Annotated in this window: 165 protein-coding genes and 1 pseudogene; 80 read left to right on the top strand and 86 right to left on the bottom strand. The window is 61.3% G+C overall.

Translation table 11 applies throughout. The features are described from left to right. The 3 genes from NJC38_RS11575 to NJC38_RS11585 all read right to left on the bottom strand — a co-directional run. On the bottom strand, positions 1–6,323 hold a 6,323-nt coding region (locus NJC38_RS11575; RefSeq protein WP_290447225.1), incomplete at its 3' end, for a non-ribosomal peptide synthetase. 1 nt (position 6,324) lies between these two features. Next, positions 6,325–18,687 (bottom strand): non-ribosomal peptide synthase/polyketide synthase, encoded by a 12,363-nt coding sequence (locus tag NJC38_RS11580; protein ID WP_253114765.1) that lies wholly within the window; start codon positions 18,685–18,687, stop codon positions 6,325–6,327. Between the two features lie 174 nt (positions 18,688–18,861). Next, positions 18,862–19,848 carry a TauD/TfdA family dioxygenase gene (locus tag NJC38_RS11585; RefSeq protein ID WP_253114768.1) on the bottom strand — a complete coding sequence of 329 codons (987 nt, stop codon included), beginning with the start codon at positions 19,846–19,848 and terminating at the stop codon, positions 18,862–18,864. 236 nt (positions 19,849–20,084) lie between these two features. On the opposite strand from NJC38_RS11585, the gene NJC38_RS11590 reads away from it, so the two are divergent. Beyond that, positions 20,085–21,041 carry a siderophore-interacting protein gene (locus tag NJC38_RS11590; protein ID WP_253114770.1) on the top strand — a complete coding sequence of 319 codons (957 nt, stop codon included), beginning with the start codon at positions 20,085–20,087 and terminating at the stop codon, positions 21,039–21,041. 116 nt (positions 21,042–21,157) lie between these two features. On the opposite strand, the gene NJC38_RS11595 is transcribed toward NJC38_RS11590, so the two are convergent. The 4 genes from NJC38_RS11595 to NJC38_RS11610 form a co-directional block, all read right to left on the bottom strand. Next, positions 21,158–21,931 carry an alpha/beta fold hydrolase gene (locus NJC38_RS11595; protein WP_253114773.1) on the bottom strand — a complete coding sequence of 258 codons (774 nt, stop codon included), beginning with the start codon at positions 21,929–21,931 and terminating at the stop codon, positions 21,158–21,160. 10 nt (positions 21,932–21,941) lie between these two features. Continuing rightward, the gene (locus NJC38_RS11600; protein ID WP_045487557.1) at positions 21,942–22,187 is read right to left on the bottom strand and encodes an MbtH family protein; all 246 of its coding nucleotides are present in this window, start codon (positions 22,185–22,187) and stop codon (positions 21,942–21,944) included. A gap of 223 nt (positions 22,188–22,410) precedes the next feature. Then, positions 22,411–23,808: an aspartate aminotransferase family protein gene (locus NJC38_RS11605; protein ID WP_253114776.1), complete on the bottom strand. Its 1,398-nt coding sequence runs from the start codon at positions 23,806–23,808 to the stop codon at positions 22,411–22,413. Positions 23,809–23,975: 167 nt separating this feature from the next. Further along, positions 23,976–36,911 carry a non-ribosomal peptide synthase/polyketide synthase gene (locus tag NJC38_RS11610; protein WP_253114779.1) on the bottom strand — a complete coding sequence of 4,312 codons (12,936 nt, stop codon included), beginning with the start codon at positions 36,909–36,911 and terminating at the stop codon, positions 23,976–23,978. 265 nt (positions 36,912–37,176) lie between these two features. Between NJC38_RS11610 and NJC38_RS11615 the strand changes: the two genes are divergently transcribed. Further along, positions 37,177–37,719, top strand: a complete 543-nt coding sequence (locus NJC38_RS11615; RefSeq protein WP_045487548.1) for an RNA polymerase factor sigma-70 — start codon at positions 37,177–37,179, stop codon at positions 37,717–37,719. A 350-nt stretch (positions 37,720–38,069) separates the two neighbouring features. On the opposite strand, the gene NJC38_RS11620 is transcribed toward NJC38_RS11615, so the two are convergent. From NJC38_RS11620 to NJC38_RS11645, 6 genes are all read right to left on the bottom strand, one after another. Further along, positions 38,070–38,996, bottom strand: coding sequence for a cation transporter (locus NJC38_RS11620; RefSeq protein ID WP_253114782.1), 927 nt, complete (start codon positions 38,994–38,996; stop codon positions 38,070–38,072). A 4-nt stretch (positions 38,997–39,000) separates the two neighbouring features. Then, positions 39,001–40,518, bottom strand: a complete 1,518-nt coding sequence (locus NJC38_RS11625) for an APC family permease (RefSeq protein WP_253114785.1) — start codon at positions 40,516–40,518, stop codon at positions 39,001–39,003. A gap of 39 nt (positions 40,519–40,557) precedes the next feature. Further along, positions 40,558–41,310 carry a gamma-glutamyl-gamma-aminobutyrate hydrolase family protein gene (locus NJC38_RS11630; RefSeq protein WP_045487540.1) on the bottom strand — a complete coding sequence of 251 codons (753 nt, stop codon included), beginning with the start codon at positions 41,308–41,310 and terminating at the stop codon, positions 40,558–40,560. A 129-nt stretch (positions 41,311–41,439) separates the two neighbouring features. Further along, the gene (locus tag NJC38_RS11635) at positions 41,440–42,720 is read right to left on the bottom strand and encodes an FAD-binding oxidoreductase (protein WP_253114793.1); all 1,281 of its coding nucleotides are present in this window, start codon (positions 42,718–42,720) and stop codon (positions 41,440–41,442) included. Between the two features lie 162 nt (positions 42,721–42,882). Continuing rightward, positions 42,883–44,376, bottom strand: coding sequence for an aldehyde dehydrogenase (locus NJC38_RS11640; RefSeq protein ID WP_253114796.1), 1,494 nt, complete (start codon positions 44,374–44,376; stop codon positions 42,883–42,885). A gap of 129 nt (positions 44,377–44,505) precedes the next feature. After that, positions 44,506–45,891 (bottom strand): glutamine synthetase family protein, encoded by a 1,386-nt coding sequence (locus NJC38_RS11645; RefSeq protein ID WP_045487530.1) that lies wholly within the window; start codon positions 45,889–45,891, stop codon positions 44,506–44,508. Positions 45,892–46,122: 231 nt separating this feature from the next. Here NJC38_RS11645 and NJC38_RS11650 point away from each other — a divergent pair, with 231 nt between their 5' ends. The 7 genes from NJC38_RS11650 to NJC38_RS11680 all read left to right on the top strand — a co-directional run bounded on the left by NJC38_RS11650 (position 46,123) and on the right by NJC38_RS11680 (position 53,576). Continuing rightward, complete coding sequence (locus tag NJC38_RS11650; protein ID WP_253114798.1) at positions 46,123–46,995, top strand: LysR family transcriptional regulator; 873 nt, start codon at positions 46,123–46,125, stop codon at positions 46,993–46,995. A gap of 479 nt (positions 46,996–47,474) precedes the next feature. Further along, positions 47,475–48,713 (top strand): OprD family porin, encoded by a 1,239-nt coding sequence (locus NJC38_RS11655; RefSeq protein ID WP_253114800.1) that lies wholly within the window; start codon positions 47,475–47,477, stop codon positions 48,711–48,713. A gap of 59 nt (positions 48,714–48,772) precedes the next feature. Continuing rightward, positions 48,773–49,579, top strand: a complete 807-nt coding sequence (locus NJC38_RS11660) for an NAD(P)-dependent oxidoreductase (protein WP_253114807.1) — start codon at positions 48,773–48,775, stop codon at positions 49,577–49,579. 177 nt (positions 49,580–49,756) lie between these two features. Next, the gene (locus NJC38_RS11665; RefSeq protein ID WP_253114810.1) at positions 49,757–50,728 is read left to right on the top strand and encodes a TRAP transporter substrate-binding protein; all 972 of its coding nucleotides are present in this window, start codon (positions 49,757–49,759) and stop codon (positions 50,726–50,728) included. Positions 50,729–50,795: 67 nt separating this feature from the next. Further along, positions 50,796–51,323 carry a TRAP transporter small permease gene (locus NJC38_RS11670; RefSeq protein WP_253114812.1) on the top strand — a complete coding sequence of 176 codons (528 nt, stop codon included), beginning with the start codon at positions 50,796–50,798 and terminating at the stop codon, positions 51,321–51,323. Further along, positions 51,324–52,604 carry a TRAP transporter large permease gene (locus tag NJC38_RS11675; protein ID WP_045487510.1) on the top strand — a complete coding sequence of 427 codons (1,281 nt, stop codon included), beginning with the start codon at positions 51,324–51,326 and terminating at the stop codon, positions 52,602–52,604. 54 nt (positions 52,605–52,658) lie between these two features. Further along, positions 52,659–53,576, top strand: a complete 918-nt coding sequence (locus tag NJC38_RS11680; RefSeq protein ID WP_253114814.1) for a DMT family transporter — start codon at positions 52,659–52,661, stop codon at positions 53,574–53,576. Between the two features lie 278 nt (positions 53,577–53,854). Here NJC38_RS11680 and NJC38_RS11685 read toward each other — a convergent pair. Then, a pseudogene (locus NJC38_RS11685) lies at positions 53,855–54,019 on the bottom strand (general stress protein); the annotation flags it as partial. A 278-nt stretch (positions 54,020–54,297) separates the two neighbouring features. Between NJC38_RS11685 and NJC38_RS11690 the strand changes: the two are divergent. Beyond that, positions 54,298–55,083 (top strand): sulfite exporter TauE/SafE family protein, encoded by a 786-nt coding sequence (locus NJC38_RS11690; protein WP_253114817.1) that lies wholly within the window; start codon positions 54,298–54,300, stop codon positions 55,081–55,083. Between the two features lie 209 nt (positions 55,084–55,292). Beyond that, a complete protein-coding gene (locus tag NJC38_RS11695; protein WP_045494267.1) occupies positions 55,293–55,490 on the top strand; it encodes a hypothetical protein in 198 nt (65 codons plus the stop codon). 196 nt (positions 55,491–55,686) lie between these two features. On the opposite strand, the gene NJC38_RS11700 is transcribed toward NJC38_RS11695, so the two are convergent. Together NJC38_RS11700 and NJC38_RS11705 are read right to left on the bottom strand one after the other, a co-directional pair. Next, positions 55,687–55,890 carry a hypothetical protein gene (locus NJC38_RS11700; protein WP_253114819.1) on the bottom strand — a complete coding sequence of 68 codons (204 nt, stop codon included), beginning with the start codon at positions 55,888–55,890 and terminating at the stop codon, positions 55,687–55,689. Between the two features lie 126 nt (positions 55,891–56,016). After that, the gene (locus tag NJC38_RS11705; RefSeq protein ID WP_045487498.1) at positions 56,017–56,232 is read right to left on the bottom strand and encodes a PLD nuclease N-terminal domain-containing protein; all 216 of its coding nucleotides are present in this window, start codon (positions 56,230–56,232) and stop codon (positions 56,017–56,019) included. Positions 56,233–56,526: 294 nt separating this feature from the next. Between NJC38_RS11705 and NJC38_RS11710 the strand changes: the two genes are divergently transcribed. Continuing rightward, a complete protein-coding gene (locus NJC38_RS11710; RefSeq protein WP_253115011.1) occupies positions 56,527–56,835 on the top strand; it encodes a type II toxin-antitoxin system RelE/ParE family toxin in 309 nt (102 codons plus the stop codon). A gap of 2 nt (positions 56,836–56,837) precedes the next feature. Next, the gene (locus NJC38_RS11715) at positions 56,838–57,161 is read left to right on the top strand and encodes an XRE family transcriptional regulator (RefSeq protein WP_045487495.1); all 324 of its coding nucleotides are present in this window, start codon (positions 56,838–56,840) and stop codon (positions 57,159–57,161) included. A gap of 425 nt (positions 57,162–57,586) precedes the next feature. Here the strand turns inward: NJC38_RS11715 and garD are convergent, their stop codons facing one another. From garD to NJC38_RS11745, 6 genes are all read right to left on the bottom strand, one after another. Further along, positions 57,587–59,140 carry a galactarate dehydratase gene (gene garD, locus NJC38_RS11720; protein WP_045487492.1) on the bottom strand — a complete coding sequence of 518 codons (1,554 nt, stop codon included), beginning with the start codon at positions 59,138–59,140 and terminating at the stop codon, positions 57,587–57,589. Positions 59,141–59,151: 11 nt separating this feature from the next. Further along, positions 59,152–60,537: an MFS transporter gene (locus NJC38_RS11725; RefSeq protein WP_045487489.1), complete on the bottom strand. Its 1,386-nt coding sequence runs from the start codon at positions 60,535–60,537 to the stop codon at positions 59,152–59,154. A gap of 164 nt (positions 60,538–60,701) precedes the next feature. Beyond that, complete coding sequence (gene kdgD, locus NJC38_RS11730) at positions 60,702–61,613, bottom strand: 5-dehydro-4-deoxyglucarate dehydratase (protein ID WP_045494261.1); 912 nt, start codon at positions 61,611–61,613, stop codon at positions 60,702–60,704. Between the two features lie 335 nt (positions 61,614–61,948). Next, a complete protein-coding gene (locus tag NJC38_RS11735; protein ID WP_045487486.1) occupies positions 61,949–62,698 on the bottom strand; it encodes a FadR/GntR family transcriptional regulator in 750 nt (249 codons plus the stop codon). A gap of 197 nt (positions 62,699–62,895) precedes the next feature. Beyond that, a complete protein-coding gene (locus NJC38_RS11740; protein WP_253114822.1) occupies positions 62,896–63,465 on the bottom strand; it encodes a response regulator transcription factor in 570 nt (189 codons plus the stop codon). Next, positions 63,462–64,721: an ATP-binding protein gene (locus NJC38_RS11745; RefSeq protein ID WP_253114844.1), complete on the bottom strand. Its 1,260-nt coding sequence runs from the start codon at positions 64,719–64,721 to the stop codon at positions 63,462–63,464. Before NJC38_RS11745 ends, NJC38_RS11740 begins: the two co-directional genes overlap by 4 nt. A 210-nt stretch (positions 64,722–64,931) precedes the next feature. Here NJC38_RS11745 and NJC38_RS11750 point away from each other — a divergent pair, with 210 nt between their 5' ends. The 10 genes from NJC38_RS11750 to NJC38_RS11795 all read left to right on the top strand — a co-directional run bounded on the left by NJC38_RS11750 (position 64,932) and on the right by NJC38_RS11795 (position 79,037). Then, positions 64,932–65,648: an SIMPL domain-containing protein gene (locus tag NJC38_RS11750; protein ID WP_253114854.1), complete on the top strand. Its 717-nt coding sequence runs from the start codon at positions 64,932–64,934 to the stop codon at positions 65,646–65,648. Positions 65,649–65,865: 217 nt separating this feature from the next. Further along, complete coding sequence (locus NJC38_RS11755) at positions 65,866–68,028, top strand: Het-C domain-containing protein (protein WP_253114865.1); 2,163 nt, start codon at positions 65,866–65,868, stop codon at positions 68,026–68,028. A 76-nt stretch (positions 68,029–68,104) separates the two neighbouring features. Continuing rightward, positions 68,105–69,706, top strand: coding sequence for an ABC transporter substrate-binding protein (locus NJC38_RS11760; protein ID WP_253114870.1), 1,602 nt, complete (start codon positions 68,105–68,107; stop codon positions 69,704–69,706). A gap of 264 nt (positions 69,707–69,970) precedes the next feature. Beyond that, on the top strand, positions 69,971–71,593 hold the full coding sequence (locus NJC38_RS11765) for an ABC transporter substrate-binding protein (protein ID WP_253114874.1): 1,623 nt from the start codon (positions 69,971–69,973) through the stop codon (positions 71,591–71,593). A gap of 244 nt (positions 71,594–71,837) precedes the next feature. Next, a complete protein-coding gene (locus NJC38_RS11770; protein WP_253114878.1) occupies positions 71,838–73,436 on the top strand; it encodes an ABC transporter substrate-binding protein in 1,599 nt (532 codons plus the stop codon). 27 nt (positions 73,437–73,463) lie between these two features. Beyond that, entirely contained in the window at positions 73,464–75,059 is a 1,596-nt protein-coding gene (locus tag NJC38_RS11775; protein WP_253114881.1) for an ABC transporter substrate-binding protein, read from the top strand. Positions 75,060–75,133: 74 nt separating this feature from the next. Next, on the top strand, positions 75,134–76,144 hold the full coding sequence (locus NJC38_RS11780; protein ID WP_253114884.1) for an ABC transporter permease subunit: 1,011 nt from the start codon (positions 75,134–75,136) through the stop codon (positions 76,142–76,144). A 10-nt stretch (positions 76,145–76,154) separates the two neighbouring features. Beyond that, positions 76,155–77,084, top strand: coding sequence for an ABC transporter permease subunit (locus NJC38_RS11785; protein ID WP_253114887.1), 930 nt, complete (start codon positions 76,155–76,157; stop codon positions 77,082–77,084). Between the two features lie 10 nt (positions 77,085–77,094). After that, positions 77,095–78,063: an oligopeptide/dipeptide ABC transporter ATP-binding protein gene (locus tag NJC38_RS11790; RefSeq protein WP_045487464.1), complete on the top strand. Its 969-nt coding sequence runs from the start codon at positions 77,095–77,097 to the stop codon at positions 78,061–78,063. Then, positions 78,063–79,037 (top strand): peptide ABC transporter ATP-binding protein, encoded by a 975-nt coding sequence (locus tag NJC38_RS11795; RefSeq protein WP_253114890.1) that lies wholly within the window; start codon positions 78,063–78,065, stop codon positions 79,035–79,037. Before NJC38_RS11790 ends, NJC38_RS11795 begins: the two co-directional genes overlap by 1 nt. 427 nt (positions 79,038–79,464) lie before the next feature. On the opposite strand, the gene NJC38_RS11800 is transcribed toward NJC38_RS11795, so the two are convergent. Together NJC38_RS11800 and yedA are read right to left on the bottom strand one after the other, a co-directional pair. Continuing rightward, entirely contained in the window at positions 79,465–80,796 is a 1,332-nt protein-coding gene (locus NJC38_RS11800; RefSeq protein ID WP_045487458.1) for a DEAD/DEAH box helicase, read from the bottom strand. A gap of 63 nt (positions 80,797–80,859) precedes the next feature. After that, on the bottom strand, positions 80,860–81,762 hold the full coding sequence (gene yedA / locus NJC38_RS11805; RefSeq protein ID WP_253114894.1) for a drug/metabolite exporter YedA: 903 nt from the start codon (positions 81,760–81,762) through the stop codon (positions 80,860–80,862). 166 nt (positions 81,763–81,928) lie between these two features. On the opposite strand from yedA, the gene NJC38_RS11810 reads away from it, so the two are divergent. After that, complete coding sequence (locus NJC38_RS11810; RefSeq protein ID WP_045487455.1) at positions 81,929–82,423, top strand: Lrp/AsnC family transcriptional regulator; 495 nt, start codon at positions 81,929–81,931, stop codon at positions 82,421–82,423. On the opposite strand, the gene NJC38_RS11815 is transcribed toward NJC38_RS11810, so the two are convergent. The 3 genes from NJC38_RS11815 to NJC38_RS11825 form a co-directional block, all read right to left on the bottom strand. After that, entirely contained in the window at positions 82,401–83,012 is a 612-nt protein-coding gene (locus tag NJC38_RS11815) for a 3'-5' exonuclease (RefSeq protein ID WP_253114896.1), read from the bottom strand. The genes NJC38_RS11810 and NJC38_RS11815 overlap by 23 nt on opposite strands. A gap of 21 nt (positions 83,013–83,033) precedes the next feature. Beyond that, entirely contained in the window at positions 83,034–83,513 is a 480-nt protein-coding gene (locus NJC38_RS11820; protein ID WP_045494250.1) for an NYN domain-containing protein, read from the bottom strand. Positions 83,514–83,598: 85 nt separating this feature from the next. Further along, entirely contained in the window at positions 83,599–84,246 is a 648-nt protein-coding gene (locus NJC38_RS11825; protein ID WP_253114898.1) for a DUF2076 domain-containing protein, read from the bottom strand. A 179-nt stretch (positions 84,247–84,425) separates the two neighbouring features. Here NJC38_RS11825 and NJC38_RS11830 point away from each other — a divergent pair, with 179 nt between their 5' ends. Together NJC38_RS11830 and NJC38_RS11835 are read left to right on the top strand one after the other, a co-directional pair. Next, a complete protein-coding gene (locus NJC38_RS11830; protein ID WP_045487448.1) occupies positions 84,426–85,088 on the top strand; it encodes a membrane protein in 663 nt (220 codons plus the stop codon). Positions 85,089–85,133: 45 nt separating this feature from the next. Beyond that, positions 85,134–86,225 carry an endonuclease/exonuclease/phosphatase family protein gene (locus tag NJC38_RS11835; RefSeq protein WP_253114900.1) on the top strand — a complete coding sequence of 364 codons (1,092 nt, stop codon included), beginning with the start codon at positions 85,134–85,136 and terminating at the stop codon, positions 86,223–86,225. Between the two features lie 23 nt (positions 86,226–86,248). Here the strand turns inward: NJC38_RS11835 and NJC38_RS11840 are convergent, their stop codons facing one another. Beyond that, complete coding sequence (locus NJC38_RS11840; RefSeq protein WP_253114902.1) at positions 86,249–86,851, bottom strand: glutathione S-transferase N-terminal domain-containing protein; 603 nt, start codon at positions 86,849–86,851, stop codon at positions 86,249–86,251. 157 nt (positions 86,852–87,008) lie between these two features. Between NJC38_RS11840 and NJC38_RS11845 the strand changes: the two genes are divergently transcribed. From NJC38_RS11845 to NJC38_RS11855, 3 genes are all read left to right on the top strand, one after another. After that, entirely contained in the window at positions 87,009–89,048 is a 2,040-nt protein-coding gene (locus NJC38_RS11845) for a TonB-dependent receptor (RefSeq protein ID WP_253114904.1), read from the top strand. 626 nt (positions 89,049–89,674) lie between these two features. After that, positions 89,675–90,616, top strand: coding sequence for an N-acetyl-gamma-glutamyl-phosphate reductase (gene argC, locus NJC38_RS11850; RefSeq protein ID WP_045487436.1), 942 nt, complete (start codon positions 89,675–89,677; stop codon positions 90,614–90,616). A gap of 175 nt (positions 90,617–90,791) precedes the next feature. After that, entirely contained in the window at positions 90,792–91,127 is a 336-nt protein-coding gene (locus NJC38_RS11855) for a hypothetical protein (RefSeq protein WP_045487432.1), read from the top strand. A gap of 14 nt (positions 91,128–91,141) precedes the next feature. On the opposite strand, the gene hrpB is transcribed toward NJC38_RS11855, so the two are convergent. After that, a complete protein-coding gene (hrpB, locus tag NJC38_RS11860; protein WP_253114907.1) occupies positions 91,142–93,664 on the bottom strand; it encodes an ATP-dependent helicase HrpB in 2,523 nt (840 codons plus the stop codon). Positions 93,665–93,715: 51 nt separating this feature from the next. Next, positions 93,716–94,024: a hypothetical protein gene (locus NJC38_RS11865; protein WP_045494246.1), complete on the bottom strand. Its 309-nt coding sequence runs from the start codon at positions 94,022–94,024 to the stop codon at positions 93,716–93,718. 127 nt (positions 94,025–94,151) lie between these two features. Between NJC38_RS11865 and NJC38_RS11870 the strand changes: the two genes are divergently transcribed. Both NJC38_RS11870 and NJC38_RS11875 read left to right on the top strand, forming a co-directional pair. Beyond that, positions 94,152–94,571: a hypothetical protein gene (locus tag NJC38_RS11870; RefSeq protein WP_045487426.1), complete on the top strand. Its 420-nt coding sequence runs from the start codon at positions 94,152–94,154 to the stop codon at positions 94,569–94,571. Positions 94,572–94,601: 30 nt separating this feature from the next. Then, on the top strand, positions 94,602–95,495 hold the full coding sequence (locus NJC38_RS11875) for a cation diffusion facilitator family transporter (protein WP_253114909.1): 894 nt from the start codon (positions 94,602–94,604) through the stop codon (positions 95,493–95,495). Between the two features lie 9 nt (positions 95,496–95,504). On the opposite strand, the gene NJC38_RS11880 is transcribed toward NJC38_RS11875, so the two are convergent. Continuing rightward, on the bottom strand, positions 95,505–96,620 hold the full coding sequence (locus NJC38_RS11880; RefSeq protein ID WP_253114910.1) for a DUF6515 family protein: 1,116 nt from the start codon (positions 96,618–96,620) through the stop codon (positions 95,505–95,507). Between the two features lie 442 nt (positions 96,621–97,062). On the opposite strand from NJC38_RS11880, the gene NJC38_RS11885 reads away from it, so the two are divergent. After that, positions 97,063–97,542, top strand: coding sequence for an Lrp/AsnC family transcriptional regulator (locus NJC38_RS11885; protein WP_045487421.1), 480 nt, complete (start codon positions 97,063–97,065; stop codon positions 97,540–97,542). A gap of 38 nt (positions 97,543–97,580) precedes the next feature. On the opposite strand, the gene NJC38_RS11890 is transcribed toward NJC38_RS11885, so the two are convergent. The 4 genes from NJC38_RS11890 to NJC38_RS11905 form a co-directional block, all read right to left on the bottom strand. Continuing rightward, complete coding sequence (locus tag NJC38_RS11890; RefSeq protein ID WP_253114911.1) at positions 97,581–98,231, bottom strand: pseudouridine synthase; 651 nt, start codon at positions 98,229–98,231, stop codon at positions 97,581–97,583. 93 nt (positions 98,232–98,324) lie between these two features. Beyond that, positions 98,325–99,821, bottom strand: coding sequence for an AMP nucleosidase (gene amn / locus NJC38_RS11895; RefSeq protein WP_253114912.1), 1,497 nt, complete (start codon positions 99,819–99,821; stop codon positions 98,325–98,327). A gap of 18 nt (positions 99,822–99,839) precedes the next feature. After that, complete coding sequence (locus NJC38_RS11900; protein ID WP_253114914.1) at positions 99,840–101,489, bottom strand: acyl-CoA dehydrogenase family protein; 1,650 nt, start codon at positions 101,487–101,489, stop codon at positions 99,840–99,842. 48 nt (positions 101,490–101,537) lie between these two features. Next, positions 101,538–103,562 (bottom strand): hybrid sensor histidine kinase/response regulator, encoded by a 2,025-nt coding sequence (locus NJC38_RS11905; protein WP_253114915.1) that lies wholly within the window; start codon positions 103,560–103,562, stop codon positions 101,538–101,540. A 303-nt stretch (positions 103,563–103,865) separates the two neighbouring features. Here NJC38_RS11905 and NJC38_RS11910 point away from each other — a divergent pair, with 303 nt between their 5' ends. Together NJC38_RS11910 and thiE are read left to right on the top strand one after the other, a co-directional pair. Next, a complete protein-coding gene (locus NJC38_RS11910; protein ID WP_253115012.1) occupies positions 103,866–104,666 on the top strand; it encodes a hydroxymethylpyrimidine/phosphomethylpyrimidine kinase in 801 nt (266 codons plus the stop codon). Next, complete coding sequence (thiE, locus tag NJC38_RS11915) at positions 104,663–105,301, top strand: thiamine phosphate synthase (RefSeq protein WP_253114918.1); 639 nt, start codon at positions 104,663–104,665, stop codon at positions 105,299–105,301. Before NJC38_RS11910 ends, thiE begins: the two co-directional genes overlap by 4 nt. Positions 105,302–105,469: 168 nt before the next feature. On the opposite strand, the gene NJC38_RS11920 is transcribed toward thiE, so the two are convergent. Beyond that, on the bottom strand, positions 105,470–105,967 hold the full coding sequence (locus NJC38_RS11920; RefSeq protein WP_045487410.1) for a methylated-DNA--[protein]-cysteine S-methyltransferase: 498 nt from the start codon (positions 105,965–105,967) through the stop codon (positions 105,470–105,472). Continuing rightward, positions 105,964–107,409 (bottom strand): DNA-3-methyladenine glycosylase 2 family protein, encoded by a 1,446-nt coding sequence (locus NJC38_RS11925; protein ID WP_253114920.1) that lies wholly within the window; start codon positions 107,407–107,409, stop codon positions 105,964–105,966. The genes NJC38_RS11920 and NJC38_RS11925 overlap by 4 nt, the downstream gene beginning before the upstream one ends. 148 nt (positions 107,410–107,557) lie before the next feature. On the opposite strand from NJC38_RS11925, the gene hemL reads away from it, so the two are divergent. Together hemL and NJC38_RS11935 are read left to right on the top strand one after the other, a co-directional pair. After that, positions 107,558–108,841, top strand: coding sequence for a glutamate-1-semialdehyde 2,1-aminomutase (gene hemL / locus NJC38_RS11930; protein WP_045487405.1), 1,284 nt, complete (start codon positions 107,558–107,560; stop codon positions 108,839–108,841). Positions 108,842–109,056: 215 nt separating this feature from the next. Further along, complete coding sequence (locus NJC38_RS11935) at positions 109,057–109,608, top strand: tetratricopeptide repeat protein (protein WP_253114924.1); 552 nt, start codon at positions 109,057–109,059, stop codon at positions 109,606–109,608. Positions 109,609–109,611: 3 nt separating this feature from the next. Here the strand turns inward: NJC38_RS11935 and NJC38_RS11940 are convergent, their stop codons facing one another. Next, entirely contained in the window at positions 109,612–109,938 is a 327-nt protein-coding gene (locus NJC38_RS11940) for a DUF1820 family protein (protein ID WP_045487401.1), read from the bottom strand. 130 nt (positions 109,939–110,068) lie between these two features. Between NJC38_RS11940 and miaB the strand changes: the two genes are divergently transcribed. From miaB to lnt, 5 genes are all read left to right on the top strand, one after another. Then, on the top strand, positions 110,069–111,397 hold the full coding sequence (gene miaB / locus NJC38_RS11945; protein WP_045487398.1) for a tRNA (N6-isopentenyl adenosine(37)-C2)-methylthiotransferase MiaB: 1,329 nt from the start codon (positions 110,069–110,071) through the stop codon (positions 111,395–111,397). A 287-nt stretch (positions 111,398–111,684) separates the two neighbouring features. Beyond that, complete coding sequence (locus tag NJC38_RS11950; RefSeq protein ID WP_253114927.1) at positions 111,685–112,695, top strand: PhoH family protein; 1,011 nt, start codon at positions 111,685–111,687, stop codon at positions 112,693–112,695. Then, positions 112,688–113,188, top strand: a complete 501-nt coding sequence (gene ybeY, locus NJC38_RS11955; RefSeq protein ID WP_045487392.1) for an rRNA maturation RNase YbeY — start codon at positions 112,688–112,690, stop codon at positions 113,186–113,188. Before NJC38_RS11950 ends, ybeY begins: the two co-directional genes overlap by 8 nt. A gap of 5 nt (positions 113,189–113,193) precedes the next feature. Beyond that, complete coding sequence (locus NJC38_RS11960) at positions 113,194–114,036, top strand: HlyC/CorC family transporter (protein WP_045487388.1); 843 nt, start codon at positions 113,194–113,196, stop codon at positions 114,034–114,036. 23 nt (positions 114,037–114,059) lie between these two features. Then, a complete protein-coding gene (gene lnt / locus NJC38_RS11965) occupies positions 114,060–115,574 on the top strand; it encodes an apolipoprotein N-acyltransferase (RefSeq protein ID WP_253114929.1) in 1,515 nt (504 codons plus the stop codon). A 10-nt stretch (positions 115,575–115,584) separates the two neighbouring features. Here lnt and NJC38_RS11970 read toward each other — a convergent pair whose 3' ends face one another. Both NJC38_RS11970 and NJC38_RS11975 read right to left on the bottom strand, forming a co-directional pair. Then, positions 115,585–116,346, bottom strand: coding sequence for a YdcF family protein (locus tag NJC38_RS11970; protein WP_253114930.1), 762 nt, complete (start codon positions 116,344–116,346; stop codon positions 115,585–115,587). A gap of 84 nt (positions 116,347–116,430) precedes the next feature. After that, positions 116,431–116,799 carry a hypothetical protein gene (locus tag NJC38_RS11975; RefSeq protein ID WP_045487376.1) on the bottom strand — a complete coding sequence of 123 codons (369 nt, stop codon included), beginning with the start codon at positions 116,797–116,799 and terminating at the stop codon, positions 116,431–116,433. A gap of 311 nt (positions 116,800–117,110) precedes the next feature. Here NJC38_RS11975 and leuS point away from each other — a divergent pair, with 311 nt between their 5' ends. From leuS to NJC38_RS12000, 5 genes are all read left to right on the top strand, one after another. After that, a complete protein-coding gene (leuS, locus tag NJC38_RS11980; protein ID WP_253114938.1) occupies positions 117,111–119,717 on the top strand; it encodes a leucine--tRNA ligase in 2,607 nt (868 codons plus the stop codon). 86 nt (positions 119,718–119,803) lie between these two features. Next, positions 119,804–120,409: an LPS assembly lipoprotein LptE gene (gene lptE, locus NJC38_RS11985; RefSeq protein ID WP_253114940.1), complete on the top strand. Its 606-nt coding sequence runs from the start codon at positions 119,804–119,806 to the stop codon at positions 120,407–120,409. A gap of 40 nt (positions 120,410–120,449) precedes the next feature. Further along, positions 120,450–121,487 (top strand): DNA polymerase III subunit delta, encoded by a 1,038-nt coding sequence (gene holA / locus NJC38_RS11990; protein ID WP_045487367.1) that lies wholly within the window; start codon positions 120,450–120,452, stop codon positions 121,485–121,487. Positions 121,488–121,796: 309 nt separating this feature from the next. After that, complete coding sequence (gene arfA, locus NJC38_RS11995; protein WP_253114943.1) at positions 121,797–121,952, top strand: alternative ribosome rescue factor ArfA; 156 nt, start codon at positions 121,797–121,799, stop codon at positions 121,950–121,952. An 85-nt stretch (positions 121,953–122,037) separates the two neighbouring features. Further along, positions 122,038–123,369 (top strand): lytic murein transglycosylase, encoded by a 1,332-nt coding sequence (locus NJC38_RS12000; protein ID WP_045487362.1) that lies wholly within the window; start codon positions 122,038–122,040, stop codon positions 123,367–123,369. Between the two features lie 185 nt (positions 123,370–123,554). Here the strand turns inward: NJC38_RS12000 and lipA are convergent, their stop codons facing one another. The 12 genes from lipA to NJC38_RS12060 form a co-directional block, all read right to left on the bottom strand. Then, positions 123,555–124,562: a lipoyl synthase gene (lipA, locus tag NJC38_RS12005; protein ID WP_045487360.1), complete on the bottom strand. Its 1,008-nt coding sequence runs from the start codon at positions 124,560–124,562 to the stop codon at positions 123,555–123,557. Between the two features lies 1 nt (position 124,563). Then, on the bottom strand, positions 124,564–125,211 hold the full coding sequence (gene lipB / locus NJC38_RS12010) for a lipoyl(octanoyl) transferase LipB (protein WP_253114945.1): 648 nt from the start codon (positions 125,209–125,211) through the stop codon (positions 124,564–124,566). After that, on the bottom strand, positions 125,211–125,486 hold the full coding sequence (locus NJC38_RS12015) for a DUF493 domain-containing protein (RefSeq protein WP_045487354.1): 276 nt from the start codon (positions 125,484–125,486) through the stop codon (positions 125,211–125,213). The genes lipB and NJC38_RS12015 overlap by 1 nt, the downstream gene beginning before the upstream one ends. Before the next feature lie 175 nt (positions 125,487–125,661). Then, positions 125,662–126,822: a D-alanyl-D-alanine carboxypeptidase family protein gene (locus NJC38_RS12020; protein WP_045487351.1), complete on the bottom strand. Its 1,161-nt coding sequence runs from the start codon at positions 126,820–126,822 to the stop codon at positions 125,662–125,664. A 217-nt stretch (positions 126,823–127,039) separates the two neighbouring features. Next, positions 127,040–128,047, bottom strand: coding sequence for a septal ring lytic transglycosylase RlpA family protein (locus NJC38_RS12025; protein WP_045487348.1), 1,008 nt, complete (start codon positions 128,045–128,047; stop codon positions 127,040–127,042). Then, positions 128,047–129,054, bottom strand: coding sequence for a lytic murein transglycosylase B (mltB, locus tag NJC38_RS12030; RefSeq protein ID WP_045487345.1), 1,008 nt, complete (start codon positions 129,052–129,054; stop codon positions 128,047–128,049). Before mltB ends, NJC38_RS12025 begins: the two co-directional genes overlap by 1 nt. 17 nt (positions 129,055–129,071) lie before the next feature. After that, complete coding sequence (gene rodA, locus NJC38_RS12035) at positions 129,072–130,175, bottom strand: rod shape-determining protein RodA (RefSeq protein WP_045494235.1); 1,104 nt, start codon at positions 130,173–130,175, stop codon at positions 129,072–129,074. A 31-nt stretch (positions 130,176–130,206) separates the two neighbouring features. Next, positions 130,207–132,126: a penicillin-binding protein 2 gene (gene mrdA, locus NJC38_RS12040; RefSeq protein ID WP_045487342.1), complete on the bottom strand. Its 1,920-nt coding sequence runs from the start codon at positions 132,124–132,126 to the stop codon at positions 130,207–130,209. 10 nt (positions 132,127–132,136) lie between these two features. Then, a complete protein-coding gene (rlmH, locus tag NJC38_RS12045) occupies positions 132,137–132,604 on the bottom strand; it encodes a 23S rRNA (pseudouridine(1915)-N(3))-methyltransferase RlmH (protein ID WP_045487340.1) in 468 nt (155 codons plus the stop codon). 9 nt (positions 132,605–132,613) lie between these two features. Beyond that, entirely contained in the window at positions 132,614–133,000 is a 387-nt protein-coding gene (rsfS, locus tag NJC38_RS12050) for a ribosome silencing factor (RefSeq protein ID WP_045487338.1), read from the bottom strand. Between the two features lie 6 nt (positions 133,001–133,006). Then, positions 133,007–133,717: a nicotinate-nucleotide adenylyltransferase gene (nadD, locus tag NJC38_RS12055; RefSeq protein WP_253115013.1), complete on the bottom strand. Its 711-nt coding sequence runs from the start codon at positions 133,715–133,717 to the stop codon at positions 133,007–133,009. 37 nt (positions 133,718–133,754) lie between these two features. Further along, a complete protein-coding gene (locus NJC38_RS12060) occupies positions 133,755–135,026 on the bottom strand; it encodes a glutamate-5-semialdehyde dehydrogenase (protein ID WP_253114947.1) in 1,272 nt (423 codons plus the stop codon). 257 nt (positions 135,027–135,283) lie between these two features. Between NJC38_RS12060 and NJC38_RS12065 the strand changes: the two genes are divergently transcribed. Next, the gene (locus NJC38_RS12065) at positions 135,284–135,967 is read left to right on the top strand and encodes a DNA-3-methyladenine glycosylase (RefSeq protein WP_162484333.1); all 684 of its coding nucleotides are present in this window, start codon (positions 135,284–135,286) and stop codon (positions 135,965–135,967) included. A 2-nt stretch (positions 135,968–135,969) separates the two neighbouring features. Next, positions 135,970–137,292, top strand: coding sequence for a bifunctional DedA family/phosphatase PAP2 family protein (locus tag NJC38_RS12070; protein ID WP_253114949.1), 1,323 nt, complete (start codon positions 135,970–135,972; stop codon positions 137,290–137,292). A gap of 206 nt (positions 137,293–137,498) precedes the next feature. Here the strand turns inward: NJC38_RS12070 and NJC38_RS12075 are convergent, their stop codons facing one another. From NJC38_RS12075 to NJC38_RS12085, 3 genes are read right to left on the bottom strand one after another with little or no spacing between them, the layout of a single operon-like run. Beyond that, positions 137,499–138,089, bottom strand: a complete 591-nt coding sequence (locus NJC38_RS12075) for an LON peptidase substrate-binding domain-containing protein (protein WP_253114950.1) — start codon at positions 138,087–138,089, stop codon at positions 137,499–137,501. A gap of 10 nt (positions 138,090–138,099) precedes the next feature. Beyond that, positions 138,100–138,816 (bottom strand): LrgB family protein, encoded by a 717-nt coding sequence (locus tag NJC38_RS12080; protein WP_253114952.1) that lies wholly within the window; start codon positions 138,814–138,816, stop codon positions 138,100–138,102. Continuing rightward, on the bottom strand, positions 138,813–139,175 hold the full coding sequence (locus tag NJC38_RS12085) for a CidA/LrgA family protein (protein WP_253114953.1): 363 nt from the start codon (positions 139,173–139,175) through the stop codon (positions 138,813–138,815). The genes NJC38_RS12080 and NJC38_RS12085 overlap by 4 nt, the downstream gene beginning before the upstream one ends. Positions 139,176–139,527: 352 nt before the next feature. Between NJC38_RS12085 and NJC38_RS12090 the strand changes: the two genes are divergently transcribed. The 3 genes from NJC38_RS12090 (at position 139,528) to NJC38_RS12100 (ending at position 142,526) form a co-directional block, all read left to right on the top strand. Next, positions 139,528–139,983, top strand: coding sequence for a MaoC family dehydratase (locus NJC38_RS12090; RefSeq protein WP_253114954.1), 456 nt, complete (start codon positions 139,528–139,530; stop codon positions 139,981–139,983). 134 nt (positions 139,984–140,117) lie between these two features. Beyond that, positions 140,118–141,842, top strand: coding sequence for a C13 family peptidase (locus NJC38_RS12095; RefSeq protein ID WP_253114955.1), 1,725 nt, complete (start codon positions 140,118–140,120; stop codon positions 141,840–141,842). Between the two features lie 42 nt (positions 141,843–141,884). Then, on the top strand, positions 141,885–142,526 hold the full coding sequence (locus tag NJC38_RS12100) for an NAD(P)H-binding protein (RefSeq protein WP_253114956.1): 642 nt from the start codon (positions 141,885–141,887) through the stop codon (positions 142,524–142,526). A 90-nt stretch (positions 142,527–142,616) separates the two neighbouring features. Here NJC38_RS12100 and gudD read toward each other — a convergent pair whose 3' ends face one another. The 3 genes from gudD to NJC38_RS12115 all read right to left on the bottom strand — a co-directional run bounded on the left by gudD (position 142,617) and on the right by NJC38_RS12115 (position 146,658). Then, positions 142,617–143,969 carry a glucarate dehydratase gene (gene gudD / locus NJC38_RS12105; protein ID WP_253114958.1) on the bottom strand — a complete coding sequence of 451 codons (1,353 nt, stop codon included), beginning with the start codon at positions 143,967–143,969 and terminating at the stop codon, positions 142,617–142,619. Positions 143,970–143,995: 26 nt separating this feature from the next. Further along, the gene (locus NJC38_RS12110; RefSeq protein ID WP_253114961.1) at positions 143,996–145,372 is read right to left on the bottom strand and encodes an MFS transporter; all 1,377 of its coding nucleotides are present in this window, start codon (positions 145,370–145,372) and stop codon (positions 143,996–143,998) included. A 251-nt stretch (positions 145,373–145,623) separates the two neighbouring features. Further along, positions 145,624–146,658, bottom strand: coding sequence for a LacI family DNA-binding transcriptional regulator (locus NJC38_RS12115; RefSeq protein ID WP_253114963.1), 1,035 nt, complete (start codon positions 146,656–146,658; stop codon positions 145,624–145,626). A gap of 168 nt (positions 146,659–146,826) precedes the next feature. On the opposite strand from NJC38_RS12115, the gene NJC38_RS12120 reads away from it, so the two are divergent. The 3 genes from NJC38_RS12120 (at position 146,827) to NJC38_RS12130 (ending at position 152,989) form a co-directional block, all read left to right on the top strand. Further along, positions 146,827–148,077 (top strand): TIGR03862 family flavoprotein, encoded by a 1,251-nt coding sequence (locus NJC38_RS12120; protein WP_253114965.1) that lies wholly within the window; start codon positions 146,827–146,829, stop codon positions 148,075–148,077. A gap of 221 nt (positions 148,078–148,298) precedes the next feature. Next, the gene (locus tag NJC38_RS12125) at positions 148,299–150,716 is read left to right on the top strand and encodes a glucose/quinate/shikimate family membrane-bound PQQ-dependent dehydrogenase (protein WP_253114967.1); all 2,418 of its coding nucleotides are present in this window, start codon (positions 148,299–148,301) and stop codon (positions 150,714–150,716) included. Positions 150,717–150,868: 152 nt separating this feature from the next. Next, positions 150,869–152,989, top strand: coding sequence for a TonB-dependent receptor (locus tag NJC38_RS12130; RefSeq protein ID WP_253114968.1), 2,121 nt, complete (start codon positions 150,869–150,871; stop codon positions 152,987–152,989). Between the two features lie 60 nt (positions 152,990–153,049). On the opposite strand, the gene NJC38_RS12135 is transcribed toward NJC38_RS12130, so the two are convergent. Continuing rightward, positions 153,050–155,596 (bottom strand): sulfite reductase flavoprotein subunit alpha, encoded by a 2,547-nt coding sequence (locus NJC38_RS12135; protein ID WP_253114970.1) that lies wholly within the window; start codon positions 155,594–155,596, stop codon positions 153,050–153,052. Between the two features lie 332 nt (positions 155,597–155,928). Between NJC38_RS12135 and NJC38_RS12140 the strand changes: the two genes are divergently transcribed. Both NJC38_RS12140 and NJC38_RS12145 read left to right on the top strand, forming a co-directional pair. Next, complete coding sequence (locus NJC38_RS12140) at positions 155,929–156,609, top strand: Fe2+-dependent dioxygenase (RefSeq protein ID WP_253114975.1); 681 nt, start codon at positions 155,929–155,931, stop codon at positions 156,607–156,609. A gap of 3 nt (positions 156,610–156,612) precedes the next feature. Continuing rightward, positions 156,613–157,452 carry a tetratricopeptide repeat protein gene (locus tag NJC38_RS12145; RefSeq protein ID WP_253114976.1) on the top strand — a complete coding sequence of 280 codons (840 nt, stop codon included), beginning with the start codon at positions 156,613–156,615 and terminating at the stop codon, positions 157,450–157,452. Here the strand turns inward: NJC38_RS12145 and NJC38_RS12150 are convergent. From NJC38_RS12150 to NJC38_RS12160, 3 genes are all read right to left on the bottom strand, one after another. After that, entirely contained in the window at positions 157,421–158,434 is a 1,014-nt protein-coding gene (locus NJC38_RS12150) for an alpha-xenorhabdolysin family binary toxin subunit B (protein WP_253114977.1), read from the bottom strand. The genes NJC38_RS12145 and NJC38_RS12150 overlap by 32 nt on opposite strands. A 34-nt stretch (positions 158,435–158,468) precedes the next feature. Then, the gene (locus tag NJC38_RS12155; RefSeq protein WP_253114978.1) at positions 158,469–159,668 is read right to left on the bottom strand and encodes an alpha-xenorhabdolysin family binary toxin subunit A; all 1,200 of its coding nucleotides are present in this window, start codon (positions 159,666–159,668) and stop codon (positions 158,469–158,471) included. A 299-nt stretch (positions 159,669–159,967) separates the two neighbouring features. After that, the gene (locus NJC38_RS12160; RefSeq protein WP_045487292.1) at positions 159,968–161,131 is read right to left on the bottom strand and encodes a type III PLP-dependent enzyme; all 1,164 of its coding nucleotides are present in this window, start codon (positions 161,129–161,131) and stop codon (positions 159,968–159,970) included. A 398-nt stretch (positions 161,132–161,529) separates the two neighbouring features. Here NJC38_RS12160 and NJC38_RS12165 point away from each other — a divergent pair, with 398 nt between their 5' ends. Further along, positions 161,530–162,396, top strand: a complete 867-nt coding sequence (locus tag NJC38_RS12165) for a DMT family transporter (protein WP_253114979.1) — start codon at positions 161,530–161,532, stop codon at positions 162,394–162,396. Positions 162,397–162,466: 70 nt separating this feature from the next. On the opposite strand, the gene NJC38_RS12170 is transcribed toward NJC38_RS12165, so the two are convergent. From NJC38_RS12170 to NJC38_RS12185, 4 genes are read right to left on the bottom strand one after another with little or no spacing between them, the layout of a single operon-like run. Next, on the bottom strand, positions 162,467–163,624 hold the full coding sequence (locus NJC38_RS12170; protein WP_045487285.1) for a betaine/proline/choline family ABC transporter ATP-binding protein: 1,158 nt from the start codon (positions 163,622–163,624) through the stop codon (positions 162,467–162,469). Next, positions 163,621–164,274 (bottom strand): ABC transporter permease, encoded by a 654-nt coding sequence (locus tag NJC38_RS12175; RefSeq protein ID WP_045487282.1) that lies wholly within the window; start codon positions 164,272–164,274, stop codon positions 163,621–163,623. Before NJC38_RS12175 ends, NJC38_RS12170 begins: the two co-directional genes overlap by 4 nt. Positions 164,275–164,287: 13 nt before the next feature. Beyond that, the gene (locus tag NJC38_RS12180) at positions 164,288–165,193 is read right to left on the bottom strand and encodes a glycine betaine ABC transporter substrate-binding protein (RefSeq protein ID WP_253114980.1); all 906 of its coding nucleotides are present in this window, start codon (positions 165,191–165,193) and stop codon (positions 164,288–164,290) included. Positions 165,194–165,207: 14 nt separating this feature from the next. Beyond that, positions 165,208–165,921, bottom strand: a complete 714-nt coding sequence (locus tag NJC38_RS12185) for an ABC transporter permease (RefSeq protein WP_045487276.1) — start codon at positions 165,919–165,921, stop codon at positions 165,208–165,210. 344 nt (positions 165,922–166,265) lie between these two features. Here NJC38_RS12185 and NJC38_RS12190 point away from each other — a divergent pair, with 344 nt between their 5' ends. Then, the gene (locus NJC38_RS12190; RefSeq protein ID WP_045487273.1) at positions 166,266–167,849 is read left to right on the top strand and encodes a peptide chain release factor 3; all 1,584 of its coding nucleotides are present in this window, start codon (positions 166,266–166,268) and stop codon (positions 167,847–167,849) included. Between the two features lie 96 nt (positions 167,850–167,945). Here the strand turns inward: NJC38_RS12190 and NJC38_RS12195 are convergent, their stop codons facing one another. From NJC38_RS12195 to NJC38_RS12210, 4 genes are all read right to left on the bottom strand, one after another. Then, entirely contained in the window at positions 167,946–169,289 is a 1,344-nt protein-coding gene (locus tag NJC38_RS12195) for a hypothetical protein (RefSeq protein ID WP_045487270.1), read from the bottom strand. After that, a complete protein-coding gene (locus tag NJC38_RS12200; RefSeq protein ID WP_253114981.1) occupies positions 169,282–169,821 on the bottom strand; it encodes a hypothetical protein in 540 nt (179 codons plus the stop codon). The genes NJC38_RS12195 and NJC38_RS12200 overlap by 8 nt, the downstream gene beginning before the upstream one ends. Before the next feature lie 55 nt (positions 169,822–169,876). Next, complete coding sequence (locus NJC38_RS12205) at positions 169,877–170,776, bottom strand: LysR family transcriptional regulator (RefSeq protein ID WP_253114982.1); 900 nt, start codon at positions 170,774–170,776, stop codon at positions 169,877–169,879. A 90-nt stretch (positions 170,777–170,866) separates the two neighbouring features. Further along, entirely contained in the window at positions 170,867–171,421 is a 555-nt protein-coding gene (locus NJC38_RS12210) for an NAD(P)H-dependent oxidoreductase (protein ID WP_253114983.1), read from the bottom strand. A gap of 168 nt (positions 171,422–171,589) precedes the next feature. Between NJC38_RS12210 and NJC38_RS12215 the strand changes: the two genes are divergently transcribed. Next, complete coding sequence (locus tag NJC38_RS12215) at positions 171,590–171,925, top strand: putative quinol monooxygenase (RefSeq protein ID WP_045487261.1); 336 nt, start codon at positions 171,590–171,592, stop codon at positions 171,923–171,925. Here the strand turns inward: NJC38_RS12215 and NJC38_RS12220 are convergent. Then, the gene (locus NJC38_RS12220; RefSeq protein WP_253115014.1) at positions 171,879–172,643 is read right to left on the bottom strand and encodes a sulfite exporter TauE/SafE family protein; all 765 of its coding nucleotides are present in this window, start codon (positions 172,641–172,643) and stop codon (positions 171,879–171,881) included. The two genes, NJC38_RS12215 and NJC38_RS12220, sit on opposite strands and share 47 nt — an antisense overlap. A gap of 173 nt (positions 172,644–172,816) precedes the next feature. Between NJC38_RS12220 and NJC38_RS12225 the strand changes: the two genes are divergently transcribed. The 3 genes from NJC38_RS12225 (at position 172,817) to NJC38_RS12235 (ending at position 175,035) form a co-directional block, all read left to right on the top strand. After that, complete coding sequence (locus tag NJC38_RS12225; RefSeq protein ID WP_253114984.1) at positions 172,817–173,704, top strand: LysR substrate-binding domain-containing protein; 888 nt, start codon at positions 172,817–172,819, stop codon at positions 173,702–173,704. Between the two features lie 351 nt (positions 173,705–174,055). Further along, on the top strand, positions 174,056–174,259 hold the full coding sequence (locus NJC38_RS12230) for a DUF3077 domain-containing protein (RefSeq protein ID WP_253114985.1): 204 nt from the start codon (positions 174,056–174,058) through the stop codon (positions 174,257–174,259). Positions 174,260–174,342: 83 nt separating this feature from the next. Beyond that, a complete protein-coding gene (locus NJC38_RS12235; protein WP_045487255.1) occupies positions 174,343–175,035 on the top strand; it encodes a DUF1963 domain-containing protein in 693 nt (230 codons plus the stop codon). Positions 175,036–175,041: 6 nt separating this feature from the next. Here NJC38_RS12235 and NJC38_RS12240 read toward each other — a convergent pair whose 3' ends face one another. Continuing rightward, the gene (locus NJC38_RS12240) at positions 175,042–175,662 is read right to left on the bottom strand and encodes a LysE family translocator (protein WP_045487252.1); all 621 of its coding nucleotides are present in this window, start codon (positions 175,660–175,662) and stop codon (positions 175,042–175,044) included. A 474-nt stretch (positions 175,663–176,136) separates the two neighbouring features. Between NJC38_RS12240 and NJC38_RS12245 the strand changes: the two genes are divergently transcribed. Together NJC38_RS12245 and NJC38_RS12250 are read left to right on the top strand one after the other, a co-directional pair. Beyond that, positions 176,137–176,895 (top strand): response regulator transcription factor, encoded by a 759-nt coding sequence (locus NJC38_RS12245; protein ID WP_253114986.1) that lies wholly within the window; start codon positions 176,137–176,139, stop codon positions 176,893–176,895. Positions 176,896–176,924: 29 nt separating this feature from the next. Further along, positions 176,925–178,259, top strand: a complete 1,335-nt coding sequence (locus NJC38_RS12250) for an ATP-binding protein (RefSeq protein WP_253115015.1) — start codon at positions 176,925–176,927, stop codon at positions 178,257–178,259. A 129-nt stretch (positions 178,260–178,388) separates the two neighbouring features. On the opposite strand, the gene NJC38_RS12255 is transcribed toward NJC38_RS12250, so the two are convergent. From NJC38_RS12255 to mpl, 4 genes are all read right to left on the bottom strand, one after another. Then, positions 178,389–180,368 carry a TonB-dependent receptor gene (locus NJC38_RS12255; protein ID WP_253114987.1) on the bottom strand — a complete coding sequence of 660 codons (1,980 nt, stop codon included), beginning with the start codon at positions 180,366–180,368 and terminating at the stop codon, positions 178,389–178,391. A 106-nt stretch (positions 180,369–180,474) separates the two neighbouring features. Further along, the gene (locus tag NJC38_RS12260) at positions 180,475–180,759 is read right to left on the bottom strand and encodes a YceK/YidQ family lipoprotein (RefSeq protein ID WP_253114988.1); all 285 of its coding nucleotides are present in this window, start codon (positions 180,757–180,759) and stop codon (positions 180,475–180,477) included. Further along, the gene (gene ubiX / locus NJC38_RS12265; RefSeq protein WP_253114989.1) at positions 180,752–181,381 is read right to left on the bottom strand and encodes a flavin prenyltransferase UbiX; all 630 of its coding nucleotides are present in this window, start codon (positions 181,379–181,381) and stop codon (positions 180,752–180,754) included. Before ubiX ends, NJC38_RS12260 begins: the two co-directional genes overlap by 8 nt. Further along, a complete protein-coding gene (gene mpl, locus NJC38_RS12270; RefSeq protein ID WP_253114990.1) occupies positions 181,378–182,742 on the bottom strand; it encodes a UDP-N-acetylmuramate:L-alanyl-gamma-D-glutamyl-meso-diaminopimelate ligase in 1,365 nt (454 codons plus the stop codon). The genes ubiX and mpl overlap by 4 nt, the downstream gene beginning before the upstream one ends. 199 nt (positions 182,743–182,941) lie before the next feature. On the opposite strand from mpl, the gene NJC38_RS12275 reads away from it, so the two are divergent. The 12 genes from NJC38_RS12275 (at position 182,942) to NJC38_RS12330 (ending at position 198,187) form a co-directional block, all read left to right on the top strand. Next, entirely contained in the window at positions 182,942–184,462 is a 1,521-nt protein-coding gene (locus NJC38_RS12275) for an aldehyde dehydrogenase family protein (RefSeq protein ID WP_253114991.1), read from the top strand. A 136-nt stretch (positions 184,463–184,598) separates the two neighbouring features. Next, positions 184,599–185,057 (top strand): GNAT family N-acetyltransferase, encoded by a 459-nt coding sequence (locus tag NJC38_RS12280; RefSeq protein ID WP_045487195.1) that lies wholly within the window; start codon positions 184,599–184,601, stop codon positions 185,055–185,057. A 191-nt stretch (positions 185,058–185,248) separates the two neighbouring features. After that, positions 185,249–185,896: a DedA family protein gene (locus NJC38_RS12285; RefSeq protein ID WP_045487192.1), complete on the top strand. Its 648-nt coding sequence runs from the start codon at positions 185,249–185,251 to the stop codon at positions 185,894–185,896. A 4-nt stretch (positions 185,897–185,900) separates the two neighbouring features. Beyond that, complete coding sequence (locus tag NJC38_RS12290) at positions 185,901–186,743, top strand: M90 family metallopeptidase (RefSeq protein WP_253114992.1); 843 nt, start codon at positions 185,901–185,903, stop codon at positions 186,741–186,743. Positions 186,744–187,022: 279 nt separating this feature from the next. Continuing rightward, on the top strand, positions 187,023–187,550 hold the full coding sequence (gene ppa / locus NJC38_RS12295; protein ID WP_045487186.1) for an inorganic diphosphatase: 528 nt from the start codon (positions 187,023–187,025) through the stop codon (positions 187,548–187,550). A gap of 303 nt (positions 187,551–187,853) precedes the next feature. Next, positions 187,854–188,564, top strand: coding sequence for a helix-turn-helix transcriptional regulator (locus NJC38_RS12300; protein ID WP_253114993.1), 711 nt, complete (start codon positions 187,854–187,856; stop codon positions 188,562–188,564). Between the two features lie 451 nt (positions 188,565–189,015). Beyond that, positions 189,016–189,726, top strand: coding sequence for a CPBP family intramembrane glutamic endopeptidase (locus NJC38_RS12305; RefSeq protein WP_253114994.1), 711 nt, complete (start codon positions 189,016–189,018; stop codon positions 189,724–189,726). 241 nt (positions 189,727–189,967) lie between these two features. Continuing rightward, a complete protein-coding gene (locus tag NJC38_RS12310; RefSeq protein ID WP_253114995.1) occupies positions 189,968–190,357 on the top strand; it encodes a type 1 fimbrial protein in 390 nt (129 codons plus the stop codon). 118 nt (positions 190,358–190,475) lie between these two features. Beyond that, positions 190,476–193,292 carry an ATP-binding protein gene (locus tag NJC38_RS12315; protein ID WP_253114996.1) on the top strand — a complete coding sequence of 939 codons (2,817 nt, stop codon included), beginning with the start codon at positions 190,476–190,478 and terminating at the stop codon, positions 193,290–193,292. Beyond that, positions 193,289–194,488, top strand: a complete 1,200-nt coding sequence (locus tag NJC38_RS12320; protein ID WP_253114997.1) for an EAL domain-containing protein — start codon at positions 193,289–193,291, stop codon at positions 194,486–194,488. The genes NJC38_RS12315 and NJC38_RS12320 overlap by 4 nt, the downstream gene beginning before the upstream one ends. A 120-nt stretch (positions 194,489–194,608) precedes the next feature. Beyond that, positions 194,609–197,509, top strand: coding sequence for an ATP-binding protein (locus NJC38_RS12325; RefSeq protein WP_253114998.1), 2,901 nt, complete (start codon positions 194,609–194,611; stop codon positions 197,507–197,509). A 30-nt stretch (positions 197,510–197,539) separates the two neighbouring features. Next, positions 197,540–198,187: a response regulator gene (locus NJC38_RS12330; protein WP_253114999.1), complete on the top strand. Its 648-nt coding sequence runs from the start codon at positions 197,540–197,542 to the stop codon at positions 198,185–198,187. On the opposite strand, the gene NJC38_RS12335 is transcribed toward NJC38_RS12330, so the two are convergent. The 7 genes from NJC38_RS12335 to NJC38_RS12365 form a co-directional block, all read right to left on the bottom strand. Then, positions 198,188–198,670 (bottom strand): fimbrial protein, encoded by a 483-nt coding sequence (locus NJC38_RS12335; protein WP_253115000.1) that lies wholly within the window; start codon positions 198,668–198,670, stop codon positions 198,188–198,190. Further along, positions 198,667–199,134 (bottom strand): fimbrial protein, encoded by a 468-nt coding sequence (locus NJC38_RS12340; protein ID WP_253115001.1) that lies wholly within the window; start codon positions 199,132–199,134, stop codon positions 198,667–198,669. Before NJC38_RS12340 ends, NJC38_RS12335 begins: the two co-directional genes overlap by 4 nt. A 7-nt stretch (positions 199,135–199,141) precedes the next feature. Next, entirely contained in the window at positions 199,142–200,053 is a 912-nt protein-coding gene (locus tag NJC38_RS12345) for a fimbrial protein (protein ID WP_253115002.1), read from the bottom strand. Between the two features lie 3 nt (positions 200,054–200,056). Next, positions 200,057–202,660, bottom strand: a complete 2,604-nt coding sequence (locus NJC38_RS12350; protein ID WP_253115003.1) for a fimbria/pilus outer membrane usher protein — start codon at positions 202,658–202,660, stop codon at positions 200,057–200,059. Positions 202,661–202,689: 29 nt separating this feature from the next. Next, positions 202,690–203,385, bottom strand: a complete 696-nt coding sequence (locus NJC38_RS12355) for a molecular chaperone (RefSeq protein ID WP_253115004.1) — start codon at positions 203,383–203,385, stop codon at positions 202,690–202,692. A gap of 67 nt (positions 203,386–203,452) precedes the next feature. Beyond that, complete coding sequence (locus tag NJC38_RS12360) at positions 203,453–204,025, bottom strand: fimbrial protein (RefSeq protein WP_253115005.1); 573 nt, start codon at positions 204,023–204,025, stop codon at positions 203,453–203,455. A 419-nt stretch (positions 204,026–204,444) separates the two neighbouring features. Then, positions 204,445–206,649, bottom strand: a complete 2,205-nt coding sequence (locus NJC38_RS12365) for an OsmC domain/YcaO domain-containing protein (RefSeq protein ID WP_253115006.1) — start codon at positions 206,647–206,649, stop codon at positions 204,445–204,447. Between the two features lie 277 nt (positions 206,650–206,926). On the opposite strand from NJC38_RS12365, the gene NJC38_RS12370 reads away from it, so the two are divergent. The 3 genes from NJC38_RS12370 (at position 206,927) to NJC38_RS12380 (ending at position 209,326) form a co-directional block, all read left to right on the top strand. Beyond that, positions 206,927–207,193 (top strand): helix-turn-helix transcriptional regulator, encoded by a 267-nt coding sequence (locus tag NJC38_RS12370; protein ID WP_045487168.1) that lies wholly within the window; start codon positions 206,927–206,929, stop codon positions 207,191–207,193. Beyond that, positions 207,190–208,527 carry a type II toxin-antitoxin system HipA family toxin gene (locus tag NJC38_RS12375; protein ID WP_253115007.1) on the top strand — a complete coding sequence of 446 codons (1,338 nt, stop codon included), beginning with the start codon at positions 207,190–207,192 and terminating at the stop codon, positions 208,525–208,527. Before NJC38_RS12370 ends, NJC38_RS12375 begins: the two co-directional genes overlap by 4 nt. Before the next feature lie 253 nt (positions 208,528–208,780). Next, entirely contained in the window at positions 208,781–209,326 is a 546-nt protein-coding gene (locus NJC38_RS12380) for an HD domain-containing protein (protein WP_253115016.1), read from the top strand. A 277-nt stretch (positions 209,327–209,603) separates the two neighbouring features. Here NJC38_RS12380 and NJC38_RS12385 read toward each other — a convergent pair whose 3' ends face one another. After that, positions 209,604–210,620 (bottom strand): Fic family protein, encoded by a 1,017-nt coding sequence (locus tag NJC38_RS12385; protein WP_253115008.1) that lies wholly within the window; start codon positions 210,618–210,620, stop codon positions 209,604–209,606. Between the two features lie 294 nt (positions 210,621–210,914). Between NJC38_RS12385 and gabP the strand changes: the two genes are divergently transcribed. Further along, positions 210,915–212,318 (top strand): GABA permease, encoded by a 1,404-nt coding sequence (gene gabP / locus NJC38_RS12390; protein WP_253115009.1) that lies wholly within the window; start codon positions 210,915–210,917, stop codon positions 212,316–212,318. 57 nt (positions 212,319–212,375) lie between these two features. Here gabP and NJC38_RS12395 read toward each other — a convergent pair whose 3' ends face one another. Then, positions 212,376–213,290, bottom strand: coding sequence for a DMT family transporter (locus NJC38_RS12395; protein WP_253115017.1), 915 nt, complete (start codon positions 213,288–213,290; stop codon positions 212,376–212,378). Between the two features lie 506 nt (positions 213,291–213,796). Beyond that, positions 213,797–213,923 (bottom strand): aldehyde dehydrogenase family protein (locus NJC38_RS12400; RefSeq protein WP_253115018.1); only part of this gene is annotated, 127 nt, incomplete at its 5' end.

The raw sequence follows: 213,923 nt of genomic DNA on the forward strand, positions 1-213,923 counted from the left end.
AAGAAATTATCGGTCAGGCCTACCCGCTCCAGCTTGAGCACATCCTGCCAGATCGCGGCGATCTGCTGCTCCAGGTCACTTTGAGGGGCTACATATTCTTGCTGTAACAGGTTGGCATCAGGTTTGGGCAACGCTTTGCGATCCAGCTTGCCATTGGCAGTCAACGGCCATTGCGCCAGGAACAACAAGTGCGGCGGTACCATGTAATCCGGCAGCTCGGCCTTCAGCTGTGCCTTGAGACGATCACGCAGTTCGCTTTCATCAGCAGCCTGCACAGGGATCACATAACCCACCAGATACTGGCCGCTCTCTCCCTCCTGAGCCAGCACCACCGCTTCGCGCACGGACTCCAGCGCGTTCAGGCGTGCCTCGATCTCTCCCAGTTCAATACGGAAGCCGCGAACCTTCACCTGGTGGTCAATACGGCCGATGTACTCGATCTCTCCATCACTGCGGTACTGTGCCAAATCACCGGTGCGGTACAGCCGGGTCCCTTCTGCATCGAACGGATTGGGAATAAAACGCAGCGCAGTCAGATCGCCCCGGTTCAGGTAGCCGCGCGCCAGACCTTCACGCCCCACGTACAGCTCACCAATACAACCTTTGGCCACAGGATTGAGTTCGCCATCGAGCAAATACCAGGAAAGGTCGCTGATCGGTTCACCGATCGGACTGCCGGCATCCTGTTCGAGGTCGCTCATCGCCAATGGACGGTACGTTACATGCACCGTGGTTTCAGTGATGCCGTACATGTTAATCAGTTGCGGTGCCTTGTCGCCAAAACGCTCGAACCACGGGCGCAGCCCTTTAATGTCCAGCGCTTCACCGCCAAACACTACATAGCGCAAGGCATGCTTGCGCGGGTCCGCACAGGCTGCATGCATCAACTGCCTGAACGCCGACGGTGTCTGGTTGAGCACCGTGACTCCCGCATCGCACAACAACTCCAGAAACTCCTGCGGCGAGCGACTGACTTCATAGGGCACAATCAGCAGTTCGCCACCATGCAGCAATGCACCGAAAATTTCCCAGACCGAAAAATCGAACGCGTAGGAATGGAAAAGACTCCAGACATCCTGTGGACCAAAGCCGAACCAGGTGTCAGTAGCGGCGAACAGGCGCAGGATGTTGTGGTGTGCCAGCAAGGTGCCTTTGGGCTTGCCAGTGGAACCTGAGGTGTAAATCACGTAGGCGAGACTGGACGGATCCATCGGCACCTGCGGATCGCTGTCGGCAAACGCGTTAACCTCGCTGTCCAGCAGCAAGGTTTGTACACCTGCTGGTACCGGCAACTGTCCGACCAGTGAAGACTGGGTCAGCAGTAACTGAATACCGCTGTCTCCAATCATGTAAGCCAGACGATCAAGTGGGTAAGCAGGGTCCAGAGGGACATAGGCACCACCGGCCTTGAGAATCGCCAACAAGCCCACGATCATCTCGATCCCGCGCTCCGCAGCCAGACCCACCAACACGTCCGGACCGACACCCTGGGCGATCAACTGATGCGCGCGACGGTTGGCCTGAGTATTGAGTTCGCTGTAGCTCAGGGTTTTCCCGTTGTAACGCAGAGCAATGGCATCAGGGCGCAACTGCGCCTGCCTGGCGATCAGTTCATGTGCACAGGTATCGCTGGGGAACTGCTGGGGACGAGGGTTCCACTGGCTGATCGTGTGTTGCTGTTCAACGCTACCCAGCAAGGGTAATTGACCGATGCGTTGCTGCGGGTCAGCGACGATCCCCTGCAACAGGTTGAGCCAGTGCGTGACCATACGTTGCGCGGTGCCTGCATCGAACAGGTCCGTAGCGTAGGTCAGAGCAGCACTGAGTTGTCCATCGGCATCCAGAGTGTCCAGGGTCAGGTCGAACTGCGCAGTGTGCGAGCTCCAGTCCAGGCTTTCGACCCGCAAGTCTGGCAGTTGCAAAGCTTGACCGGCGCTACTCTGCTGATGATTGAACATCACCTGAAACAGCGGGCTGTGACTGGTATGACGCTCGGGTGCCAGTGCCTGAACCAGTTGTTCGAACGGTAGATCCTGATGCGCCTGCGCGCCCATCGCAGCCTGCTTGACCTGGGCCAATAGCTGACTGAATGGCATGGCACCCTGAATACGGGCATCCATTACTTGTGTATTGACGAAGAAACCGATCAAGCCTTCCGTCTCAATCCGGTTGCGGTTGGCAATTGGAACGCCAACACGAATATCTTCCTGGCCACTGTAGCGATGCAACAAACTCTGGAACGATGCCAGCAGCACCATGAACACAGTACAGCCTTCACGCTGGGCCAACTGTTTAAGCGCTTCAGTCAACCCGGCCTCAATAGTAATGTCCAGACGCGCACCGCGATGGCTTTGTACTGCCGGGCGAGGACGATCCAGCGGCAACGACAGCACTTCACCGCCATCACCCAGCCGCTTGACCCAATACTCCAGCTGACGCTCCAGCTCACCAGCTTCCATCCACTTTCTTTGCCAGATCGCATAATCGGCGTACTGGATCGGTAGCGGGGGGAGTTCAGGCAACACGCCCTGACAGTCAGCGGCATAACGCTGGATTATTTCCTTGACCAGCAACTGCATTGACCAGCCATCAGAAACGATGTGGTGCTGGGTCAGTACCAGCACATATTCGTCGGGGGCTACTTGCAGTAATCCAACCCTCAATAGCGGGCCATCTTGCAGATCGAAAGGTTCGCTGACTTGATGGCGGACGAAAGCCTCGACCTGCGAGGCCGTATCGCCCGGTTCTAACGGAACAGGCTGTGGAATCAACAGCGGCTGCAGTTCGGCATGAATGATCTGGAAAGCGCGCTCATCCACTTGGGTAAAAGTGGTGCGCAAACTCTCATGCCTTTGCACCAGCGCGTTGAAGCTGCGTTGCAATGCTGGAAGATTCAGAGCGCCATAAATTCGCAGAGCCGCCGGAATATGGTACGCCGTGCTTGCAGGCTCCATTTGCCAGAGAAACCACTGGCGCTGCTGGGCATAAGACAGCGGCATCGGCTCGGTACGAGGTATCGCAGGTATACTTTTCGGCAGCGTCACCTGACTTTCTTCAAGAGCGGCGACGCAGGCTCCAAGGCTGGCATTTTCGAAAAGTCTGCGTAGTTGCAGGTTCAAGCCCAAAGTATGTCGAATCCGCGACACCATCTGAGTTGCCAACAGTGAATGGCCGCCCAGTTCAAAGAAATTATCGGTCAGGCCTACCCGCTCCAGCTTGAGCACATCCTGCCAGATCGCGGCGATCTGCTGCTCCAGGTCACTTTGAGGGGCTACATATTCTTGCTGTAACAGGTTGGCATCAGGTTTGGGCAACGCTTTGCGATCCAGCTTGCCATTGGCAGTCAACGGCCATTGCGCCAGGAACAACAAGTGCGGCGGTACCATGTAATCCGGCAGCTCGGCCTTCAGCTGTGCCTTGAGACGATCACGCAGTTCGCTTTCATCAGCAGCCTGCACAGGGATCACATAACCCACCAGATACTGGCCGCTCTCTCCCTCCTGAGCCAGCACCACCGCTTCGCGCACGGACTCCAGCGCGTTCAGGCGTGCCTCGATCTCTCCCAGTTCAATACGGAAGCCGCGAACCTTCACCTGGTGGTCAATACGGCCGATGTACTCGATCTCTCCATCACTGCGGTACTGTGCCAAATCACCGGTGCGGTACAGCCGGGTCCCTTCTGCATCGAACGGATTGGGAATAAAACGCAGCGCAGTCAGATCGCCCCGGTTCAGGTAGCCGCGCGCCAGACCTTCACGCCCCACGTACAGCTCACCAATACAACCTTTGGCCACAGGATTGAGTTCGCCATCGAGCAAATACCAGGAAAGGTCGCTGATCGGTTCACCGATCGGACTGCCGGCATCCTGTTCGAGGTCGCTCATCGCCAATGGACGGTACGTTACATGCACCGTGGTTTCAGTGATGCCGTACATGTTAATCAGTTGCGGTGCCTTGTCGCCAAAACGCTCGAACCACGGGCGCAGCCCTTTAATGTCCAGCGCTTCACCGCCAAACACTACATAGCGCAAGGCATGCTTGCGCGGGTCCGCACAGGCTGCATGCATCAACTGCCTGAACGCCGACGGTGTCTGGTTGAGCACCGTGACTCCCGCATCGCACAACAACTCCAGAAACTCCTGCGGCGAGCGACTGACTTCATAGGGCACAATCAGCAGTTCGCCACCATGCAGCAATGCACCGAAAATTTCCCAGACCGAAAAATCGAACGCGTAGGAATGGAAAAGACTCCAGACATCCTGTGGACCAAAGCCGAACCAGGTGTCAGTAGCGGCGAACAGGCGCAGGATGTTGTGGTGTGCCAGCAAGGTGCCTTTGGGCTTGCCAGTGGAACCTGAGGTGTAAATCACGTAGGCGAGACTGGACGGATCCATCGGCACCTGCGGATCGCTGTCGGCAAACGCGTTAACCTCGCTGTCCAGCAGCAAGGTTTGTACACCTGCTGGTACCGGCAACTGTCCGACCAGTGAAGACTGGGTCAGCAGTAACTGAATACCGCTGTCTCCAATCATGTAAGCCAGACGATCAAGTGGGTAAGCAGGGTCCAGAGGGACATAGGCACCACCGGCCTTGAGAATCGCCAACAAGCCCACGATCATCTCGATCCCGCGCTCCGCAGCCAGACCCACCAACACGTCCGGACCGACACCCTGGGCGATCAACTGATGCGCGCGACGGTTGGCCTGAGTATTGAGTTCGCTGTAGCTCAGGGTTTTCCCGTTGTAACGCAGAGCAATGGCATCAGGGCGCAACTGCGCCTGCCTGGCGATCAGTTCATGTGCACAGGTATCGCTGGGGAACTGCTGGGGACGAGGGTTCCACTGGCTGATCGTGTGTTGCTGTTCAACGCTACCCAGCAAGGGTAATTGACCGATGCGTTGCTGCGGGTCAGCGACGATCCCCTGCAACAGGTTGAGCCAGTGCGTGACCATACGTTGCGCGGTGCCTGCATCGAACAGGTCCGTAGCGTAGGTCAGAGCAGCACTGAGTTGTCCATCGGCATCCAGAGTGTCCAGGGTCAGGTCGAACTGCGCAGTGTGCGAGCTCCAGTCCAGGCTTTCGACCCGCAAGTCTGGCAGTTGCAAAGCTTGACCGGCGCTACTCTGCTGATGATTGAACATCACCTGAAACAGCGGGCTGTGACTGGTATGACGCTCGGGTGCCAGTGCCTGAACCAGTTGTTCGAACGGTAGATCCTGATGCGCCTGCGCGCCCATCGCAGCCTGCTTGACCTGGGCCAATAGCTGACTGAATGGCATGGCACCCTGAATACGGGCATCCATTACTTGTGTATTGACGAAGAAACCGATCAAGCCTTCCGTCTCAATCCGGTTGCGGTTGGCAATTGGAACGCCAACACGAATATCTTCCTGGCCACTGTAGCGATGCAACAAACTCTGGAACGATGCCAGCAGCACCATGAACACAGTACAGCCTTCACGCTGGGCCAACTGTTTAAGCGCTTCAGTCAACCCGGCCTCAATAGTAATGTCCAGACGCGCACCGCGATGGCTTTGTACTGCCGGGCGAGGACGATCCAGCGGCAACGACAGCACTTCACCGCCATCACCCAGCCGCTTGACCCAATACTCCAGCTGACGCTCCAGCTCACCAGCTTCCATCCACTTTCTTTGCCAGATCGCATAATCGGCGTACTGGATCGGTAGCGGGGGGAGGTTCACTGATTGCCCGGAGCTGAAGGCACCATATAACTCAACCAGATCCCGAACCATGATCTGTGCCGAAGCACCGTCACAGATGATGTGGTGTTGCGTCAGCACCAACACATGATCGTCCGGCGCCAACTGCAACAACTTTATCCGCACCAGCGGTCCGCGCCGCAGATCAAACAAGACACCAATCTCGGCATTGATCAAAGTCTTGAGCGCTGCCTCATCAGGCTTATCATCCAGCACCTCAGCAATGACTGGCAGACTCAGGGCACCCAGAATTACCTGTGATGTACCGTCACCGCCATCTACAAATACCGTGCGTAAGACTTCATGACGCGCCAGCAAAGCATCAACACTGTACTGCAGTGCATTCAGGTCAAGCGTGCCGTGCAAGCGTAGCGCCGTCGGTACATGATAGGCGGCACTGGAGGGAGCCATTTGCCAGAGAAACCACTGCCGCTCTTGGGCATACGACAAATCGATGCTTTCAAACTCTTCGCGTACGGCCGGAATTGGCATCGCTGCGAGGCTCATGTTCTTGCTATGCAGCTTTTTCAGAAACACTTGCCGCTGTGCAAGTGGCAAACGGATAAATCGCTGGACCAGAGACAGGTTATCAAACTGAGTCATTTCAAAGGGTCTCCAGATCTGCCAGGAAATCGTGCATCTCACTCATGTCTTCAAACGAATGAGGCGTCAGGTGAACCGCCAGTTGTTCGGCATACTCGGACAGCGAGGCAGTTCTGAATAACAAGTCCAGCGGAACTGTGGCGTCCTGCGCCATTTGCAGACGTGCTGTCGCTTGAGTTGCCAGAAGCGAATGTCCACCCAGTTCAAAAAAATTATCGTCGCGACCGACTCTTTCCACCTTGAGCACGTCTTGCCAAATCAGGGCTATGTTCTCTTCAAGGGGGCCTTGTGGGGCCGTATAGGTGCGCAACAACTGATTGACGTTTGGCAGCGGCAAGACTTTACGATCAAGCTTGCCGTTGGGGGTCAGAGGGAAGCGTTCCAGTAATATCCAGTGCGCGGGGATCATGTAGTCCGGCAGCATCAGAGAAAGTCTCGACATCAACTCTTCGCGCAGCGCCATAGGTGATTTCGTCGCGAGATTCTCGTGATCAGACGCAACCAGATACGCCACCAGTTGTGGCCCGCCCGGACCCTCCTGAGGTATCACAACCGCGTCACGAATCAGTTCATGAGCCAGTAAGCACGACTCGATCTCTCCCAGCTCAATGCGATGACCACGAATTTTCACTTGATGGTCGATACGACCGATGTATTCGATCGTTCCATCTACAACGTATCGTGCCAAATCGCCGGTACGGTACAGACGTGCCCCGCTGCCGAAAGGGTCTGGGAGGAAACGTTCAGCTGTCAGCGCCGCACGCCCGTGATAGCCGCGGGCCAAGCCATCACCGCCGATCAATAACTCTCCGGGCAGACCAACAGGGTTGGGCAAAAAATGTTCGCCCAGAATAAACAACGAGGTATTGGCAATTGGCCGCCCCAGATAGGGTACGCATTGCTGTACCGTCATCGGGTATGCCGCAGACCAGATAGTGGTCTCTGTCGGACCATAAAGGTTCCAGAGATCAGCCGTCACCTGAAGCAAGCATTCGGCCAGATCCCTGGGTAATGCCTCGCCTCCACAAAGACATTTTCTGCCGGTGAGACGCTCTGCCAGTGGGTCCTCAAGCAACATACGCCACATCGATGGCGTGGCTTGCACAATACTGACCTGATTCTGTTCGATGATTTCCAGCAGGGCTTTGGGATCATGAGCACTTTGCTTGTCCACCAGCACGACGGCGGCACCACTGAACAAAGCACCATATAGTTCCAGACCGAAAATATCGAAGGAGAAGGTGGTCAGCGACAAGACTCGATCGCTGGCTCCCATACCCGGCTCACGGGCCATGCTGGCGATGAAGTTCACCAACGCACCATGCCTTACCATCACCCCTTTGGGTTTGCCTGTAGAGCCCGAGGTATAAATCACATAGCAGAGATTTTCACCCTCCAACGACACCTGAGGGTTGGCCATCTGATCAACAGCTATTGGCTCATCCAGTGCACTCGGCAACAGAGTCTGTACGTCTGAAGGGATTGGTAGTACCTGCAACAGCGACGCTTGAGTCAAGAGCAAACGCAAGCCACTGTCTTCGATCATGTGTGTTAAACGATCTGCCGGATACTGCGGATCAAGTGGCACATAAGCACCACCAGCCTTGAGAATTGCCAGTAGCCCGATAATCATCTCCAGACCACGCTCCAAGGCAATCCCGACGCATTGATCAGGACGCACACCATAGTCGAGCAGACGATGCGCAAGGCGGTTGGCCTGGGCATTCAGCTGACTGTAGGTCATTGATTGACCAGCAAATACCAATGCAATGGCATCCGGCGCCTGACAGGCACGAGCCTCGATCAAACGATGAATGCAGCGCTCACCAGGATAGGCGCTCTGCGTAGCATTCCACTCCAGCAACTGTTGCCGGGACTCGCTTGGATCCAGCAGATTCAGCGCCCCCAAAGAACACTTGGCATCACTGCTCATTTGCAGCAAAAGACGCTTGAGGTGTGTGCCGATCTGTTTGATCGCCGCATCGGTGAAGCTTGCACACTGATAGTTAAACTGCACTGTCAACCTGCGCCCAGGTTCAACCATCAGGGTCAGCGGATAGTTGGTCTGTTCAAGATTAATCACCTCACCAAAACGCAGCCCTTCGGGCGCCCCGTTCTCCAATGCATCGGAAATCGGGTAATTTTCGAACACGATGATGCTATCAAACAACGCCTCGCCTCCGTGCCCGGCCCAACGCTGGATATCGAAAAGCGCCGTGTGCTCGAACTCCCGCAGTGCGAGATTGTGTGCCTGCACGCTGTGTAACCAGTCTCCTACACTCTGCTCGGGATGCGGACTGATAATGATGGGCAAGGTATTGATGAACAATCCGATCTGCTGTTCGACACCGATCAAATCCGCTGGGCGGCCGGATACAGTCGCGCCAGAGACTACGCTGGACTTTCCTGTGTAACGCTGCAACAGCAATAGCCAGGCAGCCTGCACCACCGTGTTGACGGTAACTTTCGACTCACGCGCGAACTCGCCAAGGCGTCGGGTTTGCTCGTCATCAAGTTGCAGGTGTTGATGGGCATAGAGGTCGGGTGCAATATCCTGTGCCGGTTGTGCAATCACCTTCGCGAGGAGCACTGGCCCGTCCAAAGAGCGCAACTGATCGCTCCAGAACGCTTCACCAAGCCCCGCATCCTGACGCTGCAACCACGCGATGTAATCACGATAACGACCTGCAGGAATCGGTACCGCCTCGCCTCTGTAGTGCTGTAGCACTTCCCCCAGCAACTGCGCACTGCTCCAGCCGTCCATCAGAATATGGTGGTTGGTGTAAATCATGTGATAACGACTGGCGGCCGTGCGCACGAGTACCAGACGCAACAGAGGGGCATTGGCCAGATTCAAACCCTGTGCACGCTCCTCATTGGCAAGAGTTTTCAACGCCGCTTCAAGTTCACTCAGTCCCTCCCAGTCGAGCACACGGAACGGCACGGCGACCTGACGCTGGACGACTTGCACCGGCTGTTCCAGATCGCCTTCCCAGACGAAACCGGTGCGAAGAATGTCATGAGTATTCACTACCGCCTGCCACGCCGCGTGGAAACGATCGGGATCAATACCGTCGACATCCAGACACATCTGATTGATGTAATCGCCGTTGCCCTGTTTCAACAGGGAGTGGAACAGCATGCCCTGCTGCATCGGAGAAAGCGGGTAGATGTCGTCGATAGCCTGCGGTTGCGGAACCAATACATCGAGTTGGGCCTGGGACAACTTCACCAGCGCAAAATCAGACGGCGTCACGCCACGGTTGGCGCTGTCACAGCAATAGGCGATCAGCGCGGTCAGTTCCTGTACATATTCGTCGGCCAGACGATGGATCGTTGCCGGGGCGAACATCTCATGGCTGAACGTCCAGCTCAGGTCCAACTCACCGCCCAACACCTTGCTGTCGAGTGCCAGTGGACTGCCTAGCGGGCCTTGCATGTTGACTTCTTCGCCTCCGGACTCATCGGTCGGCACGAACAAGGAATCGGCAGTATCATCGAAACTGCCATCGAACTGCCCCAGGTAATTGAAGGTCAGGCACGGTTTCGGCAAGGCTTGCAGCACTGCTCGTGTGTGCTCATCGCCTAGACAGGCCAAAGCGCCGAAGCCGATACCCTTGTTCGGGATTGATCGTAAATGTTCCTTGATCTGCTTCAACGAACTACCGAGATCAGATGCCGGGGCCAAGCGCGCCGGGAATAGGCTGGTAAACCAGCCGACGGTGCGGGTCAGATCCACACTGTCAAAAATATCTTCACGGCCATGGCCTTCCAGTTGTACCAGTACGCTTTTACTACCCGTCCAGCGCACCATTACCCGAGCCAATGCAGTCAACAGCAAATCGTTGACTTGAGTGCGATAGGCCGCCGGAGCCTCTTGTAATAATTGGCGTGTCAGCTTTTTATCTAATTGCCTGCGTATTGTCTGAGCATGGCACTGCTGCTGACCGCCTTGCGGGTTATCACATGGCAGTCTGGAACAGGCCCCTTGCAATTGTTGTCGCCAGAATTCCAGCTCGTCGCACAACCGAGTGCTGGAGGCATATTCCGTCAACCCATCGGCCCAGGCTTTGACTGAACTGGTTTTGGTCGGCAGTTGCACCTGCGCCCCCGAATGGATCTGCCGATAAGCGCTTTGCAGATCCTCGAACAGAATGCGCCAAGACACGCCATCGACCACGAGGTGATGTGCAATCAACAACAAACGTTGGCTACCATCGGCCAGGTTAGCCAGCACGGCTCGAATCAGCGACCCACCGCTCAGTTTCAAGCTTCGCTGAGCCTTGTTACCGATAGCTTCTAGCTCTGCTAGACCAGCGACATCAACTTGCCACACAGTCGTATCACTCAACAGCGCGTCAACTTCACGATACTGCGCAGTCCAGCCAGAAGCCTGCTCTTTGAACTCAAGACGCAAGCTATCGTGGTGCATGATCAAGGCACGTAATGCTTGCTCCATTACGCGTGCGTCCAACGGTTGCGTGGTTCTCAACATCACCGATTGATTCCAGTGATGACGGTCGGGAACCGACTGTGTAAAAAACCATTGATGAACCGGCAACAGTAGAGTTTTACCGGTCACGGCTTCCTGATTGATCAGTTGTAACGGCTCACTGGTCTCTGCCACGCCGGCAAGCGCCTGAATGGTCTGGCACTGAAAAATATCTTTTGGCGTAAACCGCACCCCCACCTGACGGGCGCGATTGACCACTTGAAGTGAGATGATCGAATCGCCACCCAGCTCAAAAAAGTTGTCGTTCAAGCCGACCCGAGAAAGTTTCAGTACGTCCTGCCAGATCGTAGCCAGTTGCTGTTGTATCTCGCTATAGGGTGCGACATAGCGTTGCTGCAATTGGCTGGCGTCAGGGGTTGGCAGGCGCTTGCGGTCCAACTTGCCATTCGGTGTAAGCGGCATGTGTTCCAGAGTCAACACATAAGCCGGTACCATGTGCGCCGGCAAAACGTCCTTGAGCTGCACACGCAGTTGTTCGGCGAAATCGCTGCGCTGTGAGCCGCCCACCACATAAGCAATCAAGCGTTTGCTACCCGCACTTTCCTGAGCAACTACCACTGCTTCACGAACGCCATCAAGTGACTGTAAGCGAGCTTCAATTTCCCCAAGTTCGATGCGGAAGCCGCGGATTTTTACTTGGTTATCGATGCGTTCCAGATAGTCGAAAGTACCGTCAGTACGCTGGCGTACTCTGTCGCCGGTGCGATACAGCACTCGCCCATCCGGGCAGAACGGGTCAGCGATAAAGCGCTCTGAAGTCAGACCCGGACGGTTCAAATAGCCACGCGCGACACCATACCCACCCAGGTACAGTTCACCGGCCATTCCCCGTGGTAGCAGATTCATTTCAGCATCAAGAACATACGCGCTACGACTACCGATGCGGCTGCCGATTGGGGCATACGCCGCTTCGCAGGAAGTATGACGGCCGGCTTTCCAGATCAGCGGCGTTACAACTGTTTCCGTAGGTCCGTAGCCGTTGATGATGTACTCCGGGTTCAGTGCACGCTTGACCCGTTCAAAAGCGGCGCTCGATACGGCATCCCCACCAAAACAATAGACTCGCACTTTAGGTGGATTACCGACCTGTTCTGCATACTCGGCCAATTGCTGCAAATAGACCGGAGGAAATGCAGCTACGGTGACGCCGTATTCGATCATTGCCTTGTACGTCTGCTCGGGCGTCCAGAGGCTGTCATCGCGGATCAAAAGCGAACCACCATGAGTCAGACTGGTCAGCCAACGCTCATGCGCGCCATCGAATGCAAACGACATGAAATGAAACTCACAATCGCTATCGCACATTTCATAACGTACGCCGATTGCCTGGCAATGCATGGCCAGCGGCCCATGAGTGACACCTACCCCTTTGGGATTTCCGGTAGAACCCGATGTGTAGATCACATAGGCCAGATTGTCCGGCGAAATCACCACCTCAGGCGCGGACGGCGGATGACTGCCAAGGTCAAGCCCATCGAGTTCGATGACCGCAATATCAGCCTGGTCTGGCAATTGCCCCGACAACCGAGAATCCGATAGCAGTAAAGAAAGACCCGCGTCTTTCATCATGTACGCCAGGCGTTCGCTCGGGTAGCTAGTGTCCAAAGGCACATAAGCACCGCCGGCCTTGAGTACAGCCAGGAGTGCAACAATAAAGTGTTCACTGCGTGGCAGTGCAACTCCAATACGCGTCTCAGTACCCACACCGCGAGCGACCAACTCATGAGCCAGGCGATTAGCACGCGTATTCAGCTCACCATAACCATAACGCTGCCCATCGAAGATGACGGCGGTTTCTTCAGGCCTTTGCATGGCCAGATGTGCAAAACGCTGATGGACCAGAACATCTGCTGAAAAGGGCAGTACCTCATTGTAAGATTGATGCCAACTGCGCTCTTTCTCACTGGCCAGAGAGATTTCACCGATAGACCGTAACGGGTAATCGGCAAACGTCAGGAGCAGATGCCGTAGCTGAGAACTCAGGTGCTCAATCGTTGTGGTACTGAAATGAGCCCCATCAAAACTCATGGCGACACTTAAGCACTCGCCCAAGGTGATACCCAGCGTCAGGGGGTAGTTGGTCTGCTCTTGATTCGTGACCGCGCCAAACTTCACACCCGGCGGAGCACTCCGCTCCAAGGCTTGCGAGATAGGGTAATTCTCAAAAACAATCAGGCTGTCGAACAACGCCTCGCTACCGAACCCTGCCCACCGCTGGATGTCACTCAACGGCGTATGTTCATGTTCACGCAGGTTCAGGTTTTGTTCCTGAAGCCGTTGCAGCCAATCACCAACTCTTTGCTGCGGCTGCGGACAAGCAATCACCGGCAATGTATTAATGAACAGGCCTATCTGCGTCTCCACGCCTTTTAACGCTGCAGGTCGCCCTGCAACGGTGGCCCCAAAAGCCACTGTCGTTTGCCCTGTGTAGCGCTGTAGCAATAACAACCAGGCTGCCTGAATCAGCGTGTTTATCGTCACTTTCTGCGAGCGGGCAAATTCATTCAGCCGGTCTGTCTGCGCCGCCTCCAGTACCCGCACATATTCGCCACGCCCCGCCCTTCTGTGCGACTCGACTGTGATCGCCTGCGCTAACCGGGTTGGCTCCTCCAGATTCAGCAATTGCGCTTTCCAGAACGACTCACTGGCTACCTTGTCCTGAGCCTGCAACCAGCCAATGTAATCCCTATAGCGCCCCATCGATGCGGGTGAAACGTCCCCCGCATAGTGTTGCAGTACTTCCCCGAGCAACTGCGAAGTACTCCACCCATCCAACAGAATGTGGTGGCTCGTCATGATCAAGTGGTAACGCTGCTCTAGCGTGCGCACCAAGACCAATCGCAACAACGGCGCCAGAGCCAAGTCGAAGCCTTGACGACGCTCGCTCTCAGCCAGCTCATCCAGCGCTACCTGTGGCGCCAGCGCGCTGCGCCAATCGTGCTCAACCAGTAGCAAGGTTGCATCACGCAATACAATTTGCACGGGAGCCGGTAAATCTCCCTGCCACACAAATCCGGTGCGCAGGATATCGTGCCGGGCCACCGCCGCCGCCCAGGCTGCCTGAAAACGCTCGACATCCAGCCCCTCTACATCAACTCGCATCTGATTGATGTAATCCTCGCCCTCCTGCTCATACAGGGTGTGAAACAACATCCCCTGCTGCATCGGCGACAGCGGATAAATATCTTCGATATCCCGTGCCGGGATCGGCAACGCATCCAGTTGTGCCTGAGTCAGCTTCGCCAGCGGGAAATCCGACGGGGTAACACCAAACGCAGTCGCGCTGGCGCAGTGCTCGATCAACGCCTGCAACTCACTGATAAACTCATCAGCCAGTCGCTGAATGGTTTCCTGCCGATAAATCTCGGTGCTGTACCCCCAACGCAGGGACAGTTCACCGCCATATACCTGCCCTTCCACAGTCAGCCAGTTGGCCAGCGGTGCATCATCGGCCTGCGCCTTGCCTCCCGCAGTACCTGCCGGCACGAACAAAGCTTTTTCACCGAATTGACCGTCAAACTGCCCCAGGTAATTGAAGGTCACGCGCGCTTGCGGCAGCGCTTTCAGAGCATCTTGTACTTGGGCCGGTGCCAGATATCGCAACACGCCGTAACCCAGGCCTTTGCCGGGTACGGCACGCAGTTGCTCCTTGATGGTTTTCAGCGAGGTTGCCAGGTCAGTAGCCGGGGTCAGCTTTACCGGAAACAGGCTGGTGAACCAGCCCACGGTGCGGGTCAGATCGATGTCGTCGAACAGTTCTTCACGACCATGACCTTCCATCTGCACCAGCACCGACTCAGCGCCACTCCAGCGGCACAGCACGCGCGACAGCGCGGTCAGCAGCAGGTCGTTGACCTGCGTGCGGTAGGCGACAGGTGCCTGCTTGAGTAACTGCTCGGTGCGCTCGGCATCCAGACGAATGTCCAGGGTCGCACCGTGCTTGTTGAGCAGCCCGCCTTCTGGATTGTCACGCGGTAGTTCCTGCGAGACATCCTCCAGTCGAGCTTTCCAGTCATCGAGCTCATGGAGCATCGAGTCTTCTTGCGCATACGCTTGCAGACGCTGCGCCCAAGTCTGGTAAGCACTAGTCTTGGCCGGAAGGTTCGGGGCCTGATTGTCCAGCAAGCGCTGATAAGTCGCCTGTAAGTCTTCCAGCAATACGCGCCAAGACACGCCATCCACCACCAGGTGATGGATGGCCAGCAACAGGCGCTGCCCACCCCCCTCTACCTCAAGCAACGCCGCACGTAGCAGAGGCCCTTTGCTCAGGTCCAGGCTGCGCTGCACTTCAGCGTAGAACGCCTCACTTTCCGGGCCCTCCCACAGCAATGGGTGCTGGGTGTCCAGGTCGTCATGGTACTGATGCCACTCACCGTTTTGCTGGACAAATCGCAGGCGCAAGGCGTCGTGGTGCTTCAATAGATGCTGCAATGCCTTTTCCAGCACAGGCGCGACAACAGGTTCGCGTGCATCCAACAGCAGCGACTGATTCCAGTGCCCGCGCTCAGCCATCGGCAGTTCGAAGAACCAGTGCTGTACGGGCGTCAGTGGCGTCTCGCCAGTCACAGGCCCTTGGTCGACCAGCTTGCGACCCTCGCCCACCACCGCGACAGTCGCCAGACTGCGCACGGTCTGATGCTGAAACAGATCCTTGGGCGTGAACTGAATACCGGCCTGTCGTGCCCGGCTCACCACCTGAATGGAAACGATCGAGTCGCCACCCAGCTCGAAGAAGTTGTCGTTACGGCCAACCTGTTCACGCTTGAGGACGTCTTGCCAGATCGCAGCAATGCGCTGTTCCAGACCCGCTTGTGGCGCCACATATTCATGCTGCGACGGACCGGCATCCGGGCGTGGCAACGCCTTGCGGTCCAGCTTGCCGTTGGGGCTCAACGGCATGCGCTCCAAGCTCAGCCATTGTGCCGGCACCATGTAGTCCGGCACGTGCTGCGCCAGATGCGCAGCCAGTTCTTCACGCCAGCCGTCGGCTTCGGCGATCAGCACCACATAACCCACCAGATGCTTGCCATCCACCGCCAGCACGGCCGCTTCGCGGACCGTCTCATGCTCCAGCAGCCGCGCTTCGATCTCGCCCAGCTCGATGCGCAAGCCGCGCAACTTGACCTGATGGTCGATACGCCCGACGTACTCGATCACGCCGTCGGGGCGATAGCGCGCCAGGTCGCCGGTGCGGTACATCCGCGCGCCGTCGCCGAAGGGGCTGGCGACGAATCGCTCGCCGGTCAGCGAGGGGCGTTGGTGATAACCGCGTGCCAAGCCTACGCCAAGCAGGTACAGCTCGCCCAGTACCCCGATCGGCACCGGTTCAAGATTGCCGTCCAGTACATGGCAGCCCAGGTTGGCAATCGGCTGACCGATCGGCACCGCATCGCGGCCTTCGTCCACGCACGTCCAATGGGTCACGTCGATGGCCGCTTCGGTCGGGCCATACAGGTTGTACAAGCCAGCATCCGGCAGAAGAGCAAAAACCTGCTGCTGCGCATCGACCGGCAAGGCCTCGCCACTGCACACGATGCGCTTGAGGCCGGTGCACGAGGCGACGCCCGGATCCTGCAGAAAGGCCTGCAGCATCGAGGGCACGAAGTGCAGCGTGGTCACGCGTTCGGCCTTGATCAGCTCGACCAACTTTGCAGGGTCGCGATGATCTCCCGGCTGTGCCACCACCAAACGCGCACCAGTCATCAATGGCCAAAAGAACTCCCACACCGAAACGTCGAAGCTGAACGGCGTCTTTTGCACCACGGCGTCGCTGGCGTCCAGGCCATAAGCCTCTTGCATCCAGCACAAGCGGTTGGTCAGTGCCGAATGTCGGTTACCGGCGCCCTTGGGCTTACCGGTGGATCCGGAGGTATAGATCACATAGGCCAAGTGCTCGTCAGTCAGCACGACATTGGGATTGGCCGCGCTATGGTTTTGCAGCCAATCGACTTCCTGATCAAGGTTGATTCGCTGTACGCCTTCGGCCAGCGGCAGTTCCAGGTGCGACTGGCTCAACAGCAACTGGATGCCGCTGTCTTCGAGCATGTAGGCTAGGCGATCGGTCGGGTACTCGGGGTCAAGCGGCACGTAGGCGCCGCCCGCCTTGAGGATGGCCAGCAAACCGACCACCATTTCGATGGAGCGCTCGACGGCAATGCCTACCAGGCCATCGGGTTTGACACCCCGGGCAATCAGGTTGTGAGCAAACTGGTTGGCGCGGGCGTTCAGTTCGGCATAACTCAGGGTCTGTGAGCCGAACGTCAAGGCAGCCGCCTCGGGGGTGCGCTCAGCTTGCGCCTCGATCAACTGGTGTACACCGCGACCCAGCGGATAGTCGACTTGGGTGGCATTCCAGCCGTAGAGCATTTCCTGGCGCTGTGCATCACCCAGAATCGGCAACTCGCCAAGGCGCATCTGCGAGCCTTGAACCAGCGCTTGGAGAATATGGCGGAAATGACCGGCCATTTGCACCACGGTGTAGCTGTCAAACAGGTCAGTGGCATAGCCGAACGCTGCAAATAGCTGGCCGCCCTTCTCGTAGGTATCCAGCGACAAATCAAACTGGGCAATCCGCGTTTCCCGCTCCAGCGCCGCAATACTCAGGCCGGACTGTCCCTTGATCGCTCCGGCATCCGCCACCTGCGACTGGTGGTTGAACATCACCTGGAACAGCGGGCTGATGCTCAGGCTGCGGTCCAGACCGAAAGCCTCCACCAACCGCTCAAACGGCAACTCCTGATGCCCCTGCGCACCCAGCGCAGTCTCCTTGACCCGCTGCAATAACTCCCGCACATCAATCAGCGGATCAATCTCGGTATGCAGCACTTGGGTATTGATAAAGCAACCAATCAGCCCTTCCACTTCCGCCCGATTACGGTTGGCCACCGGCACGCCAACGCGGATCGCCTGCTGGCCGCTGTAGCGATGCAGCAGTACCTTGAAGGCCGCCAGCAGCACCATGAACAGGGTCACGCCCTGTTCACGGGCCAGGCCACGCAGGCGCTCGGCCAGGGCCGGTTCAACCTGGAACTCGTGACGCGCACCGCGATAGCTCGGCGTTACCGGGCGCGAATGGTCGATGGGCAATTCCAGTGGTGCGTGGTCATCGCCGAGCTTGGCGCGCCAGTAGTCCAGTTGGCGATCCTGCTCACCGGCCTCCAGCCAGCTGCGCTGCCACAGGGCGTAGTCGCGGTACTGAATCGGCAGCGGTTGCAGGGCTGCGTCACTGCCGCTGCTGGCGGCATCGTAGAGGCGAATGAATTCGTCGATCAGCACGTTATACGACCAGCCGTCGGCGACGATGTGGTGCAGAGTCAGCAGCAGCACATGCTCTTGATCGGCAAGTTTGAGCAACTGCACGCGCAGCAATGGGCCGTGGGCCAGATCGAAAGGCGCCAGGGCCTCGGCATCGGCGAGGGTGCGGACCTGTTCTTCGCGAGCGTCGGTAGCAAGGGCACTCAAATCATGGCAGGCAATGCTGACCGCAAACGGCTCGACAATCCGCTGGCGGACCACGCCATCCTGTTCACTGAACTGGCTGCGCAGGGTTTCATGCCGAGCGACCAGGGCATCGAAGGCACTCTGTAAAGCGGCGTTATCCAGCTCGCCGTTCAGGCGCACAGCCATCGGCAGGTTGTAGGCGGCGCTCTGCGGGTCAAGCTGCCACAAGAACCACATCCGCTGCTGGGCATAAGACAGCCCGTCACGCTCGTCTACCAACACCTCGGCCGGAATCGGGAACAGGGCAAAGTCCACCCCTTGCTGTTGCAGTCCCTCCAGAAACAGGCGGCGTTTTTCCTGAGGCAGTTCGATAAAGCGGCGAGCAAGTTTCAGTGCGTCTTGGGCATTCATGCAATGCGTCCTTGTCGATAGGAAGCTGGGCCAAAGGGCCCGGTCGATCCCTGAAGAACGAAAAGCGCGAAGCATGATTTAGGTTGGCGATCTGCAAACGCCGAATGCACGACCGGCCCATCAAGGGCCGGCCGGAAACATCAAACGGTCTTGTACAAGATTGTTAGCCCGTGATCAGGAGCGGATGCTGTCCGAGTGCCCTTGTGCCATGGCCACCACCACCTTGCGGCTGCCGGTAAACGGCGAACGCGCGTGCGCGGCGAGCATGTTGTCGAGCATCAACACATCGTTTTTCAGCCACGGGAAGCTGATGGTGCATTCGTCCAGCACGCCACGGATCTCGTCCAGCAAGCTGTCTTCGATGGGGCTGCCATCGCCGTAGTAAACGTTACGCGGCAGGTCTTCCTCATCGACGATGTCGAGCAGGCTTTCGCGCACTTCCGGTTGCAGGTTGGAGATATGGAACAGGTGCGCCTGGTTGAACCACACCCAGTCCTGGGTAACCGGATGCCGGGCGACGGACTGACAGATCTGTCGGGTGCGCAACTCGCCATCGTCTTTCCATTCGCACTGAATATTGTGGGCGCGGCAGTAAGCCTCTACCACCGCCGGGTCTTCAGTGTTGAACACCTGGCTCCAGTCCACATCCAGGCCGTTACCGTAGTTACGCACGTACATCAGGCGCTTATCGATGAAACGCTCGCGGATGGCGACCGGCACCCGCCGGTAGATTTCCCGGCTGTCGGCAATCGGCGTTTCGCCGCCGGTCTCGGCCGGGATCACGCTGTAGAACCAGATTTTCATCGGCCACTCGAGGGTATAGGCCTGCTCGTTATGCAGCGGAATGCTCTGGTGGGCCGGGTACTCGGTGGAGGTGTAAACACCTTTGGTGACGTTGCTGCGCGGGGTCGAACCGAACTCGTAGTTGAGCAGCGAGTGACCGAACGACGCGGCAAACTCACGAAACGCCTCATTACCGGCGACTTCGAAGCCGCGAAAAAGTATGCCGCCACTCTCGATCAGATGCCGATCAACCAGCGGCTTGAGTTCGGCAAAGGCTTCCAGCAGGTCCAGGCCTGGCTCTGGCGCCTGGATGATCAACGGCAGGTTGCCTTTGTCTGCCTGCAGCGGCTTGATATCGAAACTCAACACTTCACTCATGGAATAACCTCTGGCGCTCAAGTAAGCCTGTTGCCGCAATCAAATGAGGGCGAGGCTCCCAGGCGATGATGGATAACGGGATCTGCACACGGGCATTGAACGAACTGCTCTGTTTCAGGCTGGGACGATTACCCGCCGGGGAAAATTAGCCACGCCCGCGATACCCGGCGCACAGGTAAAGCCCAAGGGTCGCTACTCGTTATCTGGTTATCCATCCTTGCAAGAGGCGGCGCCCCATGTCTTCCCTGACACAAACCCTGCGCAACGCTGTGCAGAAGATCATCCCGAGCAAAAAGCCCAGCTACCGGATCTTCGATATCGAGCTCAAGCAACGCATCGAGATCAGCCCATCGCTGACCCGCTTTGTCTTCACCGGCCCCGAGGTGCAGTTGATGAACACCCTGGCGCCCGACCAGCGGGTCAAGATGCTGTTCCCAGGCACAGACGGCGTAGCGCCCCAGCTCCCCCACGACGGTAACTGGCATCAGACCCTGCGCGGCCTGCCAGCAGAGAAAAAGCCGCCGATGCGCACCTACACCATCCGTGCCTTGCGCCGTGATCAGGCCGAAGTGGATGTGGAGTTCGTGCTGCATGGCGAGACGGGTCCGGCGTCGAGCTGGGCAACCCATGCCAGGCCCGGTGACCGCTTGCAGATGGTTGCGCCGGATGGCGCGCAAGGCGGCGATCCGGGCGGTTATGAATGGCAGCCACCGGCAGGCATCCGGCATGTGTTGCTGATTGGCGATGAAACGGCGCTGCCAGCGATTGCCGGAATCCTTGAGCAGTTGAGCGACTGGCCGCAGCCACCGCAAGTGCAGGCGTTTATCGAGGTGCCGCATGCCACGGACCGTCAGCAGATCCGCCAACCGGCCAATGCTCAGGTGAACTGGCTGGTCCGTGATGAGCTGGGGCTGGGTCATGGCGAGGGTATGCGCCGCGCCGCGCTGGAGCTGGCCACGCTGCCGGAATCGGCGGCACGAGCCGCTAAACCGCAGAAGCTTGCAGAGGTGGATGTGGATACACAGATCCTTTGGGATCGGGCCAGGCCGGCCGATCAGGAATTTTATGCCTGGGTGGCTGGTGAGTCAGCAGCGGTCATGACAATTCGTCGGCACCTGGTCGGTGAACTGGGGCTGGATAAACGCGCCCTCACCTTCATGGGTTACTGGCGGCTGGGGCGGGTTCTGGACTGAGGCGCCTGGCGGCTAAAACAAATACCATCCGGTCGGAGGTCGTGATTTGGAATACTGTGGGAACGAGCGGGCGGCGATCCGTCTCGCTCGTGAAGGCTATGTACCAGGCGCCACATTTATAGCGCCTGGCACACAGCCTTCGCGACCAAGGTCGCTCCCACATCTGTGAGCCTCTGATATTTGCGTAAATCCATTTCCAGGCTGGAGCGCAGAATCCGTAGCACCTTGGCTTCCTGCTCATGGATGAAGAAGTGCTTGCCCGGCAGCATTTCCAGAGAGAAGTTGGCGCTGCTCTCCAGTTGCCAGGCGATCAACTGCTCCTGGGTGGCCTTGTCTTCCTTGCCGCCCAGTACATGGACCGGGCAGCTCAGACGCGGTCGTTGCCGGTATTCATAAATTCCGCACAGACGAAAATCCGCCCGCAGAATGGGCAGCGTCAGGGCCATCAGCTCGTCGTTGTCCAGCACCTCTTGCGGGGTGCCGTTGAGCTCGCGCAGTTCGGTCTTGAGTTCGTCGTCGGTCTTCGGGTCGGCAAAGCCTTTGGCATAGTCGTCACGCTGGCTCGGCGCGGCGGTGCCGGAGGCGAACAGTGAGACCGGCTCGGGCGCGCCAAACTCGCGCAGGGCATGGGCCATTTCAAAGGCCAACAGTGCACCGAGGCTGTGCCCGAACAAGGCGTAAGGGCCGTTGATGCGCGGAATCAGCTCCTTGACCAGTTGCCGGGCCAGGGCCTGCATGTCGGTCTGCAGCGGCTCGCCAAGGCGCGCGCCACGGCCGGGCAGCTCGACTGGCTGCACGCTCAGCCACTCGGGCAGCTTGCGCCGCCAGCGGCTATAGACCATGGCGCTGGCGCCAGAATACGGCAGGCAGAAGAGTTGCACGGTTGTCATGCTGCGAGCCTCAGTGAGCGGCCTGGGCTTCTTGCTTGAGGCGCGCCTGCTCTTCCATGTGCTTGCGCAGGCTCAGCGGGCGCATGTCGGTCCAGACTTCCTCAATGTAGGCCAGGCACTCTTTCTTGAAGCCGCTCTTGCCCACAGTGCGCCAGCCGTTCGGAATTTCCTTGTAGTCAGGCCAGATGGAGTACTGCTCTTCGTGGTTGACCACCACCTGGAACAGGATGTCTTCACGATCGAATACTGAGGTCATGGGTGTAGCTCCGTAGTAAGGCTGAGAGTCGTCGGGCAGCGCGCAGCGCCGCTCTGAGGAATAAACGATTGGGATGAATGAAAATTAAGTCTTCATTTGCCGCCTGAGAAACCACCACCGAATCAGCAGGTGCCACGCAATGCTGTGGTATATCCGCAAAGAATTCGGTGGTTTGCCCGGCCCTTTCGCGAGCAGAGCTCGCTCCCACCGGGTACACACACCATCAGGCCGAGAGAATCGCTGCATGCACGGCCTTGGCAAAGATCCGCCCGACCTGGTCGACCTGTTCGGCGCTGATGATCAGCGGTGGCAGAAAACGCACCACGCTGCCGTGGCGGCCGCCCAGTTCGAGGATCAACCCGCGTTTGAGGCATTCGCGCTGAACCCGACTGGCCAGGGCGCCGTTGTGCGGCGCATGGCCCTGGGCATCCGGCTTGCCGTCGGGGTCGACCAGTTCAACACCGAGCATCAACCCCAGGCCGCGTACATCGCCCAGTTGCGGTACGCGCTGTTGCAGCTCGAGCAGGTGGCTGCGCAGGCGCTGGCCCATGTCGGCGGCGTGCTGCACCAGGTTGTGTTGTTCGATGTAGCGGATCACCGCCGAGCCTGCGGCCATGGCCATCTGGTTGCCGCGGAAGGTGCCGGCGTGGGCGCCGGGCTGCCAGGCGTCGAGCCAGTCCTGGTAGACCATCACGGCCAGCGGCAGGCTGCCGCCGATGGCTTTGGACATCACCACCACGTCGGGGATGATGCCGGCGTGTTCGAAGGCGAACAGTTTGCCGGTGCGGGCGAAGCCGCTCTGGATTTCGTCGATGATCAGCGGAATCTTGTGCCGGGCGGTGATCTCACGCAGGCCGCGCAGCCAGCTGTTGGCCGCCGGAATCACCCCGCCCTCGCCCTGCACCACTTCAACGATGATCCCGGCCGGTGGCTGGACGCCGCTTTCCGGGTCGCTGAGCAGGTTCTCCAGGTAATGCAGGTTGGTCTGTACCCCGGCTTCGCCACCCTGGCCGAACGGGCAGCGGTAGTCGTAGGGGAATGGCATGAACTGCACGCCGGTGCTGAGCAGCGAGCCCAGCGGGGTCTTGGCCTTGAGGTTGCCCATCAGGCTCAGCGCGCCCTGGCTCATGCCGTGGTAGCCGCCGTGGAAGGCCAGTACGGTGCTGCGGCCAGTGGCGATGCGTACCAGTTTCAGCGCCGCTTCCACCGCGTCGGTGCCGGTGGGGCCGGTGAACTGGATCTTGGCCTTGGCCGACAGCGCGGGCGGCAGCACGGCAAACAGGTCCTGGACGAAGCGGTCCTTGATCGGCGTGCTGAGGTCCAGGGTGTGCAGCGGCAGTTCGTCGTCGAGCACCTTGCGGATCGCGTCGGTGATCACCGGGTGGTTATGCCCCAAGGCCAGGGTCCCGGCGCCGGCCAGGCAGTCGATGAAGATCCGCCCTTCGACGTCTTCGACATGAATGCCACGGGCGCGCTTGAGCGCCAGCGGAATGCGCCGCGGGTAGCTGCGGGCATTGGATTCCTGCTGCTTTTGCCGGGCCAGGATGGGGTTGTCTTCGAAGTGGTAATCCTTGTCTTCGTCCTGGGCCTTGGTCGGGCTTTCGGCAAACGCTGTGCTCATGGTTGCGCTCCTGGATACGGTTAAAAGCCGTGATGTAGCTGATTAAATCTGTAGGAGCGACCTTGGTCGCGAAGACGGACTGCCAGGCGATAGAGATGTATCGCCTGGCCAGGCCCTTTCGCGAGCAAGCTCGCTCCCACAGGTGTTCACCTGATTAATCGGTACGGTTACAACGCCTCCAGCCTCGCCATCAGGTCGTCAATGGCGCTGACTTTTTCTTCGGTCAGGGCGGCGCCGTCGAGTTTTTCGATGTGCTGCGCCAGTTCCTGCACGGTGCTGCACTCGAACATGGCCCGCAGCGGGACGCTGCGTTGCAGGGTCTGTTGCACACGCGAGGCGATCTGGGTGGCGAGCAGCGAGTGGCCGCCGAGGTCGAAGAAGTTGTCGGTGATGCCGACTTTCTCGACGCCCAGCACATCGCTCCAGATCTGCGCCAGGGTGGTTTCCAGTTCGCTGGTCGGTGCCTGGTAGTGCTGGCTGGCGTTGAACTCCAGGGCTGGCAGGGCCTTGCGGTCGAGTTTGCCGTTGGGGTTGAGCGGCAGCTTGTCGAGCACCTGCCAGTGACGCGGCACCATGTACTCGGGCAGGGTCTGCGCCAGGTGGGCCTTGAGTGCGTCAACATCAACCGCGTCGTCACGACCGACCAGGTAGCCGACCAGGTAATGGCCGGTGGCGGTGTGCTGCGCGGCCACGGCGCCGTCGCGGATCTGTGGCCACTGGCGCAACCGCGCTTCGATCTCGCCCAGTTCGATGCGGTAGCCACGGATCTTGACCTGATGGTCGGCGCGGCCAACGTATTCGAGCACGCCGTCGTTGCGCCGCCGGGCCAGGTCGCCGCTGCGGTACAGGCGCTCGCCGGGGGCACCGAACGGGTTGGGCAGGTAGCTGCTGGCGGTGCGCAGCGGGTCGTTCAGGTAGCCACGGCCGACGCCGGTGCCGGCAATGAACAGCTCGCCATGGGCCAGGGCGGCCACCGCCTGCAGTTCTTCGTCGAGGACATACAGGCGGTTGTTGTCGGTCGGTGTACCGATCGGCAGGTAGCTGCCGGCGGTGGAGGCTTGATCGACCGGGAACAGCGCCACGTCGTCGGAACATTCGGCCGGGCCGTAGGCGTTGACCAGCGTGACCTGTGGATAACGCTCCAGCCACTGGCGAGCCAGCGCCGGCGGCATGGCTTCACCGGTCGGCAGCAACCAGCGCAAGGTGCTCAGCTCGGCCTGGGGCTCGGCCAGCAGGCTCTGGATCAATGACGGTACGCTTTCCAGCACGGTGATGCCGGTTGCGCGAACGTGGCTGAGCAGCGCGGCCGGGTCGTGGGCGATCAGGTCCGGGACGATCTCGACCCTGGCGCCGCACAGCCCGGCGGCGAGGAACTGCCACACCGAGATATCAAAGCTCTGCGAGGCGGTCTGGGCGATCACCGAGTGTTCGTCGAGGCCAAAGTACGGCACCTTGCTCAACTGGTTGTTGAGCATGCCGGCCTGGTGCACGGCCACGCCCTTGGGCACGCCAGTGGAACCGGAGGTGTAGATCACGTAGGCCAGGTGCTGGCCGCTGACCGGAACGTTCGGCGCGGTCTCGTTACCCGAACCTTGCTGAACCTCGTCCCAGACCAGCAGTTTTGGCCGGCCCGTGGCGCAGCCCAGTTCTTCGAGCAGTTGCTCGGCCAGCTCACGACAGGCCGTGCTGCACACCAGCACGTCGGCGGCGCTGGTGTCGATGATCTGCGCCAGCCGCTGCTGCGGGTGCGCCGGGTCCAGCGGCAGGTAACCGGCACCGGCTTTGAGCGTGCCGTTGATCATGCCCAGCAACGCCAGGCTGCGTTCGGCGAGAAGCGCCACTGGCTGGTCGGGCTGCACCCCGGCCGCCAGCAACGCATGACCCAGGCGATTGGCACGGCGCTCCAGCTCAGCGTAACTCCACGCTTCGCCCTGGCAGGCGGCGGCGATGCGCTGCGGATGGGCGGCCACTTGGGCCTCGAACAGCGGCACGTAGCCCTGTTCGAAGGGGTAGCTGCGTTCGCTACGGTTGCAGTCTTCGGTCAGCAAGCGGCGCTCGTCGTCGCCCAACAGCGGTAGCGCGGCGAAGTCTTGGTCGAAGCCGTCGGCCAGGGCCAGCAGCAGACGCTGGAAGTCGCCGAGCAGGCGCTGCACGGTCGGCTCGTCGAAGAAGCGCTGGTCATAGGACAGGTGCAGGCCGAGGTCGTCACCGGGGTAGCAGACCACGGTCAACGGGTAGTTGGTGTGGGTGCGGCCGGAGCCGGAGCGCGCATTGAGGCCTTCGGCGCCCTGCAACACGGTGGCGTCTACCGGCGCGTTCTCGAACACGAACAGGCTGTCGAACAGTGGCTGGCCCTTGGGCAGTTCACTGCATTCCTGAATGCTGACCAGCGGCAGGTGCTCATGCTCGCGCAGTTCAAGATTGCGCTCGAACACCTGTTGTAGCCACTGACGCACGCTTAAGGACTCGCCGGCGGCCGGCATCGGCACGCGCAATGGAATGCTGTTGATGAACAGGCCGACGCAGTTCTGCATCTGCGGCAGGCTGGCCGGGCGACCGGCCACGGTGACGCCGAACAGCACATCACGCTCGCCGCTGTAGCGACGCAATACCAGCGACCAGGCAGCCTGGGCGAACGTGTTGACGGTCAACTGGTGCTGCTGCGCCAGTTCCCGCAGGCGTGCGCCCTGCTCTGCTTGCAGACGGCTGTACACATCGCCGACGCGCATGCCGCCGTTGTCGTGGAGGATCGGCCGGTCGCTGGGGATCAGGGTCGGGCGTTCGAAGCCGGCCAGCGCCTCTTGCCAGTATTCACGGGACTGCGCCAGGCCCTGATGATGCAGCCAGGAGATAAACTCGCGATACCGCGGCGGTGTCGGCAAGTTGGCCTCGCGGCCTTCACCGAGCGCCTGATAGAAGGCGAAGAAGTCGCCCATCATGATCGAACGGCACCAGGCATCGATCAGGATGTGGTGGTTGCTCATGATGAACCAGTGCCGGTCATTGGCCAGACGAATCAGGCGCAGGCGCAGTGGCGGGGTTTGCAGCAGTTCGAAACCGGCCAGCCGCTCCTCTTCCAGCAATTGTTGCAGACGGGCCTCATGGCCGTCTGGCGGCAAGGCGCTCCAGTCGAGCAATTCCACACCGTCACCATCACCACGGTGGATGATCTGCAGCATCTGCTCGCCGGTGCTCCACACAAACGAGGCGCGCAACGCTTCGTGACGGGCCACCACCGCGCGCCAGGCACGGTCGAAGCGCTCGACGTCCAGCTCGCTGTCGATGCTGTAGCGGTCCTGCATGAAGTAGATGCCGGTACCGGATTCGAGCAGAGTGTGCAGCAGCATGCCCTCTTGCATCGGGGTCAGCGGGAACACATCGTCGATGGCCTTGAACGGCAGCGGCAGTGCATCGAGCTGGGCCTGGTTCAACCGCGCCAGCGGGAAGTCCGACGGCGTGACGCCACCGGCTTCGGGAGCCAGGCAATGGGCGATCAAGGTGCGCAGTTCGGTTTGATAATCGGCAGCCAGACGCTCAATGGTCGCGGTGTCGAACAGTTGCTCGCTGAAGGTCCAGCGCAGGGTCAGTTCACCGCCGTACACCTGGCCGTCGACGCTGAGCCAGTTGGGCAATGCGGCATCGGCGGCATGCTGGGCGCCACCGGCTTCGTCCAGCGGGCGCAACAGGGCGTCGTCGGCAAAGCCCTGATCGAACTGCCCCAGGTAGTTGAAGGTGATTCGTGCTTGCGGCAACGCTGCCATGGCCTGGCGGCTACCGGCATCGGCCAGGTAGCGCAACACGCCGTAACCCAGACCTTTGTGCGGCACGCTGCGCAGCTGTTCCTTGATCGCCTTGAGGCTGTCACCCGGCTCGGCGGCAGGTTGCAGACGCAAGGTGTAGGCACTGGTGAACCAGCCGACCGTGCGGCTCAGGTCGATGTCGTCGAACAGCTCTTCACGACCGTGGCCTTCCAGTTGCACCAGCGCCGAGTCGCGGCCGGTCCAGGCACACAGGGTGCGGGCCAGGGCGCTGAGCAGCAGGTCGTCGACCCGCGCCCGGTAGGCCTGCGGGGCCTGGTACAACAGTTGCCGGGTGGTCTCGGCATCCAGGCTCAGGCTGACCCGCCGGGCATCGCGCTCCAGGTTCGGCTGGCCGACGCGGTCCAGCGGCAGGTCACCCTGCGCGCCATGCAACCGGGTCTGCCACCAATCCAGTTCTTCTCGCAGCGACTCGCTGCCGGCATAGGCCTGCAAGCGCCCGGCCCAGTCGCGCAGCGAGCTGGTCTTGGCCGGCAGTTGCGGTTGTTCGCCGCGTTCCAGTTGCTGATAGAGGTTGTGCAGGTCTTCCAACAGCACCCGCCACGACACACCGTCCACCGCCAGGTGATGCACCGCGATTAGCAGGCGATCCTGCTCACCGGGAATCAGCACCGCACGCAGCAACGGACCGCGTTGCAGGTCAAGGCTCTGCTGGGCCTGTTCGAAGATCGCCAGACGTTGTTCGGCGTTGTCGGCCAGGCGTACCCAGAGCAGTTCCTGGCTCGGGTCATGGGCGACGAATTGCGCACTCGCGCCATCAGTCAAGCGCAGCCGCAGCGCATCGTGGTGGCTGACCAGGGTTTGCAGCGCCTGTTCCAGCAGCGTGGCTTGCAACGGTCGCGCAGCCTGGAGCAGCAACGACTGGTTCCAGTGCTGCGGGTTGGCCTGCTGTTGCTCGACGAACCAGTGCTGGATCGGCGTCAGGCCGGTTGCGCCCAGCACCGGGCCTTGATCGATGCTCAACCGCTCGGTCTGCCGCGCCGCGGTGGCCAGGGTGCGCACGGTCTGGTGCAGGAACAGGTCTTTGGCACTGAAGTGCACGCCGGCCTGGCGGGCGCGGCTGACCACCTGAATGGACAGGATCGAGTCGCCGCCCAAAGCAAAGAAGTTGTCGTCGATCCCGACCCGCGCCACGCCCAGCACCGACTGCCAGACCTGCGCCAGGCTCTGCTCCACAACATTGCGCGGTGCCTGATAGTCGCTCTGCGCGGCACTGAGGTCCGGTTGCGGCAGAGCCCGGCGGTCGAGTTTGCCGTTGGCGGTCAGCGGGAATTGCTCCAGCAGCATCAGGTGCGCGGGCACCATATGGTCTGGCAAGGCGCTGTGCAGTTGCGCCTTGAGTTGCTCGACCAGTTCACTGGCCGCCACCCCGTCCTCACTCAACAGGTAACCGACCAGTTGCTTGCCCGACGGGCCGTCGAGGGCCAGCACCACGGCTTCACGCACCTGTTCATGGGCCAGCAGGCAGGCTTCGATTTCACCCAGCTCAATGCGGAAGCCGCGCACCTTGACCTGCTGGTCGATACGCCCGAGGTATTCCAGCTGACCGTCGCTGCCCTGGCGTACCAGGTCGCCGGTGCGGTACATGCGGCCACCGGTTGCCGCAAATGGATCGGCAACAAAGCGCTCGGCGCTCATGGCGGCGCGGCCCCCCGAGTAGCTACTAGCCAAGTAACCACGGGCCAGGCCGTAACCGCCGACAAACAACTCACCACTGGCACCGGCCGGCACCAGCGCCAGATCAGCATCCAATACGTACAGGCTGCGGCTGCCGACCACCCGACCAATCGGCACGCTGCCCAGCCCTTGCGACAATTGCGCCGGCGCAGTGCTGGCGGTGGGCATGACCACGGTTTCGGTCGGGCCGTAGGCGTTGATCACGGCTTGCGGGGTAAAGCTGTCGCGCAGGGTTTGCAGATGCTCCGGGGTCAACGCTTCGCCGCCGGTGATGATCAGCCGTACCGGCAGGGTTTCGTCGTGGCTGCGCAGCCATTGGGCCAATTGCCCGCCATAGCTTGGGGTAAAGCCCAGCACGTTGATGTTATGGGTGCGGATCAGGCCGCACACCGACTCGGCATCCCACTGGCCTTGCTCACGCAGCACCACTTCGGCGCCAAACAGCAGCGGCACCAACAGGCGTTCGCTGGCGGCATCGAAGTTGATCGAATAGAAGTGCAGTTCGCAGTCTGCCGGATTGGTGGCGAACAGTTCGCCCACCGCTTGCAGGTGCATGGCCAGCGGCCCCTGGGTCACCGCCACGCCCTTGGGCAGGCCGGTGGAGCCGGAGGTGTAGATCAGGTAGGCCAGATGCTCCGGCTGGCTGCGCTCTGGCAGATTAGTGCCGGGGTAGCCGGCCAGCGCAGCGCTGTCCTGCTCCAGGCTCCAGGCCTGCACACCCGCCGGCAGCGGCGCCAGTTGGGCGAACAGCGCGTCATGCCCGAGCAATACGCTGATGCCGCTGTCTTCGATCATGTAGCTCAGCCGCTGTTGCGGGTACTCCGGGTCCAGCGGCACGTAAGCGCCACCGGCCTTGAGCACGGCCAGCAGGCCAACCACCATGTCCAGCGAGCGGCGCAGGGCCAGGCCCACCCGGACCTCCGGGCCGACGCCCAGCTCGACCAGCCGATGGGCCAGGCGATTGGCGCGGCTGTTGAGTTCGGCGTAGCTCAGCGACTGGCCCGCGCAGGTCACCGCACGGCCATCCGGTGTGGCGCCAGCCTGGGCCTGGAACAGTGCCTGCACGCTGGCCGGAATCGGGTTCAGCTCAGTGCCACGTCCGTTGTCCAGCAATGCCTGACGATCAGCCGCGCTCAACAGCGGCAGTTCGCTCAGGCGGGTGTCCGGGTCAGCGAGCATGGCGCGCAGCAACTGCTGCCAGTGCTCGGCCATGGCTTCGATGCGCGCGGCGTCGAACAGGTCGGTGCTGTAAGTCAGGCAGCAGCGCAGTTGCGCGTCGAAGTCAGTGACTTCCAGGTTGAGATCGAACTTGGTGGCGCGGGCGTCGTTGACCAGGTAATCCACCTGCACCCCGCCGGCCAGTTCGCGCTGCTGCTGGAACTCCCAGCGCTGCACGTTGCACATCACCTGAAACAGCGGGTTGAACGCGGCGCTGCGCTGCGGCTGCAGGGCTTCGACCAGATGGTCGAACGGGATGTCCTGATGCGACTGACCGTCGATGGCCACCTGGCGCACCTGCTCCAGCAGTTCGCTGACCCGCATCTGGCCATGCGGCTGGATCCGCAGCACCTGGGTGTTGAGGAAGGCGCCGATCAGCCCTTCGCTTTCCGGGCGGATCCGGTTGGCCAACGGCACGCCAATGCGCAGATCGTCCTGGCCGCCGTAGCGGTACAGCAAGGTGGCCAGTGCGGCGGTCATGGTCATGAACAGGGTCAGGCCGCGCTCACTGTTGAAGCGGCTGACCTGACGGGCCAGGTTCTCGTCCAGATCAAAGCGGTGCAGTTCGCCGCGATGGCTTTGCACTGCCGGCCGCGGCCGATCGCTGGGCAGGGTCAGCAGCGGCTGTTCGCCGCCCAGTTGGCCTTGCCAGTAAGCGAGCTGGCGCTGCATCTCGCCGCCTTCCAGCCACTGGCGATGCCAGGCGCTGTAGTCCAGGTACTGCACCGGCAGCGGCGCCAGGGAGCAATCGTGACCGGCGACGAAGTCGGCATACAGCAGCGACAATTCGCGGGCAAAGATGTCCATCGCCCAGCCTTCGGTGACGATATGGTGCAGGGTGATCAGCAGGTGGTGCTCCTGCTCGCCGCTCTGGCCCAGACCGCTGTTGACCAGGCAGACGCGCAGCAACGGACCGGTCTCCAGATTGAACGGCGCATGGGCCTGCTCATCGGCCAGCCGCTCGATGGCCGCCTGACGCTCAGTTGCAGGCTGGGCCGAAATGTCCAGGCGCTGCATCTGCACATCGGACTGGTCGGTCACCCGCTGCCACGGCTTGCCGTCATCACTCGGGAAGGTTGTGCGCAGGCTTTCGTGGCGCAGGATCAGCGCCTGCAAGGCACGTTCGAACGCCTCGACATTCAGCGCCCCGCGCAACCGCGCCATGCCGCCAACGTTGTAGGCCGGGCTGTCCGGGTCCATTTGCCAGAGGAACCACATGCGCTGCTGCGAATACGACAGCGGCACGCGCTGGCTGCGGTCGACCAGGGCGATGGCGCCCTGGGTGTCGCTCAGGCCCTCGGCCTGGGCCCGGGCGACCCAGGCGGCGAAGTCTTCCAGGCGCCGCGACTCGAACAGGCTGCGCAGCGGCAACTCGACCGAGAACGCCTGGCGGGCGCGGGACACAATCCGGGTGGCGAGCAGCGAATGGCCGCCCAGTTCGAAGAAATCGTCATCCAGGCCGACCTGCTGCAGGCCGAGAATTTCAGCCCAGATCGCGGCCAGCTTCTGCTCCAGCTCGTTACGCGGTGCGCGGTACTCACGCTGGGCAACATCCGGTTGCGGCAGGGCGCGACGGTCGAGCTTGCCGCTCGGGGTCAGCGGGAATTGTTCGATACGCAGGACATGCGCCGGGATCATCGGCTCCGGCAAGGCGCTGCGCAGGGCATCGCGGATACGCTCAGCCAGTGCCGCATCCGGCTCGTCACCTTCAGCGACTACATAGGCGAGTAACTGGGCACCCACCGCGCCTTCGCCAAGGATCACCAGCGCCTGGCTGATGCCCGGCTGGGCGAGGATCGCGTTGCGGATTTCATCTAGTTCAATGCGTACACCGCGCAGCTTGACCTGCTCATCCAGACGCCCCAGGTACTCCAGAGCACCGTCGGCCCGCCAGCGCGCCAGGTCACCGCTGCGGTACAAGCGGCCACCGTCCTCGGCAGGCAGAAAGCGGCTAGCGGTCAGCGCTGGCTGGCCGAGGTAACCCCGGGCCAGGGCATTGCCGCCCAGCAGCAATTCGCCCCGCGCCCCCCGTGGCGCCAGTTGCCCGTCGGCGTCGTGAATCGCGGTCAGCACATTGCTCAGTGGCCGGCCGATTGGCACCCGGACGGTGGCTTCGCCGTCGCACTGCCAGTAGGTAACGTTGATCGCGGTTTCGGTCGGCCCATAGCGGTTATGCAGCGTCACCGACGGCAGGCGCTGGTGAATGCGCCGGCACAACTCGGCCGGCAGCGCTTCGCCGCCGGAGAACAGGTGGCGCAGGCTGCTGCACTGGCTGAAGTGTTCCTCATCGGCGAACAGTTGCAGCAACGGCGGCACGAAGTGCAGCAGGGTCACGCCATGCTCGCGCACCCGTTCGACCAAGCGTCGCGGGTCACGATGCTCGCCATTGGCGGCCAGCACCAGACGGCTGCCGCAGATCAGCGGCAGCAGGCATTCCCATAGCGATACGTCAAAGCTCAGCGGGGCTTTTTGCAGCAGCACGTCTTGCGGGCCGACCGCGTATTCATGCTGCATCCAGGCCAGGCGTTCGATCAGCGCGCCGTAGCTGTTGCCCACCGCCTTGGGCAAGCCGGTGGAACCGGAGGTGTAAATCACATAGGCCAGGTTGTGCGGATGCACGTCGACTTGCGGACCGGCATCGGCGCCCGGCCCTTGAGCCACATCATCCAGCGCCAGGCTGGCAAGCGACTCAGGCAGCGCGAAGCCGTCGAGCACCCGGCGCTGGCCCAGCAACAGCGCCACGCAGCTGTCGCGGAGCATATGCTGCAGGCGCTCGACCGGGTAATCCGGGTCCAGCGGCACATAGACGGCACCGGCCTTGACGATGGCCAGCAGGCCGATCATCAGCTCCAGCGAGCGCTCGGCCAGTACCCCGACCCGCACTTCCGGGCCGATGCCCTGGGCTTGCAGGCGTAGCGCCAGTTGGTTGGCCTTGCGCTCCAGCTCGGCATAGCTCAGTGACTGGTCGCCAGACACCAGGGCGGTCTGCTCAGCGCTGGCGCCGGCCTGTTGACTCAGGCGCTGCGCCAGTTGCCAGCCAGCGGATGGCTGCGGGTTGCTGCCCCAGTGGTGCAGTTGCTCACGCTCTTGTGTGCCCAGCAGTGGCAGGTCGCCCAGCGCTAGCTGCGGCTGTGCACACACCTGCTCCAGCAAGGTCACGAAGTGGCCAGCCAGTTGCTGCACGGTGGCGGCGTCGAACAGTTCGACAGCGTAGTCGAACGACAGGCGGATACGGCCCTGCGGGTCTTGCTCGCTGTGCAGTTGCAGGTCGCACTTGGCCTCGCGGCTGTGCCACGGCAGCTCTTCGGCCAGCAGGCCGGGCAGACGCTTGAGGGCATCGGTATTGCGCAGTTGGTGGTTGAACATCACCTCGAAACCGGCCGCATCGCCCAGCGCGGCACTGACCTGCTCGTAGTCGATGCTCTGGTTGACCTGCGCCGCCTGTAAGCTGGCGCTGACCGCCGCCAACAGGCTATGGAAGTCCTGGCGCGAATCGATTTGGGCGCGCAGTACTTGGGTGTTGATGAAGAAGCCGATCAGCTCTTGGGTTTCCAGCAGCGGCCGGTTGGCGTTGGGCACCCCGACGCGGATGTCGCTTTGCCCGGTGTAGCGCTGCAACAAAGTCTGGAACGCTGCCAGCAGCAGGGTAAAGCTGCTCACCTGGCGGCTGCGGGCGAGACTGTGCAAGCGCTCGCAAAGCGCCTTGTCCAGGCGCAGGCTCAGCCGCTCGGCAGCGGACACCGCTGCGCTACGCGGGCGATCCAGCGGCAGCGCCAGCGGTTCGCGCTCACCGTCCAGCGCATTGCGCCAGTAGTCGAGCTGACGCTGCTGTTCGGCGGCGTCGAAGCTGTCGCGCTGCCAGGCGGCATAGTCGGCGTACTCTACGGCCAGCGGCGCAAGTTTCAGGTCCTGGCCCTGGCTGTAGGCGGCGTACAGGCGGGCAAACTCGTCGAGCAGAATACCCAGCGACCAGCCGTCGGCGACGATGTGCTGCAGGGTCACCAGCAGCAGGTGGTCTTCTTCGTCGAGGCTGACCAGCTTGATGCGCAGCAGCGGCCCCTGTTCCAGGTCGAAATGGCTGCGTGCTTCGGCTTCCTGAATATCCCTGGCGCGGCTTTCGCGCTCGCCAGCCGGGTGCTGGCTGAGGTCTTCGCGCAGCAGTGTCCAGTCAGCCTTGGTCAGAATGCGTTGCACAGCGGCGTCGTCTTGTTGCAGGAAGCGCGTGCGCAGCGCTTCATGACGCTGTATCAGGGTGTCGAACGCGCGTTGCACCGCCGCCACGTCCAGTTCGCCGCGCAGGCGCAGGCCACCGGGGATGTTGTAGGCAATGCTCTGGGGTTGCAGTTGCCAGAGAAACCACAGCCGGTTCTGCGCCGCCGACTGCGCCAGCAGGCCGTCGCGTGGCAGCCGCGCGATACCGCTGGAGTGCCCTTCACGGCCCTCAACTGCGGCGATGAACTCAGCCAGGGTTGGCGCTTCATAGAGGGTGCGCAGTTGCACATCCAGGCCCAACTCGTCGCGCAGCTCGGCGATCATCTGGATGGCCAGGATCGAGTTGCCGCCCTGACCGAAAAAGCTCGCATCAGCGGCTAATGTCTCGACCTTGAGGTATGCACACCAGCTTCGCTCGATGCGCTGTGCCAGGCTCTGAGCCGCCGACGCTTGCGCTAGCGCACCAGAGCCGCCCTGGCGCCACAGCGTGACGGCTTGCAGGCTGCCGTCCTTGAGCTGCGCGGCGCAGGCCGAGCGTTGCAATTTGCCGCTGGAGGTCTTGGGCAGGCTGCCGGGGTCCAGCAGGGCGACCAGCGTGGGCACTTCACGATGCACTTCGGCCACTGCCTGGCGGATCTGCTCGACCAGTTGCTCGGGCGCTTGCTGGTTCTGCGCCCGCCGCCCGACTTCCGCCGCCACGCCAAACGACTCGACACCTTCGTGCTGCACCGGGAACACCGAGACCCGGCCCTTGCGTACCGCCTCGACATGGCTCTCGACGGTGCGTTCGATGTCCTGTGGATAAAGATTCTGGCCACGGATGATCAGCAGGTCCTTGATCCGCCCGCTGACGTACAACTGGCCGTCCTGGATGAAGCCCAGGTCGCCGGTGCGCAGCCAGTGCTGGCCGTCGCGCTCGAAAAACGCCTTGGCGGTGGCTTCAGGGTTGCGCCAGTAGCCGCGGGCCACACTCGGCCCGCCACTGCAGATCTCGCCCACCCGGCCTTCAGCCAGTGCCTCGCCGGTCGCGGTATCAAGAATCAGCACCGGGTGCTCCGGCTGCGGCCAGCCACAACTGGCCAGCACACTGCCCTGCCCGACACGCGCCTGATGCCGGGCCAGCGCTTCGGCATCCAGCTGCAGGGTGTCGATGCCCTGGCCCGGACGGCTGCCGGTAACGAACAGCGTGGCTTCGGCCAGCCCGTAGCTGGCCAGGTAGTTATTGGCGTCGAAGCCGCACACGGTAAAGCGCGCGGCGAAGTCCTGCAGGCTGTCCTGACGGATCGGCTCGGCGCCGGAAAACGCCACCCGCCAGCTGCGCAGGTCAAGGCCGGCCAGCTTGCTGTCGTTGATCCGCTCGCAGCACAGGCGATAGGCGAAATCGGGGCCGCCGCTGATGGTACCGCCAAAGCGGCTGATCGCCTCCAGCCAGCGCACCGGGCGTTCAAGGAAGTATTGCGGCGACATCAGCACCACCTGCACACCGCTATAGATACCCTGCAGCAGGCCGCCAATCAGGCCCATGTCGTGGTACAGCGGCAACCAGCTGACGATTACATCGCGGTCGATCGCGTAGCCCTGGCGGATCAGCCAGGAGTTGGCTTCCAGATTGGCATTGCTGACTTCAACGCCCTTGGGGGTCGAGGTCGAACCTGAGGTGTATTGCAGGAACGCGATGTCCTCAGCCTTGGGTTGGTGGCTGGTCCACGGCGCGTTGATCTCGGCGCTCAGCTCATCGACGGCGAGCAGTTCGGGCAGGCGTGCGCCATGCTCGTCCTGGGTGGCAGTGAGTGCCGGCAACAGTTGCGAGGTGGTGAGGATCAGGCTCGGCTCGGCGTCGCTGATGATCGACAACAGACGCTCCAGATGCTGCGAGCGGGTCGATTCCGGCGGGTAGGCCGGTACGGCGATAACTCCGGCGTACAGGCAGGCAAAGAACGACGCCACATAGTCCGGGCCGCTGGTCAGCAGCAGCAGGGCACGGTCACCGGGCTTGAAGCGCTGCGCCAGCACGGCAGCAATGGTCTGCGCCCGGGCATCAAGTTGGCGGTAGCTGAGCACCAGGCCTTCTTCGCTGTGGCCGTCGAGAAAACGCAGGGCCGGTTCATCGCCACGCGACGCGGCATGACGCATCAGGGCGTGAGCCAGAGAAATCGGTCGCTCGAAGAAATTTGCCATCGCTGTACCTGTCCTCAATCCATGCGGTGGGGCGCGCTACCGGGGGAACAGGCAGCCGCGCTTACATAGAATCGAAGACGGGTGACAGCGGGGAAAAATTAGCCTGACGCAATGGCGTGATAGCACTTTAGGCGTGTCGTTTGAGCGCTGAAGAAAAGACTCAAAAAATAATCATTATCATTTGACACATCAGGTTACCAGCACTATTTTACTTGCGCCGCAGGGAAATCGACCTCTTTATAACCTTCGTCGCAAAGGCAAAATCATGCAGGAATATGGATCCGTAGAGCGCAATATCGAGAGTTCGACACCGACACTTTTGGAAGCCTTACTGGATAACCGTAATACCCTGATCAAGACTGCTGCCCGAATTACGGGCTGCCACAGTCGAGCTGAAGATGTGGTGCAGGACGCATTCTTGAGACTGGCCAATACCCCAAAAATGGCATTGCCGCTCAGAGCACAGATCAGTTACGTATTCCGTATTGTCCGGAATCTGGCCATTGACCACTACCGTAAGCAGGCCATGGAGCAAAAATACTCCGGTAGTGAGGAGGAAGGTTTGAACGTTGCCGTTCAAGGAGCAACTCCAGAGAGCCAGAACCTCGATCATGAAACCCTGATGATCGTCGACAAGGCCCTCAGCGAACTGCCCCAGCGCACCCGCTATGCCTTTGAATGCTACCGGCTGCACGGCATTGCGCAGAAGGACATCGCCAAGGAGCTTGGGGTCTCGCCGACCCTGGTCAACTTCATGATCCGTGATGCCATGGTGCATTGCCGCAAGGTGCTGCACGACCGCGTTTAACCGGCTGACGAAAAACCCCTAGCGTTTTCGACGGTCTGTTGATGGCGCCTGTCATTGTTTTGTTGATCGCAAGGTGCGCTGTTGCGCCTTGTCGTACAACGGCCTGATTAACGGACAAATAGCTGCGCACTCTGATCATCACCCGCCAGTGTGTCGAGAACATTTAGCTTGCTGTTATTTTCTGCGACAGTGCTTTTGCAGCGCCTCTGCAAACTTATTCATTATGCATAGACTCCAGGCAAACCCTGACGGAGTCGAACAATCATTTAAACAGACGTTTGTTCATCGTTGAGTGATGAGTGCAATCAGTTATATGAAGTTTTATATCGCGTCTAAAAACCTTCCGGCAATCAACGGGTCCATTGCGGATCGGTCGTAAAAGCAATCGTCAGCCAGCGGTTGGGCCCTTCCCCGCCGATCGCCTCACCCACCACCTCGCGCACCGCATCCCACTCGCCCAGCGTCCAGGCCGGCCAGTCGCTGGGCACAATGAAATACAGCTCGATCTGCCGGGCGCGGCCAACCTTGGCCACATAGGCCTGCCAGTCAAGAAACCCGTATTGAGCGACCACCTGCTCAGCCACTTCATCGACATGCTGCTTGAGCGCTGGCGGGGTGACCATCAGCACGTCCGCCAGCGCCTGAACAATGCTGCGGATCGGCAGCGGGATGATGATCAGGCAGATCACCGCCAGCACCGCCGGGTCGATATACGGACCCAGCCAGGCATGCTCGGTATCCTCCAGCAGTGCGCCGATGATGAACGCGATCAGCAAAGCCAGGGAGATGCTGCCAGACATGACCCAGGCCCTGGCATCAAGCGCGACGAAGTCCGAACCGATGCGGCGGTTGGCGCGAAACTCCAGGGCCGCGAGGCTGAAACACACCAGGCTGGTCAGCGCGGCATAAACGATGGCGAAACCGAACTCCAGATGCCGACCGCCGCTGAGCAGGCTGCCGACGGCGTTGATCAGGGCATACAGCGACACCCCGCAGAGCAGGATGCCGTTGATGCTCAGGACCATCGGCTCCAGGTGCCAGAAGCCCATATTGAAACGCTCGGCCAGCCGCCGATGGGCATCGCCGTCGGTGGTGTGGCGGCGGATCAGCGACACCACGATCAGCGCCAGCACGCTCATGCTGGCATCGGCCAGGGAGTAGACGCCATCGAAAACAATCGAGAACGACCCCGACAACAAACCGAAGACGATGCCGAAACCGGCTACCAGCACAGTGACCGCAATCGATAGCCGCAACAGGCCCTGCTCGCTCAGCATGGTTTCAAACCTCGGCCTGCAGTTGCAGCGGCGTCTGGCGTTGCAGGGTGTCGCCGGCAAAGTACTCCGGGGTCAGCCAGCGGAACACCACCATCAAGGCCACGCCAAGCAGCAGGATGACCATCGCAATGACGAACACCAGGCCCAACCCGCCGATATGCGAGCCGCTGCCGAACGCCGGCGAGGCGCTGTCCACGGCGGTCTGGGCAAAAATCACCGCCAGTGCTGCGCCACCGAGCAACGGGCAGACACCGCGCAGCAGCAAATGCCGCAGGCTGTCGAACAGGCTGCGGCGGAAGTACCAGACACAGGCGAACGCGGTCAGCGAGTAGTAGAAGCAGATCATCATGCCCAGCGCCGTGATGGTGTCGGCCAGCACGTTCTCACTGAGCAGGCGCATGCTGACGTAGAACAGCGCAGCCGCCGCGCCGGCACACAGGGTTGCAAAGCGCGGCGCCAGCGAGCGCGGGCAGATGCTGGCAAAGCGCTTGGGCAGGGCCCGGTAGTAACCCATGGCAAACAGCGTGCGCGCCGGTGAAATGAACGTTGACTGCAACGACGCTGCGGTACTGGCCAGCACTGCGATGGACATCAGGATTGCCAGCGGCCCCATGACCGGGCCGGCCAGATGAGCAAAGACGTTTTCCTGGATGGTCGGGTTGCCCAGGCCAAGGCCCTGATCGGCGACCCCGGCAAAGCGCAGGGTGGCAATGGCGGTCACCAGGTACAGCGCAAGGATCACCAGCACGGTAAGCGCCGCCGCACGACCCGGCACCGCATGGCTGCTGACCGACTCTTCGCTGACTGTCAGGCACACGTCCCAGCCCCAGAAGATGAAGATCGACAGCGACAGCCCGGCAGCAAAGGATGAAAACGAACCGATGCTCCACGGGTTGAACCAGTTGGCATCGAATTCCAGCGCCGGACCTTGCGGCGCCTCACCGAAGGCGGCGATGCAAAAGCCCAGTAACACCACCAGTTGCAACGCCACCAGCACGTACTGCACGCCCATCGTGGTGCCGATACCCCGGCAGCAGATCCACACCGCAATCCCGATGAATACGCAGCAGGTGACAATGTTGACCCCGACATGGTCACTCAGGGCGATGAGTTCTTCACGGCCGGTCAACTGGCCGAGAAACAGGTAGAAGAAATCCACCGCCACCCCGGCCAGGTTGGACAGCACGATGGTGGTCGCCGCCACCAGCCCCCAACCACCGATCCAGCCCATCATCGGCCCGAACGCCCGCGCCGACCAGGTAAACGAAGTACCGCTGTCCGGCTCGGCGGCATTGAGTTCGCGATAGCCCAGGGCGACCAGCAGCATGGGAATGAAGCCCACCAGGAAGATCGCCGGCAGATGCGCCCCCACCTCCCGCACCGTCGGCCCCAAGGCACCGGTCAGGGTGTACACCGGGGCGATGGTGGAAATGCCCAGCACCACACAGGCCAGCAGGCCCAGACTGCCACTGGCCAGCCCCTTGCTGCTGGTGCGTGCACGCGTTTCGCTGTTTTGACTCATGAGTGTCCGCCGTCTTGTTTGAGTTATGGCTGGATGGGGTCAGCGCCCCCGGCGCTGCGCATAGGCCTGACAAGCATCGCGGAAGGCATCGAACAGACGCAGCGATTGCGGGTTCTCGCTAAAGCGCCACTCCGGATGCCATTGCACGCCCACGACAAAACCGCGGGAGTCGCGCATCGAGACCGCTTCGATCAATCCGTCCGGTGCCAGCGCTTCGGCACGCAGGCCGGCGGCCAGCCGGTCGATGCCCTGGCTGTGCAGCGAGTTGACCTGGAACTCGCCCGGCAGCCCCAGTGCGGCCAGCACCCCGCCTGGCTGTACCGTCACGGCATGTTGTGGAGCGTATTGCGCGGCGAGGTCTTCGCTTTGCGGCTCACGGTGATCCAGAAACCCTTCCAGCTCTTGCACCCTTTGATGCAGCGTGCCGCCCAGCGTCACATTCAGTTCCTGGAAACCCCGGCAGATGCAAAATACCGGCACGCCCTGGTCGATGGCGGCGCGTAGCAAGGGCAAGGTCAGGCGATCACGGTCCGGGTCGTGGCGCGTGCCTTCGATACTGGGCGTGCCCTGGTAGTGATGCGGCTCGACATTGGAAGGCGAGCCGGTGAACAGAATACCGTCCAGCGATTGCAGCAGTTGCTGCGGATCAACCGGCGTATCCAGTGCCGGCAACACCACCGGGATACCGGCATGGCCGGCAGCCTCAACGTACTTGGCGCCGGCGGTGTGCGACGAATACTTGCCCAGCATCTGCCGGCAAGCGGTGACGCCGATCAGGGGAAGACGAGACATGTTGGAACCTCTCATCAGAGTCTTGATAAATGAAAACCGGCAAGCGGGAACAACAGCGTTGCGAGCAAAGCGCCCTCCCAGCGGAGCGGTGGGAGGAGCCGTCCGGCGCTCCGGGCTGCTGGCGACGGCTCAAACGCCCAACCGGTCCCGCAACTGGTAATACGAGGCACCCAATGCAGTGAATGGCACGCGCAACAACCGGCCACCGGGGAACGGGTAATGCGGCAGGCCGGCAAATGCATCGAAGCGTTCGGCCTGGCCGCGCAGGGCTTCGGCGAGCAGCTTGCCGGCCAGGTGGGTGTAGGTCACGCCGTGGCCGCTGCAGCCCTGGGAGTAGTAGATGTTGTCGCCCAGCCGGCCGACCTGCGGTAAACGCGACAGGGTCAGCAGGAAGTTACCGGTCCAGGTGTAGTCAATCTTCACGTCTTTCAATTGCGGAAAGACCTTGAGCATTTTTGGCCGGATGATCGCCTCGATATCCGCCGGATCACGGGCGCCGTAGACCACCCCGCCACCGAAGATCAGGCGCTTGTCGGCCGTCAGGCGGTAGTAGTCGAGCAGGTAGTTGCAGTCTTCGACACAGTAGTCCTGGGGCAGCAGGCTGCGCGCCAGGTCATCGCTGAGCGGCTCGGTGGCCAGCACTTGGGTGCCGCATGGCATCGACTTGGCGGCCAGTTCCGGCACCAGGTTACCCAGGTAGGCGTTGCCGGCCACCACCACGAACCGCGCCCGCACCTGGCCAAGCGGGGTGTGCACCACCGGGTTGGGTCCGCGGTCGATGCGGGTCGCCGGGCTTTGCTCGTGAATCCGCCCACCGAGTTTGGCCACCGCTGCGGCCTCGCCCAGCGCCAGATTCAACGGGTGGATGTGTCCGCCACTCATGTCCAGCATGCCGCCGATGTAGCGATCGCTATCGACCAGCTGGCGAATACGCCCGGCATCCAGCAGTTCCAGCTGCTGGTGACCGAAGCGCTCCCAGAGTTTCTGCTGCGCCTCCAGATGGCCCATCTGTTTGCTGGTGATGGCCGCGAACACGCCGCCGTCTTTCAGGTCGCACTGGATGTCGTATTTGGCCACCCGTTCACGGATGATCCGCCCGCCTTCGAAGGCCATCTCGCCCATCAGCCGCGCATGGTGCGGATCGACGGTTTTTTCGATGACGTCGATATCACGGCTGTAGCTGTTGACGATCTGCCCGCCGTTGCGCCCCGAGGCACCAAAACCGACTTTCGCCGCTTCCAGCACGGTGACGGAAAAACCGTGTTCGAGCAGAAACAGCGCGGTGGAAAGACCGGTGTAACCGGCGCCGATGATGCAGACATCGGTCTCGATCGACTCGCTAAGCACCGGGTACTCATCGAACCGGTTGCGCGAGGCGGCGTAGACGCTTTGGACGTGTTGTTGTTGCATGATTGATTCCTCCGCCTGTCAGAGGGTGTTTACAAAGTCGGCGAGCGAAGGCAGAACAAGGCGAAATTGGCCGAAAACGCGCAATGTACATTCAGTACATGAGCATTTTGAGGTCGATTTCAACGCCGTATTGCCGAGCGCAGCCATTTTGTAGGCACCTTCTTAAAGTTTGATCCAGGTCGCTTTGAGTTCGGTGTACTTGTCGAAGGCATGCAGGGACTTGTCCCGGCCGTTGCCCGACTGCTTGAAGCCGCCGAACGGTGCAGTCATGTCGCCGCCGTCGTACTGGTTGACCCACACACTGCCGGCGCGCAGCGCTTTGGCAGTCAAGTGGGCCTTGGACAAGTCAGCAGTCCAGACCCCGGCGGCCAGGCCATACTCGGTGTCGTTGGCAATCCGAATGGCCTCTGCAACGCTGTCGAAGGCGATCACCGACAGCACCGGGCCGAAGATTTCTTCACGGGCGATGCGCATGCTGTTGTCCACGCCGTCGAACAGGGTCGGCTCGACATAGAAGCCGCCGCTGTCTTGCAAGGTGCGCACACCGCCACTGAGCAATTGCGCGCCGTCTGCGTGGCCGGCTTCGATGTAACCGAGCACGGTGTCCATTTGCGTGCCGTCCACCAGTGCACCGACCCGGGTCGCCGGGTCCAGTGCATGGCCCGGCTGCCAAGCCTTCAAGGCTTCGACCACCATGGGCACGAAGCGATCCTTGATCGAGCGCTCGACCAGCAAGCGCGAACCTGCGGTGCACACCTCGCCCTGGTTGAAGGCAATGGCACTGGCCGCAGCCTCGGCAGCGGCCTGTAAATCCGCTGCATCGGCAAACACGATGTTCGGGCTCTTGCCGCCGGCTTCGAGCCAGACGCGCTTCATGTTCGATTCGCCGGCATACACCATCAGTTGCCTGGCAATGCGTGTCGAGCCGGTGAACACCAGCGTGTCGACGTCCATGTGCAGGCCCAGCGCCTTGCCGGCAGTGTGACCGAAGCCGGGCAGCACGTTGAGCACGCCTGCCGGCAGACCGGCCTCAACGGCCAGCGCGGCAATGCGGATGGCGGTCAGCGGCGATTTTTCCGAAGGTTTGAGAATCACCGAGTTACCGGCCGCCAGCGCCGGCCCCAGCTTCCAGCTGGCCATCAGCAGCGGAAAATTCCACGGCACGATGGCCGCCACCACGCCCACGGCTTCACGGGTCACCAGCCCCAACTGGTCATGGGGCGTTGCGGCCACCTCGTCATACAGCTTGTCGACGGCTTCAGCGCTCCAGCGGATCGCATTGGCCGCGCCTGGAATGTCGACCTGCAGCGCGTCGCTGATCGGCTTGCCCATGTCGAGGGTTTCCAGCAGCGCCAGCTCTTCGGCATTGGCCAGCAGCAGATCGGCAAAGCGCAGCAGCACCTGCTTGCGCTCAGCCGGCGCGCGGCGCGACCACAGGCCGCTGTCGAACCGCTCACGGGCCACGCTGACGGCGCGGTTGACGTCTTCCAGGTCACAACTGGCGACATGCGCCAACAGGCGACCGTCCACCGGGCTCAGGCAATCGAAGGTGGCGTCGCACACCGCCGGTACGTAGCGGCCATCGATAAAGGCCCGGCCTTCGATGCTCAGGTTGCGCAGCAGCTGTTCCCAGTAATCACGTTGCGGGATGTTCATATTTATTCTCTTTTCGGCAGCCCGATTGCCCCGTAAGAACCGCTATAGCGGCGCGCCCTTCGCGAGCCAGCTCGCTCCTACCGATGCAAGGCGCTGGATTTTCTGTGTTATCTGTGTGGCCTGTGTGGTTTAAACGGTGTGCAGGTACCAGTTGTATTCCAGGTCAGAGATCGAGGCTTCGAACTCGGCCATTTCGCTTTCCTTGCAAGCCACGAAGATGTCGATGTATTCGGGGCTGATGTACTTGTTCATGACCTCGCTGTCGTCCAGCTCGCGCAACGCATCGCGCAGGTTGTTGGGCAGGCTTTGCTCAAGCTGCTCGTAAGAGTTGCCTTCGATCGGCTCACCGGGTTCAAGCTTGTGGGTCAGGCCGTGGTGAATACCGGCCAGGATCGCCGCCATCATCAGGTACGGGTTGGCATCGGCGCCGGCGACCCGCTGCTCGATACGAATGGCGTTGGCCGCGCCGGTCGGCACGCGCACGGCCACGGTGCGGTTGTCCAGCCCCCAACTCGGCGCGTTGGGTACATAGAATTGCGCGCCGAAGCGGCGGTAGGAGTTGACGTTGGGGCACAGAAAGGCCATCGACGCCGGCATGGTTTCCAGCACTCCGGCAATGGCGTGACGCAACTCGGCATGCTCTTGCGGCACATCGCTGGCAAAGATGTTCTTGCCGGTGGCTTTGTCGATCAGCGAGATATGCACGTGCAGGCCGTTGCCCGCCTGGCCCGGATAGGGCTTGGCCATGAAGGTGGTGTCCATTTCATGGTCGTAGGCGATGTTCTTGATCAGGCGCTTGAGCAGCACCGCATAGTCGCAGGCCAGCATGGCGTCTTCGACGTGATGCAGGTTGACCTCGAACTGCGCCGGGGCGCTTTCCTTGACGATGGCGTCGGCAGGAATGCCCTGCTCCTTGGCCGCTTCAAGAATGTCCTGCAGGCAGTCGGCGTATTCGTCCAGATCGTCGATCAGGTAGACCTGAGTGGAGTGTGGGCGTTTGCCGGAGATCGGCGAGCGCGGCGGTTGTGGCCGGCCGTTCACGTTCTCCTGATCGATCAGGTAAAACTCCAGCTCGAAGGCTGCACAGATGCGCAGGCCCATGGCATCGAAACGCGCCACCACCTGGCGCAGCACTTCGCGCGGGTCGGCAAAGAACGGCTGGCCGTCCAGCTCGTGCATGGTCATCAGCAACTGCGCAGTCGGGCGCTTTTGCCAGGGCTCATAGGCCAGGGTGCCGGGGATCGGGTAGCAAACCCGGTCCGAGTCGCCGATGTCCAGGCCAAGCCCGGTGCTTTCCACCGTCGAGCCGTTGATGTCCAGGGCGAACAGCGACGCTGGCAGATTGATGCCGCGCTCGTAGACCTTATGCAGGCTGGGGCGCTCGATGCGCTTGCCGCGCACCACACCGTTCATATCAGAGATCAGCAGATCGACGAACTGGACTTCAGGGTGAGCCTGGAGGAACTCACTCACTTCATCAGCACAGACAATGGCGCGCGGGGATACCGACGACATGATGGACACCTTCTGGTTTTTTGTGGGGCAACAGAGGTGGCAGAGAGAAAGCAGCAAGCGACGCAGTGAAGATTGGCGGCATTGTTGTTTTTCTGTGCCTTGTGCCCCGAAGAATTACGTTCTACGGCGTTTTTGCCGTGGCCTGCCAAATAACCCTTGGCAGCCCGAAGTCACTGTAAATTACAATCAGTGCAATAAATATTGGCATTTTGGCAATCCGGGTTTGCATCGATGCAATATGAAATCAACCATAACGACCTGACTCTGGTGCTCGCGCTGGTGCGCGGCCGCTCGTTGGCCAGGGCCGCAGAACTGCTGCAGGTCGACATTTCCACGGTGTTTCGTTCGATCCGCCGGCTGGAAAGTTCATTGGGCAGCGCGCTGTTTGAAAAGAGCCGACGCGGTTATGTGCCCACTGACATCGCCCAAGCCATGGCCGAGCAGGCCGAGCGCGCCGAACAGGCACTGAGCGCTGCACGCATGGCGCTGCAACAGGGTGAACAGGTGGTCAGCGGCACGGTGCGCCTGACCTGCACCGAAGCGGTGTTGCACAGCCTGTTGCTGCCGGCACTGGCGCGCTTCATGCCGGCTTATCCGGCGCTGAACCTGGAGCTGTCGACCTCCAATAATTTCGCCAACCTCAGCCGCCGCGATGCCGACATCGCCCTGCGCCTGACCGACACCCCGCCCGAGCATCTGGTGGGCCGCGAGCTGGGCAGTGCCGACTATGTGATCTGCGGGCGGCCGGATTATCGTGAAGCGCTGGAAAAAGACCCCACCTCGGTGCCATGGATCGCCCCGGACGACTCGATGCCCGAGCACGTTTCGGTGATCTGGCGCGAGCGTACCTGGCCCAATGTCGTGCCGCGCTATCGCTGCAGCAGCATGGCGGCGGTCTCGCAGCTGGTCGGCGCCGGTCTTGGCGTGGCAGCACTCACCGACTTCACCGCCCGTGACCTGCAGGGCGTCGAGGCCTTGAGCGAACCACTGGTGGGCTGCAACACTGGCGTCTGGCTGCTGACCCGTCCCGATTGCCGGGCACTGCGCTCGGTGCAGACGCTGTTCGATGAACTGACACCGAGGCTACGCGAAGCACTGGAATGATGTCGGGCGTCGTACCATTGAGCCACAACGTTCGACTGCCTTAGCAGCACAGCCTGTCCCGTCAAGCCCCGCGCCGCTAGACCATCGTCGAGTATCCGGGCTAGCCCCCATTCCAGAGCGTTCGAACTGATCCAGGCGCACCTTGCAAGGTGCGCAACACGACCTAATATCTCAATCAGCATTGACACATTTTTTTAAGATTGCTATCAATCTTAATGTCGTACGACAACGCACAACAAAAACAAAAAATGATGAGTATGCCCATGCCGCCACTTTATCCGTTCGCCCACGATCCCCCCTTCTGTACGCCCTCGATAGCAGTCGGTAACCGCGCCGGCCACGCCAGGCGTTGAACCGCACTGCGTCAGCTACTCGGACTCAAGGCCCCACGGCTCAGCCAGGCCGGGCCTGATGACTCCTGCCACAGGCGTTCGCAGCCTGACGGCTGGAAGCTCTTATCAACTTGGGAGTGCACAAGGATGAATACCCGCAAGACGCTACGCCTCGCGCTGATTGGCGCCAGTGTGATCGGCAGTTTGCCAGGCGCTGCCAGCGCCGCCGGCTTCACCGACGACGCCAAGGCCACCCTCGGCCTGCGCAACTTCTACATCAATCGTAATTTCACCAACCCGGCCAACGCCCAGAGCAAGGCTGAGGAATGGACCCAGAGTTTCATCCTCGATGCCCGTTCCGGCTTTACTGAAGGGCCGGTCGGCTTCGGTGTCGATGTGCTTGGTCGCTGGTCGCTCAAGCTCGATGGCGGCGGCGGCACTTACGGAACCGCGTTGCTGCCACGCCATAGCGACGGCCGCCCGGCGGATGATTTCGGACGCTTGGGGGTGGCGGCCAAGGCGAGGATTTCCAAGACCGAACTGAAAGTCGGTGAGTGGATGCCGGTGCTGCCGATCCTGCGGGCCGACGACGGACGCTCACAGCCACAGACCCTGCGCGGCGGGCAGATCACCTCCAAAGAGATCGATGGCCTGACCCTGTATGCCGGGCAGTTTCGCGCCAATAGCCCGCGCAACGATGCCAGCATGGAAGACATGAGTTACGGCGGCGGTCTGTCAGACCGTTTCAACTTTGCCGGTGGTGAGTACACGTTTAACCAGAACCGCACCCTGATCGGTTTGTGGAACGCGCAGCTCAAGGACGTATACGAACAGCAGTACCTGCAACTGACTCATAGCCAGCCGCTTGGCGACTGGACCCTGGGCGCCAACCTGGGCTATTTCCGGGGTGATGACGACGGCGCCCGACGCGCTGGACGGCTCGACAACAAGACCTGGTCGGGCCTGTTCTCGGCCAGGATCGGCGCCAACACGTTCTACCTCGGCCTGCAGAAAGTCGATGGCAATACCTGGATGCGCGTCAACGGCACCAGCGGCGGCACCCTGGCCAACGACAGTTACAACTCAAGCTTCGACAACGCCAACGAACGCTCCTGGCAAGTGCGCCACGACCTTAACTTCGCCTCTCTGGGTGTTCCTGGCCTGACCCTGATGAATCGCTACATCAGCGGCCAGGACGTGCACAGCGGCGTGATTACCGATGGCAAGGAATGGATCCGTGAATCTGAACTGGCCTACGTCATCCAGAGTGGCAGCCTCAAAAATCTGAGCGTCAGATGGCGCAACTCCAGCATTCGTCGCGATTTCAGCAACAACGAGTTCGACGAAAACCGGCTGATTTTCAACTACCCGCTGTCGATTCTCTGACGCCGACCGATCAGCTAACGCCCCCTATCAACCATTGACGATTACAGGCAGAGCCAAGCATGACTCACACACCCTTCAAGCGCCTGCTGCTCACCGGAGCAGCAGGCGGACTCGGCAAAGTGCTGCGTGAACGCCTCAAGGGCTTTACCGAAGTGCTGCGCCTTTCTGATATCAGCCCGATCGAGCCGGCCAGCATCGCGCAGGAAGAAATCGTGCAATGCGACCTGGCCGACAAGGCCGCGGTGCACGACCTGGTCGCCGGCGTCGACGCGATCATCCACTTTGGCGGCGTATCGACCGAGCACGCCTTCGAAGACATCCTCGGCCCGAACATCTGCGGCGTGTTTCATATCTACGAAGCGGCGCGCAAGCACGGGGTCAAGCGCATCATCTTTGCCAGCTCCAACCATGTGATTGGCTTCTACCGCCAGGACGAGCGCATCGACGCCCACTCGCAACGGCGTCCCGACAGTTACTACGGGCTGTCCAAGTGCTACGGCGAAGACGTCGCCAGTTTCTACTTTGACCGCTATGGCATCGAGACCGTCAGCCTGCGCATCGGCTCGTCATTCCCGGAGCCGGCCAACCGGCGGATGCTCAGCACCTGGCTGAGCTATGACGACCTGACCCATTTGATCGAGCGCAGCCTGTTCACCCCTGACGTCGGTCACACCGTGGTTTATGGCGCCTCAGCCAACCGCGAGGTCTGGTGGGACAACCGCCACGCTGCCCACCTGGGTTTTCAGCCCAAGGATTGTTCAGAGCAGTTCCGCGCGCAGGTCGAGCAGCAGCCGGCACCGGCCGCCGATGATCCGAACCGGGTCTATCAGGGCGGTGCCTTCGTGGCGGCAGGCCCCTTCGACTGATCGACAACCCGCAAGGATGCCCGACATGCAAAGTGAATTGCCTGTTACCCCGCTCACAGCAAGCACCTTTGGCAGACGAGCCAGCATCGCGCTGGCCAGCGCTCGGCTCCCCTTCTCGGCATCCTCTGCCCGGTCCATGCACGCCAAATCAGACAATAACAACACCGGAGTTTCATCATGACCTTCAAACGCAAGCTGCTCCTGGCCGTTCTGCCGTTCGCCCTCAGCCTGTCGACCAGCGCCTCGGCACTGGATATCAAGTTCGCCGAAATCCACCCGGCGGGCTACCCGACCGTGGTCGCTGAACAGAACATGGGCAAAAAACTCGAACAGGCCACCAACGGCAAAATCACCTTCAAGATGTTTGCCGGCGGCGTGCTGGGCTCCGAGAAGGAGGTTGTCGAACAGGTCCAGATCGGCGCGGTACAGATGGCCCGTGTCAGCCTGGGCATTGTCGGCCCGGTGGTGCCGGATGTGAACGTGTTCAACATGCCGTTCGTGTTCCGTGACCACGAACACATGCGCAAGATCATCGATGGCGAGATTGGCCAGGAGATCCTCGACAAGATCACCAATTCCGACTTCAACCTGGTAGCGCTGGCCTGGATGGATGGCGGCACCCGCAGCATCTACACCAAAAAGCCGGTGCGCAAGATCGAAGACCTCAAGGGCATGAAGATCCGCGTACAGGGCAACCCGCTGTTCATCGACATGATGAACGCGATGGGCGGCAACGGCATTGCCATGGACACCGGTGAGATTTTCAGCGCCCTGCAGACCGGGGTCATCGACGGTGCCGAGAACAACCCGCCAACCCTGCTGGAGCACAACCACTTCCAGAGCGCCAAGTTCTACACCCTGACCGGCCACTTGATCCTGCCAGAGCCGGTGGTGATCTCCAAAACCACCTGGAACAAGCTCAGCGCCGATGAACAGACCCTGGTCAAGAAACTGGCCCGCGAAGCGCAGATGGAAGAACGCACCCTGTGGGATGCCAAGTCGGCAGCCAGTGAAGAGAAACTCAAGGCCGCCGGCGTTGAGTTCATCACCGTCGACAAGAAGCCGTTCTATGACGCCACCGCGCCGGTACGGGAAAAATACGGCGCGCCGTTTGCCGACCTGATGAAACGCATCGCCGCCGTACAGTAACCCTGGCCCCCGCCCCGAGACCTGCAGCAGGGCGGCCTTTACCGCCCTGCTGCCCTGGATGTGCCCTATGAAAAACCTCTTCCTGCGCCTCAACGATGTGTTGTACAGCAGTTGTATCTGGATCGCAGGCCTGTCGATCCTGGCCATGTCGCTGATCATTCCCTGGGGCATCTTCGCCCGCTATGTGCTCGGCAGCGGCTCCAGCTGGCCGGAGCCGGTGGCGATCCTGCTGATGGTGGTGTTCTGTTTCATCGGCGCAGCCGCCAGTTACCGGGCCGGGGCGCACATGGCCGTGGCCATGGTCACCGACCGCCTGCCACCGGTCCCCAAGCAAGCCGCCGCCCTGCTCGTGCAACTGTTGATGGTCGCCGTGTGCGTGTACATGACCTATTACGGCACGCGGCTGTGCATGACCACCTGGAACCAGTACCTGGCGTCACTGCCGGGCGTGCGGGTCGGCATGACCTATGCCCCGATTCCGGTCGGCGGTCTGCTGACCCTGAGCTTCGTACTGGAAAAACTCATCTGGGGCGACCAGAGCCACCGCAAGGTGGTGCGTTTCGACCTGGTGGAAGAAAACGAGGGAGCAGCATAAATGGATGCCTTCATTCTCCTGGGCAGTTTTATCCTGCTCATCCTGTTGGGCATGCCGGTAGCCTATGCGCTGGGCCTTTCGGCGCTGATCGGCGCCTGGTGGATCGACATTCCCTTGCAGGCCATGCTGATTCAGGTCGCCAGCGGGGTTAACAAGTTTTCCTTGCTGGCCATCCCGTTCTTCGTGCTGGCCGGTGCGATCATGGCCGAGGGCGGCATGTCACGCCGGCTGGTGGCGTTTGCCGGGGTGCTGGTGGGCTTTGTCCGTGGCGGGCTGTCACTGGTCAACATCACGGCCTCGACGTTCTTTGGCGCCATCTCCGGCTCGTCGGTGGCCGACACCGCCTCGGTCGGCTCGGTGCTGATTCCGGAAATGGAGCGCAAGGGTTACCCGCGCGACTTCTCCACGGCGGTCACGGTCAGCGGTTCGGTCCAGGCCCTGCTCACCCCGCCCAGCCATAACTCGGTGCTCTACTCACTGGCCGCTGGCGGCACGGTGTCGATTGCCTCGTTGTTCATGGCCGGGGTCATGCCGGGCCTGCTGATGAGCGCGGTGCTGATGGGCCTGTGCCTGATCTTCGCCCGCAAGCGCAACTACCCCAAGGGTGAAGTGATTCCGCTGCGCCAGGCCTTGAAGATCGCCGCCGATGCACTCTGGGGGCTGATGGCCATGGTCATCATCCTCGGCGGCATTCTGTCGGGGGTGTTCACTGCCACCGAATCGGCGGCCATCGCGGTGGTCTGGTCATTCTTCGTGACCATGTTCATCTACCGTGACTATAAATGGCGCGATCTGCCGAAACTGATGCACCGCACGGTAAGAACCATCTCGATCGTGATGATCCTGATCGGGTTTGCGGCCAGCTTCGGTTACGTCATGACCCTGATGCAGATCCCGGCGAAGATCACCACGACCTTTCTGACCCTGTCGGACAACCGCTATGTGATCCTGATGTGCATCAATGTCATGCTCCTGCTGCTGGGTGCGGTGATGGACATGGCGCCGCTGATCCTGATCCTGACCCCGATCCTGCTGCCGGTGATCAGCGGCATCGGCGTGGACCCGGTGCACTTCGGCATGATCATGCTGGTCAACCTTGGCATCGGGCTGATAACGCCGCCGGTAGGTGCGGTGCTGTTTGTCGGCTCGGCGATCGGCAAGGTCAGCATCGAGGCGACGGTCAAGGCACTGCTGCCGTTCTACCTGGCGCTGTTTCTGGTGCTGATGGCTGTGACCTACATTCCGGCCATTTCCCTGTGGCTGCCTGGCGTGGTGCTTTAAACGTTATCGGCGGGCTGTAACAGGCCCGCCCCTGTTCTGCAAATGGATGTGCACATGGCGGTTGCTTCTGTTACTCCAAATCTTTTACCGCGCAAGCTGGCCGTCGCGATTCTCGCGCTGCTGGCATGCTCGTTTGCCGGCAATCACATTGCCGCACGCTTTGCCTTCGACAACGACACCGGGGTGCTGCTGGCGATTCTGTGTCGCTCCGGCATCACCCTGCTGGTGCTGGCGGCGGTGGTGGCCTGGCAACGCCAGCCACTGGGGCTGCCGGCTGGCACGCGGGGCTGGCAATTGTTGCTGGGCCTGCTGATCGCCACCCAGAGCCTGTGCCTGTACTCGGCCGTGGCGCGGATCCCGGTTGCCCTGGCGTTACTGGTCGGCAACACCTTTCCGATTCTGCTGGTGCTGCTCGGCTGGAGCCTGGGCGGGCCACGTCCGACCCTGCGGACAGTGCTGCTGATGGGGGTGATCCTGATCGGGCTGATCCTGGCGCTGGACGTCCCTGCGCGGCTGGCCAGCCGCGGCGAGGCCAATGCGCACTGGACGCTTGGCATCAGCCTGGCGTTCTGCGCCGCCTGTGTATTTGCCGGCGCGCTGTGGATAACCGATCACAAGCTGGCCAGCGTGCGGGGGCCGGTGCGCAGCCTGCTGACCCTGTCGGTGGTATTTATCAGCATGCTCGTTGCCGGCGCCAGCGGGGTCATGCCGTCAGGCTTGTCCCTGCCGGGCAACAGTACCGGCTGGATCGCCCTGGCAAGCCTGGTGGTGTTGTACGGCATGGCCTTTACCTTGCTGTTTGTCTGCGTGCCGCGATTGAACATGGCGCAGAACGCGCCGGTGATGAATGTCGAGCCCATTGCCACCTTGCTGCTGGGCTGGACACTGCTGGATCAGGCGCTGGGCACTCTGCAAGTGCTGGGCGCGGCAGTGGTGGTGTGTGCGATTGTGCTGCTGACTTATCGTAAATAACCCCATCAGCATGGGGAGCATTGCCCCCCATGCGTCAGCAGGACTTACTTCTGCTGCTGCCTACTGCTGCTGCCCTGACTGCCCGATGGCGCGTCGTCATCCTGGGACTGCTCGGGTTGATCGTCTTCATCCTGAGAAGTCGAACCGCCTTGACTGCCACCTTCCGAACCCTGCTGGCCTTTGTCATCAGAAGACTGACCGCCTTGACTGCCGCCCTGGGATCCGGACTGATTACTGCTGTCAGAAGACTCGCTGTCCTTGCTGCCACCTTCGGCGCTGTTGCCCCCAGAGGCCTGACCGCCTTTACGGCCGGCCTCGGCCGCTTTCTCAGGATCATTCTTGAAATTGCCCCCCGAAACGCTGCCACCTTTGGCGCCCTCTTCCGAGGCACGCTTGGGGTCGTTGGCAAAGTTGCCGGGGTTGCTGTTATCAGTGCTGGACATTTGCATATTCTCCATAAACGCGGACCGCTTTAGCGCAGTCGCATTGGTTATGAGTGTGGCCAGTAGTACGGGTGATCCATGCACGCGACCAATGGAGACACTCAGGAGCGGCAAACCGCTGCCGATGGTCGGATCAGCAATCAGCAACAGAACGCCGAGCAAAGAAGAGCATCGGTTATAACCTTAGAACATATCTCTCTAACCATTCAGAACATAAGCCGCTATGCTGCCCGCCACTTTTTACCTGACAACAGATAACAGTGATACAGGGCGTGATAATGGATGTTGGCGGTCTTGGCTTTACAGTGGCTGGCCTGGTAGTCGGCTTTATCGTCGGCATGACCGGCGTGGGTGGCGGTTCGTTGATGACCCCGATCCTGCTGTGGTTCGGCATCAACCCCGCCACAGCGGTGGGCACCGACCTGCTTTACGCAGCGGTAACCAAAGCCGGCGGTGTGTACGTTCACAAGAAGAACGACAACATCGACTGGAAAATTACCGGCTGGCTGACCCTCGGTAGCGTACCGGCAGTGCTGCTGACCCTGTGGTTCCTCAGTTCTCTGGACCATGCCCCGGACGCCCTGAATGCAATCATCAAACAGGCGCTGGGCTTTGTCCTGCTGCTGACGGCGCTGGCGATTCTGTTCAAGAACAAGCTGCTGGCCTTTGCCCATGACCGGGTCGAAGGCCATTCGCTGTTCAACGGCTCCAGCCTCAATGCCTTCACGGTCATCACCGGGATGATCCTTGGCACGATGGTGGCGCTGACCTCGATTGGCGCCGGCGCGCTGGGCACCGTGGCGCTGTTCATCCTCTACCCGCTGCTGCCCACCCGCCGGCTGGTGGGCACCGAGATCGCCCACGCCGTACCGCTGACCCTGGTGGCCGGTATCGGTCATGCCAGCATGGGCAATATGGACTGGAGCCTGCTGGGCTTCCTGTTGCTGGGTTCGCTGCCGGGCATCTATCTGGGCAGTCATATGGCCGGCCGGGTTTCCGACAACCTGCTGCGGCCATGTCTGGCGATCATGCTGGGCCTGATCGGCTTCAAGCTGGCGTTCTGATGGCCAAACGGCGCAGGGCCATGGCCCTGCGTCGTTACGCCTCATCAGTGGCCCGCCGGTCATTGATCAGCAGCATGACATTCATCGCATCACGCAAATAGCACTGGAGCCTGCCGCCAATCAGGTGCACGATGGCCTGCGCGATTACCCGTGCCGGTCATCCGGCTCCGTTCATCCTGGCTGACAGGCCTGCTAATGGAGATTGCGTCATGCTTATCCAGATAGAAGAAGGGATCAGTGCTTCAGAGTGGATCGTGAAACTCGACGACTACCCGGTTATTTGCCGCAGTCGCCAAGAGGCCGATGAATTCGCTGAGCGGATGCAGACCCGGCTGGCGGCCCCCCACCCCCTGCCAGGCCCGCCCCGGCCTGCGGCAGACGAGTCGCTCAGCCCAACCGCCCATTGAGCGGCCGTTACAGGCTCAACATCGAAGCGTGAACATCGCGGCCAAAAGGCCCGCTGGTAACTTGCATTTCCCCTACATCCATTTCACATCCTCTTCACGTCCGGGGTCTTACAGTTACATCACTCCTTTGATGAATCCCCTTGGCTCGCCGTTTGGCGGGCCATTTTTTTTGCCTGCCCGTTTTTCATTCGGCGGCTCAATGAGCCGTGACACTCGCAGGCACAGTGTTCACCGCAGCGGTGACTGGCCCGCCAAGCACGGGGCCTGGCTGCAACTGGGCCAGCCGCTCGCTGCTGGTGCCATTGACCACCTTGCTGCTCCATTGCCCCGCCACACTGGCAAGCCAGGCAAACAGGAACAGAACCGCAAGCTGCAGCGTCCATTTGGCGACGGTCGACATGGTTAATCCTCCAGGCTATTTTCGATGGAGGGATCTAACCATTGCTGTGTTGCAGAGGCATTGCAGCGAGCGCTGCAACGGAGGGCCGGGGGGCTGCAGCACGGCGCCACCCGGCGGGGCAAAGCCTCAGTAGCGCGCAGCGTCCGAGGCGTGGCGTGGGCCGGCGACGATCCAGGCCAGTACCCCGATAATCGGCACAGCGACGATACCGATGATCCACATGGCTTTGTTGGATGAGTTGGTCTGGCTTTTGCGGACCCGCAGCACGGCCCACAGGTCGGCCAGAATAATGACTGCGACCAGCAGGGCGCTTGTCCACAAGCCCATTTCTGATAATGGCATCTGAAACCTCCCGACATTTATTGTCTGCGGCGCCCTTGTGGCCCCCTCGCAATAGAAGAGGGTATCGAGCGTCGTAAAGTTCAGATTAGTAGAAGAATCAGGCTGTCTAGTGGTCGCCGATCCCGTAGGAGCGGCTTTAGCCGCGAAAGACCTGGTGCAGAGTAACAGTCGTGCTGAAGTTAAAATCGCTCAAGCTCATCTGCGAGGTTGCGAGCATTCCTTCAAGGGAATGATATTCCCTCCATGGAATGGAACGTTGAGTACACTGATGAATTTGAAGCCTGGTGAAATGATCTGGTCGAGTCGTGCCAGGAAGATGTCAGCGCCTACGTCAACCTGCTCATGGAAAAGGGGCCCCAATTGCCGTTTCCATTCTGCAGTGGCATCCACGGCTCCCGTCACGAGCACATGCGTGAATTGAGAGTGCAAAGCAGCGGAAAACCTGTCCGGGTTTTCTATGCGTTCGGTCCCAGGCGATCAGCCATTTTACTCATTGGTGGCGATAAAACCGGCGATGGCCGATTTTATGAAAAGATGGTGCCGATCGCTGATGCACTCTACGAAACCCACCTTGAAGAATTGAACAAAGAGCGGAGGGACTAACGATGTCGGGTAAAAAATCTTTTTCGTCCTTGCAGAAGAATATGTCTGAAGCCTCGCAGGCTCGCGTCGCAGAGAAGACCGAGGTATTGCGTATGCAGATGGACCTTTCAGAGCTGCGCAGGGCGCGCAGGCTGTCTCAGGAGTCGCTAGCCCAGAGCCTTCATGTCAACCAGGCCAGTGTCGCCAAGATGGAAAAACGCACCGACATGTATATCAGTTCACTGCGCCGGTTCATTCAAGCCATGGGCGGCGAGCTTGAAGTGACTGCCAGGTTTCCTGATCACTCTGTGCGTATCAATCAGTTCTCTGAACTGGATGCAGTTTGATTGATGCCCCTCGCGGTGCTGGAAAGATCAGCGCCACCAAGAGGGCTTTTACTGTGCTGCTGTAGTTCGGGCGCCGTCCTGACCGGCGCGGGCCACTTGGGATCGCTGTAGGTGCGGCCGGCGATCCGCTTTAACCGCGAAGATTTTTCGGTCTATGCAAGAACTGTTGCCGCGGTTGACCGGACTGCGGGGTCCGCCCCGACGGGCGTCGCGTTCGGCGGCGCCTGTGCCATCTCGGTTCGAAGAGCAAAAGCAAAGCAAAATCACGATCAACGGCAACGGCTATATAGCATTGATTCCGTTGAGTTGGCCTGCATGCGGGCTTGCAGAGGGCGCCAGGTCGTGGCGAACACAGCGAGGGCAGAAGCTGACGAGGTGTGCCAGCTCGTGATACAGCACGGGCTGGCACGCTCGGTGAGGCCGGATCAGGTCACTGGCGCGGGGTTGAACAGCGCCAGGTCGTTGTGCAACCGGTAGTGTTCGGTCCAGGTTTTTTTCTTGCCGCTGGCCACATCCAGGTAGTAGTGGAACAGCTCCCAGCCCAGGTCTTCGATGCTCGCCCGACCGGTGGCGATACGCCCGGCATCGACGTCGATCAGGTCCGGCCAGCGGTGTGCCAGCTCGGTGCGGGTCGAAACCTTGACCACCGGTGCCATGGCCAGCCCGTAGGGCGTGCCGCGGCCAGTGGTGAACACGTGCAGGTTCATCCCGGCTGCCAGTTGCAAGGTGCCGCAGATAAAGTCGCTGGCCGGGGTGGCGCAGAAGATCAGCCCTTTGCCTTTGACCCGCTCGCCAGGGCCCAGTACGCCGTTGATGGCGCTGTTGCCGGACTTGACGATCGAGCCCAGCGACTTCTCGACAATGTTCGACAACCCGCCCTTCTTGTTGCCCGGCGTGGTGTTGGCGCTGCGGTCAGCCTCGCCCTTGGCCAGATAACGGTCGTACCAGTCCATCTCGCGCACCAGCTCACTCGCGACCTGCTGGTCCTGGGCACGGGAGGTGAGCAGGTAGATGGCGTCACGAACTTCGGTAACTTCCGAGAACATCACTGTGGCGCCGGCCCGCAGCAGCAGGTCGGAAGCGTAGCCCAGGGCCGGATTGGCGGTAATGCCCGAGAAGGCGTCACTGCCACCGCACTGCATACCCAGAATCAGCTCCGAAGCCGGCACGGTCTCGCGACGACGCAGGTCGAGCTTCTTCAGCCGCACTTCGGCCAGGTCCATGATCTGTTCGACCATTTCATTGAAGCCGTTGCCAGCGTCCTGCAGGCGATACAGCCATTCGTCGCTCAGGTCCACCGACGGGTCATCTTCGTGCATCACCTGGCCGGCCTGGAGCTTTTCGCAGCCCAGGCTGATCACCAGGGCTTCACCCCCCAGATTGGGGTTGCGGGCCAGATTGCGCACGGTGCGAATCGGGATATACGCATCGGTGGCGGAAATCGCCACGCCACAACCATAGGTGTGGGTCAGGGCGATCACGTCATCGACGTTGGGATACTTGGGCAGCAACTCGTCGCGAATGCGCTTGACCGCATGGCCAAGCACGCCCGCCACGCACTGCACCGTGGTGGTAATGCCAAGGATGTTGCGAGTGCCGACGGTGCCGTCGGCATTGCGATAGCCCTCGAAGGTGTAGCCTTCCAGCGGCGCCTCCTTCTCGGGGACTGCGTCGGACATCGGCAGGCTGTCCAGTTCAGGCGCTGCCGGCATGCGCAACAGATCTTCCCTGACCCAACTGCCGCGTGGAATCGGCTGCAAGGCGTAACCGATGGTCTGGCCGTAACGGACTACGGCGTCACCTTCGGCCAGATCAACGGTATTGATCTTGTGGCTCTGTGGAACGTTGTCCACAGTTTCCAGGCCATCATCGAATCGGGTGCCCGCAGGCACACCCTGGTCATTGACCACCACGACCACGTTATCCAGCGGATGCAGCCGGATAGAACGCGGAGAATCGGCATGTTGAATCAGGTTCATCACGGTTTTCCTCAGGATTTGGCTTGGGAAAGGTCGCTGCCAGGTTCGCTCAGCGATGACCCCTTGGTTGGGGGTTCTTTCAATTCCACACGCTTGATCTCACCCACCACAAACAGATAGCTGAATACCGCTATCAGTGCGTTGGCACCGACATACACCAGCGCCCATTTGAACGAGCCGGTGCTGCTGATGATGTAGCCAATCACGATTGGCGTAGTGATCGAAGCAATGTTACCGAAGGTGTTGAACAGGCCACCACTGAGACCGGCGATCTGTTTTGGCGATACGTCGGACATGACTGCCCAACCCAGTGCGCCAATGCCTTTACCAAAGAATGCCAGGGCCATGAAGCCCACGACCATCCACTCCAGGTCGACATAGTTGCAGGTGACGATACTGGTCGACAGCATCAGGCCACAGATGATCGGTGCCTTGCGGGCGAAGGTCAGGGTGTGACCGCGACGCAGCAGCCAGTCGGAGATCACCCCGCCCAGTACCCCACCGATGAAGCCGCAGATGGCCGGCAAGGAGGCGATGATGCCGGCCTTGAGGATGGTCATGCCGCGCTCCTGAACCAGGTACACCGGGAACCAGGTCAGGAAGAAGTAGGTGATGGCGTTGATGCAGTACTGGCTCAGGTAGATGCCCAGCATCATGCGGTTGGTCAGCAACTGGCGGATGTAATCCCACTTGGGACCGCTGGCAGCCTTGCCACCGGTTTTGTCCTTGGCCTTCTCGTCCAGGTCGACCATGCCGCCGTTGCTGGCGATGTGCTCGAGTTCGGCTTCGTTGATCATCGGATGCTGGCGTGGGCTGTAGATCACTTTCAGCCAGATACCGGAGAAGATGATGCCGGCCGCGCCCATGACGACAAACACGTGCTGCCAGCCGAAGCGGTAGACGATCCAGCCCATCAGCGGAGCGAACAGTACAGTGGCGAAGTATTGCGCCGAGTTGAAGATCGCCGAGGCAGTGCCGCGCTCGGAAGTCGGGAACCAGGCCGCAACGATACGTGCGTTACCAGGGAACGACGGTGCTTCGGCCAGGCCCACTAGGAAGCGCAGCATGAACAGCGCAACCACGGCAGTGGACATGCCGAACTCGCCGACATAGCCCTGCAGCAGGGTGAACAGCGACCAGGTGAAAATACTCAAGGCATAGACTTTCTTCGAGCCGAAACGGTCGAGCAGCCAGCCACCGGGAATCTGGCCAGCCACGTAGGCCCAGCCGAATGCGGAGAAGATATAACCGAGGGTTACGGCATCGATGCCGAGGTCTTTTTGCAGGCTTGAACCTGCGATAGCGATGGTGGCGCGGTCAGCGTAGTTGATCGTGGTAACCAGAAACAGCATCAACAGGATCAAATAGCGGACGTGCGTCGGCTTGGACTTTTGCATTTGGTAGAACTCCCACTCATTATTTTTTTTACGCGGGTTAATGCTGATTTTGGTGTAGCGCTACAGGCCCCTTGGAAACACCGGTGGCGACGGCGTTTTCCACCTGCAGGTCGTGCAACGACAAAGACCGCGGAGCGAACTCAGCGGCCTTTGTGCGGTGTTACTTATTGCTTGCCTTGCTTGTCCATCAGCGCAGCGAGCATGTCCACTTCTTCGTTGGTCAGGTCGGTCAATGGCGCGCGAACCGGACCTGCATCGTAGCCAGCGATCTTGGCACCGGCCTTGACGATGCTCACCGCGTAGCCGGCTTTACGGTTACGGATGTCCAGGTAAGGCAGGAAGAAGTCGTCGATGTACTTGCCGACTGCTTCGTGGTCGTCACGGGCGATGGCGTGGTAGAAGTCCATGGCCAGCTTCGGTACGAAGTTGAAAACCGCCGAGGAGTAGACCGGTACGCCCAGTGCCTTGTAGGCAGCGGCGTAGACTTCAGCGGTCGGCAGGCCACCCAGGTACGAGAAGCGGTCGCCCAGACGGCGGCGGATCGAAACCATCAGCTCGATGTCACCCAGGCCGTCCTTGTAGCCGATCAGGTTAGGGCAGCGCTCAGCCAGTTTTTCCAGCAGTGGTGCGGTCAGGCGGCAAACGTTGCGGTTGTAGACAACCACGCCGATCTTGACCGACTTACATACCGCTTCAACGTGAGCGGCAACGCCGTCCTGGCTGGCTTCGGTCAGGTAGTGCGGCAGCAGCAGCAGACCTTTGGCACCCAGGCGCTCGGCTTCTTGAGCCATTTCAATGGCCTGACGGGTCGGGCCACCGACGCCGGCCAGGATTGGCACGCTTTTCTCGCAGGTATCAACGGCAGTCTTGATGATCTGCGAGTACTCGCCGGACGACAGCGAGAAGAACTCACCGGTACCGCCAGCGGCGAACAGGGCGCTGGCGCCGTACGGGGCCAGCCACTCCAGACGCTTGATGTAGCCTTCGCGATGGAAGTCGCCTTGAGCGTTGAAGTCGGTGACAGGAAACGACAGAAGACCGTGGGAGAGGATGGACTTGAGTTCTTGTGGATTCATTATTCGAACACCCTGGGGGACATGAATGAAAAAAATCATCAGCTCCGTGCTGATGTCGTAGGTCATCGTACAACTGAACTTGAAATGTCACAACAGGGATTTGCAGATTTTTCTTACGAGCCACTTTTTTTGCCTTCAAACCCTTTGGCTATAAGGGATTGATCAGAAAATCAAGAGCGACCATAGTCATACGATCACCCTATATCACAGGCACGAATAGCTTGCCCGATCAGGCGACAGGAGGTCTGGAGAGGCTTCAGGCGGGGGGGGGGCAGGACAAGCTGCAGAAGGTGTAGCGTGCCCGGCGGGAGAAACCCGCCAGGCAGTGCAAACGCTCAGGCGCTCTGCGAGGCGGCTTCTTCGTGGGCCTGGCGCAGGCGCTCACGACTGTTGGTCAGGTGCAGGCGCATCGCGGCGCGGGCCGCGTCGGCATCCTGGCGCGCGATGGCGTCGTAGATTTCTTCGTGCTCACGGCTCAGGCGCACCATATAGTGCTGCTGGTCATCATGGGCCAGACGCGCCGAGTTCAGCCGGGTGCGCGGAATGATACTGGCGCCCAGGTGAGTCATGATGTCGGTGAAGTAGCGGTTGCCGGTCGCCAGGGCAATCTGCAGATGGAACTGGAAGTCCATGGCCACCGCATCGCTGGCGTGCGCGGCGCTCTCGTTCAAGGCATCGAGGGCCTGGCGCATCAGTTGCAGTTGCTCATCGGTGCGCCGCTGCGCCGCCAGGCCTGCGGTTTCGACTTCCAGGCTGATGCGCAATTCCAGAATCGCCAGCACGTCACGCAAGGTGACGATAGTCGCCGGATCGATGCGAAAACCGCTGGTACTCGGCACGTCGAGCACGAAGGTACCGATACCGTGACGGGTTTCCACCAGACCGGAAGCCTGCAGGCGGGAAATCGCTTCGCGCACCACGGTGCGGCTGACGCCCTGCTCTTCCATGATGGCCGATTCGGTGGGCAGCTTGTCCCCGCGCTTGAGCTGACCGCTGCGAATACGCTCGGACAGCTCGGCAACCAATTCCTGAGCAAGACTGCGATGCCTGCGCCGTGCGCGGGGTTGCTCGCTTTGAGTATCCATATCCAACGTGGGTTTCCAGGTATGTTATGACGCACAATCATAGCGCAGCGCTTGTACGATCACACCCCATGATACCGAGGGTGTGAGCCCCATCTGCCCATTGGTCATGGGCCGCACGCCACGCAATGCGTCGCAGAGTGTCGCGCTGGCGCTCAAGGCCGGGCCTTTGAGCCGTTAGCCGATGTCGCCGGCAATGCTCAGCGACGCACCGGACGCTTCTGCAATTTGCGCTGCAAGGTACGCCGGTGCATGCCCAGCGCACGGGCGGTTGCCGAAATATTGCCCTCATGCTCGGTCAGCACCCGCTGGATGTGCTCCCACTGCAGACGGTCGACCGACATCGGGTTTTCCGGCACCAGGTTGTCGAGGTTGGCATGTTCCGACAGCAATGCTGCCAGCACATCATCAGCATCGGCCGGCTTGCACAGGTAGTTGCAGGCGCCGCGTTTGATGGCTTCGACAGCGGTGGCGATGCTCGAATAGCCGGTCAGGATCACCACCCGCATGTCCGGGTCCATTTCCAGTAGCTTGGGCAGCAGTACCAGGCCCGAGTCACCGTCCATTTTCAGGTCCAGCGCGGCGTACTCAGGAATATCCTGCTGCGCAAGGATCAGGCCTTCTTCGGCTGAGCCTGCGGTGCTGACCCGAAAACCGCGGCGGGTCATTGCCCGGGCCATGACCCGGGTAAACGTCGCATCGTCATCGACCAGCAACAGGTGCGGCAGCTCTTCGCCATCGGCCTGTTCGGCCAGATTCTCTTCACTCATGCTTGTTCTCCTTTCTTGTCACGGGGCAGGCGCAACTCGGTGAGCGTGCCGCCTTCTTCATGACGATAGAGCCTGACCGAGCCACCCGCCCGGGTGACGCTGGCCTTGCTCAGAAAAAGACCCAGGCCGAAGCCTTTGCCTTTGGTGGTGAAAAACGGTTTGCCAATTTGCTCGGCAATCGCGGCAGGCACACCCGGCCCCTGGTCGCGAATCCTGATAAAGACCTCGGCACTGTCCCAGTCGAGACTCACATGCAGATTCTCGGCGCAGGCATCGGCGGCGTTGTTGAGCAGGTTAAGCAACGCCTGGGTCAGGTCCGGCGGCGGCGCCAGCATCGGCACACTGCCCTGCCCCAGTTGCTGGAAACGGTAGCTGACCTCAGGGCGCATCAGGTGCCAGCGGTTCAGTGACTCGTCCAGCCAGCGTGATGCGGTCTGGTACTGCACGGCCATGCGCCGGTTGGCTTCTGCGGCACGTACCAGGTGCTGCAAGGTGTGCTTGCACTGCCCGACCTGCTCCTGAAGCACCGCGAGGTCTTCTTGCAGCCCCGGGTCCTTGTGGTCCTGGCGCATTTCATTGAGCAGCACGCTCATGGTTGCCAGCGGCGTGCCCAACTCATGGGCGGCGCCGGCTGCCTGGGTTGCCACTGCCAGCAGCTGCTCGTCGCGCAGGCCCTCTTCGCGGCGCTCGGCGCGCAGTTGTTCCTGACGCCGCAGTTCTTCGGCCATCCGCGCGGCAAAAAAGGTAATCACCCCGGCGGCAAGCACGAAGCTCAGCCACATGCCGTAGATCTGCATGTTTTCCTTGGCGATCGGGTAAGTCTCCAGCGGGTAGACCTGGGCCAGCAACCAGGTGTACAGCGCCAGCGCAATCCCGGAGAGAATCAGCGAATAGCGCCATGGCAGGGTGACCGCGGCGATGGTCAAGGGCACCAGGTAATAAGACACGAACGGGTTGGTCGAGCCGCCGGAGTAATACAGCAGGGCGCTGTGGATGATCAGGTCCAGGGCCAGTTGCACGGCATATTCCTGTTCGCTGACCAGCCACGGCGTGCGCAGGCGCAGCGCCGTCAGGGCGCAGAGGATCGCCGAACAGCCGAGGGTGATCGACAGCGGCAGCCACGGCAGCGGCAACACCTCGAACAACCAGGCAATGCCCACCGAGCCTGCCTGGGCAGCCAGGACCAGCACGCGAATAAAGGTCAGACGCCACAGGTTTTGCCGGGTGGCTGAAAGCATTTGAACGGGGACGAGCATGAGCTCTCCTGCTGAGCGCACCGGGCGCGGATGAATCACAATGAGTATAACCAAGCACAGGTCAAAACCGGCAATCATGCGGCAATGCGCCACAGATACAATCGCTGCAATGAATTGTTCAGCCACACTGCCGGAACCGGCCCCGCAGCCCATAGTCTGATTGCCCATGCCGAACGACAACCGTCGCAGGCCATTCAACAAGGAGTTCCCATGCTTAAACTTCGCCCTGCCGCCGCCCTGCTGGCCCTGAGCGCCGCCGTGCTGGCCAGCGTCCCGGCGCTTGCCGATGAGCCGCGCTACAACCAGGTTTCGCTGCGCGCCGAAGTCGACAAGGAAGTGGCCCGCGACCTGATGGAGGTCACCCTGTACACCGAAGCCCAGGACCGTGATCCTGGCAAACTCGCCGCGCAGGTCAGCGAAGCCCTCAACAAGGCCATCGGCCAGGCCCGCCAGGTCAAGGAAGTCGAGGTCCGCCAGGGCAGCCGCAACAGCTCGCCGATCTACGACGACAAAGGCCAGAAAATCACCGGCTGGCGCGAGCGTGCCGAGATCCGCCTGGAAAGCGCCGACTTCACCGCATTGTCGAAACTCACCGGCGAGCTGCTCACCGATCTGAAAATGGGCGGCATGGAGTTCTCGATTTCTTCACCAACCCGCAAAACCAGCGAAGACGCATTGCTCAAAGATGCCGTGGCCGCGTTCAAGGCCCGCGCCCAACTGGTCACTGAAGCCATGGGTGGCCAAGGCTACAAAGTGGTCAGCCTGAACCTCAATACCTCAGGTTATCCACAGCCCTACCTGCGCTCGCCGGCCCCCATGATGATGAAAGCCGACCGTGCCGAAGCGTCGGTCACCCCGGATATCGAAGCTGGCACCTCGAAGGTCACCGTCGCCGCAGACGGGGTGATCGAGGTGCAGATTCCCTGACACCTGCTGCCTTGCCCGCGATGCCTGATCGCGGGCGAGGCTGTTTGCGCTGAACGGCCCTGGCTGATGCTTTCTGCCTGTCACACCAGCCAACGCCCCGCGCCTGCGCCTAAAAATCCCACAGCCTGCGTATCGCGCGTCCGATTTTGCATTCCTGATCAAACCGTACACTCGGTCCTTGCAAACACTCATTGACAGTTGTTCAAGGAATCAAGGAATGAATCCTCTTATCTCGGCCACCCGGCCCCATCACTCGCGCCACCAGAGCCTGCTGGCCAAAGGCAGGCCGCAGCCCCAGCATCGCCAGCGCGTGCCGCCTGGCGTGCTGCACAGCCGCTTCGTTCTGGAGCAATTGACCGAGCTGGCCAGGCGTTGCCAGGCGCCAGAGTTCGTCATGCTGCTGGCGCCGGTGTTCGGCCTGGACCTGCCGCCCCAAGTCTATTTAAGGCTACAGACCGCCTTGCAAGATAAAGAGATCAGTGCGCCGCGCTGCCAGATCGTCGCTGACGGCTTCTACCCGGCCGAATACGACAGCCAGCAGCGCACGGTGCGCTTGCACAGCGCAGCGCTGGACTATGTACAGGCCAATCCGCAGGCGGCCTGGGAACTGCTGGAAATTCTCCTGCATGAGTTCGGCCATCACCTCGACACGCTGTTGCGCGAAGACCTGAGCATCGATGGCCCGGTGCATCGCGATGCACCGAATGAAGAAGGCGGCCGCTATGCACTGCGCATGGCCAGGGCGGGATGGTCTGGCGCGCAGCCGGTACTGCTGGCCAGCTACCAGGACAACAACGGCCAGCCCGTCAGCCTGCACATCGACGCACAACAGGCCCTCAAGCAGATCCTGTCCAGCGAGTCGCTCATCGGGCGCAATACCGGTAAAGCGGGCAACGAGCATCACGAGCAGTTCGAAGCCACCGGCGAGCAAGACGGCAAGTTCAGCCATGAGCGTATCGAAAGGCGCTTGCTGAAACTGGGTTTGTCTGAACACGAGCGGCAGACCATTTACTTCGGTAACTGGCTGCGTGACTACTCGCAGTTGCTGGACCCCAAGCTGGTGCGCGGCCCCGGCATGGCCAAGGACTTTCCAAAACTACTGTCGCGCCCGGCGCTGACCGAGATTGTCGATATCCTCGCCACCCGCCGGTTTGCCGAAGCACGCCTGCGCGACCCGGACAGCTTCAAGGTCACCGCGCAACGGCTCGGGGTTTATCGGCCCAGCGAACACATCGACAACCCCGGGGTCGAGACGGCGGCGTTCGATCTGACTGAACGCGACGCGGACTTCGAGCCGTGGGTACTGGCCGGCGACCCGGCGTTACAGGTTGATTTCGCCACGTCAGCAAAGGGCTATATCCAGCGCTCGGTCGGCTATATGCAGGACGAGCTGCGCGCAGCCATGCAGCACGGCCGTACACCCGAGGGGCTAAGGCGCTTCGGTGCAGCGCTGCATGTGCTGGAAGACTTTTTCGCTCACTCCAACTTCATCGAGCTGGGGCTGATCAAGCTCGGCTACCCGGTGCTGGCCTGGACCTCACCGGTCGACTGCAAGTGGCAGTTGCCGCTGGTCACCGGCCGCTTTGCCAGTGCCGATGTGATCGCCAGCCTGGCCCAACCGGTGGCCAGGCTGATCGCCCCGGACGAGAACTGGCAGTTCAATCCGGACAAACCAGGCGAGTTGAGCGACACCGACCGCATGCTGCTGGTGTTGCTCAACGAACACCGTGACACCAGCCTGCTAGGCGCCTACGAGAACTGGATCGAGGCCCGCGACGTATTGCGCGAAAACAGGCTGGTGCAGCTACTCAAGCTCAAGGCCTGGGCCCAGACCGCCCCGCTACGGCTGGTCAGCAACGCCTGGAATGAGGTGCAGCGCGGCGTCCTGAGCCTGCTTGGCAGCCATGTCGACGATGCCCAGACCTTGTTTGGCGGCGACCCCAACAGTAACGGTTCCAGCGACCCGACCCACTCGCAACTGGCCAAGGACCATGCCGAACACCCCCTGCATGAGCCCGCCGGGCTGCTGGCTTCGCAAGCCGTCGGCCGGGTGGCGCAAGCCATGATTGACCACTGGAACGCTCAGCCTGGTGAAGACCCGTTGCACCTGACGGCCAGCTTCTTCTGCCACGCCCGTGACAGCGACTGGCAGGACGAGCTGCTCGCCGAATGGGCGATCGGTAACCCGCATCAGATCGAGCGCGCCAGTTCGCTTACGGAGCTGCAAACCCTGCAAGAGCAATTGCACAGCCAACTCGCCCTGGCCGTGCACAATTTAGAGCAGCAAAGCCGCTCGACCTGGGATTACCTGAAGGGGCTGTTCGAACACCTGTTGGGCGATCTGATCAGCCTGGACACTGCGGACTCCGCAGACTTGTAGGAAAAGTCGCCAGTGGGGCATGCTGCGGCAACTCTGACTGCCGCCTTAGCGTGGGGATTTAATGAAAAGCGACCTGATGGAAAAGACCGTCTTCAAACCCTTGCTGTTGACTGCTGCACTGTTGGCCTGCGCGCCGCTGGCGCAGGCCGCGACCACCCTGGTGTATTGCTCCGAAGCCAGCCCGGCCGGCTTCGACCCGAGCCAGTACACCAGCGGTACTGACTTCGATGCCTCTGCCGAAACCGTCTTCAACCGCCTGACCCAGTTCAAGCGTGGCAGCACTGAGGTCGAACCGGGCCTGGCCACTGAGTGGCAGGTAGCCGCCGACGGCCTGAGCTACACCTTCACGTTACGCAAGGGGGTGAAGTTTCATACCACCGAGTTCTTCACCCCAAGCCGTGACTTCAACGCCGACGACGTACTGTTCACCTTCAACCGCCTGCTCGACCCCAACCAGCCGTTTCGCAAAGCTTACCCGTCCGAGTCGCCGTATTTCACCGACATGGGCCTGAACACCACCATCAAAAGCATTGAAAAGCTCGACGAGCAGACCGTGCGTTTCAACCTGAACAACGTCGATGCGGCGTTCGTGCAGAACCTGGCCATGAGCTTTGCCTCGATCCAGTCTGCCGAATACGCCGAGCAGTTGCTCAAGCAGGGCAAGGCGGCCGACCTGAACCAGAAGCCGGTGGGTACCGGGCCGTTCGTACTCAAGCGCTACCAGAAAGATTCACAGATCCGTTACGTCGCCAACAAGGATTACTGGAAGCCTGAGGATGTGAAGATCGACAACCTGATTTTCTCGATCAACACCGATGCCGCAGTACGCCTGCAAAAGCTCAAGGCCGGCGAGTGCCATGTCAGCGGTTACCCGCGCCCGCAGGATATCGAAGAGGTCGAAAAGGACCCGCGCCTCAAGGTACTCAGCCAGCCAGGCTTCAACCTGGGCTTTATCGCCTATAACGTGACCCACCCGCCGCTGGATCAACTCAAGGTCCGCCAGGCGCTGGACATGGCGATCGACAAGCCGGCGATCATCAAGGCGGTGTACCGCAGCGCCGGGCAACTGGCACAGAACGCCTTGCCGCCGGGCCAGTGGGGCTTTGACCCGAATATCAAGGACGCCCCGCACGACCCGGAAAAGGCCCGCCAGTTGCTCAAGGAGGCCGGGGTCGCGCCAGGCACGCAGATCAACCTGTGGGCGATGACCGTACAGCGCGCCTCCAACCCCAACGCACGGTTGTCAGCGCAAATGATCCAGGCCGACTGGGACAAGATCGGCATCAAGGCCAATATCGTCAGTTATGAATGGGGCGAGTACATCAAGCGCGCCAAAGCCGGTGAACATGATGTGATGATCTACGGCTGGACCGGTGACAACGGTGATCCGGATAACTGGCTTGGCGTGCTGTACAGCTGCGCAGCGGTCAAGGGCAGCAACTACGCCAAATGGTGTGACCCGGCCTACGACAAGCTGGTGCAACAGGCCAAGGTCACCAGCAACCGCGATGAGCGGGTCAAGCTGTATCAACAGGCCCAGCAGATTCTCAAGACCCAGGTGCCGATCACCCCGATTGCCAACTCAAAGGTGTTTCAGCCAATGCGCAAAGAGGTTCAGGACTTCAAGATCAGCCCCTTCGGCCTGACGCCTTTTTATGGCGTCAGCCTGAGCAAATAACCTGACAGTAACAAACCGCTTCAGGCGGGTGCATCTTACCCACCCGCCTGACGCATTTTGACGCAGAAAACGATGGCAAAGTGCCCACGCAAACGATCAAACGCTGCCGTTTGATTCATTTTTGCGACATTCCTGTACGATCGTTCCACATTTATTCCCTCCTCACCGAGCTGTTTCTGGATTCGGGTATATACCCTGCATATCACCTGACAAGGTTGGCTCATGAGGCTGACCACATTCCAATGACAATAACTTGAGGCCACCATGCTCAAAACTGCGGTCATTCCGTTTTTCGTCAGTGCCAGCCTGCTGGCGGCTACCCCTTACGCCCACGCGGCAGGCAATCTGGTGTTCTGCTCCGAAGGCAGCCCGGCAGGGTTTGACCCCGCGCAATACGTGGCCGGCACCGACTTCGACGCCAGCGCCGAAACCATCTTCAACCGCCTGACCCAGTTCGAGCGTGGCAGCACCGCCGTGGTGCCGGGTCTGGCCACCCGCTGGGATATCGCCCCGGACCTGCTGAGCTACACTTTCCACCTGCGTGAAGGCGTGAAGTTCCATACCACCCCGTGGTTCAAGCCCAGCCGTAACTTCAACGCCGATGACGTGCTGTTCACCTTCAACCGCATGATCGACAAGGACCAGCCGTTCCGTAAGGCCTACCCAACCGAGTTTCCGTATTTCACCGACATGGGTATGGACAGCAACATCAAACAGATCGAAAAGCTCGACGAACACACGGTGAAGTTCACCCTCAACAGCGTCGACGCCGCGTTCATCCAGAACCTGGCCATGAGCTTCGCCTCGATCCAGTCTGCCGAATACGCCGAACAACTGCTCAAACAGGGCAAGCCCGAAGACATCAACCAGAAGCCGGTGGGCACCGGGCCGTTCGTGTTCAAGAGCTACCAGAAGGACTCGAACATTCGCTATACCGGTAACAAGGAGTACTGGCACCCCGAAGACGTGCGGGTCGACAACCTGATCTTCGCCATCACCACCGATCCGTCGGTGCGCATGCAAAAGCTCAAGCGCAACGAGTGCCAGGTCACTGCATATCCGCGCCCTGCCGATCTGGAATCGCTCAAGGCCGACAAGAACCTGCAAATGCCTGAGCAGGCCGGTTTCAACCTGGGCTATATCGCCTACAACGTTTCCGACAAGATCAAGGGCAGCGATGCTGCCAACCCGCTGGCCCAGTTGCAGGTCCGCCAGGCGCTGGACATGGCGGTCAACAAACCGGCGATCATCAATGCGGTGTATCAGGGTGCCGGGCAACTGGCAGTCAACGCCATGCCACCCACCCAGTGGTCCTATGACGACACCGTCAAGGACGCGCCTTACGACCTGGACAAAGCCAGGGCACTGCTCAAGCAAGCCGGTATCAAGGAAGGCACCGAGATCAGCCTGTGGGCGATGCCGGTGCAGCGCCCCTACAACCCCAACGCGCGGTTGATGGCCGAACTGATCCAGGCCGACTGGAAGAAGATCGGCATCAACGCCAAAATCGTCAGCTACGAGTGGGGTGAATACCTCAAACGCGCCAAGGCCGGCGAAATCGGCGCCATGCTGATTGGCTGGAGCGGCGACAACGGCGACCCGGACAACTGGCTCGGGACGCTGTTTGGCTGTGATGCGGTCAACGGCAACAACTATTCCAAGTGGTGCGATCAAGCCTTCGACAAACTGATCAAGCAGGCCAAGGCCACCCCCGGCCAGGACCAGCGCAGCGTGCTGTACAAACAGGCGCAGCACCTGCTCAAAGACGCAGTGCCGCTGACCCCCATCGCCCACTCAACGGTCTACCAACCCATGCGCGCCAATGTACTGGACTTCAAGATCAGCCCGTTCGGCCTGAACTCGTTCTATGGGGTGGGCATCAAGTAGCCTGCTTTGATGCTTCGCTGCTAAAGCAGCTCCTACAGCGGTTGCGTGGGTGTACTCGTACCTCGTAGGAGCCGCTTTAGCGGCGAACACATCACGCCATATCTCTCGGACGTTTCCTACGAAACATGAAGCCTTCTGACCGACATACCGGACGAATCGACTGACATACAGTGCAGAACCTGGCGCATCCGGGCACTCCCCGGCCTATGCCCGTTCCGTCTTGTGACCTGAAAAAGGGAAGATCATGCGCTCTACCATCGCAACGGCATCTTTATTGAGCCTGGCGCTGTTCACCGCCGCGCCTCACGCCCTGGCCGCCAACAGCCTGGTGTTCTGCTCCGAGGCCAGCCCGTCGGGCTTCGACACGGCGCAATACACCTCGGCCACCGATAACGATGCCGCCCAGCCGCTGTATAACCGGCTGGCCGAGTTCGAAAAAGGCGGCACAGTGGCCATCCCGGCGCTGGCCACTTCATGGGATGTATCGGCAGATGGCCTGGTTTATACCTTCCACCTGCGTGAAGGGGTGAAATTCCACAGCAACAAGGCCTTTACCCCCAGCCGCAACTTCAATGCCGACGACGTGCTGTTCACCTTCAACCGCATGCTCAACACCGAGCATCCGTTTCGCCTCGCCTACCCCACCGAGTTTCCGTACTTCACCGGCATGGGCATGGACAAGAAGATCCATTCGGTGACCAAGAGCGGGCCGATGACGGTTGTCTTCACTCTCAACAGTGTCGACGCGGCCTTTATTCAGAACCTGGCGATGAGCTTCGCCTCGATCCTGTCAGCCGAATACGCCGAGCAACTGATGGCCGCAGGCAAGGCGCGGGATATCAACCAGCAGCCGATCGGCACCGGCCCGTATAGCTTCCAGCGTTACCAGAAAGACGCGCAGATTCGCTACAAGGGCAACCCCGATTATTGGGCGCCGGAACAGGTCAAGCTGGATCAGTTGATCTTCGCCATCAACACCGACGCCTCGGTGCGCCTGCAAAAGCTGCGCAAGAACGAATGCCAGGTCACCCTGCATCCACGCCCTGCCGATGTACCGGGGCTCAAGGCCGATCCACAGTTGCAGGTGATCGAAAGCCCCGGCTACAACCTGGGCTACATCAGCTACAACGTACGCCATGCGCCGCTGGACAAGCTGGCAGTGCGCCAGGCACTGGACATGGCGGTCAACAAACAGGCGATCATCGATGCGGTGTATCAGGGTGCCGGGCAAAAAGCCGTCAACGGCATGCCACCGTCGCAGTGGTCCTACGACAGCAGTATTCAGGACGCGCCCTATAACCCCGACAAGGCCCGCGAACTGCTGCGCGCCGCCGGGGTCAAGGAAGGAACGGAGTTGACCCTGTGGGCCATGCCGGTGCAGCGCCCGTATAACCCCAACGCCCGATTGATGGCCGAGATGCTGCAGGCCGACTGGGCCAAGATCGGGATCAAGGCGCGCATCGTCAGCTATGAATGGGGCGAGTACCTGAAACGCAGCAAGAACGGCGAGCACGACATCTCGCTGATCGGCTGGACCGGCGACAACGGCGACCCGGACAACTGGCTGGGGACCCTTTACAGCTGCGCGGCAATCGGTGGCAACAACTACTCGATGTGGTGTGACGAACAGTACGACCGGCTGATCAAGTCAGCCATCGCCAGCACCGACCGGGAACTGCGCAGCGGGCTGTATCAACAGGCGCAGCGTTACCTCAAGCAACAGGTGCCGATCACCCCGATTGCCCACTCGACCGTCAGCCAGCCGCTGCGCGCCAACGTTCAGGGGTTCAAGGTCAGCCCGTTCGGCCGTAACGACTTTTCCGGGGTGAGCATTGTCGATTAACTGCTGCAGAGCACAGGAGTGCAGCCATTGAAACTGACTTTCAGCCACTGGCCGCTGGTTCTGGCGCTGTCAGCCGCCAGCCTGGCGGTGCAGGCCAAGCCGTTGGTGGTGTGTACAGAAGCCAGCCCGGAAGGCTTCGACATCGTGCAATACACCACCGCAGTGACCGCGGATGCGTCGGCCGAAACCATCCTCGAACGGCTGGTGGCTTTTAAACCGGGCAGCACCGACCCGCAGCCGGGCCTGGCCGAACGCTGGGAGATCAGCGAGGACGGCTTGCAGTACACCTTTCATCTGCGTCGCGGGGTGAAATTTCACAGCACCGATGACTTCAAGCCAAGCCGTGAAATGAACGCCGATGACGTGCTATGGAGCTTTAAGCGCCAGCTCGACCCGGCCCATCCCTGGCACACACTGTCGTCGGTGGGCTTTGCGTATTTCGAGAGCATGGGGTTTCGCGCCCTGCTCAAGGCCGTCGAAAAGCTGGACGAGCACACGGTGCGCTTCACCCTGAGCCGCGCTGAAGCGCCTTTTCTACGTGACCTGGCAATGCCCTTCACCTCGGTCTATTCCGCCGAATACGCCGGGCAATTGCTGCAACAGGGCAAGCCGGAACGCCTCAACAGCCAACCGGTGGGCACCGGCCCCTTTATCCTGACCCGCTACATCAAGGACGCCCAGGTACGCTTCAAGGCCAACCCGGATTACTGGAAAGGCCCGGTACCCAGCGAAATTCTGGTGTTCGCCATCACCCTGGACAGCAATACCCGGCTGCAAAAACTCAAGGCCAACGAGTGCCAGGTGGCGGTCTACCCCAAGCCTGACGACATCGAAGTGATCAAGGCCGATCCGCAGTTGGCCATCGATGAAATGGAAGCCATGATGACCAGCTATGTGGCGCTCAACACCCGCAAACCCTGGCTCAGTGATGTCAGGGTGCGTCAGGCAATCAATCTTGCATTCGACAAACAGGCCTATCTCAAGGCATTGTTCGGGGATGGCAAGGCGACAGCAGGCAGCGGCCCTTATCCGCCGACCCTGTCAGGCTTCGATCATACGCAGCACAATCAGGCCCATGATCCGCAAAAAGCCCTGGCTTTGCTCAAACAAGCCGGGGTGCCGAACGGCCAGGTACTGACCCTGTTCACCCGCAACGGTGGCGGGGTGACCAACCCCAACCCGTTGCTCGGCGCGCAGATGTTGCAGGCCGACCTGGCCAGGGTCGGCCTGAGCGTGGATATTCGCGTCATGGAGTGGGCCGAAATGCTGCGCCGGGCCAAACGCGGCGAGCACGATATGGTGTTCGCCGGCTGGGCAGGCGACAACGGCGACCCGGACAACTTCCTGACCCCCAACCTCGGTTGCGAGGCGGCAGGCAACGGCGAAAACTACGCCCGCTGGTGCAACCCCGAATTCGAGGCGGCCATCAGCCAGGCACGAGGCACCACCGAACCCTCTACTCGGGCGGCCCTCTATCAGAAAGCCCAGCAGGTTTTCATCCGGGAACAACCCTGGATCAGCCTCGCTTACCCGAAACTGTTCGTGGCCCGGCGACACAACGTCGAAGGCTTCGTTATCAGTCCGCTAACCAATAACAACTTCGCGACCACGAGCGTGAAGTAGACAACCACTCCGCCACACCCCGCACGGGGCAAGCGGCGGATTTGCCTGAACGGCCTAATGAGGAACATCGCAGAATGTTGAGTTTCATTGCCCGCCGGGTGGGGTTGCTGATCCCCACCTTTTTCGGGATTACCCTGCTCACCTTTGCCCTGATTCGCCTGATCCCCGGCGACCCGGTGGAGGTGATGATGGGCGAACGCCGGGTCGACCCCGAAATGCACGCCCAGGCCATGGAGCGCCTGGGTCTGAACAAACCGCTGCATGAGCAGTACGTCGATTACATCGCAAAACTTGCCCAGGGCGACCTCGGTGAATCGCTGCGCACCCGCGAAAGCGTCTGGAAAGAATTCCTCTCGCTGTTCCCCGCCACCGTAGAGCTGGCCTTGGCCGCTCTGCTGTTTGCCGGGGTGCTGGGGCTGCTGGCCGGAGTGATCGCGGCGCTCAAGCGCGGCTCGCTGTTCGACCACGGGGTCATGGGAGTCTCGCTGGCCGGCTATTCGATGCCGATCTTCTGGTGGGGCCTGATCCTGATCATGTTCTTCTCGGTGACCCTGGGCTGGACCCCGGTTTCCGGACGCATCGATCTGCTTTACGACATCCCGCCCGTCACCGGCTTCATGCTGATCGACACCCTGCTCAGTGACGAACCGGGCTCGTTCCTCGATGCCCTGCACCACCTGATCCTGCCGGCCATCGTATTGGGCACCATCCCGCTGGCGGTGATCGCCCGGATGACCCGCTCCTCGATGCTCGAAGTGCTGCGTGAAGACTACGTACGCACGGCACGGGCCAAAGGCCTGTCGCCGGCACGAGTCGTGTTCATCCACGGTCTGCGCAACGCGCTGATTCCGGTGCTCACCGTGTTCGGCCTGCAGGTCGGCGCGTTGCTGGCCGGCGCCGTGCTGACCGAAACCATCTTTTCCTGGCCGGGCATCGGCAAGTGGTTGATCGAGGCGATTGGCGCCCGTGACTACCCTGTCGTGCAGAACGGCATCCTGTTGATCGCCTGCCTGGTGATCCTGGTCAATTTCGTTGTGGATATTCTTTATGGCATCGCCAACCCGCGCATCCGTCACCAACGCTGAGATACCAGCCATGAGTGAAGAGCAAGCCAAGGGCGAACAAAGCAGCGCCCAAGCCGTCGATCAGAGCCTGTTCTACCCGTCGCCGTTCAGGGAGTTCTGGCAGGCGTTCGCTAAAAACAAAGGCGCCGTGGCCGGCCTGGCGTTCATGCTGCTGATCATCTTCTGCGCCCTGTTCGCCCCTTGGGTCGCCCCCCATGACCCGAGCGAGCAATACCGCGACTTCCTGCTGACCCCGCCAGCCTGGCTGGAGGGTGGCCAGTGGCAGTTCATCCTCGGCACCGACGAAGTCGGCCGCGATCTGCTCTCACGGCTGATCCACGGTGCGCGACTGTCGCTGCTGATCGGCCTGTCGTCGGTGGTCATGTCGTTGATTCCCGGCATCCTGCTCGGCCTGCTGGCCGGGTTCTTCCCGCGCCTGATCGGCCCGTCGGTAATGCGTCTGATGGACGTGATGCTGGCCCTGCCCTCGCTGCTGCTGGCGGTGGCCATCGTCGCCATCCTCGGCCCTGGCCTGATCAACACCGTGATCGCGATTGCCATCGTCTCGCTGCCGTCCTACGTGCGCCTGACCCGCGCCGCCGTGATGGGCGAGCTGAACCGCGACTACGTCACCGCAGCAAGGCTGGCTGGCGCCACCCTGCCACGGCTGATGTTCGTCACCGTGCTGCCCAACTGCATGGCGCCGCTGATCGTGCAGGCGACCCTGAGCTTCTCCTCGGCGATTCTCGACGCCGCCGCACTGGGCTTCCTGGGCCTGGGTGTCCAGCCGCCCACCCCTGAGTGGGGCACCATGCTCGCCTCGGCACGGGACTATATCGAACGTGCCTGGTGGGTGGTCAGCCTGCCCGGCCTGACCATTTTGCTCAGCGTGCTGGCAATCAACCTGATGGGCGACGGCCTGCGCGACGCGCTGGACCCGAAACTCAAGAACGCCGCCTGAGGAACCTGCCATGTCACTGCTTGAAATCAATAATCTCAGCGTGCGCTTCGGCGATGCCAAAGCCGTTCCCGTGGTCGATGGCCTGTCGCTGAAAGTCGAAAAAGGTGAAGTGCTGGCCATCGTCGGTGAGTCCGGCTCAGGCAAATCGGTGACCATGATGGCCTTGATGGGCCTGATCGATCACCCCGGCATCATCCAGGCCGATGCGCTGCGTTTCGACGGTAACGAGCTGCTCAAACTCAATGCCCGGCAACGACGCAAGATCATCGGCAAAGACCTGGCCATGGTGTTCCAGGACCCGATGACTGCACTCAACCCCAGCTACACCGTGGGTTACCAGATTATCGAAGTGCTGCGCCAGCACCTGGGGCTGTCCGGCAAGGCAGCGCGCCAGCGCGCCCTGGAGCTGCTGGAAAAGGTCGAGATCCCTGGCGCGGCTCAGCGTCTGGATGCTTATCCGCACCAGTTGTCGGGCGGCATGAGCCAGCGGGTGGCGATTGCCATGGCGATTGCCGGTGAGCCCAAGCTGTTGATCGCCGACGAGCCCACCACCGCGCTGGACGTTACCATCCAGGCGCAGATCATGGACCTGCTGCTGAACCTGCAAAAAGAGCAGGACATGGCCCTGGTGCTGATCACCCACGACCTGGCCGTGGTGGCCGAAACCGCCCAGCGGGTCTGCGTGATGTATGCCGGGCAAGCGGTGGAGGTTGGCCAGGTGCCTGGCCTGTTCGACGTACCGGCCCACCCTTATAGCGAAGCACTGCTGGCTGCGATCCCGGAGCACAGTCTGGGCGCCGAGCGCCTGGCCACCCTGCCAGGTCTGGTGCCGGGCCGCTACGACCGGCCGCAGGGCTGCCTGCTGTCACCGCGCTGCCCCTATGTGCGCGACAACTGCCATACCCAGCGCCCGGCCCTGGACCCCAAGGCGCATAGCCTGGCACGCTGTTTCTATCCCTTGAATCAGGAGGTGGCGTAATGAGCGTCGTACTGACTGCCCGCGACCTGCACCGTCACTATGAAGTCTCCCAGGGGCTGTTCAAGGGCAGCGCCACCGTGCGCGCCCTTAACGGCGTGTCGTTCGAGCTGGAGGCCGGCAAGACCCTGGCGGTAGTCGGCGAATCGGGCTGTGGCAAGTCCACCCTGGCCCGCGCCCTGACCCTGATCGAGGAACCGTCAGCGGGCTCATTGCAGATTGCCGGCCGGGAAGTGACCGGGGCCAGCAAGGCGGACCGCAAGCAGTTGCGCCGCGATGTGCAGATGGTGTTCCAGAGTCCTTACGCGTCGCTCAACCCACGCCAGAAGATCGGTGACCAGCTTGGCGAGCCGCTGCTGATCAACACTGACCTGAGCCGCGCCGAACGCCGCGAGCGGGTGCAGGCGATGATGAGCCAGGTGGGGCTGCGCCCGGAGCATTATCAGCGCTACCCGCATATGTTCTCCGGTGGCCAGCGCCAGCGCATTGCCCTGGCCAGAGCGATGATGCTGCAACCGAAGGTGCTGGTGGCCGATGAGCCGACTTCGGCGCTGGACGTGTCGATCCAGGCACAAGTGTTGAACCTGTTCATGGATCTGCAGCAGCAGTTTCAGACCGCCTATGTGTTTATCTCGCACAACCTGTCGGTGGTCCGCCATGTGGCTGATTCGGTGCTGGTGATGTATCTGGGTCGGCCGGCGGAAATGGGGCCGAAAGAAGCGATCTACGAGCGGCCGCTGCATCCTTATACCCAGGCGCTGTTGTCGGCAACGCCGACGATTCATCCTGATCCGTTGAAGCCGAAGATCAAGATTGTGGGGGAACTGCCCAATCCGCTGAGCCCGCCGAGTGGCTGCGCGTTTCACAAGCGCTGCCCGTATGCGACGCAGCGTTGTGCCGAGGAGGTGCCGGCGTTGCGTGAGGTGGATCGACGGCAGGTGGCTTGTCACTATGCGGAGCAGTTTGTGGCGGCGTGACTTGGCGACGGGCCGCTTGTGGGCTCCGTAGGAGCGGCTTCAGCCGCGAAGCTCTTCCGGTCGTTGCAAAGGTCTTTGCCGCAGTTGTCTGGGCTGCGGGTTTCGCCCCGACGGGCGACCCTATTTTGTGCTTGGCAACGTGCCCCGGGCAAAATAGGGGAAAACCGCTTGCTCCTGGTTTGGGTCCGCCCTGCGGGCAGACTTCCCTCCGTCCGGCGCCGATTCGGGGGCCGGCGCGATGGGCGTCCTGCCCAGCGCGCCTGCCCTCGGTTTCAAAATCAGCAGCATCCATGCTGATTTCTCCCCCAAATCGACGCCTACCTTCGGCCTGCACCCAAGTCGCGATTCGCGGCGTCTGTGCCATCTCGGCTCGAAGATCAAAAGCAAACTCAGCGGCAGATCCGAGCCTATGCAGGCTCGTCCGCCGTCAAGGCTTGCGCTTGCGCGGCCCGGTATTGAAAGCAGGCACTTTGCGGACCGGTTTGACCGGTGGGGCGCTGGGTTCGGCTTCGCCGCTGTCGATCCATTTGCCCAGGTTGCCTTTGCCGCCGCTGGCTTTGGGCTTTTTGGGTTTTTTCGGCTTTTTGAGGATCTGGCCGCTGGCGTCGGTAACCGGGACGCGGTGGTCGGGGATGAAATCAGGCTCGTCGTTGCGGGTCAGGACCTGACGGATCAGGGTTTCGATAGCCGACAGTTGTTCGACTTCGTCGGCACATACCAGCGAGATCGCTTCACCGGTCTGGCCGGCACGGCCGGTACGACCGATACGGTGCACATAGTCTTCGGCAACGATCGGCAAGTCGAGGTTGACCACGGTCGGCAGGTCGTCGATGTCCAGGCCACGGGCGGCGACGTCGGTGGCGACCAGTACCTGGATTTCACGGGCCTTGAAGCTGTCCAGTGCGCGTTGGCGGGTGGCTTGCGGGCGGTCGCCGTGGATACCATCGGCCTTGATGCCCAGGCCTTGCAGGCGCTCGGCGAGCTGGTCGACGCCGGCCTTGGTCTTGGCAAACACCAACACCTGGCCCCAGCGCTGTTTTTTGAGCAGATGGATGAACAGTTCAGTCTTGCGCTTTTTGTCGACCGTCACCACCCATTGCTTGACCGTATTGGCTGCGGCGTTGCGCGGGCTGACTTCGATGCTCAGCGGGTTGTCGAGCATCTGCCCGGCCAGCAGCCGGATCTGCTCGGAGAAGGTCGCGGAGAACAGCAGGGTCTGCCGGCGTTTGGGCAACGCAGCGTAGACGTTACGCAGTTCTTCGCTGAAGCCCAGGTCGAGCATACGGTCGGCTTCATCGAGCACCAGAATCTGCACCTGGTTGAACTTGACGGCGTTCTGCCGGTGCAGGTCCAACAACCGGCCTGGTGTTGCCACCAGCACGTCAACACCACGGCGCAGGCGCATCATCTGCGGGTTGATGCTCACGCCGCCATACACCGCATAGGTGCTCAACGGCAGGTGTTCGGCGTACTGCCGAAAACTCTCGTGGACCTGCTCGGCCAGTTCACGGGTCGGCGCCAGCACCAGAGCACGCACCGAGTTGGCAGCGACCTTGGGGCCTTCCATGGTCAGGCGTTGCAGCAAGGGCAAGGCAAACCCGGCGGTCTTGCCGGTGCCGGTCTGGGCGGCGGCCATCAGGTCGCGGCCGTCCAGTACCGCGGGAATCGCCTTGGCCTGCACCGGCGTCGGGGTCTGGTAATCCAGCCCCTGGAGGGCGCGCAACAAGGGTTCGATCAGGCCGAGGGAAGCGAATGTCATGGTAATACCGTAGGGAAAATTCAGCGCAAGGCGCGCAGTTTACCCTATGGGTGCACCGATGCGTCAGGCGCTGGCCTGCTTGACCACCGGCCGCCGCCACTGCGGCAGCCCGATGAGCACCACGGCGCTGACGATCACCAGCATCGCCAGGCCTTCTTCCATACCGATGTATTCATCGGCAAACAACATGCCCAACACCACCGCCACCACCGGGTTGACATAGGCATAACTGGTTGCCGCCGCCGGGCGTACGTTCTTGAGCAGGTACAGGTAAGAGCTGAAAGCGATGATCGAGCCAAACACCACCAAGTACAGCAGCGCGCACCACCCTGCTACCGTGGGCATCTGCTCCAGGTGTTCGCCGCTGAGCTGGCTGCCGATCATCAGGATAACCCCGGCGCTGATCATTTCAGTTGCGCTGGCCATGGGACCGGCCGGCAGTGGCAGGTGTTTGCTCCACACCGAGCCAAACGCCCAGGCCGCCGCTGCAAAAATCAGCAGCGCCGCCCCGTAAGGGCTGGCCTGCAGATTGGAGCCCAGGTTGAGCAAGGCGATGCCGAGCATGCCCAGAGCGATACCGGCCCATTCCAGGCCACTGGTGCGGTTGCCCCACAACAGCCCGGACAACAGGGTGAACAGCGGCACGGTCGCTACCGCCAGGGCGGCCACGCCGGACGACACGTCAGCGTGCTCAGCCAGGGTCACGCCGCCGTTACCGCAGGCCAGCAATAAAAAGCCAATCAGGGTCGCGGCCTTCCATTGCTGCCAGGTCGGTGCCGGCACACCGCGCCAGCGCAGGTAGCCATACATCAAGACACCGGCAAGCAGAAAGCGGATGGCAGCCATCATCAGCGGCGGCCAAGAGGCCACGCCAATACGGATCATCAGGTAAGTCGACCCCCAGATCAGGTACAGGGCCAGGAAGGCGCCAATCAATAACAGGGGGAAGCGGCGGGAATCAGGCATGGCAGGCTCGAAGTCCATTCGTATGGTTGAGCTATTTTAGGAAGCTCAACCGGGATTCATAAGCCATGAAGCTTGTTTAAACGCAGTGTTTACCTGTAAATCAACGGTAATATCCGTTTTTTACTTTCGATTCGAAATCCAGCCCTTTGCCTGCCGGGAGATCCTCGTGGAACTGGACAAATATGACCGCATGCTGCTCAACGCTTTGCTGGAAAACGGGCGGGCGTCTTTTGCGCAACTGGCCCGGCAGGTCAACCTGTCGGCACCGGCGGTCGCCGAACGGGTGGCCAAGCTGGAGGCCAACGGGGTGATTACCGGCTATGAAGCCAAGGTAAACCTGGCCAGGGTCGGCCTGCCGATTCAGTGTGTGATCGAACTGCGCCTGGACAGCCACAGTAAACAGCGCGCCTATGAAGAGCTGTACACGTTTGCCGAACTGATCCAGTGCCACCGGGTGACCGGCGACCCCTGCTTTATCATGCGTGCAGCGGTCGATTCGATGGAGCATCTGGAACAGTTGCTCGACCGCGTGGCGAGCTATGGCGTCAGCAAGACCTCAATGGTGTTGTCCACGCCCATCGAACGCAGCCTGCCAGTGGGTCATCTGGACGTCGGGGTACGCCTGGAAAAGGCCACCGTCAAAGCCCGCGCTGACGCTTGAGGGCTTCGAGGATGCGTGAGGCCGGGACTTTCTGCAGGGTGCAGAACAACTGGTGGGAAACGCTGGCAATCCCGTGTGAATCGCGCAACTGGCCGACCATATGGTTGACCAGGTTGGCCGCCATCTCGGCATCAGCCATGGCCCGGTGCGCCTTGCCGGTGTCAGGCAGGCGCGCATAACGGGTCAGGGTGCCCAGCTTGTGGTTGGGCGCACTCGGCATCAGGCGCCGGGCCAGCAGCATCGAACAGGCAAAGCTTTGCACACGACTGCGCTGGATACGCCCCAATTCGTAGTCCCAGAACTTCTGGTCGAATGATGCGTTGTGCGCGACCAGCGGTGTACTGCCGACAAAATCTGCCACATCGCCCATGACCTGCTCGGCACGCGGCGCGCTGCGGATCATCGCATTGCTGATACCGGTCAGGTTTTCAATGAACGATGGAATCGGCACGCCGGCGTTCATCAGGCTCTGGAACCGATCGACCACCCGACCTTGTTCGGTGATGACCACCGCCACTTCCGTGGCACGGCAACCGGGGCCTGGCGAGATACCCGTGGTTTCAAAGTCGATGACGGCAATACGTTCCACAATCCTGTCCTTCCTGGGGGGTCAATTCTTGAGCAACAGCGCGCCTTCGATCGGCACATAGCGGTCGGCGGCGCGTATCAGTGAGTTGGCGGTCAGCCCTGGCACACCGTAGGCGGCGGTGGCAACAGCGTAACGGCTGGAGATCCGCTCAAGCAGCATGTCGAAGTCGCCGTCGCCGGAAGCCAGCACCACTTCATCGACCTGTGGGGCAAACTCCATGACATCCAGGGTGATGCCGACATCCCAGTCGCCCTTGGCCGAGCCATCACTGCGCTGGATGTAGGGTTTGAGCCTGACGGTAAAACCCAGGTTGCGCAGGATCTGCTGGAACTGTTGCTGTTTGCTGTCGCCCCGGTCAATGGCGTAGGCATAGGCCTGGACAATCTGCCCGCGCTGGCTGACATCGGCCCAGAACGCCGCGTAATTGAAGTGACACCCATGAGCCTGGCGCACGGTGTAGTAGAGGTTCTGCACATCGGCAAACACCGCGATCTTTTTCACCCCAACCACCCCGCGACATAAACAGGCACGCAGTATGCCAGTTATGCGCAGGGCGCGGGGTACGCCAGAGGGGTCGGATCACCGCTCAGACAAAACTGTCGTCGTCATCGAACGAGCCGCTGTCGTCACTCCAACCCGTTTGATTCGGGTTCGACCAGTCATCGGCCTGATAGCTTTGCAATGGCGCATCATGAACAACTTCGACAATTTCCTGCGGTGCGTTGTGGTGACCGAACAGGCTGCTGATGCCTTGCGCCAGCATCACACCACCGGCAACTCCGGCCGCGGTCTGCAACGCACTGCCCAGAAAACCGCTGGCCCTGGACGGCGCTGCGGCGGCGGGCGCAGGCGGTGCGCTATAGCCACTATCACGCCAGCCGCCGGACGATGCGGGCTGCGCGGCGGGCTGCGGCTCGCGGGCACTGCCGGAGCCGAACAGGCTTGAAAGAAATCCGCCACCGCTGGCCGCAGCGGGGCCGGGACGGCTCTGCTGCAATTGAGCCTGGAGCTGGCGGATCTGCTCGTCACGCTCGCGCAGTTGCTGGTTGAGCTGATTGACCGCCGCTTCCTGGACCACAATCGCCTGAGCCATGTAATACGGCGCAGCTGGCTGACGGCGCAAATGCTCGTTGATATGCGCCTCGACTGCCGCATCCCGCACACCCGAGGCGCTTTCGGCACTTTTGAGTTTGCCGAACAGTTCATCGATCAGGACTTGCTCTTGATTGTTCATAGTGACCTCACAAGGATCGTTAAAAGGCCAGCAGACGGCCCTACAGAGGTAATGGGGCTGGGCAAAACCACTTCAAGGACATGACGAAAAAGTTAAAAAGGCCGCCGCCCCGGGCGTGCTTGGTTCGTCACCGGCCTTGGGCTACAGTGTTCGCCGACTTTTTCAAACGACACGCTTACATGAATCCGCTGAACATCCTCCGGGACTCCCTGTATTTCTTTCGCAGCAACCTGCTCAGCATCGTGCTGCTGTGCCTGCCACCGGTGGTGCTCGAAGCGCTGATCAAGCAGGCCGTGGATGGCAGCCTGCCAGCCAATGCCTCACCGGCCTACGGCTTGCTGGTGAGCCTGTTTTTCTACCCGCTCTACAGTGGGGTCCTGATCCTGTTTCTCGATGCCCGCAGCCGTGGCGATCAACCGGGCTTTGCCGAGCTGTGGAGCAGGACCTTGCGCCTGTGGCCGAGCTTTGCCGTGCTGTCGGCCATGAGCACGCTGCTGATCATGTTCGGCCTGTCGCTATTCGTGCTGCCGGGCCTGTGGGTGATGATCAAACTGGCATTCAGCGAATACCTGCTGGTGCTGCGCCAGCGCACCCCGTTCATGGCCATGCGCGAAAGCATGCTGATGAGTACCGGGCACTTCACCCGGATCATGGTGTGCCTGCTGATCATCTACATCCCGCTGTCGCTGATCGAAGCAGGCGGCCTGTATCTGCTGCCGCAACCGCAAAGCCCGGGCGTGTCGCTGCTGCTCAGCAGCCTGGCCAGTTTTCTGCAACTGTTCATGGGCGTGGCGATGTTCCGCCTGTTCATGCTCATTGAGCAGGACCGCCCACACACATAACTCGGCTATGCTGCCAGCACGCCCATCAGGACCCCGAACAGACCCATGAGCCGAATCCTGCTGCGCCTGATCCTGTTGCTACTGCTGCTGACCGGCGTGTTGTGGATCGCGGTGCAGAATCTCACCTGGCGGCCGGCCGAACGCGAGACGGTCACCGCCCGTTGCAGCAGCTCAGTTCAGCCCGACCTGCTGATGCCGGGGCAGGCGCTTAAAGTCATGACCTGGAACATTCAGTACCTGGCCGGCAAGCGCTATGTGTTCTGGTATGAGCAGCCCGACGACAACGGCCCGGACGAGCGCCCTACCCCTGACGACCTGGCGTACAACCTTGATGAAGTGGTGCGGGTGATCCGCGATGAGGCACCGGACCTGGTGCTGCTTCAGGAAGTCAGCGACGGCGCCAGAAACACCGACTACCAGGATCAACTGGCGCTGCTCCAGGAGCGTCTGGTGGATCTGTATCCGTGCAGCACCGAGGCCTTCAACTGGCAGGCCGAGTTCATCCCTGCGCCACGGATCTGGGGCAGCGCCGGGCTCAAGCTGGCGACCCTGAGCCGTTATCGCATCGACAGCAGCGAGCGCCTGCAACTGCCGGTGCAACCGGCCAACCTGCTGAGCCGCCAGTTCCAGCCCAGACCCGCGCTGCTGGTCAGCTACCTGCCACTGCGCGACGGCGGCCGCCTGGCGGTGATCAACACCCAACAGTACGCCCGGCATCCTGACCAGACGACCTTGCGCCAACAGACCGAATTCACCGTCGGGTTGCTTGATCGTCTGCAAGGCAACGGTACGCCCTGGCTGGCCGGTGGCGACTTCGGCCTGCTTGCGCTGGGCCAGTACCAGCGCCTGGACCCGGCCCAACGGCCAGGCTACCAGCGCGACAGCGAACTGCACCTGCTGTGGGACAAATACCCGATGATCCCCACCAACGCCGAAGCCGGCGGCATCGAACGCAGCCAGTGGCTCACCCACTGGCCCAACGACCCACAGCTCAAAGGCCCGGACCGGACCGTCGACTACCTGTTCTACAGCCCCGCACTCAAACGCCTGGAGGCCCGGGTGCGGCAGGAGGACAGTTTGCAGATCTCCGATCATCTGCCGGTGATCGGGCGGTTTCTGTTGCCGGCCAGGCCTTGAAATCAGACGCTGCCGCTTAAGGCTCAAGGCGTGCCGTTGCGCCCGAACACCTGATAGCCGGGCCGCTCGGCCAGCCGGTCATAATAGGCCCGCACATTCGGCAGATCCGGGTGGTCGATGGGGGTTTCATACCAGCGATTCACCGACAGCCCCACGGGAATATCAGCCAGGCTGAACTGCGCGCCGGCTGCATGGCCGCCGGTAACGGCCAGTTGCCGGTCAAGGATTTCCATGGAGCGATTCCAGTTTTGCACCGAGGCGCGAATTTGCGCCGGATCGTCATGGGCCGGTGAGCGCCGCACCAGCGCCATGAATGCGTAGGACCAGGCGCGATTGAGGTCCGCGGCTTGCCAGTCAATCCACTGATCGACGCGGGCACGTTGCGCAGCCACTGCGGGGTACAGCCACCCGGCCTGCTCGCGGTTGGCCAGATAACGAATGATCGAGTTCGACTCCCAGAGCACAAAACCTGCATCGTCGATGACCGGCACCAGCGCATTGGGGTTCAGGTGCTGAACGTCGTCGCCGTTTGCCTGCTCGTGGCCAAGCGGAATGTTCAACTCCGCACAGGCCCACAGGACTTTTCTGACGTTGATCGAGGTGGATTTACCGAACAGCTTGAGCACGAGTGGATTCCTTTCAGTGCATGAGGGGTGTGCGTAATGCCGGGCACGCCGGGAAAACACAATGCCAGATCTTGCGCACCGCCCAAGATGAAATTTCATCCTTACAAATTTAAGTTATGTTGTAACATAACAATTCAACTTGTAAGGAAAGATTTCAATGTCCGCCCACCACCTTCCCGTCCTGACGGCTCTGGCCGCAGCCCTGCTCGCGGCGCAGCCGGTATTCGCCGCCCAACCCGCCGTGACGCTTGATCCGCAAGTCATCACCGCCAACCCGCTGGGCAGCGATGCGCTGGCCTCCCCGACCAGTGTTGTTGAAGGCGACGACCTGACCCTGCGTCAGTCGGCACAATTGGGTGAGACGTTGAACAAGCTGCCGGGCGTGTCTTCGACCTACTTTGGCCCGGCCGCCAGTCGCCCGGTGATCCGCGGCTTCGATGGTGATCGCATTCGAGTGCTGCGCAACGGCGTCGGCGCGCTGGATGCCTCGTCACTGTCCTATGACCACGCCGTGCCGTACGACCCGGCCAGCGCCGAGCGCATTGAAGTGGTCCGTGGCCCGGCGGCGTTGTTGTATGGCGGCAGTGCGGTGGGCGGGGTGGTCAACAGCTTCGATAACCGCATCCCGACAGAACCGGTAGACGGCGTGCACGGTGGCGGCGAGTTGCGTTACGGCGGTGCCGACACCACGCGCAGTGCAGCGGGCAAGCTCGAAGCCGGCGACGGCAACTTTGCCCTGCATGTGGATGCCAACTCGCGGCAGTTCAACGACCTGCGCATTCCTGGCTACGCCCACTCGCGCGATCAGCGTGCGATTGACGGCGACGATAGCAAGCATCGGGTCAACAACAGCGACGGTCGCCAGGACGGCGGCGGCGTTGGCGGCGCCTATCACTGGGACCACGGCTATGTCGGCCTGTCTTACGACGAGTACGACAGCAACTACGGCTCACCGGCAGAAAAAGACGTGCGCATTGACATGGAGCAGCGCCACTACGCGCTGGCCTCGGAAATCCGCGACCTGGAAGGCCCGTTCAGCTCGGTGAAGCTCAACTTCGGCCACACTCGCTATGAGCACAGGGAAATCGAAGACGGCGAAACCGGCACGGTATTCAAGAACGACGGCTATGAGGCACGCATCGAAGCCCGTCACCAGGCCATCGGCCCGGTCGAAGGCGTAGTCGGCGCGCAGGTCGCCAGCAGCCAGTTCCAGGCGTTGGGCGCAGAAGCCTTCGTACCCAAGACCGATACCGACAGCGCCGCGCTGTTCATCCTCGAAGACTGGAAAGCCACTGACCGCCTTGACCTGACCCTCGGCGGACGTCTGGAACATACCCGTTTGCGCCCGGACGCCGCAGGCAACGACCGCTTTGCAGGCGCCGACGCCAGCCACAGCTTCAGCGCCGGCAGCCTGTCATTCGGTGCCATTTATGACCTGACCAAGGTCTGGTCGCTGGCCAGCACCCTGAGCTACACCGAACGCGCGCCGACCTTCTATGAGCTGTACGCCAACGGCCCGCACGAAGCCACTGGCACCTACGAAGTAGGCGACGCCAATGCCGAGAAAGAGAAATCCTGGTCCACCGACCTGGCCTTGCGCTTTGACGACGGCACCCACAAAGGCAGCGTTGGGGTGTTCTACAGCCGCTTCTCCAACTATATCGGCCTGCTGGGCAGCGGCCGCTACCTGAACGATGACGGCGAACAGGTTGATGCCAGCGACGACGACGCCCTGCCGGAATACCTGTACAGCGGCGTCAAAGCCGATTTCTGGGGCCTGGAAGCCCAAGACCACTGGCGCCTGGCGCAAACCCGGTACGGCAACTTTGCCCTGCAAAGCTCAGCCGACTACACGCGCGCCAAAAACCGCGAAACCGGCGAGCCGCTGCCGCGCATCTCGCCGCTGCGCCTGAACACCGCGCTGCTGTGGGACTACAACCACTGGCAAGCCAGCCTCGGCGCCGAACACGCCAGCGCCCAGCGCCGCGTCGCCCAGGCCGAAACCGATACCGACGGCTACACCACCCTCAACGCCAGCCTCGGTTACCACTTCGATGTCGGGCAAAGCCAGTGGCTGGCGTTTCTCAAGGGCGACAACCTGAACAACCAGACCGTGCGCTACGCCAGCTCGATCCTGCGCGATGAAGTTCCGGCAGCCGGGCGCAGTGTGCAGGCGGGGGTGAAGGTAATGTTCTAAAGCTGTAGGGGTAACGCAAATCAGTTAAGCGATTTCAGGCCTGGCTCGTTCCTGGTGGGAGGGAGCAACTGTCTTTGATTGTTCAGAACATTGACAGCGCGATGCCCTGCGTTCGCCAGCAGAGCTGCCTCCCACAGATCCGAGTCGAGCCGGGATCTTGCGTTCGACATCAATCCGGTGAGAGGAAGCTTTGCTCGCGAAGAGTCCACAGCAGATGTGCCGGTTCCACCGGCCCTTTCGCTGTGGTCCGGCACCCCGGCAAGCCAGCTCCCACCGAGGTTTGTGCCTTGCTCCAGTATCGGCATGACACAAAACCGGTGGGAGTCGGCTCAGCCGACGAATACTGCGGAACATTCACAACTGGAATCAGGAGTTTTCCGAAAATCATAGAATCTCCCACCGAGACCGAGCCAAGCCTCACAATCTCTTAACTGACCGGCATTAACCTGTAATTGCGCTTTGCGATCCTGCCGGTGATGCGTTGATAATCACCGTTCTGCGGCTAGCACTCTCTCGCACGACAACCTGACCGACATGCCGCTCGCCACAGAGGTGGCCATTACCGGATGCAAACCGATTAAACTCTTGTCGTTCGTGCTCATACACCCCATTACAGAGGCTTCAAGATGACTCACAAGATCTATGTCGACGGCCAGGAAGGCACCACCGGCCTGCGCTTGCTGGACTACCTGGGCAAACGCGACGATATCGAGCTGCTGCGCATCGATGAAGCCAAACGCAAAGACCCGGTCGAGCGCGGTCGCCTGCTGAACGCCGCTGACCTGGCGTTCCTGTGCCTGCCGGACGCCGCGTCCCGCGAAGCGGTATCGCTGCTGGAAAACCCCAATACCTGCGTGATCGACGCCAGCACCGCGTTCCGTACCGATCCGTCCTGGGTCTATGGCCTGCCGGAACTGGCTGCCGGGCAGCGCGAGAAACTGCGCGCCAGCAAACGCATCGCCAACCCCGGCTGCCATGCCACTGCCTTCATTTTGTTGGTCCGCCCGCTGGTCGATGCCGGCCTGCTGCCAGCCTCGACTCTGCTCAGCGCCACGTCGATCACCGGTTACAGCGGTGGCGGCAAGCAGATGATCGCCGACTACCAGTCGCTGACCCCACAACTGCAAAGCCCACGTCCTTACGGGCTGGGTCAGGGGCACAAGCACCTGCCGGAAATGCGCTTTCAGACCGGCCTGGACAACGTGCCGGTGTTCAACCCGATCGTGGGCAGCTTCCTCAAGGGCCTGGCCGTGACCATCCCGCTGCACACCTCGCAACTGGCCCCAGGCGCCACGCCACAAGCCCTGCAAGCAGCGCTGGCCAAGCACTATGAAGGCGAGCAGTTCATTCGTGTGCTGCCGTTCGGCGACGATGCCGGCAACCTGGACGGCGGCTTCTTCGACGTACAGGCTTGCAACGACACCAATCGCGCCGACCTGTTCGTGTTCGGCAACGATGAGCGTATCAACCTGATCTGCCGCCTGGACAACCTCGGCAAAGGCGCCGCCGGCGCTGCCGTGCAGTGCATGAACATTCACCTGGGCGCTGACGAAGCCACCAGCTTGTAAGCTCGCGCATCTGTTTCACCGGAGGCTGCCCCCGCCTGCAGCCTCCGCTGTTTCCAGGCTTCAATACACTGTCAGCGGTTCTTTACCTTCCCTTTACCGACTCTGTACCAGGATTTACGCCAACCCGGTGTCTCATGGATACATGGCGAATACATTTGCCGCCTGAGGAGACATCATGTTTTCGAAGATCACCAAAATCCTGATGCTGTCCGCCAGCCTGCTGGTGGCCGGTACCGCCAGCGCCGCAGATCGTAACGTGATCGTGCCCGTGCTGGCCGGTGCGGCGGTCGGTGCAGTAGCGGCCACGCTCATTGCCCGCAACGACCGCGATGATGATCGTCATCGTTATTATCGTAAGCCGCCACGTGAATACCGCGAATACCGCCACTATCGCCGGCATCACCCGCCCGTGCAGTACGTGCCGGTGCGGCCATACTATGAACAGCGTCACTATGCGCCACCACCACCGCACTACTACCGTCATGATCGCTACGACCGGCATCGCTGGTAAATGATGCCCAACCATTAACCCTTGCGCGGTTTGGCCCGGGCAGTGGCTTCGGCTACCAACGGGTCATCCGGCCAGTAATGCTTGGGATAGCGGCCCTTGAGATCCTTTTTCACCTCGGCATAGGTGCTGCGCCAGAAGTTGGCCAGGTCCTGAGTGACCTGCACCGGACGTCGCGCCGGTGACAACAAGTGCAACTTGACGATCTGCCGACCATTGGCGATGCGCGGGGTGTCGGACAGACCGAACAGTTCTTGCAGACGCACCGCGAGAATCGGCGGCTGCTCGCTGTAGTCCAGCCGGATCGACGAACCGGACGGCACCTGGATATGCTGCGGGGCCAGTTCGTCGAGGCGTTGCGGCAGCGGCCAGGGCAGCAGGTTGCGCAACATCGACGACAGGTCCAGTTGGGCGAAGTGGCTCAGGCGGCTGACCTTGCCCAGATACGGCAACAACCACTGCTCCAGGCTGTCACGCAGGGCGCTGTCGCTGACATCCGGCCATTCGCTGCTGACCTGTTGCTGCGCATCCAGCTCACGCAACAGCATCACCCGCGCCTGCCACTGGCGCAGTTCCGGGGTCCAGTTCAACAGCTCCAGGCCCTTGCGCCGTACCAGCCCCAGCAACGCCTGGCCTCGTGCAGCATCGTCCAGCTTCGGCAGCGGTTCACTGCTGAGCACCAGTTCACCGACCTTGCGTTGGCGCTCAGCACGCAGTACGCCTTCGCGCTCGTCCCAATCCAGATAATCGATGGCCAGCACCTGTTCGGCCAGCACATTGTCGAACAGTGCCGGGTCAAGATCGGCGGCCAGATAAATGCGCTCCTCGCGCTGGCCCTGGCGGCTGCCGAGGTCCGCGACGACCAGCCATTCATGCTTCATCAGCGCATCGGTTTCACTGAACAACGCCGCCCGACCATTGGCCAGACGATACTCCGCGCTGCCGTCGCGGCGCTGGCGGGCGACCCGGTCCGGATAGGCCAAAGCCAGCAAGGCACCCAGCCAGCGCGGGTGGTCAGGGTCAGCAACCGCCTGGCCCGCTTTGCCGCGCAGGTAACCACGATACTGACGGGCAAGTTGCCGGGCACGCTGCACGCCACCCTGGGCATTGCGCTGGGCTTTTTGTTCACCCGACAGCAGCACCAGACGACTGTGCACATCGGCCCCGGCGCCGCGCAGAATGTCGCGTTCGCCCAACAGCGCGGCCACATCACAAGCCATGTTTGCCAGGCCCAGTTGCTGACCACGCAACAGCAGATGAGCGATACGCGGATGGGCTGGCATCTCGGCCATGGCCTGGCCATGCGTCGACAAACGACCATCGGCTTGCAGCGCGCCGAGACGCTGCAACAGATCGCGAGCCTGGGCAATCGCGGCCGCGGGCGGCAGGTCGAGCCACTGTAACTGCTCCGGGGTCACGCCCCAGCGCGCCAGTTGCAGGGCCAGCCCGGCCAGGTCGGCCTGCAGAATCTCCGCACTGCCGTAGCCAGCCAGTTGTTCATGCTGCGCTTCGGACCACAACCGATAGCAAACGCCCGGCTCCAGACGCCCGGCCCGACCGGCACGCTGGGTCGCGCTGGCCCGGGAGATGCGCTGGGTGTCCAGCCGGGTCATGCCGCTGCCGGGGTCGAAGCGCGGTACCCGGGCCAGCCCTGCATCGATCACCACCCGCACGCCGTCGATGGTCAGGCTGGTCTCGGCAATATTGGTCGCCAGCACCACCTTGCGACTACCCGCAGGTGCAGGATCTATGGCCGCGCGCTGGGCATTGAGATCCAGCTCACCATGCAAGGGACACAGCACAATGTCGCGACGCTCACCCAAGGCATCGGCCAGTTGTTGATGCACCCGGCGAATCTCCGCCTGGCCGGGCAGGAACACCAGCAGGCTGCCGGTCTCGTTGCCCAGCGCATCCAGCACGGTCTGCACCACTCGTGGCTCGACAAACTCACCGGGTTGAAACGGCCGCCCCCATTGAATGTCCACCGGGAACATACGCCCTTCACTGCTGACCACCGGCGCGTCGTCGAGCAACGCCGACAGCCGCTCGCCTTCCAGGGTCGCGGACATCAGCAGGATTTTCAGCGGCGGGTCATCACGCAACAGCTCACGGCCATTGAGACTCAGCGCCAAGGCCAGGTCGGCATCCAGACTGCGCTCGTGAAATTCGTCGAAAATCAGCAAACCCACGCCTTCCAGCGCCGGATCATCCTGCAAACGACGGGTCAGGATACCTTCGGTGACCACCTCGATACGGGTGTTGGGCCCGACCTTGCTGTCCAACCGAATCCGGTAGCCGACCGTCTCGCCGACCTTCTCGCCCAGTTCACTGGCCAGCCGCTCGGCCGCCGCCCGAGCCGCCAGCCGCCGGGGCTCGAGCATCAGAATGGTCTGCCCGGCCAGCCAGGGCTCGTTGAGCAACGCCAACGGCACACGTGTGGTCTTGCCGGCGCCGGGTGGGGCTTCAAGAACCGCTTCGTGGCGGGTAGACAATGCCTGGCGCAGAGCAGGCAATACGGCGTCGATGGGCAGGGAAATCATGGGCACTCCAAAGCTGGGCGGGCAGTATAGCGGCCACGTATGGATACCCGCTCAGAGGTTTTTCAGCGCGCGCTCCAGTTGCGAATGTTCCCAGCCACTAAGGAACGCGGCCGGGTCAGTGCCGCAGCGATGCCAATGCTGCAATGAACCCTCACGACCATCCGGCGCCATGCAGTATTCACAACACAAGGGGCTACCCTCCTCATTGCGCAGGGTCAGTTGCCAGCCGTCAATCTCGGCACGGATGGTAAGCAGGTCAGTTTTGCAGACTGATAAAACAACAAGCTGACGCACACCCTGGGCCACATCTTTGAGAACTTGATAAACCTCCCGCGCCGACAATGGCATTTGTTCGCTCATTTTCATCTCGTGTTCAATAAGATACGGGCATTATGCCGGTATGGCTGCCGAACCAGTGCTTGGCCAGACAGTCTTAGCCTCGCGGTCTTTGCCTTGTATAGTTGCCACTTTTCTACAGGAGTTTCCCATGCGCATTCCTTCCCGATTGATCGGTGGCGTTCTGGCTGCCGCTTTGGTGACCCAATTGTCGGCCTGCGGCAGTATTTTCTATCCTGATCGCCGTGGGCAGATCGAAGGCAAGATCGACCCGGCGATTGCCGTGCTCGATGCCCTGGGTCTGCTGTTCTACGTGATTCCAGGGGTGATCGCACTGGGCGTGGACTTCGCCACCGGCGCCATTTACTACGGCCCGAATGAACAGGCGCAGGTCGATCCGCAGAAGCTGCAACCTGCGGTGCAGGCTGACGGCAGTGTCGATACCCAAAAGCTGCAAGTCATTCTGGAAAGCGAACTGGGCCGCAAAGTGCCGCTGGATGATCCGCGCCTGATCCAGAGCAAGGGCAGCTTCGAGCAACTGGCAAGCCTGGGCCTGAAACCTGCTGCCTGAAGCCCCACGGCATGACCCCAAGGAGGTTGAGTGAGCCGTAACACCGAACATGCACGCCTGCTGCGCCTGGCGACCCGGGCTTCGCTGGCCGTGGCGCTGGTGCTGATCGTTGCCAAGGGTGTGGCCTGGTGGCTGAGCGGCTCGCTGGCCCTGCTGGCCGGCCTCACCGACTCGTTGCTCGATGGCGCAGCTTCGCTGCTCAACCTGCTGGCGGTCCATTACGCGCTGCGCCCGGCCGATGAAGATCACCGCTATGGTCACGGCAAGGCCCAGGCGTTGTCGGGCATGGCCCAGGCGTTGTTCATCAGTGTCAGTGGTGTGTTGATCGGCATGCAGGCCATCGAGCGTATCCAGAATCCTGAACCGCTGATGTCGCAGTGGCCGGGAATCATCGTGACCCTGTTGGCGCTGGCCCTGACAGTCACGCTGCTCAGCTTTCAGAGCCGGGTAATCAAAGTCACCGGCTCCAGCGCGATCAAGGCTGATTCGCTGCATTATCGCTCCGATCTGCTCCTCAATCTGAGCATCTTGCTGGCGCTGGCACTCAGTGCGCTGGGTTGGCCGCAAGCCGATGCCTGGTTCGGTCTGGGGATTGCCGGTTACATCGTCTGGAGCGCGCTACAGATCGCTCGCGAGACCTTCTCGGTGCTGATGGATCAGGAACTGCCGCCGGATGTCAGCGCGCACATGCTGGAGCTGGCCTGCACGGTGCCCGGCGTGTTGGGCGCCCATGACCTGCGCACGCGCATTTCCGGGCAAGTGTGGTTCGTGCAGGTGCATCTGGAGTTACCCGGCTCGCTCACCTTGTCGGTAGCGCATGAGCTATGCGACCTTGCGGCGGCAACCATTACCGCCCAGTATCCGCAGGCCGAGGTACTGGTGCACGCCGACCCGCAGGAAGTGGTGAAGCAAGCTCCAGCCTGATGGTCTAGGCTACTGGACGCTGTAACCGCGCTCATACAGACACGCGCCCATCGCGCGACGGTAGGTGTCCACTACCTGCTCCGAAGGCTGATAGGTCACGTTCGCCGGGTCGAAGCCACTCTGGTCAACGGCCTGGCGGTAGCATTGGTAACGATCGAATTCGACCTGCTCGGCGGTCTGCCCGGCAATCGGCGAGAACTGCGGATCATAGCTGTTGTTGCCTGGCACCGGCTGGGCATAGCCCTGCGGCGGGCTGACCACTTCATAATCCTGGCTGTCGGCCTGCCAGGCATAGTAAGTACCAGCCGCCATAAACAGCAGCGAACCACCGATCCAGACCTCGCGGGTGTAGTCCGGCAGGCTGCGGACCCGGACACCGTAAGGCGGGGTCACCACCACGTAGCGTGAATCCTGCGGGCGATACCAGTAACCACCGGAATAGAAGTAATCCTGACCGCGCCACGGAATGCGCGCATAGCCTTGCGGTGCGCGGTCGAAGTGCTGGCCCGGACGATAGCGCGGCCCCGCCCCCCAGCCATCGCCGCGTCCGTCGGGGCGACCGGCCCAATTGTCACGAGGGCGCTGGTCACGCGGCAGGTCGCGGTAGTAACCCTGGCGCGGTGGCTGAGTCTGCCATACCTGGTCCGGGCGGCCCTGGATCGGCAGATTGTTCTGTTGCTGACGCAGTTGCTGGCGCTGCTGGTTCTGCTGTTCCTGAATCTGGCGCTGCTGCTCGCGTTGCTGCTGGTAGAGCTGCTGCTGTTGCTGGCGCTCGACATTACGCATCTGGTTCTGTTGCTGCTGGATCTGCTGATCTTGCTGGCGCTCAGCCTGGCGCTGCTGGTTGTACTGCTCCTGAAGCTGGCGCTGTTGCTGCTGTTGTTGCTGGTAGATCTGCTGCTGTTGCTGACGCTCGGCATTGCGCATCTGGTTCTGTTGCTGCTGGATCTGCCGATCCTGCTGCAACTCAGCCTGGCGACGCTGGCTCTGCTGATTGTGTTGCGCCCCACCATCGCGCAACTCGTCCAGCGGCGAGCCTGCACGGCGCTCGTCGGCCAGGCTCTGGGCACTGAAGCCAAGGCACAGCAAACCGGAAATCGCTAACTGCCAGAGACTGGATGTCATGCTTTGTTCACCAGGAATGTCACGTTTATAAAAGTAAGACTGCGCAGCCATGGCGCTGTTCGTCGCACTTTAGCAGAGCCAGAAAATAAAAAAGGGGGCCAGATGGCCCCCTTGGGATACGTCGTCCTGGCTCGACGCTTGTGGCGCCGGCTCACTTCATACCGTCTTCTGGACAGTATGCAGCCCGGGGGCCGGGTCCACCCTGTTGGGTGGCGGGCCGCCGCTCATCTGATTCGACGAGCGGCTGTGGACGCTGGGTCCGGGCAGTGATTGGGAGCAGCTCTAAAAATCACTCAGGTTTTTAGAAGTGCCCAGCTGTGAAAAATAATAAACCCGACCAAGCGGCAGATGATTGCTAATATTGCTCAATAAATCATTACTTGCGCAATTTTTCACTTATAGAAAATAATTATGCGCAATTGAACTCGTAAAGGTAAACATCGTGAGCAAGCTCGATAGATATGACCTGAGCATTTTGGCTGAACTGCAGCGCGATGCGCGCATCTCCAACCAGGAGTTGGCCGAACGCATCGGCCTGTCGCCCTCGCCTTGTTCGCGCCGGGTCAAACAGCTCGAAGACGACGGCTATATCGTGCGCCAGGTCGCGTTGCTGGACCGCAAGAAGCTTGGCCTGAGCCTGACCGCCTATGTGCTGATCGGCATGGACCGGCATACCCCGGAGCGGTTCGAGAACTTCGAACAGCATATCCGCAACCTGCCTCAGGTGCTCGAATGCAGCCTGGTGACCGGGATGGACGCCGATTACCAACTCAAAGTGGTGGTGCCAGACATGGATCACTACCAGAAGCTGCTGCTCGGCCACCTGACCCGTATCGAAGGGGTCACCAGCGTCAAATCCAGCTTTGTCCTCAATCAGGTGCTGGCCAGCACCGAAATGCCGCTTGCCCACTTGCGCAACTGACGCGGTGCGAATGATCCGGCCTGGCGTGTTCCTGGAGCCTACAGCTCAAAGCTCTGCAGCTCGCGAAACTGCCCCTGCTCCAACCCGTCCAGGCTCCACGGCCCAATCCTGACCCGCACCAGCCGCAGGGTCGGCAAACCGACTGCGGCGGTCATGCGCCGCACCTGGCGGTTGCGGCCTTCTTTGATTACCAGTTCCAGCCAGCGCGTGGGAATACTCTGGCGAAACCGCACCGGCGGATTGCGCGGCCATAGCTGAGGCTCTTCGATGGCCCGTGCCTCAGCCGGCAGGGTCGGGCCGTCGTTGAGGGTTACCCCGTCACGCAGCTGCTGCAACTGGGCTTCGCTGGGTTCACCTTCGACCTGTACCCAATAGGTTTTAGCCAGTTTGTGCTTAGGGTCAGCAATGCGCGCCTGAAGCTGGCCGTCATTGGTCAGCAACAACAGACCTTCGCTGTCACGGTCCAGACGCCCGGCCGGGTATACACCTGGAATATCGATGAAGTCCTTGAGCGTGGCGCGGCCTTGATCGTCATTGAACTGGGTCAGTACATCGAACGGTTTGTTGAACAGAACCAGCTTCGGCTCGGCCGGGCGCGGCTTGGCGACACGCCGGGGCGCGCCGCTTTTGCCCTGTGCAGGGCGCCGGGAGGCGGAAGGTTTGGCTGGAGGGCGTGGAGTGCGGGACATGAATCTGGCCAGAAAAACAAAGCGCCACTTTAGCAGATTGACCCGAGCCGCCTGAAAAAACCGCCCGGCAGGAACCGCCGGGCGGCATCCGGATCAACGGAACGGTGGCTCGTCGAAGCTGCGCAGTTTGCGCGAGTGCAGCGAGTTGAGCTCGGCACGCAGCAGGTCCAGCGCGGCGATGCCGATTTTCAGGTGCTGACTGACCGCCCGGTTGTAGAAGGCGTTGGCCGAACCCGGCAGCTTGATCTCGCTGTGCAGCGGCTTGTCCGAGACGCACAACAGCGTGCCGTAGGGCACCCGCAGGCGATAACCCTGAGCGGCGATGGTGCCGCTTTCCATGTCGACGGCCACCGCGCGGGACAGGTTGATCAAGGGTCGCTCCTGCGCCCAGGCCAGCTCCCAGTTACGGTCGTCGTAGGTCAGTACCGTGCCGGTGCGCAGGCGCTTCTTGAGTTCTTCACCCCGCTCACCGGTCACCTGCGCGGCAGCTTCCTGCAAGGCCAGTTGCACTTCGGCCAGCGCCGGAATCGGAATGTGCGGCGGCAGTACCCGGTCGAGAATCCCGTCACGGCGCATATAAGCGTGGGCCAGCACGTAATCGCCGATGGTCTGCGACTGACGCAGGCCGCCGCAGTGGCCGATCATCAGCCAGCAATGCGGACGCAATACTGCCAGGTGGTCGGTGATGTTCTTGGCGTTGGACGGGCCGACGCCGATATTGACCAGGGTTACGCCATTGCCGTCTTCGGCCACCAGATGGTAAGCCGGCATCTGATAGCGATGCCAGACCACACTGGCCACCACGCTCTGCGCCTCCTCGGCGTCCATGCTCTTGTCGACGATGACATTGCCCGGCAGCACCAGACGCACGAAACGCGGGTCGTCACGCAGAGCTTCCAGGCCATGCAAAATGAACTGGTCGACATAGCGGTGGTAGTTGGTCAGCAGAATCCAGGGCTGCACATGGCGCCAGTCACTGCCGGTGTAATGCACCAGCCGGCGCAGGGAAAAGTCGGTACGGGCGGCATCGAACAGCGCCAACGGTAGCGGGTCGGCGTTGGCCCAATCGTGCAGGCCGTCAGCGATGCCGTCGGTGGTGGCCGACAGGTCGGTGCTGGGGAACACCCGCGCCAGCGCCGCAGCGGTCACGCCGGTGCCGGCCAGTTCATCACCCTGCTCGACCACGTAGGGGTAAGGGATGGTCTTGTCACTCAGGCCGACTTCCAGCGTCACGTTGAAGTCGCGGATCAGCGGCTTGAGCTGTTCGAGCAGGTATTTGCGAAACGCCGCCGGCTGGGTCACGGTCACACTGTAGGTGCCCGGCAACTGGACCTTGGCGTAGGCACGGGTGGTGCTCGGCACCTCACCATGGACGACATAGGTCAGGCGCAGTTCGGGGTAGCGAAACAGCGCGCGCTGCTGCTCATCAGGCTCGATGCGGTCTTTCAGATAGCGCTTGAGGGCCTGATTCAGTGCGCCGGTGGCACGCTCATGCAGGGCGGCCAACTGTTCGACGGCTTGTTCGGCGGTTTCAACGACAACAAAAGCTTGGGTCACGGTGCGGGTCCTGTATGACGTGCAGAACTGCATCCTGATAGGTTCGGCTGCTTATGTCACCTGCGGCGATGCACGAGCCAGCAAAGTTTCACAGTCCACCCCTCTGGGCAGCCCGCCATAGACCCTCGCCGGTGCGCGCAGGCGAGCGGCAATAAAGGCATCGCTGACGGCACTGACCCTGGCATCGAGCAACAGCCGGGCCTGCAGGGCCACGGCAATGTCTTCGGTCAGTTGCCGCGCGCGGTACGCCAGCTCTTCGCGATCGGCCAGGTCATCCTTGAGCTGGCGGACGTGCCGCGCCAGGTCAGCATCGCCCCGGCCGTCGTCGAGCTCATCAAACAAGGCGTCGATGATGCCCGGCTCACGGGACAGAGCGCGCAGCACATCCAGGCACTGCACGTTACCGGAACCCTCCCAGATCGAATTGACCGGTGCCTCGCGGTACAGCCGCGGCAGGATGCTGTCTTCGATATAGCCGGCCCCGCCCAGGCATTCGGCAGCCTCGTTGATCATCGCCGGCGCGCGTTTGCAGATCCAGTATTTGCCAACTGCGGTAACCAGCCGAATGAAGCGGGCCTGATGGCTGTCGTCGGCGTGATCCAGTGCGTGGCCCATGCGCAGCGTGAGGGCCAGCGCAGCCTCGCTTTCCAGGGCCAGGTCGGCCAGCACATTCTGCATCAGCGGCTGCTCGCCAAGCAGCTGACCACCGACCTTGCGATGCGCACAGTGATGAGTGGCCTGGGTCAGCGCCTGACGCATCAGCGCGCTGGAGCCGATCATGCAGTCATAGCGGGTCATGGCGACCATCTCGATGATGGTTGCCACACCCCGGCCCTCTTCACCCAGCATCCAGGCCAGCGCGCCACGAAACTCCACTTCGCAGGACGCGTTGGAGCGGTTGCCTAGCTTGTTTTTCAGACGCTGGATCTGGAAGGCATTGAGGGTGTCGTCCGGCCGATGACGCGGCAACAGAAAGCAACTGAGCCCTTTATCGGTCTGCGCCAGGGTCAGGAAGGCATCGCACATCGGTGCCGAGCAGAACCACTTGTGGCCGACCAGTTCATAGGCCTGGCCCGCCCCGCCTGCTCCAAGCGCAAAGGCACGGGTGGTGTTGGCGCGCACATCGGTCCCGCCCTGCTTCTCGGTCATCGCCATGCCGATGGTCACACCGGCCTTGTGAGCCATGCCGACATTGCGCGGGTCGTATTGCGTGGCAAGGATCTTCGGCAACCAGGCTTGCGCCAGCTCCGGCTGCACACTGATGGCCGGTACACTGGCAAAGGTCATGGTCAATGGGCAGCCGCTGCCCGGCTCGGCCTGAGTGTGCAGATAACTCAAGGCCGCGCGCGCCACATGAGCGCCTGGCTGCGGCTCACGCCAGGGCAAGGACGGGATGCCATGCTCGATGGCGGTTCTCATCAACAGATGCCAGGCGGGATGAGACTCGATCAGGTCGATACGGTGGCCGTAGCGGTCGTGGCTGTGAAACTGCGGCGGGTGCTGATTGGCCAGAAAACCGGCTTCCATCAACGGCCCACCGGCCAGTGCGCCGTAAGCGTCAAGCCGCCGATCCGCCCAGCCGCCGCCGAAATGCCCGACCCAGGCTTGCAGAGCCAGGTCGCAGCGGTACAGATTGAGGCCATCAAGCGGCGGTGGCTGGTTGGTGACTTCGTGGGTGCTGGCCTGTGAGTAAAGATTCATCAAACGCCTCCTCTCTGTCAGTTAACAGAATCAGGAACAGCCAGTGAATCACGCACCCCGCATCTTAAACAGCGCCATATTGGACGAATTGTCGGCGTTTTTGCCCTGACGCGCGCCAGCGGTCGTCAGCGACTGCGCCTGCAAAGGCAGGCTCAGGCAGAACCGGCTGCCGCGTCCGGGCTCGGAGTGATGACTGAGGCTGCCACCGAGCAGCTCGATCAGCTGCCGGCAGATCGCCAGGCCAATCCCCAGGCCGCCATATTCCCGGGTCATCGAGCTGTCAGCCTGGAAAAACCGTTGATACAGCACCGCATCATTCAGGCGGCTAAAGCCGATCCCGGTATCGATGACCTCAATGCGCAGGGTGAAATGGTCTGCTTCGCGGCGCATGCCATCCATCCGCAAGGTCACGGTGCCGTGGCGGGTGAACTTGATCGCGTTGTCCATCAGGCACTCAATGCACTGATACAGCTTTTCGGCATCGCCGCGCAGCAACCGCGGTACGAAGGGGTCCACTTCAAACGACAGACGCAGCCCCTTGGCCTGCGCAGGGCCGATGAAGCGCTGATGCAACCGATGCGTCAACACCGGTAACTCGAACGGCCCGCACTCGGCATGCAGCACCCCGGCTTGCAGCTCGGTGAGGGTCAGGATGCCATTGATCATGCGCATCATGTCCTGAGCCGAGGCCGAGGCGGTCTGCTGATACATCGACACTTCGCCATCCAGCGGCACGGTCTGCATCAGGTCCAGCGAACCGATAATGCCATTCATCGGCGTGCGCAACTCATGGGTCAGGGTGGCCAGAAACTCATCCTTGAGCCGGTTGCTGGTCGCCAGTTGCTGGTTCAGACGCTCCAGGTCCCGCCCCGCCTCGAGCAGGGTACGGGCCTGCAATTCGCGGGCGTAGTTGATCCGGTCGGCCAGCGCCAGTGACAGCAGCGCGACCTCGATCACCGAGCCGATCTGGCTGGCGTACATGGTCAGGAAGGTATTGGGCAAATAACCGAGCAACATCACCGCGTTAACCAGACCACCGAGCAAAAATGCCGACCAGGCCAGCAAAAAGTAACGCGCCACCCGCACGCCCCGCAGCCAGGCGGTAATCCCGGTGGTGAACACCACCACGGTGAAGACCAGCACCAGCAGGGTGACCATCCGCAGCGCCAGGCCATAATCGGCAAACAGTGCAAGGGCGATCACCAGCACCGCACTGCCCATCACCCACAACAACAGATTATCGACCCAGCGGCCAAGCAACGGGCTTTGCAGAAAGCTGCGGGTGAACTGGCTGGCGAACAGCACCGAGGCGCCGATCAGAAAAGGCGTGGCGGCGTTGGCCCACCATGGGCTGTCGGGCCACAGGTATTCGATGGCGGCGCCATTGATCGATACCTGGTACAGCCCGAACGACGCGATATACAGGATGTAATACAGATAGCTGGTGTCACGCACACTGACATAGATGAACAAGTTATAGACCAGCATGCCCAGCAACACGCCGTAGATCAGCCCGAGCACATAAATGCGCGCGGGCTGTTCTTCGAGATAGGCATGGCTGGACCACAGGTTCAGCGGCGCCTGGACCGAGCCATTGCTTGCCACCCGAACATAAGCAGTCATGGTCTGACCGGGCTTGAGCGGCAGTTCGAACAGGTAGTTGTTCTGGCGAATCTGGCGGCTGGCAAAGGGCAGCATGTCGCCGGTTTTCCAGGCCATCTGCTGTTCGCCCTGGGCATCGATCAGATAGACATCGACATGGTCCATCGGCGGATAGGCCAGTTCCAGAAGCCAGTCGGAGTGCTGCTGCGCATCACGCGGGACGTACGACAGGTCAATTTTCATCCAGAACGCCGAGCGGGAATAACCGGCGTTGAGGGTCGGCTCACCCAAGGGGCGAAACGCTGAGGCCATCTCGGCACTGCTGACCTGTTTGATGTCAGCCTGGCCACTGGCATCCTCCAACACCTGAGTCCAGCGGCCCAGAGAAAGGCTGCGGGTGCTCTCGTCAAACTCGACGGCGCCGGCCAGTAACGGCAGGCAGGCAACCAGCATTATCAGCAAATAGCGCATGAAAGCCCCAAGGTAGTCCGTCGCGGTTCATCGGTCCATGAAGCGACGCCCTGCAGTAGTTTCATCCGTGAAGCAGGCTGAATGATTCCATAAAAGCGGTGAGGCTACCGACGCGCATCTACCTGATGCAAACCCTGGCGTCGTTGGTATGCCAATTGTCTAGACAGCCAAGCATAGCTGTTAATCGTCACTGAGTGTGTTCCCGTTTCAGCACAAATCGCATTTGCGGGGTGACCTGCAGCCACGAAAATTCCATCCCACCAGCAACAGCGCCAGGAAGGTTTGATGATAAGCTCGCGCACCATGAACACTATCTATAGCACCCGCCCCGTAGTTCTCTGCCTTTCCGGCCATGACCCCAGTGGTGGCGCCGGCCTGCAGGCCGATATCGAAGCCCTGCTTGCCCAGGGCTGCCATGCTGCCCCGGCCGTGACCGCCCTGACGGTACAAGACACGGTAGACGTCAGCGACTTCCGCGTTCTGGATCGTGACTGGGTGCTCGCCCAGGCCAACGCCGTGCTCAATGACTCGCCGGTGGCCGCCGTCAAACTGGGCATGCTCGGTTCTACCGAGATGGTCGATACCGTCGTTGCGCTGCTCAGCGCCCACCCTCAGTTGCCCTTGGTCTGCGACCCGGTGCTGCGCGCTGGTGGCGGTGGCCGGCTGGGCAAGGATGAAGTCGGCTTTGCCATGCGCGAGCGACTGCTGCCGATCGCCACCATCGCCACGCCCAACCTGCCCGAAGCGCGGATTCTTGCGGAGTTGCCCGAGGGCACAGCCGATGAGTGCGCCGAACGCCTGCTGCCGTTCTGTGAGCATTTGCTGATTACCGGCGGGCATGGCGACGAGCAACAGGTGCATAACCGCCTGTACAGCCGTAGCGGCGCATTGCATACCTTCACCTGCCAGCGTCTGCCAGGCAGCTATCACGGTTCAGGCTGCACCCTGGCCAGCGCCCTGGCCGGTCGGCTGGCCCAGGGTCAGGAACTGGTCAGCGCTGTCCAATCAGCCCTGGACTACACCTGGCGCACCCTGCGCGACGCCGATCAGCTGGGTCGCGGACAGTTCGTGCCCCGTCGCCTGCCGCTGGATTTCTGCTCATGAGCCGGCCTGCAAAACTGCGCGGCCTGTACGCGATCACCGACGGCCAGTTGCTGGCCGGCAGGTTCCTGGCGTATGTCGAAGCCGCGCTGGACGGTGGCGTCACGCTGTTGCAGTACCGCGACAAGAGCCAGGACGAGTCACGCCGACTGCGTGAAGCCAGTGAGCTGCTGAAACTCTGCGAACGCTACAAGACCCAATTGATCATCAACGATGACGCTGAACTGGCGGCGCGCCTGGGTGTGGGTGTGCACCTGGGCCAGACCGACGGTTCGCTGTCGGGCGCCCGCGCCCTGCTGGGTCACCAGGCCATCGTCGGTGCAACCTGTCATGGGCGCCTTGAACTGGCTGAACAGGCCAAGGCTGACGGGGCCAGCTACGTGGCCTTTGGACGCTTTTTCAACTCGCTGACCAAGCCTGATGCTCCGGCAGTGCCCTTGCAGTTGCTGGAGCAGGTCCGTGCCAAAATCAACCTGCCCATTGCGGTGATCGGCGGCATTACCCTGGACAACGCCGCGCCACTGATCGAGCACGGTGCCGACCTGCTGGCGGTGGTCAACGGCCTGTTCGGCGCCGACAGCCCAGCGCAAGTCACCCGTCGCGCACGGGCGTTCAACGATTTGCTGGTGCGCACCTGACAGGCCGTTAAAAAACGTAGGCGAGGCAGCCAGTGCAAGGCAAAAACAGGCGAGAAAGCGCAGTTTACGAGCACTAAATGAGCATTTTGAGCCGGTTTTTAACGCAGCAATGGCGCGCGTAGCGCCGTAGGCGCCCAGCCAGCAGGTAGTTTTTCAACAGCCTGCTGATCAAATGAGCCTGAAGCCGCTGCCGGCTTCCAGGCTCAGCAGTGCCCGCTTGCGCTCCACGCCACCGGCATAGCCGGTCAGGTCGCCGGCCGCACCGACCACCCGATGACACGGCACGATGATTGAAATCGGATTACGCCCATTGGCGGTGCCAACCGCACGCGAATGCCCGGCGCTGAGCCCCATTTTTTTTGCCATCGCCCCGTAGGACAGCAGTTCGCCATAGGGAATACGCGCCAGTTCCTGCCAGACCTGTTCCTGAAACGGCGTACCGCGAGCGCGCAGGGGCAGCTCGAACACCTGCCGTTCACCGCTAAAGAACTCCTGCAATTGCTCGCGGGCCATGGCAATGATGCGCGGCAATGCGCCGTCGTCAGGCATCACCAGCAGTTCGGGGTAGTGCTTCTGACCAACAAAGAACACGCCGGTCAATGCGTCGTCTTCGGCGCGCAGCACGATATCGCCCAACGGGCTGACAAACAGATAACCCGGTTTCATCGTTTTGCCTCCTCACTCAACCGCCACAGATGCACCACCGCATACGCGCGCCAGGGAGCCCAGCGGCTGGCGTAGTCATCGAGTTGCGCGGCAGTGGCGCAACCCAGGTATTTTTTCAGCACCGCATCACCCTGCGGGAACGCATTGGGCCAGCCCAGCGCCCGCATGGCAATGTATTGCACGGTCCACTCGCCAATCCCGCGAATCTGCCGCAACGCGGCCAGGGTCGGCTGCAACGGCACCAGTGGCTCCAGCACAATGGCGCCTGCCGTCACTTGCCTGGCGACCTCGATGATCGCTTCGGCACGGATACCGATCAGCCCACAATCGATCAGCGCCTGCGATTGCAACCCGGCAATCACTGGCGCAGCCGCAAAGGCATGGCGCAGCCCGGCAGGCGCGCCCGCCACCGGGGTGCCATAGCGCTCGGCGATGCGGCCGAGAATCTGCCGCGCCCGCAGCACCGAAATCTGCTGGCCCACCACCGCACGCACGGCAATCTCGAAACCGTCGAACGTCCCCGGCACGCGCATGCCCGGCAAACCATCGACCAGCGTGCCGAGGTGTTCATCGACCAGATCGGGTCGGCAGCCGGTATCGAACACCCGACGAACCAGCCCCAGCACCTGGACGATGGCCGGTTGTAATGAGCTGGAGACCTCCACTTGCAGGGCATGGCGCTTGCCGACATGACTGACACTGATCCAGCCTGCCAGGCGTGTGCCGCCCTGCTCGACCTCAATCAACCGGCTATAACGCTCAGGCTCGACACACTCGACCCCGGCAATGCAGCGCTGCGCCAGAAAAGCCAGCACCCCTTGCCAGGCGAAAGGCGGCCGGTAGGCCAGCTCGAAACGCAGGCCCTGGGTCAGTGATGCCTGGCGCGTCTTGCGCAGCCGCGATGGGTTAAGGCCGTAGCGCGCCAGAAACACATCATTGAAACGCCGCACACTGCCAAACCCCGAAGCCAGGGCCACCTCGGCCATGGGCAGGCCAGTGTCGGTCAGCAGCCGCTTGGCGGTCAGCAGCTTCTGGGTCTGGGCATAGCCGACCAGCCCCACACCGAACTCGGCCTCGAAGATTCGCCGCAGATGCCGGGCCGTCACCCCGACCCGCTGCGCCAGATCCTCCAGGCTGCGACCCGTGAGGTAGCCTTGCTCGATCAGGCGCGCCGCGGCCTGCGCCAGATGCCCGGAAACATCCAGTGCCGCGTGCCCTGGGGCCAGCTCGGGACGACAACGCAGGCATGGCCGATAACCGGCCTGCTCAGCCGCCGCCGCACTGCTATAGAAGGTGCAATTGCTGGCCAGCGGTGCGCGCACCGGGCAGACCGGCCGGCAGTAGATACCGGTCGACGAGACGCCCATGAAAAACCAGCCATCGAAGCGACGGTCTCGGGCCACGAAGGCGGCATAGCAGGTTTGCGGATCGAGTCTGTTCATGGGCCGACTGTAACCCCGTGCGGGGCGAAAGTCTGGCTGAAATCGGACATCGACAACCGGGCTGCCGAGGCATTTGTTATAGTGCCACCTCTTGCGCCGCCAGCACTGGCGCAAACCCGATTTCCGTTTCAAAAGCAGAGACCCGATCATGTCCCGTTCCGAAACATTGTTCGCCAATGCCCAAAAACACATCCCCGGAGGCGTCAACTCTCCGGTGCGAGCGTTCAAGAGCGTGGGCGGCACGCCGCTGTTCTTCAAACATGCTGCGGGCGCCTATGTAACGGACGAAGACGACAAACGCTATGTCGATTACGTGGGTTCCTGGGGGCCGATGATTCTCGGTCACAGCCACCCGGAGGTGCTCGATGCGGTGCGCAGCCAGTTGGAGCACGGCCTGTCCTATGGCGCGCCGACCGCCATGGAAACCGAAATGGCCGACCTGGTGTGCAGCCTGGTACCGTCCATGGAAATGGTGCGCATGGTCAGCTCGGGCACCGAGGCGACCATGAGCGCCATTCGCCTGGCCCGCGGCTACACCGGCCGCGACAGCATCATCAAGTTCGAAGGCTGCTATCACGGTCACTCCGACAGCCTGCTGGTCAAGGCCGGCTCCGGCGCGCTGACCCTCGGCGTGCCAAGCTCACCCGGCGTACCGGCGGCGTTCGCCAAACACACCCTGACCCTGCCATTCAACGACCTGTCGGCTGCCCGCCAGATGCTGGCCGAAGTGGGTCAGGAAGTGGCATGCATCATCGTCGAGCCGGTGGCCGGCAACATGAACTGCGTACCGCCAGCGCCAGGCTACCTGCAAGGCCTGCGTGACCTGTGCGATGAGCACGGCGTGGTGCTGATCTTCGACGAAGTGATGACCGGCTTCCGGGTCGCCCTGGGCGGCGCGCAGGCCTACTACGAGGTGACTCCGGACCTGTCGACATTCGGCAAGATCATTGGCGGCGGCATGCCGGTGGGCTGCTTCGGCGGCAAGCGCGAAATCATGTCGCACATCGCACCGCTGGGCCCGGTCTATCAGGCCGGAACCCTGTCGGGCAACCCGCTGGCGATGGCCGCCGGCCTGACCACCCTGCGCCTGATCAGCCGCCCGGGCTTTCATGACGAACTTGAAGCCTTCACCGGCCGTCTGCTCGCCGGTCTGCAGGCGCGTGCCGATGCCGCCGGTATTGCCTTCACCACCACTCAGGCCGGTGGCATGTTCGGCCTGTACTTCACTGAACTGAAAGACATCGTGACCTTTCAGGACGTAATGAGCAGCGATGCCGAGCGCTTCAAGCGCTTCTTCCACCTGATGCTCGACGGCGGCGTGTACCTGGCGCCAAGTGCCTTCGAGGCCGGTTTCACCTCCATCGCCCACGGCGAAGCCGAGCTGCAACTGACCCTGGATGCGGCTGAAAAGGCGTTTGCAGCGCTGAAATAAGCCATCGGCCAGCCCTGGTCACTCATCAGGGCTGGCATCGGCTTAGTGCTTTACCCTCTAAAAACAAGCGTTTTAAAAGCCGTGCAGCAGAAAAACCGTAAACACTTTGTAAGGTTGCCTCAGCTTATTTCATAATGCGCGCCAGCACCTTTCGCTGTACGGGCCCAGCCCGCACCTTTTTCGCCCGCACCTTATCCAGAGGTAAGTCGACTCCCATGAACCGCACCGGCCGCACCCTTGCATTGGGCTGCCTGTTGCTTATCTTTCCCCTGCTGGCCCAAGCCGCAGGTGGCAACTCGCTGCTGATTCCAGCGATGGGTCGTTGCACCCTCAATACACTGCCGGAAAACCTGCCCGACGCCCTGGCGGCGTGCAAACAGGCCGCACAGTCCGGGGATGCACAGGCGCAATACGAGTTGGGCGAGTTCTACTACGAGGGCAAACAGACATCTCGCGATCTGGCGCAGGCGCTTGATTACTTCGAGAAAGCGTCGCTGCAGGGTCATGCCCAGGCGCAATACCGACTGGGTTCGATGTTCGCGGCCGGCGAAGGCGTGCCGATGAACAACATCCAGGCTTACGTGATTCTGAAGATGGCGGCGGTCAACGGCGCAGAAGATGCCCTTGACGCAGCTGACGAAGTCTCGGCAAAGATGCAGCGCAGCGAGCTGGAGGCCGCCACCCAGGTACTTGGGCAGATCTTCCGCAAGTACCTTCTGGAGTTGCAGACAGCCGAAGGGCGGACGCCGTTCTCGCCGCTGCCTTAAGCATTATTTCTCCGGCATCGGTACCGGAAACGGCATTACATTGCCGGTGCCTTTCGCTTCACTGATCTTCGGCGTGCCCATCCGCTCGACCTCGTCGATGCGCACGATCGAGTGCATCGGCACAAAACTGCGTACCACACCCTCGAATTGCGCCTTGAGCTTTTCTTCACTGGGGTCGACGACCACGGTGGTTCGCTCGCCAAAGACAAACTCTTCCACCTCAAGAAATCCCCACAGATCACTCTGATAGATCTGCTTGGCGTACATTTCGAACACCTGGCCCTGGTTGAGGAAGATCACTTTGTAGATGGGAGATTCACGTTTGGTCATGGTTGCGGCAAGGATCGCTTGGCAGAAAAAAGGCCGAAACTATAGCACGTCGCTCAGACCGGCAACGCTAGAAGACGGCACAGTTCATCCCTATAATGCGCGGTTCTTTGAATCAGCAGATTATTTGAGCATGGCCAAGAAGCTTTATATCGAAACCCACGGTTGCCAGATGAACGAGTACGACAGCTCGCGCATGGTCGACCTGCTGGGCGAGCATCAAGCCCTGGAAGTCACCGCACGTGCCGAAGATGCCGACGTGATTCTGCTCAATACCTGCTCGATCCGCGAACGCGCCCAGGATCGGGTGTATTCCCAATTGGGCCGCTGGCGCGAACTGAAGCTGGCCAACCCGGAAATGGTCATTGCTGTCGGCGGCTGTGTCGCCAGCCAGGAAGGCGCGGCCATCCGCGACCGGGCCCCTTATGTCGACGTGGTGTTTGGTCCACAGACCCTGCACCGCCTGCCGGAAATGATCGACGCCGCACGGGTCAGCCGTGAACCGCAGGTTGACGTTTCGTTCCCGGAAATCGAAAAGTTCGACCATTTGCCCGAGCCGCGGGTCGATGGCCCGACCGCTTATGTGTCGGTCATGGAAGGCTGCAGCAAATACTGTACGTTCTGTGTGGTGCCCTATACCCGTGGCGAGGAAGTCAGCCGACCGTTCGATGACGTGATCGGTGAAGTCATTCACCTGGCCGAGAACGGTGTGCGCGAAGTCACCTTGCTGGGCCAGAACGTCAACGGTTATCGCAGCACCAACCCGGACGGCAGCGTGGCCGATCTGGCCGACCTGATTCGGGTGGTCGCAGCGATCGACGGCATCGACCGGATTCGCTACACCACTTCGCACCCGCTGGAGTTCTCCGACAGCCTGATCCAGGCCCACGCCGAGGTGCCGGAACTGGTCAAACACCTGCACCTGCCGGTGCAGTCAGGCTCTGACCGGGTTCTGGCGGCGATGAAGCGCAACCATACTGTGCTGGAGTACAAGTCGCGGTTGCGCAAGCTCAAGGCGGCGGTGCCAGACATTTGCATCAGTTCGGACTTCATCATTGGCTTTCCTGGCGAAACCGAGAAAGACTTCGAGAACACCATGAAGCTGGTTCAGGATGTGGGCTTCGATTTCTCGTTCTCGTTCATTTATAGCCCGCGCCCTGGCACGCCGGCCGCCGACCTGAAGGACGAAACCCCCGAAGAGGTGAAGAAGCAGCGGCTTAATGCCTTGCAGCACCGTCTGAATCAGCAGGGCTTTGAGATCAGCCGACAAATGGTCGGCAGCACCCAGCGGATTCTGGTGACCGATTACTCCAGGAAGGACCCGGGGCAGTTGCAGGGGCGTACCGAGAACAATCGCATCGTCAACTTTACGTGTGACAACCCGCGGTTGATCGGGCACTTTGTCGATGTGCATATTGATGATGCGCAGCCGCACTCGTTGCGTGGGTCGTTGTTGCAGTAAGGCAACTATCGGGCTTGGCTCGCCCCCGTGGGAGGGAGCTTTGCTCGCGACAGGGCCAGTAAAGCCGGTGCATTTGCGCAGGCCTCACCAGAGCAGTCGCCAGCAAAGCTGCCTCCCACAGGACCGTGTTGTCCTTGACTGATCGGCATTACCCTGTAAGGGCGACCTCGGCCTGGGCGGATCACCCCGCTCGCTGCCAACCAATTACAAGTCAGAGCTTTCCCACAGCGAACACTGGGGTTATTCTTCAGTTCAATTCAACAGCCGTCGGGCGGCTAAAAAAGACCTTGAACGCACCCATAGAACCTCATCGTTTCATCCTCGAACCTTTCGAGGCCCATCGTTTCGCCAACCTGTGCGGACAATTCGACGAGCATCTGCGCCTGATCGAACAGCGCCTGGATATCGAGATCCGTAACCGGGGCAATCAGTTCGAGCTGATCGGCGACGCCCAACGCACGTCTTCTGCGGAAAACCTGCTGCGCTTGCTGTACCGGGAGACCAAAGGCTCTGACCTGACCCCGGACATGGTGCATCTGTTCCTCCAGGAATCGGGCATCGAGGCCATGAATGCCGGTCCCGCCGCTGACCCCAGTGTCGCGCTGCGGACCAAAAAAGGCATGATCCGGCCGCGGGGTTTCAACCAGCAGCGCTACGTCAAATCGATTCTCGGCAACGACATCAACTTCGGCATCGGTCCGGCCGGCACCGGCAAGACCTACCTGGCGGTGGCTTGCGCCGTCGATGCGCTGGAGCGCGAGCAGATCCGCCGCATCCTGCTGGTGCGTCCGGCAGTTGAGGCCGGCGAGAAGCTGGGCTTTCTGCCCGGTGACCTGGCGCAGAAGATCGACCCCTACCTGCGTCCGCTCTACGATGCGCTTTACGAGATGCTCGGTTTCGAATACGTAGCCAAGCTGATCGAAAAGCAGGTCATCGAAATTGCTCCGCTGGCCTACATGCGTGGTCGCACCCTTAATAACAGCTTCATCATTCTCGACGAGAGTCAGAACACCACCGTCGAGCAGATGAAAATGTTCCTGACCCGTATTGGCTTCGGCTCCACCGCCGTGATCACCGGTGACATCACCCAGGTCGACCTGCCACGCGGCACAAAATCGGGCCTGGCGCACGTCATCGAGGTGCTCAAGGACGTGCCGGGCATCAGTTTCACCCACTTCAAGCCCAAAGATGTCGTGCGCCATCCTCTGGTGCAACGCATCGTCGAGGCCTACGAGCGCTTCGAAACGCAGCACGCCGACCCGGCCACGAACCAGCGGGGCAGCGACCGCGATGCTTGAGCTGGACCTGCAAATCGCCAGCAAGGATGCGGCACCGACTCAAGCCCAGTTTCGCCTGTGGTGTGAAATGGGCTTGCGCCAGCGCAAGGCCGACTCGGAAATGACCATCCGGCTGGTGGATGAAACCGAAGGCCGCGAGCTCAATCACATCTGGCGGCAAAAGGATTACGCCACCAACGTTCTGTCGTTCCCGGCGGACGTTCCTGACGAGTTGCTGGATATTCCGCTGCTTGGCGATCTGGTCATCTGCGTGGCAGTGGTCAATCGCGAAGCGCAGGAGCAAGGCAAGAGCGTTGATGCGCACTGGGCGCACATGGTTATCCATGGTTGCCTGCACCTGCTCGGCTACGACCACATCGACGATGAGGAAGCCGAAGAAATGGAAGCGCTGGAACGAACGTTGCTTGAGGAGCTGGGCTACCCGGATCCCTACGCGGACGACGAGAGCGACGAACCCCAACATTCAGACACACCACGCAAGGACCACGAGTAAGGGCCATGAGCGAAGATCGATCGAGCAACGGGCAAAAGTCATGGCTGGGCAAATTGACCCAGGCTTTTGCCCACGAGCCCAAAAACCGCCAGGAGCTGCTTGAGCTGCTGCGCGAAGCACACCAGAACAAACTGCTCGACAGCGAGGCGCTGGCCATTGTCGAAGGCGCCATCCAGGTCGCAGACCTGCAGGTGCGCGACATCATGGTTCCGCGTTCGCAGATGATCAGTATCAAGGCGACGCAAAGCCCGCATGAATTCCTGCCGGCCGTCATCGACGCCGCGCACTCGCGTTACCCGGTCATTGGCGAGAGCCACGATGACGTGCTTGGCGTGCTGCTGGCCAAGGACCTGCTGCCCTTGATCCTCAAGCAGGACAGCAACCCCGACGACATCAAGAACCTGCTGCGCCCGGCCACGTTCGTGCCCGAGTCCAAGCGCCTCAACGTGCTGCTGCGCGAATTTCGCGCCAATCACAACCACATGGCCATCGTCATTGACGAATACGGCGGCGTGGCGGGCCTGGTGACCATCGAAGACGTGCTGGAACAGATCGTCGGCGACATCGAAGACGAGCACGACGTCGAGGAAGACAGCTACATCAAGCCATTGCCCAGCGGTGACTTTCTGGTCAAGGCCCTGACCCCTATCGAGAGCTTCAACGAGTTCTTCGACAGCGAGTTTTCCGACGACGAGTTCGATACCGTCGGCGGCCTGGTCATGAATGCTTTCGGCCATCTGCCCAAGCGCAACGAGACCACCGAGATCGGCGCCTACCGTTTCCGCATTCTCAATGCCGACAGCCGCCGCATTCACCTGCTGCGCCTGAGCCCTGTTTCAAGAGTATGAGCCGTCTCTATTAAGGAAACCTGATGCGCTGGATCACCCGCCCCGGCTGGCCCGGTAACCTGCTGGCCGTGGCGGCCGGTGGCCTCACCACCCTGGCATTGGCGCCGTTCGACATCTGGCCGCTGGCCATGGTTGCCATTGCACTGTTCTACCTTGGCCTGCGCGATGTGAGTCCGCGTCAGGCGCTGGTACGGGGCTGGTGTTTCGGCTTCGGCCTGTTTGGCGCGGGGACCAGCTGGATCTACGTCAGCATCAACACCTACGGTGGCGCTTCGGCGCTGCTGGCAGGCCTGTTGATGCTGCTGTTCATCGCACTGATCGCCCTGTTCTTCGCCCTGCCAGCCTGGCTCTGGGCACGCTGGCTGCGACGCAGCGAGCGGCCGCTGGCCGATGCGCTGGCGTTCGCTGCCCTGTGGGTTTTGCAGGAAACTTTCCGCGGCTGGTTCCTGACCGGCTTCCCGTGGCTGTACTCGGGTTATAGCCAGCTCGATGGTCCATTGGCCGGGCTGGCACCGGTCGGCGGCGTCTGGCTGGTGTCCTTTGCCCTCGCCTTGAGCGTTGCGCTGCTGTGCAACCTGCCGCGCCTGCGCAACCAGCCCTCGTTACTGGCGGCGGCAGTCGTACTGCTGCTCGGTCCCTGGGCAGCAGGCCTGGCCCTGAAGGATCATGCCTGGACTTCGCCCTCCGGCAACCCCCTGACCGTCGCGGCGCTGCAAGGCAACGTCGAACAGATGCTCAAGTGGGACCCGGCGCACCTTAACGCGCAACTGGCGCTGTACCGCGACATGACCTTTCGCTCGCAACCGGTCGACTTGATTGTCTGGCCGGAAACTGCCGTACCGGTGCTCAAGGAAATGGCCGAAGGTTACCTGAGCATGATGGGCAACTTCGCCGGCGAGCGACGTTCGGCGCTGATTACCGGCGTGCCGGTGCGCGAACTCAGCGGCCGCGGCGAGTACCGCTATTACAACGCGATCACCGTCACCGGCGAGGGTGACGGCACTTACTTCAAGCAGAAACTGGTGCCCTTCGGCGAGTACGTACCGCTGCAGGATCTGCTGCGCGGCCTGATCGAGTTTTTCAACCTGCCAATGTCGGACTTTGCCCGCGGGCCAAATGACCAGGCGCTGTTGCAGGCCAAGGGTTACCAGATCGCGCCGTATATCTGTTACGAAGTGGTCTATCCGGAGTTCGCGGCCAGCCTGGCCGCCCGCAGCGACCTGCTGCTGACCGTGAGTAACGACACCTGGTTCGGCACCTCGATAGGCCCTCTGCAGCACCTGCAGATGGCGCAGATGCGCGCCCTTGAAGCAGGCCGCTGGATGATCCGCGCCACCAACAACGGGGTCACCGCCCTGATCGACCCGTATGGCCGCATCACCCGGCAAATTCCGCAGTTCGAACGTGGCGTGCTGTATGGCGAGGTGGTGCCGATGCATCACCTGACCCCGTACCTGCGCTGGCGCTCCTGGCCACTGGGGATTGTCTGCGCCGTGTTGCTGGGCTGGGCGTTCATCACCCGCCGCAAAGCAGCATAACCGCCGCGGGTTACGGATACACCCACGGATACACCAGTGCTCCTGCTGCTTCGTTAAGCAGCAGGGCGCTCTGGCCAAAGGCACGGCTCTCCGGTAACCAGCCGCCGAAAGGTCGGGCATTGTCCACGCCCAGAAAGCCCACCGGCGCGCCGATCACCGTAAAGCCAGCCTGCTCGAAACTCCAGCGTGCGCGGGGCATGTGCCAGGCCTGGGTGACCAGCACCACGCGGGTCAATCCCGACGGCGCCAGTTGCTGCGCGGTCATGGTCGCGTTTTCCCAGGTAGTGCGGCTGCGCTCTTCAAGCCAGCGCACACTGACGCCGAAATCCCGGTTCAATACATCACTCATGATCCGCGCTTCACTGGGCGGCTGGCCGTAATGCAGACCTCCGCTGACCAGCAGTGGCAGCCCGCTGGCTTTGGCCAGGCGTGCGGCCATTTGCAAGCGTTGCAGGCCCATGTCGGTGGGCACATCTTCACCCCAGGCCGGCGCGTTGCGCTCACGGCCATTGCCCAGCACCACGATTACATCGGCCTGGCCGGCAAGTGTCGTCCACTGCTCAAGCGCCAGTGGCGGCACCCGCTCCAGTTGCCGGGCAGCCTGCTCGACCGCCACCGGCAGGCTCATCAACCATAAGCCGCCCAGCCCCGTCACCCAGCACAGCAAGGCCAGGCGCGGTCGCGAACGACGCAGCCACCAGCCCAGCACAAGCAGAAGCAACAGAACACCCGGAGGTAACAGCAGGGTTTTGAACAGATAACGCAAAGGCATCGGGCATCTCCATCGATGCCCGAAGCCTAGATTGATTGGTGCCAGGCAACAATGCCTGCTGAACGGGCCCGCAGCCCGCGATGATCAGAACTTGAAGATATTCTGTGAATAACGGCCCGATCTGGCCACGGTGTTGGTCCGCCTCTTGTCTTCGAGCCAGATGACTCTGGCCAAATCCTGCGACACCCTGACTGGCACGGATCGCTCCGGTGCATCATTGAAGCTGCCCTCTGACTTACCCTTAACAGCCCCGTTTGCCGCCTTCACGCCTTTTTCAAGGTAGGCCTCGATCCACTCGAATTCAGCATCGCTCAACCCATCAAGTTCAAGCTCATCGGGTAACTCATTGCGAAGCCGGACTGCTGTGCTGGCCGTTTCCAGCGCAAGCCCGAGTCGATTGATCAAACGTTCATACAGCTCAGAAGTGACTACTGTGTGCTGCAACTCTGTCATCCGCTCACCTCTTTGAAGATAGAACATACCCTCGTTGTTGAGCTTAGCGCTGCTATTGAAACAGGCGGGAAACTGCGACAAACGGCAGGAACTGGCCAGCGAATGCGACGCTGGGCGGTTTTTTTGCCGCTCGCCAGCGCAATCAGGGTTTCCCTCGATAGACAGCGCTCATGTATGCTACGGCGTTTCCTGTCACTCCACTTGCGCTCTCCTGAGCCGGAACGCAGCGCCCAGCCCTCGTGCCGGGTGCCGAACGACTCGGCGAAGCGATGAAGAGGCCAAGGGTCACCAATCCTTAGTTAAAAGCAGCCATGCACGAACTCTATCAGCCCCGCGAAATCGAAGCCGCCGCCCAATCCTTCTGGGATGAGCAAAAGTCTTTTGCAGTCAGTGAACAGCCAGGCAAGGAGACTTTCTACTGCCTGTCGATGTTTCCTTACCCCAGCGGCAAGCTGCACATGGGTCATGTGCGCAACTACACCATCGGTGACGTGATTGCCCGTTACCATCGCATGCAGGGCAAGAACGTCCTGCAACCGATGGGTTGGGACGCTTTTGGCATGCCGGCAGAAAACGCCGCGATGAAGAACAACGTCGCGCCGGCCAAATGGACCTACGAAAACATTGCCTACATGAAGTCCCAGCTCAACAGCCTGGGCCTGGCAATCGACTGGTCCCGCGAAGTGACCACCTGCAAGCCCGACTACTATCGCTGGGAGCAGTGGCTGTTCACCCGCCTGTTCGAAAAAGGCGTGATCTATCGCAAGAACGGCACCGTCAACTGGGACCCGGTGGACCAGACCGTACTGGCCAACGAGCAGGTCATCGACGGCCGTGGCTGGCGTTCGGGCGCGCTGATCGAAAAGCGCGAAATCCCGATGTACTACTTCCGCATCACCGACTACGCAGACGAACTGCTCGAAAGCCTCGACGAACTGCCGGGCTGGCCTGAGCAGGTCAAAACCATGCAGCGCAACTGGATCGGCAAATCCCGCGGCATGGAAGTGCAATTCCCCTATGACCAGGCGAGCATCGGCCACGCCGGCGCGCTGAAAGTCTTCACCACCCGTGCCGACACGCTGATGGGCGCCACCTACGTGGCGGTGGCCGCCGAGCACCCGCTGGCCACCCAGGCCGCCGTCAACGACCCGGCGCTGCAGGCGTTCATCGAAGAATGCAAGAGCGGCAGCGTCGCCGAAGCCGACGTTGCCACCCAAGAGAAAAAGGGCATGCCCACTGCCCTGTTCGTCGAGCATCCGCTGACCGGTGAGAAACTGCCGGTGTGGGTCGCCAACTACGTGCTGATGCACTACGGCGACGGCGCGGTCATGGCCGTACCGGCCCACGACGAGCGCGACTTCGAATTTGCCCGCAAGTACAACCTGCCGATCAAGGCCGTGGTGCGCACCAGCGCTGGCGACGAGGTCGGTAGCGATTGGCAGGCCGCTTATGGCGAGCATGGCCAGTTGATCAATTCCGGTGAGTTCGACGGCCTGGACTTCCAGGGTGCCTTCGACGCCATCGAAGTGGCACTGATCAGCAAGCAACTGGGCAAATCCCGGACCCAGTTCCGCCTGCGCGACTGGGGCATCAGCCGCCAGCGCTACTGGGGCTGCCCGATCCCGATCATCCACTGCCCGTCCTGCGGCGATGTACCGGTGCCCGAAGATCAACTGCCGGTAAAACTGCCCGAAGACGTGGTGCCCGACGGCGCCGGTTCGCCACTGGCGCGCATGCCTGAGTTCTATGAGTGCATCTGCCCGAAATGCGGCACTGCAGCCAAGCGCGAAACCGACACCATGGACACCTTCGTCGAGTCGTCGTGGTATTTCGCCCGCTATGCCTCGCCCAACTACGAAGGCGGCATGGTCGATCCGAAAGCGGCCAACCACTGGCTGCCGGTCGATCAGTACATTGGCGGTATCGAACACGCGATCCTGCACTTGCTGTATGCGCGCTTCTTCCACAAGCTGATGCGCGACGAAGGCTTGGTCACTTCCAACGAGCCGTTCAAGAACCTGCTGACCCAGGGCATGGTGGTCGCCGAGACCTACTACCGCACCGCCAGCAACGGCGGCAAGGACTGGTTCAACCCGGCCGACGTCGAAGTCGAGCGCGACGCCAAAGCCAAGATCATTGGCGCACGCCTGAAGACCGATGGCTTGCCGGTGGAAATCGGCGGCACCGAGAAGATGTCCAAGTCCAAGAACAACGGCGTGGACCCTCAGGCGATGATCGACGCCTACGGTGCCGACACCTGCCGTCTGTTCATGATGTTCGCCTCGCCGCCTGACCAGAGCCTGGAATGGTCCGACTCCGGTGTCGAGGGAGCAAGCCGCTTCCTGCGTCGCGTCTGGCGCCTGGCCCATGCCCACGTCAGCCAGGGCCTGCCAGGCAAGCTGGATAGCAGCGCACTGGACGACGCACAGAAAGCGGTACGCCGCTCCATCCATGCGGCCATCAAGCAGGCCAGCACCGATGTTGGTCAGTTCCACAAGTTCAACACCGCCATTGCTCAGGTAATGACCTTGATGAACGTGCTGGAGAAAGCCTCGCAAGCCAGCCAACAGGACCGCGCCTTGCTGCAAGAGGGGCTGGAAACCGTAGCCCTGTTGCTCGCACCGATCACCCCGCACATCAGCCACGTGGTGTGGCAACAGCTCGGTCATGCCGGCGCCGTGATCGATGCAGCCTGGCCGGTACTGGATGAAAGTGCTCTGGTGCAGGACAGCCTGCAAGTGGTGGTTCAGGTCAACGGCAAGCTGCGCGGCCATATCGAAGTGCCGGCCAGTGCCAGCCGCGAAGAAGTCGAAGCCGCCGCCCGCGTCAACGAAAACGTGCTGCGCTTCCTCGACGGCCTGACCATCCGCAAGGTCATCGTCGTGCCAGGAAAACTGGTCAATATCGTCGCAAGCTGATGAGCCAGGCGCCCGGCCGGTCCGGGCGCCCGCCAATTTCCAGGGTACGCACAGCGTGCCCATACGGGTTCAAGGGGAGTATCAAGATGATCAAACGCAATCTGCTGGTGATCGGCATGGCCGTGGTACTGAGTGCCTGTGGCTTCCAGTTGCGTGGTACCGGCACCAACCAGTTGAGCATCACCGAGCTGGACGTAAGCGCCCGCAATGCTTACGGCGAGACCGTCACCCAGCTCAATCGCCTGCTCACCGCCGGCGGCGTCAAGGTCTACACCGGCGCACAGTACAAACTGGTCCTGGTCAACGAAGCCGAGACCCAGCGTACCGCCAGTTACTCCGGCTCTGGCCGTTCTGCCGAGAACCAGTTGACCTCGACCCTCAACTACGAAATTCGCGGTATCCAGGATCGCTTCCTGCTGGCTGACAAGATCTCTGTCGATCGCATTTATGTTCACGACGGCAACAACCTGACCGGCTCCGACCAGGAAGCCGCGCAGATCCGTCAGGAAATGCGTCACGATCTGGTACAGCGCATGCTGGCCCGTCTGCAACAGTTGACTCCGCAGCGTCTGGACCAATTGCAAGCCCAGGCTGATGAAGTGGCCCGTGCCGAGGAACAAGCGCGTCAGGAGGCCCAGCGCCTGCGTGACGAAACACCTCAGCAGTCGCCTATCGAAATCCCCGGCCGCTAAGCCTCAGGGGCCAGTACGCTGGCCCCGACGCTGCCTGACCATGAAACTCGCCCCCGCCCAACTCGGCAAACACCTGCAAGGGACTCTCGCACCGGTCTATGTGATCAGTGGCGATGACCCCCTGCTTTGCCAGGAAGCTGCTGACGCCATTCGTGCAGCAGCGCGCCTGCAAGGCTTCGACGAACGTCAGGTGTTCAGCGCCGACAGCAACTTCGACTGGGGCACCCTGCTCCAGGCCGGCGCCAGCCTGTCGCTGTTCGCTGAACGACGCCTGCTGGAACTGCGCCTGCCCTCGGGCAAGCCCGGTGACAAGGGCGCTGCGGCGCTGATCGAGTATTGCTCGCGCCCGGCTGAAGACACGCTGCTGCTGATCAGCCTGCCCAAGCTTGACGGTAGCGCGCAGAAAACCAAGTGGGGCAAGGCACTGATCGACGGCCAACACTGCCAGTTCGTCCAGATCTGGCCGGTGGACGCCGGCCAGTTGCCGCAATGGATCCGCCAACGCCTGTCCCAGGCCGGGCTGGCCGCCACCCAGGACGCGGTGGAACTGATTGCCGCACGGGTCGAAGGCAACCTGTTGGCTGCCGCCCAGGAAATCGAAAAGCTCAAGCTGATGGCCGAAGCCGGCCAGATCACGGTGGACACCGTGCAGGCTGCGGTGGCTGACAGCGCGCGGTTCGATGTGTTCGGCCTGACCGACGCGGTGCTCAATGGCGAAGCCGCGCATGCGCTGCGTATTCTCGAAGGGTTGCGCGGCGAGGGCGTAGAGACGCCGGTTGTGCTTTGGGCCCTGACCCGCGAGCTGCGCTCGCTGGCGACCATGGCCATGCAATACAGCCAGGGCATGCCGCTGGACAAGGTGTTCAGCTCAGCGCGCCCGCCGGTCTGGGACAAACGCAAGCCGCTGATGAGCAAAGCCCTGCAACGGCTGTCCAGCAAGCGCTGGAACCAGCTGTTGCTCGAAGCCCAGCGCATTGATGAGCAGATCAAGGGCCAGGCACCAGGCTCGGCTTGGAGCAGCCTGGGCCGCCTGGCACTCTTGATGGCAGGCCAGCGCCTGGCACTGCCTGCCGAGTAGCAGCGGCTTCAGCCGCGAAAGCCTCGCATCACGAACTGTTCGGATAAGCGCTGCATGCCTTGGTGGGAACGAGCTCGCTCGTGAAGGGGCCGGTAAAGTCACGGCAGATGCAGTGTTTTCGCTGTCCTCTTTGTCGGTATGCTGCCCAGACCAAGCTCGCGTCCAGCGGGGCATAAAGCACTTGACTGAACACTATTGCGACCAAAGCCGCTCTTGCAGTGGCGGTCTGCATGATAGTGCAGAGCTATTGGACAACGCCGCCCACAAGCCTGATGATGCGCCCCGTTCAACCCACCGGGGAATCCTGCCATGAGCCAGAAAAAACGGCCCAACAAAGCCAAGTCTATCGTCGCCCAGCCACTGTTCCGTTGTCGTCAGGAACGCCCGGCCAAGGGCAAAGGCAGTTACCAGCGCGAAGCCTTCCAGTCAAAAAACTGGGAGGCTTCCTGCTTTATGGCGGCTTGATAAATGCCGTTACTTTCCAAGCCCCTGCAACGTTGCGGGCATGTTAAGGTCTGCATCTAAACGGTATTCCTTTCTGGACCCCAGCATGCATTTCTGTTTGACCCAGCCCTGGCCGTTGCGCCAGCTGATCGCCGCCTCCAGCCTCGTTGCACTGGTCGCCTGCGCTGAAAAGCCCACCGCCGCCGATGCCACGCCTCTGCAAACCAGCAAAACCAACGCTCCAGCGGTTCTGACGCCAGTCGCTCCACTGCAGGTCGACCAGAATCTGGCGATCGCGCCGACCATCAGCTTTGCCGAATGGCAGTCGGGCTTTCGCAACCAGGCCTTGCAGGCCGGTATCCGTGGTGAGGTGTTCGACAAGGCCTTCGCCGGCGTGACTCCGGACATGAGCGTGGTCAAGGCCGACCGCAGCCAGCCCGAGTTCAGCCGGCCGGTGTGGGAGTACCTCGATAACGCCATTTCCAATTCCCGGGTGCGCAAGGGCCAGGCGCTGCTGACCCAGTACGCCAGCGAGCTGCAGAGCATTGAGCAGCGCTATGGCGTAGACCGCCAGGCGCTGGTCGCGGTCTGGGGCATGGAGAGCAACTTCGGCCAGTTCCAGGGCTCACAGTCGGTGATCCGCTCGCTGGCGACCCTGGCTTACGAAGGTCGGCGCCCGGCCTTCGCGCAAAACCAGTTGCTCGCGGCACTGCAGATTCTTCAGCAAGGTGATATCACCCCGGAACGCATGCTGGGTTCCTGGGCCGGCGCCATGGGCCAGACCCAATTCATGCCCACCACTTACCACACCCATGCGGTGGACTTCGACGGTGACGGCCGCCGTGATATCTGGAACAGCCCGGTCGATGCCCTGGCATCCGCTGCCCATTACCTGCAAAGCTCAGGCTGGCAACGTGGCCAGCCCTGGGGTTATGAGGTGGTGCTGGGCGGCGATTTCGACTATGCCCTGGCCGACCCGACAGTGCGCAAGAACCTGGCGCAGTGGCAGGCGCTGGGGGTCAAACTGCCCGACGGCTCGGCGCTGCCGCTGGCGGCCAGCCAGCAACAGGCCTCGTTGCTTTTGCCAGCGGGTTATCGTGGCCCGGCCTTCCTGGTGCTGGATAACTTCCGCGCCGTGCTCAAGTACAACAACTCGACGTCCTACGCGATGGCGATCAACCTGCTGGCCGATCGGCTCAAGGGTGCAGGCTTTATCGTAGGCAACTGGCCAAAGAGCGATCTGCCCTTGAGCCGCTCCGAGCGTATCGAGTTGCAGAGCCTGCTCAGTGCCCGTCAGTACGACGCTGGCGCGCCGGACGGGATAATCGGTGCCAATACCCGCAAGGCGATCCGTAGCGCCCAGCAGGCCTTTGGCTGGCCGGCGGACGGCTATCCGACCCATGAGTTGCTCAACGCCCTGCGCAAGCCCGCATCCTGATTCAGATCGGCCGGGGCGGCTTGCGATAAGCCGTCTGCTGCAGTTGTCTGCCACGACGCCGATCCGGCATTGGGCGGCGCCTGGCTAATATCGGCTCCAGGAGCACGCGCAATCAACAGCAACAGACAGCACAAATAAAAAGGGCCGGATATCACTATCCGGCCCTTTTGCTTTTCAGCCTGGGATCACAGGGCTTTCTTGGCGATCTTGGCTTGCTCGTCAGCGTGGTACGAAGAGCGGACCAACGGGCCGGAGGCGACGTTCTTGAAGCCCATGCGGTAGCCTTCCTCGGCGAACCAGGCAAAGGTGTCGGGGTGTACGAAGCGTTGCACCGGCAGGTGGTTGCGCGAAGGTTGCAGGTACTGACCCAGGGTCAGCATGTCGATGTCATGTTCGCGCATGCGCTGCATGACTTCGATCACTTCGTCGTCGGTCTCGCCCAGGCCCAGCATCAGACCGGATTTGGTCGGTACATGCGGCACCATCTGCTTGAAGCGTTGCAGCAGGGTCAGCGACCACTGATAGTCCGAACCCGGCCGCGCAGCCTTGTACAGGCGCGGTACGGTTTCCAGGTTGTGGTTGAACACATCCGGCGGCTCGGCTGCGGTGATTTCCAGGGCCACGTCCATCCGCCCACGGTAGTCGGGCACCAGGGTTTCCAGTTGCACGTTGGGCGACAGCGCGCGGATTTCGCGGATACAGTCAGCGAAGTGCTGGGCTCCGCCGTCGCGCAGGTCGTCGCGGTCGACGGAGGTGATCACCACGTACTTCAGGCGCAGGTCGGCGATGGCCACCGCCAGGTTGTGCGGCTCATCGACGTCCAGTGGCTTCGGACGACCATGGCCCACGTCGCAGAACGGACAACGGCGGGTGCAGATGTCGCCCATGATCATGAACGTCGCGGTGCCACCGGAGAAGCACTCGCCAAGGTTCGGGCAGGACGCCTCTTCACAGACACTGTGCAGCTTGTGCTTGCGCAGCAATTGCTTGATGCGGTCGACTTCCGGCGAAACCGGGATACGGACGCGAATCCAGTCGGGTTTTTTCGGCAGTTCTACGGTCGGAATGATCTTGACCGGGATGCGTGCGACTTTTTCCGCGCCGCGCAGCTTCACGCCGGCTTCGACTTTGGGACGGGGCGCGCGTTCGGAGATGTCGAGCGCGGGGATCAGGGTTTGCACGGTTTCAGTCATATCAGTCTATTCCGCCCGTAAGGGTCGCCTGCTCAGCATAGTCGAGGTGTCTGACGAGCTGCGCACGCAGCCGGGCACTTACCTCGGCAAATTCTATTGACCCGGCATGTTCGCTCAGCTGGGTCATCTTCAGCCCTGCATAACCGCAGGGATTGATGCGCCGGAACGGTTCCAGGTCCATGTCGACGTTCAACGCCAGGCCATGAAACGAACAACCGTTGCGAATGCGCAGGCCGAGCGACGCGATTTTCGCGCCGTCGACATAGACACCTGGTGCATCGGCCTTGGCCGCTGCAGTAACACCGTAGCTGCCCAGCAACTGGATCAGGCTGTTCTCGATCCGGGTGACAAGATCGCGAACACCACAGCCCTTGCGCCGGACATCCAGCAGCAGATAGGCAACCAGTTGGCCAGGGCCATGATAAGTCACCTGGCCACCACGATCGACCTGCACGACCGGAATATCTCCGGGCAACAGCAGATGCTCGGCCTTGCCGGACTGCCCCTGGGTAAATACCGGCGGGTGCTCGACCAGCCAGACCTCATCGGCAGCCTCGCGGCCACGGGTGTCGGTAAAACGCTGCATCGCTTGCCAGGCCTGGCGGTAATCGACCAGACCCAGTTCACGAATGCCCAGTACATCGCTCATCAGAGCACCATGTGCACGATACCTGTCGCGCGCAAGGCGCTGTTGATATCGCGCAATTGCTCTTCGCCGGTGGCGACGATGTGCAGTTGTACCGTGGTGTACTTGCCATTGCTGCTTTGGCGCTCGGCCAGGGTGTCGATATCCACCGTGGCGTACTTGCTGAGGATCTCGATCACGGTATCAGTAAAGCCCACACCGGTATCACCGATCACCTTGATCGGGTAGTCGTTGCAGGGAAACTCGATTTTTGGCGACTGGACGTCGGTATCGGTCATGGCAGTAAAGGTCTCACAAGCCGTAAAGACGGACACGCCGCTGGTCCCTGGCAAGGACAAGCGGCGAAAAGATCGGCATTGATCAGGGCACACACAATAATCGGTTACGCGGGGTCAGGCGCCGTAACGGGGCGGCTTGCCTGACCCAGGCTCGCGATCTGCGTGCGAACCCGAATTAATTGAACAGGCCGAAGAAGAACAGGCGAATGCTATCCCACACGCGGCGGAAAAAGCCACCTTCCTCAACAGCATCGAGTGCGATCAGGTCAGCGGTGTGTATCACTTTGTCGTCCATGCGCACTTCGACCTTGCCGATAACATCGCCTTTGGCGATAGGCGCGATGAGCTGCGGATTCATGGTCATGCTGGCCGACAGCTTCTTCATTTGCCCTTTAGGCATGGTCAGGCTCAGATCCGACGCCAGGCCAGCCTTGACCTGACGTGTTGCACCTTTCCAGACCGGAGCCTGGGCCAGCTCCTGGCCTTTCTGGTAGAAGTTCTGGGTTTCGAAGAAACGGAAACCGTAGGTCAGCAGCTTCTGGGTTTCAGCCGCACGGGCCTGCTCGCTGTTGGTGCCGAACACCACGGCGATCAGACGGGTGCCATCACGTACCGCCGACGACACCAGGCAGTAGCCGGCCTCTTCGGTGTGACCGGTCTTCAGGCCATCGACCGTCTTGTCGCGCCACAGCAGCAGGTTACGGTTAGGCTGCTTGATGCCGTTCCAGAAGAACTCTTTCTGCGAGTAGATCGCATAGTGCGCCGGATCTTCGTTGATGATCGCGCGGGCCAGCTTGGCCATGTCGTGCGCCGAGGAGTAGTGCTCCGGGTGCGGCAGGCCGGTGGGGTTCATGAAGTGGGTGTTGGTCAGCTTGAGGTCGGCCGAGGTCTTGTTCATCAGGTCGGCAAACGCGTCTTCACTGCCGGCGATGTGCTCGGCAATCGCCACACTGGCGTCGTTACCCGACTGAATGATCACCCCGTGCAGCAGATCACTGACGCTGACCTGGCTGCCAACCTTGATGAACATCCGCGAGCCACCGGTGCGCCAGGCATTTTCACTGACGGTTACCGGGTCGTTTTCACCGATCTGGCCACGACGGATTTCCAGGGTCGCGATATAGGCGGTCATCAGTTTGGTCAGGCTGGCTGGCGGCAGACGCTGGTCGCCGTTGCTCTCCACCAGAACGTTACCGCTGGCGGCATCCATCAGCACGTAGGATTTGGCGGCCAACTGCGGTGCAGCCGGTGTCATCTGCTCTACGGCCCATGCAGTGGGGGCGATCATCAGTGGCACTAGCAGGCACAGACGTTTTGCGAAGGTTGTGATGTTCATCCGTCTCTCGAAATTGCTGAATGGGCAGATATGCCCTCGCGGGCAAAACTCAAGGATCCGTCGCAGGCAGCGCCGCCCACGAGGTCCCGTAATGCCAGGCCAAACCTGGCAGGCAAGCCCCACAGGGCATTGCCGTCTACAACGCCGCCTCCTGCTCTGCACGGCAGATTGAGGCACGCTGCGCACCACCGGCGCACATGTCGCCGGCAGCGGTGGATCAATCGGCAGTCACCACGCTGGGTTGCCCCAGGTTGGCCGACCTTACGCTGTCCTGCAGTTGCTGGGCCTCACCCTGCGTCGCCACCGGCCCCATCCGCACGCGATAGAGCGTCTGCTGGTTGCGGGCGATGGAACTGACGAACACCGGTGCGCGGACCATCGTGCTCAGCTTCGAGCGCAGCAGCTCCGCAGCATCCGGATTGGCGAAGGCTCCGACCTGGAGAAACAGCCCATCGGCTGATCCTGAAGCGTTTTTTTTTGCCTCGTCCTGCAACGGTACAGGCGGCGCAGCGTGTTGCTGAGGCGGTGGCGTCCATTGCTCGATGGTTCCGGCCGAGGCAGTGATCACCGGCGCGGCGGGCTTGGGAGCCGGCTGTGCCTGGGCCATCATCAACGGCGCCGAGCGGCCACGCTGGGCCCACCACTCCTGAGGATCGATGCCTTCGACCTTGACCCGCGCCGTGCCGCTTTCGGCATAGCCGAGCTTCTTGGCCGCAGCATAGGACAGGTCGATGATCCGGTCCGAATAGAACGGCCCGCGATCGTTGACCCGCAGTACCACAGTGCGGTTGTTGTCGAGGTTGGTGACCTTCACGTAGGTCGGCAGCGGCAAAGTCTTGTGCGCGGCACTCATGCCATACAGGTCATAGACTTCGCCGTTGGCGGTGTTCTGGCCGTGGAACTTGGTGCCGTACCAGGATGCCGTACCGGTGGCCACATAGCGTCGGCCATCGTTCATCGGAAAATAGCTCTTGCCCAACACGGTGTAGGGGTTGGCCTTGAAAGCACCGGTGTGCAGGGTCGGGGTGGCGTCGGGAATCTTCGAGATATCCACATCCCACCATGGCGCGCCATCCTTGTGGGCGCGGTTGATGTCCAGCCCCGGCGCAGAGCGCACGGCCTGACTGCCGCTGTGTTGCGGTGAGCGGCTGGACGACGAGCAGCTGGCAAGCACCAGGCCGATCCCGACGTACACCAGCAGTTTGAATGAGGTACTTGCCCGCATTACTTGACGCCTCGAGCTTGAACCAGAGATTCGGAGAGCTGATGCACGGCCATGGCGTACATCACACTCCGGTTATAGCGAGTGATCGCGTAAAAATTGTTCAACCCTATCCAGTATTCGGGCCCGTTGTCACCCTCCAGGCGAAACGCGGTCACTGGCAGGTCATCGCGCAGCGCATCATGACTTGCCCAGCCCAGGCCTCGCAACTCTCCAAGGCTCATGACCGGATCAAGTCCGGGGCTCAGGCCCTGCTCGGCTTGCGCGCCCGAGACATTGGCGCGGCTGACCACTGGCTGGCCCGCTGCCCAGCCGTGACGCTTGAAATAACTGGCAACACTGCCGATGGCATCGTCCGGATCAGTCCAGATGTTGATATGGCCATCACCGTCGAAATCTACCGCATAGGCGCGAAAGCTGCTGGGCATGAACTGCGGCAGGCCCATCGCCCCGGCATAGGAGCCCTTGATGGTCAGCGGGTCGATCTGCTGTTCACGGGCCAGCAGCAGGTACTCGCGCAGCTCTTTGCGAAAGAATGTGGCGCGTGGCGGATAGTCGAAACCCAGGGTCGAAAGTGCATCGATCACCCGGTAATTACCGGTATTACGACCAAAAAACGTTTCTACGCCGATGATCGCGACAATCACCTGGGCAGGCACTCCGTACTCGCGCTCGGCGCGTGCCAGGGTGGCCTCGTGCTGACGCCAGAAATCCACGCCACGGGCGATCCGCGCCTCGGTGATGAACATCGGCCGGTATTCTTTCCACGGCTTGACCCGCTCTGCTGGCCGGGAAATCGCATCGAGAATTGCCTGCTTGCGCTCCACATCACGGAACACACCCACCAGTTGTTCGCCGGCAAAGCCGTAGTCGCGGGTCATCTCGGCGACGAACTCGGCGACCTGCGGCGAGCCATCGTAGGAACCGGCCACGGCCTCCTGAAGCGAGCCCAGAAGGCTCATCAGGCTGACCAGCGGTACGTAGCGAGCCAGGTTGCGCGCTGCTTGCATTGAATAGTTCACCTTAATCAAGCCTGTGCAATCCATTTGCGGTGGGTATGAATCGACATCAAAACGCCAAACGCTGACAGCAAGGTCACGAGTGAAGTTCCGCCATAACTAATGAAGGGCAATGGAACCCCCACCACCGGCAGCAGACCGCTGACCATGCCGATGTTGACGAAGACGTATACAAAGAAGGTCATGGTCAGGGCACCGGCCAGCAACTTGCCGAACAGCGTCTGGGCCTGGGCGGTGATCACCAGCCCACGACCAATCAACAACAGGTAGACGATCAGCAGCGCACAGATGCCGACCAGGCCGAACTCTTCACCGAGCACCGCAATGATGAAGTCGGTGTGGCTCTCTGGCAGAAAGTCCAGGTGCGACTGGGTGCCCAGCAGCCAGCCTTTGCCGAATACGCCGCCCGAACCAATCGCCGCCTTGGACTGGATGATGTTCCAGCCGGTGCCCAACGGGTCGCTTTCCGGATCAAGGAAGGTCAGCACCCGCTGTTTCTGGTAGTCATGCATGAAGAACATCCACATGACCACAGAAGCGGGCACGATGGCCGCCACCACACTCAGAATCCAGCGCCAGCGCAACCCGGCCATGAACAGCACGAAGGCACCCGAGGCCAGGATCAACAATGAGGTGCCCAGGTCAGGCTGGCGCACGATCAGCACAAAGGGAACGCCGATCAAGCCGAGACTGACCACCACATGCTTGAGCTGCGGCGGCAGGCTGCGCTTGGACAGATACCAGGCAATCGTGGCCGGCATGAGAATCTTGAGAAACTCCGAGGGCTGGAAGCGGATCACTCCGGGGATGTTGATCCAGCGGGTTGCCCCCATGGCGTTATGGCCCATGATGTCGACCACCACCAGTAACAGCACGCCGACCACATAGCCGACCGGCACCCAACGGGCCATGAACCGGGGTTCGAACTGGGCGATGATGACCATCGCCACCATGCCGATGCCGAACGAACTGGCCTGCTTGAGTAGCAGGTCCCAGTTCTTGCCGCTGGCCGAATACAGCACGAACAGGCTGCCGGCCGCCAGAATCAGCAGCAGCACCAGCAATGGCCCGTCGATATGAATGCGCTGCAGCAGCGTCGCCCGGCGGCGCATCACGTCTTCGCTGGACAGCACCCGGTCGAAATTACTCTTCACGGCCGGTGGCCTCCACAACAGGCGCAGAGCCGCGCTCAGGATTGAACGAGCCGGCATATTCGGCTTTCAGATGACCGTTGCCGTCGAGCAGCCAGGCATCCATCACCTGCCGCACCACCGGCGCCGCGACCCCGGACCCGGACTCACCGTTTTCGACCATCACCGCCACGACGATCCGGGGGTTGTCGGCCGGCGCGAAACCGACGAACAAGGCGTGGTCGCGATGGCGCTCCTGAACCTTGCTGCGGTCGTACTTCTCGCCCTGCTTGATCGCTACCACCTGAGCGGTACCGCTCTTGCCGGCAATCCGGTACTGAGCACCAATCGACGCCTTGCGCGCAGTACCGCGGGCACCGTGCATCACTTCCTGCATGCCGTGGTTGACCCTGGCCCAGTTGTTCGGGTCGCGCAGGATGATGTCCGGTATCGGGTTCTCGTCCACCGGCGTCTGACCTTCGATGGTCTTGGCCAGGTGCGGACGGATCCACTTGCCTTTACTGGCCACCAGTGCCGTGGCCTGGGCCAGTTGCAGCGGCGTGGCCTGCATGTAGCCCTGACCGATACCGAGAATCAGGGTCTCGCCGGGGAACCACGGCTGGCGGCGGGTGGTGCGCTTCCACTCACGCGAAGGCATCAGGCCGGGAGACTCTTCGAACATGTCCAGCGAGACCTTCTGGCCAATCCCGAACTTGTTCATGTAGGTCGACAGCTTGTCGATGCCCAGCTTGTGGGCCAGATCATAGAAGTAGGTGTCGTTGGAGCGCATGATCGCGGTGTCCATATCCACCCAGCCGTCACCGGAACGGTTCCAGTTACGGTATTTGTGGTCATAGTTGGGCAACTGGTAATAACCGGGGTCGAATACCCTGGAAGTCGGCGTCACCGCCCCGCCATCCAGACCGGCGATGGCCACCGCCGGCTTGATGGTCGAGCCCGGCGGGTAGAGGCCGCGCAGGATGCGGTTGAACAACGGCCGGTCAATCGAATCACGCAACTCGGCGTAGGCCTTGAAGCTGATCCCGGTGACGAACAGGTTCGGGTCGAAGCTCGGTGCACTGACCATCGCCAGCACTTCCCCGGTGTTCGGGTCCAGCGCCACGACGGCGCCGCGACGCCCGCCCAGCGCCGCCTCGGCGGCTTCCTGCAGGTGGATGTCCAGGCCCAGCACGATGTCCTTGCCCGGCACCGGGTCGGTACGCTTGAGCACCCGCAGCACCCGACCACGGGCGTTGGTCTCGACTTCTTCGTAGCCGACCTGGCCATGCAGTTCGTTTTCGTAGAAACGCTCGATGCCGGTCTTGCCGATATGGTGCGTGCCGCTGTAGTTGATCGGGTCGAGGGTCTTGAGCTCTTTCTCGTTGATCCGCCCGACATAGCCTACCGAGTGGGCGAAGTGCGGGCCTTGCGGATAGTGCCGGACCAACTGGGCGACCACTTCCACCCCTGGCAGACGGAACTGGTTCACCGCGACCAGAGCAATCTGCTCTTCGGTCAGCTCGAACAGGATCGGCACCGGCTCGAACGGCCGCCGGCCCTGCTTCATGCGCTTCTCGAAGATAACCCGGTCATCGGCGCTCAATTGCAGCACATCGACGATGGTGTCGAGCACCTTGGCCCAGTCGCCGGCCCGCTCGCGGGTCACGCTCAGGCTGAAGCTTGGCCGGTTGTCAGCAATCACCACGCCGTTACGGTCATAGATCAGGCCACGGCTCGGCGGAATCGGCTGGACGTGGACGCGGTTGTTCTCAGACAGTGTCGAGTGGTAGTCGTACTGAATGACTTGCAGGTAATACAGCCGCGCAATCAGCACACAGACCAGCAGCACGATGGCCACAGCCCCGACCACAACACGGCTGCGCACCAGGCGGGCGTCTTTCTCGTGATCTTTGAGGCGGATCGGCTGGGACATTCGAAACGTACTACTTGTGGTAAGGATGACCGGACAGAACTGTCCAGGCGCGGTAGATCTGCTCGCCGATCAAGATACGAACCAGCGGATGCGGCAAGGTCAGCGGCGACAACGACCAGCGTTGCTCACTGCGCGCACAAACCTCCGGTGCCAGCCCTTCCGGGCCGCCGACCATAAGGTTGACGGTACGCGCGTCCAGCCGCCAGCGATCCAGCTCGCACGCCAGTTGCTCGGTGCTCCATGGCTTGCCATGCACTTCCAGCGTCACGATCCGTTCACCGGGCTGGACCTTGGCCAGCATGGCCTCGCCTTCCTGCCGGATGAGGCGCGCCACATCGGCATTCTTGCCACGGGTGTTGAGCGGGATCTCTATCAGTTCCAGCGCCAGCTCAGGTGGCAGGCGCTTGGCATATTCATGCCAGCCTTCTTCCACCCACTTGGGCATGCGTGAACCTACAGCAATCAGGCGTATGCGCACGGCAAGGTCTTATTCGTGACCAGGGGTATGGTGCGCTGCGCTGGCTGCACGGCTTTGCTCGGCACCCTGCCACAGACGCTCCAGGTCATAGAACTGACGCGATGCAGCGGTCATCACGTGCACGACGACGTCACCCAGGTCCAGCAGCACCCAGTCGCTGTCGCCCTTGCCTTCTTCACTCAGCGGCTGGACTCCGGCGGCCTTGACCTTCTCGCGGACATTCTCGACCAGCGCATTGAGCTGACGGTTGGAGCTACCGGTGCAGATCAGCATGTAATCGGCGATGCTGGTCTTGTCGCGCACGTCCATCTTGAGGATATCGGTACCTTTTACGTCTTCCAGGGCCGCGATGGCGAGGTCGACGATTTCTTCACTGCTCAGTTTCTGTTTGCTCATGAACACTCATTCACTCTTCAATGTGGATACATCCGCAGGCTTGCCGTGCAAGCCATTGTCGGGTGCTCCCTCGGTATTGGGCGCACGGTACAGACCGTGTGCTTCGATATAGGCCAGAACGGCGTCAGGCACCAGAAAACGCACTGATCGGCCTGCCGCCAGTGACTGGCGGATCTGGGTGGCAGACACCGACAGCGGCGTCTGCCAGACAAAGGTAATCTGCCCGCCCGGCCCGTCCAGAGCCTTGGGGTCGCCGACCGCCCGGGCAGCGACCAGGTCGCGCAGGGCTTCAGGCGGTTCGCTGTCGGCATCGGGCCGCTGCAGCACCACGATGTGGCAATGCTCCAGCAGTTCTTCCCAACGATGCCAGGACGGCAAGCTGCAAAAGGCATCCCAGCCCAACAGCAAAAACAGTTGATCGTGTGCAGCCATCCCGGCACGCATCGACTCCAGGGTATCGACGGTGTAGGACGGCTTGTTGCGGCGCAACTCACGGTCATCGACCTTCAACGGCGCTACCCCGGCCACGGCGCTACGCACCATGGCCAGGCGGTCTTCAGCGGTCACACTCGGCAACTCACGATGCGGGGGCCGGGCACTGGGCGTCAGACGCAGTTCATCGAGTTCGAGCAGCTCGGCCACTTCCAGGGCGCCACGCAGATGGCCGATATGCACCGGGTCAAACGTGCCGCCCAACATGCCGATACGCCTGGGCAGGGCGAGCGCAGGCTCACTCATGTCAGGCAGGCTCAACTCAGACGGGCTCCTGTCCACGCAGCTGGCCATCCCCGATCACGATGTACTTCTCACAGGTCAGGCCTTCGAGCCCCACAGGGCCGCGAGCATGCAGCTTGTCGGTAGAGATGCCGATCTCGGCGCCCAGGCCGTACTCGAAGCCGTCGGCAAAGCAGGTCGGTGCGTTGACCATCACCGAACTGGAATCGACTTCAGCCATGAAGCGCCGAATCTGCGCCTGATGCTCGGAGACGATGCCGTCACTGTGGTGCGAGCCATAGTGATTGATATGCTCGATGGCCTCGTCGAGGCTGGCCACCACCCGGATCGACAGGATCGCTGCCAGATACTCGGTGTGCCAGTCTTCTTCGGTGGCCGGCACTACATCGACCAACGCCCGGGTCCGCTCACAACCGCGCAACTCGACGCCCTTTTCGCGCAGTTGCGCGGCCATCGGCGGCAAGAAATCGGCGGCAATGGCCTGATCGACCAGCAGGGTCTCCATCGCGCCGCAGATGCCATAACGGTAAGTCTTGGCGTTGAAGGCGATCTTTTGTGCCTTGTCCAGCTCCGCATGGGCGCTGACATAGATATGGCAGATACCGTCCAGATGCTTGATCACCGGCACCCGGGCGTCACGGCTGATGCGTTCGATCAGGCCCTTGCCACCGCGCGGCACGATCACATCGACGAACTCGGGCATGCTGATCAACGCGCCGACCGCCGCACGGTCGGTGGTCTCGACCACCTGCACGACACCGGCCGGCAGACCGGCTTCGGCCAGGCCCCGGGCGATACAGGTCGCTACGGCGCGGTTGGAATGGATCGCCTCGGAGCCACCCCGCAGGATGGTCGCGTTACCGGACTTCAGGCACAGGCTGGCGGCATCGATGGTCACGTTCGGCCGCGACTCATAGATGATGCCGACCACGCCCAGCGGTACGCGCATCTTGCCAACCTGAATGCCGGAGGGTCGATGACTCATGTCACGGATGGCGCCGACCGGGTCCGGGAGGCTGGCAACCTGACGCAACCCGACAATCATGCTGTCGATACGTGCGGGGGTCAGGGCCAGGCGGTCGAGCAGGGCCGGTTCAAGGCCGTTGGCCCGGCCATTGGCCAGGTCTTGTTCGTTGGCGGCGGTCAGCTCGGCGCGAGCGGCGTCGAGTGCCGCAGCGGTGGCCAGCAGGGCGCGGTTCTTTTGCGCAGTGCTGGCCCGGCCGATCACGCGCGACGCCTCACGGGCGGCACGTCCAAGGCGGGTCATGTAGTCAAGAACGGACTCAGTCATGGTCTCAGAGGTCTTGGCAGCGAAGAAAGCGGTCGATTATAGCTGTCAGGCCGACTTAACGACAGCGCAGACAGGCGGATGGTTACGATACTGGCAAAATCTTCATCAATACCCGGTATATCGAGCCCCACAGGGGGGGGCTCGACGCTGAAACACTGGCTTGTCATCTTCCGATACAACAAAGCACTGAAAAAACCGCGATAGCGAAAGCCGCACGCTTGCTATGATCGGCGCCCTGCCCTTGCCCGCGAGCCACCATGCCCACTGCGCTGCCTAATATCCTGCCCGACAGCTTCTTCAATCGCGATGCCCAACTGCTGGCCCGCGACCTGCTGGGCAAGGTCATCCGGCACAAGGTCGGTGATTTATGGCTGGCGGCCCGCATCATCGAGACCGAAGCCTATTACCTGGCCGAAAAAGGCAGCCATGCCTCGCTGGGTTACACCGAAAAGCGTAAAGCGTTGTTTCTTGATGGCGGGCACATCTATATGTATTACGCCCGTGGCGGCGACTCGCTCAACTTCAGCGCCGAAGGGCCGGGCAACGCCGTACTGATCAAATCGGGCATGCCTTGGGTCGATGCGTTCAGCGATGCCAATGCCCTGGCACAGATGCAACTGAACAACCCTGATGCCAGTGGTGCCCTGCGTGCGCCCGAGCGGTTGTGTGCCGGGCAAACCCTGCTGTGCAAGGCCATGGGCCTGAAAGTGCCAATGTGGGACGCCAAGCGCTTCGACCCTGAGCGCATCTTTGTCGAAGACGTCGGGCTACGCCCGCCCCGCATCATTCAGGCTGCCCGCCTGGGCATCCCGTCCGGGCGTGACGAACACCTGCTGTATCGTTTCGTGGACGCCGAACAGGCACGCTGGTGCACACGGAACCCTCTCAGGCGCGGTCAGGTCGAAGGCCGCGATTACCTCATTCTGGATCAAGGAAACTGACCATGGGCGAATGGCTCAACGGCATTACCGGCTGGCTGACCGCCAACCCTTCCTGGGTCGCGGCAGCCATTTTCATCGTCGCGTTCATTGAGTGCGTGGCCATTGCCGGGATCGTGGTCCCCGGTACGGTGCTGATGTTTGCCATCGCAGCGCTGGCCGGCAGCGGGATTCTGGGCCTCAGCGACGTTCTGCTGCTGGGTTTTGCCGGGGGTATTCTGGGCGATCTGGTTTCGTATGCCGTAGGCCGGCGCTTTCACCAGAATATCCGCCGCCTGCCCGGCCTGCGCTCGCACCCGGAGTGGATGACCGGTGCCGAGGCATATTTCCAGCGCTACGGTATTGCCAGCCTGCTGGTCGGCCGCTTCATCGGCCCACTGCGGCCCATGCTGCCGATGATTGCCGGTATGTGCGACATGCCTTTTCCGCGCTTTCTGGCGGTCAGCATCATCGCCACCATCGGCTGGTCAATCGCTTACCTGTTGCCCGGCTGGGCCGCCGGTGCTGCCATTCGCCTGCCATTGCCAGAAGGGTTCTGGGGTGAGGCCGCTGTTGTCGGTGGGGTTCTGGCAGTGGTGTTTGGCCTGAGCATCCAGAGCAGCATGCGCAAGCAGCGCTATGCGACCCGGCTGATCAGTGGCTTGTGCCTGGTGACCATGGTGGCACTGTTTATCGGCTGGCCGTGGCTGGACAAGTTCGATCAGGGCCTGATGACGCTGGTGCAAGAGCACCGCAGCGAGGCAGCACAGAACATTGTCCTGCTGGTGACCAGTATTGGTGACTTCCACACCCAGTTGCTGGCGGCGGCCCTGGTGGTACTGGTGCTGCTGGTTGCCCGGCAGTGGCGCCATGCGGCGTTTGCGGTCGCCACCATGCTCGGCACCGCTTGTGCCAACGGTGCGCTCAAGGCGTTTTTTGCCCGCGCCCGGCCAGAGGTGCTGGTCGATCCGCTGACCACCTACAGCATGCCCAGCGGGCATAGCTCGGCAGCGTTTGCATTGTTCATGACCCTGGCCGTGCTCGCCGGCCGCAGTCAGCCGGTGCGGTTGCGCCTGGCCTGGCTGGTGCTGGGGGGCATTCCGGCGCTGGCCATTGCGCTGTCGCGGGTTTATCTGGGCGTGCATTGGCCGACTGACATCCTGGCCGGGATGATGCTGGCGCTGGGTATCTGTGCGGCGAGCCTGACGATTATTCAGCACCGCGAGCCGCTGCCGGCCATGTCGGCACGGGTCTGGTGGCTGTTGGTGCCGGCGGTGACGGCTTTGCTGGGTGGTTTTGCGGTCAATGCGCTGTCGCATGCGGTGTTGCGGTATCAGTATCTGATGTAGCGACGACTGGAAAGCGATCCGCTTTGGCTGCGAGTTGACATTTAGACTGATGAAAAGTCCTTCATCGTGTTGTCTGGACTTCAGGTTTCGCCCTGCTGGGCGAGTTACTTTGGAGCGCCAAAGTAACCAAAACGCTTGCGACGGTCTTGGCCATCTTGGTTCGTAGAGCAAAAGCAAGAACAACGGCGGTTGGCCGTTGCTCGGGCTTACGCCTGCAGGTCGCCCTGCATTTCGTCGAGCAGGCTCTGAATGGCGACCAGGCGCTCTTCGGGGTCGTCGATTTCCAGCAGTTCGATCTTGTCCTGCTCATCGAATGGCAGCAGGTAGGCCAGTTGGTTACCCAGCGATTGCTGGCCTGCCGCGTCCAGGCCCATGTCCAGTGAAGCGACCATCGGGTGTTCGGCCAGTGCATGCAGCAGCGCCACCAGGTCGGCGTCTTCTTCCTGCAAGGGCCGCTCTTGATGATCTTCAAGCCAGTGCACATCGGCGACCAGCAGTTGGTCGCGCTGGACTTCAGCACTGACAACCCGGAAGCGTCGCCCACCCACCACACGGATGCCCAGCAGGCCGTTGTCCTGTTGCTGGAAGTCGCGCACCAGGGCTTCACAGCCGATCAGCGAGTAGCCGCCCGGTGCAATACCGACCTCGCTACCTTGGGTGATGCACACCACGCCGAAGCCTTCATTGCGCTTCATGCAGCGACCGATCATGTCCAGATAGCGGGCCTCGAACAGTTGCAGGTCCAGCACGCAGCCCGGAAACAATACGGTGTTCAATGGAAACAGCGGCAACGTCATAACAAGCTCCTTACACGACAACAGAGACCGCCAGCGGCAGACACAACGCCGTCGCCACACCCATCAGACTCATGGCCAGCGCGGCAAACGCACCCGCCTCCTCGCCTTCCTGCAACGCCTGGGCAGTACCCACCGCATGGGCGGTCAAGCCCAATGCCATGCCGCGCGCAGCAGGATTATCCACCCCGCTCAATGACAACAGTAGCGGCCCGAAGATAGCCCCCAGCACACCGGTAATCAGTACGAACACCGCAGCCAGCGCAGCGACGCCGCCCATTTGCTCGGCCACCAGCATGGCAATCGGTGACGTCACCGACTTGGGCGCCAGGGTCATGAGGATCATATGATCGGCCCCCAGCAGTTCACCCAGCGCCAGACACAGACCGGTCACCAACACACCACCCAGCACCAGCGTAGTCAAGGTTGGCCAGAACAACTGACGAATCCGGCGCAAATTCAGATAAAGCGGCACGGCAAGTGCAACCGTGGCGGGCCCCAGCAGCGTGCCTAGAATCGCGGTGCTGTCGCGGTACTGCTGATAACTCAGGCCACAGGCCAATAAAATGCCGATCAGAATGGCCATCGACACCAGCACCGGCTGCAGCAGCACCAGGCGGCTTTTTTCGTATGCGGCCATCGCCAGTTGATAGGCGCCCAGCGTGATACCGATGCCAAACAACGGGTGGTTGATCACCGCCCCCCAGGCGCCGTGCCAGTCGAGCATCATGGGTTTTCCTTACGGCGGGCCTGGCGCTCGGTGAGTTTTTGCATCAATACGCCGACAAACACCACCGACACCACTAGCGACACCACCAGGGTGCCGAAGATCGCCCAGAAGTCTCGGGCAATCGCCCCGGCATAAGCCATCACCCCCACCGCCGGCGGCACCAGCAGCAATGGCAGGTAACGCAGCAGACTGGTCGCGGCCTGGCTGATCGGCTCATCGACCTCCCCGCGCACCATCAAAAAGCCCAGCAACAAGATCATGCCAATGATCGGCCCCGGCAGGATGGGGATAACCAGATGATTGAGTGCAGTCCCCAGCAACTGGAACAACACCAGCGCCGTCAGTCCTCGTAGCAGCATGCGTACTCCGGCAAATGCAAATGTACGGGGCTCATTATAAGCATGGCAAACCTGCGGCCATATAACACTCCCGCAGACTTGACCTAATGGCCAGGCTCTGCTGATCTTCAGCGGTCCTGCATTAGGGGCTGTTGCCGTTTCATGCCAACCGCGCCGAGGTCCAATACTGTTCAAATAAGCGCCGCATGCCTTTGTGGGAGCGACCTTGGTCGCGAAAGGGCCGGTAAAGCCGCAGCATCTACTGCGAATGTGCCGCCGTCTTCGCCAGCAAGCGGGCTACCACCGGTCTAACAGAACAGTATTGCGCCGAGGTCAACACCCCATAGCAGATTTCATTATCAAGGAGAGAACCATGACCTATGTACCGGCACACCAACTCACGCAATACATTGGCAAGGAACTGGGATGTTCCGACTGGCTGAGTATCGACCAGGCGCGTATTGACCTGTTTGCCGAAGCCACCGGCGATTTTCAGTTCATCCATGTCGACCCGGTCAAGGCCGCGAAGACCCCGTTTGGCGGCACCATCGCCCACGGTTTTTTGTCGCTGTCACTGATCCCGGTGCTGATGGGCGACCTGATGGTCCTGCCTGAAGGCCTGAAGATGGTGGTTAACTACGGGCTGGACAGCGTGCGCTTCATTCAGCCGGTGGCGGTTGGCTCGCGGGTGCGCCTGAAGCTGCAACTGACCGAGGTCAGCGAGAAAAAACCTGGGCAGTGGCTGCTCAAAGGCACGGCCACGATGGAAATCGAAGGCCAGGAGAAACCGGCCTATATCGCCGAACCACTGACCTTGTGTTTCGTGTAACGGCCATTGATACGAAACAGTCATTACTGACTGTTTCGTCAACCTGACAGCCTGCGGCATACTTCTGATCACGGCATCAAGGCTCGAAACGAGCCTGGGCCGCCCCTGCCGATTCATACCCCTTGAGACCTGACATGCGCGCGCTTGCCCCACTGGCACTGACCCTCCTGATCGCTGGCTGCGGAGACGGCGAGTCGCTGCTGCCGCCTGACGGCCGCCTGCCGGATGGCGGACGCTATCGTGGCGATCTGGTCAACGGCCTGCTGCAAGGTCAGGGACGTATCGACTACCCCAATGGCAGCTGGTATCAGGGTCAGTTCGACCGCGGCCAGTGGCATGGCCAGGGTGAATGGCGGGCCAGCAACGGGGATGTCTATAAAGGCGGGTTCGAGCACGGCCTCTACAGCGGCCAGGGCATTCTGACCACCCGTACCAGCAGTTACGTGGGTGCGTTCAAGCAAGGCCGCCGTGAGGGTGAAGGGACCTACAAGGAAAAGGACCTGCTCTACCGTGGCGGGTTCAAGGCTGACCTTTACGACGGCGCCGGCCGCCTGGAGCTGGATGACGGCACCCAGTATCAGGGCCAGTTCAGCCGCGGCAAACCCAATGGCGAAGGGATGCGCAGCGATGCCAGCGGCAATCAGTACAGCGGCCGCTTCGTCAACGGCCAGTTGCAAGGCATGGGCACGTTCAGCAGTGCCGAGGGCGATCAATACATTGGCAACTTTCACGATAACCAGCTCGACGGCAAGGGCCGCTATGAGAACAGCGACGGCGATGTCTGGAGCGGCCAGTTCAGCGCAGGCGCCTTCACCGGCAAAGGCGAACTGATCGGCACCGATGGCAGCCGCTATCAGGGCGAGTTCAGCAACTGGCGCTTCAACGGCGAAGGCAAATTGCACTTGGCCGATGGCAGCACCTATACCGGTGGTTTCGCCAATGACACCTATCAGGGCCAAGGCACCCTGACTCAAGCCGACGGCACGGTGCTGCGTGGCGTCTGGGCCAATGGCCAACTGGTCCGCGATGCCAAGGGCGAGCTGCTGCCCGACACGCTGGAAACCGGCTTGCTGGCCCAGGGTGTACTGCTCGATAACGCCCTCAAGGCGGTGCCGGCCTCAACCCCGGCGATGGAGCTATACAGCCTGGTGGTCGGCGGCGACGGCAAACAGAGCGTATTCAAGCGCGAGGCGGATTATGTCGGCAACCTGCTCAAGACCCGCTTTGGCGCTCACGGCCAGGTCAGCCTGGTCAACCACCGCGACCACATGGCCGATCGCCCCATGGCAACCCGCGAGACCATCAGCCGGGCGATCCAGACCCTGGCCCAGCGCAGCGGCCCGGAAGACCTGATCTTTATCTACCTGACCAGCCACGGCACGCACGATCATCAACTGGTACTCGACCAGCCGCGCCTGTCACTGTCCGACCTGCCGGCCGACCAACTGGCCACAGTCATGGCGCCGCTGCACAATCGCGACAAGATCATCGTGATCTCGGCCTGCTATTCCGGCGGGTTCATTCCGGCGCTCAAAGACGAACGTACGCTGATCATGACCGCCGCACGCGCCGACCGGGTTTCGTTCGGCTGCACGGAAGAGGCTGACTTCACCTACTTCGGTGATGCACTATTCGCCAAGGCGCTGGTCGAAACAGATAACCTGCAACAGGCTTTCGATCAGGCCAGTGCGTATGTCGCACGCCGCGAGATCGAAGACAATTTCGAGGCATCCGAGCCCCAGATATGGGCGCCAAAGGGGGTGGTCGCCCGCTGGCAACAACTGCGCAAAAACCAGGCAGAACGCGCGCTGAAAACGACGTTGACTCGCAAGGATGCGAAGATTTCCAGTAGCCGCTAGACGAAGAACCCGGTTCTTCTGACAGATCAAGGGAGAAACATCATGTACTTGACGCCGCAACACATCCTGCTCGCAGGCGCCACAGGACTGACAGGCGAACACCTGCTCGATCGCCTGCTCAATGAACCCACTGTCAGCCGGGTCCTGGCCCCGACCCGTCGGCCGCTGGTGAAACATCCGCATCTGGAAAACCCTATCGGCGATCTTGCCGGCCTGCTGCCGCAACTCGATGGCCGGGTGGATATCGCTTTCTGCTGCCTGGGGACCACCATCAAACAGGCCGGCTCCCAGGACGCCTTCCGCGCCGTCGACCTGGATCTGGTGCTGGCTTTCGCGGCCCGCGCCCGTGCGCTGGGTGCCCGGCATCTGCTGGTGATCAGCGCCATTGGCGCCGACCCGAAGTCCAGCGTGTTCTACAACCGCATAAAAGGCGAGATGGAGCAGGCGCTGCAAGCGCAGCACTGGCCACAACTGACCATCGCCCGCCCTTCCCTGCTGGTCGGCAACCGTCCTGAGACACGCTGGGCCGAACAGTTGGCAGCGCCCATCGCCAAGCTGCTGCCGGGCAAGTACGGCGCCATCGAAGCCTGCAGCCTGGCCCGCGCCCTGTGGCGCCTGGCGCTGGAAGAACAGGATGGGGTGCGGATTGTCGAGTCTGATGAGTTGCGTAAGTTAGGCAAGTAAATCATTGCCCGCCGGAAAAAAAACGGCGCACAAGGGGGATGTGCGCCGGTTGCCAGCATCGTGGCCAGGGTTATTCGTTAAAGCAGCCGATCAACGCACCATGCATGGCTGCTTGTTGTTGAACGTCCAGTTCGGCACCAGAAACTGCATGGCAGTGGCGTCATCGCGAGCGCCCAGCCCCATGTTTTTGTACAGCTCGTGAGCCTTGCCCAACTGATCCAGGTCCAGCTCGACACCCAGCCCGGGCTTGTTCGGTACAGCCACCTTGCCGTCGACAATCTTGAACGGCTCCTTGGTCAGGCGCTGGCCGTCCTGCCAGATCCAGTGAGTATCGAGCGCGGTGATCTCGCCCGGCGCGGCAGCGCCAACCTGAGTGAACATCGCCAGCGAGATATCGAAGTGGTTATTGGAATGCGAGCCCCAGGTCAGGCCCCATTCGTGACACATCTGCGCAACCCGTACCGAGCCCTGCATGGTCCAGAAGTGCGGGTCGGCCAGCGGAATGTCCACCGACTGCAACTGGATCGCATGGCCCATCTGCCGCCAGTCGGTAGCGATCATATTGGTCGCGGTGCGCAGGCCGGTGGCACGCCGGAACTCGGCCATCACTTCACGACCCGAATAGCCGTTTTCAGCACCGCACGGGTCTTCGGCATAGGCCAGCACATGATGCTGATCGCGGCACAGGCGGATCGCCTCCTTGAGTGACCAGGCACCGTTCGGGTCCAGGGTGATGCGTGCATCCGGAAACCGCTCGGCCAGCGCGGTGACCGCTTCAATTTCCTCATCGCCGCGCAGCACGCCGCCCTTGAGCTTGAAGTCCTTGAAGCCGTAGCGCTGATAAGCCGCCTCGGCCAGGCCAACGATCTTCTCAGGGCTCAACGCCTCTTGGTTACGCAGGCGAAACCAGGCGTCATCGGCCTCGGCTTCACGGCGATAGTCCAGGGTGGTCTTGCCCTGGTCACCGACGTAAAACAGATAACCGAGCATCTCCACCGCATCGCGCTGCTGGCCTTCGCCCAGCAGGGCTGCTACCGGTACATCCAGGTGCTGACCGAGCAGGTCGAGCAGCGCTGACTCCAAAGCCGTCACCGCATGCACAGTGATGCGCAGGTCGAACGTCTGTAAGCCACGGCCTCCCGAATCACGGTCGGCGAAAGCGTTGCGCACCTGATTGAGCAGGCGCTGGTATTGACCAATCGACTGGCCGACCAGCAACTCACGGGCATCTTCCAGCGTCTTGCGGATCGCTTCGCCACCGGGTACTTCACCCACGCCGACACGCCCGGCATTGTCTTTGAGGATCAGGATGTTGCGGGTAAAGAACGGACCGTGGGCACCGCTGAGGTTGAGCAGCATGCTGTCGTGGCCGGCGACCGGCACCACCTGCAGTTCAGTGATGACCGGAGCACCACGGGTTTGGCTTGCAGTCAGAGCATTCATGATAAGAATTCCTTGTTGGGTGGCAATCAGCGCTGGCTGGCCGACGCAGCGGAGCCGTCGAGCGCATCGGGTTTGGTGGGTTCGGCATCGACCAGGCCCTTGAGCTGGACGCGCTTGATTTCACCGACGATGAACAGGTAACTGATCGCGGCAATCAGGGCGTTGACCCCAACGAACACCAGCGCCATCTTGAACGAGCCGGTGGCAGCGATGATGTAGCCGATCACGATCGGCGTGGTGATCGACGACAGGTTGCCAATGGTGTTGAACAGCCCGCCCGACAAACCGGCGATCTGCTTGGGCGAGGTGTCGGAGACCACTGCCCAGCCCAGTGCACCCACGCCTTTGCCGAAGAACGCCAGGGCCATGAAGCCAACGACCATCCAGTCGGCTTCGACGTAGTTGCAGAGAATCATCGACATCGACAACACCATGCCCAGCACGATCGGCGTCTTGCGCGCCACGCTCAGCGAGTTGCCACGGCGCAGCAGCATGTCCGAGAACACCCCGCCCAGCACGCCGCCGAGAAAGCCGCAGATGGCCGGCAGCGAGGCGATGATGCCGGCCTTGAGAATGGTCATGCCGCGCTCCTGGACCAGGTACACCGGGAACCAGGTCAGGAAGAAGTAAGTCAGCGAGTTGATGCAGAACTGGCCCAGATAAACTCCGGCCATCATCCGGTTGGTCAGCAACTGACGGATGTAGTCCCACTTCGGACCGCTGTCTTTTTTCTTGCTGCGGTCATCCAGGTCCACCAGCCCGCCGTTCTCGGCGATGTAGCGCACCTCTGCGGCATTGGCCCATGGGTGGTCCTTGGGGCTATAGATCGTGCGCATCCAGATCAGCGAGAACAGGATGCCCAACGAGCCCATGAAGATGAATACGTGCTCCCAGCCAAAGCGATAGACGATCCAGCCCATCAACGGGGCGAACAGCGCCGTGGCGAAATATTGCGCCGAATTGAAGATCGCCGAGGCCGTGCCGCGCTCCTTGGTCGGAAACCATGACGCAACGATCCGCGCATTGCCGGGAAACGACGGCGCTTCGGCCAGCCCTACCGACATGCGCAGCAGAATCAGCAAGACCACCGCGGTGCCGACGCTGAACTCACCGATATAGCCCTGCAGCAAGGTAAACAGCGACCAGGTGAAGATGCTTGCCGCATAAACGCGCTTGGAGCCGAAGCGGTCGAGCAACCAGCCACCCGGGATCTGACCGAGCACATAGGCCCAACCGAACGCGGAAAAGATATAGCCCAGAGTGATCGCATCGATCCCCAGGTCTTTCTGGATACTGGAACCGGCGATGGAAATGGTTGCGCGGTCGGCAAAGTTGATCGTGGTCACCAGAAACAGCATGAGCAGGATCATGTACCGGGCGCGGGTTTGCTTGGGTTCTTGCATGAAGTGACGCTCCCACGAATTGTTTTTATGCGGGTAATGAAGTCTCGGCCGGAAAGCCATTATCGTCAGTTGTCGTACAACGATAACGTTATCATGCACAGAGATAACGTTATCATTCAAGCCCCGCTCATAAGGTTTTTTGTTTCGAAGGAAATTGGAGGGGATTGCAGGAACAGATTTATCCGCGAACGTTTACCGCCTTTCGCGGATAAAGCGATGGCCGCCCGACGGCGGCTGTCGCGGGTTCTGGTTCAGGTACTGGCGCGCTCAACCAAAGAGAAACCACTGTCAAAGCGCATGGCCGTGCTGTCGCCGGCAAAGCGTCGCAACAAGGCTTCGGCCACCTCACGGCCCATCACCGTGGCATTGACGCTGATGGTTGACAGCGCAGGCTGCGCGAAGCGGCTGTTGGTGGTGTCGCCAAAACCCAGCACGGCAATGTCTTGCGGCACCCGCAGGCCCAGTTCAGCGGCCTGAGCCAGCACACCCATGGCGACCGTGTCGGAGCTGCAAAACACCAGTTGCGGCGCCTCAGGACGCTGCAACAAGCGCTTGAGGCCCTCGCGCCCCACTTCCCAGGTGGCCGGCAGCGGCAGGATTTCGACCGGTACTTCGCTGATACCGTGTTGCCCCAGGCGCTGGATCAGGCTGTTGCAACGACGAATGCCACGAGGGTCGTCGACGGTAATTACGGCAAAACGCTCATACCCCTTGGCCACGAAGTGCTCGGCAACCTGTTCACCGACCTGTTCATGGGAGAAGCCCACCTGCATGTCCAGCGCCGTATCCGACAGGTCCCAGGCTTCGACCACAGGGATGCCGGCCGAAGCCAGACGCGCGCGGCTGCCCTCGGTGTGCAAAGTACCAGTGAGCACTATGCCGTCCGGGCGGCGGCCGAGAATGGCCTCAAGCAGCACCTCTTCCTTTTCCGGCGAGTAGCCGGTGGGGCCCAGCAACGACTGGTAACCGGCTTCAGTCAGGCGGTCCATGATCGCCTGCACGGCGGGGGCGAAAATCGAGTTGGCAATGGTGGGCAGCAAAATTGCCACCAGGCGGCTCTTGCTACTGGCCAGGCTGCCCGCCAACAGGTTGGGAACGTAGCCCATCTGCCTGACCACTTCCAGCACCCGCACGCGAGTGGCCTCACTGACCAGCTCAGGGCGGTTCAGGGCCCTGGAGACGGTAATGGGTGAAACACCGGCTTCACGTGCTACATCGATAACGGTGACCGGAATATCCGCGCCGCCGCTGACATGGGTGAGTTCCCTTCTGGATTTTCTGGCCACGAGGTTCCTGACTGGGTTGATCGGCGCAGCAATGATGGCAGGCCCGAAAGTGGCAAAATTTTACGAAAACCCGCGAAACAGAGCAAATGCCGCTGCTTGCAGGTCAGCGGGCACAAGAAAATCTCCGGTAAACTATCGGGCCTTTCCAACCCGATTCACGGCCTGCCCATGACCTCACCGACCTCCACCGCCCGTTCATCTGTTGTCATCATCGGCGGCGGTCCCGCCGGCCTGATGGCGGCTGAAGTGCTGAGCCAGGCCGGTCTCAAGGTCGATCTGTATGACGCCATGCCGTCGGTGGGGCGTAAGTTTCTGCTGGCCGGGGTCGGCGGCATGAACATCACCCACTCCGAGCCCTGGTCGGCATTCTTGTCGCGCTATGCCCGGCGCGCGCCGATGATCGAGCCTTTTTTGCAGACGTTCGATGCCGATGCCCTGCGTCAGTGGATTCATGGGCTGGGCATCGAGACCTTCATCGGCAGCTCTGGCCGGGTATTTCCTGCCGACATGAAAGCCGCGCCCTTGCTGCGCGCCTGGCTCAAGCGTCTGCGCGACAGTGGCGTGAATCTGCACACCCGGCATCGCTGGCTGGGCTGGAACCCTGACGGCAGCCTGCGCCTGCGCGGCCCTGATGCCGAGCGCAGCGAACGCGCCGATGCGGTACTGCTGGCGCTAGGCGGCGCCAGTTGGGCACGCTTGGGGTCCGACGGTGCCTGGCGACCCTGGCTGCAGGATCAAGGCGTTGAGGTTGCGGCATTACAGCCCAGTAACTGCGGCTTCGAGGTCAACACCTGGAGCGACGTGCTGCGCAGCAAATTCGCCGGCGCGCCACTGAAAAACATCGCCATGTCTGTGGATAACTTGCCGATGCGCACAGGGGAGTGCGTCGTGACCGAAACCGGGGTTGAGGGCAGCCTGGTCTACGCCCTGTCAGCGCCGATCCGGGACGGGATCAATCGCGCTGGCTCAGCGACTGTCCACATTGACCTGCTGCCGGGCAAATCCGTGCAAGCGGTGCAGGCGGCGCTGGAAAAACCGCGCGGCTCACGCTCGATGGCCAAACACCTGAGCGGCCAACTGGGCCTGGAAGGGGTCAAGGCTGCGCTATTGCGCGAATTGACCAGCAAGGCGCAGTTCGATGACCCGCAGGCGCTGGCCAAAGCCATCAAAGCCCTGCCCCTGCAACTGGTGCGCACTCGCCCGCTGGACGAGGCAATCAGCACGGCCGGAGGCGTAGCCTTCGAAAGCCTGGATCAGCACCTGATGCTCAAAGCGTTGCCTGGGGTGTTCTGCGCCGGCGAGATGCTCGACTGGGAAGCACCGACTGGCGGCTACCTGCTGACCGCCTGCTTTGCCAGTGGGCGCGCCGCAGCGCAAGGCATGCTGCACTGGTTGCAAACCTCGCCCCGCACCCCGTAACCGGCCGGGCGACGCTGCGACGCAAAGGCCGGTAAATACACTCCACCTGTTGTGGATGTAATTGCGCCTTCACGAGCGAGCTCGTTCCCACAGCATTTCAAGTCACAATCCGTGCCGGGCTCCGAACTCCGGGTAAAAAAGTGTGCGATTTTCGAACAATTAACTAACTGGTTAGTTTTTGATGTTTATAATCGCCGGCATTCAAACACGGGTGCTACAAAATGACACAGCCACAACCCCTCTCCGGCCTGGTCAGGTTCATCCTGCTCGGGCTCGGCATCATTACCCTTTTGCTTGGTCTGGCCCTTGCGGCCGGCGGCTTCTCGCTGGTCCGTCTGGGCGGTAGCTGGTATTTCCTGATCGGCGGTCTGGTTATGGCTGCTTGCGGTCTGTTGATTGCGTTGCGCAAGCCGCTCGGCGCACAACTGTTCGCAGTGTTCCTGATCGGCACGGCCATTTGGGCGGTGCTGGACGCCGGCCTGCAATTCTGGCCGCTGTTCTCGCGGCTGTTCATGTTCTCGGTCATGGGTCTGGTGATCCTGCTGGTGTATCCACAGCTGGTGCGCGCCAGTGGTGCCGTACCGGGCAAGGCGCCGTATGGCATCGCTGGCGTACTGGCAGTCGCACTGGTGATCGCGGTGGGCAATATGTTTGTCGCCCACCCCAGTGTCGCAACCAATGGCAGCGGCCCTGGCCTGACCCCGGTGGACCCGGCCAACGCGCAGAAAGACTGGGCGCATTACGGCAATACCGAAGGTGGCAGCCGCTTTGCTGCGCTGGACCAGATCAACCGTGGCAATGTCGACAAGCTGCAGGTGGCCTGGACCTACCGCACCGGTGATGTTGCGCAGAGCAACGGCAATGGCGCCGAAGACCAGCTCACCCCGCTGCAAATCGGCAACAAGGTGTTTATCTGCACACCGCACAACAACATCATTGCGCTGGATGCCGACACCGGCAAAGAGCTGTGGAAAAACCAAATCAACGCTCAATCCGCCGTATGGCAGCGCTGCCGGGGCCTGGCGTACTTCGACGCCACCGCAGCGCTGGTGCAGCCAAGCCAGCCAGGCAATTCAGCGGTGACCGCAGTCAACGTAACGGCCGGCGCCAACTGTCAGCGCCGCCTGCTGACCAACACCATCGACGCACGCCTGATCGCCGTCGACGCCGACACCGGCGAATTCTGCCAGGGCTTTGGCAACAACGGTCAGGTTGACCTGAAAGCCGGTCTGGGCAATGTCCCGGACTCGCACTATCAATTGTCTTCGGCCCCGCTGATGGCCGGCACCACGGTGGTGGTCGGCGGACGTGTCGCCGACAACGTCCAGACCGACATGCCAGGCGGCGTGATTCGTGGCTTCGACGTGGTCACCGGGCAACAGCGCTGGGCCTTCGACCCGGGCAACCCGCAAGAGCGCAACGCACCGGCCGAAGGCCAGACCTACGTGCGCAGCACGCCGAACAGCTGGGCACCGATGTCCTACGATCCGGCGATGAACACCGTGTTCCTGCCGATGGGCAGTTCGTCCACCGACCTATACGGTGTCGAGCGTACTCGCCTGGATCACACCTATGGCGCTTCGATCCTGGCCCTGGACGCCACCAGCGGCGCAGAAAAGTGGGTGTACCAGACGGTCCATAATGACCTGTGGGATTTCGACCTGCCGATGCAGCCGAGCCTGATCGACTTCACCGGTAAAGACGGCAAAAGTGTGCCGGCACTGGTGATCGGCACCAAGGCCGGGCAGATCTTCGTCCTCGACCGCGCCACTGGCCAGCCGCTGACCCAAGTGGATCAAGTGCCGGTCAAGGCCGGCAACATCCCCAACGAGCCGTATTCGCCCAGCCAGCCAAAGTCGGTGGGCATGCCGCAGATCGGCGCCCAGCAGCTAACCGAGTCGGACATGTGGGGCGCCACGCCGTATGACCAATTGCTGTGCCGTATCGACTTCAAGGGGATGCGCTACGACGGGCTGTACACCGCGCCAGGTACCGATAAATCGCTGAGTTTTCCAGGCTCGCTGGGTGGCCTTAACTGGGGCGGCCTGTCGACCGACCCGGTGCACGGCTTCATCTTCGTCAACGACATGCGTCTGGGCCTGTGGGTGCAGATGATTCCTGCGCAGAAAGATGCCAAGGCTTCCTCCGGCGGTGAAGCGATCAACACCGGCATGGGCGCGGTGCCGCTCAAAGGCACCCCCTATGCGGTGAACAAGAACCGCTTCCTGTCGGTGGCCGGCATTCCGTGCCAGGCGCCGCCGTTCGGCACCCTGACCGCCATCGACATGAAAACCCAGAAAATCGCCTGGCAAGTGCCGGTCGGGACCGTGGAAGACACCGGCCCCCTTGGCATCGCCATGGGCTTGCCGATCAAGATCGGCCTGCCGACCCTCGGCGGCACCCTGTCGACCCAAGGCGGTCTGGTATTCATCGCCGGTACCCAGGACTTCTACCTGCGCGCCTTCAACAGCGCCAACGGTGAAGAAGTCTGGAAAGCCCGACTGCCGGTCGGCAGCCAGGGTGGGCCGATGACTTACGTGTCGCCCAAAACCGGCAAGCAATACGTGGTGATCACCGCCGGTGGTGCGCGCCAAGCGACGCAACGCGGTGATTACGTCGTGGCCTACGCGCTGCCATAATCCGTTCTTTCGCCCGCCCCTGATGGGGCGGGCGATTGCTCAGTATTACTGCACAGCGGATGTGCACGATCTGAACCGCCTGCTGTCTTCTATCCTGCCTGTTGCATCCGCCCGCCGTAGTGACATCACTTTCATTCAATCGAGAGGTCTACATGCCTGTTCGACTTAGCCCCTGCGCCCTCGCCTTGCGGATTCACGCACTGGCCTGCGGTTTGGGTGTCAGCGCATTGGCCCTGGCCGATGACAACAAGGTTTCGACCTACGAGATTCTTACCCCCATCGTGGTCACCGGCAGCTATGCGCCGGTCTCCAGCTTTGACCTGCCGTTTTCGGTCGACACCGTCAACCTGCAGCAGATCCAGGACGGCCAGTTGGGCACCAACCTGTCCGAAGTGCTGCCCCGGGTGCCGGGCCTTGTCGTGCAGAACCGCCAGAACTATGCCCAGGACCTGCAGATATCCTCGCGCGGTTACGGCGCACGCTCGGCGTTCGGTATTCGCGGCCTGAAACTGCTCAGCGACGGCATTCCCGCCAGCACCCCGGACGGCCAGGGCCAGGCCGCCACGCTCAACCTGGATGTGGCCGAGCGTATCGAAGTGCTGCGCGGCCCGACCTCGACCATTTACGGCAGCAATGCCGGTGGGGTGATCCAGATGTTCACCCGCGACGGCCAAGGCAAGCCCAAGGTCGGCGCCGAGACCACGTTCGGCAGCGACGGCTATCGCAAGAACCACCTGTCGGCAGAGGGCGGCAATGACCAGGCGGGCTTTATCGTCGATGCCTCGCGCATGGATACCGACGGCTACCGCGACCATAGCTCGGCCCGCCGCGATCAGACCTTCGCCAAGGTGCATGTCAAACCCGACGCCGACAGCCGCCTGGCACTGATTTACAGCAGCCTGGAACAGAACGGCACGCAAGACCCGTTGGGCCAGACCTGGGCCGGCTACAAAAATGATCCACGCTCGGTGGCGGCGGTGGCCGAGACTTACAACACGCGCAAAAGCATCGATCACCAGCAGCTGGGCATGAACTACGAGCGCAGCTTCGGCGACGCCACCTTGCAGTTCAATCTGTATGCCGGCCAGCGCAGCGTGGTGCAGTACCTGTCGATCCCGCGCACGGTGGTTTCCAACAGCCAGCGTGGCGGCGGCGTGGTGGACTTTGACCGTGAGTTTCATGGCGGCACCCTGCGCTGGGTCCAGCCAATCCAGGGCGTACCGGGCCAGTTGACCGTGACCACCGGGGTCGACTACGACCGCAGTCGCGATGACCGCCGTGGTTTTCAGAACTTCAGCGGCACGCAACTGGGTGTCAAAGGCGAACTGCGCCGTGACGAGATCGACACGGCGACCAGTCTCGACCCGTACATTCAGGCGCGCTGGCTGCTGGACGACTGGACCCTGGAAGCAGGCCTGCGGCACAGCACCATGGAGATGGAGGTCGATGACCGTTACCTGGCCAACGGCGATGCCAGTGGCTCGAAGAAATACCAGCGCAACACCCCGTCGCTGTCGGTGATGTACGCCTTCAGCCCTGACCTGCATGGCTACATCAGTGCCGGCAAGGGCTTCGAAACCCCCACCCAGGCCGAGATGGCCTATGCACCGGGCGCCATCGAAGGCTTCAACTTCGGCCTGTCGCCAGCCACCAGTACCCAGTATGAGATCGGTCTCAAGGCCAGGGTCGGCGGCAATACCCGGATCAATGCGGCCATCTTCGAAATCCGCACCGATGACGAAATCGTCGTCTCCAGCGCCACCGACGGTCGCACCAGTTATCAGAACGCCGGCAAGACCCTGCGTCGTGGTTTCGAACTCGGCGTGCAAAGCCAGTTGAGCGACCAGTGGCAAGCCACCCTGGCGTACACTCGCCTGGACGCCACCTACGACGAAGCCTATGTAAGCAGTGGCAGGACCATCGACAAAGGCAACAAACTGCCCGGCGTGCCGGGCAGCAGCCTGTTTGGCGAACTGGTCTGGAAACCGCGACAAGGCATCAGCATGGGTGTCGAAGGCCAGTACCGCAGCAAGGTGTATGTCGAAGACAGCAATGACGACAAGGCCGCCCCGAGCTACACGGTATTTAACTGGCGCACCCGCTTCGAACAAAACTACGGGCCCTGGACCTTCCACCAGATGGTGCGCCTGGACAACCTACTCGACCGCCAGTACGTAGGTTCAGTGATCGTCGGCGACGGCAACGGCCGCTACTACGAAGCCGCACCGGGCCGCTCGTGGTACGCCGGCGCAGGGCTGGCTTACCAGTTCTGAAGCCGTACATCTGTAGGAGCGACCGGGCGGCGATCCGTCTCGCTCCTACAGGCTTTTACCTCAATAAACGTCGCGCTTGTAGCGCCCCTGTTCGATCAGTTCACTCACGGCCTGTTCACCGAGCAGGTCGTTGAGCGCCTGATCGACTCCGGCGGCCATGCCTTGCAGGCTGCCGCAGATATAGATCACAGCCCCGTCGGCCAGCCAGGCGCGCAGTTCGTCGGCGGCTTCGCGCAGGCGGTCCTGGACGTAGATTTTCTGCTCCTGATCGCGGGAAAACGCCAGGTCCAGACGGGCCAGCTGGCCACCGTCCAGCCAGCCTTGCAACTCGTCACCGCACAAGAAGTCATGGGCACGGTTGCGCTCGCCAAACAACAGCCAGTTACGTGTCTGCTGTTGCTCAATCCGAGCCTTGAGCAGGCTGCGCAATCCGGCCAGCCCAGTGCCGTTACCGATCAGAATCAGTGGCACAGGCTCCTGCGGCAGGTGGAAGCCGCTATTGCGACGCAAGCGCAGACTGATCGTGGCGCCCTCAACCAGGTACTCGGTGAGCCAGCCAGACCCCACACCCAGACCGCCATCGGTATGGATCTCTTGACGGACGATCAACTGCAGGTCGCCGTCTGACGGTGTCGAAGCAATCGAATACTCGCGGGCGGCCAGCGGCACCAGCGCATCGACCAGTGCCTGCGCATGCAAGCCCACCAGGTGCGCACGGTGTTGCGGCAACTGGCGGCTGCCCAGCGCTTGCAACAAGGTTTCCTGCAAGCCATCGACCGTGACCGGTTCCTGGCCGCTCAGGCCCAGGCCTTGCAGCAGGCGGGTCAGCACTGCATCGCTATTGCGCGGCAGAATTTCCACCAGATCACCAGCCTCCCAGCTCGCGGCCGCAGGCGCGCTCAGGCCAAGCAGGAACACCTTCGAGCCCGTGCTGCCGGGGTTGATCTGCTCGCGGCGGCTCAGGGTCCAGCTCTCGAATTGCGGAGCCTGCCAGGCGCCGGTCGGCGTGCTGCCGGTCACCCGCCCCAGTTGTTGCTGCCAGTTCTGCAGCGCCGCCGGGTCGGCGTTATCCACCTCCACCGGGGCGAACAGCGAGCGGCTGCCACGCTCGGCCAACCAGCCGTGCAAGCGCTGGGCAAAGGCGCAGAAGTGCTGGTACTGGCGGTCACCCAGAGCCAGCACCGCGTAGTTGAGGTTATCCAGCGCCAGTGGCTGGCCGAGCAGCTTGCGCTCGAAGCCACGGGCGCTGTCCGGCGCCTCACCGTCACCGAAGGTACTGACCACAAACACCGCGTTGCGACGTTGCTGCAGGTCTTGCTCGGTCAGCTCCGCCAGGCGCTGGACCTTGACCGGCAGGCCGGCCGCTTGCAATTGCCCGGCGGTTTGCCAGGCCAGTTGCTCGGCAAAACCGCTCTGGCTGGCAAAGCCCACCAACCACGAATCCCCCTCGTCACCTGCCGTCTGCAAGCCACTGCGGGCATTGCGAATATCGCGTTTCTTGCGGCGCCGATCCAGATACAGCAGCCAGCCGGTGATGAAGAACAGCGGCATCAGCAGCGAGGCGATGGTCATGATGATCCGCCCCGGCAGGCCGAAGTAACTGCCGACGTGCAGCGCATAGTTACTGGTCAACAATTGCGCACCGAGCCCCTTGTCGGCGTAGCGTGACACCGAGTTGATCTTGCCGGTGGCGGGGTCGAGATTGATGATGTTCAGCGCCCGTGGGTGCGGCGAGTCCTTGAGCAAATAGAACACGGTAGCCGATTGCCCACCGGCTGCTGGCAGGCGCAGGTTATAACCCGCCAGGCCAGGGCCTGCGGTGTCGCGGATGCTCGCCCAGACGGCGTCGTAATCCACCACCAGCGGCCCCGGCGGCTGGGCCGGCTTGCCACCGCCAGCACCAGGGCCGGCCGGGCGGCGCTGCTCACCGGCTGGCGGTGCATCGCCCAGCAGCCGGGTCATGCCCTGATTCCACCATTGATAGGACCACATCAAGCCGGTGATCGCGAACAACAGATAAGCCAGTAAACACCAGGTGCCAAAAATCGAGTGCAGGTCCCAGTTGAAACTGCGGCCCTTCTTGGCCCAGTCCATGGTCAGCCAGACCCGCCAGTCCAGCGGCTTGCGCGGCCAGCGCAGATACAGGCCCGACAGGCAGAAGAAAATCAGCATCAGGGTACAGGCGCCGGTGATCTGCCGACCTGTCTGGCCGGAAGCAAGAAAGCGGTGCAGGTTGAGCATCAGGTCGAAAAAGCCTTCGCCCACACCATCGCCACGCAGTTCGCCGGTGTACTGGTCGAAATTGACCCGCGGTCCGCGTCGCTCGCCAGGTTTGGGCTGAAAATAGGCCTGGGCAACCCGATTGCTGGTGGTTTCAACCCGCAGGATAGCCACGGTCATGCCCTTGGCAGCTTCGAGCTTGCGCACCAATTCAATAGGCGGCAGCGGCGCATCGCGCTTCTCTACCAGCAACACGTCGGGATTTATGGCGTCGAGAATTTCTTCCTCGAAGGAATACAGGGCACCGGTCACACCCATCAGCGCCAGCACCAGACCTGCGCTGATGCCGAAGAACCAGTGCAACTGAAACAAAACTTTCTTGAACACCACCGGCACCTCTATTGCCCTGAGCGGCGCGCATTATGCGGCATACGCTAGTTATTCTCATTATCATTTCATGTCGACCGCGCCAATCAGGCGGGCTGAGCTTGCTGACCACCTGAGCACGCGCAACAGCGACCCATACTCCGGCCGCGAAACATATTGCAATACTGCCCGAGAGGCAATTGAGAGTAATTGACATTTGCATATTTTTTACATTATTTACCCAGCTTTGCCAGAATCGCCAAGGGCTTTGACAAGCATCAATATCGGCATTGCGCCCATTCAATAAGAATAACTATCATTCACCACCTCCTCGGCCATATCGGTGCCACTCCATGCTTCTACATATCCCCGGCCTGTTCACCCGTGAAGAAGTCCTGCGCATCCGTGAAGCCCTGGAGCAGACTGACTGGGCTGATGGCAAGCTGACCGCGGGTTATCAGTCGGCCAAGGCCAAGCACAACCTGCAGTTGCCTGAAGGCCACCCGCTGGCCAAGGAAATCGGCACCGCCATGCTGGAGCGGCTGTGGTCCAACCCGCTGTTCATGTCAGCCGCGCTGCCGCACAAGGTGTATCCACCGTTGTTCAACTGCTACACGGCCGGCGGCAACTTCGACTTTCATATCGACAACGCCGTACGCCAGGTCAAAGACACGACCGAGCGGGTGCGTACCGACCTGTCCTCGACGCTGTTTTTCAGTGATCCCGATGACTATGACGGCGGTGAACTGATCATTCAGGACACCTACGGCACGCAACAGGTCAAGCTGCCGGCCGGCGATCTGGTGCTGTACCCCGGCACCAGCCTGCATAAAGTCAACGCGGTGACCCGCGGTACTCGTCTGGCCTCGTTTTTCTGGACTCAGAGTCTGGTCCGCGAAGACAGCCAGCGCGCCCTGCTGTTCGAGATGGATACCGCCATCCAGCATCTGACCCGCGATGTACCTGATCATCCGTCACTGGTGCAGTTGACCGGCACTTATCACAACCTGCTGCGCCGCTGGGTCGAGGTCTGAGCCATGAGCTGGAAGTTGGCCCGTGAAGAACAGCTCGACGGCGACGCCCTGCAAGCCATGCTGGCAGACAGTCCGGGACGTGCTGCCCAAGCCATTCTGGCCGCCGCCGGACAAGGGCTGGTCGAAGCCCAGGCGCTGCTGGGCCAGATCCTGCTTGATGGCAACGGCATACAGCGCGACCCGGCGCTGGCGGTCACCTGGTTCACCATCGCGGCCGATCAAGGCCACTTGATGGCGCGCAACATGCTGGGCCGTTGCCTGGAGCATGGTTGGGGATGCGAGGCCGATGTCGTGCAGGCCGCGCGGCATTATCAGCTGGCCGCCGAGCAGAACTTTGACTGGGGCCTGTACAACCTGGGCAACCTGCTGGGCAGCGGACGTGGTGTACGTCAGGATCACTGGCTGGCCATGGCCTGTTACCACAAGGCCGCCCACCAAGGCCATGCCAAGTCGATGAACTTGCTGGGGCGCTATCTGGAAGAAGGGCTGGCCGGCAAAGTTGATCTGGAGGCAGCGCATGACTGGTATCGACGCTCTGCCGAAGCCGGGGATTTTCGCGGGCAATTCAGCCATGCCACCGTGCTGGCCGAACAAGGCGAGATTGAACAGGCGCAAACCTGGATGAACACAGCGCTGGCGGGCGGCAACCTCAATTTTCTGCGGGTGAGTCGCCAGTCATTACTGACCGCCGCTCACCCAGCATTGCGTGCTCTGGCGCAAGCCTATCATCAGCGTGCCGCTGAACTCGGTGACGAGTCAGACCAGGCAGCGCTGCGTGACGTTCTGGTCCGGCTCAGCCAGAACCCGTCTATCAACTGCGCCAGTCCCGGCGCAGCTCAGTGAGGTAATTGCTCAGGAAGCGGGCATGGCGAATAAACAGCGCCGTCTGGGCTTCAACACTGTCGACCGCTTCGATGCGATTGGCAGTGAGGAAGCCGTTCAGCGCAGCCAGTAATCTGGCGACTTCCTGGCTATAGGCCGACTTCAGTTCCTCCAGCGCCTGAAGCTGTCTGAATTGCTCCAGCTTGCGGGCCTCAGCCTTGCGTTTTTCGTGCAGCTCACGAGCATGACCACGCAGCGCGTCGAGCAGCTCCTGCAAACGCTCGCGGTGCTTGAGCAGGTGCTTGTATTCCAGCGCATCGTTGGCCAGATCAAGAATACTGCTCATGCCGGCAATACCGGCCTTGATCGAGCCGACCAATCGATTGTTCGGGTCTATTTCGATCAGTTTGTCCAGAGACGCCACCAGCGGCTTGAACTTGTCGAGTGCACTCAATGCCTCGACCTCGGCAATCAGCTTGTTGAGCGCCGCTTCTTCCTCCAGCCATTTGCCCAACGGCTGGTTTTCAGCGGCAATCTGCTCATCCACTTGCGTCAGGCTGGCCTCGATCTCAACCACAAAGTGATCGACGTCGCTGACGCTGACTGCCGAAAAATTAACCAGCGCATCATCCAGCGCGCTGGACTGCAGTTGCAGCTCGGCAAGCGTCTTGAACCGCTCTTCACGGATCTCCTTGACGATCACCTCGATGTGGCTGCCGGTTTCGTCGGTCAACGGCTGTTGCTTGAGCTTGGCAATGGTTTCGAGCAGGTCCGGCAAGCCGTGATTGGCCAACAGCCCAGGTCCAAGCGTCAGTATGTCGAGCACCTGCTTGTCGACATGACTCAACTCCTCAATCAGGCTGAGCAGTTTCTCGCGCTTGACCGGCAAATGGATCTCGCCAAGCGCCTCAGTGTAGCGGCGCAATTGCGCTCTGTTGGCCACCAGCACGTCCAGATCAGGCTTTGGTAACAAAAACGGAGTGTCCATGACATGAACATTCATTGTTTAATCTTCCTTATCGTTAGTTACTTTACTATCAACGCCGCACATCACCAACGACCCGGTTAAAAGCCGTCAGCATATTGAACGCCTGCTCTTTTATGTCTTGCCAGTTGGCAATAACTGCGCGAAACCGTGAAACAAAAACAACCAGCAGCAGCGCGTTGTCCAGGTCATTGATGCGCCGATGCGAGTCGTCTGCCAACTTCTCGAGCAAACTCCAGATACTTTCGATATTGCTGATACTGCTGGCCGCTCCTTCGATACGGGTTCTCAGATCCTGCATGCCAGACTCAAAGGCAAACAGGTTGCCGAGAAACCGGTCGTGCTGCCTGAGTTGGGTTTCAAGCGTCTGCTTTTCGTCGATCAACTGGCTCTGCTGTGCAAGGACCTCCGCGGCCTTGGGCCCGTAGATCGACCAGGAAACCGCTCCACCTGCCGGCCCCCACCAAAACCCGACCCATCGGTAGCCGCAGTACTCCTCATACTCGCTGGCCTTTTGATTGATACGCTCATTGAGCAGCACAATCCGGTCCTTGAGCTGAACCAGGTTGTCACCCGCTTCCGCAGAGCTCGCCAGATCAATCTTACGAGCGACCTCGGGCCTGATTCGGTCTCGCAGGTGCGCCTTGAACGCCTCAAGCCCCTGACTGACCCGCCGGGTACTGCTGCTGTAATCAGCGATGTGTAACTTCAGGTCACCCACCAAGGCCAGCAAACCAGGCATGTGCCTGCGATCGGAGTCGGTCAGTTCAACCATCGGCATCTGCTCGATTTCACTGACGCTCAGCTCACTCAGCTTGAGGGTTCGCCAGGCTTCAAGCCCCTGAATAAAACCGACCATGTCTTCAGCGGTGCGAACCAGATTGCCGGCAAATACATGCAGATCGCTGCCCACCGCACGCATGTCGTCTTCCAGCCCGGCCCAACTTGCGGCGTGCTCCTGGATCGTCAGATACAGCTGTTTGACGTCTTCAGGCTGCAAACCGGGAATACCACTTTGGTAATTGCCCAGCAGTTGCCGGACCTGGGCAATGTCGCTCGGCAGGGCCAGCGCACTACTGACGTAGCGATGGATGCTACGTACGTCTTCGTTGGTTATCAGCAGGCCCCGATCGCGAGCCGCATTCTGGGCAACACCCGACGCGGCGCGAATGAAATCATTACTGACCCGGCTGATCTCGCTGACATCAGGCTGAGCGGCGTCAGTCGCCAATGCCACGTGTTCGTTCGACATATCCAATTTCCCTATCGTGATCATTCGGCCTAAATGGCAGTCCGGAACTCAAGCCTTGAAACTTATTAAAAGCTAGCAAAACTTCAAGACACTAAATAGCAAACAAAGCGGATCGACCCTGTAGGAATAAGCAACCAGAACTGAGGATTTATAAGAAGTTATCGAATAACTTAAGCAATGGATCCAAAAACAATTGAAATATGTAAATCTGGATCCTGTGTTACAAATCGCCGTGTACTTTTCTGAGGGCATAAAAAAACCCATGATCGCTCATGGGTTTTTTGTACTGCGTGATGACCTTACAGGTAGAACGCCTTCAGCGGCGGGAAGCCATTGAACTCCACAGCGCTGTAGCTGGTGGTGTAGGCACCGGTCGACAGCCAGTACAGGCGGTCACCGATGGCCAGGTTCAGCGGCAGGCCGTACTTGTAGTGCTCGTACATGATGTCGGCGCTGTCGCAGGTGGGGCCTGCGATGACCACTTCTTCCATCTCGCCTTTTTTCTCGGTCCAGATCGGGAACTTGATCGACTCGTCCATGGTTTCGATCAGGCCGGAGAACTTGCCCACGTCGGTGTACACCCAGCGCTCCACGGCGGTACGCGACTTGCGCGCCACCAGCACCACTTCGCTGACCAGAATGCCGGCGTTGGCGATCAGCGAACGGCCTGGCTCCAGAATGATTTCCGGCAGGTCGTCACCGAAGTCTTCCTTCAGGAAGCGGATGATCTCTTCGGCGTAGGTTTCCAGGCTGTTGGTGCGGGTGATGTAGTTGGCCGGGAAGCCGCCACCCATGTTGATCAGCTTCAGTTCGATGCCGTCTTCCTGTTTCAGACGCTCGAAGATCACCTTGACCTTGGCAATCGCCGCGTCCCACACGCTGATGTCGCGCTGCTGGGAACCGACGTGGAACGAAATACCGTAAGGCACCAGACCCAGATCACGGGCCAGGATCAGCAGGTCCATGGCCATGTCGGTCTGGCAGCCGAACTTGCGCGACAGCGGCCAGTCAGCGGTGGTCGAACCTTCGGTGAGGATCCGCACATAGACTTTCGAGCCGGGTGCGGCCTTGGCGATGTTGCGCAGGTCGGCTTCGGAGTCGGTGGCGAACAGGCGCACGCCCTTGTCGAAGAAGTAGCGGATGTCCTTGGACTTCTTGATGGTGTTGCCGTAGCTGATGCGTTCCGGGCCAACGCCGCAGCCCATGACCTTGTCCAGCTCATAGATGGAGGCGATGTCAAAGCTCGAACCCTTGTCGCGCAACAGCTCGATGATTTCTTTGGCCGGGTTGGCCTTGACGGCGTAGTAGACCTTGGCGAACTCGAAACCGGCGCGCAGGTCATCGTAAGCCTTGTCGATGATCTTGGTGTCGATGAGTACGAACGGGGTTTCCTGCTTGTCGGCAAACGCCTTCATTTTGTTGAAGGTGCTGGCTTCGAAATAGTCTTCGACCTTGATCGGCATGCTAAGGGACTCCACGGGGCAAACAGATGAATAAATGGGTGCATATGAACGTCCTCCGTATCCCCACTTTGGTTCGCCTACTTCCCAAGGCATGTCGCCGAAAGCAAAAAGGCCACGGGGCAACTCCCCTTGGCCTTGCTGTCTCGTCGTCAGTACTTGAGCCGGATGGATCGTTTCCAGCATGGACGTTCGGCGCGAACTTTAGGACCTGAGGGGCTTGAGATCAACTAAAAATGTCGCGATTTCGCACGCAACCAGTAGATCGCTCATTACACCCACCTATGTAAACGACCCACATGACAGGCTGATGTTCCTTGCGCCTGCCCGAACGGTCCGGTTTCACCTGGCCGCCAGGGTCATGGTGCTATGCTCGGCGCCGACCTGGAGAGACCCGACTGATGAATTACCTGTTCCCCGTCCTGGCCGCCTTCCTGTGGGGTGGCAACACCATCGTCACCAAACTCAGTGCCACGGCCATCTCGCCCATCGAGATCAGCTTCTACCGCTGGCTGCTGGCGCTGCTGGTGCTCACCCCGTTCGTGCTCGGCGGCCTGATCCGCAACGCCGCAGTGGTCGCCCGCTGCTACAGGCAGTTGATCGTCCTCGGCCTGCTCGGCGGCGTGGTGTTTCAGTGCCTGGCCTACTACGCCGCACACTCCACCACCGCGATCAAGATGGGCATCATCCAGGCGCTCTATCCACTGATCGCACTGATCCTCACCGGCCTGCTGATGAAACAGCGCACGACTACCGGCACCCTGGTTGGCGGCACGATCTCGATCATCGGCGTGGTGCTGGTGATCAGCAATGGTCATTTCGCTTCCCTGCTCAACGGCGGCCTGAGCATCGGCGATGCCATGATGCTGCTCGGCACCGCAGCCTTCGCGGTGTACAGCCTGCTGCTGCAGCGCTGGAAGATCCAGTTGCCGATGCTGCAGACGGTCTACACCCAGGCCATCGTCGCCAGTGTGGCCCTGGCGCCGTTCTACCTGCTCACCGAGCGGCATGCGCTGACCGGTGAAGTGCTGGCCCTGGTCGGCTTTGCCGGCATCGGCGCCTCGATCTGTGCGCCACTGGCCTGGATCCACGCCATTTCCCGACTGGGCGCCTCGCGTACCGCGCCGTTCTTCAATCTGGTGCCGGTGATCACCGCCGTGCTGGCGACTGTGCTGCTGGGGGAACAACTGACGGCCTGGATCACCCTGGGCGGGCTGCTGGCGATTGGCGGGGTGATCGTGTCGGAGTACTGCCGCAAGAAGCCATAGGTTTGAAAGGCTGGCAGTGCTGCGCACTGCTTTCGCCGGCGGCGAAAGCAGCGCAAAGCGCTGCCACTTATCAGGACGCCGCCAGTTCCGCTGGCGAGACGATGCTGGTCTTGGCCCCGCGCGAGCGTCCCGAACTCAGGTAAGCAGCAATCGACTCTTGGGTCACCTCGCCCAGGAACACCCGCTCGGCGTCCAGCACCGGCAGCCAGGCGCGGTTGAACTCGTACATGCGCGACAGCAGGATGCGCAGATTTTCGTCATAGGCTGCCGTGGCGTTGAACTCGCGCAGGAACTGCGCACAGGTGCCGGTCTGGCGGTGCAGGTCGCGGCGGCGCACGTAGCCCATGGCCTTGTTGTCTGCGTCCGTGACCACCACGTAGCGACGGTCCTGATCGTCCATCACCTCCAGCGCATCGGCCACTGGCGTCTCGGGGCTGACTGACGGCGCGTTGTCGGCGGCGTCTTCGGCCTTGACCAGCAGCAGGCGCTTGAGGGTGCTGTCCTGGCCAACGAAGTTGGAGACGAAGTCGTCCGCCGGGTGCGCCAGCAGGGTGTCCGGGTGGTCGATCTGGATCAGTTTGCCAGCGCGGAAAATCGCGATCTTGTCGCCCAGTTTGAGCGCTTCGTCGATGTCGTGGCTGACCATGATCACGGTCTTGTTCAGCGCCCGCTGCATCTCGAAGAACTCGTTCTGGATCATCTCGCGGTTGATCGGGTCGACCGCGCCGAACGGCTCGTCCATCAGCAACAACGGCGCCTCGGCGGCCAGCGCACGGATCACCCCGATACGCTGTTGCTGACCACCGGACAACTCGCGCGGGTAACGGTGCAGGTACTGCTTGGGTTCGAGCTTGATCATGCTCATCAACTCGCGAGCGCGGTCATGGCACTTCTGCTTGTCCCAGCCCAACAGTTTGGGCACCACTACGATGTTTTCCTCGATGGTCATGTTCGGGAACAGGCCGATCTGCTGGATCACATAGCCGATATTGCGGCGCAGGGTCACTTCGTCCAGGCCGGTGGTGTCTTCACCGTTGATCAGGACCTTGCCGGAGGTCGGCTCGATCAGGCGGTTGATCATCTTCAGCGTGGTGCTCTTGCCACAGCCCGACGGGCCGAGGAACACGCAGATTTCGCCTTCGTTGACCGTGAGGCTGACCGAGTCGACCGCCTTCACTTCTTTGCCGTTGCTCTGGAAAGTCTTGGTGAGGTTTTGAAGTTCGATCATTTCAGGAGTCCTTTGGGAGTCAGCGAGCGTTGCAGCCATTGCAGAAGCAGGTCGGCGATGATGGCCAGAATGCTGACCAGCACGGCGCCGACGATCAGCATCGACATATCGCTGCGGCTGATAGAAGCAAGAATGAGTACACCAAGACCGCCGGCGCCAATGGTCGCGGCAATGGTCATGACGCCGATGTTCATCACCACGGCAGTGCGCACCCCGGCGAGAATCACCGGTACGGCGATGGGCAGCTCGACCATGCGCAGGCGCTGGCCGAAGGTCATGCCAATGCCCTTGGCCGCTTCCCGAATGCCCGGTTCGACACCGGTCAGGGCCAGGTAGGTGTTGCGCATGATCGGCAACAACGAATACAGAAACACGGCGGTGATGGCCGGCAGCGGCCCCAGGCCCTGGCCAAATTTGGAATAGAACGGCAGCAGCAAGCCGAACAGCGCAATGGACGGCACGGTCAGCAACACCGTGGCACTGGCTTGCAGAGGACCTGCCAGGGTCGGGAAGCGGGTCATCAGGATACCCAGCGGCACGCCGACCAGAATCGCCAGGGTCACCGCGACGCCGACCAGGGTGATGTGCTGCCCGGTCAGGTGCAGGACCTGATTCCAGTCCATATGGGAGAAGGCGTTCAACAAATCCATACGTCTGTCTCCTTTAGTTGAGTGGATGCTGGCGCAGGAACTCTGCGGCCACGGTGGACGGACTCTGATGGTCGACATCGACCTTGGCGTTCAGTGCACGCATGGTGGCGTTGTCGAGCAGTTCGGCCAGCGGTTTGAGCAGCCCGGCCAGTTCCGGGTGCTGGTCGAGGAACGCCTTGCGCACGACCGGGGCGGCGGTGTAGTCCGGGAAGTAATGCTTGTCGTCGTCCAGCACCTTGAGCTTGAAGGCGTCCAGGCGCCCGTCAGTGGTGTACACCAGACCGGCAAAAACCTGGCCGTTGCGCATCGCGGTATAAACCAGCCCGGCGTCCATCTGGCGGATGTTTTCCCGGCCCAGATTCATGTCGTAATGCTTGACCAGCCCGCCCAGACCATCGGAGCGGTTGGCAAACTCGGTATCCAGGGCAACGATGTGGCCCTGGTCAGCCTCGTCCTTGAGCACTCGGGTCAGGTCGCTGACGGTGTTGAGCTGGGGATACTCTTTGGCGATCTTGTCCGGCAGCCCCAAGGCGTAGGTGTTGCTGAAGCGCGACGGCGCCAGCCAGACCAGGCCTTTTTTGGCATCGAGTTCTTTGACCCGTGCGTAGCTCTGCTCGCTGTCGAGACGTTCCTCGACATGGTTGTAGGCGACCAGCGAAACCCCGGTGTACTCCCAGAGCAGATCCAGCTGGCCGCTCTCATGGGCACTGCGCGCCAGGTTACTGCCCAGCCCGCCGGTGATCTGCACGTCGTAGTTTTTGCTGCGCAGGTATTGCGCGGTGATCTCCGCGAGCATGGTCTGCTCGGTAAACACCCGTGCGCCGATCCGCAGCAGCGGTTTATCGGCTGCTTGGGCGAACGCCGAGAACAGCGATCCCAATCCCAGGGTCAGGCTCAGCGCCAAACATAGCTTTTTCATGTCAGTTCCTTATCTCAGCGGTGCAGACCGCGCTCCAGCCAGATGCGACTACCCAGCGTGACCAAGGCATCAAGCAACAGTGCCAGCAACGCCGTGCAGGCAGCGCCCAGCAGCAGTTGCGGCTGATTGTTCAGACCAATACCGGGGAAGATCAGGCTGCCCAGGCTGTTGGCGCCAATCAGGAACGACAGCGGTGCAGTACCGACATTGAGCGCCAGCGAGACCCGCACACCACCGATGATGATCGGCACGGCATTGGGCAATTCGACCTTGAGCAGCACCTGACGCGGGGTCATGCCGATGCCGGTGGCGGCTTCTTTGAGCGAGGCAGGCACATTTTTCAGGCCTTCGTAGGTGTTGCGCACGATGGGCAACAACGAGGCGAGGAACAGCGCGAAGATGGCCGGACCACTGCCGATCCCGAGAATACCGAGAGCGATGGCCAGAACCGCGAGAGGAGGAACGGTGTTACCGATATTGAAGACTTGCATGAAGCGTTCTGCGCTGCCGACCATCGACGGTCGGCTCAGGACAATGCCGGCGGGGATACCGACCACCAGGGCCGCCAACATTGAAACCAGAACCAGAACCAGATGGGCCTGCAGGTAAAACAACAGGTCATCCTTGTACTTCACGAACGTATCAGTGCCGATCCACTGGACCAGCAGGGCCAGGAGCACGATGGTAATCGCACCTCCCAATAGCCCCTTGCCATAGCGATTAGCCACGGGCGGACTCCTTTTTTCAGTCGGCAAACCTCGCCTGTGGCGGCCCGATGGGTCGCGCGAAACGGGTTTGCGAAGAGCAGCAGGTGGGTCGCCGTAAACGGGGATGAACCCTGGCGAAAACACAAGCCATGAGCACAGCTTCGTCAAGCTGAAACGCAGATAAATCAAGCCCTTGAAGCAGTGCCGAAATGGCCTGTTACAAGGGAATGGACGTCTCCGGGATCCGAAAGGTTCCCACGCAATGCAGCATTTGGCCACCCTTAATCGACTGAGCGGTTCGGCATTGGCCTTCACTTGCGCTATAATCTGCGCCCTTTTTTGACTCCCTTTTCAGGCGATTTCCCATGACCCAACAGGCCGCCGAAGTCGCGAAACGTCGCACTTTCGCCATCATCTCCCACCCCGACGCCGGTAAAACCACCATTACCGAAAAGCTGCTGCTGATGGGCAAGGCGATTTCGGTGGCCGGTACGGTCAAATCGCGCAAGTCCGACCGCCATGCCACCTCCGACTGGATGGAAATGGAAAAGCAGCGCGGCATTTCCATCACCACCTCGGTCATGCAGTTCCCGTATCGCGAGCACATGGTCAACCTGCTCGACACCCCAGGCCACGAAGACTTCTCGGAAGACACCTACCGCACCCTGACGGCGGTCGACTCGGCGCTGATGGTGCTCGACGGCGGTAAAGGTGTAGAGCCACGGACCATCGCCCTGATGGACGTTTGCCGCCTGCGCGACACGCCGATCGTCAGCTTTATCAACAAGCTCGACCGTGACATCCGCGACCCGATCGAACTGCTCGACGAAATCGAAGCCGTACTGAAGATCAAGGCTGCGCCGATCACCTGGCCGATCGGTTGCTACCGCGACTTCAAGGGCGTGTACCACCTGGCGGGCGACTACATCATCGTCTACACCCCAGGCCACGGCCACGAGCGCACCGAGACCAAGATCATCCAGAAACTGGACTCCGACGAAGCCCGCGCCCACCTGGGTGATGAATACGACAATTTCGTCGAACAGCTTGAGCTGGTGCAGGGCGCCTGCCACGAGTTCGACCCGCAGGCGTTCATCGATGGCCAGATGACGCCGGTATTCTTCGGCACCGCGCTGGGCAACTTCGGCGTTGACCACGTGCTGGACGCCGTCGTCGATTGGGCGCCGCGCCCGCTGGCGCGCGCCGCCCACGAGCGGACCGTCGAGCCGGTCGAAGAGAAATTCAGCGGTTTCGTGTTCAAGATCCAGGCAAACATGGACCCCAAGCACCGCGACCGCGTGGCATTCATGCGCATCTGCTCGGGCCGTTACGAGAAGGGCATGAAAATGCGCCACGTGCGCCTGAACAAGGACGTGCGCATCGGCGACGCCCTGACCTTCTTCTCGTCCGAGCGTGAAATGCTCGAAGAAGCCTATGCCGGCGACATCATCGGCCTGCACAACCACGGCACCATCCAGATTGGCGACACCTTCACCGAAGGTGAGAGCCTGGGCTTCACCGGCATCCCGCACTTCGCCCCGGAACTGTTCCGCCGCGTACGCCTGAAAGACCCGCTCAAATCCAAGCAACTGCGCCAGGGCCTGCAACAGCTGGCCGAAGAAGGCGCCACGCAAGTGTTCTTCCCGCAGCGCAGCAACGACATCATTCTCGGCGCCGTCGGTGTGCTGCAGTTCGACGTGGTCGCCAGCCGCCTGAAAGAGGAATACAAGGTCGAATGCGCCTACGAGCCGATCACCGTCTGGTCGGCGCGCTGGATCGAGTGCGATGACAAGAAAAAGCTCGAAGAGTTTGAAACCAAGGCCTTTGAGAACCTGGCAGTGGACGGCGGCGGTCACCTGACCTACCTGGCCCCGACCCGGGTCAACCTGAGCCTGATGGAAGAACGCTGGCCGGACGTGAAATTCCGCGCAACCCGCGAGCATCATTGATATCACTGTCGCCCAGAAAGCCCGCCGCGAATGCCGAGGATGAACGAGGCATTTACGGAGCCGTTAAAAAAGCAGGCGTTCGCAATGAACGCCTGCTCAGACATCCCTGGAATGAACCGAACGCACCTGATAGGGGACTTTCGGTTCAATCACCGTGTTTTCCAGGTAACCGTGATTTAGAAGCAGGGCCTCTACAGTTTTCTCGCTGACATCAAAATGAAGAGCAGCTTGTTCACGAGAAGACTCTGAAAAATTCCCGACCAAATAATCAACCAGAGCGTCGACGGGACACAGAAACTCCGCGGCAAAGGCCCGCTGGAACTGCTGCTGTGCGGTAGCCAGATCAGTAGACACCTTCCAATAGCTACGGCTTTGCGCAGCCTCGTACAGACTGGCGATGAAGCGGGCATATTCAAAGCGCCTGGCAACCGGATGTTTTTTGCGCGGTATCAGGCTTATTGATCCAGGCACGGATGTTTTCAGGACTGAGACACTCTGCCGATCAGCCACAGTAAACCTGTCGACCTGTTTCTCGGATACCCCCAGCAGTTGATACAACTCAAGGTCATCAATCGGCCGGTTCGCGTTATCAAGTGCAGCACGCAATTGCTTCGCAGCCGTCTCAGCCTTTTTCCAGGGCAATGCTGATACCGGTGTTGTGAAAGCTGGCAGCTCTGGCCTTCCTGAAATTCCAGGTTCCGAGTTCAGTTCCTGAATCAAACGAACCCCTTTCGCTCTCTGTGCTCCATGCAGTCCGATAAGAGGCGCCAACTCCCTCATGGCGTCTGGCCCCGTCGCCTGCTGCAGCCACAAAACTTCATCGAGCGTCGGCGCAGGACATTGCTCAGGGTCATAACCCATTTGCGCTTCCAGCACTCTGCGTTGCAAGGCCGCAGAGTCGTCCCGATCCTGGCAGACGTAACTCCAGAGTTGAGCAAGATCGCTATCTGGAAGGCCCATCGCATCAAGGCGTCCTATGACACTCTCGATAAACCCTGCGGCGCAGTTCTGGAAAGCGCTCAATGTCACGACACCTGGAGCGTCCAGACCGTACAAATAACGTACCGACTGATCTTGCCGGGCATTTTGCTCAGCCCAGATCTTCACTCCCTCTCCATCAGACGCCACGATCACCCGAGGCCAGACATAGCCATGATTGGCGGCTCCGAGCTCATGACTCATGCGCCAATCCAGCGAGGGACTGACTCCGGCTTCAGGCAAGGTCTCGTGACTGAGCCGCCACCATGACGAGGCCAGCCAAAGCGCCAAGGGATACGCAGACACGAGCACCGAGTCACTTATCGTGCGTGACCATATGCCCTCATTGCGGGTCAGGCATGTATCGGCCATCTGGAGTTTAAATTGCCCGGTGGTCGCACGAAGTACTGGATCACCCGAGCCGGGAGAAGACCACTCGATGGAAAAACTCAAATCATTCATGGCACCTCCAGCGGTCTAGAACCTCAGCAGCCAAGGGATCGCTATCAGGCATGGGATATCCGTGGTAGCGGCCTGTTTGCGGATTCTCAAGCTGCGCCTCAAGCGCAATGCCACCTTCTGCGACCGACCAGATATTCTTTGGCCAGCCGTTTTCCACTCTATCGCTGACGAGGCCCTTTTCCACGCCTTTTTTCAGTAATGCCAGGGCGACGTCGCGGGAGAAAATTTTCGCGACATCACACAGCGACTTGCCTTGTCGAGGATCAGCCGGAGGCGTCAGACCAAAATCGCCTGGATTTTTCTTGTGCTCCGGATTACCGCCATACGAAATAAGCCTGGCCCACGCTTGCAGGTGGCTTGGGGAAAACACATCAAACGAGGCAATCCGTCGCTTCAAATTAAATCTGTTATACCGTGTTTTCATACACATCCTGCCTGGTGCATCAACGATGCAAACGCTGATTGGCAGATCATCCGGGCTTTGATTTACCCAAGTGATCATTGGCTTGATGGTATCCAGAATGATCCGCATGAGCACCGCCCTCAGGCCGATTCAAAAGCAGATACGTTGTGTAAGAATTTTCTATTCAACGACACGCATACACCGCCAGCTTCTCCTGCATGAAATCCAGAAAGCACTGAATCCGCAGCGCCAGTTTGGAGTTGCGGTAGTACACCGCATTGATCGGCTGGCGATAACCGTTGTTGATATCGGCCATGATCGCAACCAGCCGGCCTTCGCGCAGGTCTTGATGGGTCATGAAGTGCGACAGGCAGGCAATCCCTTCGCCGGCCAGCGCCAGGTGGCGCAAGGTGTCGCCACTGGACGCCGCAATGGTCGGCTGAATCGGCAGGCGGTCGCCACCGGCATGGCGTAACGGCCAGTTATTGAGACTGTCGACCTGGGTAAAGCCCAGCAGGCTGTGCTGCCTGAGGTCATCAACAGTGGTCGGCCTGCCATGGCGCTCGAGGTAAGCCGGGCTGGCAACGATGTTCAAAGTGCAGCAACCCAGCGAGCGGGCGTGCAAGGTCGAGTCGCTCAACTCACTCAAGCGAATGGCAATGTCGGTGCTTTGCTCCAGCAGGTCGATGAACCAGTCGTTGCTGGTCAGCTCCAGCTGGATATCCGGGTACAGGCGGCGAAACTCGCCCACATGCGGCACCACGCAATGCAGCATGAACGGCGAGGCGGCATTGACCCGCAGACGCCCGGCCGGCTTTTGCCGCGACTGGGTCAGGTGTTCTTCGAGACTGAGCATTCGCTCAAGAATGTCCCGCGCCTGAGCGAGAAAGAATCGCCCCTCCTCGGTCAGGTCCATGCGCCGCGTGGTGCGATTGAGCAGCGTGGTGTCCAGCTTGCTTTCCAGCCGGCTGAGCGTACGGCTAACCCCCGACGGCGTCAGCCCAAGCTGTTCGGCGGCAGCGGAAATCGAACCGCTGTCGATCACGGCAACGAACACCTGTAACTCATCAGACCTGGCTTTCATGCTGCCTCCCCTGCTCAAGAGAGAGGATGGTAGCGCTGATTGGCAGGCTGATGAATGCGCTCAAACGCCAAACACCTCGCTCAGATGAGCTTAATAACGCTGCACATCGCCCTCAATATCCGGCCGCTTCATCACATCCACCGCCAGGAAGGTCGGCAGCGGCTGCATGCCCAAGAACTGGTTGGCCTTGTGGAACGGCAAGTACACCGCGTCCACGCCCTTGGCTTCGAAGAAATCGGTCGGGTCGTCGAAGGCTTGCTGCGGGGCGTTCCAGGTCAGCGACAGCATGTACTGCTTGCCATGCAGCAGACCACCGCTGCCGTATTTCTGCGACGCATCCGAACGGGTCCGACCGTCATTGGCGTACAGGCTGCCATGACCTTCGGTGAACACTTCGTCGACGTATTTTTTCACCGTCCACGGCGCCCCCATCCACCAGCCGGGCATCTGCCAGACAATCACGTCAGCCCAGAGAAATTTCTGCACTTCCTCGGCCAGCTCGTAGCCGCCGTCGATAAAGGTTTCCTGCACATCGAAACCGGCGCGGTCCATATGGGCCAGCGCAGCCTGGTGCAGGGTTGCGTTATAGCGGCCATCGGAGTGGGCGAACTGTTTGCCGCCATTCAAGAACAGAATCTTTTTCATGGTCAGAACCTTTGCCTGTCGGCACATAATCAGTGAATGGGCCGCAGAATAGACAGGCGCAGCAGCGCGACCAAGACCCGCCGGGGCAAATGACCTTTGCTTTAAAGTCACGAATTTCACAGTGATTACTGAATTAAAATCGGCTCACTGTCTATCGAGGAGATGCTCATGAGCGAACCCGTCAGCTTCATCGTCTACGCCCATACCCGCCCGGAAAAGTCCGCCGAGTTCGCCGCGCTGTTCAGCAGTTACGTCGCTGCCAGCCGCCTTGAGCCAGGCTGTATCGAGTACCACATGCTGCGCGACCGGCAGGACCCGAGCCTGTTCATGTTCTTTGAAACCTGGGCAAGCCAGGCCCACCTGGATGTGCACGCCGCACAACCGCACATGACCCGCTTCGCCGAGCAGCGCATGGACTACCTGACCCGTGACTTCGACTTCCGCTTCGCCGACGTGCTCAGCCCTGCACCAACAGATGCAGACCCAGTGCAGCCATCCCGATAAAGAACACGCGCTTGAATACCACGGCGCTAATGCGCTGGCGCAGCCACTGGCCAAGCCACATGCCCAGCAAGGCCGGCAGCAGCGCCAGCCAGGAGGCGCCCAGTTCGGCGCCACCCAGCGCCCCGCTGCCGGCCAGCCCCGCCGCCAGCGCCAGGGTCGAGACGGTGAACGACAGGCCCAACGCCTGCACCAGTTGATCGCGCTGCAGCCCCAAGGCTTGCAGGTACGGCACGGCCGGAATCACAAACACCCCGGTGGCCGAGGTCACGATACCGGTCAGCCCACCGCACAACGGTCCCAGCCAGCGCTCGGCGCTGGCCGACACCTTGAAGGCCGGTAACAACAGCCCGCTCAGCGCATAGACACACAGCGCAGCACCCAAGGCATGCGTCATCCACGGCCCGGCATTGATGCCCAGCCACCATGCCCCCAGCCCGGTACCTACGGCAATCATCAATAGCATCGGCCATAAACGCTGGAGCAGCCCGCGCAGATGCCCGCCATTGGCCAGTTGCCAGACGTTGGTCACCGTGGACGGAATGATCAGCAATGCCGCCGCCTGCGCGGGCAACATCGCCAGGCCCAGCAGCCCCATCGCCACCGTGGGCAGGCCCAGACCAATCACCCCCTTGACCGCACCGGCCAGCCAAAAAGTGCCGACCACCAGCGCCGTCAAGGCCCATCCCAGGTTCTGATAAAACTCGATCAATGCGTTCATGGGCACAGCATGGCTCAGGCCAGACAGGTTGAACATCTGGCATATACTCAGCCAGCCTCAGGCCAAGCCTGAGGCTGAGCCCTGCAACGCAACCCCCAGCGCTGCCAGACAGCCCAAGGTAGTGATCCAGGCCCGTGCATGTCTCCCACATCTCCAATGACCCGGAATTCCCCATGCGCTTCGATCTCACCGACCTGCGGCTTTTCCTCAACATCCTGGAAACCGGCAACATCACCGCCGCGGCCAGCCGCAGCCATTTGTCGCTGGCCTCGGCCAGTGCCAGGGTGCGGGCCATGGAAGGATCGCTGAACAGCGCCTTGCTGGAGCGCAACCGGCGTGGCGTTACCCCGACCCCGGCCGGCAAGGCCCTGGGGCGGCATGCGCGGCTGATCCTGCAACAGGTCGAGCGGCTGCAAGATGAGCTGGCCGATTACGCCCAAGGCTTCAAGGGCCAGATCCGCCTACTGTGCAACACCTCGACCCTGAGCGAGCACCTGCCCGAAGTGCTGGCGGACTTTCTGGTCAGCCACCCGCATATCGATATTGATCTACAGGAACACCCCAGCCTGCGCATCCTCCACGCCCTGCGCCACGGCAGTGCCGATATCGGCATCGTCACCGATGCAGTCGACGCCAGCGACCTGCAGACCCTGCCCTTTCGCGCCGACCCGCTGGCGTTGCTCATCCCGGCCGGCCATCCACTGGAGCAGCACGACAGCCTTCGTTTCAGCCAGACCCTCGACCATGAGTTCGTCGCCCTCGCCGCCACCAGCGCGCTGGGCATCTACCTGGAAGAGCAAGCGCTGCACGCCGGCAAACGCCTGCGCATCCGGGTGCGTGCCGAAGGCGTCGACGGGGTCTTGCGCATGGTCGCCCACGGCGCTGGCCTAGGCATCGTGCCCCAGGCGGCAGTGGACCGTTGGCAGGGGCCACACGGCTTCAGGGCCGTGCGCCTGGCGGATGACTGGGCAGACCGCCAGTTGCGACTGTGCGCGGTGGATTTCGCCGCGTTGCCGGGGTATGTGCGTGAGTTGGTCGAGGTCCTGGCAGCGCCCCGCTGAACGAGGCGCCAGGCAAATGCGTTACTTCAGCTCACACAAAAGCACGCGCCGCGGCCCGTTCTGGCAGGCGTTTCCCTTTCTTTCGTACGAAGTTTCCGAGAAAATCCCGACCGCTTGCATGTGTCAATTTCGGCCACTAGGCTGCGTTCGTCGCTGAAAAAACAGCGATCGGGTTTAGCAGCCTGACGAGATCATTGAGACATGCAAGCTGCCATTTATGGCGGCTTCGCGTGGGGCACCTTCGGGTGCGCCGGTCTTTCTCATGATCTCCCGGTCTGCTAACCCGCGTCGAAGCCGCCACCCTTGATCGTTTAGCAGCGATTCAGCGGTGGCCCCAACGAGGATCATGAGATGAATAAAGCAGTCCCCGACCCACCCAGCCTGGAAGACTCGATGGTCTACGTACTCAACGTGCTGCGCTGCGCCGCCGCCACCGCTTACGAGACCGCTGACAATCTGAGCGGCCCCCAACGCGACCTGGCCTTTTCCACCCATCACCTGATCGACCTGGCCTGCCGCGTCGCCGACGACGCCTTGAGCCGGGTCGCCACGTAGCAACCGCTTCAGCGGCGAACGGCAGGGCGAACCTTCGCCGCTCACACGGTTCCTATCGGGGCACAGACACACAAGGAATCAGCATGGACATCCAGGACATCAAACGCCAGTTGGCAAAACCGGCGACCCGATTCGAAGCCGGCGGCTTTCGCCCGACCGATTCGCTGCAAGAAAGCTGGCTGGGCAAGGTCTTTCTTTACCGGCCCGATGAACAGATCCCCACCAATGCCGCCGGCCAGCCGCTGATTCCCTATGCGCAGTTCTACCTGCCGGCCCTGCCCTACGTCAGCCCGCTGCTGGACGGCGTGAACGTCATGACGGTGTTCATCAGCGAGCCTTTCCCCGACGGCGAAGAGCCCATGGGCGAGAACTGGCTGATCCGCGAATACACCGCAGACGATCAACTGGTGCGCAAAGACCTGAGTGTCGACACCTTTCTCAAGCCATTTGCGCTCAAGGCCACTCTGGTGGAGGCTGACTACCCGCTCTGGGATGGTGGCGGCGTACCCAGAGCGCTGGAGCTTGAAGTGCTCAAGCTGGAAGACGACGGGGTGATCGAGAGCTACTACGACCTGATTGACCACACCTACGACCACAAGATCGGCGGTTACCCCTCGTTCTGCCAGTCGGGTATCGATCCGGGCGACGACTACGAGTTCGTGTTCCAGATCTCAACCGACGACAAAATCCAGCTCAACGTGATCGACAACGGCAGCCTGATGTTCTGGAAGCACAAGACCACCGGTGAGTGGTTTCTGTACTACGACTTTCACTAAGCTGCATCAGCGTTTGCTGAACGCCAACCGCGCCGCAAACAGCATGAAGATCACCCCGGTGGTGCGGTCCATCCACTTGATCACCGCCGGCTTGCGCAGCACCCCGGCCAGCGGCTGGGTCGCGCCGATCAGGCTCAGCGACCAGACCAGCCCCAGCACCACATGAATGCCCACCAGGCCGAAGGTCCAGGCCACCAGCGGCTCGCCCTGGGGGATGAACTGCGGCAGAAACGACACGTAGAACACGCCGATTTTGGGGTTGAGCAGGTTGCCCAGCAGGCCCTTGAGGAACCAGTTGGTCTGCTTGCCGCCCTCGCTGGCGGCCGGCGCAATGTGCGTGCGCGGGCGCAGCAGCATGTTCGCGCCCAGCCAACACAGATAGGCCGCGCCGCAGTATTTGAGGATGTTGTAGGCCAGCTCCGACACCGCGATCAGCGCGCCGAGACCGAAGGCCACGGCCGCGCCCCACAGCAAGCAGCCCACATTGATGCCCAGCGCAGCGCGCAAAGCTTGCTGTTTGCCCTCAACGGCGGCGGTGCGCAGGATCAGCGCAGTGTCCAGGCCGGGGGTGATCGTCAACAGGGTGGCTGCGAGGGTGAAGGCGATGAGGTTATCGGCGAGGGGCATGGCGTGGGGCTACCCAAGGAATGAAGGCACAAGAAATGAGAGCGCGCAGCTTAGCATGAGGTTTGCCTCAGTCAGGGTGACGACTGGCAACGCGTGAACGCCGGCTCAGGAACAACGTCATTTCTGACCCCGCTGGCTGAAAAACCCTACATAAATTTTCCGTCAGCCGCGTAAGGATGCGCAGTTCAAGCATCCTTGAGGTTGATCATGAAGCCATTCACCCCACTTGCTCACACTGACGCGCGCCAGCGCGCCTGAGCAGGGCTGGCCCTACGCGACCAAGGCCCGGAGCGTGGCAGAGGTGGAGCGAGAACCACGCCGCCGCCAGGGAAAGCTGAACGGACTGCAGCACGGCCACCCGCGTGTGAACAATTGTCGCAGCGGCGGCAAAACCCGGGCGATGGGATAGAATGCGGACCTCGCTAATGAGAATCATCACCAAATCTACTTTTCGTAGCTGCCCCAGGTCTCTCGATGAACACTGCTGTCCCCCTCACCCGGCCCGCGCCCCGCATTCTGGTCGTCGATGACCATCGCAAGATCCGCGACCCTCTGGCGGTGTATCTGCGTCGTCATCAGTTTGAGGTACGTACCGCCGAGGACGCTGCGGGCATGTGGCAGTTGCTCCAGCAGCAGTCGTTCGATGTCGTCGTGCTGGACGTGATGCTGCCCGATGGCGATGGTTTCGAGCTGTGCCAGCGGCTGCATCGGCGCGATAACATCCCGGTGATTCTGTTGACCGCCCGCGACACCAGCGCCGACCGGGTTCGCGGCCTGGACATCGGTGCCGATGATTATGTGACCAAGCCGTTCGAGCCCCGCGAGCTGGTCGCACGAATCAACAGCCTGTTGCGCCGTCGCGGCAGCACTGCGGGCATACCCAGTGCGGCACCTGCCAGTCATGACACCCAGCGGCACGAGTTTGCCGGCATGAGCTTTACCGCCAGCACTGGCACGCTGTTGCGCGCCGATGGCACGGCGGTACGCCTGAGCACAGTAGAGAGCCGTCTGCTCGGCGTGTTTCTCGCTCACCCCAATCAGGTGCTGAGCCGCCAGCGGCTGATCGACCTGACCACCCGCCCGAACCACGAAGTGTTTGATCGCGCCATTGACCGACAGATCAGCCGCCTGCGTCGCAAACTAAACGATAACCCTGCCGTTCCTGAATTGCTGCGCACCATCTGGGGCGACGGTTACCTGCTGGCCGCCAGCGTCACGACGTACTGCACATGAAGTGGCTGCGGCGTTTGTGGCCACGGCGGATGGCCCATCAACTGGGCCTGCAACTGCTGCTGGCGCTGCTGGCCTGCAATGCGATTGCCATGCTTTACCTGCAACACACCGGCGCGTTGCTGCACCCGCTGTCGCGCACCCTGGCGCTGGAACGGCTGATCACCGCCTATCATGCGGCCGAGGGCCTGACGCCCGAAGACGCCTCGCACTTGCTGGCGGCCATGCAAACCCATGAAGCGCATTTCTGGGTCGCCAGTAAAGCGGTGGCCGATACCCACGACATGCGCCCCGAAGAACAGCGGCTGATCACCGACCTGCGCCAGCGCCTGCCGCTGCCCGACAGCGTGCGGATCGGCATGCAACTGGAACGCACCAGCGGCGCCAATGCCCGCGAATGGGTGTTCAGCGGTGCCGGCTGGGCGCCTTTGCGGCTGCGTACCAGCATCGATCTGCCCAACGGCGGCTACCTCAATGCCATACAGCACCCCACTGGCAGTTACGAATGGACCCGCATTCTTAGCTACAGCCTGCCAGTCACCACCCTGCCGGTGCTACTGATCGTGTTCTTCTTCATGCGCCGGGTGGTGCAACCGGTCAATAACCTGGCCCAGGCTACCGAACGGGTCAGCCGCGGCGAATGGATCGCGCCACTGCCCTTGCAGGGTCCGCAGGAAGCCCGTGACCTGACCCACGCCTTCAATGTCATGCAAGAACGTATCGCCCGGCATGTAGAAGGCCGCACCCGAATGCTGGCGGCGATCAGTCATGACCTCAATACGCCGATCACCGAATTGCGCCTGCAAATCGAGCTGCTCGACGACGACCCGGCCCGCGACGACATGCTGGAAAGTCTCGATGAGTTGCAGGCCATGGTCCGCGAAACCCTGAACTTCGTGCGCGGCGATGCGGTGCAGGAAGACACGGTGCGGATGTCATTGAGCGATCTGCTTGACGATCTGGCCCGCCGCTACGCCAGCATGGGGCAGGCCATCGGCTGGCAGCGCGGCGCGGAGATTGTCTGCCATTGTCGGCCGCTGGCGCTCAAACGCGCACTGACCAACCTGATCGACAACGCCTTGCGCCATGCCGGCGATGCGCATCTCAGTGCCTGGACAGCCGGCGGCGAGATCATCGTGCAAGTGCTGGATCACGGCCCGGGCATCGAACAGGCCTGGCTGAGCCAGGTGTTCGAGCCGTTCGTGCAGCTTGGTCAGAGAAACTCAGACCATAGCCAGGGCGGCGGGTTGGGCCTGGGGCTGGCGATTGCCCGCGCCTGTATCCAGGCCCATGGCGGCGAGTTGATCCTGGAGAATCGCCCGCCCGCCGGGTTGTGCGCGGTGGTGCGGCTGCCAGAGGCCTACTGACACCCCCCCCCATCAATTGGTAAGCGATCCCCTGTAGGAGCTGCTTCAGCAGCGAAGGGCGGCGAAAGCCTTCGCAGCTAAAGCTGGTCCTACAGACAGAAGCCCGGTGTTTGCCGGGTGATCCACCAATCAGAACCGCACAGTAGTGCTCGCCCACAGGGTACGGCCGTAGTTGACGGTGCCGTAGGTCTCATCATCCAGGCGTTTGTCAGCGACGTTCTGCAAGGCCGCGTTGAAGCTCAGGTTCTTGCTGAACTCGAACGAGCCGCCGATATCGCCAGTGGTGTAGGCCGGCGCCGCTTCTTCGGTCAGGGTGGTGCCGTATTCCTTGCCGTAGTAGTTCACAGCCGCATACACGCTCAGCCGGTCGTTGAGCTGCCAGTCGGCGCGCACGTTGGCCTTGCGTTCCGGGGTCAGCGCCAGTGGCGCTCCGGCGTTGGCGCCGCTCTTCTGCTCGGAGTCGGTGTAGGTGAAGTTGGCCTTGAGCGCCACGCTGTCAGTCACATCCCAGCGGCCGTTCAGTTCCAGCCCCTGAATCACCGCCTTGTCGACGTTGACGCGCTCCATGATCAGGTAGCCGTTCCAGCGCTCGGTGGTGGTGACCGTCGAGAGCTTGTCCTGGAAGTCGTTGTAGAACACCGTGGCGCCGGCCGACAGGTTGTCGCGGTTCGACCACAGCGCCGACAGCTCATAGTTGGTGCTGGTTTCGGGTTTCAGGTCCGGGTTGCCGAGCATCGCCCAGGTGTTACGGCGCAATACAGCGTAGTCCTGAATCACCGCACGCAACTCAGGCGCTTTGAAGCCGCGCGACACACCGCCTTTGAAGGTCCATTCATCGGTGGCATTCCACACCCCGTAGACCCGCGGGCTGAAGTGCACGCCATACTGCTCGTGGTGGTCCATGCGCAGGCCGGTGGTCAGGGTGAAGGCATCGGTGACCGACCATTCGTTTTCAGCGAACAGCGCTTTTTGCACCACCGAATACTCGTAGTCGCGGCGGTCGTTCAGGCCCTGGTTCCAGTCGGTGACGGTGCTGTCGTTCCACTGGGTGCCGACCGTGGTGATGTTGTGCTCGGTGGGGATCACCAGCTTGGCGTCGAATACGGTGTTTTCCACGGTCGGCTTGCGGCCCAGCACGTCGCTCTGGCTGGCGCTGGCCAGCCCTTCGCGGCTGGATTTCTCATAGGCCAGCGACACGTCCGAAGTCGCCCAGCCCCAACGGCCCTGGTGCGAGATCGACCAGTGATCACGGTTGTTTTCCTGCTCGCGGGTCGACCAGTTGGCACTCAGGCCGTCACCGTTCTTCAAACGAGTGGCACCGGCCTCAAGCAGGATATCGTGGTCGGCATTCGGAGTGATCGCCAGGCGCGCGGTCAGGTCCTTGTGGTCGGCCTTGCTGAAACCGTTGGTGATTTCGACGTCATCGTCAGCCTGACGGTCCAGATAACGCCCCCAGACCTGCAAGCCCAGCAACTTGTCCATGATCGGGCCGCTGAGGAAGAACTGAGTCTGCCGGGCATTGCCCTGGTCGCTGTGCTGGCGTGCCGAGTAATCGTAGGTGAGCGAGCCGGTCCATTCAGGGGTGACCTTGCGGGTAATGATGTTGATCACCCCGCCGATGGCGTCCGAGCCATACAGCGACGACATCGGGCCACGCACCACTTCGATCCGCTCGATGGCCTCGGCCGGCGGGATGAAGCTCTGCTCATACCCACGGTTGCCGTTGACCCGCGACTCGCGGGCGCTCTGGCGCTTGCCATCGACCAGAATCAGGGTGTAGTCGGCAGGCATGCCACGGATCGAAATATCGGTCTCGTTGGCGCTGCCGTTGACCGTCACGCCTTCCACATCACGCAGCGCGTCGGTCAGGTCATGGAAGGACTTCTTGCGCAGCTCGTCGCCGGTAATCACGGTGATCGACGCCGGAGCCTGCTCCACGGTCTGCTCATAACCCGCCGCCGTAACCACCACATCTTCCAGCGAAATCACGCTGGCCGTCTCGACTGCTTCCTGAATCTGCTCTTGGGCGAAGACCTGGCCGCTGACCAGCGTGGCCAGGGCGAATTGCATCATTACAGCCGAAGGCCGCAGACGGAATGGAGAAGACATGGGCGTTCCTACGATTCAGGGGAGGTAAAAGAGAATCGTATGCATCTGCACTCAGGAAGGTTGGACAAGATGTGACAAGTGCTGCGGTGCGCCTCCCCCCTGCCAGCTACCAGCCGCCGCTGGCCTCGAACCCTACCCCCAACGCGGTCAGCAATGACAGCGGCAGCAACAGGGTGTCGAACAGCGCGCTGGCCGGCAGGTCCAGGGCCGGATAGCGCGGTGCTTCAGTGCCGAAACGCTCTTGGGCACAGCAGCCGCCCTGCAGCGCGTACAGGTCCAGGCGGGTGCCGGCATACACCAGCGGCGCGCCTGGCTGAGCGGCATTCAAGGTATTGACCGTGGCGCAGCCGCTCAGACCGAGCAGCAACACCACCAAGGCCAGCTTACTCATCACTGCCCATATGATGCTCGCCCCAGCGTGGCAACATGTCTTGCGGGATATTGAGCAGGTTGAGAATCCGCGCCACCACAAAATCCACCAGATCATCAATGGTCTGCGGCTGGTGATAGAAGCCCGGCGAAGCCGGCAGAATCACCGCGCCCATGTTCGACAGCTTGAGCATGTTTTCCAGATGAATGCTGGAATACGGCGCTTCACGAGGCACCAGGATCAGCTGGCGGCGCTCTTTGAGGGTTACGTCAGCGGCGCGCTCGATCAGGTTGTTGCAAGCACCACTGGCAATCGCCGACAGGGTGCCGGTTGAACACGGCACCACCACCATCGCACTGGGCGAGCCAGACCCCGAGGCCACCGGCGACATCCAGTCATCGCGGCCATACACCCGAACCTGCCCGGCTTCGGCACCGGTGTACTCGGTGAGGAAGGCTTGCATCATCGCCGGCTTTGGCGGCAGGCGCACGTCGGTCTCGGTGGCCATCACCAGTTGCGCGGCCTTGGAGATCAGAAAGTGCACCTCGCGGTCTTCACGCACCAGGCAATCAAGCAGGCGTAGCGCGTACTGCGCCCCGGAGGCGCCGGTCACCGCAACGGTGATGCGCTCCGGGCCGCTCATTGCAGCGGCTCCTGTTGCAGCGCTTCGGCCAGTTTGCCGTGCAGGCCGCCGAACCCGCCGTTGCTCATGATCACCACATGGGTTCCGGACTGGGCCTGGCTTTTAACCCGCGCAATGATCGCTTCGAGCGAATCGCAGACCACCGCCGGCACCGTGCATTCAGCCGCCGTAGTGCCCAGATCCCAGCCCAGATTCGGCGGCGCATACCAGACCACCTGGTCGGCCTGCTGCACGCTGTCTGGCAGACCATCGCGGTGCGCGCCGAGCTTCATGGAGTTGGAGCGTGGCTCGATGACCGCGATGATCGGCGCATCACCGACCTTTTTGCGCAAACCGTCCAGGGTGGTGGCAATCGCAGTCGGGTGGTGGGCGAAGTCATCGTAGATCGTAATGCCCTGCACCTCGGCCACCACTTCCATGCGCCGTTTGACACTCTTGAAGGCGCTCAGCGCCTGTACACCCAGAGCAGGCACCACCCCGACGTGGCGGGCGGCAGCCAGAGTGGCAAGGGCGTTGGCGACGTTGTGCTGACCGGTCAGCGGCCAGTCGACCACGCCTTGTACCTGGCCTTCGAACACCACCTCAAAGCGCGAACCGTCTTCGCTGAGCAAACGCGCCTGCCATTGACCGCCCTCGCCAGTGGTCTGCACCGGGGTCCAGCAGCCCATCTGCACCACGCGCTGCAAAGCCGTCTCGGTGGTGGGGTGAATGATCAGGCCCTCACTGGGGATAATCCGGACCAGATGGTGGAACTGCCGCTCTATGGCGGCCAGGTCCGGGAAGATGTCCGCATGATCGAACTCAAGGTTATTGAGAATAGCGGTGCGCGGGCGGTAATGGACGAACTTGGAGCGTTTGTCGAAAAACGCGCTGTCGTACTCGTCGGCCTCGACCACGAAGAACGGCGTATCGCCGAGCCGCGCCGAAACCGTGAAATTCTGCGGGATGCCACCGATCAAGAAGCCCGGCGCCATGCCTGCGTGTTCCAGGACCCAGGCCAGCATGCTGCTGGTGGTGGTCTTGCCGTGGGTGCCGGCCACGGCCAGTACCCAGCGGCCTTGCAGCACGTGATCGGCCAGCCATTGCGGGCCTGAGACGTACGGCAGGCCGCGATTGAGCACGTATTCCACCGCCGGGTTGCCACGCGACAGCGCGTTGCCGATGACCACCAGATCCGGCGCCGGGTCAAGTTGCTCGGGGTCGTAGCCCTGGGTCAGCTCGATGCCTTGCGCCTGCAACTGGGTGCTCATCGGTGGATAGACATTGGCGTCGGAGCCGGTTACCCGGTGCCCCAGTTCCTTGGCGAGAACCGCCAGCGAGCCCATGAACGTGCCGCAGATACCAAGAATATGAATATGCATGACCACCTCTAAAATCCTTCGCGCAGGGTAGCCCAGGGAAGGTGAAATCGCACCCGCTGTTTATTGGCCTGTTCGACCAGATCTACGTCTGAAGTTCAGCCTACAGAACAGGGGTTTATGGCCTACGCTTGTGGACTGCACGAATGAAAAGCTCAGACGATAGTCACAAAAAAGAACTTCCACTCAAGGAGGCAACACCATGCGTTACGCTCATCCCGGTACCGAAGGCGCCATCGTCAGCTACAAGGAGCGCTATGGTAACTACATCGGCGGCGAGTTCGTCGCCCCGGTCAAGGGTCAGTACTTCACCACCACTTCGCCGGTCAATGGCCAGCCAATTGCCGAATTTCCCCGCTCCACGGCCGAAGATGTCGACAAGGCCCTGGACGCCGCCCATGCCGCCAGCGAAGCCTGGGGCAAGACCAGCGCCCAGGCCCGCGCCCTGGTGCTACTGAAGATCGCCGACCGGATCGAAGCCAACCTGGAAACCCTGGCCCTCACCGAGACCTGGGACAACGGCAAGGCCATCCGCGAAACCCTCAACGCCGACATTCCGCTGGCTGCCGACCACTTCCGCTACTTCGCCGGCGCGCTGCGCGCCCAGGAAGGCAGCGCTGCCGAGATCGACGCCGGAACCGTGGCCTATCACATCCATGAGCCGCTGGGCGTGGTCGGGCAGATCATCCCGTGGAACTTCCCGATCCTGATGGCTGCCTGGAAACTCGCGCCGGCGCTGGCTGCCGGTAATGCCGTGGTACTCAAGCCCGCCGAACAGACCCCGCTGGGCATCACCGTGCTGGTCGAGCTGATTGGCGACTTGCTGCCGCCGGGCGTACTCAACATCGTCCAGGGCTTTGGTCGCGAGGCCGGTGAAGCACTGGCCAGCAGCAAGCGCATCGCCAAGATTGCCTTTACCGGTTCGACCCCGGTGGGTTCGCACATCATGAAGCTGGCCGCCGAGAACATCATCCCGTCGACCGTGGAGCTGGGCGGCAAATCGCCAAACATCTTCTTCGAAGACATCATGAACGCCGAACCGCAATTCATCGAGAAGGCCGCCGAAGGTCTGGTGCTGGCGTTCTTCAATCAGGGCGAAGTCTGCACCTGCCCGTCCCGCGCCCTGATCCAGGAGTCGATCTACCCGCAGTTCATCGACGCGGTGCTGAAAAAGATCAAGCAGATCAAGCGCGGCGACCCACTGGACACCGACACCATGGTTGGCGCCCAGGCCTCGCAACAGCAGTTCGACAAGATCCTCTCCTACCTCGACATCGCTCAGGAAGAAGGCGCCGAGCTGCTGACCGGCGGCAAAGTCGAAGCCCTGCAAGGCGATCTGGCCAGCGGCTATTACATTCAGCCGACCCTGCTCAAAGGCACCAATAAAATGCGCGTGTTCCAGGAGGAAATCTTCGGCCCGGTGGTCAGCATCACCACTTTCAAGGACGAAGCCGAAGCGCTGGCGATTGCCAACGACACCGAATTCGGTCTCGGCGCCGGGGTCTGGACCCGCGACATCAACCGCGCCTGGCGCATGGGCCGCGGTATCAAGGCCGGTCGGGTCTGGACCAACTGCTACCACCTGTACCCGGCGCACGCCGCGTTCGGCGGTTATAAAAAGTCTGGCGTAGGCCGGGAAACCCACAAGATGATGCTCGACCACTATCAGCAGACCAAAAACCTGCTGGTCAGTTATGACATCAATCCGCTAGGGTTCTTCTGATACAGAGTCTTCAAGGCAACCCCCGTAATGCACGGGGGTCTGCCCTCCCACCGCTTTAGATTGCACTTTCTAAAGCGAGACGGCAGCATCGAACCCTCACCTGCGCAGCAGCCCATCATGAAGTTGAGGCCCACCCATGCAGATCATCAAAGCCACGCTGGAACATCTGGACCTGCTGACGCCGCTGTTCGTGAAATATCGCGAATTTTACGGCGAGCTGCCCTTCCCGGACTCTTCCCGGGACTTTCTTGAAAAACGCCTGAGCCGTGATGAGTCAGTCATCTTTCTTGCCGTAGCCAAAGACGACGAACGAAAGATTCTTGGTTTCTGCCAGCTTTACCCCAGTTTTTCTTCCCTGTCGCTCAAGCGCGTGTGGATCCTCAATGACATCTATGTCGCAGAAGATGCACGCCGCCAGTTGGTCGCCGACCATCTGATGAAACACGCCAAGAAGATGGCCAAGGAGACTCAGGCCGTGCGTATGCGGGTCTCGACCAGTATCGATAACGAGGTTGCCCATCGGGTCTATGAGTCGATCGGCTTCAAGGAAGACACCCAGTTCAAGAACTACGTTCTGCCCATCAGCGACAGCTGACAGCAGCGGTGGGCTGCGAACAGATCGCAGCCTGACCGGCCCGCTGCCGGAGCGCCTGCATCAATCTGTAACCTGTCGCCACACCCTCTCACACCCCATCCAGCAGTTCTGGCTCTATAATGCCGCGCGTCTGTCGTCGCCCGCGCTATAGACATCGGCTGTAAAACCACGCTGATTGACCAGGTACTCCAATGGATTTCAACCCGTTAGACCTTATTCTGCACCTCGATGCTTACCTTGAGTTACTGGTGGCCAACTATGGTCCCTGGATCTACGCGATTCTGTTCCTGGTGATTTTCTGCGAGACAGGGCTGGTGATTTTCCCGTTCCTGCCCGGCGATTCGCTGCTGTTCATCGCCGGCGCCGTGGCCGCTGGCGGCGGTATGGACCCGGTGCTGCTGGGCGGTCTGCTGATGCTGGCGGCGATCATGGGCGACAGCACCAACTACGTCATAGGCCGAACCATGGGGGAAAAACTGTTCACCAACCCCAATTCGAAGATCTTCCGCCAGGACTATCTGGCCAAAACCCACCTGTTCTATGAGCGGCATGGCGGCAAGACCGTGACCATGGCGCGCTTCCTGCCGATCTTTCGCACTTTTGCTCCGTTCGTCGCCGGCGTGGCGCACATGCCTTATCTGCGCTTCTTCGGTTTCAGCGTACTGGGTTCGATTATCTGGGTCGGCAGCCTGGTCACTCTGGGCTATTACTTCGGCAATGTGCCGTTCATCAAGAAACACCTGACGCTGGGCGTGCTGGTCATCATCCTGCTGTCGCTGCTGCCGATGATCATTGGCCTGTTGCGCACCCGCTTCAGCCGCTCGGCGGACGCCCGCTGAGCCCATGTGGTCATTCGGCAAATGGCGCCGGGCACGCACCCTCAAGCGCAACCCGGTGCCAGACGCGCTCTGGCAGCGGGTGCTGGAGCGCCTGCCGATCCTTGACGGGCTGGGCGACGAGCAACTCGCCTGGCTGCGTGACGCCTGTGTACTGTTCCTGCAAGACAAACACCTCACCACCCTGCCCGGCGTGACCCTGGACGACGAACAGCGCCTGCTGCTGGCCGCCCAGGCGCAATTGCCGTTGCTCAATCTGGGCGAGCTGAACTGGTATCAGGGTTTTCATGAACTGGTGATCTATCCCGACGACTTCCTCAGCCCGCAGCGTTATCGCGACAGCAGCGGCGTGGAACACCAGTACGACGGTGAGCACAGCGGCGAAGCCTGGTATCAGGGCCCGGTGATTCTCGCCTGGGCCGGCGTTGCGTCCAGCGGCGGCTGGGAAGCCTATAACCTGGTGATCCACGAACTGGCGCACAAGCTCGACATGCTCAACGGCGACGCCAACGGTCTGCCGCCACTGCACAGTGACATGCGCGTCAGCGCCTGGGCCAGCGCCATGCAGGGTGCCTTTGACGACATGAACCGCCAACTGGATGCCGATCCAGACTGCGAAACCGCCATCGACCCCTACGCAGCGGAAAACCCGGCCGAGTTCTTTGCCGTCACCAGCGAATACTTTTTCAGCGGTCCGGACCTGCTGCACGAGGCATATCCCAAGGTGTATGAACAGTTGAAGCTATTCTACCGCCAGGACCCACTGGCGCGCCTGCAACAGCTGCAACGTGATGACCCGGCCTACCAGCAAGTTGATGCTCACGAGGCCGTCGAGAACCCGGCCGGCTAATAACCGGGCGTGCTTCTACGTCTAATGGATAGATGCCCGGTGCGTGGCAAGCCCTCGGGAATATGCCTATAATCCGGGCCACTTTTTGGCGGTTAGCGCCAATAGGGTACCTCTTAAAACGTAGGCGAGGCAGTCAGCGCAAGGCGAAAACAGGCGAGAAAGCGGAGTTTACGAGTTGTAAATGAGCATTTTGAGCCTGTTTTCAACGCAGCGATGGCAACGCAGGTAGTTTTTAGAGGTGCCCGATAACTGTCTGTTAAACCACGGGGACATAGTCCAATGAGCTACAGCAAGATTCCGGCTGGCAAAGACGTGCCAAACGACATCTACGTCGCGATCGAGATCCCGGCCAACCACGCGCCGATCAAATACGAAATCGACAAGGACTCCGACACCCTGTTCGTTGACCGCTTCATGGCCACCCCGATGTTCTACCCGGCCAACTACGGTTTCATCCCAAACACCCTGGCTGACGACGGCGACCCGCTGGACGTACTGGTCGTGACCCCTTACCCGGTCGCCCCAGGTTCGGTAATCCGCGCCCGTCCCGTTGGCATCCTGCACATGACCGACGACGGCGGCGGCGATGCCAAAGTCATCGCAGTGCCTCACGACAAGCTGAGCCAGCTGTATGTTGACGTGAAGGAATACACTGACCTGCCAGCCCTGCTGCTGGAGCAGATCAAGCACTTCTTCGAGAACTACAAAGACCTCGAAAAAGGCAAGTGGGTCAAGATCGAAGGCTGGGGCAACGCTGACGCGGCCCGCGCCGAGATCAGCAAGTCGGTTGCCGCCTTCAAGGGCTGATACCGCTGCACCCTGTGCGAAGCGCCTGCCCGGGCGCTTCGGCACTGCCCCTCCAGGCGTTTCAGGCGCTTGAGCATGTTTAAAAATTACGTTTACACATCCTCCCGATTAAACACTGAACACCCCGCCCTCCATCGCACTCCATTCTGCCGCCGGGTTTATCAAGCTATATCAGGCTTGAGAAATGCCCTACAAGCGCTCAGAGCCTGCGTAGGCACACTCATCACCCACCACAAGACGCACTGCGCATTTGAACGCTTCGTTCATTTAAACGCGCTCGCTGCACTCGTACACTCAGTGCCCATGAATACATCAGGTGATCGACTACGTACCCTTCTGCGCGAGTGCCATCTCTCCGCCACGGACTTCGCCGCCAACCGCCGGGTCACGCCGCAGCACGTGAACAACTGGTTCAAACGCGGCATTCCCATGGCACGCCTGGACGAAGTGGCCGAACTGCTCAGCGTCTCGCCACGCTGGCTGCGCACCGGCGAAGGCCCTAAACACCCCACAGAGCCTGCCAATGAGAGCGATGGCGGCGAGCCCACGCCCGGCCCGGCACCCGCCAGCCTGGCGGATGTGGAAATACAGGTGTTCCAACAGGCCGAAGCCGGCCAGCACGTACTGAGTGAAGTCGCTGGCCGCAAGATTCGTCTGCCGCGCCATACCCTGGATGAACTGAACATTCACCCCAAAGACGCCATGTGCCTGAGCATGAACGGCAACAGCATGGCCGACCGTCTGCACAACGGCTCGCTACTGGGCATCGACCGCAACACCACCCAAGTCATCGACGGTGAGATGTACGCCCTGGAGCACGGCGGCCTGCTACGCATCCGCTACCTGTACCGCCTGCCCAACGGCGGCCTGCGTTTGCGTAGCCACAACAACCACGAATACCCGGACGAATCATTCAGCGCCGAACAGATTCACCAGCAAGGCATCCGCGTACTGGGCTGGGTGTTCTGGTGGTCAACCCTCAACCAGCGAAAAAATCCTCCGGCCGCCAGCTGAATCGCTACGTCCAGGCATGTTGCAAAGCATTTCAAGGCTGGGCAGCCGCGCTCAATCCCGGTATCCTGTGCGCCACTTACGGCAACGGTGGCTCACACGGTTGCCTGGCGGCGCACTCCACACGAGCGTGTTGCACTCCAGACTCGCATTCCTCGCGAATGCACCTTTTGCAGGCGGCTGCGGTTTACCAAAAATAAGCCAAAGTCGCCAACGAGAAGCCGGCCACAAGCCGGCTTTTTAATTGCCCAAAGCCCCCTCGTCAGCCCGGACCGCTTTGTCAGTACTCGGTGTGCCGACCTGACTGCCCTCTTGCCTGCCACCGTTTCAGACACGTCTTATTCAGCCGCCTGCTCCGGCGCCCTACCTTTGCAGGTCTCAAGTGCATCCATAAGGCTGCCATCAGGCCGCTGACGGGTGTTGACCGGCAACATTCGTGGTTGAGGAAAGGGTAATGACGTTCAACGACAGCTCAAGGACCGTCTCGGTCGAAACCGAGCCTTATTGCTGGTTCCGGCGCGTGGGCATGGCGGCACTGGCCGTGGCCGTGTTCCTGGCTTGCCATCTGGCCGCCCCCGGCCTGGTGGGAGAAACGCGCTGGAATCTGCTGTGGCTGCTCGGCACACAGGGCATCACCGGCGCCATCCTGTTGTTGCTGGCCATCTTGCAATACCGTCGGCAGGGCGGCTTCAAGGCACTGCTCGGGCACGATCCGGAACGCGCATTACGCCTGGGCGCGCCGCTCATCATCGTCGCCTATCTGGTGGTCACCTTCATCGAAGCCGCCTTGGGTCATACCCAGGGCACATTCAGGGGGCCGGCCCTGTCCGACTTTTCGGCGGTCCAAATCATGCTGTTTTTCGCCATGATCCTGGTGTTCCCGGCGATCACCGAAGAGCTGCTGTATCGGCATTTCCTGATTCGTCTGTTTCCCCTGAACGGGCGTACCTGGCAGACCCTGGCGGTGATCGTCACGACGCTGCTGTTCATGCAGGCCCAGGGGCAGTACCAGCACTGGCCCTCATACCTGCTGATGGGCGGCCTGGGCGTCATCCTCGGGGTGGCGCGGATCGTCAGCGGCGGTCTGGCCGCACCGATACTGCTGCATGCCCTGGCCGACGCCACGGGCATGACGTCGGACCTGTTCCTTACCAGCCTCGACTGAGCACTGTCAGCGCCCACCTTATCCAGGTTGTTTTTCAGTAGCAGGAGATCTCGAATACCCCGCCAGCATCAATCCCCATTCAAGGCGCCCAGATCAGCATGTCCGCTTCAATCGGGCACCTGAGCGGCGCTGCCGACTGACCGCTCCAGGCGACAGCTCGTCGCCTCGAGCCCCGGTGCGCTTCAGATAATCGCCCGGCACGCCGATAGCCAGGAAAGTCATTTTTTCCTGGAGTATCACTGTGAGCTGGAAATCGTTCGGACTCGGTCTTGCCCTCTTTTCCAGCCTCGGTTCGGCGTGCCTGGCGGCGCCCAGCAACGATCAGGGCGTGATCAGGTTCCACGGCAGCGTCGTGGAAGCCCCATGCTCGGCGTCCTCGTCGGCAGACGGCTGGCGCCTGGACAGTTGCACCGCACGCACGCGGGCACCGCGGATCGACGTGCGCCGCCTGGATACATCCCCCGTCAATACCCCCACTGCCAACGCTGCCGTGGATGACCCTTCGGTGCAGGCCAGACTGATCGCCAGCAACACCCAGGGTCGCTATTACAACCAGCAATACAGGCTGGTCGGCCGCACGGGTGAAACGCTCACCACCGGCCACTATCTGGTGACCCTCACAGAGCCATAAGGGCCTTGCCCGCTCGGCAGTGAGCCTTCCGCCTGGCACGACCAAGGCAGCTTCGCCCTCCGGGCGCTTTGAGATACGTCCTATTCAGATGTCGTCTCTCGCTCCTTACGCTGCAAGGATGAAACTCACACACTTCCTGCCTCTCGCCGATTCGTCCTTTTCGACACCCGAAGCTGCTCGCAAGCTCTTGCGCCTGTTCGCCCTGGCGCTGGTGGTAGGCATCTACCTGGGTGCCTACAGCTACCTGCACGCCGCGTTCAACCAGGAGATTTCACTGCGACGCAGTTACATGAACGAGGCGATCTCCGATGCCCAGAGCTTCTTCGTCAGCCGTCAGACCCTGCTGAAGGGCCTTGGGCTGTCGACGGTCCGCCACATGACGACACCACAAGGCAACCTCAACAGCGTGCCTACCGAGGAAGTGCACATCAGCCTCGGCGAACCGGGCAATCTCTGGAGCCTGTGGCTGACCCGGCGCATGCTCGGCCACCTGGAACGCAACCAGGTCAACCTGATCTATGTACCGCAACGCAAAGTCCCCGAGGTCCAGCGCCTGTTCACCTCCGGTGACACCTCCAAAGAAGTTCCGCTGGAGGTGTTACAGCGCCTGCTCACCGTCGATACCGGCAAGGTCTCGGTCAGTGACGAACTCTGGCTGACCGAACAGAGCCGACTCGACTCCCCGCTGTACATCTTCACCCGCCTGGATGAGCGGACCCCGACCTCCGGCTGGCTGGGCCTGGAGGTGGACGGCCCCGAACTGGTCAATGCCCTGCGCCATGAACAGGCGGGCGACTTCATGCTGCTCGACGGCGCCGGCAAGCTGATCTTCAGCAGCACGCCGCACCAGCCCGGCGCGGTACACGCGCTGCGCCACGAGCGCTCCACGGCGCGCTTCGGCTGGGAAGGTGGCGGCTGGCTGCCGGACCGCCTGGCCATCCGCAAGCACCTGAGCTATTCGCATTGGCAGATCGTCTACAGCCTGGAGTTTCGCTCCCTGCTGCCGAGCCTGGCCGTGCCGTTCGTCGTCAGCCTCCTGCTGTGCGTGCTGGTCAGCGTGCTGATGCTGTGGCTGGTCCGGCGCATCGACCAGCGGCTGATCATTCCAGCAGCGAACCGTATAGAAGCCCTGGTGGAAAGCGAGGCCTTCAGCAGCACGGTGATCCGCATCGCGCCGGTCGCCCTGTGCGTCCTGCGCCGCAGCGACGGCGCGGTGGTACTGGAAAACACCCTGTCACAGCAGTGGCTGGGCGACAGTGGCGAGCGGGAGCAACGCTGTCATGGCTGGATCCACCGCGCCTTTGATGACGCCGAGCAGGGCAGCACCGACGAGCTGCAGATGGCCGACGGACGCCATTTGTTCCTGAGCTTTGCCCCCACCCGCTATCAACGCGAAGACGTGCTGATCTGCGCGTTCAGTGACATCAGCGAGCGCAAGCTGGTGGAACTGGCCCTGCAACAGGCACGTGCCATGGCCGATGCCGCCAACGAAGCCAAGACGCTGTTCCTGGCGACCATGAGCCATGAAATCCGCACGCCGCTGTACGGCGTGCTGGGGACCCTCGAACTGCTCGGGCGCACGGACCTCGACAGCCAGCAGCGCGGCTACCTGAACGCGATCGAAGGATCCTCCGCCACGCTGTTGCAACTGATCTGCGATGTGCTGGACGTCTCGAAGATCGAGGCGGGGCAACTGGCCCTGGAGCTGAGCGTGTTCTCGCCACAGGCACTGGCGCAAGAGGTGATTCAGGGTTATGCGGGCGCCGCCCAGAGCAAAGGCCTGCAACTGTTCGCCTGTATCGACCCGCAGGTGCCGGAGTCCGTGCGCGGCGACGTTACGCGAATCCGCCAGATCCTCAATAATCTGCTCAACAATGCGCTGAAATTCACCGAGAGCGGACGCATCGTATTGCGCCTGCACGAAGAAAGCCGCGAGGGCGAGCGCACCCTGCTGCAATGGCAAGTCACCGATACCGGTAAAGGCATCGCCGCCCAAGACCAGCCGTTTCTGTTCGAACCGTTCTTCCAGACCAGTGGCAACGCCAACGTGGTGGCGGGCACCGGGCTGGGCCTGTCGATTTGCAAGCGTCTGGTTCATCTGATGAACGGCACCTTGCGAGTGTTCAGCGAGCCGGGCCTGGGTAGCAGCTTTACCTTCGCCCTGCCCCTTGAACAGGTGCAGGCACCAAACACCCGAAAATGGGCACTGACGTTGCTGAGCGAGCGCGTCTACGTGTGCTCACCGGTGCAGGAACTGGCCGACTGCGTGACCGGCTGGCTGCGCCGCTGGGGTGCGCAGGCGCGAGCGGGCCTGCCCTCTGCGGCCGAGCCCGATGCAGTGCTGGTGGAGCTGCAACCCGGCCCCGCCCGTACGGCTCAATGGCAGGCATGGTCAGGCCCCCGGGTCATGGTCACAGCCGAAGTTCATGGACTCACACGCGAATCGTCAACCTGCTGGCGCGTCGGTCTGAACGACCTGCAGGCGCTCAACCAGGCCGTCAGCCACGCCCAGGGCGTGACCGAGCAAGCGCGCCCGACGCCCCGTGAAGCAGCCATAGAACCCAGGCTGAGCCTGCACCTGCTGGTCGCCGAAGACAACCTGATCAACCAGTTGATCCTGCGTGACCAGCTCGAGGAACTGGGCTGTACGGTGGTGCTGGCGCGTGACGGCGTCGAGGCCTTGTCACTCTGGCAGGAGGCCGACTTCGACATCATCCTCACCGACGTCAACATGCCGCGCATGAATGGTTACCAGCTCACCGAGCAGTTGCGCCGCCTGGGCTGTTTGCAACCGATCGTGGGCGCCACCGCCAACGCGATGCTCGACGAAGCAGAGCGCTGCCTGGGGGCCGGCATGGATCATTTCCTGGTCAAACCTTTCACCCTGCGGGCGCTGTACCAGTGCCTGCAACCCTATCAGAGAAGCGAGCCTTGACTGTTTATCGCGTGCTCATCGTGGAGGATCATCCCTTTCAGCACCAATACCTGAGCAATGTATTCCAGGCCGCAGGCGGCTTCGAAGTCGACCTTGCCTGGGACGGCGCGAGTGCCATTCAACGCCTGGCACAAAAGCGCTATGACCTGTTGCTGAGTGACCTGATGATGCCGCAGATGGACGGTGTCCAGTTGATCCAGCAACTGGCGCAACTGCCGTCTCCGCCGGCCCTGGCACTGATGACTGCGGCCTCGCGGCGCATGCTGGTGGGCTCCGGGCAGGTCGCCAAAAATCTGGGCCTGCGGGTGGCCGGGCTGATCTCAAAACCCGTGAGCATCCCGGAAATCCGCGCCCTGCGCGACAGCCTGGACCAGATGGCCGAGCAAGCCCGCACGCCACGTGGCCTGCCACGCGGTTGTCGCTCCCGGGACACGCTGTTGCGCGCCTTGGGCAATGGCGAGATCCAGGCCTGGTTCCAGCCCAAGAAGTCGTTGCACGACGGACGCATCGCCGCTGCCGAGGCTTTGGTGCGCTGGGTCCATCCTGACGAAGGCCTGCTGCTGCCCGGCGCCTTTCTCGACGAGCTCGAAAGCGCCGAACTGGAAAACCAACTGTTGACCTGCATGCTCGGCCAGACGCTGGCTGCCCAGGCCCGCTGGGCACAGCTCGGTTATCGCCTGCCCGTTTCGATCAATCTGCCGACCCACCTGCTGGATCAGGACGATCTGGTCGACCGCCTGCTGGGCCAGGTACGCGCCAACCAGGCAGAACCGCGACAGATCACCTTCGAGTTGATGGAGAACTCCACCACCCAGTTGTCCAGCAACTATTTCGCCGGGGCCTGCCGCCTGCGCCTGATGGGCTTCGGCCTGGCACAGGATGACTTCGGCAAGGGCTACAGCTCGTATTTCAATCTGGTCTCAACCCCCTTTACCGAGCTGAAGATCGACCGCTCGCTGGTCCACGGGTGTGCCAGCAACGAAGGGCTGGCATCGGCCTTGCTTAGCATCGCTGAGCTGGGACGAAAACTTGGCCTGGTCACGGTGGCCGAGGGTGCGCAAACCCAGGAAGAGCTGGCTGTGCTGCGGCGGGTGCGTTGCGATCAGGTGCAAGGTTTTCTGATCTCCCAGGCCGTGCCGTCGGACAAGTTCACTAAACTGCTGCTAGAAGATGGCCTATGGCTAGCACCAATCTGACTCACCGCGGTCCTATGCCATGCAGCCCCACGGATGGGCAGCCCTGATCAAAGGGGCGTTCGTTGCCGGGTGCATTGCGCATCGGCTCCACTACCCGAATCAGGTTGAGCGATACCCATCATGAAACATGCAAGCCTGCGCCTGGATAAGCTGGCGCAAAGCTCCCAGCGCCTGAACAAAGCCCTGCTCCTGCTCACAGGCTTGCTCCTGCTGCTGTCGAGCACCTGCTACTGGGCCGTGTCGCGCTTGCTGGAGTCAGAACAGCAGCGAGTCGAGTTCCACTTCGCCCGGGTGCTCGAAATCGTCCACGAGCATGAGACCTTCATGCGCAATGTCGCAGTGGGTTACCGCCGGACCAATGCCCCACCCTTATCCGACGTGCAGTCGATTTCAGTCATGAAATCGCAGACCGACGGTGACCAGACCCTGCTCCAGGCCAAAGGCTTCGAGCTGTCGCTGCCCTTTACCCTGTCGCACACCGCGACCTTTACCCAGAGTGACATTCGCCGGGCGCTGGCCTTGGGCGTTCAGTTGACCGACTACTACGGCGGGTTCTGGGCGAACTCCTTCTACGCCTCACCGCAGTTGTTCGTCCTGGCGCCAGAGGGCGATGCCAGCCTGGCCGTGCCGGGTATCGGCGACCTGCGCCAACACCTGTCGTTGCTGCCCGATCAATACCCCACCGTCGTCAACCGCCTGCAGCAACTGCGCCAGGCTCAAAGCCTGCTGCTCAACGACCGGCGTGTACGCTGGATGCGTGCGCCGCTGCAGCTTTACCACGGCAACCGCAGCATCGTGGCAATGATCGGCATCGATGCCGCCAACGCCCTGCTGCCCCCCGCGCGCGCCAAGGGGCTGCTGACCTTGACGGCGGTGGTGGACACAACACAGGTCGATGAGTTCGAGCGGGTATTGCGCCTGTCGGTGTACAACCAGTTCACCCTGATCTCTCCCGACGGGGACGTGATATTGGGCGACCTCGGCGAAGAAGAGCTGGCCCCCATGGGCCTGAGCTTCAACAGCCAGGGCTTGCGCTTCAAGATGGTCTCGCAGAGTGGTGCACGCTGGACGGGCCTGTACGCCATCACCTACCAGGACTTCCTGCGCTACGCGAAGTGGCCGTTGCTGGGCCTGGCCCTGACCTTCATCGCCGCCGTGCTGGCGGCAATCTGGATCAATCGCTGGTACAAATCGCGCATCGTCATGCCCGCGCAGCGCGCCCAGGAGCGTCTGTTCGACAGCGAGGCGTTCAACCGCATCATGCTGCACAACGCCCCGGTAGGGCTGTGCGTGATTCGGCGCAGCGACCGGCAGTTGCTGCTGGAAAACCAGCGGGCGGCACAACTGGGCGCCACGGCCCCCTTGCTGCAAGTGCTGGATGCCAATGACGGCGAGCAGGTGCCGGGCGAAATGTGCCTGGCGGTCGGCGAGCATTACCTGCAAGTGGTGGTGGTCGCCGCGCGCTACGAAGGGCAGGACGTGTTTCTCTGTGGCTGCAATGACATCACCCGGCAGGTGGACGAAACGCTGCTGCTCAATCAGGCGCATCGCCAGGCCACTGCCGCCAACGAAGCCAAGACCGTGTTCCTGGCGACCATGAGCCACGAGATCCGCACACCGCTGTATGGCGTACTCGGCAATCTGGAACTGCTCGGCCTCACCGAGATGAGCGAGCGCCAGCGCCAATACCTGGAGATCATCCAGGGTTCGTCCACCGTCCTGTTTCAGCTAATCAGCAACGTGCTGGACGTATCGAAGATCGAGTCCGGGCAGATGGCCCTGGAGATGGCACCGTTCGACCCCACGCAACTGGTCGAGGAAGCGGTCCTGGGCTTCACCGCCACGGCGCGCAACAAAGGGCTGCAGATCGAGGCGGAGATCGATCCGCAAGTGCCGCAGCAGATCGAGGGCGACGCCGGAAGGATCCGCCAGATCCTGCATAACCTGCTGGGCAATGCGATCAAGTTCACCGACTCCGGACGGGTACGCCTGCGCCTGACCGTACAGGCACTGACCGACGACGGCGTTTCGCTGCAGTGGCAAGTCACCGATACCGGTGTGGGCATTCCGGAAAAGGCCCTGGAGCAGTTGTTCAAACCTTTCTATCAGGTCGCTGCCGGCCAGGACGGCAATGGTGCGGGGCTCGGGCTGTCGATCTGCTCGCGGCTGAGCGAACTCATGGGCGGCAGCATGCGCGTGGTCAGCGAGCCCGGCCTGGGCAGCAGCTTCTCGCTGCTCATCACCCTGCCCGTGGTGCACAGCCCCGCGCCGCAGCCGGCGCAGGTGATGCTGCCGCCTGGCCTGGGGGCACCTTGCCTGAACGTGCGGGTGCTGGTGGTCGAAGACAACCCGGTCAGCCAGGCCGTGCTGCGCGAGCAGCTCGAAGCCCTGGGGGCCCACCCCACTGTGGCCCGTGACGGCCAGCAGGCGTTGCAAATCTGGAGCGCCCAGCCATTCGATCTGGTCATCACCGACATCAACATGCCACGCATGAACGGCTATGACCTGGCCCGTACCCTGCGCGAACAGGGCGTGCAGGTCCCGATTATCGGTGTCACCGCCAACGCCCTGCGCGAGGAGGGTCGCCGTTGCCTGGCCGTGGGCATGAATGCCTGGGTCGTCAAGCCGCTGAGCATGAGCCTGTTGCGTCAGACCCTGCTCGCGCACTGCAAGCGGGCCAGCGGCCTGATGGTCGCTACACCGGAGCGGGACAAGGACCGTGACGGCTGGATCGAACTGTCGGCGGCCATGCGCCAATTGATGGGCGACACCCTGCTGGCCGATGTCCAGCAGATCGAACACGCCCTGGAACGCAATGACGCGGGCCAGGTCCAGCAACACCTGCACAGCCTCAGTGGCGCCCTGGCCAGCGTCCACGCCGAGGCCTTGTATACCGCCTGCCAGCAATGGGAGAACGCCTTGCACGAAGGACCGTTGAATGCCCACGCAATCCAGCAGATCCGCTTGCTGTGCGCCCGGCTGTCCGCCGTGGCGCAGTGTCTGCTGGCCGAGCCGTCGTGATGATCAATGTCTTTTACAAGAGTACCCGACATGCCTGAAATGAACGTTGTCATCGCCGACGACCATCCCATCGTCCTGCTGGGCGTGCGCGAGATCGTCCAGCGTGACGCCCGCTGCAACCTTGTCGGTGAGGCCGTGAGCCCCAGCGAACTGGTGGAGCAGTTGCGCAAGCATCGACCGCAGTTGTTGATCACCGATTTCAACATGCCCGGCGACGCCACCTATGGCGACGGCCTGAAGCTGATCGAATACGTGCTGCGCCATTTTCCCGAGACCCAGGTGCTGGTCCTGACCATGATCTCCAACAACCTGATCCTCACCCGGCTGGAGGAACTGGGCGTGGCCGGCGTCATCCAGAAAAACCACCTGCACGGCGAAATAGAGAAGGCGATCAGCGCGCTCAGTGCGCAGCGCAGCTATAAAAGTCCGGTGGCCGAAGCCCGGTCAGTGGTGAGCAATCCACATCAGCTCGAAGAGCGGTTCCAGAGCCTGTCGCCACGGGAGCTGGAAGTGCTGCGCCTGTTCGTCACCGGCATGAGTGTGAGCGACATCGCCCGCCAGTTGTGTCGCAGCAACAAGACTGTCAGTGCCCAGAAAATCTCGGCCATGCGCAAGCTGGAAGTGGACAGTGACCAGGCGCTGCTGACCTACTGCTTCGAGGCCAGGCAGTTCCATTGATCACAGGTAGAGGATCTGCATCAGCAGGGTCGCGGTGAAGCTGCCGGCTGGCGGCAACGCCCCCAGAGATACCGGCCTGACCCGCAAGGTCAGCACCAGCGGTTCATTGCCGACGGTCCAGTTGCTGGTTTCACCCAGGGTTAAAGCGGGCTTGCTACCCACACCGACCAGCCGCAGCCCAAGGCCTTCGCGGCTGGTACGCAAGGTCTGGCTGTCGACACTGCCCAACCCGGCCGACAGCAGCAGGCTTACCCGGCTGTCGGGTCGACAGGCGAAGGTCAGCGGGACTTCGGTCACGGTCGCACTGTCGTCGAGCAACTGGCGCACGTTGACATCGTCCAGCTTCACGTCCAGCGAGGTCGCAAACCCCGGGCTGCAAGGCGGCGTGACCAGCGTGCCGCTGACTTGAACCCTGGCGGTGTCCGCCGGTTGTGCCAGTGCACTGCCGGCCACCGCCAGGCACATCCAAAAGAGCTTTTTCATTGGTAATTGATCGTCATGACGATGGAAGAGTTGAACTGCCCCGGGGCCAGGTCACCGCGTTTGACCAATTGCGCCTTGAGGCTGATATCCACGTTGCCGTTGAGGTTGCTGTAGGTTTTGGCACTGCCCTGCAGGTTGGCGGCAGAGTTGTCCGCCCACAGCAAGGAGACGCCCAGATTGTTCGCCGTGGTCTTGGCCACGGTGGAGGTATAGGTGCCGTTGCTCGAACTGAAGCTGACATTCAGCCCCGAACCGGCCGGGCAGTTCATCGTCACCGGCAGGCTTTTCGTCGCAGTCTGCGGGACCTCGTCGATGCGCACATTGCCGAAGTCCGCCGTGAGCGTCGTCCCCGTGCTGAGCTGACACGGCGGGCGCACCAGTGTCCCTTTGACGTTAAGGGTCACCACGTCGGCGGCGTTGACGGTGGCGCTGGCCAGGCACAGCGCAAACCAGATTTTTTTCATGAAAACCTCAGAGGTAGTTGATGACCAGCGTGTACTGGCTCTGGAACGCGCCGGACGGCGCCTGCGAGGATGCCAGCTGGGGCTTGAAGGTCAGGTTCAGGGCGTTGGAGCCGGCCCGCAGTTGCATGAACCGAGGTGTGCCAAACGCCACCGGGCTGGATGTATCGGTCCACAAGGCCTGCATGTTCAGGCCCGTCAGCGACGTGCGTGCCAGCCCGGAGCCGGCGTTGACCACCTCCTGGGTGGGCACCAGATAGACGTTGGCCGACTTCGCCGTGGGGCAATTGACCAGCACACTGGTGGACTGCTTCTGGTTGTTCAGGTTGGCACTGCTGATACTGCCGAACGACAGGTCTACCGAACTGGGCGACCTGACCGTGCAACTGGTATCGACGACCGTGAACCTGAAATTGACCTGATGCATCCACTCTGCGTAGGCGGGGTAACCGATCGCGGTATAGCCAAGGCGCAGGGTGACCTCGCGCACACCCGGTGACGTGGGAGCCCTGCCCACCACATAGAAGGTGTAGGAGAAACCCGCGCCAGGTGGCATGTACCCGCAATAGGGGTTGAAGCAAGTGCCGCCAAAGTTGCCCAGCGGCAATGGGGTGGGATACATGTTGTAGACAGGGTCCAGCAGTTGCAGTTGCACGCCGCTGCCCGAGGTCAGGTACAACTCGTGGTTGAGGGCGGCGCCGCGGGGAAAGACCCGGATCGCCTGGCAATTGCCGCTGAAGGGAATCTTCATCTCGGCGCCGGGTTCGAAGGTATAGCCGAACGTTGGAGTGCCAGACACGCTGCAACTGATGCTGCCGCCGATCAATGCATGGGCCTGCCCGGCGAACAGCCAGCCCAGCACCAGCAGCAGGATGGCCGGCAACTGGCGCCACGGGGTGAGTGAGGTAGGGTTCGCGTTCATTGTTCAGGAATCCTTGGCGCTGGCCGTACCCGGCGTGCGCTCGCATTGAAGGTTCATCTGGGTGATGCCGGCGGCGGCATCTTCGTCGTCGAGGTGCAGTTCAACGCTGCACCAGGGCTGGCCACCCGCACTGACCTGCAGACGCGCCTGCGGCGGTACGCCAGTCAGGAACGCCCGGCCGCTGTCGGCCACCAGGGTACTGCCCAGCGAGCGGCCGTCGGCTGCGAACAGCTCGGCACTGGCGGCAAAAGGCGCCACCTGGCCTTGGGGGTCGCTGATGTGGAACAGGATCCGCCGACCGCTGCGGGTTTCGAAATCCGCTACCACGAAGGCACCGCGATTGGGGGTGACGTCCTGTACCAGTTGCTGAATGTCGACGTTCTGCGCAATCGTCTGGGTATCCAGCGATATCCGGTTCTTGCGATACGGCATGGCCGAAGGCACGACGGCGTAGCCATTGCCGTTGGTACGCACGCCACGTTTGTTGGTAAGGCTCACATGCGCCGCCCCCGGAGCGGCGACGATCACATTGGTCTCCCCCAGGGGCTGCCCGAAGATCACCTGGCTGTCGTAGGCCACGACCGAGCCCTCCATCCCCAGGTCCAGTTGGCGGTTGTCCCCGGACTGGTTGTAGCCACCATGGAAGATGGCGTTGGGCGCATCGTACTGGGCGGCAAACGCACCGCCTGCCGCGCCCTGGCCGGCACTGACCCGCTGGCTCACACCGGCGCTGTAGGCCAGCACGTCGTCCTGGAGCGCATTGCCGCTCAAGGTGGCCATGTGCGAGGCATTGCCGCGGGCACTGCGGCTGGTGGTCGCCGACAAGCGCCGATTGCCCGATCCGCCCAGCGGCATGCTGAAGCTCAGGGTCAGGTTGCGGTCCCTGGTCTGTCCTTGGGTCACTCCCGCCCCGAGCGAATACGAAATATCACCGACACTGAAGTTGTAGCCCATCTGCAGGTTGGTATCGGCGGCATCGCTGGCCCAGTAGGCGGTCTTGGACAGCGTGGCGAACATGGCTCCGTAGTGGCCCAGCTGTTGGGAGATGTTCGCGTTGAAATTGCTTTTCATATGGCCGCTGCGATAACTCACGGCAGGCAGCAGCTCACCTGGCTTGCGGTACGGCTGGACGACCTGGGCATTGGCGCGACTGTCCAGCGCTTCGGCAAAAGCGTAGTAACCGGAGGTGGAGTAGCGATAGCCGACCAGGCTGAACGTGGTATTGGTCACCGCCAGCGACTTGGAATAGCGAAAGCGTAACGACTGCCCGCTCTGGGTGGAGTGGTCTGGCCCCACTTCGGCCGCGCGCGCATGGGTTACATCGACGGACAACGCACCGAAGCCCGCGAAGTCATGGGCAACACCCAACAGTGCGGCGCTGTAGCGATCGCTAAGCAGGGTGCCGCCAAACACCGTGGTCCCTTGCACCAGCCCACGGCGCAGGGTGCCCTGCAGGAAAACGGGCGTGTCTTGGCCGAAGTCCGACGACGGACGATAGCGGCCGGCATAAAGCGAATAGGTCTGCTGGCCCTCGCGCAGCATGTAGGGCACCGAGGAGAACGACTGGGTATAGACCTGCACCTGGCCATCGGCACTTTGAACGGTGACTTCGATGTCACCGTTGCTGGCCGTCGGGTACAGATCGGTGAGGGCAAACGGCCCGGACGGCACCCACTGCTCGTGGATGACATAGCCACGCTGGCGAATGATCACCCGCGAACGACCATTGGCAATGCCACGGATCACCGGCGCGAAGCCACGCGCCTGGTCGGGCAGCATTTCCAGGTCCGAAGCAATGCCCACGCCGCGGTAGGGAATGGCGTCGAACAGATCGCCTTCGGTGGCCGCATCGCCGACCGTGGCCATCGCCATCATGTCGCCCAAGTCTCGCTGGGCGTAGGTTTCCAGTGACTCCCAGCGCCCAGGCGTGTCGCTGCCCTTGCGCCAGGTGGAGAAGTTGCGCAGACGCCAGGCCCCGGCATTCAGGCCGCTGCGAAAGCTGCCGAACTGGTCCTGACGCCGGCCGGTCTCGGACTGCACAGAACTGCCAGACAGCGAATAATGGGTGAACGCCACGCGCTCGCCGCTGCTCCATTGGCGACGACGCACCTCGAAGGGGATCTCGCCCAGGTAAGCCTGTGGCACCTCGATCGCCAGGGTCTGCTGGTTGAAGTCGTAGTCATAGCTGACACCGGCCAGGCCCTGATCGAACGCCAGGCAGGTCGGGTCGGCATCGGTCCGCTTGGCCAACGCCTGCTCAGCCACGCCCTGGCTGCGGAAAAAGTCAGCGTCCAGGCAGGGAAACAGGCCGGTGTCCGACGGGTTGGCACCGCCCGTGGCGCGTACAAAACGGATATCGCGCTGATCGACGAAACGCTGGTTGAGCGAAATGCCGACGCGATAGACGCCTGGCAATTGACCTTCGCTCATGGCGCCGATCTGTTGCTGAAGCTCGGTCGAACCCTGGCCACCGCCGATTTCCAGAAACGACGGATCGAACTGGAAACCCGCCTGCGCCGGCACCAAATGCAGGGCCAGGACGGTTGCCAGCAGGCAGCCTAAGGCCTTCACGGCGCCACGGCGCATGAATGGGAGCGAAACGGACATGGGATTTCCTGGGTGGCGAGTGCGGCGAATCAGTGCAGATGGACGACAGGGGCGGTGATGTGTGTGCCGTAGTCGTCGATGTAGCTGAGCAAGACTTCATCACCGGCTTTGGCCTTGACGGGGAAGTCACGGTGCTCACCGGGACGCAGCGCGTCCATGGCGCTGGTGATGGCCTGGCCATTAACCTTCAGTTCGCTGATCACCACGTGGAAACCGGACGGGTTGTCGACCGACAGCGTGCCAGCCTTCGCCGCCCAGCCGAGTTGTTTCACGCTGTCCTTGAGCGACCCCTTCAGGCCCGCAGGGCGGTAGAACAGTTTGATGGTGGTCTTGAGCGCGATCTGCAGGACGTTTTTGTCGCGCTGCGCATCGCTCATCGCCGGAATCGCCTTGACGTTCATCAGGAACAGGCTCTCGCGGTCCTGAGGCACATCAGCCCCGCCGGTGAACACGACGCGCAGGATGTTTTCCTTGTTGGCATCGAGCCTGAATAGCGGCGGCGTAACGATGAAGCTGTCGACACTGGCTTCGCTGCCGTTGTAGCGGCTCACCCAGGACTGCACGAGGAACGGCGAATCATCGCCGCGATTGCTGACCGTGAGGTTGGCCTCTTTCGAGGCACCGTCGTAGACCAGCCGGGTGGCGCCCACCATCACGGCGGCATCGGCGCCGGCCGGGAACCACAACGGCAACAGGGCCAGGGACAGGAAGAGTTTCAGACGCATGATCGATAACCTTTGGGATCCGCAGGCCGCGCCATTACACGCGGCCCACGGCAAGCAGGGAGAGGAGTTAGCGGTAGGTCACATCGAAGGTGGCCAGGGCGTTGACCTGACCGGTGCCGATGCCGGAGGTGGTCACCGTATCCTCACCCGAACCGGTGACCACGTCGGCGACAGTCCGCACGTAGGAGGCGGTGAAGTCAAAGGTGTTGCCCTGGTTGCGCAGGGCATAGTCGACCGGCGAATTCAGCGCGACCTTGCTGCCGTTGCGGGCATCGTCGATCTGGATGGCGATACCCTTGACCTGGCTGTCGCCCTTCAGGCCCAGCAGCGAGGCATCGGTGGCGTCCGGCTGGCCGCTGAAGGTGATCGATACGTTTTTCTTGGCCTCGGTGCTGCAGTTCTCCAGGTTCAGGGAGAAGTTCTTCGGTTTGGCCTTGGAGCCTACGGCGGAGGCGAAGTCGGCAATACGCACTGGGTCCAGGGTGACCGACTTGCTGACGTCGGCGGTGCTGATGGTGCAGGCGTTGTCGGTGACCGAGCCGGTGAAGACGATCTGGCCCTGGTCGGCGAAAGAAGCGGTGCTGGCCAGCAGGCACGTGGCGCCGCAGACGAGAGTGAATTTGCTCAGAGTGTTCAGCATGGCAATGCCCTTTTACGGTTGGATGGTTGGTTACCGACCTCATCGGTAAGCCAGACCATGGTGCATTGCCATCGCCAAGCCAGACATTAGACGAATCTTAATTGCTGGCCGCATGCCTTTATTTGGTCATCTATCCGGGCATCGTTGCCCGGCCCCGGAAAATCCAACGGGCAGGAGTCTTTTCAAGGTTGGCCGGGCCAGGTCCGACCGGGCGTCTGCCGGGCGTGCCCTTGGGCTACAGAACGAAGTGAACAGGCTGCCATCCGGCCAGCAGGGCATGTGGCCTGCCGGGACAGTGTTGTCAGAAAGGGGGGACGCCAGGGTAGAACAGTCAGAAGCGCTGCCCGGCCATAGCCTGGGTGCGGGCTAGCTGGCCCCCTCGACGACAAGCCGTCGAAGAGGCCCGGAGCGGCGGGCTGTCAGCCGGCCAGTCCCGCTGCCCTGGCGCGCGCCGCATGCAGTTTTTTATAGCTGTCGACCAGCCGCTGGTGACGCTCGAGGCCTTCGAGCTTCGTGCTGGTCGGGGTCAGGCCGTAGAAGCGCACGCTGCCTTGAAGCGATCCGAGCACCGCATCCATACGCTCGTTGCCGAACATACGACGGAAGTTGACTTCGTAGTCGGCCAGTTCCAGCTCGTTGTCCAGTTCCACTTCCAGCGCCACGTTCACCGCCTGATAGAACAGGCCGCGCTCGACGGTGTTGTCGTTGTACTGCAGGAACATTTCGACCTGTTCCTTGGCTTCTTCGAAACGCTGCAGCGCCAGGTTGATCAGCAGCTTGAGTTCCAGAATGGTCAACTGCCCCCAGGCGGTGTTGTCGTCGAACTCGATGCCGATCAGCGTGGTGATGTCGCTGTACTCGTCCAGTTCGCTTTCAGTCAGGCGCTGCACCAGGTCTTCCAGTTGCTCCTGTTCGAGGCTGTGCAGATTGAGGATGTCTTCGCGGAAGAACAGCGCCTTGTTGGTGTTGTCCCAGATCAGGTCGTCTACCGGGTAGATTTCCGAGTAACCCGGCACCAGGATGCGACAGGCGGTGGCGCCGAGGTCGTCATACACCGCCATGTACACTTCCTTGTCGAGGTCGGCAAGGATGCCGAACAGGGTCGCGGCTTCCTGGGCGTTGGAGTCTTCGCCCTGGCCTGAGAAATCCCACTCGACGAACTCGAAGTCAGACCTGGCGCTGAAGAAACGCCACGACACCACACCGCTGGAGTCGATGAAGTGCTCAACGAAATTGTTTGGCTCCATCAGCGCCTGGCTTTCGAAGGTCGGCTGCGGCAGGTCGTTCAGACCTTCGAAGCTGCGGCCTTGCAGCAGTTCGGTCAGGCTGCGCTCCAGCGCCACCTCGAAGCTTGGGTGCGCGCCGAACGAGGCGAACACGCCGCCGGTACGCGGGTTCATCAGGGTCACACACATCACCGGGAATTCACCGCCCAGCGAGGCATCCTTGACCAGCACCGGGAAGCCTTGTTCTTCCAGGCCCTGAATACCGGCGACGATGGCCGGGTACTTGGCCAGGACGTCCTGCGGCACGTCCGGCAGCGCCAGCTCGCCTTCGAGGATTTCGCGCTTCACCGCCCGCTCGAAGATCTCCGACAGGCACTGCACCTGGGCTTCGGCCAACGTGTTACCGGCGCTCATGCCGTTGCTGAGAAACAGGTTCTCGATCAGGTTGGAGGGGAAGTAGACCACCTCGCCATCGGACTGACGCACGAACGGCAGCGAGCAAATGCCACGCTCGATGTTACCGGAGTTGGTGTCGTACAGGTGCGAACCGAGCAGCTCGCCATCGGGGTTGTAGATCTCGCGGCAATGCTCGTCAAGGATCTCTTTGGGCAAGGCGTCTTTGCGCCCCGGTTTGAACCAGCGCTCGTTGGGGTAATGCACGAAGTCTGCATTAGCGATGTCCTCGCCCCAGAACTGGTCGTTGTAGAAGAAGTTGCAGTTCAGCCGCTCGATGAACTCGCCCAGTGCCGAGGCCAGCGCGCTTTCCTTGGTCGCGCCCTTGCCGTTGGTGAAACACATCGGCGAATGCGCGTCGCGCACGTGCAGCGACCAGACGTTGGGCACGATGTTGCGCCACGAAGCGATCTCGATCTTCATCCCCAGCGCGGCGAGGATGCCCGACATATTAGCGATGGTCTGTTCCAGCGGCAGGTCCTTGCCAAGGATGTAGGTGCTCGCACCGGCATCGGCAGCAGGAATCAACAGTGCCTGGGCATCGGCGTCGAGGTTGTCGACTTCTTCGATGACAAATTCAGGACCGGCCTGCACCACCTTTTTCACCGTACAGCGATCGATGGAACGCAAAATGCCCAGACGGTCTTTTTCCGAAATATCGGCGGGCAGCTCCACCTGGATCTTGAAGATCTGGTTGTAACGATTCTCCGGGTCGACGATGTTGTTCTGCGACAGGCGGATGTTTTCGGTAGGAATGTCGCGGGTCTGGCAGTACAGCTTGACGAAATAAGCCGCGCACAAGGCCGACGATGCCAGGAAATAATCGAACGGCCCCGGTGCCGAACCGTCGCCTTTATAGCGGATCGGTTGGTCGGCGATGACCGTGAAGTCATCGAACTTGGCTTCAAGTCGAAGGTTATCGAGAAAGTTGACCTTGATTTCCATGCGGGACTACCAGAATTGCGAGCAGAATTGGCGGCCATTATCCGGGTTTTGCATGGCAGGTGTTGTGGTTTTGCTCAGTGAGGCACACCACAGTTATTCGCATAGAAAACTGTAGCCTTGAAGCCACAGCCTGCCCGAGATCAAGATTACCTGATGCTCTAGAGCTACAAAACTGGCAGCCAATCCTGGTTTCTCAAAGCGAGAGGCTTGGTCTTTTTGTATCCCTTGGGCTACATTTTATGACACCAAGCAATTTATTGACGCTAAAGGGCTACAAATGACGACGCTCTTCGATGTAGCAGAAATGCTCAAACAAGCTCGCAAAGAGGCTCAGCTCAGTCAGGAGGCGCTGGCCAGCCGCGCAGGTGTTTCGCGCTCTACCGTGGCTCGCATGGAAACAGTCGCCAAGGGCGATATGAGCGTGGCAGCCCTCGTTCGCCTGCTGGAGGCAGCCGGCTATGACCTGAGGATGGTCAGGGCAGGCCATGTGCGTACGGTTGAGGACATACTCGCCGAACAACGTTCGGGGGTGGCAGATCAATGATACTGGACGTCCATGTCTGCGGTAGAACGGTTGCCAGGCTGTACCGTGAAAGAGACGAATACGTCTTGCACTACCTCCCGCAAACAGCGGCAGCCGATTTCGTCAGCCTGGCACTACCGGTACGTGAGGCGCCTTGGCGCTGGCCACGTGATCTGTTCCCTTTTTTTCGCCAGAACTTGCCTGAGGGCTACCTGCTGGGCGTCATTCGCGAAGAGTTCGGTGCATTGCTTGACGGTACAGATCTTTCTCTGCTGGCCGTGATTGGTGCAACCGGTATTGGCCGGGTCACGATCACCCCCGAGGGCGTCAGACCAAAAGCCGAAATAGAGCCATTGGAAATCAGTCATCTACTGACGGCAGAAAATACCACCGGGCATTTTGCGACACTGGTACGCCGTTATGCCCGGGCAGCAATTTCAGGCGTGGTGCCCAAATTCATCGCCCAGGATGTGAGCGTTAACAAGCTACCGTTAGGCAAGCCCACTTTGCGCACCCGCTTTCACATCATCAAGGGTTCTGACGATACGACACCTTATCTGGGCTTTAACGAGTTCTACACCATGCGGGTTCTGGAGCGTCTGCAGACCGCCCCCGTAGCGCCATGCCGCATGTCGGAAGACGGCCGGGTTCTGGTGGTGGATCGCTTTGATGTAGATGAGCATGGCGTTGCATCTCACGGTGTGGAAGATGCCTGTGGTTTGCTGGGGCTGCCACCCCACGAAAAGTACGCAACAACCATAGAACGTGTATGCAATGCCACCCAGGTTTATGTACCTGCCGAACATCTGCGCAAGCAACGCGAACACCTGGGCTGGCACCTGCTGACAAACTATGTGGTGCGTAATGCAGACTGCCATGCCAAGAACATCGCGTTGTATTACACCTCACTGGCAGACGTGAGGTTCTCGCCTGTTTACGATCTAGTCACAACCCAGGCCTACCCGCGCTTCGCAGCAAATCCGCCCGGTTTATCTATAGGAGGTCGGCAGACCTGGACAGCGGGGCGCACACTGGAAACTTTTTTCAATGCTCGCCTGGGCATTGGCCCTCGCCAGTATGCAGCGATGGTCGAGCAGTTGTGCGAGTCCGCAGTCGTTACCGGCAGAGAAGTGATTGAAGCCGCAAAGAACGAGCCGGCCTGGCGCGATGTAGCAAAACAGATGGTACACGCCTGGAACGAAGGCATGCAGACACTGCGCAGTTCAAAGGCCGCGCCCCACCTGCGCGGGCTGGATGCTGCCATCCATGAAGCCGGGTTCTCCGACCCCATCGCACCTGAGGATAACCGGATACAGGTCGGCCGCTCAGAGTTGCTGGCTCCACGAAAGCGTTAGAGGCAACACTGTTTCGCACATTTCAACATGCCTCCCGCTGGAGGTGACTCAACCCGAAAGCCAGGCGGATCGCTCACAACCGTGTGCATGTGAGTAAGTGGGCGCTATCGCGTCTGACTCTGGCGATCCAGCCACCGGAGCTGCAAACCAACTGAGACCACCACAGGTTGAGGCCAAGACTTCGAAGGGCGTACCCTGACACTTTCGGTCGGGCAACCTCTGCCGAGACCTCGTGAAAACTGGTAACCCTGCCATGAGCCTCGACCTGCAACAGCTCTACAACAAAGCCTGGTTATTCGCCGCCCAGGCTCACCTGGGGCAGACGCTGAAAGCCTCGGATCTGCCTTACGCCACCCACGTGGCGATGGTCGCCAACGAGTTGATCTTCGCCGACCGCCAGGAGTCGGTCGGGGCCCTGGACATCGCCCTGCCCGCCGCGCTGCTGCACGATGTGGTGGAAGACACCGGCATCAGCCAGCAGGCGCTGGCCGAGGTGTTTGGCGAACCGGTGGCGGCCACCGTGGCCAGCCTGAGCAAGAACCTGATCGTGCCTTACTCTGACGAGCGTTACCTGCAAGGCATCGCCGCACACTCGCGCGAGGCTGCGGTGATCAAACTGTGCGATCGCATCACCAACCTGCAATCGGCGCCCGACAGCTGGTCGCATGCCAAACGCAGTTCCTACCTGGCCGAATCGGCGCAGATTCTCAGTACGCTCGGCCATGCGCATGGCTACCTGCGCGAACGGCTGCTGGCGGCCATGGCGAGTTACCGGCAGCGTTACGTTGATATCAACTGATTCAATCGCCAGAAGCGCCTAATGAGCGCCTGCGCAGGTAATCGACTGCTCAAGCACCCACATTCTGCAAACACGGCGCACAGCGGCGAATCATCTTGCCAATGCGTCCATCAGCGCTGGCGAGATCGTTGGCGCAAGGCGTAGCCGCTTTCGTAGCCGGCCGCAGTTGTTCATTCAGCAGGTGCAGGCCGCACGCATTTTGATCAAGGCTGCGCCGGGGCTGTGGAACCGATGAAAAAAGGCCGCGAATGATGCCTGAATTGACATCCCGGCCGATCTACCCCTGACGACCAGCGACCGCCCGGCCGCTGGCCGTCAGTCGGTACTTCTGCACCGGGCTGCGCGGAGAATCGGGGTCGGTCATTTCCACGAGCCCGGCAGTCAGAGCAGGGGTCAGATAGTTCTTGCGAAAGGTGGGCCTGTGAGCAAGCTGTAAACAGTCCATCAACTCACCTGCCTTGCGTTCAACCCCGTCAGCCAAGGCAGTGATTAATGCATTTACTTGGTCGGTTACTTGATCGGTTACTTGATCGCTCAGGCTGCCCTCAAGCAACGCCCGATGCAGCGCCTGCAACATGAACTCCACGAACGGCGTAGCCTCGGCAAGACGGTCAGCCGCCGATAGCGCGGCGTAATAGTCTTCTTGCTGCTCGCGAATCACTGTTTCGACCGGCAACCAGGCCAGTACCGGGCGCCACTGAGTGAGCATCAGTGTCTGCCACAGCCGCCCCATACGCCCATTGCCGTCCTGAAACGGGTGAATGAATTCGAATTCGTAGTGGAAGACACAACTGGCGATCAGCGGATGCAAATCCGTTGAGCGGACCCAATCCAGCAGATCGTCGATCAACCCCGCCAGCCGGGCAGCCGGAGGCGCCATGTGCAGCAAGCGCCCTTCGCGATAGATACCTACGCCACCCTGGCGCAAGTGCCCGGCATCATCAACCAGGCCATGCATCAGCAAACCATGAGCCGCCAACAGATCCTTGCGCGAACCCGGCTGCCAGCCCGGCATCGCCTCATAGGCGGCAAAAGCATTGCGCACTTCCTGGATCTCTCGCGGCAGCCCCAGCACACGGCGCCCCTCCAGCACCGCCGTGACCTGCTCGACGCTCAAGGTATTGTTTTCAATCGCCAGCGACGCCTGGATGGTGCGGATCCGATTGCCTCGTCGCAACTGTGGCGTAAGGCTCGATGCACGACGCTCCGTCAGTTGACCGACCTGCTCAGCAATGCTGGCAACAAGGGTCAACATGCCGGGCGTCAGAGTGAGCGGAGGCTGATAGCGCTTCATGGTTTTCTGAACGGGCAGTGAGGCAGATGGCACCCACTTTATCGTCAAAGTGCCCTCTTGTCCGAAAGAGCTGGATGCCTGGCCCCACCAGAACAACGCCGCCAGCAGACATGCCAGCGTCGCTTTCACGAAAGCCTGTGGCGATCACGAGCAACAGGCCCGTGCCAGCGCAGGCGTAGTTTAAAAAGGCAAGTGCGCCTGACTGACCTGAACATCAGCGACGTTAGCTTTGCCGACCCTCAGGATGAGGGCGCCTTCGTGCCATTGATAACAAGTCCAATAGAAGGCCACAGGATGACAACAACACGATCAGAACGCCCCAACGGCGAGCTGGCGCAGGGTTTCAAGCCGCGCCATATCACCATGCTCTCAATCGCAGGCATCATCGGTGCCGGGCTGTTCGTCGGCTCCGGACATGCCATTGCCTCAGCCGGCCCTTCGGCCATTGTCGCGTATGTGCTGGCCGGCCTGCTGGTGGTGCTGGTGATGCGCATGCTCGGTGAAATGGCCGTTGCCAGCCCCGACACCGGTTCCTTCTCGACTTACGCAGACCATGCCATCGGCCCGTGGGCCGGGTTCAGCATCGGCTGGCTGTACTGGTGGTTCTGGGTATTGGTCATCCCCATCGAGGCGATTGCTGCCGGGGTGGTACTCAACAACTGGTTCCCGCAGTTCGACGCATGGTTCTACGCCTTGAGCGTGACCATCCTGCTGACCCTGACCAACCTGTTCAGCGTGTCCAAGTACGGTGAGTTCGAGTTCTGGTTCGCCATGCTCAAGATCATTGCCATCGTTGCGTTCATCGGCCTGGGTCTGGTGGCACTGGCAGGCCTGCTGCCCAACCGCGAAGTCAGCGGTCTGAGCCTGCTGCTGGAAACCAAGGGCGGCTTCATGCCCAACGGCTGGACCATGATCATCGGCGCCTTGCTGACCACCATGTTCAGTTTTGTCGGCACGGAGGCCGTGACTATTGCGGCCTCGGAATCCAAAGACCCGGCCAGAAACATCGCCCGCGCCACCCGCTCAGTGATCTGGCGGATCAGCATTTTCTACTTCCTGTCGATCTTCGTGATCATTTCCATCGTGCCATGGAACGACCCGCTGTTGCCGGTGCAGGGCTCCTACCAGCGTGCTCTGGAACTGATGCAGATTCCCTATGCCAAGTTCCTTGTCGATCTGGTGGTGCTGGTCGCTGTGGCCAGTTGCCTGAACTCGTCGATCTACATCGCCTCGCGTATGGTCTTTTCGCTGGCCAAGCGTTCCGACGCCCCGGCGTTCATCGGCAAGACCTCTGCCGTCGGCGTACCACGGGCCGCGGTGATCGCCAGCACCTTCATCGGCGTACTGGCAACCATCGTCAACTACTTCGCCCCGGCTCAGGTGTTCTCGTTCCTGCTGGCGACGTCCGGGTCCATTGCACTGCTGGTGTATCTGGTAATCGCCTTCTCGCAACTGCGCATGCGTTCGATCCTGCAACGGCGCAACGTACAGCTTGAGTTCAAGATGTGGCTGTTCCCGTGGCTGACCTGGGCGGTGATTGCCTTCATCATCTTTGCTCTAGGCGTGATGTTCGTGATGCCGCAGCATCGTGCTGAAGTCACCAGCACCCTGGCCCTGGCCGGACTGGTTCTGCTGTTGGGCAAGCTCAACGAGCGTCGCAAGCATCCACAACCGGCGGTGAGCGCACACCGGGCGTGAGCTGAGCTGACAAAAAAGGGCGAGCCAGTGGCTCGCCCTTCTCGTATCAGTCCAGGATCAATGCGTGCTCGACTCAACGGCCTTTTTGCCGCGTGCCGAGATCACGCTCGCCAGGATGATGATCGCCGCCCCCAGCAACATGCGCAGCGAAGGTTCTTCACTGAACAACGCCCAGGCGCAGGCGATGGCGTACACCGGTTCCAGCGCGATGATCAGGCCGGCGCTGCGTGCGTCCAGGGTTTTCAGGCTGCGCACGAACAGGTACTGGGACAGGCCGGTGCAGAACACCCCGAGCACCGCCAGATAGACCCAGTCCATGCTGCTCAGTACGTGCTGGCCCAGGCTGTTGACCACGAACGGCGCCACCAGCAGCGATACCGTGAGGTTCTGCCAGAACGCGACCTGCATCGAGTCCAGGCCCTTGATGTAACGGCGGTTGACGATGGCCAGCAAGGCAAACGAGAAACCCGACCCCAGCCCCCACAGCAAGCCGATGGTGCCTTGGTCGGCGAAGTCGAAGGACGGCACCACCAGCACCAGGCCGAGGCTGACCAAGGCAACCAGCACAGCCTCACCGAACCTGATGCGCTCACGGAACACCACTCGGTCGATCAATGCAATGAACGCCGGAAAGCTGGCGAACCCGAGCGTGGCGACCGCCACACCGCCGACCTTCACGGCGATGAAAAAGCTGATCCAGTGTGAGGTCAGAAACACCCCCGACACGGCCAGCACCGCCAGCTTGCGCCCGTTCAGGCCGCTGAATACCGGGCGCCCCTGCAACTGGGCAAACGCGCCCAGTGCCAGTACCGCGAAGGCCGCACGACCGAAGGTGATGATGCTGGAATCAGCCTGGATAAGCGCACCGAGGATGCCGGTCATACCAAACAGAATGGCGGCGATGTGCGCACAAATCAGGGCATTGCGATGCACTGTCGCGCAGTAAGCCTGCGCAACATTGGAGGAAACGATCATGGCAGTAATCTCAAAATTCAGGCGAACGCAGCCGGTCTGTGCTGGCTTGCGCACTGGTTTTGTTCAATCAATTCATGGGTTATCTGGCAGCCGATAAAGCCTAGGGGCTGTTGACGTTTCAGCGCAGGCCGCGTTGCAGCGCCAAATCGTGTCAGGCGAGGCGAAGGACGCAGGAAAGGGTCACTCCCTTTTCAAGTCCTTCAACAAAGCATGGCGCGATTTGGGGCGCAACCCGCAGGGCCGTGGCTGTTTTGTCGCATGCACCCCAACAGAGTGAAGCCTGTGCAGGCCGACAAAACAGACCTCGGCGCGGTTGTGATGAACCGACAACAGCCCCTATTACCATGGCGCCGCAACATTGAAAGGCTCTTCCCTGAGCTTTGGTGCAAGTTCGCCTGAACGGTGAGTCATGCACGTGCTGTGCATGACTCTTTACCGCCCCGGGCCGCGTGGTGCCCAAGGCGGTAAATCAAACAAGGATCAGGTCAAGACGACCCGATACCTTACTGAGCATTGATCCAGATGGTCTTAAGCTCGGTGTACTGATCATGCGCCCACTGCGACTTGTCGCGACCGCCAAAGCCTGACTCGCCGTAGCCTCCGAACGGCGTCGAAGCGTCGCCTTCACCG

It is taken from the genome of Pseudomonas sp. 21LCFQ010, assembly GCF_024129905.1.
Classification (GTDB): Bacteria; Pseudomonadota; Gammaproteobacteria; order Pseudomonadales; family Pseudomonadaceae; genus Aquipseudomonas.

What these genes read in the sequence shown, in the direction of transcription:
- NJC38_RS11580 (WP_253114765.1), bottom strand. Translation starts at nt 18,687, where the DNA reads ATGAATGCCCAAGACGCACTGAAACTTGCTCGCCGCTTTATCGAACTG.
- NJC38_RS11585 (WP_253114768.1), bottom strand. Translation starts at nt 19,848, where the DNA reads ATGAGTGAAGTGTTGAGTTTCGATATCAAGCCGCTGCAGGCAGACAAA.
- NJC38_RS11590 (WP_253114770.1), top strand. Translation starts at nt 20,085, where the DNA reads ATGTCTTCCCTGACACAAACCCTGCGCAACGCTGTGCAGAAGATCATC.
- NJC38_RS11595 (WP_253114773.1), bottom strand. Translation starts at nt 21,931, where the DNA reads ATGACAACCGTGCAACTCTTCTGCCTGCCGTATTCTGGCGCCAGCGCC.
- NJC38_RS11600 (WP_045487557.1), bottom strand. Translation starts at nt 22,187, where the DNA reads ATGACCTCAGTATTCGATCGTGAAGACATCCTGTTCCAGGTGGTGGTC.
- NJC38_RS11605 (WP_253114776.1), bottom strand. Translation starts at nt 23,808, where the DNA reads ATGAGCACAGCGTTTGCCGAAAGCCCGACCAAGGCCCAGGACGAAGAC.
- NJC38_RS11610 (WP_253114779.1), bottom strand. Translation starts at nt 36,911, where the DNA reads ATGGCAAATTTCTTCGAGCGACCGATTTCTCTGGCTCACGCCCTGATG.
- NJC38_RS11615 (WP_045487548.1), top strand. Translation starts at nt 37,177, where the DNA reads ATGCAGGAATATGGATCCGTAGAGCGCAATATCGAGAGTTCGACACCG.
- NJC38_RS11620 (WP_253114782.1), bottom strand. Translation starts at nt 38,996, where the DNA reads ATGCTGAGCGAGCAGGGCCTGTTGCGGCTATCGATTGCGGTCACTGTG.
- NJC38_RS11625 (WP_253114785.1), bottom strand. Translation starts at nt 40,518, where the DNA reads ATGAGTCAAAACAGCGAAACGCGTGCACGCACCAGCAGCAAGGGGCTG.
- NJC38_RS11630 (WP_045487540.1), bottom strand. Translation starts at nt 41,310, where the DNA reads ATGTCTCGTCTTCCCCTGATCGGCGTCACCGCTTGCCGGCAGATGCTG.
- NJC38_RS11635 (WP_253114793.1), bottom strand. Translation starts at nt 42,720, where the DNA reads ATGCAACAACAACACGTCCAAAGCGTCTACGCCGCCTCGCGCAACCGG.
- NJC38_RS11640 (WP_253114796.1), bottom strand. Translation starts at nt 44,376, where the DNA reads ATGAACATCCCGCAACGTGATTACTGGGAACAGCTGCTGCGCAACCTG.
- NJC38_RS11645 (WP_045487530.1), bottom strand. Translation starts at nt 45,891, where the DNA reads ATGTCGTCGGTATCCCCGCGCGCCATTGTCTGTGCTGATGAAGTGAGT.
- NJC38_RS11650 (WP_253114798.1), top strand. Translation starts at nt 46,123, where the DNA reads ATGCAATATGAAATCAACCATAACGACCTGACTCTGGTGCTCGCGCTG.
- NJC38_RS11655 (WP_253114800.1), top strand. Translation starts at nt 47,475, where the DNA reads ATGAATACCCGCAAGACGCTACGCCTCGCGCTGATTGGCGCCAGTGTG.
- NJC38_RS11660 (WP_253114807.1), top strand. Translation starts at nt 48,773, where the DNA reads ATGACTCACACACCCTTCAAGCGCCTGCTGCTCACCGGAGCAGCAGGC.
- NJC38_RS11665 (WP_253114810.1), top strand. Translation starts at nt 49,757, where the DNA reads ATGACCTTCAAACGCAAGCTGCTCCTGGCCGTTCTGCCGTTCGCCCTC.
- NJC38_RS11670 (WP_253114812.1), top strand. Translation starts at nt 50,796, where the DNA reads ATGAAAAACCTCTTCCTGCGCCTCAACGATGTGTTGTACAGCAGTTGT.
- NJC38_RS11675 (WP_045487510.1), top strand. Translation starts at nt 51,324, where the DNA reads ATGGATGCCTTCATTCTCCTGGGCAGTTTTATCCTGCTCATCCTGTTG.
- NJC38_RS11680 (WP_253114814.1), top strand. Translation starts at nt 52,659, where the DNA reads ATGGCGGTTGCTTCTGTTACTCCAAATCTTTTACCGCGCAAGCTGGCC.
- NJC38_RS11690 (WP_253114817.1), top strand. Translation starts at nt 54,298, where the DNA reads ATGGATGTTGGCGGTCTTGGCTTTACAGTGGCTGGCCTGGTAGTCGGC.
- NJC38_RS11695 (WP_045494267.1), top strand. Translation starts at nt 55,293, where the DNA reads ATGCTTATCCAGATAGAAGAAGGGATCAGTGCTTCAGAGTGGATCGTG.
- NJC38_RS11700 (WP_253114819.1), bottom strand. Translation starts at nt 55,890, where the DNA reads ATGTCGACCGTCGCCAAATGGACGCTGCAGCTTGCGGTTCTGTTCCTG.
- NJC38_RS11705 (WP_045487498.1), bottom strand. Translation starts at nt 56,232, where the DNA reads ATGCCATTATCAGAAATGGGCTTGTGGACAAGCGCCCTGCTGGTCGCA.
- NJC38_RS11715 (WP_045487495.1), top strand. Translation starts at nt 56,838, where the DNA reads ATGTCGGGTAAAAAATCTTTTTCGTCCTTGCAGAAGAATATGTCTGAA.
- garD (WP_045487492.1), bottom strand. Translation starts at nt 59,140, where the DNA reads ATGAACCTGATTCAACATGCCGATTCTCCGCGTTCTATCCGGCTGCAT.
- NJC38_RS11725 (WP_045487489.1), bottom strand. Translation starts at nt 60,537, where the DNA reads ATGCAAAAGTCCAAGCCGACGCACGTCCGCTATTTGATCCTGTTGATG.
- kdgD (WP_045494261.1), bottom strand. Translation starts at nt 61,613, where the DNA reads ATGAATCCACAAGAACTCAAGTCCATCCTCTCCCACGGTCTTCTGTCG.
- NJC38_RS11735 (WP_045487486.1), bottom strand. Translation starts at nt 62,698, where the DNA reads ATGGATACTCAAAGCGAGCAACCCCGCGCACGGCGCAGGCATCGCAGT.
- NJC38_RS11740 (WP_253114822.1), bottom strand. Translation starts at nt 63,465, where the DNA reads ATGAGTGAAGAGAATCTGGCCGAACAGGCCGATGGCGAAGAGCTGCCG.
- NJC38_RS11745 (WP_253114844.1), bottom strand. Translation starts at nt 64,721, where the DNA reads ATGCTCGTCCCCGTTCAAATGCTTTCAGCCACCCGGCAAAACCTGTGG.
- NJC38_RS11750 (WP_253114854.1), top strand. Translation starts at nt 64,932, where the DNA reads ATGCTTAAACTTCGCCCTGCCGCCGCCCTGCTGGCCCTGAGCGCCGCC.
- NJC38_RS11755 (WP_253114865.1), top strand. Translation starts at nt 65,866, where the DNA reads ATGAATCCTCTTATCTCGGCCACCCGGCCCCATCACTCGCGCCACCAG.
- NJC38_RS11760 (WP_253114870.1), top strand. Translation starts at nt 68,105, where the DNA reads ATGGAAAAGACCGTCTTCAAACCCTTGCTGTTGACTGCTGCACTGTTG.
- NJC38_RS11765 (WP_253114874.1), top strand. Translation starts at nt 69,971, where the DNA reads ATGCTCAAAACTGCGGTCATTCCGTTTTTCGTCAGTGCCAGCCTGCTG.
- NJC38_RS11770 (WP_253114878.1), top strand. Translation starts at nt 71,838, where the DNA reads ATGCGCTCTACCATCGCAACGGCATCTTTATTGAGCCTGGCGCTGTTC.
- NJC38_RS11780 (WP_253114884.1), top strand. Translation starts at nt 75,134, where the DNA reads ATGTTGAGTTTCATTGCCCGCCGGGTGGGGTTGCTGATCCCCACCTTT.
- NJC38_RS11785 (WP_253114887.1), top strand. Translation starts at nt 76,155, where the DNA reads ATGAGTGAAGAGCAAGCCAAGGGCGAACAAAGCAGCGCCCAAGCCGTC.
- NJC38_RS11790 (WP_045487464.1), top strand. Translation starts at nt 77,095, where the DNA reads ATGTCACTGCTTGAAATCAATAATCTCAGCGTGCGCTTCGGCGATGCC.
- NJC38_RS11795 (WP_253114890.1), top strand. Translation starts at nt 78,063, where the DNA reads ATGAGCGTCGTACTGACTGCCCGCGACCTGCACCGTCACTATGAAGTC.
- NJC38_RS11800 (WP_045487458.1), bottom strand. Translation starts at nt 80,796, where the DNA reads ATGACATTCGCTTCCCTCGGCCTGATCGAACCCTTGTTGCGCGCCCTC.
- yedA (WP_253114894.1), bottom strand. Translation starts at nt 81,762, where the DNA reads ATGCCTGATTCCCGCCGCTTCCCCCTGTTATTGATTGGCGCCTTCCTG.
- NJC38_RS11825 (WP_253114898.1), bottom strand. Translation starts at nt 84,246, where the DNA reads ATGAACAATCAAGAGCAAGTCCTGATCGATGAACTGTTCGGCAAACTC.
- NJC38_RS11830 (WP_045487448.1), top strand. Translation starts at nt 84,426, where the DNA reads ATGAATCCGCTGAACATCCTCCGGGACTCCCTGTATTTCTTTCGCAGC.
- NJC38_RS11835 (WP_253114900.1), top strand. Translation starts at nt 85,134, where the DNA reads ATGAGCCGAATCCTGCTGCGCCTGATCCTGTTGCTACTGCTGCTGACC.
- NJC38_RS11845 (WP_253114904.1), top strand. Translation starts at nt 87,009, where the DNA reads ATGTCCGCCCACCACCTTCCCGTCCTGACGGCTCTGGCCGCAGCCCTG.
- argC (WP_045487436.1), top strand. Translation starts at nt 89,675, where the DNA reads ATGACTCACAAGATCTATGTCGACGGCCAGGAAGGCACCACCGGCCTG.
- NJC38_RS11855 (WP_045487432.1), top strand. Translation starts at nt 90,792, where the DNA reads ATGTTTTCGAAGATCACCAAAATCCTGATGCTGTCCGCCAGCCTGCTG.
- hrpB (WP_253114907.1), bottom strand. Translation starts at nt 93,664, where the DNA reads ATGATTTCCCTGCCCATCGACGCCGTATTGCCTGCTCTGCGCCAGGCA.
- NJC38_RS11865 (WP_045494246.1), bottom strand. Translation starts at nt 94,024, where the DNA reads ATGAGCGAACAAATGCCATTGTCGGCGCGGGAGGTTTATCAAGTTCTC.
- NJC38_RS11870 (WP_045487426.1), top strand. Translation starts at nt 94,152, where the DNA reads ATGCGCATTCCTTCCCGATTGATCGGTGGCGTTCTGGCTGCCGCTTTG.
- NJC38_RS11880 (WP_253114910.1), bottom strand. Translation starts at nt 96,620, where the DNA reads ATGACATCCAGTCTCTGGCAGTTAGCGATTTCCGGTTTGCTGTGCCTT.
- NJC38_RS11890 (WP_253114911.1), bottom strand. Translation starts at nt 98,231, where the DNA reads ATGTCCCGCACTCCACGCCCTCCAGCCAAACCTTCCGCCTCCCGGCGC.
- amn (WP_253114912.1), bottom strand. Translation starts at nt 99,821, where the DNA reads ATGCAGTTCTGCACGTCATACAGGACCCGCACCGTGACCCAAGCTTTT.
- NJC38_RS11900 (WP_253114914.1), bottom strand. Translation starts at nt 101,489, where the DNA reads ATGAATCTTTACTCACAGGCCAGCACCCACGAAGTCACCAACCAGCCA.
- NJC38_RS11905 (WP_253114915.1), bottom strand. Translation starts at nt 103,562, where the DNA reads ATGCGCTATTTGCTGATAATGCTGGTTGCCTGCCTGCCGTTACTGGCC.
- NJC38_RS11910 (WP_253115012.1), top strand. Translation starts at nt 103,866, where the DNA reads ATGAACACTATCTATAGCACCCGCCCCGTAGTTCTCTGCCTTTCCGGC.
- thiE (WP_253114918.1), top strand. Translation starts at nt 104,663, where the DNA reads ATGAGCCGGCCTGCAAAACTGCGCGGCCTGTACGCGATCACCGACGGC.
- NJC38_RS11920 (WP_045487410.1), bottom strand. Translation starts at nt 105,967, where the DNA reads ATGAAACCGGGTTATCTGTTTGTCAGCCCGTTGGGCGATATCGTGCTG.
- NJC38_RS11925 (WP_253114920.1), bottom strand. Translation starts at nt 107,409, where the DNA reads ATGAACAGACTCGATCCGCAAACCTGCTATGCCGCCTTCGTGGCCCGA.
- hemL (WP_045487405.1), top strand. Translation starts at nt 107,558, where the DNA reads ATGTCCCGTTCCGAAACATTGTTCGCCAATGCCCAAAAACACATCCCC.
- NJC38_RS11935 (WP_253114924.1), top strand. Translation starts at nt 109,057, where the DNA reads ATGAACCGCACCGGCCGCACCCTTGCATTGGGCTGCCTGTTGCTTATC.
- NJC38_RS11940 (WP_045487401.1), bottom strand. Translation starts at nt 109,938, where the DNA reads ATGACCAAACGTGAATCTCCCATCTACAAAGTGATCTTCCTCAACCAG.
- miaB (WP_045487398.1), top strand. Translation starts at nt 110,069, where the DNA reads ATGGCCAAGAAGCTTTATATCGAAACCCACGGTTGCCAGATGAACGAG.
- ybeY (WP_045487392.1), top strand. Translation starts at nt 112,688, where the DNA reads ATGCTTGAGCTGGACCTGCAAATCGCCAGCAAGGATGCGGCACCGACT.
- NJC38_RS11960 (WP_045487388.1), top strand. Translation starts at nt 113,194, where the DNA reads ATGAGCGAAGATCGATCGAGCAACGGGCAAAAGTCATGGCTGGGCAAA.
- lnt (WP_253114929.1), top strand. Translation starts at nt 114,060, where the DNA reads ATGCGCTGGATCACCCGCCCCGGCTGGCCCGGTAACCTGCTGGCCGTG.
- NJC38_RS11970 (WP_253114930.1), bottom strand. Translation starts at nt 116,346, where the DNA reads ATGCCTTTGCGTTATCTGTTCAAAACCCTGCTGTTACCTCCGGGTGTT.
- NJC38_RS11975 (WP_045487376.1), bottom strand. Translation starts at nt 116,799, where the DNA reads ATGACAGAGTTGCAGCACACAGTAGTCACTTCTGAGCTGTATGAACGT.
- leuS (WP_253114938.1), top strand. Translation starts at nt 117,111, where the DNA reads ATGCACGAACTCTATCAGCCCCGCGAAATCGAAGCCGCCGCCCAATCC.
- lptE (WP_253114940.1), top strand. Translation starts at nt 119,804, where the DNA reads ATGATCAAACGCAATCTGCTGGTGATCGGCATGGCCGTGGTACTGAGT.
- holA (WP_045487367.1), top strand. Translation starts at nt 120,450, where the DNA reads ATGAAACTCGCCCCCGCCCAACTCGGCAAACACCTGCAAGGGACTCTC.
- arfA (WP_253114943.1), top strand. Translation starts at nt 121,797, where the DNA reads ATGAGCCAGAAAAAACGGCCCAACAAAGCCAAGTCTATCGTCGCCCAG.
- NJC38_RS12000 (WP_045487362.1), top strand. Translation starts at nt 122,038, where the DNA reads ATGCATTTCTGTTTGACCCAGCCCTGGCCGTTGCGCCAGCTGATCGCC.
- lipA (WP_045487360.1), bottom strand. Translation starts at nt 124,562, where the DNA reads ATGACTGAAACCGTGCAAACCCTGATCCCCGCGCTCGACATCTCCGAA.
- lipB (WP_253114945.1), bottom strand. Translation starts at nt 125,211, where the DNA reads ATGAGCGATGTACTGGGCATTCGTGAACTGGGTCTGGTCGATTACCGC.
- NJC38_RS12015 (WP_045487354.1), bottom strand. Translation starts at nt 125,486, where the DNA reads ATGACCGATACCGACGTCCAGTCGCCAAAAATCGAGTTTCCCTGCAAC.
- NJC38_RS12020 (WP_045487351.1), bottom strand. Translation starts at nt 126,822, where the DNA reads ATGAACATCACAACCTTCGCAAAACGTCTGTGCCTGCTAGTGCCACTG.
- NJC38_RS12025 (WP_045487348.1), bottom strand. Translation starts at nt 128,047, where the DNA reads ATGCGGGCAAGTACCTCATTCAAACTGCTGGTGTACGTCGGGATCGGC.
- mltB (WP_045487345.1), bottom strand. Translation starts at nt 129,054, where the DNA reads ATGCAAGCAGCGCGCAACCTGGCTCGCTACGTACCGCTGGTCAGCCTG.
- rodA (WP_045494235.1), bottom strand. Translation starts at nt 130,175, where the DNA reads ATGCGCCGCCGGGCGACGCTGCTGCAGCGCATTCATATCGACGGGCCA.
- mrdA (WP_045487342.1), bottom strand. Translation starts at nt 132,126, where the DNA reads ATGTCCCAGCCGATCCGCCTCAAAGATCACGAGAAAGACGCCCGCCTG.
- rsfS (WP_045487338.1), bottom strand. Translation starts at nt 133,000, where the DNA reads ATGAGCAAACAGAAACTGAGCAGTGAAGAAATCGTCGACCTCGCCATC.
- NJC38_RS12060 (WP_253114947.1), bottom strand. Translation starts at nt 135,026, where the DNA reads ATGACTGAGTCCGTTCTTGACTACATGACCCGCCTTGGACGTGCCGCC.
- NJC38_RS12065 (WP_162484333.1), top strand. Translation starts at nt 135,284, where the DNA reads ATGCCCACTGCGCTGCCTAATATCCTGCCCGACAGCTTCTTCAATCGC.
- NJC38_RS12070 (WP_253114949.1), top strand. Translation starts at nt 135,970, where the DNA reads ATGGGCGAATGGCTCAACGGCATTACCGGCTGGCTGACCGCCAACCCT.
- NJC38_RS12075 (WP_253114950.1), bottom strand. Translation starts at nt 138,089, where the DNA reads ATGACGTTGCCGCTGTTTCCATTGAACACCGTATTGTTTCCGGGCTGC.
- NJC38_RS12080 (WP_253114952.1), bottom strand. Translation starts at nt 138,816, where the DNA reads ATGATGCTCGACTGGCACGGCGCCTGGGGGGCGGTGATCAACCACCCG.
- NJC38_RS12085 (WP_253114953.1), bottom strand. Translation starts at nt 139,175, where the DNA reads ATGCTGCTACGAGGACTGACGGCGCTGGTGTTGTTCCAGTTGCTGGGG.
- NJC38_RS12090 (WP_253114954.1), top strand. Translation starts at nt 139,528, where the DNA reads ATGACCTATGTACCGGCACACCAACTCACGCAATACATTGGCAAGGAA.
- NJC38_RS12095 (WP_253114955.1), top strand. Translation starts at nt 140,118, where the DNA reads ATGCGCGCGCTTGCCCCACTGGCACTGACCCTCCTGATCGCTGGCTGC.
- NJC38_RS12100 (WP_253114956.1), top strand. Translation starts at nt 141,885, where the DNA reads ATGTACTTGACGCCGCAACACATCCTGCTCGCAGGCGCCACAGGACTG.
- gudD (WP_253114958.1), bottom strand. Translation starts at nt 143,969, where the DNA reads ATGAATGCTCTGACTGCAAGCCAAACCCGTGGTGCTCCGGTCATCACT.
- NJC38_RS12110 (WP_253114961.1), bottom strand. Translation starts at nt 145,372, where the DNA reads ATGCAAGAACCCAAGCAAACCCGCGCCCGGTACATGATCCTGCTCATG.
- NJC38_RS12120 (WP_253114965.1), top strand. Translation starts at nt 146,827, where the DNA reads ATGACCTCACCGACCTCCACCGCCCGTTCATCTGTTGTCATCATCGGC.
- NJC38_RS12125 (WP_253114967.1), top strand. Translation starts at nt 148,299, where the DNA reads ATGACACAGCCACAACCCCTCTCCGGCCTGGTCAGGTTCATCCTGCTC.
- NJC38_RS12130 (WP_253114968.1), top strand. Translation starts at nt 150,869, where the DNA reads ATGCCTGTTCGACTTAGCCCCTGCGCCCTCGCCTTGCGGATTCACGCA.
- NJC38_RS12140 (WP_253114975.1), top strand. Translation starts at nt 155,929, where the DNA reads ATGCTTCTACATATCCCCGGCCTGTTCACCCGTGAAGAAGTCCTGCGC.
- NJC38_RS12145 (WP_253114976.1), top strand. Translation starts at nt 156,613, where the DNA reads ATGAGCTGGAAGTTGGCCCGTGAAGAACAGCTCGACGGCGACGCCCTG.
- NJC38_RS12150 (WP_253114977.1), bottom strand. Translation starts at nt 158,434, where the DNA reads ATGAATGTTCATGTCATGGACACTCCGTTTTTGTTACCAAAGCCTGAT.
- NJC38_RS12155 (WP_253114978.1), bottom strand. Translation starts at nt 159,668, where the DNA reads ATGTCGAACGAACACGTGGCATTGGCGACTGACGCCGCTCAGCCTGAT.
- NJC38_RS12160 (WP_045487292.1), bottom strand. Translation starts at nt 161,131, where the DNA reads ATGCCGATCAAGGTCGAAGACTATTTCGAAGCCAGCACCTTCAACAAA.
- NJC38_RS12165 (WP_253114979.1), top strand. Translation starts at nt 161,530, where the DNA reads ATGAATTACCTGTTCCCCGTCCTGGCCGCCTTCCTGTGGGGTGGCAAC.
- NJC38_RS12170 (WP_045487285.1), bottom strand. Translation starts at nt 163,624, where the DNA reads ATGATCGAACTTCAAAACCTCACCAAGACTTTCCAGAGCAACGGCAAA.
- NJC38_RS12175 (WP_045487282.1), bottom strand. Translation starts at nt 164,274, where the DNA reads ATGGATTTGTTGAACGCCTTCTCCCATATGGACTGGAATCAGGTCCTG.
- NJC38_RS12180 (WP_253114980.1), bottom strand. Translation starts at nt 165,193, where the DNA reads ATGAAAAAGCTATGTTTGGCGCTGAGCCTGACCCTGGGATTGGGATCG.
- NJC38_RS12190 (WP_045487273.1), top strand. Translation starts at nt 166,266, where the DNA reads ATGACCCAACAGGCCGCCGAAGTCGCGAAACGTCGCACTTTCGCCATC.
- NJC38_RS12195 (WP_045487270.1), bottom strand. Translation starts at nt 169,289, where the DNA reads ATGAATGATTTGAGTTTTTCCATCGAGTGGTCTTCTCCCGGCTCGGGT.
- NJC38_RS12200 (WP_253114981.1), bottom strand. Translation starts at nt 169,821, where the DNA reads ATGCGGATCATTCTGGATACCATCAAGCCAATGATCACTTGGGTAAAT.
- NJC38_RS12205 (WP_253114982.1), bottom strand. Translation starts at nt 170,776, where the DNA reads ATGAAAGCCAGGTCTGATGAGTTACAGGTGTTCGTTGCCGTGATCGAC.
- NJC38_RS12210 (WP_253114983.1), bottom strand. Translation starts at nt 171,421, where the DNA reads ATGAAAAAGATTCTGTTCTTGAATGGCGGCAAACAGTTCGCCCACTCC.
- NJC38_RS12215 (WP_045487261.1), top strand. Translation starts at nt 171,590, where the DNA reads ATGAGCGAACCCGTCAGCTTCATCGTCTACGCCCATACCCGCCCGGAA.
- NJC38_RS12220 (WP_253115014.1), bottom strand. Translation starts at nt 172,643, where the DNA reads ATGAACGCATTGATCGAGTTTTATCAGAACCTGGGATGGGCCTTGACG.
- NJC38_RS12225 (WP_253114984.1), top strand. Translation starts at nt 172,817, where the DNA reads ATGCGCTTCGATCTCACCGACCTGCGGCTTTTCCTCAACATCCTGGAA.
- NJC38_RS12230 (WP_253114985.1), top strand. Translation starts at nt 174,056, where the DNA reads ATGAATAAAGCAGTCCCCGACCCACCCAGCCTGGAAGACTCGATGGTC.
- NJC38_RS12235 (WP_045487255.1), top strand. Translation starts at nt 174,343, where the DNA reads ATGGACATCCAGGACATCAAACGCCAGTTGGCAAAACCGGCGACCCGA.
- NJC38_RS12240 (WP_045487252.1), bottom strand. Translation starts at nt 175,662, where the DNA reads ATGCCCCTCGCCGATAACCTCATCGCCTTCACCCTCGCAGCCACCCTG.
- NJC38_RS12245 (WP_253114986.1), top strand. Translation starts at nt 176,137, where the DNA reads ATGAACACTGCTGTCCCCCTCACCCGGCCCGCGCCCCGCATTCTGGTC.
- NJC38_RS12250 (WP_253115015.1), top strand. Translation starts at nt 176,925, where the DNA reads ATGGCCCATCAACTGGGCCTGCAACTGCTGCTGGCGCTGCTGGCCTGC.
- NJC38_RS12255 (WP_253114987.1), bottom strand. Translation starts at nt 180,368, where the DNA reads ATGTCTTCTCCATTCCGTCTGCGGCCTTCGGCTGTAATGATGCAATTC.
- NJC38_RS12260 (WP_253114988.1), bottom strand. Translation starts at nt 180,759, where the DNA reads ATGAGTAAGCTGGCCTTGGTGGTGTTGCTGCTCGGTCTGAGCGGCTGC.
- ubiX (WP_253114989.1), bottom strand. Translation starts at nt 181,381, where the DNA reads ATGAGCGGCCCGGAGCGCATCACCGTTGCGGTGACCGGCGCCTCCGGG.
- mpl (WP_253114990.1), bottom strand. Translation starts at nt 182,742, where the DNA reads ATGCATATTCATATTCTTGGTATCTGCGGCACGTTCATGGGCTCGCTG.
- NJC38_RS12275 (WP_253114991.1), top strand. Translation starts at nt 182,942, where the DNA reads ATGCGTTACGCTCATCCCGGTACCGAAGGCGCCATCGTCAGCTACAAG.
- NJC38_RS12280 (WP_045487195.1), top strand. Translation starts at nt 184,599, where the DNA reads ATGCAGATCATCAAAGCCACGCTGGAACATCTGGACCTGCTGACGCCG.
- NJC38_RS12285 (WP_045487192.1), top strand. Translation starts at nt 185,249, where the DNA reads ATGGATTTCAACCCGTTAGACCTTATTCTGCACCTCGATGCTTACCTT.
- NJC38_RS12290 (WP_253114992.1), top strand. Translation starts at nt 185,901, where the DNA reads ATGTGGTCATTCGGCAAATGGCGCCGGGCACGCACCCTCAAGCGCAAC.
- ppa (WP_045487186.1), top strand. Translation starts at nt 187,023, where the DNA reads ATGAGCTACAGCAAGATTCCGGCTGGCAAAGACGTGCCAAACGACATC.
- NJC38_RS12300 (WP_253114993.1), top strand. Translation starts at nt 187,854, where the DNA reads ATGAATACATCAGGTGATCGACTACGTACCCTTCTGCGCGAGTGCCAT.
- NJC38_RS12305 (WP_253114994.1), top strand. Translation starts at nt 189,016, where the DNA reads ATGACGTTCAACGACAGCTCAAGGACCGTCTCGGTCGAAACCGAGCCT.
- NJC38_RS12315 (WP_253114996.1), top strand. Translation starts at nt 190,476, where the DNA reads ATGAAACTCACACACTTCCTGCCTCTCGCCGATTCGTCCTTTTCGACA.
- NJC38_RS12325 (WP_253114998.1), top strand. Translation starts at nt 194,609, where the DNA reads ATGAAACATGCAAGCCTGCGCCTGGATAAGCTGGCGCAAAGCTCCCAG.
- NJC38_RS12330 (WP_253114999.1), top strand. Translation starts at nt 197,540, where the DNA reads ATGCCTGAAATGAACGTTGTCATCGCCGACGACCATCCCATCGTCCTG.
- NJC38_RS12335 (WP_253115000.1), bottom strand. Translation starts at nt 198,670, where the DNA reads ATGAAAAAGCTCTTTTGGATGTGCCTGGCGGTGGCCGGCAGTGCACTG.
- NJC38_RS12340 (WP_253115001.1), bottom strand. Translation starts at nt 199,134, where the DNA reads ATGAAAAAAATCTGGTTTGCGCTGTGCCTGGCCAGCGCCACCGTCAAC.
- NJC38_RS12345 (WP_253115002.1), bottom strand. Translation starts at nt 200,053, where the DNA reads ATGAACGCGAACCCTACCTCACTCACCCCGTGGCGCCAGTTGCCGGCC.
- NJC38_RS12350 (WP_253115003.1), bottom strand. Translation starts at nt 202,660, where the DNA reads ATGTCCGTTTCGCTCCCATTCATGCGCCGTGGCGCCGTGAAGGCCTTA.
- NJC38_RS12355 (WP_253115004.1), bottom strand. Translation starts at nt 203,385, where the DNA reads ATGCGTCTGAAACTCTTCCTGTCCCTGGCCCTGTTGCCGTTGTGGTTC.
- NJC38_RS12360 (WP_253115005.1), bottom strand. Translation starts at nt 204,025, where the DNA reads ATGCTGAACACTCTGAGCAAATTCACTCTCGTCTGCGGCGCCACGTGC.
- NJC38_RS12365 (WP_253115006.1), bottom strand. Translation starts at nt 206,649, where the DNA reads ATGGAAATCAAGGTCAACTTTCTCGATAACCTTCGACTTGAAGCCAAG.
- NJC38_RS12370 (WP_045487168.1), top strand. Translation starts at nt 206,927, where the DNA reads ATGACGACGCTCTTCGATGTAGCAGAAATGCTCAAACAAGCTCGCAAA.
- NJC38_RS12375 (WP_253115007.1), top strand. Translation starts at nt 207,190, where the DNA reads ATGATACTGGACGTCCATGTCTGCGGTAGAACGGTTGCCAGGCTGTAC.
- NJC38_RS12380 (WP_253115016.1), top strand. Translation starts at nt 208,781, where the DNA reads ATGAGCCTCGACCTGCAACAGCTCTACAACAAAGCCTGGTTATTCGCC.
- NJC38_RS12385 (WP_253115008.1), bottom strand. Translation starts at nt 210,620, where the DNA reads ATGAAGCGCTATCAGCCTCCGCTCACTCTGACGCCCGGCATGTTGACC.
- gabP (WP_253115009.1), top strand. Translation starts at nt 210,915, where the DNA reads ATGACAACAACACGATCAGAACGCCCCAACGGCGAGCTGGCGCAGGGT.